This is a genomic window from Flavobacterium sp., from assembly GCF_046293665.1.
Classification (GTDB): domain Bacteria; phylum Bacteroidota; class Bacteroidia; order Flavobacteriales; family Flavobacteriaceae; genus Flavobacterium.
The window spans coordinates 1-230,686 of record NZ_JBKBOL010000003.1; the positions used below are offsets into that span (position 1 = coordinate 1).

The 230,686-nt window shown below is 36.2% G+C and carries 186 protein-coding genes, 3 tRNA genes, 1 other RNA gene and 2 pseudogenes (1 of these 192 cut by a window edge); 90 read left to right on the forward strand and 102 right to left on the reverse strand.

What is annotated here, in order from left to right:
- Positions 1 to 316: 316 nt before the first annotated feature.
- The 12 genes from ACK4R1_RS06445 (at position 317) to ACK4R1_RS06500 (ending at position 11,758) form a co-directional block, all read left to right on the forward strand.
- Positions 317 to 1,096 carry a toxin-antitoxin system YwqK family antitoxin gene (locus ACK4R1_RS06445; RefSeq protein ID WP_409684825.1) on the forward strand — a complete coding sequence of 260 codons (780 nt, stop codon included), beginning with the start codon at positions 317 to 319 and terminating at the stop codon, positions 1,094 to 1,096.
- A 79-nt stretch (positions 1,097 to 1,175) separates the two neighbouring features.
- Complete coding sequence (locus ACK4R1_RS06450) at positions 1,176 to 2,288, forward strand: hypothetical protein (protein WP_409684826.1); 1,113 nt, start codon at positions 1,176 to 1,178, stop codon at positions 2,286 to 2,288.
- Entirely contained in the window at positions 2,263 to 2,607 is a 345-nt protein-coding gene (locus ACK4R1_RS06455) for a hypothetical protein (protein ID WP_409684828.1), read from the forward strand. Before ACK4R1_RS06450 ends, ACK4R1_RS06455 begins: the two co-directional genes overlap by 26 nt.
- The gene (locus ACK4R1_RS06460) at positions 2,597 to 3,082 is read left to right on the forward strand and encodes a hypothetical protein (RefSeq protein ID WP_409684830.1); all 486 of its coding nucleotides are present in this window, start codon (positions 2,597 to 2,599) and stop codon (positions 3,080 to 3,082) included. The genes ACK4R1_RS06455 and ACK4R1_RS06460 overlap by 11 nt, the downstream gene beginning before the upstream one ends.
- Positions 3,083 to 4,204, forward strand: coding sequence for a type II secretion system F family protein (locus tag ACK4R1_RS06465; protein ID WP_409684832.1), 1,122 nt, complete (start codon positions 3,083 to 3,085; stop codon positions 4,202 to 4,204).
- A 163-nt stretch (positions 4,205 to 4,367) separates the two neighbouring features.
- Positions 4,368 to 4,802, forward strand: a complete 435-nt coding sequence (locus ACK4R1_RS06470; protein WP_409684834.1) for a type IV pilin protein — start codon at positions 4,368 to 4,370, stop codon at positions 4,800 to 4,802.
- 484 nt (positions 4,803 to 5,286) lie between these two features.
- Positions 5,287 to 6,690, forward strand: a complete 1,404-nt coding sequence (locus tag ACK4R1_RS06475; protein WP_409684836.1) for a GspE/PulE family protein — start codon at positions 5,287 to 5,289, stop codon at positions 6,688 to 6,690.
- Positions 6,691 to 8,598 carry a type II secretion system protein GspD gene (locus ACK4R1_RS06480; protein WP_409684838.1) on the forward strand — a complete coding sequence of 636 codons (1,908 nt, stop codon included), beginning with the start codon at positions 6,691 to 6,693 and terminating at the stop codon, positions 8,596 to 8,598. It abuts the gene before it with no gap.
- Positions 8,598 to 9,785 (forward strand): hypothetical protein, encoded by a 1,188-nt coding sequence (locus tag ACK4R1_RS06485; RefSeq protein ID WP_409684839.1) that lies wholly within the window; start codon positions 8,598 to 8,600, stop codon positions 9,783 to 9,785. The genes ACK4R1_RS06480 and ACK4R1_RS06485 overlap by 1 nt, the downstream gene beginning before the upstream one ends.
- A 160-nt stretch (positions 9,786 to 9,945) precedes the next feature.
- On the forward strand, positions 9,946 to 10,302 hold the full coding sequence (locus ACK4R1_RS06490; RefSeq protein ID WP_409684841.1) for a hypothetical protein: 357 nt from the start codon (positions 9,946 to 9,948) through the stop codon (positions 10,300 to 10,302).
- On the forward strand, positions 10,286 to 11,245 hold the full coding sequence (locus tag ACK4R1_RS06495) for a hypothetical protein (RefSeq protein ID WP_409684843.1): 960 nt from the start codon (positions 10,286 to 10,288) through the stop codon (positions 11,243 to 11,245). The genes ACK4R1_RS06490 and ACK4R1_RS06495 overlap by 17 nt, the downstream gene beginning before the upstream one ends.
- Before the next feature lie 18 nt (positions 11,246 to 11,263).
- On the forward strand, positions 11,264 to 11,758 hold the full coding sequence (locus ACK4R1_RS06500) for a hypothetical protein (protein WP_409684845.1): 495 nt from the start codon (positions 11,264 to 11,266) through the stop codon (positions 11,756 to 11,758).
- Positions 11,759 to 11,989: 231 nt separating this feature from the next.
- On the opposite strand, the gene ACK4R1_RS06505 is transcribed toward ACK4R1_RS06500, so the two are convergent.
- The 12 genes from ACK4R1_RS06505 to ACK4R1_RS06560 form a co-directional block, all read right to left on the reverse strand.
- Positions 11,990 to 12,811, reverse strand: a complete 822-nt coding sequence (locus tag ACK4R1_RS06505) for a lipase family protein (protein WP_409684847.1) — start codon at positions 12,809 to 12,811, stop codon at positions 11,990 to 11,992.
- Positions 12,812 to 12,833: 22 nt separating this feature from the next.
- A complete protein-coding gene (locus ACK4R1_RS06510; protein WP_409684849.1) occupies positions 12,834 to 13,916 on the reverse strand; it encodes a hypothetical protein in 1,083 nt (360 codons plus the stop codon).
- Between the two features lie 11 nt (positions 13,917 to 13,927).
- Positions 13,928 to 14,728, reverse strand: a complete 801-nt coding sequence (locus ACK4R1_RS06515; protein WP_409684851.1) for an esterase/lipase family protein — start codon at positions 14,726 to 14,728, stop codon at positions 13,928 to 13,930.
- A gap of 71 nt (positions 14,729 to 14,799) precedes the next feature.
- Positions 14,800 to 15,363, reverse strand: a complete 564-nt coding sequence (locus ACK4R1_RS06520) for a hypothetical protein (RefSeq protein WP_409684852.1) — start codon at positions 15,361 to 15,363, stop codon at positions 14,800 to 14,802.
- Positions 15,364 to 15,464: 101 nt separating this feature from the next.
- On the reverse strand, positions 15,465 to 15,995 hold the full coding sequence (locus ACK4R1_RS06525; RefSeq protein WP_409684854.1) for a hypothetical protein: 531 nt from the start codon (positions 15,993 to 15,995) through the stop codon (positions 15,465 to 15,467).
- Between the two features lie 228 nt (positions 15,996 to 16,223).
- The gene (locus tag ACK4R1_RS06530) at positions 16,224 to 16,862 is read right to left on the reverse strand and encodes a hypothetical protein (protein ID WP_409684856.1); all 639 of its coding nucleotides are present in this window, start codon (positions 16,860 to 16,862) and stop codon (positions 16,224 to 16,226) included.
- A 63-nt stretch (positions 16,863 to 16,925) separates the two neighbouring features.
- On the reverse strand, positions 16,926 to 17,618 hold the full coding sequence (locus ACK4R1_RS06535; protein ID WP_409684858.1) for a CBS domain-containing protein: 693 nt from the start codon (positions 17,616 to 17,618) through the stop codon (positions 16,926 to 16,928).
- 147 nt (positions 17,619 to 17,765) lie between these two features.
- Positions 17,766 to 18,512, reverse strand: a complete 747-nt coding sequence (locus ACK4R1_RS06540) for a hypothetical protein (RefSeq protein ID WP_409684860.1) — start codon at positions 18,510 to 18,512, stop codon at positions 17,766 to 17,768.
- Positions 18,513 to 18,960: 448 nt separating this feature from the next.
- The gene (locus ACK4R1_RS06545) at positions 18,961 to 19,572 is read right to left on the reverse strand and encodes an ATPase (RefSeq protein WP_409684861.1); all 612 of its coding nucleotides are present in this window, start codon (positions 19,570 to 19,572) and stop codon (positions 18,961 to 18,963) included.
- A 15-nt stretch (positions 19,573 to 19,587) separates the two neighbouring features.
- On the reverse strand, positions 19,588 to 20,253 hold the full coding sequence (locus ACK4R1_RS06550; RefSeq protein ID WP_409684863.1) for a transcriptional regulator: 666 nt from the start codon (positions 20,251 to 20,253) through the stop codon (positions 19,588 to 19,590).
- Positions 20,254 to 20,565: 312 nt separating this feature from the next.
- Positions 20,566 to 20,853 (reverse strand): helix-turn-helix domain-containing protein, encoded by a 288-nt coding sequence (locus ACK4R1_RS06555; protein ID WP_409684865.1) that lies wholly within the window; start codon positions 20,851 to 20,853, stop codon positions 20,566 to 20,568.
- Between the two features lie 95 nt (positions 20,854 to 20,948).
- Positions 20,949 to 22,673, reverse strand: a complete 1,725-nt coding sequence (locus tag ACK4R1_RS06560; RefSeq protein ID WP_409684866.1) for a helix-turn-helix domain-containing protein — start codon at positions 22,671 to 22,673, stop codon at positions 20,949 to 20,951.
- Between the two features lie 371 nt (positions 22,674 to 23,044).
- Here ACK4R1_RS06560 and ACK4R1_RS06565 point away from each other — a divergent pair, with 371 nt between their 5' ends.
- Positions 23,045 to 23,758: a hypothetical protein gene (locus ACK4R1_RS06565; protein ID WP_409684868.1), complete on the forward strand. Its 714-nt coding sequence runs from the start codon at positions 23,045 to 23,047 to the stop codon at positions 23,756 to 23,758.
- Positions 23,759 to 23,790: 32 nt separating this feature from the next.
- Here the strand turns inward: ACK4R1_RS06565 and ACK4R1_RS06570 are convergent, their stop codons facing one another.
- Positions 23,791 to 24,609 carry an RteC domain-containing protein gene (locus tag ACK4R1_RS06570; RefSeq protein WP_409684870.1) on the reverse strand — a complete coding sequence of 273 codons (819 nt, stop codon included), beginning with the start codon at positions 24,607 to 24,609 and terminating at the stop codon, positions 23,791 to 23,793.
- Between the two features lie 190 nt (positions 24,610 to 24,799).
- Here ACK4R1_RS06570 and ACK4R1_RS06575 point away from each other — a divergent pair, with 190 nt between their 5' ends.
- On the forward strand, positions 24,800 to 24,973 hold the full coding sequence (locus tag ACK4R1_RS06575; RefSeq protein WP_409684872.1) for a hypothetical protein: 174 nt from the start codon (positions 24,800 to 24,802) through the stop codon (positions 24,971 to 24,973).
- 173 nt (positions 24,974 to 25,146) lie between these two features.
- Here ACK4R1_RS06575 and ACK4R1_RS06580 read toward each other — a convergent pair whose 3' ends face one another.
- The 4 genes from ACK4R1_RS06580 to ACK4R1_RS06595 all read right to left on the reverse strand — a co-directional run bounded on the left by ACK4R1_RS06580 (position 25,147) and on the right by ACK4R1_RS06595 (position 28,665).
- On the reverse strand, positions 25,147 to 25,974 hold the full coding sequence (locus ACK4R1_RS06580; protein ID WP_409684874.1) for a nucleotidyl transferase AbiEii/AbiGii toxin family protein: 828 nt from the start codon (positions 25,972 to 25,974) through the stop codon (positions 25,147 to 25,149).
- Complete coding sequence (locus ACK4R1_RS06585; RefSeq protein ID WP_409684876.1) at positions 25,964 to 26,944, reverse strand: type IV toxin-antitoxin system AbiEi family antitoxin; 981 nt, start codon at positions 26,942 to 26,944, stop codon at positions 25,964 to 25,966. Before ACK4R1_RS06585 ends, ACK4R1_RS06580 begins: the two co-directional genes overlap by 11 nt.
- 368 nt (positions 26,945 to 27,312) lie before the next feature.
- Positions 27,313 to 27,504, reverse strand: a complete 192-nt coding sequence (locus ACK4R1_RS06590; protein WP_409684877.1) for a cold-shock protein — start codon at positions 27,502 to 27,504, stop codon at positions 27,313 to 27,315.
- A gap of 393 nt (positions 27,505 to 27,897) precedes the next feature.
- Positions 27,898 to 28,665 carry a hypothetical protein gene (locus tag ACK4R1_RS06595; RefSeq protein ID WP_409684879.1) on the reverse strand — a complete coding sequence of 256 codons (768 nt, stop codon included), beginning with the start codon at positions 28,663 to 28,665 and terminating at the stop codon, positions 27,898 to 27,900.
- A gap of 503 nt (positions 28,666 to 29,168) precedes the next feature.
- On the opposite strand from ACK4R1_RS06595, the gene ACK4R1_RS06600 reads away from it, so the two are divergent.
- The 8 genes from ACK4R1_RS06600 (at position 29,169) to ACK4R1_RS06635 (ending at position 38,082) form a co-directional block, all read left to right on the forward strand.
- Entirely contained in the window at positions 29,169 to 29,858 is a 690-nt protein-coding gene (locus tag ACK4R1_RS06600) for a hypothetical protein (protein WP_409684881.1), read from the forward strand.
- Between the two features lie 267 nt (positions 29,859 to 30,125).
- Positions 30,126 to 31,484, forward strand: coding sequence for a DNA phosphorothioation system sulfurtransferase DndC (gene dndC, locus ACK4R1_RS06605; protein ID WP_409684883.1), 1,359 nt, complete (start codon positions 30,126 to 30,128; stop codon positions 31,482 to 31,484).
- Between the two features lie 3 nt (positions 31,485 to 31,487).
- Positions 31,488 to 33,566, forward strand: a complete 2,079-nt coding sequence (locus ACK4R1_RS06610; RefSeq protein WP_409684885.1) for an AAA family ATPase — start codon at positions 31,488 to 31,490, stop codon at positions 33,564 to 33,566.
- Entirely contained in the window at positions 33,550 to 33,948 is a 399-nt protein-coding gene (locus tag ACK4R1_RS06615; RefSeq protein ID WP_409684887.1) for a DndE family protein, read from the forward strand. Before ACK4R1_RS06610 ends, ACK4R1_RS06615 begins: the two co-directional genes overlap by 17 nt.
- Positions 33,941 to 35,308 (forward strand): DEAD/DEAH box helicase family protein, encoded by a 1,368-nt coding sequence (locus ACK4R1_RS06620; RefSeq protein ID WP_409684889.1) that lies wholly within the window; start codon positions 33,941 to 33,943, stop codon positions 35,306 to 35,308. Before ACK4R1_RS06615 ends, ACK4R1_RS06620 begins: the two co-directional genes overlap by 8 nt.
- A gap of 7 nt (positions 35,309 to 35,315) precedes the next feature.
- On the forward strand, positions 35,316 to 35,531 hold the full coding sequence (locus ACK4R1_RS06625; RefSeq protein ID WP_409684891.1) for a hypothetical protein: 216 nt from the start codon (positions 35,316 to 35,318) through the stop codon (positions 35,529 to 35,531).
- Between the two features lie 5 nt (positions 35,532 to 35,536).
- Positions 35,537 to 37,639, forward strand: coding sequence for an AAA family ATPase (locus tag ACK4R1_RS06630; RefSeq protein WP_409684893.1), 2,103 nt, complete (start codon positions 35,537 to 35,539; stop codon positions 37,637 to 37,639).
- Positions 37,639 to 38,082: a hypothetical protein gene (locus ACK4R1_RS06635; protein WP_409684895.1), complete on the forward strand. Its 444-nt coding sequence runs from the start codon at positions 37,639 to 37,641 to the stop codon at positions 38,080 to 38,082. Before ACK4R1_RS06630 ends, ACK4R1_RS06635 begins: the two co-directional genes overlap by 1 nt.
- Position 38,083: 1 nt before the next feature.
- Here the strand turns inward: ACK4R1_RS06635 and ACK4R1_RS06640 are convergent, their stop codons facing one another.
- Both ACK4R1_RS06640 and ACK4R1_RS06645 read right to left on the reverse strand, forming a co-directional pair.
- Complete coding sequence (locus ACK4R1_RS06640) at positions 38,084 to 39,910, reverse strand: DUF262 domain-containing protein (RefSeq protein WP_409684897.1); 1,827 nt, start codon at positions 39,908 to 39,910, stop codon at positions 38,084 to 38,086.
- A 47-nt stretch (positions 39,911 to 39,957) separates the two neighbouring features.
- The gene (locus ACK4R1_RS06645) at positions 39,958 to 40,206 is read right to left on the reverse strand and encodes a helix-turn-helix domain-containing protein (protein WP_409684899.1); all 249 of its coding nucleotides are present in this window, start codon (positions 40,204 to 40,206) and stop codon (positions 39,958 to 39,960) included.
- Between the two features lie 708 nt (positions 40,207 to 40,914).
- On the opposite strand from ACK4R1_RS06645, the gene ACK4R1_RS06650 reads away from it, so the two are divergent.
- Genes ACK4R1_RS06650 through ACK4R1_RS06660 form a run of 3 tightly spaced genes read left to right on the forward strand, consistent with a single transcriptional unit; the run spans position 40,915 to position 47,965 of the window.
- Complete coding sequence (locus tag ACK4R1_RS06650) at positions 40,915 to 43,977, forward strand: SusC/RagA family TonB-linked outer membrane protein (RefSeq protein WP_409684901.1); 3,063 nt, start codon at positions 40,915 to 40,917, stop codon at positions 43,975 to 43,977.
- Between the two features lie 15 nt (positions 43,978 to 43,992).
- Positions 43,993 to 45,384 (forward strand): RagB/SusD family nutrient uptake outer membrane protein, encoded by a 1,392-nt coding sequence (locus tag ACK4R1_RS06655; RefSeq protein ID WP_409684903.1) that lies wholly within the window; start codon positions 43,993 to 43,995, stop codon positions 45,382 to 45,384.
- A gap of 1 nt (position 45,385) precedes the next feature.
- Positions 45,386 to 47,965 carry a prolyl oligopeptidase family serine peptidase gene (locus ACK4R1_RS06660; RefSeq protein ID WP_409684905.1) on the forward strand — a complete coding sequence of 860 codons (2,580 nt, stop codon included), beginning with the start codon at positions 45,386 to 45,388 and terminating at the stop codon, positions 47,963 to 47,965.
- A gap of 59 nt (positions 47,966 to 48,024) precedes the next feature.
- Here the strand turns inward: ACK4R1_RS06660 and ACK4R1_RS06665 are convergent, their stop codons facing one another.
- The 6 genes from ACK4R1_RS06665 to ACK4R1_RS06690 all read right to left on the reverse strand — a co-directional run bounded on the left by ACK4R1_RS06665 (position 48,025) and on the right by ACK4R1_RS06690 (position 52,420).
- Entirely contained in the window at positions 48,025 to 48,294 is a 270-nt protein-coding gene (locus tag ACK4R1_RS06665) for a DUF6520 family protein (RefSeq protein ID WP_409684906.1), read from the reverse strand.
- An 83-nt stretch (positions 48,295 to 48,377) separates the two neighbouring features.
- Entirely contained in the window at positions 48,378 to 49,862 is a 1,485-nt protein-coding gene (locus tag ACK4R1_RS06670) for a MauE/DoxX family redox-associated membrane protein (protein WP_409684908.1), read from the reverse strand.
- Positions 49,863 to 49,952: 90 nt separating this feature from the next.
- Positions 49,953 to 50,513: a helix-turn-helix domain-containing protein gene (locus ACK4R1_RS06675; RefSeq protein ID WP_409684910.1), complete on the reverse strand. Its 561-nt coding sequence runs from the start codon at positions 50,511 to 50,513 to the stop codon at positions 49,953 to 49,955.
- A 174-nt stretch (positions 50,514 to 50,687) separates the two neighbouring features.
- On the reverse strand, positions 50,688 to 51,239 hold the full coding sequence (locus ACK4R1_RS06680; RefSeq protein WP_409684912.1) for a DNA-3-methyladenine glycosylase I: 552 nt from the start codon (positions 51,237 to 51,239) through the stop codon (positions 50,688 to 50,690).
- A 53-nt stretch (positions 51,240 to 51,292) separates the two neighbouring features.
- Positions 51,293 to 51,616, reverse strand: a complete 324-nt coding sequence (locus tag ACK4R1_RS06685; protein WP_409684913.1) for a nuclear transport factor 2 family protein — start codon at positions 51,614 to 51,616, stop codon at positions 51,293 to 51,295.
- A 21-nt stretch (positions 51,617 to 51,637) separates the two neighbouring features.
- A complete protein-coding gene (locus tag ACK4R1_RS06690) occupies positions 51,638 to 52,420 on the reverse strand; it encodes an SDR family oxidoreductase (protein WP_409684915.1) in 783 nt (260 codons plus the stop codon).
- Between the two features lie 135 nt (positions 52,421 to 52,555).
- Here ACK4R1_RS06690 and ACK4R1_RS06695 point away from each other — a divergent pair, with 135 nt between their 5' ends.
- Positions 52,556 to 52,921, forward strand: a complete 366-nt coding sequence (locus tag ACK4R1_RS06695; protein ID WP_409684916.1) for a winged helix-turn-helix transcriptional regulator — start codon at positions 52,556 to 52,558, stop codon at positions 52,919 to 52,921.
- Between the two features lie 4 nt (positions 52,922 to 52,925).
- On the opposite strand, the gene ACK4R1_RS06700 is transcribed toward ACK4R1_RS06695, so the two are convergent.
- The 6 genes from ACK4R1_RS06700 to ACK4R1_RS06725 all read right to left on the reverse strand — a co-directional run bounded on the left by ACK4R1_RS06700 (position 52,926) and on the right by ACK4R1_RS06725 (position 56,678).
- On the reverse strand, positions 52,926 to 53,741 hold the full coding sequence (locus ACK4R1_RS06700; RefSeq protein ID WP_409684918.1) for a helix-turn-helix domain-containing protein: 816 nt from the start codon (positions 53,739 to 53,741) through the stop codon (positions 52,926 to 52,928).
- A gap of 63 nt (positions 53,742 to 53,804) precedes the next feature.
- Positions 53,805 to 54,803 carry an SDR family NAD(P)-dependent oxidoreductase gene (locus ACK4R1_RS06705; RefSeq protein WP_409684920.1) on the reverse strand — a complete coding sequence of 333 codons (999 nt, stop codon included), beginning with the start codon at positions 54,801 to 54,803 and terminating at the stop codon, positions 53,805 to 53,807.
- A gap of 67 nt (positions 54,804 to 54,870) precedes the next feature.
- Positions 54,871 to 56,130: a site-specific integrase gene (locus tag ACK4R1_RS06710; protein ID WP_409684921.1), complete on the reverse strand. Its 1,260-nt coding sequence runs from the start codon at positions 56,128 to 56,130 to the stop codon at positions 54,871 to 54,873.
- Between the two features lie 252 nt (positions 56,131 to 56,382).
- Positions 56,383 to 56,466, reverse strand: a tRNA-Leu gene (locus ACK4R1_RS06715).
- A 40-nt stretch (positions 56,467 to 56,506) separates the two neighbouring features.
- Positions 56,507 to 56,579: transfer RNA gene (locus ACK4R1_RS06720), tRNA-Lys, on the reverse strand.
- 26 nt (positions 56,580 to 56,605) lie between these two features.
- A tRNA-Lys gene (locus tag ACK4R1_RS06725) sits at positions 56,606 to 56,678 on the reverse strand.
- 127 nt (positions 56,679 to 56,805) lie between these two features.
- Between ACK4R1_RS06725 and ACK4R1_RS06730 the strand changes: the two genes are divergently transcribed.
- Positions 56,806 to 57,324, forward strand: a complete 519-nt coding sequence (locus ACK4R1_RS06730) for a shikimate kinase (protein WP_409684923.1) — start codon at positions 56,806 to 56,808, stop codon at positions 57,322 to 57,324.
- Here the strand turns inward: ACK4R1_RS06730 and ACK4R1_RS06735 are convergent.
- The gene (locus ACK4R1_RS06735) at positions 57,316 to 57,813 is read right to left on the reverse strand and encodes a phosphoribosyltransferase family protein (RefSeq protein WP_409684925.1); all 498 of its coding nucleotides are present in this window, start codon (positions 57,811 to 57,813) and stop codon (positions 57,316 to 57,318) included. The two genes, ACK4R1_RS06730 and ACK4R1_RS06735, sit on opposite strands and share 9 nt — an antisense overlap.
- A 399-nt stretch (positions 57,814 to 58,212) precedes the next feature.
- Here ACK4R1_RS06735 and ACK4R1_RS06740 point away from each other — a divergent pair, with 399 nt between their 5' ends.
- The 3 genes from ACK4R1_RS06740 to ACK4R1_RS06750 all read left to right on the forward strand — a co-directional run bounded on the left by ACK4R1_RS06740 (position 58,213) and on the right by ACK4R1_RS06750 (position 80,990).
- Positions 58,213 to 64,077, forward strand: coding sequence for a fibronectin type III domain-containing protein (locus ACK4R1_RS06740; protein ID WP_409684927.1), 5,865 nt, complete (start codon positions 58,213 to 58,215; stop codon positions 64,075 to 64,077).
- 1,312 nt (positions 64,078 to 65,389) lie between these two features.
- Positions 65,390 to 70,672 (forward strand): T9SS sorting signal type C domain-containing protein, encoded by a 5,283-nt coding sequence (locus ACK4R1_RS06745; protein WP_409684929.1) that lies wholly within the window; start codon positions 65,390 to 65,392, stop codon positions 70,670 to 70,672.
- 229 nt (positions 70,673 to 70,901) lie between these two features.
- Positions 70,902 to 80,990 carry a GEVED domain-containing protein gene (locus ACK4R1_RS06750; RefSeq protein ID WP_409684932.1) on the forward strand — a complete coding sequence of 3,363 codons (10,089 nt, stop codon included), beginning with the start codon at positions 70,902 to 70,904 and terminating at the stop codon, positions 80,988 to 80,990.
- Between the two features lie 204 nt (positions 80,991 to 81,194).
- Here ACK4R1_RS06750 and ACK4R1_RS06755 read toward each other — a convergent pair whose 3' ends face one another.
- On the reverse strand, positions 81,195 to 81,572 hold the full coding sequence (locus ACK4R1_RS06755) for an RNA-binding S4 domain-containing protein (RefSeq protein WP_409684934.1): 378 nt from the start codon (positions 81,570 to 81,572) through the stop codon (positions 81,195 to 81,197).
- Positions 81,573 to 81,651: 79 nt separating this feature from the next.
- On the opposite strand from ACK4R1_RS06755, the gene ACK4R1_RS06760 reads away from it, so the two are divergent.
- Positions 81,652 to 82,644 carry an FKBP-type peptidylprolyl isomerase gene (locus ACK4R1_RS06760; RefSeq protein WP_409684936.1) on the forward strand — a complete coding sequence of 331 codons (993 nt, stop codon included), beginning with the start codon at positions 81,652 to 81,654 and terminating at the stop codon, positions 82,642 to 82,644.
- A gap of 70 nt (positions 82,645 to 82,714) precedes the next feature.
- Here ACK4R1_RS06760 and ACK4R1_RS06765 read toward each other — a convergent pair whose 3' ends face one another.
- The 3 genes from ACK4R1_RS06765 to ACK4R1_RS06775 are packed head-to-tail and all read right to left on the reverse strand — an operon-like array spanning position 82,715 to position 85,210.
- Positions 82,715 to 83,668, reverse strand: coding sequence for a transketolase family protein (locus ACK4R1_RS06765; protein WP_409684938.1), 954 nt, complete (start codon positions 83,666 to 83,668; stop codon positions 82,715 to 82,717).
- A complete protein-coding gene (locus ACK4R1_RS06770) occupies positions 83,669 to 84,331 on the reverse strand; it encodes a hypothetical protein (RefSeq protein ID WP_409684940.1) in 663 nt (220 codons plus the stop codon).
- Positions 84,332 to 84,364: 33 nt separating this feature from the next.
- On the reverse strand, positions 84,365 to 85,210 hold the full coding sequence (locus ACK4R1_RS06775) for a transketolase (RefSeq protein WP_409684942.1): 846 nt from the start codon (positions 85,208 to 85,210) through the stop codon (positions 84,365 to 84,367).
- A gap of 223 nt (positions 85,211 to 85,433) precedes the next feature.
- Here ACK4R1_RS06775 and ACK4R1_RS06780 point away from each other — a divergent pair, with 223 nt between their 5' ends.
- The gene (locus ACK4R1_RS06780; RefSeq protein WP_409684944.1) at positions 85,434 to 85,838 is read left to right on the forward strand and encodes a response regulator; all 405 of its coding nucleotides are present in this window, start codon (positions 85,434 to 85,436) and stop codon (positions 85,836 to 85,838) included.
- Positions 85,839 to 85,921: 83 nt separating this feature from the next.
- Here ACK4R1_RS06780 and ACK4R1_RS06785 read toward each other — a convergent pair whose 3' ends face one another.
- Positions 85,922 to 86,581 carry a hypothetical protein gene (locus tag ACK4R1_RS06785; protein WP_409684945.1) on the reverse strand — a complete coding sequence of 220 codons (660 nt, stop codon included), beginning with the start codon at positions 86,579 to 86,581 and terminating at the stop codon, positions 85,922 to 85,924.
- 389 nt (positions 86,582 to 86,970) lie between these two features.
- Here ACK4R1_RS06785 and tgt point away from each other — a divergent pair, with 389 nt between their 5' ends.
- From tgt to ACK4R1_RS06815, 6 genes are all read left to right on the forward strand, one after another.
- Complete coding sequence (gene tgt, locus ACK4R1_RS06790) at positions 86,971 to 88,101, forward strand: tRNA guanosine(34) transglycosylase Tgt (protein WP_409684947.1); 1,131 nt, start codon at positions 86,971 to 86,973, stop codon at positions 88,099 to 88,101.
- Positions 88,102 to 88,172: 71 nt separating this feature from the next.
- Positions 88,173 to 89,258 carry an LptF/LptG family permease gene (locus tag ACK4R1_RS06795; RefSeq protein ID WP_409684949.1) on the forward strand — a complete coding sequence of 362 codons (1,086 nt, stop codon included), beginning with the start codon at positions 88,173 to 88,175 and terminating at the stop codon, positions 89,256 to 89,258.
- Positions 89,245 to 90,174, forward strand: coding sequence for a DMT family transporter (locus ACK4R1_RS06800; protein WP_409684952.1), 930 nt, complete (start codon positions 89,245 to 89,247; stop codon positions 90,172 to 90,174). The genes ACK4R1_RS06795 and ACK4R1_RS06800 overlap by 14 nt, the downstream gene beginning before the upstream one ends.
- Before the next feature lie 107 nt (positions 90,175 to 90,281).
- Positions 90,282 to 91,235: an acetyl-CoA carboxylase carboxyltransferase subunit alpha gene (locus tag ACK4R1_RS06805; protein ID WP_409684954.1), complete on the forward strand. Its 954-nt coding sequence runs from the start codon at positions 90,282 to 90,284 to the stop codon at positions 91,233 to 91,235.
- A 140-nt stretch (positions 91,236 to 91,375) separates the two neighbouring features.
- Positions 91,376 to 92,920: a replicative DNA helicase gene (dnaB, locus tag ACK4R1_RS06810; RefSeq protein WP_409684955.1), complete on the forward strand. Its 1,545-nt coding sequence runs from the start codon at positions 91,376 to 91,378 to the stop codon at positions 92,918 to 92,920.
- An 83-nt stretch (positions 92,921 to 93,003) separates the two neighbouring features.
- On the forward strand, positions 93,004 to 94,263 hold the full coding sequence (locus ACK4R1_RS06815) for an asparagine synthetase B (RefSeq protein WP_409684957.1): 1,260 nt from the start codon (positions 93,004 to 93,006) through the stop codon (positions 94,261 to 94,263).
- A 58-nt stretch (positions 94,264 to 94,321) separates the two neighbouring features.
- Here the strand turns inward: ACK4R1_RS06815 and ACK4R1_RS06820 are convergent, their stop codons facing one another.
- The 9 genes from ACK4R1_RS06820 to ACK4R1_RS06860 all read right to left on the reverse strand — a co-directional run bounded on the left by ACK4R1_RS06820 (position 94,322) and on the right by ACK4R1_RS06860 (position 103,979).
- Positions 94,322 to 94,615, reverse strand: a complete 294-nt coding sequence (locus ACK4R1_RS06820) for a type II toxin-antitoxin system RelE/ParE family toxin (protein WP_409684959.1) — start codon at positions 94,613 to 94,615, stop codon at positions 94,322 to 94,324.
- On the reverse strand, positions 94,612 to 94,824 hold the full coding sequence (locus ACK4R1_RS06825; RefSeq protein WP_409684961.1) for a hypothetical protein: 213 nt from the start codon (positions 94,822 to 94,824) through the stop codon (positions 94,612 to 94,614). The genes ACK4R1_RS06820 and ACK4R1_RS06825 overlap by 4 nt, the downstream gene beginning before the upstream one ends.
- Positions 94,825 to 95,016: 192 nt before the next feature.
- A complete protein-coding gene (locus ACK4R1_RS06830; protein ID WP_409684962.1) occupies positions 95,017 to 97,149 on the reverse strand; it encodes a DPP IV N-terminal domain-containing protein in 2,133 nt (710 codons plus the stop codon).
- 57 nt (positions 97,150 to 97,206) lie between these two features.
- On the reverse strand, positions 97,207 to 97,668 hold the full coding sequence (locus tag ACK4R1_RS06835; RefSeq protein WP_409684964.1) for a DinB family protein: 462 nt from the start codon (positions 97,666 to 97,668) through the stop codon (positions 97,207 to 97,209).
- Positions 97,669 to 97,737: 69 nt separating this feature from the next.
- Positions 97,738 to 100,362, reverse strand: a complete 2,625-nt coding sequence (cphA, locus tag ACK4R1_RS06840; protein WP_409684966.1) for a cyanophycin synthetase — start codon at positions 100,360 to 100,362, stop codon at positions 97,738 to 97,740.
- Positions 100,363 to 100,611: 249 nt separating this feature from the next.
- Entirely contained in the window at positions 100,612 to 101,457 is an 846-nt protein-coding gene (locus ACK4R1_RS06845) for an alpha/beta fold hydrolase (protein ID WP_409684968.1), read from the reverse strand.
- A gap of 31 nt (positions 101,458 to 101,488) precedes the next feature.
- Complete coding sequence (locus ACK4R1_RS06850; RefSeq protein ID WP_409684970.1) at positions 101,489 to 102,268, reverse strand: zinc ribbon domain-containing protein; 780 nt, start codon at positions 102,266 to 102,268, stop codon at positions 101,489 to 101,491.
- A 3-nt stretch (positions 102,269 to 102,271) separates the two neighbouring features.
- Positions 102,272 to 103,366 (reverse strand): Nif3-like dinuclear metal center hexameric protein, encoded by a 1,095-nt coding sequence (locus tag ACK4R1_RS06855; RefSeq protein WP_409684971.1) that lies wholly within the window; start codon positions 103,364 to 103,366, stop codon positions 102,272 to 102,274.
- Positions 103,367 to 103,409: 43 nt separating this feature from the next.
- Positions 103,410 to 103,979, reverse strand: coding sequence for a hypothetical protein (locus ACK4R1_RS06860; protein WP_409684973.1), 570 nt, complete (start codon positions 103,977 to 103,979; stop codon positions 103,410 to 103,412).
- Between the two features lie 57 nt (positions 103,980 to 104,036).
- Here ACK4R1_RS06860 and lpxK point away from each other — a divergent pair, with 57 nt between their 5' ends.
- Together lpxK and ACK4R1_RS06870 are read left to right on the forward strand one after the other, a co-directional pair.
- Entirely contained in the window at positions 104,037 to 105,056 is a 1,020-nt protein-coding gene (lpxK, locus tag ACK4R1_RS06865; RefSeq protein ID WP_409684975.1) for a tetraacyldisaccharide 4'-kinase, read from the forward strand.
- Positions 105,028 to 105,840, forward strand: a complete 813-nt coding sequence (locus ACK4R1_RS06870) for a purine-nucleoside phosphorylase (protein ID WP_409684977.1) — start codon at positions 105,028 to 105,030, stop codon at positions 105,838 to 105,840. The genes lpxK and ACK4R1_RS06870 overlap by 29 nt, the downstream gene beginning before the upstream one ends.
- On the opposite strand, the gene ACK4R1_RS06875 is transcribed toward ACK4R1_RS06870, so the two are convergent.
- The 6 genes from ACK4R1_RS06875 to ACK4R1_RS06900 form a co-directional block, all read right to left on the reverse strand.
- Entirely contained in the window at positions 105,837 to 108,008 is a 2,172-nt protein-coding gene (locus tag ACK4R1_RS06875; RefSeq protein WP_409684979.1) for an ATP-binding protein, read from the reverse strand. The two genes, ACK4R1_RS06870 and ACK4R1_RS06875, sit on opposite strands and share 4 nt — an antisense overlap.
- Before the next feature lie 46 nt (positions 108,009 to 108,054).
- Positions 108,055 to 109,044, reverse strand: coding sequence for a type I glyceraldehyde-3-phosphate dehydrogenase (gene gap, locus ACK4R1_RS06880; protein WP_409684980.1), 990 nt, complete (start codon positions 109,042 to 109,044; stop codon positions 108,055 to 108,057).
- Between the two features lie 31 nt (positions 109,045 to 109,075).
- Entirely contained in the window at positions 109,076 to 109,945 is an 870-nt protein-coding gene (gene lipA / locus ACK4R1_RS06885) for a lipoyl synthase (RefSeq protein WP_409684982.1), read from the reverse strand.
- A 472-nt stretch (positions 109,946 to 110,417) separates the two neighbouring features.
- Positions 110,418 to 110,828, reverse strand: coding sequence for a hypothetical protein (locus tag ACK4R1_RS06890; RefSeq protein WP_409684984.1), 411 nt, complete (start codon positions 110,826 to 110,828; stop codon positions 110,418 to 110,420).
- Between the two features lie 66 nt (positions 110,829 to 110,894).
- Positions 110,895 to 112,139 carry an MFS transporter gene (locus ACK4R1_RS06895; protein ID WP_409684986.1) on the reverse strand — a complete coding sequence of 415 codons (1,245 nt, stop codon included), beginning with the start codon at positions 112,137 to 112,139 and terminating at the stop codon, positions 110,895 to 110,897.
- Between the two features lie 98 nt (positions 112,140 to 112,237).
- Positions 112,238 to 113,329: a C1 family peptidase gene (locus ACK4R1_RS06900; protein ID WP_409684988.1), complete on the reverse strand. Its 1,092-nt coding sequence runs from the start codon at positions 113,327 to 113,329 to the stop codon at positions 112,238 to 112,240.
- A 126-nt stretch (positions 113,330 to 113,455) separates the two neighbouring features.
- On the opposite strand from ACK4R1_RS06900, the gene ACK4R1_RS06905 reads away from it, so the two are divergent.
- The 7 genes from ACK4R1_RS06905 (at position 113,456) to ACK4R1_RS06935 (ending at position 120,357) form a co-directional block, all read left to right on the forward strand.
- Positions 113,456 to 114,298 (forward strand): 1,4-dihydroxy-2-naphthoyl-CoA synthase, encoded by an 843-nt coding sequence (locus ACK4R1_RS06905; protein ID WP_409684990.1) that lies wholly within the window; start codon positions 113,456 to 113,458, stop codon positions 114,296 to 114,298.
- Positions 114,299 to 114,366: 68 nt separating this feature from the next.
- Positions 114,367 to 114,882: a PH domain-containing protein gene (locus ACK4R1_RS06910; RefSeq protein ID WP_409684992.1), complete on the forward strand. Its 516-nt coding sequence runs from the start codon at positions 114,367 to 114,369 to the stop codon at positions 114,880 to 114,882.
- On the forward strand, positions 114,882 to 116,381 hold the full coding sequence (locus ACK4R1_RS06915; RefSeq protein WP_409684994.1) for a PH domain-containing protein: 1,500 nt from the start codon (positions 114,882 to 114,884) through the stop codon (positions 116,379 to 116,381). The genes ACK4R1_RS06910 and ACK4R1_RS06915 overlap by 1 nt, the downstream gene beginning before the upstream one ends.
- Before the next feature lie 48 nt (positions 116,382 to 116,429).
- Positions 116,430 to 117,353 (forward strand): 1,4-dihydroxy-2-naphthoate polyprenyltransferase, encoded by a 924-nt coding sequence (locus tag ACK4R1_RS06920; protein WP_409684996.1) that lies wholly within the window; start codon positions 116,430 to 116,432, stop codon positions 117,351 to 117,353.
- A gap of 15 nt (positions 117,354 to 117,368) precedes the next feature.
- The gene (locus ACK4R1_RS06925; protein WP_409684998.1) at positions 117,369 to 118,046 is read left to right on the forward strand and encodes a metal-dependent hydrolase; all 678 of its coding nucleotides are present in this window, start codon (positions 117,369 to 117,371) and stop codon (positions 118,044 to 118,046) included.
- Positions 118,047 to 118,109: 63 nt separating this feature from the next.
- Positions 118,110 to 119,309: a tetratricopeptide repeat protein gene (locus tag ACK4R1_RS06930; protein WP_409685000.1), complete on the forward strand. Its 1,200-nt coding sequence runs from the start codon at positions 118,110 to 118,112 to the stop codon at positions 119,307 to 119,309.
- A 4-nt stretch (positions 119,310 to 119,313) separates the two neighbouring features.
- The gene (locus ACK4R1_RS06935; RefSeq protein ID WP_409685002.1) at positions 119,314 to 120,357 is read left to right on the forward strand and encodes an o-succinylbenzoate synthase; all 1,044 of its coding nucleotides are present in this window, start codon (positions 119,314 to 119,316) and stop codon (positions 120,355 to 120,357) included.
- A 136-nt stretch (positions 120,358 to 120,493) separates the two neighbouring features.
- Here the strand turns inward: ACK4R1_RS06935 and creD are convergent, their stop codons facing one another.
- Genes creD through ACK4R1_RS06965 form a run of 6 tightly spaced genes read right to left on the reverse strand, consistent with a single transcriptional unit; the run spans position 120,494 to position 124,270 of the window.
- A complete protein-coding gene (gene creD / locus ACK4R1_RS06940; RefSeq protein ID WP_409685004.1) occupies positions 120,494 to 121,858 on the reverse strand; it encodes a cell envelope integrity protein CreD in 1,365 nt (454 codons plus the stop codon).
- A gap of 20 nt (positions 121,859 to 121,878) precedes the next feature.
- Positions 121,879 to 122,193, reverse strand: a complete 315-nt coding sequence (locus tag ACK4R1_RS06945) for a hypothetical protein (protein ID WP_409685006.1) — start codon at positions 122,191 to 122,193, stop codon at positions 121,879 to 121,881.
- Complete coding sequence (locus tag ACK4R1_RS06950) at positions 122,174 to 122,851, reverse strand: DUF1361 domain-containing protein (RefSeq protein ID WP_409685008.1); 678 nt, start codon at positions 122,849 to 122,851, stop codon at positions 122,174 to 122,176. The genes ACK4R1_RS06945 and ACK4R1_RS06950 overlap by 20 nt, the downstream gene beginning before the upstream one ends.
- Entirely contained in the window at positions 122,852 to 123,307 is a 456-nt protein-coding gene (locus ACK4R1_RS06955; protein ID WP_409685010.1) for a hypothetical protein, read from the reverse strand.
- Positions 123,308 to 123,360: 53 nt separating this feature from the next.
- Positions 123,361 to 123,657, reverse strand: coding sequence for a winged helix-turn-helix domain-containing protein (locus ACK4R1_RS06960; RefSeq protein WP_409685012.1), 297 nt, complete (start codon positions 123,655 to 123,657; stop codon positions 123,361 to 123,363).
- Between the two features lie 4 nt (positions 123,658 to 123,661).
- A complete protein-coding gene (locus ACK4R1_RS06965; RefSeq protein WP_409685014.1) occupies positions 123,662 to 124,270 on the reverse strand; it encodes a hypothetical protein in 609 nt (202 codons plus the stop codon).
- Positions 124,271 to 124,355: 85 nt separating this feature from the next.
- On the opposite strand from ACK4R1_RS06965, the gene ACK4R1_RS06970 reads away from it, so the two are divergent.
- Together ACK4R1_RS06970 and ACK4R1_RS06975 are read left to right on the forward strand one after the other, a co-directional pair.
- Complete coding sequence (locus tag ACK4R1_RS06970; RefSeq protein WP_409685016.1) at positions 124,356 to 125,729, forward strand: M28 family peptidase; 1,374 nt, start codon at positions 124,356 to 124,358, stop codon at positions 125,727 to 125,729.
- Entirely contained in the window at positions 125,730 to 126,080 is a 351-nt protein-coding gene (locus ACK4R1_RS06975) for a DUF1801 domain-containing protein (protein WP_409685018.1), read from the forward strand.
- A gap of 36 nt (positions 126,081 to 126,116) precedes the next feature.
- On the opposite strand, the gene ACK4R1_RS06980 is transcribed toward ACK4R1_RS06975, so the two are convergent.
- The 5 genes from ACK4R1_RS06980 to ACK4R1_RS07000 form a co-directional block, all read right to left on the reverse strand.
- Entirely contained in the window at positions 126,117 to 134,099 is a 7,983-nt protein-coding gene (locus ACK4R1_RS06980) for a choice-of-anchor L domain-containing protein (RefSeq protein ID WP_409685020.1), read from the reverse strand.
- A 35-nt stretch (positions 134,100 to 134,134) separates the two neighbouring features.
- On the reverse strand, positions 134,135 to 134,980 hold the full coding sequence (locus tag ACK4R1_RS06985) for a hypothetical protein (RefSeq protein WP_409685023.1): 846 nt from the start codon (positions 134,978 to 134,980) through the stop codon (positions 134,135 to 134,137).
- A gap of 15 nt (positions 134,981 to 134,995) precedes the next feature.
- Positions 134,996 to 135,814 carry a 3-deoxy-8-phosphooctulonate synthase gene (gene kdsA, locus ACK4R1_RS06990; protein ID WP_409685026.1) on the reverse strand — a complete coding sequence of 273 codons (819 nt, stop codon included), beginning with the start codon at positions 135,812 to 135,814 and terminating at the stop codon, positions 134,996 to 134,998.
- A gap of 66 nt (positions 135,815 to 135,880) precedes the next feature.
- Positions 135,881 to 136,336 carry a 2-dehydro-3-deoxyphosphooctonate aldolase gene (locus tag ACK4R1_RS06995; protein ID WP_409685029.1) on the reverse strand — a complete coding sequence of 152 codons (456 nt, stop codon included), beginning with the start codon at positions 136,334 to 136,336 and terminating at the stop codon, positions 135,881 to 135,883.
- Between the two features lie 39 nt (positions 136,337 to 136,375).
- Positions 136,376 to 136,867 (reverse strand): DUF4199 domain-containing protein, encoded by a 492-nt coding sequence (locus ACK4R1_RS07000; RefSeq protein ID WP_409685032.1) that lies wholly within the window; start codon positions 136,865 to 136,867, stop codon positions 136,376 to 136,378.
- A 121-nt stretch (positions 136,868 to 136,988) separates the two neighbouring features.
- Between ACK4R1_RS07000 and ACK4R1_RS07005 the strand changes: the two genes are divergently transcribed.
- The 3 genes from ACK4R1_RS07005 to ACK4R1_RS07015 all read left to right on the forward strand — a co-directional run bounded on the left by ACK4R1_RS07005 (position 136,989) and on the right by ACK4R1_RS07015 (position 141,130).
- The gene (locus ACK4R1_RS07005) at positions 136,989 to 137,546 is read left to right on the forward strand and encodes a YeeE/YedE family protein (RefSeq protein WP_409685035.1); all 558 of its coding nucleotides are present in this window, start codon (positions 136,989 to 136,991) and stop codon (positions 137,544 to 137,546) included.
- A 4-nt stretch (positions 137,547 to 137,550) separates the two neighbouring features.
- On the forward strand, positions 137,551 to 137,964 hold the full coding sequence (locus tag ACK4R1_RS07010; RefSeq protein WP_409685038.1) for a DUF6691 family protein: 414 nt from the start codon (positions 137,551 to 137,553) through the stop codon (positions 137,962 to 137,964).
- A gap of 346 nt (positions 137,965 to 138,310) precedes the next feature.
- The gene (locus ACK4R1_RS07015; RefSeq protein WP_409685040.1) at positions 138,311 to 141,130 is read left to right on the forward strand and encodes a T9SS sorting signal type C domain-containing protein; all 2,820 of its coding nucleotides are present in this window, start codon (positions 138,311 to 138,313) and stop codon (positions 141,128 to 141,130) included.
- 70 nt (positions 141,131 to 141,200) lie between these two features.
- Here ACK4R1_RS07015 and ACK4R1_RS07020 read toward each other — a convergent pair whose 3' ends face one another.
- Positions 141,201 to 141,881: a Crp/Fnr family transcriptional regulator gene (locus tag ACK4R1_RS07020; RefSeq protein WP_409685043.1), complete on the reverse strand. Its 681-nt coding sequence runs from the start codon at positions 141,879 to 141,881 to the stop codon at positions 141,201 to 141,203.
- A gap of 106 nt (positions 141,882 to 141,987) precedes the next feature.
- On the opposite strand from ACK4R1_RS07020, the gene ACK4R1_RS07025 reads away from it, so the two are divergent.
- From ACK4R1_RS07025 to ACK4R1_RS07065, 9 genes are all read left to right on the forward strand, one after another.
- Positions 141,988 to 144,363: a heavy metal translocating P-type ATPase gene (locus tag ACK4R1_RS07025; protein WP_409685046.1), complete on the forward strand. Its 2,376-nt coding sequence runs from the start codon at positions 141,988 to 141,990 to the stop codon at positions 144,361 to 144,363.
- Positions 144,364 to 144,436: 73 nt separating this feature from the next.
- A complete protein-coding gene (gene ccoS, locus ACK4R1_RS07030) occupies positions 144,437 to 144,631 on the forward strand; it encodes a cbb3-type cytochrome oxidase assembly protein CcoS (protein ID WP_121313422.1) in 195 nt (64 codons plus the stop codon).
- Positions 144,632 to 144,633: 2 nt separating this feature from the next.
- Positions 144,634 to 146,805: a cytochrome-c oxidase, cbb3-type subunit I gene (ccoN, locus tag ACK4R1_RS07035; RefSeq protein ID WP_409685049.1), complete on the forward strand. Its 2,172-nt coding sequence runs from the start codon at positions 144,634 to 144,636 to the stop codon at positions 146,803 to 146,805.
- Between the two features lie 5 nt (positions 146,806 to 146,810).
- Positions 146,811 to 146,978: a CcoQ/FixQ family Cbb3-type cytochrome c oxidase assembly chaperone gene (locus ACK4R1_RS07040; RefSeq protein WP_409664576.1), complete on the forward strand. Its 168-nt coding sequence runs from the start codon at positions 146,811 to 146,813 to the stop codon at positions 146,976 to 146,978.
- 25 nt (positions 146,979 to 147,003) lie between these two features.
- Entirely contained in the window at positions 147,004 to 147,942 is a 939-nt protein-coding gene (locus ACK4R1_RS07045) for a cbb3-type cytochrome c oxidase N-terminal domain-containing protein (RefSeq protein ID WP_409685052.1), read from the forward strand.
- Positions 147,943 to 147,972: 30 nt separating this feature from the next.
- Positions 147,973 to 149,394: a cytochrome c oxidase accessory protein CcoG gene (gene ccoG, locus ACK4R1_RS07050; protein ID WP_409685055.1), complete on the forward strand. Its 1,422-nt coding sequence runs from the start codon at positions 147,973 to 147,975 to the stop codon at positions 149,392 to 149,394.
- 11 nt (positions 149,395 to 149,405) lie between these two features.
- Positions 149,406 to 149,852, forward strand: a complete 447-nt coding sequence (locus tag ACK4R1_RS07055) for a FixH family protein (RefSeq protein WP_409685057.1) — start codon at positions 149,406 to 149,408, stop codon at positions 149,850 to 149,852.
- A 47-nt stretch (positions 149,853 to 149,899) separates the two neighbouring features.
- Complete coding sequence (locus ACK4R1_RS07060) at positions 149,900 to 150,601, forward strand: sulfite exporter TauE/SafE family protein (protein ID WP_409685060.1); 702 nt, start codon at positions 149,900 to 149,902, stop codon at positions 150,599 to 150,601.
- Positions 150,602 to 150,655: 54 nt separating this feature from the next.
- Positions 150,656 to 150,886, forward strand: coding sequence for a YdcH family protein (locus ACK4R1_RS07065; protein WP_409685063.1), 231 nt, complete (start codon positions 150,656 to 150,658; stop codon positions 150,884 to 150,886).
- Positions 150,887 to 150,949: 63 nt separating this feature from the next.
- Here the strand turns inward: ACK4R1_RS07065 and ACK4R1_RS07070 are convergent.
- The 7 genes and pseudogenes from ACK4R1_RS07070 to ACK4R1_RS07100 all read right to left on the reverse strand — a co-directional run.
- A pseudogene (locus ACK4R1_RS07070) lies at positions 150,950 to 151,213 on the reverse strand (DUF1304 domain-containing protein); the annotation flags it as partial.
- Between the two features lie 112 nt (positions 151,214 to 151,325).
- A complete protein-coding gene (locus ACK4R1_RS07075) occupies positions 151,326 to 153,461 on the reverse strand; it encodes a carboxypeptidase-like regulatory domain-containing protein (RefSeq protein WP_409685066.1) in 2,136 nt (711 codons plus the stop codon).
- A 64-nt stretch (positions 153,462 to 153,525) separates the two neighbouring features.
- Positions 153,526 to 153,885 (reverse strand): DUF1304 domain-containing protein, encoded by a 360-nt coding sequence (locus ACK4R1_RS07080; RefSeq protein ID WP_409685069.1) that lies wholly within the window; start codon positions 153,883 to 153,885, stop codon positions 153,526 to 153,528.
- A 2-nt stretch (positions 153,886 to 153,887) separates the two neighbouring features.
- Entirely contained in the window at positions 153,888 to 154,469 is a 582-nt protein-coding gene (locus ACK4R1_RS07085) for a TMEM175 family protein (RefSeq protein WP_409685072.1), read from the reverse strand.
- Position 154,470: 1 nt separating this feature from the next.
- On the reverse strand, positions 154,471 to 154,653 hold the full coding sequence (locus ACK4R1_RS07090) for a GldL-related protein (RefSeq protein ID WP_409685075.1): 183 nt from the start codon (positions 154,651 to 154,653) through the stop codon (positions 154,471 to 154,473).
- Positions 154,654 to 154,759: 106 nt separating this feature from the next.
- A pseudogene (gene rimK / locus ACK4R1_RS07095) lies at positions 154,760 to 156,118 on the reverse strand (30S ribosomal protein S6--L-glutamate ligase); the annotation flags it as partial.
- Between the two features lie 98 nt (positions 156,119 to 156,216).
- Positions 156,217 to 158,760 (reverse strand): ATP-dependent Clp protease ATP-binding subunit, encoded by a 2,544-nt coding sequence (locus ACK4R1_RS07100; RefSeq protein WP_409685078.1) that lies wholly within the window; start codon positions 158,758 to 158,760, stop codon positions 156,217 to 156,219.
- A gap of 266 nt (positions 158,761 to 159,026) precedes the next feature.
- Here ACK4R1_RS07100 and gyrA point away from each other — a divergent pair, with 266 nt between their 5' ends.
- Together gyrA and ACK4R1_RS07110 are read left to right on the forward strand one after the other, a co-directional pair.
- Entirely contained in the window at positions 159,027 to 161,594 is a 2,568-nt protein-coding gene (gene gyrA, locus ACK4R1_RS07105; RefSeq protein WP_409685081.1) for a DNA gyrase subunit A, read from the forward strand.
- A gap of 16 nt (positions 161,595 to 161,610) precedes the next feature.
- The gene (locus ACK4R1_RS07110; protein ID WP_409685084.1) at positions 161,611 to 162,942 is read left to right on the forward strand and encodes a tetratricopeptide repeat protein; all 1,332 of its coding nucleotides are present in this window, start codon (positions 161,611 to 161,613) and stop codon (positions 162,940 to 162,942) included.
- Between the two features lie 69 nt (positions 162,943 to 163,011).
- Here the strand turns inward: ACK4R1_RS07110 and lpdA are convergent, their stop codons facing one another.
- The 3 genes from lpdA to truA form a co-directional block, all read right to left on the reverse strand.
- Positions 163,012 to 164,400 (reverse strand): dihydrolipoyl dehydrogenase, encoded by a 1,389-nt coding sequence (gene lpdA / locus ACK4R1_RS07115; RefSeq protein WP_409685087.1) that lies wholly within the window; start codon positions 164,398 to 164,400, stop codon positions 163,012 to 163,014.
- Between the two features lie 256 nt (positions 164,401 to 164,656).
- On the reverse strand, positions 164,657 to 166,411 hold the full coding sequence (locus ACK4R1_RS07120) for an ABC transporter ATP-binding protein (protein ID WP_409685090.1): 1,755 nt from the start codon (positions 166,409 to 166,411) through the stop codon (positions 164,657 to 164,659).
- A gap of 1 nt (position 166,412) precedes the next feature.
- Positions 166,413 to 167,150 carry a tRNA pseudouridine(38-40) synthase TruA gene (gene truA, locus ACK4R1_RS07125; RefSeq protein ID WP_409685093.1) on the reverse strand — a complete coding sequence of 246 codons (738 nt, stop codon included), beginning with the start codon at positions 167,148 to 167,150 and terminating at the stop codon, positions 166,413 to 166,415.
- A gap of 154 nt (positions 167,151 to 167,304) precedes the next feature.
- Between truA and ACK4R1_RS07130 the strand changes: the two genes are divergently transcribed.
- The gene (locus ACK4R1_RS07130) at positions 167,305 to 167,799 is read left to right on the forward strand and encodes a metallophosphoesterase family protein (RefSeq protein WP_409685096.1); all 495 of its coding nucleotides are present in this window, start codon (positions 167,305 to 167,307) and stop codon (positions 167,797 to 167,799) included.
- 218 nt (positions 167,800 to 168,017) lie between these two features.
- On the opposite strand, the gene ACK4R1_RS07135 is transcribed toward ACK4R1_RS07130, so the two are convergent.
- Positions 168,018 to 168,428 (reverse strand): DUF4293 family protein, encoded by a 411-nt coding sequence (locus ACK4R1_RS07135; protein ID WP_409685099.1) that lies wholly within the window; start codon positions 168,426 to 168,428, stop codon positions 168,018 to 168,020.
- A gap of 188 nt (positions 168,429 to 168,616) precedes the next feature.
- Here ACK4R1_RS07135 and rho point away from each other — a divergent pair, with 188 nt between their 5' ends.
- From rho to dnaK, 3 genes are all read left to right on the forward strand, one after another.
- Positions 168,617 to 170,329 carry a transcription termination factor Rho gene (gene rho, locus ACK4R1_RS07140; protein WP_409685102.1) on the forward strand — a complete coding sequence of 571 codons (1,713 nt, stop codon included), beginning with the start codon at positions 168,617 to 168,619 and terminating at the stop codon, positions 170,327 to 170,329.
- A gap of 94 nt (positions 170,330 to 170,423) precedes the next feature.
- Positions 170,424 to 170,999, forward strand: a complete 576-nt coding sequence (locus ACK4R1_RS07145) for a hypothetical protein (RefSeq protein WP_409685105.1) — start codon at positions 170,424 to 170,426, stop codon at positions 170,997 to 170,999.
- Positions 171,000 to 171,180: 181 nt separating this feature from the next.
- Positions 171,181 to 173,067, forward strand: coding sequence for a molecular chaperone DnaK (dnaK, locus tag ACK4R1_RS07150; protein WP_409685108.1), 1,887 nt, complete (start codon positions 171,181 to 171,183; stop codon positions 173,065 to 173,067).
- 78 nt (positions 173,068 to 173,145) lie between these two features.
- On the opposite strand, the gene ACK4R1_RS07155 is transcribed toward dnaK, so the two are convergent.
- Positions 173,146 to 174,030: a Brp/Blh family beta-carotene 15,15'-dioxygenase gene (locus ACK4R1_RS07155; RefSeq protein ID WP_409685111.1), complete on the reverse strand. Its 885-nt coding sequence runs from the start codon at positions 174,028 to 174,030 to the stop codon at positions 173,146 to 173,148.
- 112 nt (positions 174,031 to 174,142) lie between these two features.
- Between ACK4R1_RS07155 and ACK4R1_RS07160 the strand changes: the two genes are divergently transcribed.
- Both ACK4R1_RS07160 and ACK4R1_RS07165 read left to right on the forward strand, forming a co-directional pair.
- Positions 174,143 to 174,868 (forward strand): bacteriorhodopsin-like, encoded by a 726-nt coding sequence (locus ACK4R1_RS07160; RefSeq protein ID WP_409685114.1) that lies wholly within the window; start codon positions 174,143 to 174,145, stop codon positions 174,866 to 174,868.
- A gap of 120 nt (positions 174,869 to 174,988) precedes the next feature.
- Positions 174,989 to 175,576, forward strand: a complete 588-nt coding sequence (locus tag ACK4R1_RS07165) for a hypothetical protein (RefSeq protein ID WP_409685117.1) — start codon at positions 174,989 to 174,991, stop codon at positions 175,574 to 175,576.
- Between the two features lie 71 nt (positions 175,577 to 175,647).
- Here the strand turns inward: ACK4R1_RS07165 and ACK4R1_RS07170 are convergent, their stop codons facing one another.
- Positions 175,648 to 176,337: a carboxypeptidase-like regulatory domain-containing protein gene (locus ACK4R1_RS07170; RefSeq protein ID WP_409685120.1), complete on the reverse strand. Its 690-nt coding sequence runs from the start codon at positions 176,335 to 176,337 to the stop codon at positions 175,648 to 175,650.
- A 131-nt stretch (positions 176,338 to 176,468) separates the two neighbouring features.
- A complete protein-coding gene (locus ACK4R1_RS07175; protein WP_409685123.1) occupies positions 176,469 to 177,518 on the reverse strand; it encodes a glutaminyl-peptide cyclotransferase in 1,050 nt (349 codons plus the stop codon).
- Between the two features lie 85 nt (positions 177,519 to 177,603).
- On the opposite strand from ACK4R1_RS07175, the gene ffs reads away from it, so the two are divergent.
- From ffs to fsa, 4 genes are all read left to right on the forward strand, one after another.
- An RNA gene (gene ffs, locus ACK4R1_RS07180) (signal recognition particle sRNA small type) lies at positions 177,604 to 177,702 on the forward strand.
- Positions 177,703 to 177,814: 112 nt separating this feature from the next.
- Complete coding sequence (locus ACK4R1_RS07185; protein ID WP_409685126.1) at positions 177,815 to 178,813, forward strand: enolase C-terminal domain-like protein; 999 nt, start codon at positions 177,815 to 177,817, stop codon at positions 178,811 to 178,813.
- A 135-nt stretch (positions 178,814 to 178,948) separates the two neighbouring features.
- Complete coding sequence (locus ACK4R1_RS07190; protein ID WP_409685129.1) at positions 178,949 to 179,752, forward strand: SDR family oxidoreductase; 804 nt, start codon at positions 178,949 to 178,951, stop codon at positions 179,750 to 179,752.
- 146 nt (positions 179,753 to 179,898) lie between these two features.
- Entirely contained in the window at positions 179,899 to 180,555 is a 657-nt protein-coding gene (fsa, locus tag ACK4R1_RS07195; RefSeq protein WP_409685132.1) for a fructose-6-phosphate aldolase, read from the forward strand.
- 109 nt (positions 180,556 to 180,664) lie between these two features.
- Here fsa and ACK4R1_RS07200 read toward each other — a convergent pair whose 3' ends face one another.
- A complete protein-coding gene (locus tag ACK4R1_RS07200; RefSeq protein ID WP_409685135.1) occupies positions 180,665 to 182,074 on the reverse strand; it encodes a TlpA family protein disulfide reductase in 1,410 nt (469 codons plus the stop codon).
- Positions 182,075 to 182,369: 295 nt separating this feature from the next.
- On the opposite strand from ACK4R1_RS07200, the gene ACK4R1_RS07205 reads away from it, so the two are divergent.
- Positions 182,370 to 184,286, forward strand: coding sequence for a T9SS type A sorting domain-containing protein (locus ACK4R1_RS07205; protein WP_409685138.1), 1,917 nt, complete (start codon positions 182,370 to 182,372; stop codon positions 184,284 to 184,286).
- Between the two features lie 59 nt (positions 184,287 to 184,345).
- Here the strand turns inward: ACK4R1_RS07205 and ACK4R1_RS07210 are convergent, their stop codons facing one another.
- The 4 genes from ACK4R1_RS07210 to ACK4R1_RS07225 form a co-directional block, all read right to left on the reverse strand.
- Positions 184,346 to 187,549 carry a reprolysin-like metallopeptidase gene (locus ACK4R1_RS07210; protein ID WP_409685141.1) on the reverse strand — a complete coding sequence of 1,068 codons (3,204 nt, stop codon included), beginning with the start codon at positions 187,547 to 187,549 and terminating at the stop codon, positions 184,346 to 184,348.
- Positions 187,550 to 188,266: 717 nt separating this feature from the next.
- Positions 188,267 to 188,479, reverse strand: coding sequence for a hypothetical protein (locus ACK4R1_RS07215; protein WP_409685144.1), 213 nt, complete (start codon positions 188,477 to 188,479; stop codon positions 188,267 to 188,269).
- Positions 188,480 to 188,481: 2 nt separating this feature from the next.
- Positions 188,482 to 189,870, reverse strand: coding sequence for a radical SAM protein (locus ACK4R1_RS07220; RefSeq protein ID WP_409685146.1), 1,389 nt, complete (start codon positions 189,868 to 189,870; stop codon positions 188,482 to 188,484).
- A complete protein-coding gene (locus tag ACK4R1_RS07225) occupies positions 189,863 to 190,597 on the reverse strand; it encodes a prolipoprotein diacylglyceryl transferase (RefSeq protein WP_409685148.1) in 735 nt (244 codons plus the stop codon). The genes ACK4R1_RS07220 and ACK4R1_RS07225 overlap by 8 nt, the downstream gene beginning before the upstream one ends.
- Positions 190,598 to 190,720: 123 nt before the next feature.
- Between ACK4R1_RS07225 and ACK4R1_RS07230 the strand changes: the two genes are divergently transcribed.
- Entirely contained in the window at positions 190,721 to 192,340 is a 1,620-nt protein-coding gene (locus ACK4R1_RS07230) for an ABC-F family ATP-binding cassette domain-containing protein (protein WP_409685151.1), read from the forward strand.
- A 66-nt stretch (positions 192,341 to 192,406) separates the two neighbouring features.
- On the opposite strand, the gene ACK4R1_RS07235 is transcribed toward ACK4R1_RS07230, so the two are convergent.
- The 6 genes from ACK4R1_RS07235 to ACK4R1_RS07260 form a co-directional block, all read right to left on the reverse strand.
- Positions 192,407 to 193,006 (reverse strand): biosynthetic peptidoglycan transglycosylase, encoded by a 600-nt coding sequence (locus ACK4R1_RS07235; protein ID WP_409685154.1) that lies wholly within the window; start codon positions 193,004 to 193,006, stop codon positions 192,407 to 192,409.
- Positions 192,991 to 193,488, reverse strand: a complete 498-nt coding sequence (locus ACK4R1_RS07240) for a hypothetical protein (protein ID WP_409685157.1) — start codon at positions 193,486 to 193,488, stop codon at positions 192,991 to 192,993. Before ACK4R1_RS07240 ends, ACK4R1_RS07235 begins: the two co-directional genes overlap by 16 nt.
- Before the next feature lie 133 nt (positions 193,489 to 193,621).
- Positions 193,622 to 194,416, reverse strand: coding sequence for a hypothetical protein (locus tag ACK4R1_RS07245; protein WP_409685159.1), 795 nt, complete (start codon positions 194,414 to 194,416; stop codon positions 193,622 to 193,624).
- Between the two features lie 158 nt (positions 194,417 to 194,574).
- Positions 194,575 to 194,817, reverse strand: a complete 243-nt coding sequence (locus ACK4R1_RS07250) for a hypothetical protein (protein ID WP_409685162.1) — start codon at positions 194,815 to 194,817, stop codon at positions 194,575 to 194,577.
- Between the two features lie 507 nt (positions 194,818 to 195,324).
- On the reverse strand, positions 195,325 to 195,876 hold the full coding sequence (locus tag ACK4R1_RS07255) for a hypothetical protein (protein WP_409685165.1): 552 nt from the start codon (positions 195,874 to 195,876) through the stop codon (positions 195,325 to 195,327).
- A gap of 23 nt (positions 195,877 to 195,899) precedes the next feature.
- On the reverse strand, positions 195,900 to 197,945 hold the full coding sequence (locus tag ACK4R1_RS07260; protein WP_409685168.1) for a M48 family metalloprotease: 2,046 nt from the start codon (positions 197,943 to 197,945) through the stop codon (positions 195,900 to 195,902).
- A gap of 673 nt (positions 197,946 to 198,618) precedes the next feature.
- Between ACK4R1_RS07260 and pyrR the strand changes: the two genes are divergently transcribed.
- Entirely contained in the window at positions 198,619 to 199,152 is a 534-nt protein-coding gene (gene pyrR, locus ACK4R1_RS07265) for a bifunctional pyr operon transcriptional regulator/uracil phosphoribosyltransferase PyrR (protein ID WP_409685171.1), read from the forward strand.
- Positions 199,153 to 199,219: 67 nt separating this feature from the next.
- Positions 199,220 to 200,149, forward strand: coding sequence for an aspartate carbamoyltransferase catalytic subunit (locus tag ACK4R1_RS07270; protein WP_409665867.1), 930 nt, complete (start codon positions 199,220 to 199,222; stop codon positions 200,147 to 200,149).
- A gap of 31 nt (positions 200,150 to 200,180) precedes the next feature.
- On the opposite strand, the gene ACK4R1_RS07275 is transcribed toward ACK4R1_RS07270, so the two are convergent.
- The 3 genes from ACK4R1_RS07275 to ACK4R1_RS07285 form a co-directional block, all read right to left on the reverse strand.
- Positions 200,181 to 202,376 carry a DUF349 domain-containing protein gene (locus tag ACK4R1_RS07275; protein WP_409685174.1) on the reverse strand — a complete coding sequence of 732 codons (2,196 nt, stop codon included), beginning with the start codon at positions 202,374 to 202,376 and terminating at the stop codon, positions 200,181 to 200,183.
- A gap of 182 nt (positions 202,377 to 202,558) precedes the next feature.
- Positions 202,559 to 203,671 carry an endonuclease gene (locus tag ACK4R1_RS07280; protein ID WP_409685177.1) on the reverse strand — a complete coding sequence of 371 codons (1,113 nt, stop codon included), beginning with the start codon at positions 203,669 to 203,671 and terminating at the stop codon, positions 202,559 to 202,561.
- An 8-nt stretch (positions 203,672 to 203,679) separates the two neighbouring features.
- Positions 203,680 to 204,897 (reverse strand): RsmB/NOP family class I SAM-dependent RNA methyltransferase, encoded by a 1,218-nt coding sequence (locus ACK4R1_RS07285; protein ID WP_409685180.1) that lies wholly within the window; start codon positions 204,895 to 204,897, stop codon positions 203,680 to 203,682.
- Positions 204,898 to 205,016: 119 nt separating this feature from the next.
- Between ACK4R1_RS07285 and ACK4R1_RS07290 the strand changes: the two genes are divergently transcribed.
- Positions 205,017 to 206,189, forward strand: a complete 1,173-nt coding sequence (locus tag ACK4R1_RS07290) for a T9SS type A sorting domain-containing protein (protein ID WP_409685183.1) — start codon at positions 205,017 to 205,019, stop codon at positions 206,187 to 206,189.
- Here the strand turns inward: ACK4R1_RS07290 and ACK4R1_RS07295 are convergent.
- Positions 206,179 to 208,167: a KUP/HAK/KT family potassium transporter gene (locus ACK4R1_RS07295; protein ID WP_409685186.1), complete on the reverse strand. Its 1,989-nt coding sequence runs from the start codon at positions 208,165 to 208,167 to the stop codon at positions 206,179 to 206,181. The two genes, ACK4R1_RS07290 and ACK4R1_RS07295, sit on opposite strands and share 11 nt — an antisense overlap.
- Positions 208,168 to 208,297: 130 nt before the next feature.
- Positions 208,298 to 209,563, reverse strand: a complete 1,266-nt coding sequence (locus tag ACK4R1_RS07300; RefSeq protein ID WP_409685189.1) for a hypothetical protein — start codon at positions 209,561 to 209,563, stop codon at positions 208,298 to 208,300.
- 117 nt (positions 209,564 to 209,680) lie between these two features.
- Here ACK4R1_RS07300 and ACK4R1_RS07305 point away from each other — a divergent pair, with 117 nt between their 5' ends.
- Positions 209,681 to 210,733, forward strand: coding sequence for a WD40/YVTN/BNR-like repeat-containing protein (locus ACK4R1_RS07305; RefSeq protein ID WP_409685192.1), 1,053 nt, complete (start codon positions 209,681 to 209,683; stop codon positions 210,731 to 210,733).
- A 24-nt stretch (positions 210,734 to 210,757) separates the two neighbouring features.
- Here ACK4R1_RS07305 and ACK4R1_RS07310 read toward each other — a convergent pair whose 3' ends face one another.
- The 4 genes from ACK4R1_RS07310 to ACK4R1_RS07325 are packed head-to-tail and all read right to left on the reverse strand — an operon-like array spanning position 210,758 to position 213,379.
- Positions 210,758 to 211,219: a sensor of ECF-type sigma factor gene (locus ACK4R1_RS07310; RefSeq protein ID WP_409685194.1), complete on the reverse strand. Its 462-nt coding sequence runs from the start codon at positions 211,217 to 211,219 to the stop codon at positions 210,758 to 210,760.
- A gap of 6 nt (positions 211,220 to 211,225) precedes the next feature.
- A complete protein-coding gene (locus tag ACK4R1_RS07315) occupies positions 211,226 to 211,639 on the reverse strand; it encodes a hypothetical protein (RefSeq protein ID WP_409685197.1) in 414 nt (137 codons plus the stop codon).
- Positions 211,640 to 211,669: 30 nt separating this feature from the next.
- The gene (locus tag ACK4R1_RS07320) at positions 211,670 to 212,212 is read right to left on the reverse strand and encodes an RNA polymerase sigma factor (RefSeq protein ID WP_409685200.1); all 543 of its coding nucleotides are present in this window, start codon (positions 212,210 to 212,212) and stop codon (positions 211,670 to 211,672) included.
- Positions 212,213 to 212,269: 57 nt separating this feature from the next.
- Entirely contained in the window at positions 212,270 to 213,379 is a 1,110-nt protein-coding gene (locus tag ACK4R1_RS07325; RefSeq protein ID WP_409685203.1) for a transcriptional regulator, read from the reverse strand.
- A 94-nt stretch (positions 213,380 to 213,473) separates the two neighbouring features.
- On the opposite strand from ACK4R1_RS07325, the gene ACK4R1_RS07330 reads away from it, so the two are divergent.
- The gene (locus ACK4R1_RS07330) at positions 213,474 to 215,081 is read left to right on the forward strand and encodes a class I SAM-dependent methyltransferase (protein ID WP_409685206.1); all 1,608 of its coding nucleotides are present in this window, start codon (positions 213,474 to 213,476) and stop codon (positions 215,079 to 215,081) included.
- Between the two features lies 1 nt (position 215,082).
- On the opposite strand, the gene ACK4R1_RS07335 is transcribed toward ACK4R1_RS07330, so the two are convergent.
- Positions 215,083 to 215,271, reverse strand: coding sequence for a hypothetical protein (locus ACK4R1_RS07335; RefSeq protein WP_409685209.1), 189 nt, complete (start codon positions 215,269 to 215,271; stop codon positions 215,083 to 215,085).
- A 77-nt stretch (positions 215,272 to 215,348) separates the two neighbouring features.
- On the opposite strand from ACK4R1_RS07335, the gene ACK4R1_RS07340 reads away from it, so the two are divergent.
- On the forward strand, positions 215,349 to 215,732 hold the full coding sequence (locus ACK4R1_RS07340) for a MazG nucleotide pyrophosphohydrolase domain-containing protein (RefSeq protein ID WP_409685212.1): 384 nt from the start codon (positions 215,349 to 215,351) through the stop codon (positions 215,730 to 215,732).
- A 112-nt stretch (positions 215,733 to 215,844) separates the two neighbouring features.
- Here the strand turns inward: ACK4R1_RS07340 and ACK4R1_RS07345 are convergent, their stop codons facing one another.
- Entirely contained in the window at positions 215,845 to 219,144 is a 3,300-nt protein-coding gene (locus tag ACK4R1_RS07345) for an amidohydrolase family protein (protein ID WP_409685215.1), read from the reverse strand.
- A 146-nt stretch (positions 219,145 to 219,290) separates the two neighbouring features.
- On the opposite strand from ACK4R1_RS07345, the gene ACK4R1_RS07350 reads away from it, so the two are divergent.
- The 5 genes from ACK4R1_RS07350 (at position 219,291) to ACK4R1_RS07370 (ending at position 223,635) form a co-directional block, all read left to right on the forward strand.
- Positions 219,291 to 220,577 carry a hypothetical protein gene (locus ACK4R1_RS07350; RefSeq protein ID WP_409685218.1) on the forward strand — a complete coding sequence of 429 codons (1,287 nt, stop codon included), beginning with the start codon at positions 219,291 to 219,293 and terminating at the stop codon, positions 220,575 to 220,577.
- Positions 220,578 to 220,686: 109 nt separating this feature from the next.
- Positions 220,687 to 222,138 (forward strand): Na+/H+ antiporter NhaC, encoded by a 1,452-nt coding sequence (gene nhaC, locus ACK4R1_RS07355; RefSeq protein ID WP_409685221.1) that lies wholly within the window; start codon positions 220,687 to 220,689, stop codon positions 222,136 to 222,138.
- Positions 222,139 to 222,347: 209 nt separating this feature from the next.
- The gene (locus ACK4R1_RS07360) at positions 222,348 to 222,983 is read left to right on the forward strand and encodes a peroxiredoxin (RefSeq protein WP_409685224.1); all 636 of its coding nucleotides are present in this window, start codon (positions 222,348 to 222,350) and stop codon (positions 222,981 to 222,983) included.
- An 83-nt stretch (positions 222,984 to 223,066) separates the two neighbouring features.
- Positions 223,067 to 223,375: a thioredoxin family protein gene (locus ACK4R1_RS07365; RefSeq protein WP_409685227.1), complete on the forward strand. Its 309-nt coding sequence runs from the start codon at positions 223,067 to 223,069 to the stop codon at positions 223,373 to 223,375.
- A gap of 2 nt (positions 223,376 to 223,377) precedes the next feature.
- A complete protein-coding gene (locus ACK4R1_RS07370) occupies positions 223,378 to 223,635 on the forward strand; it encodes a DUF6952 family protein (protein ID WP_409685230.1) in 258 nt (85 codons plus the stop codon).
- A 30-nt stretch (positions 223,636 to 223,665) separates the two neighbouring features.
- On the opposite strand, the gene ACK4R1_RS07375 is transcribed toward ACK4R1_RS07370, so the two are convergent.
- Both ACK4R1_RS07375 and ACK4R1_RS07380 read right to left on the reverse strand, forming a co-directional pair.
- Positions 223,666 to 224,040: a DoxX family protein gene (locus tag ACK4R1_RS07375; protein ID WP_409685233.1), complete on the reverse strand. Its 375-nt coding sequence runs from the start codon at positions 224,038 to 224,040 to the stop codon at positions 223,666 to 223,668.
- 97 nt (positions 224,041 to 224,137) lie between these two features.
- Positions 224,138 to 225,031, reverse strand: a complete 894-nt coding sequence (locus tag ACK4R1_RS07380) for a DUF4349 domain-containing protein (RefSeq protein WP_409685236.1) — start codon at positions 225,029 to 225,031, stop codon at positions 224,138 to 224,140.
- A gap of 215 nt (positions 225,032 to 225,246) precedes the next feature.
- Here ACK4R1_RS07380 and ACK4R1_RS07385 point away from each other — a divergent pair, with 215 nt between their 5' ends.
- The 4 genes from ACK4R1_RS07385 to ACK4R1_RS07400 form a co-directional block, all read left to right on the forward strand.
- Positions 225,247 to 226,530 carry an anthranilate synthase component I family protein gene (locus ACK4R1_RS07385; RefSeq protein ID WP_409685238.1) on the forward strand — a complete coding sequence of 428 codons (1,284 nt, stop codon included), beginning with the start codon at positions 225,247 to 225,249 and terminating at the stop codon, positions 226,528 to 226,530.
- Positions 226,531 to 226,652: 122 nt separating this feature from the next.
- Positions 226,653 to 227,804, forward strand: a complete 1,152-nt coding sequence (locus ACK4R1_RS07390) for an ATP-binding protein (protein ID WP_409685241.1) — start codon at positions 226,653 to 226,655, stop codon at positions 227,802 to 227,804.
- A 15-nt stretch (positions 227,805 to 227,819) separates the two neighbouring features.
- Entirely contained in the window at positions 227,820 to 229,130 is a 1,311-nt protein-coding gene (gene tilS, locus ACK4R1_RS07395) for a tRNA lysidine(34) synthetase TilS (protein ID WP_409685244.1), read from the forward strand.
- Positions 229,130 to 230,686, forward strand: partial view of a cytochrome c biogenesis protein CcdA gene (locus tag ACK4R1_RS07400; protein ID WP_409685247.1) — the 5' portion only. Its footprint extends 429 nt past the window's final position; 1,557 of the gene's 1,986 nt are visible here — the first part of the coding sequence; it begins with the start codon at positions 229,130 to 229,132; its stop codon lies beyond the right edge, outside the window. The genes tilS and ACK4R1_RS07400 overlap by 1 nt, the downstream gene beginning before the upstream one ends.

Below are 230,686 nucleotides of genomic sequence, written 5' to 3' on the forward strand. Positions count from 1 at the left end.
TAAGTATAATTCAAAGAATTTCCTTCGCCTTTGATCTCATCATCCTTCTCCTGTCCTTGGAAACCATAACGATGCCCGCTATTTAAGCTATCATACCGGTTAGGCACTAGGCTTCCGAAAGAAGAGTAATCCTTTTGACTTTGAAACCAATAATAGCAAGAACCTTAATGATATTTTAAAACTGCAATTATGTCATAATGTGGACAAAAATGCCAATTTTTATCAAATATAAAAATTAATTTTCAATCAGTAAATTCTTTGTTTTTTATTTTTTTATAATTGTTATATATTGCATTACTTTTAAAATAAGAAGATTGTGAAGACTAAAGGGATTAATTGGTTTTTAGGAGGTTTAATAGTATTGACATTATTCTCTTTTCAGGAGCTCAAACTTAAAAAGAGAATTACTGATAAGGAATTCAGGTATGAGTTTTATGTGACAGATAAAGAGCCTGAAATTAAATCGGAGAGAACTTATTATTGGTTTAAAGCCGGTGCTATTCACAACAGTGAGTCGGGCATTGCGGGACAGTTACTTGATGATGCTTTTGAGAAATTTTATTTAAACAATCAATTGGCTGAGAAAGGAGAGTTTAGCAAAGGTTTAAGGATTGGTGTTTGGAAAACATGGTATCAAAATGGTGTTATCAAGACGAATCAATATTGGGATGAAGGAAAGAAAAAAGGCATGAGTTTTTTATATAGTGAACAAGGCGAATTAATTGAAAAAGGTCGTTTTCGTTCAGATAAGAAACACGGTAAATGGATTAATTATATTTCTAAGGATACTACATTGTACAACTATGGTGAAAAAGTAATTCCCAAGCCAAAGAAAGAAAAAGTGATAAAAGAAAATGCTGATGGTGAAAAGAAGCCTGGTTTTTTCAAAAGATTGTTTACTAAAAAGAATAAATCGAATTCTGAAACAAAATCGAGCTCAAAAGAAGACTCAAAATCGAATTCAAAGAATAGTAAGTTAAAGGCAAATAAAGAAGTAAAGTCTTCGGATAAAAAAACAAAGACTGTTGAAAATAATGAAGGTTTTTTTAAAAGATTATTCTCCAAAAAGAAAAAACCAAATGATAAGGGCAAATAGTCTTTTATACTCCGTTTATGTTTGCCTAATTGTAGCCATATTATGCAGTGCTTTGTTGTATTTTGCCAATTTATACAATATGCTCAATTTGTTTTACAATACTCAAGAAGAGCTGTTTGTTCAGAATGAATCGGCTTTAAGTTATTTTCTTTCATCAGATATTGAAGAGACGACTTTAGAAAGTGAAACGGGTTTGGTTTCAAATTTTGAAATGAAAACTTACGGTTTGTTAAAGGTTGCTATCGTTAAAAGTAGTTTGAAGAATGATACCATATCCTCGGCGCATTTTGTTGGGCATTATGCCAATAGCCAAACGGCAATTTATATGACTAATTTTTCAAATGCTCTTTCTTATGCCGGTAACGTTAAATTGATTGGAGATAAAGTCTTACCTGTTAAATCTGTCCGTGAAAAGTATATTAATGGTATAATTAACAATTTATCTTCTGAAGGTAAAATTGATTTGTCAGAAAGTCAGCTACCGAGTATTAGTGAGGATTTAAAAAAAGATTATAAGTCTATTAAATCCAGATTAGTATCACTTAAAGATTTGGAGAGAGAAAATGATTCAGTATATTTTAATTCGTTTTTTAATGAAACACTTGCTATAGAAGTTGGCTACAATACTCTAAGTCATAAAGTGATTAAAGGCAATTTTATTATTATTGCCAAAGATTCCATGGCTGTTGATGAAACTGTGGTTTTGGAAGATGTTATATTGCAATCGCCAATTATCAAAATTAAAAAAGGGTTCAAAGGCAGTATTCAAGCTTTTGCTTCAAAAAAAATAGTTTTAGAAAACGAGATTACTTTAAGGTATCCCTCGATAGTATCGGTATACAATGAGACAGATGATGAAAGTGAAATTTTTATTGGGGAAAACAGTACAATATATGGTGCTATTATACTCTTTGGTAGTCCGATGCTGAAAATTGATTATAATAAAATTGAATTGAGTGAAAAAACATTGGTGATAGGTGATATCTATTGTAGCGGTAAATTAATGATTGGTGGCGCAGTCTATGGATCAGTTTTTACGAATAGGCTTTTTAGTAAAACAAAATCTGCTACCTATGAAAATTGCATTATTAATGCTGAGATAAATATATTGAAAAGACCGGATTATTTCATTTCTGTTCCGTTGTTTAAAAGTAAAAGTGAAGCCTTTGGTACAATTAAAAAAATATTATAGACTTCCTGCCAATTCAATTTTAGAATCGGTAATAGCGCTCTGTATTATTGCAGTTTGTCTCTATGTAGCTGTAATGGTGTATGCTCAAGTTTTTACTTCAAAAACTTCTCCAAGATTTTATAATTCGAAAAATAAGATGGCCGAGATTTATTATCTGTATCAGGTTTATCCGGATAGTATTTTATCGGCTGAAAATGATAATTTGGCTATTAAACAGGAATGGGAGAATGCCCATTTACAAGAATTAAGTATAGAATACAGGGATTCGTCGGGTGTTAAATTGAATAATATCTATTATATCCAAACTAATGAAAAATAATTATACTTCGTTAAAGGCATTTTCGGTCATGGAAGCTGTATTTAGTATGGTTATAACTGCTATTGTTATTGGGTTAGTGTTTGTTGTTTTTTCGATATTATCAGAGCGGATGATGGATTTTAAAAATCAAAATCAGTTTGTAGCGGATATGAACAGATTGACCTATGTTATTAATAAGGATATTTTTGAGAATGAAAAGATGAATGTTAGCGATGAAGAAATTATTTTCAGTAGCTATCAAGGGGATGTAATCAGGTATCATTATAATGAAGAGCTTACGATTAGGATTAAAGCCGATTTTATTGATACTTTTAAAATCCCGTTGCGCAATTTGATTATTGATACTATAAAAAATAAGAACGAAAGAGTAGTTTATCAAAGGCTTAAATTGAATATAGAAGTCAACAAACAGCCTATGAAATTGAATTTTTTTAAAAAAGTATATCCGAATCAATTAATTGAAGCCGAGAAATAAATGGGAGTTGATTTAAAAAAATACAAAAAAGAGACTACAGTCAAGAGTGATTTTAATTTTGAATTGAAATCGTTTAACAGTGCTAAAAAACTATCCGACAAAAAGAAGGAGGTATTCTACCGTGAATTGGGGATGCTATTAAAATCGGGTGTTGATTTTAAGAAGGCTTTAGAGATTTTAAGTCATCAGGCCAAATCCAAGTTAGAGCAAAGTATTATTATTGATATTAAGGATAAAGTAGTGCTCGGTAAAAGTATTTGTGAAGCTATGATTGCCACCAATCAGTTTTCACCTTATGAATATTATAGTGTTCAAATTGGTGAAGAGACTCGGAAGTTGGAAGAGGTATTGTTGGAATTACAAAAATTTTTCAATCGAAAAATTCAGATGCGTAGACAGATTATATCTGTACTGACCTATCCGAGTATAGTAATGCTTGTTACGATATCGGTTTTGTATTTTATGTTGAATAAAGTTGTACCTATGTTTAGTTCTGTTTTTAAACAGTTTGGCAGCGAGCTGCCGAAGAGTACGCAAATCATTATTAAGATATCTAACCATTCGGGTGCTATTTTCTTGGGTTTGTTTGCTTTTGTACTTGGTCTTATGGCTTTTCACTTTGTGTCGAAGGAAAAAGAATGGTATCGTGATTTTACTTCAAGAATGGTTTTGAAAATCCCATATTTTGGTAATCTGATTAAGAAGATTTATATTTCGAGGTTTTGCCAGTCGATGAAACTTTTGACTACCTCTAAAACTTCTTTGATAACCTCATTATCACTTACTTCCAAAATGATTGGATTTTATCCGATTGAAAAATCAATAGAACAAATTAAAGCTGATATTACCAAAGGGGTAACCTTGAGTGATAGTTTGAAAAAACACTCTGTTTATGAAAACAAAATGGTTTCGATGATTGAAGTTGCCGAGCAAGTTAACCAGTTGGATGTAATGTTTGAAAGACTAACAGAACAATACAATGAAGAGATCAGTCATCAAACCAAGATGATTGGGGTTGTATTGGAACCTATGATTATTATATTTATTGGGGTTATAGTGGGTGTGATTATGATATCTATGTATGCTCCAATGTTTGATTTGAGTAAGATTATTAAAAATTAGCCTTAAAAAAATGATTTTTAAATAACTAAAGAAAAATCTTGTAGGATAAAAAAAAATCTTTAATTTGTAGTCCAAAATATATTGTTTAACAAGAAGTGATTTATTAAAGGGTTTTTTTAATAATTTTTTGTTTTTTATTGTATGTCATTTTAATTGAATAGATATGAATAAATCAGTAAAAATAATCGTCAGCAGATTGAAGCGCGGTATGGTTAGAGCGTATTCAATGACTGAAATATTGATTGTATTGTGTATTATCGGTATTATCCTTTTAATGGTATTGCCCAATCAAACTGCTATTATCAGTCAAGCGAAATCTATTGAAGCTCAAGCTATGTTAAATCAGGTTTATGGATTGCAAAAAAGCAATTTTTACCGATTTTCCAAATATTCATCCAATCTGGAAGAGCTTGGTTTTGAACAAGAGTTAACTGTAGATGAAGGAGGGCAAGCTGTTTATAAGATTGAAATTATTGATGCCACTAATGATTCTTTTTTAGCCAGAGCAACTTCAGTATCTGATTTGGATAGTGACGGTTCTTTTAATACATGGGAAATCGACCATAAGAAAATGTTAACCGAGGTAATAAAAGAATAGTTTGGTTTATATTTTAATTGGATTGGTTTCTTGCTTAGGCTTTATCTTATATCAAGATTTGAAGTATAGAAAGATACACGTAATTCTTCCTGTGTTACTATTTTTATTGTCTGTTAAATCATTCTATTCAAATCAAGGATTGAACTACATTGTTTACTTAACAAATATTTTATTTTTTTTAATAATTATATTGATATTAGTGATCTATATGAGTGTAAAAAACAAACAGTTCTTAAATCCTTTTACCCATTATTTTGGGTTGGGTGATTTGCTGTTTTTTATAGCTATATCTCCATTGTTTGTGACTTATAACTATATATTATTCTTTATTATTTCCATGCTGTTTTCGATTGTTTTGCAATCTATTTTTAAAAAGGTATTGAAAGATAAAACTGTTCCTTTAGCCGGTTTTTCAGCTTTATTACTATTGCTGGTTATTGCAAAGGACATGTTTTTTTGTTTTAATAAATTGACATTATTATAGATGCAAGAGATTATAATTTTACCCGAAAATCAACATTTGATTTCAAGTGATTTGGCTAATCATTACAAAGTGATTCCTTTGAGTGTTGATGATAAGAGCATTACTTTTTATATTGATGATACATTTAACCAGCAAGATTACAAGGAAGAATTGGAATTACTGTTGGGAAAAGAAATTCATTTGACTCCAACAAATAGTAGTGAAATTGAAAGAGCGTTATCGCTATATTACAGAAAGGATAGAGCGACTGAGAATACGAAGTCATTAAATATTGATAACAATGATTTTTTAGAGAGTTTGATTCTTGAGGCAAAATCACTGAAGAGTAGTGATATTCATTTTGAAATATATGAAATAGGTGCCAGAATTAGGTTTAGAATAGACGGACAATTAATAGAAAGATATAAAGTTGACAAAGAAAACTACTTAGAGTTGGTTAACAAAGTAAAAATCAAATCTAAATTAAATATTACTGAAAAAAGACTTCCGCAAGATGGAAGAATAACCAATGAAACTTTTGATATTAGGGTTTCCATTCTTCCTACTTTGTTTGGAGAGAAGATAGTAATGAGATTATTAGGAAATGATGCATCTAATATTGATTTGAGTACGCTTGGGTTACAGGAGGAAGAGTTAAAATATTATTTGGAGGCCATTAAAAAGCCTAATGGTATTATTTTAATAAGTGGTCCTACAGGTTCAGGTAAAACAACTACGCTTTATGCTACTCTAAAGCTTTTAAACGATTCGGTTAGAAATATTGTCACCGTTGAGGATCCGATTGAGTATACTTTGAAAGGTATTAATCAGGTGCAGCTTAAAGAGGATATTGGATTGACTTTTGCGTCAGCTTTGAGATCGTTTCTTCGTCAAGATCCGGACATCATTATGCTTGGAGAGATTAGAGATTCTGAAACGGCTATGATGGCGATTAGAGCTTCATTAACCGGTCACTTGGTTTTGTCGACGATACACACGAATTCAGCAATTGGCACCATTTCTAGGTTGATAGATATGGGAATTCCACCTTATTTGATTGCAGAAACGCTAAATATATCAGTAGCTCAAAGGTTGGTTAGAAAGTTATGCAGCCATTGTAAGCAAACTACAGAATTTAATAATGATGATTTTCCAGAGAGTTATAAGATTCCCTATACTATCAGTACACTTTACAAGCCTAAAGGGTGTAACAAATGTTATCATACAGGTTACAGTGGAAGAAGGGCAATATATGAAGTGTTGAGTATTGATTCAAAGAGCACGAATCGTATAAAGAACAATGAAATTTCAAGTATCTTTAGTGATGACAGTAAGCACAAATCACTTTCTGATAAAGCTTTTGATATCCTATCCAAGGGGGAAACCTCTTTAGAAGAGATTTATTCAATTTTAATAAACATTTAAATGAAGCATCTATTTATATTCTTATTTACTATCTTTTTAACTAATATTTCTTTTGCTCAGAATGATGTGGCTAATATCAACAATAGATTTGATGAATTTGCCAAGCAAAAGAAAGGTTTGAATGATGTAATGAAGACAGATGTTTCGGGATTAACACTATATGATTTTATTAATTCAGTTGCTCAGGAACATCAATTAAATGTTAGTGTAGATACAGATTTAAATCAGTTGGTCTCTAATACTTTTTTTGATGTAACCGTTAAAGAGGTGTTTGTTTTTTTAGTTCAAAAGTATGATTTAGAGGTTGAGTTCATGAATAACATCATTATCTTTAAAAAGAGGAAAGAGGTGAAAATTATACCTAAGAAAATCCCTAAGGTGATTGATGTTACTTATAACAATCAAAATGATTTCTTATCGGTTAAACTAGAAAATGATTCACTACCTAATGTGGTTCAGGCTATTATAGATAAATCAGGAAAAAATATTATTATAACTCCAGATGTAAAGACTCAAAAAGTATCCTCTTATATATTGAACCGCCCTTTTGATCAGGTTTTAGAAATGATGGCTAAGGCTAATAATTTAACAGCTACCAAGGATGAAAACGGATTTTATTTGCTGGAAAAAGGAGGTTTGAACGTATCGGGTAATCTAGCTAATGACAAAAGTAGTAAAGGCAAACAATCAAAAGTAGCTATTGATGCTCCCGGTTTTTTTCAAGTGGATTTGAATCAAGCAGGGTTGTTAGATGTTAGAGCAAATGTCGCAGAAGCTACAGATTTAATTACTGAAGCTGCAGAGAAGGCCAAAGTGAATTATTTTTTTTATAATAAACCGGATAATGAAAAGACTTCCTTGCTTGCTGATAACTTGACTTTTGATGAATTACTTGATAATATATTTAAGGGAAAAAAGTATACTTTTAAAAAACAGAATAATTATTATATCATCGGTGAGCATGTAACTGAGGGTTTAAGAGCTACTGAGTTAATTCAATTAGAGAATCGATCGGTAGAATTAGTTTTGACCTCCTTGCCACGAGTTTTTACCGAAAAATTGGAAATAAAGGAGTTTGTTGAATTGAACGGATTGATTATTTCGGGACCTAAGACACTTGTTGATGAGTTGAGGATTTATATGAAGCAAATTGACAAAGTTGTTCCATTAGTACAGATAGAAGTTATTATAGTTCAGTATAACAAATCTTACGATATCCAAACCGGTATAAAGGCGGGTATCGACAAGAGTAATATCAAACAAACTAGTGGTGTATTGTTTCCTACGACTGATGTGAATTTGAATGCCACTTCTGTCAATAGTTTGATAAATGCTTTTAATGGGTTAGGGTTTATAAAACTAGGCAAGGTTACTGAAGCTTTTTATTTGAATTTACAGGCTTTAGAAAACAATTCCATTATTAAAATAGAGTCTACTCCTAAGATTGCCACTATTAGTGGTCATGAAGCTAAGTTAGCTATAGGTGAAACTAGTTACTATTTTGAACAAACCAATCAATTAATCAATAGTGGTTTGAATAATAATGTGCTACAATCCGGGACATGGAAATCTACGGATGCTAATTTAAGTGTTTCGATAAAGCCTTATGTGTCAACAGATGAAAATGTAACTTTAAATATTACTGTTGAGAAAAGTTCTTTCTTAGGAAGAGCAGGAGAGAACGCACCTCCGGGTAAAGCCACACAAAAATTTGAATCGTTAGTCAGAGTAAAAAATGGTGAGATGGTATTGTTAGGTGGTTTAGATGAGTTGGAGCGGGAAAATTCAGGAACCGGAACACCATTATTCTCGAGAATTCCAATTATTAAATGGTTTTTTAGCAGTCGAAAGAAAGCTAAAAGTACCTCAAAGCTTCATATTTTTATTAAACCTACCGTTGTATACTAATGGATTTCTTATTAAAGAAAATAATAAAGTTTAAGACATTATATCTCATTGGTGTTTTCCGCGATACTGATGGTGATGTTTACTCGTTATTAAAGATAAAGAATCGAAATAATCAATTGGATATCATTGATAGTTTCACTTTTTCTGATTTTGATAGTTTAAAAACTCAATTAGATCAAAGTATACCTGTATTGGTTTTAATTGATGGAAAAGGTGTTCTGAACAAAACAATTGATTTAAAGAATAGTGCTGATGTAGATTGGGTAAAGAACTTGGATTACAAATCAATACATTTTACCTGCTATAAAGATCAGGAAGTAGAATTTTTGTGTTTTTGCAGAAAAAATGTGGTAGAGGAATATATTGAAGTTTTCAGTAAAACCGAAATACAGGTTTTAGATTTTTATGTGGGTTCTTTACCTTCAGTTTTGATGAGAAGTGTAATTGAAAAAAGCAGTTATTATTCTAATCAAGTTTTATTACAATTTGATGGAGAAACGTTGTTGGATTTTAAAAAAGTAGAAAGTGGTTATATTAAAGAAGATTATAAGTTAGGAGATAGGGTTATTTCAAATTTTCATCTTCCTTTATATGGATTGGCTATTCATTTTTATGTCAATGATAAATCTTTTACCAAAAGTAATATTGATGGAGTTTCCTATGATGAGATTATTTATAGAAGAGGATTCGAAAAATTAGGTTTAGGGATGTTAGTTGGTTTTTTTATACTGTTACTTACCAGCTATTTACTGATACAATATTTTATCAATAAGAATGCCTTATTGAACCTTGAAAACAGCTATTCAAATAAGTCTTATGATATGATTAAAGGCTTAGAAGATCAGAGGGATAATAAATTTAGAATTCTCAATGAAACGGGATTTTCCTCAAAGAAGTTCATTACTTATTATTGCTATGAGATAACAAAATCAACGCCACAAGAAATTAGTTTTTCACTACTAGATGTTTATCCTCTGAAGAATGAAGTTAAGAATAACAAGAAGATCGAAGTTAATTATAAGACCATTTCGATTATTGGACAGACCACTAATAAGTCGGTTTTTAATACATGGGTTGATTATTTAAAAACCCAAAAGTGGATTAAATTACTGGAGATAGTTTCTATAAAAAGAGATAAAAAAGATTTGACATTTTTTGAATTAAAAATTACTATAGCTGATGTTTAATCAATATTCTTATCGGTTTAAATTTAAGTTTTTGATATTCTTTTTCGTGATATTATCCATCGCAGGTTATAGGAGATCATTTAGTAATCTGATAGCGTTGTTCAATGAGCATAGGGAATTAAATACTAAGAAAGTAGAAATCAGTAGTCAAAAGCCCAATGTGAATACTTTAAAAAGTCAGATTGCAAGTTTGGATAAATTAATAGGTAAGGAGGGTGTTGAGAAGGAAAAGATTCAACAGGAAATCATTGATTTTTTGGTTACTAATGGATCGGAAATATCAATATACGATTTGCAACCAATTCATGAATTAGTTCAAGATGATTATAAAATATATACGTTTCAACTAGATTTAATTGGTAACTATAATCGGTTACTTTCTTTGGCCAATAATTTTGAAAAGCAATTTGAATTTTCAAAAATAGTTAGTCTAAAATTTTATAAAGACAAAAAGAACAACAAAGCTGATGTTTTACATTTAAAATTAATATTTCAAAATTATGAAAACAATAAATAGATTCATATTACTATTTCTGTCATTGGGTATGTTTTATGCCTGTGAAGATATTATTGCAGAAGACATTTCCGGTGATGTAGTTCAGGTTCTTTTTCCTCAAAATGATCAAATAATTTATAGTAATGTTGTTAATTTTCAGTGGGCTGAATTAGACGGCGCTGATAAATATCGTATACAAGTCTTCAATTCTAATTCGGGTGTTGTTCGGGATTCTGTAGTTTCAAGAAATAATGTTAGTTTTCCTATGGTTGCAGGCAATTACCAATGGAGGATTCGAGGTGAAAATTCAGCTTATGAATCAAACTACACTTTTAATATGAACTTTAGTGTGGTTGAAACTAATGATTTAGCCGATCAGCAAATTATACTATCGAGTCCAAATGATAATTTTTATACTAACAATTTGAATTTGATATTGGATTGGCAGGATTTGAATGCTGCCGATACTTATAACTTTGAATTGGTTAATGTGACAAACGGAGAATCTATTGTTAATCAACAATCTAATTTAACCACTAGTTCTGTTACACTTAATAGTACAATCCTTTCTAATGATGCCGAGTATAGATGGAAGGTAAAAGGGGTTAATGGAACGAGTGAGACTTTATTTTCGTCCCGTAAGTTCTATCTTGATAGAGTCAATCCGAACACTCCTCAAAATACTCTTCCTTTGAATAATGCAACCTCAAACATTAATCAACAAATCAATTTTGGATGGAGTATTCCAGGTGATACCGGCATAATTCAATCAACGATATCCTATACGATACAATTTTCAAATGATGTTAATTTTGCATCAATACTTCAAACTACTGATGTTAGTGGAACCAGTTTTCAGCAATCTTTTGCTAATGCCGGAGATTATTATTGGAGGGTTAGGGCTAAAGATTTAGCGGGTAACGTTGGGAGTTATAGTCCTGTTTTTAAATTCACTTTGAATTAATATTATCACTATTATTTGATGAAAAAGAAGATTAACATAGTTCTTTTGGTATTTGTTTTAGGGTTATGGGGCACCGTAATTTACAAATATGTTAATCGTTTTTTTTTGGAAGACGATATTGTAACTACAGAGCATAATTTTAATACGTCATTTAATAGTAAAGCTATCGCTAAGGATACTTTTACATTAGGCATTATAACGCGTGATCCCTTTTTAAATGGTATAAGAACCGAGAAGAAGGTTTATAAGTCCAATTACACAGGCCCTAAAAAGAGTAACATCAAAGCTCTTCCAAAGAAAATTGTTCCTACGACTCCTTTTCCATTGGTTAAATATTATGGGTTTATAAAGTCAACGACAGATAATAAAGAGTTAATCCTTTTAAGTGTTAATGGTAAATTTTCGAGAGTAAAATTGAATGAAGAGAAAGATGGAATAAAGGTAACTTCTCTTCAAAAAGATTCAATAAAAGTGAGTTATAATAAAGAGTTTAGGTGGTTTTTGAAAAAATAAGGATTACTAGATTTGATGTTGCTAATAGAATTTAAAATGCATAAAATGCCAATTGTAATTAAAAAACACCTAATTAAATAAAACTTGTAAGCAAGTGCTGCGCTAAGTATCCAAATTTAACTTATTACTGCAAACTTCACTTCAGCAGTTTTCTTTTGTTCTTACTTTATTATTACCCATAAAAATATGCGATAACTTTAATCTCAGATTGGAAATTATCTTCGATTTACATCATAAACTTTTGTACTTTATAGATTCAGTAATACTAATAATATAACTTTTCATACTATGATCATTTATAAAATTTTTCATTGGTAGTTTTAAGGCATATATTAATCGTGTAATCCAACTGTCATTATTTTTGATAGCCTCTTTTTTTAACCATATTTCATTGCCAATATGATAATAAAATAATGGAGGTGTAAATGGAACCACATCTGAACCATTTATTATCCTAATAGTTTTGCTGTTTAGTGTACCATAAAATGTTTTAAAATTTTTTAATCCTACCGCAGGTGAACCAAAAAGAACTATTTCTTTTAGTTGATTTTCTATGTTAATTGGAATTTTTGCCCTTAACTTAACTGAAAACAATGTCGCTAATGCCCCGCCAAGTGAATGCCCTGTTATAATTATCTGTTTATTTGCTATCAAATCTAAGTCATTGATGTGCTTCATTATGGCATCAAAGCTCGTTAAGTTGGTAGTTTTATCTTTGTAGTATAGTGTTCTTTGAAATCCACGATGAACTCTTGTTTTTTTGGAATTTAAATTACAATTTTGCAATGAAACCGGAAACATTTTAAGGTTTGAGACACTCCAGTCAACACTTTCCCTAGTGCCTCTAAAAGCAATTATTACTGTTTCATCATTCCAAAATAATCTACAAAATCCTCTCTTGTATGAGCCATGGACAATTTTTTGCCTCGACATACTTTTGCCATTATATGTTATGAGGTCTTGTCTGATGGGAGCTCCATAAACAGCTTTACAAATTTTAGCAAGTTCTAAATAGCGATTTAAATCATTCTTCATTGAAGATATTTCGTTCATTTCAAAACTGTTTAGATAGAAATTAGTATTGAATTTTTTGAATATAAGACTTTAGCGGCTTACCTTTTTTAGTATCTAAGACATATTTGATACTCTCAATTGTTTTGATTATTTCATCTGAAAAATCTTTTTGCCATTCATAATACTGCTCATTTAGGCTTTTTTTAGAAACAGTATTGGTGTCTTCAATCATTGCGCTTTCAAACGCTAAACCTTCATTGCTAATAATCACTTCAATTTTTGTTGCAGAAACTAAATCAAGACTATCAAATTCATTTTCAATAATGTATTCATTCAACTGGACTGATTTGATTGTTTCATCAATTAATTTTACAGCATTTTCGAGTGACTCTTTAAGATGTTCGTCCATTCTATCAAACCAATAGCCTTTATAGGACCACAAAGCGGATTTTAATAATGGGTTATTGCATTTTTTATATAATTCTTCAAAATCTACTAAATAACTTGTAAACTTTAAAAAACCGTAAAAGCAGCTTATTAAATTGTTTTTTTTCTTTTTTGGATTTGAAATTATTTGATAAATTGATTTTTTACTTTTGATTAATTTTTCGAATTGATTTATATTAATATCTCCAAAGCTTCCTTCATCAAGCAACCAAAGAAAGTTTTCCATGTCATCATCTTGTGTCGACTCTAACAATAGTAATTCCTCCAAAAGATTCGTTTCATCAAAAGTATCTAAATCAATTTTTTTTAAATTTGATTGATATAGTAATATAGGGAGATGAAGTGGGTAATATTCAGCATAATATTTATGTAAATACTCATTGCCTAAGAATTTATTAATCAAGGATGATAGTTTTGGATTAAGATTTTTAGGAATGTATTCTGTTAAAATACCTAATCCTAAAATGCTGAAAAAATTAATAAAAAAATCCACTTCATCTCTAAAATCTTCTTCCTCTTGTAAATTAATTGGATCAATTCTATGATTTCGGAGCATTCTCTTTAGTAATTTTCTATTATTTTTATTGATGGCATTATTTAAGTTTTTGTAACCTTTAAATGCTCTTCCTCTTTTTAAGTAAATATTGATTAACGCTTCTAGATTAAGTCTTTGTTTATCTTCTTTTGAAAGTTCCATAATTGAAAGTTTTATAGAATGTTTATTAATTCGTCAAATGGTCTGTTAAGATTATAATTATTGGGTTTACATACAGAGGTATGTATAGAGCCTGGGATATATTTTACATCAGGATTATCATTGCAAAAAGTGTCGTTAATAACAACAGTTTCTGTAAGTGCCCATACAATCAATTCAGCGTTAATGGATTGGTTCATGTTGTTTGCTGTTAAATTGTTACTTCTAACTAATAAATTTTTTATAGTTGTAGAATTATAATCAAGCTCTCCAATGATAGGGTATTTAGTTAAACTATAGCCTTTAAATAGATTTCCCAAAAGATTAAAATTGAAACATTCTTTAAAGTTTGTAACAATACGTGATCCAAAATGTGCTGGTGCGTATAGTGCCATTTTGCATTTATCAGACCAATTTTTATTGTTGTCTATTGCATGAATTATTGCTAATCTACAAACAATAGCTCCCAAAGAATGGGCTACTAAAATGATTTCATCATATTCGTGCTTTATAGATGATTTTCGGTTGTAAAAATAAAAACCTGTATAAGCATTAATTTTATCTAACATATTATACAATTCTAATTTCATATTGTTTGACTGTTGCCTAAGACTGTCATAACCGTAAAAAATTATATCAGCCTCCTTACATTTTTCATGATTGATTATTAATGAAGGAAAATTAAGCCACGTTTTTGTTGCACTTCCATTAAAGCCGTGAACAAAAACTATTAGTTTTTTTGGTGTTAAATATGAGCAATACGCAATTGAATCTTTACCACAAGGTAATTTTATAAACGGCAAATGATTTTTCATTTTTTTTAAACTTAAGTTATTTTTGATTTTTTATTCATGCTTAGAGTATTCCTTTTTAAACAATTATAAAATTATTTTGTATTTAAGGTTTCATACTCACAACCATAAAAACATTTACCAGTTAAAATGATCTCAATAATATTACCAATTGCATATGGAACACTTAGACAATCTCTGTCTTTATCACATTTATTACTATAAGAATGTTCAAAACCCATAGTGTGTGTCCATTCATGGGTTAAATGCGCTGCCAATTCTTCTTCACTCATACTATCAAAAGCAGCTCTGAAGGTGGTGATAATATTATTAGCGTTTGTTTCACCAATAGCACTGCCTCCCCTTTTTTCGCTTAAAGTAACTTTAAAATCCATATAAGCATTGGTCTGATCTTCCGACTGTCCTTTTAAAAGAAATGCCAGTAATTCATCATTTGTATATTGAGGCAGTTGAATTGTCTTGACTTTCTTATTAAAAAAGCATTTGTACTTTTCAAATTGAAAATCCTTGAAACCTATCACGGCATCATGAAATTTTTGGCTATTAATAGTTTTTTCAATTAGCGCCAAAGTTCGATTAAGCTTTTCAAGGTCTTTATCTTTGTATGTACCTTGGTCTTTTATATTAGCTTTAAGCATAGTACTAAATATTTTATGAGTTGTTGATTTTAATTCCTGATTTGTTATTGTGGTAATTTAAAAAAGCAAATAATTAAACGAATAGCATGTTTTTTGAGGGGTTATTGATGTTCAGTGTCTTTTTCTTTCTCAATATTTGGTAGATTCTTAATGATAATCCCATCAGTTTCTTTATCTCTAAAAATTACATTCGACTTAGTCACCCAAGAAATGCCGAAAGCCCATAAAGCAATTGTTTCGAGTATAATTATTGGTTTACAAATTAAATTATACTTAGCCTGAACTTCCTTATCTAAACTGAAATAAGTCGCTATTAAAACAATGCATGCTATCATAACATACCCAGTCATCTTGTAAATTCTGTTTCTCTTCTTTTTTTCATCAGTCAGATTTGATCCTTTTAACACAAATAAAAATAGCGAGAAGTAGGTTAGTGTTAAGAAAAAAAGAGCAGCTGATATATAGTGGATTTTGCTTGCTACGTCCAGACTTTCCTCTATCATTATACCTTGATGGGTTAAAGTAGTTCCTTCAAGTTTCTCTGTAGGAAAGAAAGCTACCAATAAAGCAAAAAAGGCCGCTATATTTCCGGCGACATTATCTCTGTAGCTATATCCTTCATAGAAATACAAAACAGGGCAACTGCACAAAGACTCCCAACAAATAAATTACCCATTGAAGAATATATAGTAATGTGAAATAGAAGGTAAAACTCCCTTTTGATTTTGAGTTATGATTGCCCCTAAAACCAATATTATTGGTAAGAGTATACCAATAAATCCAATAGATCTTCTAAGAGTTAGATAAGATACAATAACACTGTCATTTGTATGTTCCATAATTCCCTTATTTAGTTTTAATTAATCAGTACCAAAAAGGGTATAGTCTACAAACATGTTACCTGTTAAATCTGTAACATCTTGCCTGTCTCTAGTACCGTGAGGATAATCTAACTCTCTTATAAATGACGAAAGAAAATATCCTACCTGATCATCTTTATCATTACTTACAAGAGTCAAGATCGATTGTGCAACTAAATCAAAGAGTACAACAATAGCTTTATTAACCGGGTTAGTTTCGGAAACAAGACTACTAATGTTATCAACAATAGTGTTTAAGTTCTCTTTAGATAAAATATTTTTCAATATCGTAGCATTATTCCTTGCCTTTTTATCTTTCTCTATACCTAATAATTGTATGCTGAAATCAGTAGGTATCTTATTAGCTTTGTAAACAATATAACCCGTATCACCAAATGTTATTATGCTTTTGTCTTTAACTTTATGGATAGGCATTAATATTCTTGATTGAACGACTTGTTTAATTGCTGATTCAATTAACTTATTTTGCTCATCGACATCAGTTGTTTCAAAAAAACTCTCCAAAGAAGGAAAGCTAACTTCTGAATGATTGATAAAACACATTAGTTGCAATTCACCTTTTCCAATAAGTTCGCCATTCTTGACAATTCTAATTTTGTTGATTCTTACATAAAACATGAGAAATAGTATTTTAATTAAGCCTACTCTATAATCCTCTTTTCAGCTTCCGAGGTTATTACATTATACTTTTTGAATATCCAAATATCTGAGGACTTGCTTATCTGTTAACCAACCCACTACAACATCAGCGTTATCAACCACAATTAAATCCTTGAAGTTTTTATCTTTCATAATTTTTATAGCATCTTCTATTTTTTTGTTCTCATTTATGGTTTCAAATGCTTCTACTATTTTATTTGAATTAATAAAATCGGCTAATGTTTTTGCTTGCGTAGCCTTGAGCAACTCTTCACTGAGGATGCTCTTGTGAATAAGGCATTTAATTTTGTCATTTTCAAAAACAGGTAGTCTACTTTTTTTGATGCTGTCAAGAAAATCACTTAAAGCCTTTGGGTCAAATTTGGTAATCATGGGATTTGTAGCTTCGATTGAGACCATGGTAAATTTGTCTATCATCACTTGTTTTACTAATACATCATCAAGTAAATCAGGTGTGAGTTTATCAATTATTTCATGATAACTTTTAGTAGCAGCTTCAAAGTTTTCTTTGCCAAAGTAAAAGGCCAAAAGAGTCCCAATCCAAGTGCTAATTAAAGGGACTAAAAGACTGAATAGTCTTTCAGGGTCAGCTTTGAGAGACATCCAATATATTACCAATGTAAGGATGAGAACTAATGATCCAACAAGTAAAATTTTAGCGATTAAATCCCTATATCCTGTTTTTGGTTTTACCGGAGTTGTTAATTTACTCATGATTTCTATATTACTGTTATTCTTTTATATTTCATTAATAGTTGCTTATTCCAATTTCATAATTTCCTTTCGTTTCTATTGTCGGTTGAAGATTTACTTCGCCTTGCGCGAAAGATTCTATGAGTTCAATGTTAGTTGGTTTCATGTTTAAAGATTTGGTGAAGAAAATTCAACGGGAAATTTTTGCTGAACAAGATTTTCTACTTGAATAAGCATTCCGTTAATATTACTAAGGTCAAAAGCAATGTCTACTTCAATTAATGCTTTTTGTGTTTTTTTGCCTATTTGTCCATCAATGTTACCAATATTCTTTCCGAGTCGAATTAAACATGATTGTATTGCTGCTTGTTTTTGATTTTCGCCAAAGGAATCAACATTTACTCCGATTGAAAGAATTGCGCTTGCTGATGCAGCTGTATAAGGTTTGAAATTTGTTCCTTTTCCTTCGATATAGTATTGATAAACCAATTGATGACTGCCACGACAGTCAAAATGCCAAGCTTCTGATACATTAGATTTAGGTAGGGATATAATTGGAACTACTCCATATTCTGCTGCTATGGTCCAAAAGTCAGCTAAAGGAATTTTAATGGCACTCAAGTCTAAATCAAATCCTCGTCCAGCTTCATGAAAACTACCACCCGGAGGTGGACTAAATGCTTTTTTTCTACCGGCAATATAATCTTGGTGTGACTGTGCCTGCATATCATAGCTTCTAAATAAGTCGCTTAAAATAAGCCTTCCTCCTTTTTTCGCCAATGCGGTTGCAATATTGAATATAGCCACATAAGTATCAGGAGTACATTTTGCCATTCGAGAGGGAAGCGGTAACAAATCACCTAATTTGTTTTTGTAAATTGAAATTATGTCAATTGTTAAGAGCGGAGATTTCATGGTTAAAAAAAATATTTGTTATTTTATTATTGACTCTAAGTTTAGTCACAACGTTTTATAACATTGCGGATGATTATTTATTCAGGGCTTAGATTGGAGCTGTAGTAATTATATAAAACATCACCTTTTAAGTTATATTAATAACTTTAAAGAGGTGTTTTAGAGTCGATAAGAAGTGTAAGAGTCTATTTTGATCTAATTTTTTTAACAGAAATAATTTTAATGATTGAAAATCATTTCTATCTCTTTCAACTTACATAAAGATATAAAAAACTAGCTGAGAAACCTTTATAAACTAAATAGAATATCGATTAACGGAGCTTAACATCGGTTAAGTGTGCTTTTAGGACGTTAAAAATTCGCGATTTGTAGTTTTTATATAGTTATAGTATTTACTTTTAGGTTCATTTTTGATATAGAAAACTCCATTAAAATACACATCTGAAATTTATCGTTTGTCTTTAGTATTATTTTGGTACGCAATTAAATTAAAAAGTTCACGCATTCTGCTTCTAACACGATTACCATATAGTATTTCGATTTCTGATGCGGATAGGTTAGTGGTTATATGGGTTTGTATGCGTCGACTGATGTACAAGTCATATCTGCTCAAAAGAATTTCTGCCATGACATTGCATTCATTACCATAGTATTTTAGGTTGTTTTCTAATCCTAAATCGTCGAAGCAGTAGATTTTTGGGTCGAGTTGGTTTAGTTTTCCGCGACTGTATCTATGGATTATTTCGTAGCCGTCTTTTATAAATTCAAAACTTATGTCGCGGCATGGTTTTACTATGAATTTGTATTCGATAGGCGTTAGGTATTTCATTAGGTTCATTAGGGAAGTTTTGCCACAACCTACAGGACCTGAAAGTAGTATACCTTTATTGAGGTTTATATTGAATTGATAGCAGGCTTGGTCATCCTTTAGGAAATAAGCAATGAGCTTGTAGACTATTGGGTAATCATCTTCCAGAATTTTGAAGTGATTGCCATAGAGTTCTAGACCTTTTGTTTCCAGCCAGATGATTATTTCGGGATAGGTGAGATGTGTATTCATTTTTTAAAAGTTGCTTTAGAGTGGCTCTGCGTAATTTTTGTTGATAGTTGTATTAAGATGGTTTGGTTTGTGAGTGACTATTAAGTTTGGTTTTTGATTGAAAATTTTAGTTTTACTCATCCAGTTTTGGGCAGCGGCTTGCCAATTGGCCATAGTTGTTTTACCGCCAATAAGCCAACCATTGCTTTCGTAGTAGTTGAAGAATTTTTGAGCCTCTGTTCTTTCAAATTCTTGTAGGATGAAGTAATTAAAAATTTCATCCAATTGTGGTTTTTGGAAATTTATTGAAGAAGACATCTCGTCTTTGCTTTGACTTTGCTCAGTATAAACAGGTATTACAAAATCAACAATTCTTTCTTTTTCTTTTTTGTCGGAACTTTTTTCTTTTTTTAAAACCTCATCACTATTACAAATAGAGTCATCATTTTTTATTGAATTTGAAGGTGTGTGTTTACTCTCGTTTTTTTTATTTGTAATGTTTATATTGTTTAAAGAAGATACTAATGCTTGTTCAGTACTAGTTTCATGCTTGTTTAAAACCTGTTCTGTAACCAGTTCAAGAAAAGGTTCATTTTTTGAACTTGTTTTTGGTTGGGGTTTTAGGTCTTCGGCGAAATTGAACATGATTACATGGCTGCCTCTGAATGGGTTGTATGAAGGCTCATATTTTATATAACCCAAAGCATGCAAGTTTTTCAGGCATTTGTGATAAGTAGCTTTTGAACTGATTTTACTTATGCGCATCACTTCATCACGGGATATGCTTATTGGGTTTCTGAACCGGTTGCAATTCCAAAATTGGAATAGTGACATGTAGAGACTTACATGTGTGGGGTTAAGTTCTTTGTCTTTGGTTACTCTTTCGAAGAAGCCGGTTAGGTGTTTTATGTAGTTCATGGGGAATTACGAATTTTAAATTACGAATTATGAATTGGAGTGCTCTCGATACTTTCGTCAAAGGCGAAAACTCGAACTGACGGAGGGAATGACAGTCTATTTAAATAGGGTCGGGTTGGCGGTGACTTTGTTTGCAGATAAGAGTTTGTTAATATCAGTGTTGTCGTAGTAGAGAATGCCACCGATTTTGGTGTAGGATAGGGTTTTGTTGATGCGCAGGGTTTGGAGTGTTCCTGGTGAAATGTTTAAGAGTTTGCGGACTTCTTTGGATTTGAGCCATTGTTTTGTTTGTTGTGGATTGGTTTTTAGAAGTTCTTTTAATTCTGCGAGTAGGAGTATGCGGAATTCATTTAAATCTTCTTTTGTGATTATTTCGATAGCCATAACGTATGTTTTAGATTGTTATGGGACAAAATTGTGAGGAATGGTTTGATTTAAATCACAAGTCAATCACAAGTTGTGAAAGAAAAAATGAAAATTTATTGCGGATTGTCCGCTGCGATTGCCTTCTTTAATTTGTTACTGAAGTAGTTTGGTGTTATTCCGGTATGTCTTTTGAAAGCACGAGTAAAATGTTGAGTGGTACGAAAGCCTGCTTCTTCAGCCAATGCCGCATTGGTGTAATTCCTGAATCTGCTGCTGGTTTTGAGCATTTCGACTATGTAATCGAGCTTTAATTCTGTGATATATTCTATTGTTCCTTTGCCTCGGTGCTTGGCGATTACCTTAGTTACATATTTGGAATTGGTGTGCAGTATTGTGGCCATTCTTGCTAATGTCATGTCTTTTTCCAAATACTTCTTATTCAGCTCAAACTTTTCCAATCTTTTGACAATTGCAGCCTCAATATCTTTACTGATTTCAGGTTTTGTTTGCATACCATTGCTGTTGTTTTCAATTGTTTCCCGGTTTTGAACCTCTGTTTCTTTAAATACGACATCTGACGGAACTATATAATTGCTAGTGTCTCGCTTCATTAACTCTTCGAATAGTTTAACGTTGCGTTTGTTTCTTCGTATTAGAAGAATAATAGCCATACTCATCGCCAACACAATCATGCCTGCTGTAATCCGCGTAAAAAGTATAGTGTTTTCGATTGCTTTTTTTGCAGCCAGCAGTTCTTTAGTATCATACTCCTTTACTATTTTTTTTAACAGGTATTTGTAATCCTGCGCCAATAAACTGTCAACCTTCAACAATTGGTCGATGTAAAAAAGTTGTGATTTGGTATCGTTCTTTAGCTTGTGATAGTCAATTAGATATTCGTATCCTTTCCGGAGTTCGGGCAACATATATTTTTCTTTTTGAAAAATGTTGTCCACCTTTTTAAAATAGGTTACAGCATTTTCATATTGCCTTAGTGACCAATAAGATTGTCCGATATAGAAATAGGCCACTGCTTCATTGGCATGATCCTTTGAGCTAGCCATTTTGGGCAAAGCAGCGTTTAGCTTTTGAATTGCTGTTGTATAATTTCCGATATGACATTGGTTTATTCCTTCGGAATGGATAAAATAGCCTTCCATGGCAGTATCTTCAAACTGACGTCCTTCTTCAATAGCTAATAGGTTGGTTTGTGAAGCCAATTGGTATTTTCCAATTCTAGTATAGCATAAAGCGAGGGCATGCTGTGAATTGAGATATGCTCTATCGTTTTCCTCCCTGTAAAAGACTACACACTCATGTAACAAAGAAATCGCCTCGTCATAGAAACCCAGATAATATTTAATCAGAGCTATACCATATTTAATCTGATAATTCAAATGTGGAATATTAACTTGAGTAATATAACTGTCTGCAATTAAATAATTATCGAGTGCAGCCATGTGTTCATTACGATTGTAATGAATTATTCCTTTTGCCATATAGGATGAGGCAAGAAGCTCATTACTAGTTGTCCTTTTGGCATTGCTAATCATACTGTCGGCATAAAATAGTCGAGTGGATTTGTCTGCGTTGATTGCGAATGCTCTATACGCTAATGCTAATTGATGGTAGTTACCTTTTTCTGCCTTCGCTTTTTGAAGCCAAGCGGCCGAATAAATTTTTGATTTGTTATTGTCGTAAATGCTGTTTTCGAACTTCATTTGAAGGTACTCAAAACTTTTACCAGCAAGGCTGTCGAAACGGACGTTGTTGTTATGTCTTGCCCAAGCTCCATTAATTATTATCACTAAAATAATTAGATGTTTTTTTTGAATCATTATTCAATATTGGTATTTCTAAATAATTGCAAGATGAATTATTGGTGGTACAATTTGCGAATAAATGTAAAAAAATAATTGGAACTGTAAGATTCAAAAAGCAAAATTGTAAGTAATAAACCGATTGGAGTATAAGTAATTGAACAGCGGTTCTTTAAATGTTGGTTCGCTAGAGGTCATTCCCGCATGACCTACAATCTTATTAGCGAATGCTTTTCACTTTTTGCTTGTGTGCTGTAATTGGCGCTTCTAGTTTTGCCCTGAATTCAAACGGTTTTGTTATGAGCGAAACCTATCCACTGTTCAGATTACCCCGGGCGAAATGAACTGATGAAAAAAAGTAATCAGTAACATTTTAACATTTAAACCTCATGAAAAATATTTATTCATGCTTAATTATTTTGACTTTTTTTGCTTCTTGCGTCAATGATGAAAATAGCGGACAGGAAATAAACCCCTCCATAAGCCATAAAGACGGAGGTGATATATTACCGACCTTTAACGCTAATCCTTATGATAAAGCAGGCAAGATTTATGATGAACTTTTTGATGGCTACTATAATGGCACCAGCCGTTCCACAGATATTCAATCAGTTATATTGCAGGTAGAAGCAATCGCAAATGCTAATACGTCATTTAATGGTATTGGTCAAGGACATCAACCGTTGGTAACTGAAAGGATAGAGCATCTTGCGAATCTCAACAAAGGTGATATTGCATCAGTTATAGGAGCAAGTACTTTATCACCAACTGCAAAGACAAGTTTTAGCAATTATTTAATTTCTATTTCAGCTCTTTTTGATTCTGAAGAGGATGCGTCCATAATGTATAATGCCATAGTGAAATATGAAGAAACAGTCATCGATAATGAGTTACTGACTGCCAACGACCAGCGAATAATTTTGACAACAACCTCTATTATGAGATACTCTTCTTACCGGGCAAAAAAGAAGCCCAAAAAGAATACTGATCCCTACTGGAATATTTGGGTTACTCATGTTTTTGGTGCTGAAGAAGGTGCAGAGGAAAATCTTGAAAAGTCTATAATACTCGGGCTCGTAACCTTTGTCGTTTCGAATAAATAATTTATTTAAGTCCCTCTGACGAGAGGGGCTTTTTATATTGCATCTGCATTATCCATGCGAAGCACCAATTTTTCTTTTAATAGATTGAGGAACTTTGTTTTTTCTGATTTTCGGGCACGGATTTCAAGAAATACCCTGTTGAACTGTCCCAGGTCGACTCCGAAAGCCGTTTCGAATAAGTTGACCACTTCTTTAAGTTCGGTATGACCGTTATTAAAGACCCCTTCGGTGTGTAGCGCATAAATCAGTTCTACTAAAGCTACCTTAGAACCGGTCCAGATTTGTTTTGATGGTTTGGCTGTACTTTCGGTTGTGTTGGTCTTGTTTTGGCTTTTTTGTATTTCCGATTCGAGAAAAACCTTGATCGCATCGTTGGCCAATATTTTTGCCACTTTATAATCATGTGATGTTGAAAAGCGCTGATCAGCTTGAAAGTAAAAACTGTCTAAGGTGAGTTTTACATCATATTTGCCGCGGAGAAAATATTTGTGGTCCAAGGTTTGGTTGCCGGTGCGGTAATACCGATAGAATTCGAGATTTTCCTTAAAGAACATGTCCAATTTTTCTAATTCGGTTTTATAGTAATTGCGGATTGTTTTTTCAGCCCCCATTGGTTTATTAGATATGATCGTATATATCTCATTGTAGTAAATGAGCTTTGATGCCAGGTGCGGCTTACAGTTGCGGAAAAAGTCGATTTCTTCTTTTTTGTCCTGAAAGGCATGAACTATGAATTTGGTTTTTAGTTTTTCGAGGACTGTAATGGAAGCTTTAATTCCCTGTTCGGCATATTCCAGAGGTTCCGTTTTATCAGCATGGATTTCCTGCAAACGCTGTTGTAGTTCTAACATTAGTTTTTGGCTAAGCCGTTTCATCTTGTAAAGGTTGGATTCGAGAGCGGCAAATCTATTGGAGTGATGGGGTTGGGGCAAGTGGTTGGAGCGAGTTATTACCGAATTGCATAGAGGGTGGTTCCCGAATTGCAATATGAAATAAAGCATGAATAATGATGTTTGACCTTAATTATTTAAATCAAACCCAATGATTGGCATTTTACCTTCGGTTTTATTGTTTGTCTTGTGCTTTGTGCTCTTTATAAGAGAGATTAAAATTGAGCATGAGCAGTTTTTTAAAAATGAGCGATTAGCGGATGATCATATACTAAGAGAAGTAGAACGATTTGTAAAAGAGCAAGAATCGATGGAGGAAAAATGAGCGGTGTACAAAGTAAGCTTAAGCGGTTACATTTTTAAATTAAAGTCTCCGGTTCAATAATCTAACGCAACTTTTTAAAGAAATGTATCAGTTCGTTACCATGAAAAACTACAGCCAAATTACCTTCCAGGCACGCATCGAGATTGAAAAATTATTGGCTTTTAACATCAATTTTATTTTGCAGTTTCTTTTATTCCTTCAAGTATTACTTTTAGTAATACGAGGGTTTCATCTATAGACATTTTTAGATTTTTTGCTATTGTAATTTCGGGTTCCTGAGCCCTCGCTTTATCCTGTATGCTGTTTTCCAGTATTGAAACGATTCGGTTTTGAAGTACCGTGTTGAGGATGAGAATTGGTCCCATTTTTCTACCGATTATACGGGAGGCTGCTTTCATTTGGTCAAAATTTTCATCAAAAAGATCCAAATGGTTCTCGTATGCTTCATTTTCATATATGTCCCAACCATTTTTAATCAAAAATGAAATATCTTCCAAATCTTTAATTCTCCATTCGGGTTTGTCACTCCATGCTACCAGTTTTAAAATCAAAATTCCTTCTATGGGTGTTACCGGGACTGAGAAACCTTCCTGAGTAAACAATTCAGTTTTTTGTCCGACTTCAGTAAAGCCCAAGACATGGAGGGTAAGGTTGCGGTCAAGGAATGTTACCGTGTATTCCTGTTCAATTTTTCCGTAGGGCATCAAATCGATAGCCGTATTTGATTTTTCAAAATAGAGCCTGTACTGTTCGTCTGCTTTGCGAAAGCCTTTATTGCACAGCTCTTCAAATACCTGATTGTATAAATCAAAATCGGGCATCATGACTGCAAAATCAATATCGGCAGTTCCCCGGGTTGGACGAATGCCAGCCTTATACAATTGCACATCCCTTGCATTTGCCCCTACAAGGTAATAGTTTATCCCATGTTTGGTAAATACCTCTTCTAAGATTGCATATACTTCACCATGCTGCGCAAACGAGTAGTCCTTAAAATTCATGACGGATTTTTTGGTATATCATTTCTGCAACTTCCTTATTACGGCTATTACCGCTATACATCAGTTCTGCATATACTATAAGTGGGTGAACGAAGGACTGTGTATCCATACCGTCTTCGATATGCTCCCAGAAAGGACGGTAGATCGTTATTTCTCCGTTATTATCTGGGACTATCCTTAAGCTTTTTATTAAATCGCTTTTTGGCTGAATGGTGAAAATGGTGAATTTTTCGGGATTCAGATATTCTGTAATAATTGCTGCTGCCGGTTCACCTCCCCATTGTGTTCCATATTCCAATTCCCTATTCCTCCAATACCATTCGTCTTTATTGGTAAATGTATAGGTGCCCATTTTTTGAGCCGGAAGTATTTTTTCATTGAGAAGTACTATCCATCGTTCGAGCAATTCTTCTTTTTTGACCAACTGAAATCTCCTTGAATTAATTTTTATGGCGAAGCCTTCCCGGAATAATCCATGTATCAATTTGCTTACGCTTCCTAAAGAAACGCCACTTAATTGTGCCAGGTGTCTGTAATTATTATTTATGTTGTCATCATTTGCCAATAAATGGAAAAGGACTTTTCCTCCGGTAGCGGTGAAAATTTGAGAGTAGTCATTATAAACCGGTTTCGAATCTCCTTTTTCAATATATAGCTTCAGGTTATTTAAATCCAAGTACGCATTTCCGAAGCTGTCTATATAATTTATGCCGTATGTTTTCATGTACTCCTTGGCTTTTGGAGTGATGTATTTAGCCGCCAGAATATAGGGCATGTATTTTTGTTCGCCATGATTCAGCAAGATTGCCTGTTCGGGCCTTATTTCTGCCCTAATTTCTACTAATACTTTTTCTCCGTTTATAGCCACAAAAAAATCATTTTTCTTGTTTTCATAATAATCCAAAAGTTGTAGATGTACCTCGAAATCTATTTTATTAAAGTAATCGACTATGGTTGTATAAGGATCCATTGTTCACAGAATTAGTTGCGTTCATGTAACATGAACAGCCAAATTTAGTGAACAAATCTTAATTAAAAGCACTTTATGTTCACTTTTTTTATTTGTTCATGTTACATGAACAAGAACATTTAATGAACAAAAGACGAGTAAGGGCTTGATTTTTTTCAAAAAAGGCTAATTTTATGGTCGGATATGAATGTGAACATAATGTTCACATTACTGCTAACTTTATTTTTCAGCATGATAACCCTGAGGTGGGTAAACTTTTAGGGATATGGCAGGAGTAGGAGTATGTCGTATATGCTGGTTGCTATTCAAACAAAAAAAGCCAATCAGAAGGATTGGCTTTTTGATAAACACAGGAAAATATATATATCTTAGATAACGTTTACATTGGTTGCGGTTGGCCCTTTTTGGCCGTTTGATATATCATAAGACACTTGGTCGTTTTCACGAACTTGACCATTTAGGCCTGTTGCGTGTACAAATACGTCTGCTCCGCCAGTACTTGGCGTAATAAATCCGAAGCCTTTTGCTTCATTGAAAAATTTAATTGTTCCTTCGTTCATAAAAATAAATTATTAAGCGGCGAAGATAGTCTTTATTATTGATTTTTAGATGTTTACTCTTTATTATTGCAACTATTGCATCACTTTATTTAAAAAGCGGTGGTTTTCTACAGATGCTTTATATGGGTAAATAGGTGGGTAAATAAACTAATGATAGTAGAGAAGATTATAATGCTAATCATAATGATACTGCCATAGTTTACTAAAAATATTATAGATAATGTGGGTGAATAGGGAAGTGAATTATATGTTTTGTTTTATGAAATATTGCATATCGCGATATGCGATATAAATGCAATTGCGCCGGCATCGATTTACTAAGAAAAGGTTTGCCGTGTTTGTGATAAATGTCAAATTAAGTTTTGGCACTTTATTCTCTTTTTTGCCAAAGTTTTATTTGATTCTTGTTTTCAATTTATAATTGATGATTAGTTTAGGATTATAAAAATTAATGCAACTTTTCACGGCAAATACCATTGACTTAAAATTGGTGTCAAGGATATCCTGATAAACCTCGTTATAAGATGTGAAACCATTTGTTATTTCCTTGAGGTGAGTTAAATTATCCCTCATTCTTTTTAATTCTATTATTTTTTCCATTCGTTTTGGATAAGCCATGCCAAAGTTTTTATGGCAAAGCGTTGGTATGATTATAGTTAACTTTTCTTCAAAAGGCACCCATCGCTGTATCCTGTTTTTTGTAAAGCCTTTTCCTTTGTATTCAATCAGTTGGTGGTCGGGGAGGAGCTGGTTTAAAAAAGCTTCCAATGCCAAAAAGGAAAATATAGAAGAAACTGAAGCAATCCTGAAAATATGGCTGAATAAAACAGCTTTGAGATGGTCATCATTATCTGCAATAAGGGTTTCTTCGAGCTTTTTCCTTACAGTGTCCAGTTGCTGTACTGCGTCGAACGCCAGAGAGAAATAAAAAGTAACCGGATTCGGCTCAAGTAGCAGAAATTTTTGCCTTTTGTATACCAATTTGTCGATGCCGTACATTTTATCGCCAGTAACGTGAATAAAATGCATTTCCTTATCAGCTATCGCTTTTTTTAGTTCCTCTTTTGATTTAATACTTGGAATGTGTTTAAGGTTAATTGGCCTATCGCCGTCAGGATTATATTCCGATCCCTTGTAGCGTATTGAAGTTCCTTTTCTCATAATAGAAAATTTGATTAACAGCTATTAAATTTAGTGATTATACTTTCCTTATCTTAGCCTTACCCCAATTACTTCATAATGAATTTTTCTTATTTTGACCAACTAACTGTATCTAAACTTGCGGCTTCCTTTGGAAATACCTCAGCGACTTATAAGTTTTACTGGTTGTTGCCTATTTTGGAATTAGTAGAAGACGGACAGGGAAACCATATTAAAAGCCATTTATTTGCAAGAATGATTGGCAATGCATGGTATGCGGTGATTTTTTTTTATGTTTTTTTTTGGGAATTAGGATCTGATACAACAAGCACTCTATATAGGAGTATGAAATGCTTACGAGGAACGCTATGCAAGATTAGCTTATAATGGTGATTGAAAATTCGATTTTGACCACAGATTTAAACTTTTATCTATTAATTCAACTTTTTATACTATAATTGAATAAGATTCACAAAGAAAAAAGGATGTCAGTTTATATAAAAAGTAAAATAAAGTAAAAGCATATGAAGTATTACAAAGTAGTTGATGAAATAAAAGGGTCTGTAAAAATAGATACAAAACAAAGTAATTATTCCACTACATTAATTAACAAGTTGTTACATCAAAAATTAATTCAAATTATTTGCGACTCAAGTAAAAAATTAAATATTCCGCTTGATATATATTTTACCCTTAATAACAATATCGCAATGGGAGGAAACGACTATCTCACAACATTTCCAATCGCTCTAAATGGATTTTATAATGTTTCAAACTTAACTGCGTCTCCTAATATAGTACATTTCAAGATTCCTGAAATAGACTTGCGTAAATTTATTAGCGATATCGATGATAATCAAATTTATTTTTTTGCGGAAGGATATTATTTATGGGAATATATATACGAGCAATCACGAGCTGCAAACTATAGTCATTTACCTGCAAGAGAGGATTCTTTTTTCTTGTTTGAAAATATATCCGATTGTGAATATTATATAAAAACTCATAAAGGGTTTGGAAAAATATGCGAAGTCGAATTATTGACTACCACTGCATTATTTCGCGGTGATATGAATATATTGGATGAAATACCTAACTATTTAAGTTATAAGCAAACTTTACATAGCGCTGACAGGTATTGGAAGGGATTGTCATCGGCTAAGCCGGTTTATGAAATTTTGTTTCAGGGAAGCTGCATATTGAAAGAAATATAAATTTCTTGAATCAAGAAACCAAATAGCTTTATTTTTTACCTATTTGTTAAAGATTTCGAGAAATGCAATATGTATATAAATTTATATACATATTTTAGTTTTTCTTCAAAAGACTTTTTAACATTTAGAAGCTTTTTTTGCTGTTATCCCCTGCTGTTGTGAGGTTTATCATGTTGAAACAATTTCTCCAAATTTGTTCATAATAAGCTTAAATTTGCGTTTCACGAATGTAGAATATTCGTTATTTTTAAAGATACTTAAGTGCATATGACAACACCAATCCGAAATAAAAAGGCTGAAGGTATAATAGCGGAAATTATTGACCAATATGCCTTTGCCGACAGCTCTGAAAGACCATGGATTATAGGGTTTAGTGGTGGTAAAGATTCAACAGTTTTATTAACATTAGTTTGGATTGCATTGCAACGTATTCGTGAAATGCCTAATCCCTTCCAACTTCGCAGAAAAATTTACGTAGTGTGTAATGATACGATGGTAGAGAATCCTATCATTTCAACTTATGTTGAGGGTGTTTTGTCTAAAATAGATGAAGAAGCAAAGAAACACGACTTGCCAATTTTTGTGCAGAAGACGATCCCTAAGCTAGAAGAAACTTTTTGGATTAATGTCATTGGAAAAGGATATCCTGTGCCTAATAGTACGTTTAGGTGGTGTACCGATAGACTCAAAATACGTCCTACTTCCAACTTTTTACTTGAACAAATTGATCAGATGGGCGAAGCTATAGTTTTACTTGGTACTCGCTATGATGAGAGTACTTCTAGGGAGCGTTCTATGAAAAAACATGAAATATCTGGAAACAGGTTGTCTAAACATACAACTAGCCAACATACATTTACTTATTCGCCAATCAAAGACCTTTTATTGGAAGAAATATGGTATATTATTAATACTGTTCCTTCCCCATGGGGATTTGATAATTCTATATTATTCCAGATCTATGCGGATGCCAGTGCGGATGATTATGAATGTCCTACTGTAGTGGTTGATAAAAACCATACTTCCTGTGGGCAAAGCCGATTTGGATGTTGGACATGTACTGTAGTGAAGAATGATAAATCGATGACATCATTGGTTAACAATGGAAGAAGTTGGATGCAACCTCTGTTAAATTTTAGGGATAAATTAATTGAAGGACGAAACTTGTCTGAAAATAGACAAGATGTTCGAAGAAATGGTCAAGCTGCAGTACGTGATGATGGAACCAATCGCGGAACTTATACAATCGAATATCGGTATTCAATACTGAAAGATTTATTAATTGTACAAAGGCAAATACAAAAAGAACGACCTGAAATAACTTTGATCAATAATCAGGAATTGATTGCCATTCAGGTAATTTGGAATCGAGATATGTATTTTGATCATACTGTTGGGGAATTATATAAAGAGATATTCGATAAAGAAATCAGTACAAATAATATTAAATCTGTTGACAATACTGAAAAACGCATTATGCGAGAAGTTTGTATTGACGATATGAAATATTTTCATCTTATTGATAACTTAATCTCTCTCCAAGAAACCAAGACCCTAATGATTTCCAAATATGGGTTGCATAATGATATAGAAAACCGAATTGAAGCTTTTGCGAAAGGAAAGTAAAATATGAAAATAGACCGAATAAAATTCGAAAACTTTAGAATTTACAAAGGTAAAAATGAAATTAATTTTTTGCCTCATTCTGATAAAAACATTTCTGTTATTGCAGGTAAGAATGGTTTTGGGAAAACAACATTTCTGACAGCTTTAATATGGGTTTTTTACGGGAAGATGATGGCAGAAGTTGAAGATAAATATAAGAAGGATATTAAAAATGCTGGAGGATATGAAAATTTTCTTCATAGTCTTCTGAACAGTGATGTAAAGTCTTCTTATGATTTAAACAAAAGTGGTTTGCCAATTTTTTTTGTTGAGATACACCTTCGGGATTTGTCTATTCCTTCAATGCCTTGTGAGTCTGTCATGATTAAAAGAAGTTATGATTATCGGACTGACAAAGAGAGTGTAACTATTAATATAGATGGTTTAGAAAATGAACTTACACGCGAAGTTGGTGCTGATTTATTTATCAATGACTTTATTTTACCAAGAGAAATTGCCAAATTTTTCTTTTTTGATGCAGAAAAAATAGTAAGCTTGGCCGAGGCTAAATCTAAATCTGAATTAAGAAACTTAAGTCGTGCATACTCCGAAGTTCTTGGGATTAAGAAATATGAAGATTTAAAGAAAAACTTAGAAACTCTACTTTTGAAATTAAAAAGAGATGGTGCAACGGTTTTGCAACAAAAAAAACTAGACGATTTACTTGAAACCAGCCATCAACTGACTGCACTGATAGATTTGAATAAAGACAAGCAAATACAGTTTGAGCAAAATATCCAAAGTATGATTAAACAAAGTGAAGCTCTTCAAGAAAAACTTGTACGTGAAGGAAATGGAATCACTGTAGAGGAGTTAAAAGAACTGAATGATGAGAAAAAAGGCCTAAAAGAAGATTCGGAACGAATAAAATATAATTTAAAAAAACTACTTGAGTTAGCTCCAATCGTAATTTCGGGAAAAAAAATTCTTGCATTACGTGACCAACTTGAACTTGAGCATGCAAAGGAGGAGATTAGTACTATTGATATAAATTCAAATCCAAATCTTAAAAAGATTCTTTTTGAACGTTTGTCCGATTTAGGTTTAACGCAGGATAGTGAAAAAATTGTCGCAATAATTCAAGAAGTATTTAATGCACAAAAAGTGGATTCCAATAATGCCAAAATTCTTTTAGATTATAGTGTAGAGCAGTACCGGGAATTTATTGCGGTTATTGATAATATAAGAAAGGGGTTTAATGTTCAATTTCAAAATCTTGTAAGAGAAGAGCGATTAAATCGAAGTGCGCAGTTTAAAATTGGCAGCCGACTTAAACAAGCAGAAGCAAGAAAAGATAACTTGATTGCGCAAAAACTTAGAGAAGAAAAGGGAAAGGTAGATAGTAGAATTATCCAACTATCGGAAGAAAAGGGAATGTTAATTGAAGAGTTTAATAGTCTAGAAATCCGTCTTGCTACAAACCATAAAATATTATCTCAATATCAAAAAGAATTTGATTTAAAAGAAACTGATAAACACAAATACTTGATTACAGAAAGTGTTTTGCTTAAAATTAATACAATTGTTCGAAAAATAAAAGAAGAGAAAAAATATTCTTTGCAAAAATCCATTTTGCTTGGTTTACAAAAAATTATGCATAAAAATGATTTCGTGCATGATGTTACTGTGTATGTACAAGATGAGATTATTGATATTGTACTACTTGATAAAGCAGGTAATAGCATAGATAAAAATTCATTATCAAAGGGTGAACAGCAACTATATGCTACGGCGCTTTTAAAAGCACTTGTAGATGAATCCGGAATACAATTTCCAGTATTTATTGACAGCCCCTTACAAAAATTTGATAAAGTTCATTCCAGAAATATTATTAGTGAGTTTTATCCAAATATTTCAGAACAAGTTGTTTTGTTGCCATTGCTTGGAAAGGAACTGTCTGAGTATGAATTTGAATTATTAAAAAGCAACATAAATAAAGCATTTTTGATTGAAAATAAAATGGGTGTTTCAAAAATAGAATCGTTGAACCTAGAGGCATTATCTACCGAAATAAAACAAGAGAATTATGTTTACCCAAATTAAAACCAGTAAAGCTAATAAGGAATATATTGCACAACTTACACGTAAATTCAATTTGGGTACTGAAAATTTCATTGCTCGTATAGCTTTCGCATATTCACTATCTTTAGATAGACAACTTAATTTAAATGAAATAAAAGATTCTGGGGGAAAGGAATATTCTAAGACCGTTTTATTTGGAGACTATTTTGATTTATATATTGGAATACTTTGTGTGAACTACGGAATGTATAAGACCGATAAAGATCTTCCAAAGTATATAAAGCTTCATATTGATGATGGTATAGAATTACTTTTCGAAGAATTTAATAAATCCAATCTAGAAGGATTTGATTTTCTCGTTCAAAAAATTGAAAACGGACTTTTAACCATTGATAATGAATAATCTTGCCCCAAAAATAAGAGATTATCAACAAGAAGCCATTGATGCTTGGGTAAGTAATGATTATATTGGCTTTTTTGAAATGGCGACAGGAACTGGAAAGACATATACTGCATTATATTGCGCAAAATATTTGTTGGATTTAGAGGGGAGAGTTGCAGTGCTGATTTTGGTGCCTACATTAGATTTGGCTAATCAGTGGAAAGATAATGTGAAAAACATAATTACCAGAAATATAATTTTAGCCAATAGTAAGAATTTAAAATGGTATGAAGAATCTATGGTTGCATTGGTAGGCAAAGAGAACAACAGTTTTTGCATAATTACTACCTATAATACCTTTCTTAGCAAAAAATTTCAGTATATTGTCAACAAACTGCCAAAAGAAACAATATTAATTGCTGATGAAGCTCATAACTTTGGAACAAAAGCTCACATAGATTTATATCCTAAATCGATCGAACGTCGTTTAGGTCTTTCAGCTACACCAGCAAGGCATTTTGATGAAGATGGGACTGAGGCAATGATGGCATTTTTCAAAGCTCAGACTCCAACGTTTCAATTTAATATGGAAGAAGCAATAAAACGTGGGTATTTATGTGAGTACTATTATTATCCGATTATTGTTTCATTGACGGATGAAGAACTGGAAGAATATCGAGCAATTTCTAAAAAACTTGCTAAATACTATTCTGGGAAAGGTTTTGAAGATAACCCTATAGTTACAGCATTACTGCTTAAAAGAAAGAGAATAGTGCATAATGCATCAGAGAAATTTTTGGCATTGAGAGAAATTTTTAAAAATTTACTTAATGAAAGTAAATCGGTAAAATATGTTTTGGTGTATGTTCCTGAAGGAAATGATAAAAATGAAGATACAATAAATAGAAAATTAATTAATGAATATTCTAGAATAATTTCCAGCGAATTTGGATTAAATCAGCATCAATTCATAGGACATACAAAGGACAGAGAGATTATTTTAGAACAGTTTAGTAGTGGGAAAATTGATGTCCTTACAGCGATGAAATGCTTAGATGAAGGAGTAGATATAAAACGGGCAGAGACAGCCATTTTTTGTGCCAGTACTGGGAATCCGAGACAGTTCATCCAACGAAGGGGTCGGATACTAAGAACACATCCAAATAAAAAAAATGCTGTTATATATGATATGATAGTAGTACCAGCAATTACGGGTGAAAATTTTGGTAAAAGTATGAATATGGAAAAAAGTATTCTACAAGGTGAATTAAGAAGAGTACATGAGTTTGCATCTTTGTCACTAAATAAATATCAGGCATTACAATCATTAGAGATAGTTGCCAAGAATTATGAAATAGATATATTCAGTAATATAATTTAGTATTAATATGAGTGGGGTTAAAAATAATAATGTACGTAAAGAGCTTGAAAAATTACTTGCACCATTAAAAGAAAGTGCACAAGCTGAATATAACATATTGTTAGATTTAATAGATGCAGTTTACGAAGATCCTAAGATAAATCAACCGGAGGCATCATCTAGCCAAATTGAAAATATGTTATATCAATGGATTGATAATAGTGTGAATTCAGAAAACAGTTAGTAGTTGTGATTATAAAATCTATAGAAATACAAAACTTTTTATCTTATTATGATCTGAATCAACTCAAATTTGATTCAGATTCTACAATTATTATAGGGCAAAACAATACTGGTAAATCAAAATTGTTTGATGCCTATAATTGGGTACTATATAACGAAGCTTATAAAACAGAAGAAGAAGAATGGAGACCAACATTTGAATGGGGTGATGAGCTAGCTAATAAATTAGCTAAAAAAGAATGTGCTATTTCATCTTGGTTAACAATATCTGTATGTTTAAATTTTGAAGATGATAATAATAATTCATACACAGTAACGAGAGATTATAGGATTCAAAAAGTTGGAGTAGATAGTTGGGTGAAGTCAAGCGATTCCGAACTTGTTATATCCAAACGCAGTGCTACGACATACAACACCAATCATTTCTATGGGCAAGAAGCTATCCTAGAACTTAACCGGTTTTTCCCAAAGAATTTATCTCGATATTTTTTGTTTCAAGGTGAGGGTATCAGTCAGTTATTACGCTTAAATCAAAGATCTCATTTTACGAAAGCGATCAATGAAATGTCAGGGATTAAATACTTTGCTAAGGCAAGTAGATATGCTAATAATGTTTATGCCAAACTAAAGTACGAATTTGAAAGTAAAGATGAACGGGATGCTGAGGTTCAAAAAGCGAAATTGGATATTGCAGGAAAGATTGTTGAGGTTTTAGATAAATTAAGCGATTTTGATATAAAACTCGAAAACGAATACAAAGAGCGGGACATAAGGCAACAAAAGCTCGATGAAAAGATTGAAGAATTATCCAGATATGAAGAATGTGGTAAATTGCTACAAGAAATTAAGCATTTTGAATCTGAATTAATTAAAAAACAGGATCAACGAAAACAATTATTTGAAAGTAATAGAAATAATTTATTTGATCTTTGGCTATACTCTCCTGTTAGGGATCAATTTTCTAATTTTTTAAGCCTTTACAGAAAAGGTAAAGAAGAACAAAAAATTCCAGAGCCAATACGACAAGATTTTATTCAACAAATGCTACAAGAGAATGTTTGTAAAGTATGTGGTACAATAGCACCTAAAGGTTCTGATGCGTTTAAACATATAATGCAGCATATTAATGAAAGATCATTAGATAAAGAAGTTGCGGCAATTAATACTTTGAGTGATACTGCAGACATTATGAATGTTGCCTTGGAACTTTTGCCTGAGAGTGTAGAAGAATTTAGGTCACAATTGCAAGTTATACAAGAGGAATTAAATTCTCTTAGAGAAAATATTGATTATAAAGAAGAGGAGCTAAGAATTGTTATAGAACGAATTGAAGAGGAAAAGCATACTACTTTAAATAGAAACGATATTGAGAAAGTTAATCTTGTTCAGTTAAAAAAAGATATTGATCAAACACGTGTAGACTTAAGTGATTCTAAGGATAAAATTGCGCAATTAATTGGAAGAAAAGAGGAAACAGACAAAGTTTATAAGGATTTGATAAAAGAAGAAGAAAAACTAGTTTTACAATCTTCAAATGATATTGAAAGACGACGTATGTTATTGGCGAAAAGAATAAGTGAGCATGCTGATCGTCTTCACAAGGATTTTTTAGGAAGATTATTGAGAGACATAGAACAAGAAGCAAACGATTATTTTATCAGTATGACACGAAATAATACTGCATTATCGGGAGCAGTGCGGGTTGATTACAATAATCAAGAGGTGTACATAGTTGATGAGCAAGGTCGTCGTATGAGTAATATTAACCAAGCAAATAAGGTGTCATTACAAATTTCGTTTGTTGCAGCGGTGTTATCTGTTTCAAACAAAATTTGGGACAATCATTTCCCTTTTGTTGCAGATGCACCAATATCAGCACTGGGAGGTAATAATAAGCTTAGTGCAATTAAGACGATGATAGATATATTTAAGCAATCAATAATAATTTTGAAAGACGATGCTTCTATAGATAATATTGAAAGCGTCAAAAGTGATGAAGTACGGCAATTGATTGAAAGAAATAGCAAAATACGTCATGCTTATGAATTAAAAATGAGTAGCGGAAGTTCGAGTGAAGAGCAATATACAGAAATTAAAATTCTCAAATAATGATTGAATCAGCTATTATAGAAGACAATGCATTAATGAATATTGAAGAGGATCACTATAACAATCTCTTTAATGGAAGATTATGCCCAAGCATTAATGCAGATAACAAAAAAAACAGAAAGGAATTTCCATTTCAAGCAATGTGGGAATTATTCGTTTATGCTGCCGTTTTGGGAATAAATACCGGTAGAGCAAAAAAAATAAATAAACAACATAAACCATTTAGGTGGGGTAATATTGGTCATTCGCATAAAAAAAATCTCTTATTGCTCGCGACAGCAAAAAATAATTCATTGGAATTCCTTAAAGACGGAGATACTGTTAAAAAGACTATTGAAGAATATGCTAATGGTGGATTAGCAATTATTAATCAAGAAATTAAAAATAACCCTTCAGCTTACACCAGCCTAGAAGATTTAACTCATCGTTTTATGGAAGGTTGAATTATAGTCTAAATATTGCGCAAGCAATATTTTTCAATTCTTCAGTCCTGTCTTGAATAACTTGTTGATCCCAATGAGGTTTCACGGCAACATCTTCACGATTAATCATTAATGATGACTCCTGAAAAATAGGCTTTTTTGTAATAAAGTCATCATTATCTCCAGTTCTATTGTCGCTATTTCCCAAAATTGTCAAATTACCTATTTGATTTTTTAACGGATCTAGATTAGTATCTACAATAGGTGGACTACCAATACCATTGTGTGGGTATACATGTTCTATGGTAGAGCCAGTGAAATCATAAACTCTTTCCTTGTCTAAACAAAATGGAGTGCCGTGAGCACCACCTCTATACCAACGATAGTGATGTTCTAATGTTAGTAAAAAATATTTAAGAGGCTTTAAACTTTTACCGACGCGAGCATATTTAAAGTCATCTAATTGTCTCTTAAACATGTCGTCATTTACTCTATTTATTAGCGTTTGTAATTTTGATTGCAAATTATTGATTGTATATGCCTGAGGGTTATCTCTTACTATTTTAGCTTCCTCATGATATATATCGATTAAGTCCCCTAGATATTGATTGCCAATAATGAGATACCTAAAGACAAATCTCTCAAGCATCTGGATAATATCACGAAATAGTGTTTGGGGCAATAACTGAGCTGATAACAAATACACAAGGCATTCCCTATGACCAAGTGCATTGATTAACAGATACAGCCTATTACAATCCCAATCTTCAATAGGTGGACGTCTAAAATAAGGCCATTGTCCTGCAGATAGCTTGCGTAATAAATCAATGTCTTCTTCAATTTTCACAACCTTATTTTTAATCAATATTGCAGTAGCTTCATTTATATGAACATGTTCATTCTCAGGAAGGAAGTGAGAAATAAAGTCATTAAAAAGAGAATTTGTATCTGCTTTTTGCCCGGTATATGACCCGTAAATAGCTCTCAAAAATTCAACCGTATCAATAGGCATATCAGCAAGAATGTTATCCCAAGCTCTTTCAATAATTTCTTGCTCATTCGGATGTGGCTCCAACATTCTTAAGCATTCTGCTCTCAACAAATCACCTTCCGTAAGGTTCTTGCCTCTGTTGTTTAGTACCTGGAAAAGCTTGAAAGCAGCCTTGCGATCTCCAGTAATCATATTTAAAATACAAAAATCTGATTCCAAGATTTGTTCGATCATTTTGAGATTTCCAATTCGATCTAATAAAGTTCCACTATGTGTTAAAGTTTTAACTTTGTCATGAATTAGACCGTAGGCTTGCTTAATAAGCTTTTGCGACTCATTTGTGGGTTCTTCGTTTGTATCAAGCACGAAAGAATGAAAAAATGTTAGATCCCTTTTTGAGAGTACTAATACTCTAATATCTTGAATACTTTGTTCAATCTCTTTTTGAAAAACTATATATCGTTGTGTAAGACCCTTGATACGCTCCTCTATAAGAATTTTTTCATTATTGTAACTAAGATTTCCTGCTATATCTGTGGCAATAATATCCTTATATATATTTATTAATGAAGTGACTAACAAAACGAAAGTAGCAATTCTTTGTTGTCCATCTACAAGTTCATAAAACTTATGGCCATCGGTTCCTTGAAGCTCACCTGTAACACAAACTATTTGACCAAAAAAATGAACAGCAGGATCTTCATATTTCCGTTTTTTATAACATGTTTCTAAATCTTTGATGAAATCTTCAATCTCTAATTGTTCCCATGAATAAGCTCTTTGGTATTTAGGAACTCTATATACCGGTTGGTATTCAAAAAATTTCCCAACGGGTCCATATTTAGGAGTGACTTCCATAAATATTTTAGATTAAGTGTTATTGTTTATATTGTTAAAAGATTTTATTACTCTTGATCCAAATCAAACTTAAAATCAAAAAGTTCCTTTGGATGGACATTTAGACCCCTTGCAAGTTCCATTACTGTGCCAATCTGAATATTAATTTGACCTTTTTCTATTTTGCTAATGTCACTGTGGTCAATATCGCATCTTTGAGCTAAAGCGCGAAAACTTAAATCTTTTTTGATACGAAGCATCTCTAGCTGACTGCCAAATAGTATTTTAAATTCGTCTTTAGTTAATGTGTTTGACATTTCATTTTAATAATGTAGCAATTTCAATTTTTTTGTAAAATTTATTGTAGGGTTATTGCCCTACTAATTATTATTTATTATATTCGCTTAATTATTTTAAATTTGCGATACTTCTTATAAAATATTTGAAGCATTCGCTTTGAATCTCGCATCGTAAAACTGGTAATTTTAGCAACGAGATGATAAGTGCCAATGCTCACGCTCTAAAAAAAAAAGGGCGTGGGCTCACTTATTGTTGCAAGGGTATACCAGTGCCTACGATGCAGTAATGTGAGTACCCACGTCTCTTTTTTATTTGTGCTACTCTTCATTAGATTCATCATTTTTTATTGGTTAAAAGGGATAAGGGAAAAGGGATAAGTTTATTCCAGTTCTCTTAGATATCCTGATTGTTACAACTATTTGTACAGCCTGCGTGTGAGGTAATAGTTGGTTCCCGCCTACGCGGGAATGACAGTTGAGTTGGGTTATTTGCTATGCCCGACGCAGGCTTTCTTTTTTTGAAGCAAGAAGCAAGAGAAAAGAAAATAGAACATTGAGAATAGACTATTAACTTTTAAATATAAGCCTATGGTATAAACAACAAAACTAAACTTCACCCTTCGACAAGCTCAGGGTGACAAAAAAAGGCCCTCTGATTCTTGCTTGGCGGCGAAGAGAGGGCCTAAAGCAAACAAAACTAATGTTTCATTTAACCAAACCAATATTATGAATAAAAATTCATTATTCAAGGGCAATCAGGTTATTTGGTATGCCTTTTTTATATGGGCGTATCTTTTCTGTGTTGCTAGTTATGCTTTTTCGAATGAGGGAAAAGGGAAGAGGGATAAGGGAAAAGATTTTTCTACTCTATCTATTACTACACAACAAACAATTTCAGGAATCGTATCTGATAACAATGGTCCTTTGCCGGGTGTTACCGTTACGCTTAAAGGCACAAGTAATACCACTCTTACTGATGATAAAGGAAAGTTTAGTATTAGTGCGAAAGAGGGTGATGTGCTTATCTTTAGTTACATAGGTTATACTTCAATAGCAATGGCAATAACAATGGCAAATGTCAATGGGGATGCGTTGCGTATAACTATGCAGGAAGATGCGACAACTTTAAAGGAGGTAACTATTAATGCCGGTTACTATACTGTAAAAGACAAGGAACGCACGGGGAGTATTGCCAAGATTAGTTCAAAAGACATTGAGAAGCAACCGGTTAGTAATGTGCTGGCGGCTATGCAGGGAAGAATGGCCGGAGTTGATATCATACAGGATGGTGGTACTGCTGGTGGTGGATTTCAGGTAAAGATAAGAGGACAAAACAGCCTTCGGGCTGATGGGAATTCGCCGTTGTATATTATAGATGGAGTGCCTTACTCGAGTGAAAGTATAGGGTACAACAATACTACGACCGGTATGCCTTCGCCTACAAGTCCGCTTAACAGTATTAATCCAAGTGATGTAGAGAGTATAGAAGTGTTGAAGGATGCTGATGCCACGGCTATTTATGGTTCACGAGGTGCTAATGGGGTGGTGTTGATTACTACTAAAAAGGGGAAAGCCGGTAAGACTAAGTTTAGCATTACTTCTTCGACCGGAGTAGGCAAGGCTACAAAGTTTATTGACCTGATGAATACCGAGCAGTACCTGGCCATGCGCTTTGATGGGTTTGCCAATGATGGGATTACTACTTATCCTGCCAATGCCTATGATGTTAACGGAGCATGGGATCAGACACGCTATACTAACTGGCAAAAGGAGTTGCTGGGTGGCACAGCGGAGTTTAATGATTTGCAAGCCAGTGTGTCGGGTGGCTCAGCGCAAACACAATACCTGCTTAGTGGTACCCGTAGAACTGAGTCGACCGTTATCCCCGTGGACTTTAACTACAGACGTTCAGCGGTGCATTTTAATATGAATCATAGTAGTGATGATTCAAAATTTAAAGTTTCGTTTAGCGGTGGTTATACCATACAGGACAATAAGCAACCCGGGACTGACTTGAGCAGGGTAGCGCGGAACTTAGCACCTAATGCACCGGCATTGTATGACGCTCAGGGTAACTTGAACTGGGAGAATAATACGTTTCAAAATCCGTTAGCGCCGTTGGGATCCTTTAGTACGGTAAAGACCAAAGATTTGGTAACGAATGCTGTGCTTAGCTACGCTATTACGCCGAATCTTGAAGTTAAAGGGAATTTTGGCTATACCGCACTGACTAATGATGAACGGAAAATTACGCCGTCGACTATTGCCAATCCTTCGCAAGGGATTACCAGTGCTAACTCGTCTGCTCATGAAAATGCTACCGAAAGACAATCGTTACTTTTTGAACCACAGTTGCATTGGAAGCAAGCCTTTAGCAACAGTACTCTGGATGTATTAATTGGTGGTACTGCCCAACAGCAAACTACTAACAGACTCTTTACGCAGGGTGTAGGTTTTGCCAGTAATGCCTTAATTAATAATATGGCTGCAGCGAGTGTAAAGTACATTTGGGCTAGTGATATAACGGAGTATAAATACCAAGCTTTCTTTGGTAGGGTTAACTACAATTACAAAGACAAATATATTGTAAACCTGACCGGACGCCGGGATGGCTCGAGCCGTTTTGGTCCCGGAAACCAGTTTGCCACGTTTGGTGCTATTGGCGCTGCCTGGGTGTTTACTAATGAATCATTCTTGAAGGATAATACCGTTGTGAGTTTTGGAAAATTGCGACTGAGTTATGGTACGACCGGGAATGACCAAATAGGGGATTATCAGTTTTTAAATACTTATAGTACTACCGCACTTAATTATCAAGGGATAGTAGGGCTGGAGCCAACGCGATTGTATAACCCTGATTTTGGATGGGAAAGCAGTACCAAGCTAGAAGCCGCCTTGGAAACCGGATTTTTAAAAGATAGGTTGTTTTTGACTTTGGGTTGGTACCGCAACCGTTCTTCTAATCAGTTGGTGGGTATACCACTACCGGGGACGACCGGATTCACCTCGATTAATGCCAACTTGGATGCCACCGTTGAAAACAAAGGTGTAGAAGTTACCCTGAGAACGGTAAATTTTAACGGTGCGGCTTTTAAATGGACGACTAATTTTAATATTGCTGCCGCACGCAATACTTTGGTTTCTTTTCCGGGATTGGCCGGTTCTACTTTTGCCAATCGTTACGTGATTGGTCAATCTACCAGTATTATTAAAGTGTATGAGTTTACGGGTGTCAATCCGCAAACGGGGTTGTATGAAGTGGCGGACTTGAATGGTGACGGGTTGTTTACCTCGGCCGGCGACCGACAAAAGACCATGGATTTGACACCAGAGTATTTTGGTGGATTGCAAAATCAGTTGCAGTATAAAAAATGGCAGTTGGATTTTTTGTTTCAGTTTGTGAAACAGCTTTCGCCTAATTACACCCCGTTTGTGCAAGGCGGTGGGAATTTGAATCAAAGCAGTGCTATGGTTAACGCTTGGCAACAGCCGGGTGATGTAGTACCTTATCAAATGAATACTTCGGGCGCAAACAGTGCTGCTGTGAATGCTTTTTACCGTTATGCGGATAGTGACGCTATGATAGTGGATGGTTCTTATGTTCGTTTGAAGAATATTGCGTTGAGTTATGACTTAGCCCTGCAAAAAGGTATGAGTTGCCGATTCTCCTTACAAGGGCAGAATGTGTTGACGTTTACGCCATATAAAGGCGGTGATCCTGAATTTAAAAACCTTGGTTTTTTACCACCGTTGCGTGTGTACACTGCCGGGATACAACTTACTTTTTAATCTAAATTTTAACGTATGAAACGATATACTAATACTTTTTTTAAAGGAAACGCTTTGCGCGTTTCTTTAGTGGTGCTGTTGCTTAGTCTATGCTTGTCGTGTGACAATTATGTGGAGGTAGCACAGCCGAACTCCCAATTGACTGCCGGTGCCGTATTTGAGGAAATGAGTACTGCCAATGCGGCAATGGTGGGACTTTATGCCAAGATGCGAACAAATGGGATGCTTGCCGGTAGTGGTGGTGGTTCTGTTTATATGGGTTGGTATGCTGATGAGTTTGAGTTTTACCAAACCGGGATTAGTAACTTTTATAATAACAGTTTATTTCCTGCGGAATCAACCGTGACCTCGATGTGGAATAACAGCTATCGGCAGATTTATGAAGCCAATGCTATTATAGAAGGCGTTACCAATGCTGTAGCTTTACCTGAAACGGGAAGGAATCAGTTAAAAGGAGAAGCCTTGTTTGTTAGAGCGTTGCTTCATTTTTACTTGGTGAATGTTTATGGGGATGTTCCTTATATTAAGACTACTGACCGCATTCAAAACAGTCAAGTTAGCCGTATGCCTAGTGCGACAGTTTATGAGCATATCATTGCGGATTTGGAAGCAGCGAGTTTGTTATTGCCGGAGGCTTATTTTACGGCAGAACGTGTTCGTCCTAATAAGTTTGCGGTAATGGCGGTACTGGCGAGGGCTTATTTGTATACCGGTGCTTATGCGGAAGCTTCTAATGCTGCTTCGGCGGTGATTAATAGTCCGTTGTATGTGTGGGAAACTGATTTGGATAAAGTATTTCTGAAAGCGAGCACTACTACCATTTGGCAGTTTATGCCTAATGCGGCAGGCTTGAATACCACTGAAGGCGGTTCTTATATATTTCCGACAGGACCGCCAAGCTTGGTAGGATTGCGCCCTGATTTTGTAGCTGCTTTTGAAGCCAATGACCAACGCAAGGTTAAGTGGACTAAAGCGGTTACCAATGGTAGTTCGACCTGGTACCATTCTTTTAAGTATAAACAAAGAATTGCCACACCGACTTCACTGGAGTATTCGGTAGTGTTGCGACTGGCAGAGCAATATCTGATTAGAGCGGAAGCGCGAGCCAGACAAGGAGAATTGACTAGTGCCAAGTCTGATTTAGACCTTATTCGCACTACGGCCGGATTGCCGGTTACTGCGGCAGTTACTGCTGAAGATATAGTAGCAGAGGTAATAAAGCAACGTCGTTTTGAGTTATTTACTGAGTTTGGTCAACGGTTTTTTGATTTGAAGCGCAGCGGTACTATAGATAGTGTATTGTCGTTATCAAAGCCCGGATGGAATACTACGGACAGGCTTTGGCCTTTGCCAGCCTTAGAGCTGAATACGAACCCAAATTTGAATCCACAAAATCCCGGTTATTAAGATGAATATTAAATTTTTTTCATTGTTTTTTTTGAGTTTTTTAGTAGCCTGTCCCGCATTGGGGCAGGTTTCTACTAAAAAAACGTTGATCGAAGCCGACTATGACCGTTGGGGTACGTTAGCGGTTAATGACTTATCTGATAAAGGGAATTGGGTGAGTTACGCGATGACATACACTACGCAAAAAGACACTTTGTTTTTACAGCGGACAGATAAGCGTAAGTTATTTTCTTTCCCGAATGGTTATGACGGTCGTTTTGTGTCAGAAGAGTTGTTTGCTTACCGGGTAGGGACTGAGTTGCGATTACTTAATTTACAAGATTATCGAACCCGGATTGTAACAGACATAGCACGTTATGACTTTACCACCGCTAACCGATATCTTGTTACTTTAGATAAAAGTAAAATATTGCAGTTACAAGATACAAAAGGAAGGGTTGTTGCCCGGCTGAGTGATGTTAGTGACTACCAGTTAAGTGAAAACGGTACTGCCATGGTTGTTTGTTATAAAAAGGGTGAGCAATATGTAGTGGCTTGTTTGTCATTGAACAGCTTGCGTCAAACTGTTATTTTGGAAGGCGAGGTTGCGAGTAGCCGATTTACTTGGCAAGCAGACAAGAGTATAGCTTTTGTGAAAGCCGGTTTGCTTTATTATTATCGACTTGACTTGAAACAACTTCATTCTTTTGCAGTAACTAGTATAACTGGGTATGACCAAGGCACAATTGCCGATGGTGGTTTGAATCCTATAGTTATTTCTCATGACGGAAGCAGGGTGTTTTTTCGTATTACGAAGCCGTTAGCGGATTCCTTAAAAGGCAAAGATAATTTGGTTGAGGTGTGGAATGGAAATGACGACCGTTTGTATCCGGCACAGCAATATTTGGATGCTACTCCAATACCTAGATTGGCGGTTTGGTTTCCGGTAGCGCAAACTTATAAAGTATTGAGCGATGAAGATTTATACAGTTTTAGGTTGAATTCAAAGCAGGAGTATGTGGTTCTTTACGATTTGTACCGTCATGAGCGACTTCCTAAGCAACCGGAATGGACAGATTTTTATTTGAAGAACGTGCGTACCGGTGCAGAACGCTTGTGGTTAAAAAAGCAAACGGTTGATACCAACCAATTGTGCTTTTCGCCCACCTCGAATGCTATGTTGTACTATAAGGATAACAACTGGTGGTTGTATAGACCAGAAACAGATGAAACGGTCAATCTGACTCAAAATATTTCGACAGTTTGGGATAATTATGCTGAAGTACCGCATCAGTTTAGGGTTTATGGTTGTGCCGGATGGACGGCGGATGGTAAAAGTGTATTACTGAATGATGCTTATGATATTTGGAAGGTTTCATTAAGTGGCAGTGGTGGTGTTCGCTTAACTGACGGTGCAACGAAAAAGAGAATATATCGCGTTAGTAAAACTGAATATGAGACCATTAAGCAAGTTCCTTATTTGTATGGTAAACGCCATCTTTTTGATTTGCAGCATGAGATAGTTATGGATGTGGTTAATCCCATCGATTGGTCAATGGGCTATGCGACTTATAGTGCTAAAAGCGGAATTAGGAGTTTGGTTTTTGATCACAAGTACATTGATGGTTTGAAGAGGAGTCGAAATGGGAGTTATGTTTATAGAACTCAAACTTTTTCGCAGCCGCCACAACTGGAATTTGTGCGTGAAATGTCGATGGCAAAAACAACCTTGTTTGAATCGAACAAGCAACAACAAGAGTATGAGTGGGGCAGGTCGGAATTAATTTCTTACTATGACAGTAAAGGGACTTTGTTGAAAGGTGCTTTGTTTTATCCTGCCGGTTTTAATCCCTTAAAAAAATATCCTATGGTAGTGCAAATTTATGACCAAGAATCGAGAAATGTGCACCAATATTTTAATCCAACCCTATTGGATGGCGAAGGTTTTAATGTAAGTAATTACACTTCGACCGGTTATTTTGTGTTGCTGCCGGATATTGAGTACACTTTGGGAGCACCCGGACTTTCTGCAACAGATTGTGTAACTGCTGCTGTAAAAGCTGTAAATGCCATGGGTGCTGTTGATACTAAACGAATAGGTTTGATAGGACATTCATTTGGAGGTTATGAGACTGACTTTATTATGACCCAAACGAATTTGTTTGCCACAGCCGTTAGCGGTGCTGGTGTTAGTGACGTTATTCGTCGTTACTTTGAGGTTAATAGAAACAAGGGTAATAGAGGTGAGATGTGGCGGTTTGAAAACCAACAATTTAGGTTGGGAACTTCATTCTTCAATGATAAGAAAGCTTATCAGAACAATAATCCTATTGATAAGGCTGATGCTATTAAAGTGCCATTTTTGCAATGGACGGGTAAAAAAGACCCGGTAATTCCGTGGGAGCAAAGTTTATCTTTATATCTAGCCTTGAGACGACTCGGTTCTCCGACTATATTGTTGGCTTATCCCAATGAACCCCATTCGATTGAGAAGGCGGAAAACCAAAAAGACTTAAACCAGAGAATAAAGCAGTGGTTTGATTACTACCTTAAAGATAAAACAGATGTAGGTTGGATAACCAGAGGTACAGCTATTGAATAATGAATAATGCAGTTTCAACAACTTGAAACTGCATTATTTTTTTAAAAATTAACGGTGCTTTATTGCACGCGTTTTAGGGTTTGGTCACAAACGGTACCGTTAAGCCCGTAAGCTGTCCAACCACCAGGAGCTGTACAAGGCGTTCCAATTCCTTCTTCACATTCCACTTCAACCGGGAGACAATTGAATTCATTTGGATTGTGAATGTAAGCAATCATTGAAGTGGCGGCTTTGCCTTCCTTCGGCTGGTTTGTGCTTACGGCAGCTGCGCTAGCCAATGTAAATGCTGCGATTGGCAACATAAACAACTTGAAAATTCTAATTTTCATGGTAATTACATTTAGATTAATATTTTGATCTACTTTTTTCTACAGGTGTTCGATCTTCGTTCCTGATACCATATGGTATATCTTTATTTAGTTAGTTTGGATTTTATCCTTGGTCCAAATCCATATTTTAGCAGGTAGTGACCTGAAATTATGTAAAGAGCATCAGCTGTAGCGTAACAGTTTTTCATCCGAAATCCTTCCTCGTCATATACATAAAAACTGAATAGATAAGAATGATTGGTTAGATCGTAGACATCAACAACTGTGGCGTTACTCCAAGTGCTCTTGCTTTCAAATCTTCCTCGAAGATTTGAATTTACCAGTAAGAGGTTATTCGTAATGGCCGTTAATTGATTAACGATTATTGGTGGTGCTGCCATTTTAGTCTCACCGGTTGATTTTATTTTTTCGATTTTCAGCTTTGCTTTGGTGGTGGTGTCGATAGTGTTGGCGCGGTATTCCAGATTAAGATTGTTATCGGTTACGATGAATTCATTTCTGTAGTAGTAGGTGTAAACGAATTTATTCAGTTCGTAACTGTATTGTATGGTTCCGTCGGAATCAAAAATCCCGTCGATTTGTTTTTCAAGTATCGAAGTATTGATGTTTACGGATAAGCTATTTCCATGGTCAATGGTAGCCAGAATGTTTTCATAGTTTTTTGCAGATTGGCTTTTGATGATGAATTGGGAGTCATTGATGAATAGAATATCGCTAAATCCGTATTGGTTGTGACTTATTAATTTTGCTTTCCAATCGGAAACTTTTCCTCTATACAACACCGGTACGGTACCATCGTAGAGATAAAAATGAGGATAAACCACTTTCATCTGCACTGCCTTAAAATTGAAGTTCTCCTGATCGAGTTGAATGGTGTGATGTTGTTGGTTTTTTAATTGTGTGTCCCATACAAAAACCTGCAAGGGCGCTTTGCGATCGGTTATGTAAACTTTTTCGAGCGTTGCGCCTGCGATGTACATGGTGGTATTTCTTAAATCGGCTTGGGCTACTTTGGCAGCAGTTCCCTGAGGGATTCGTCGGATGAATGGATTTTCCTTTTGCATCACATCTTCGGACAATAGAAATAATAACCACATAGAGGCAATACCGATACTTCCGCCTATAATTGAAATAATGATGGTGTGTTTTAGGCCGCCATGTAATAGAATGGCAATTAGGCTTAATAAAACGAAAGCGCTGTTGAAAATAAGATGTTCAGTCCAGCCTAATTTTTCGAGTACTCCACCACAAGAGCAAGGGATGTATGAGGTGAAGTTGAGGATCATGACAATGTATATTGTAAATAAGAACATTAGAAAACAACTGGCATAGATGGCGGTTATCCGATATTTGGGTACCATCAGAATAATAGAGATAACAATTTCTAATGCAGGAATAAAATAAGCGAGAATATTGGCAAAAATGGTTAATAAGGGTGATTGTCCTAACTGTACTTGGAAGTTTTGGAAATCTGTCAATTTACTGACTGCGGCATAAGTAAAGAGGATGATGTGCAGTAGTGCAACTGCATAGATGAAATTGGTTTTGAAAGTGGTAGTTGTTTTCATTTCAAAAATTTATTTGGTAAATTTCTGTAAATGAACAGATTAACAGATTATCAATCGGGAATATTTCAGCAATCAAAACGGGAAGTACCGTTATTCCTCACTTTTCAGCGTGTTGCTTCTGGATACTTCACTTGGCTTACACCTGTATTTTTTCCTGAAAGCCTTAAGAAAGACTGTATATTCCTTAAAACCGCTTAGTAAGGCAATATTCTTTAATGGAATATTTGTTTGCTGGATTAGAAGGTGGGCTTTCTTCAGTCGCTCATCATTGTAATATTGGTAGATGCTTGTTTTGAGTAGATTCCGAAAGTTTTGCTTGAGGGTGAATTCATTGGTGCCAAACATTTCGGATAGTTCTCCTGTAGAAGGTAGAGGCTTTCCCAAATGGTTTAGGATATAATCTTGGACTTGTTGTATTAATATAGCAGCGCGATCAGTTCCAAGCGCTTTGATTTCTTTAGGAATTAAATATGGGTTCGTATATTTGGCTGATTGCAATTTTTCGGCAACCTCATTAAGCATTTTTGCTACCTCATTGAATTGTTTATCATTTTCTACTAAAGGAATACGGTATGTCAAATTACCATTGATAATTTCCAATAGCATACGATAGATTGTTTTGATTTTATGTTGATTTTGCTGGCTTTCCATGTGGAATAAATGGTCGGGAAGTTCAGCGAAAGTAAGTACAATAGAAAGTATATTCAAGAAATGTGTAGTGCTCATTCGGGAACGAGTACTATGATTTTAGTACTGTTTCCAATAACAAAGCACTGTCGTAAAAGACAGTGCTTTGTTAATTCAAATTAAATTTAAAATAGGGATTTATTTATTTAACCACATTGGTTTTGCTTTTAAAGTCTTGTCATATATTGAACAGTTCTGTGAATGAGCTTCTGGCAAATAGCCAATACTCATTAAAAATTCGTTTACGATTTCTCCACCGGTAAACCGAAATGTATTTTTAAATAACTTTACCCATTCTTCTTTTCTTTTCGGATGATGATATTCGAGCCATTTCTCAAAGGATCCAAATTCTGCCTGTAGCGTCAAGATTGTTTTTGCATTTTCAATGGCTGCATTTATCTTCAACCGGTTACGTATGATTCCGGCATCGGCTAAAAGCCTTTCGCGGTCCTTTTCTGTGTATGCAGCCACTTTTTTAATATCGAAGTTATTGTATGCTTTCCTAAAGGAAGCTTCCTTTTTTAGAATGGTTTCCCAGCTTAGTCCGGCCTGATTGATTTCCATTACTAAACGACAGAACAATTCATTGTCATCGTGAAGCGGAAAGCCGTAATAGTTGTCGTGGTAATTTTTATGTAATGCTTTCTTTTCTTCAGACTGCATAGTTTCTATAGCGGTGCAATAACTCATAATTTGAATTTTTAAAATAGGGAGTGACCAAAGATAGTCACTCTGTATAATTTTTAATCAGTTACTTTTAAATGCTGAATTTGTCCATCAACAATATCAAAGTGAAATTTCAGCATAATAGGGCTACCTGGAAATGTACCCGAGCATTCTGCTGACAAAACACTTGTTGTCCCGTTTTCGGTATATTCCAGTGGTTTCATCACTGATTGGTAGTTCTTGTTTGAGTGATCAATCCAGTGCTCTATTTCAAGTCTTCCCTTATGCGTTTTACCTTCGTCAAACACTACGGCAGTTTCTGAAAACAAATTGGCATAAGTCACGGCATCAAATTCGTTCTGTGCTTTAATCAAGTCTGTTAGTACTTTTGGTAAGTTCATTGTTATTATTTTTAAAGATTATTAAATTGTTGGTACGGTACCGCCATCTATTACATATTCGGTTCCTGATAAATAACTGGCTCTTGGAGAAACAAGAAAACCGACCAATTCAGCTACTTCTTCCGGTTCAGCAGGTCGGCCATAAGGTATTCCACCCAATGCTTCCATTACACCTTGCTGTGCTTCTTCTACCGTGCTATTGGCGTTTCTTGCAATCTCAGCCAACCAAGCTTTCGATGCTCCTGTATTGATCCATCCAGGAGAAACAGTTAGCACGCGAACACCTTTAGGCGCAACTTCATTTGATAAACTCTTACTATAGTTTCTCAATCCTGCTTTTGCAGCTGCGTAAGGCAAAGTTGAGTCGTACAATGGTAATATACCCTGGATAGAAGCTATGTGAATTATGACTCCGTTTTTTCGGTTTATCATTTGAGGTAAAAACCCTCTGTCCAATCTTACTGGAGCAAGCAAATTAGCCTGCAAGGTTGATTCCCAATCTTCATCAGACAATGCCGTAAAGCCACCTGCAGGTGTTGTTGAAGAGCCAAGATTGTTTACCAAAATGTCGAGCCTTCCGTAAACCGACAGTACTTCGCTGATTACTTTTTGTGTTCCTTCTGCTTTACTCAAGTCGGACTGAATGAAATGTAGTTTGCTGTTTTCCTTCTCCGGTGCATTCCTTGCAGTGATAATAACCGTTGCCCCAGCATATAGCAGCCTTTCTGCAATTGCTCTTCCTGCTCCTTTTGTACCTCCTGTTACTAAGGCGATTTTACCTGATAATTCGTTTTGATAATCCATCGTATATTCGTTTTAAAATTGTTAGGTACAAATTTCAGAAGTATGTAAGTTTCTCACAAGTACGGAGTTACGATTCGGATAGGGATAAATTTTTCCCCTATTGCAGGAATTGGTAGATACGTTTACTTTTGTAGTATGTATGAGAGAAAAACAATACCGAACTTAAATTGTGGCCTTGATCTTATAGGTGAAGTGCTATACGGCAAATGGAAGATACGTTTGCTTTGGTTTATTAATGAAGGATTTCAAAGACCTAGCGAATTGCAACGTAAAATACCGGATGCTTCACGCAGGGTTTTAAATATTCAGCTTAAGGAATTAGAAGACCATGAACTTGTTTCAAAAGTAATTTACCCTGTTGTGCCTCCCAAAGTAGAGTATAGCCTGACGGACTTCGGAAAAACGCTAATTCCGGTAATTACAGCGATTGGCGGATGGGGAGATGAGCATGAGGCACGTTTACGGTCGGTTATTACGAAGACCTTGGAAAATAAATCTTGATTTTTTACAGCGTGTTGAATAGTAAATGAGTGGGAGGTACGCCGTATTTTTTCTTAAAAGCAAATGAAAAATGAGATAGATCTTCAAATCCTACTTCAAGGTAAACTTCAGTTGGTTTTTTCTTTTTTTCTGTTAGTTGATAATACGCTAATTCAAGTCTCTTTTCGGTCAGCCATTTTTGGGGTGTAACATGAAAAAACTTCTTGAAATCTCTGTTAAATGTTGAGAGACTTCGACCAGTTAGATATCCTAATTTTTCCATTGGCATATTGAACATGAAATTCCGCTGCATGAAATCAATCAAATCGATTTTACCGGGTTCGTCAAAATTTGCCAAAATGTTGTCAACGCTTTTATCAATTTCCCTAAGAATGCTAATAGCTTCAGTAATTTTAAGAGATGCAATGTTTTCCGGAAATGGTCCTTCCATCTCGAAATAAGGTATTACAGATGATAAACAGCTTTCTAATAAAGGATGGTTACTAAAACTAACTATCTTTTGATAGGGAAACTGTTTTTTTGAAACATCAATAGTAGCATAGAATTTCTTAAGCCTTTCAGCGGATAAATGCATAACCACTGTTTTATGTGGCTGACCGTTGTGCGGGTAATTTATAATTGTGGCCAATACATTTCTTGGAATTAAAAAAATGTCTCCTGTTTTAAAATGAAAAGTAGCATCTGCCTGTATAATCTTGGTTTCACCGGAAATAAACCAAATCAGCATGTGGTCATCAAACATTAAATCTGATTTAAACAGCTTGTCGTCATAGCTGGAAAGTTTGATTTCAGGAGTTAAATATTTTGAAATATGTTCCATCAGGATGTAAATGATATCAAGGAAAGGAGAATTCCTTTCCTTGATAAATATAACAAAAAGTAATTAAATCATTTGAAAGTTAATACCAGTCATTTCTTCGCTTAGATTCCATAATCTTTTAGCATTTGCTTCGTCTAAAGAATATAGTTCAACGCCGTTTGAACCTACTGTCTCTTCAGTTGCTAATTCGGCAATATCGCAATCTTCACAATATACGCCACCAATATTGTTAAGCAGTAAGCTAGTTGCACACCAAACTGTAGTAGCTGCTCCTTGTGGGATTGTTTTCAATTTTGCTGCTACTTCAGGAAGCAAATTGCCATCGGTATCTAAGAAGCCCAATTTTTGGAATTGCTCTAATGATGCTTCTCTTCCTAATTCGGTTCCGCCAATTGAGCCTGGGTGCAATGAGTAAGCCCGTATGTTGAATTGTTTTGCACGATTGTCAAGTTCCAGTGAAAAAAGGTTACTTGCTGTTTTGGATTGGCCGTAAGCCTGCAATGTTTCATATTCCCTGTGGAGAAAATTTGGGTCATCGAAATCGAATGGTGCCATGTGATGCCCCAACGATGATACATTAATGACTCTTGCTCCATTTGCTTTTTTAAGTGCCGGGAATAACCGAGCGGTAAGATGGTACTGTCCGAGATAATTGGTTGCCAATTGAGATTCGAAGCCACGGCTTTCCCTGCGTAAAGGTACCCACATAATCCCTGCGTTGTTGATTAACAAATGAAGAGGTCTTTTTGATGCCAAGAATTTTTTGGCGAAGGCATCAATTGAATCGGGATTCATAATATCCATTGTTTCCAATTCAACATTGGCAATTCCTCCCAGATTTTTCTTTGCTTTTTCTATATCTCTGGCAGGTACAATAACTGTAGCTCCAGCTGCTACCAATGTTTTGGTTGTTTCCAGACCGATTCCGGCATTACCACCTGTTACGATTGCGATTTTCCCTGTAAGGTCAATTCCCTTGATTACATCAATAGTTGTTGATGTTGCATTAAATCCTGAACCTAATGGTTGTTGTAATGCTCCCTGATAATTGTTGTGTCTCATTTTATAAAGTTTAAATGTTATGGGACAAAATTAGAGGTAAGGCAATCGCGTGACTTTGTTTAAAATGTCAAATTACTTTGTTTAAAATGTCATCTGATTGTTGAGTTGAAATCATGTTTAATTTATCTTTTAAATTCAACATATCCCTGCTAACCTTAACATCCAAAACTCTTGCGTAAATCTGAGTAGATTTTAAACTTCTATGTCCAAGCATTTTGCTTACGCTTTCCATAGGCACTCCATTAGAGAGTGTTACAGTTGTTGCAAATGTATGTCGGGCAACGTGGAAGGTAAGTTCTTTATTGATGCCGCAAACGTCAGCTATTTCTTTTAGATAGCCATTCATTCTTTGATTGCTCAATATTGGCATTACTCTATTTTTATTGACAGCGTTTGGATGATTTTTATACTTTTCAATTAATTCTTCAACAACTGGTAAAAGCGGAATATTAGAAGGACCATCTGTTTTTTCACGAGTGGTAAATATCCATTTTGAACCGTCTATGCCAATTGATATATTTGCCGGAGATAAGTTTTGAACATCTATATATGCAAGACCGGTATAGCAACTGAAGATGAAAATGTCTCGAACTAAAATTAAACGTGGTGTTGCAAATTTTTTAGATTGAACGTTTAGAAGTTCCGGTTCAGTTAAATAATCTCGGTCAACAATGGTTGGTTTTGGTTTGTATTTTTTGAAGATATCTTTGGTTATCCATTCATTGTTTAAACAGATATTAAATATTTTTTGAAAATTTTTAATATACTTAATGGAAGTGTTGTTTTTGCAACTACGCTGAGTTCTAAGGAAAAAATCAAACTCCATTATGAAGGCATAATCTATTTTGTCAATGGCAATGTCAGCTACTTTAAATTTTGATTCTAAAAAACTTTTGAAATGATTTAATGTGGTTTTATATCTCTCAACAGTTCCCTGTGCAAATTCGCCTGTTGGAACCAATGCTTGAATTCTATCGTTATGTTCTTGAAATATAGGGACTATAGTTCTCTCTTTTTCCTGCTTCCCGGTCAATACCATTTTCATATTGGCATAGTTAACTTCTCTGCGATGAAGGATTAAATCCTTCTCTGCATCTAATACTTCAGTTAGGAGTTTGTGAAGATGGATATTAATTGAACGGGATTGTTCTGTCTTACCTTTCAATTTTGCTGTTTGTGGAGACCATAGTTCAGCTTCAATGTATTTTCCTGTGCTCCGTTCAATCCGTTGTCCGTTGACAGTTATCCGTTGAAAAATTGGAACTAGTCCTTTACTGTTGGGTTTGGCTCTTTTGAGATAAAAGATGTTGGCAATGTTTGCATCCATAAGTGGTAACCTTTTTGATATTAATAATTTACATTAAGTATCAAAGCAAAACAAGATGTTCAATTTTTAAACTAGCTTATTTTACTGGGTTTGGCAGCCAAGTAGGGGTACATAATAAATCAAAATGAAGGTACCCCGAATTGTACCCCTAAAGCATAGTGAATAAATGATTGATTTTGATATGGTGGGAAATAAAAAACCCCGAAAAACATACGTTTTGCGGGGTTTTGAGGTTGTTTAAATACTTTGCTGTGACCACGATGGGATTCGAACCCACACGTCCTTTCGAACACCACCCCCTCAAGATGGCAAGTCTACCAATTTCTCCACGTGGCCTAAAACAAAAAAAGTCAAACAATAGCTGTTCGACTTTTTGTGACCCGACTGGGGCTCGAACCCAGGACCCCATCATTAAAAGTGATGTGCTCTACCAACTGAGCTATCGAGTCTTTAGCCTCAAAACAAAGAAAAATTGTGACCCGACTGGGGCTCGAACCCAGGACCCCATCATTAAAAGTGATGTGCTCTACCAACTGAGCTATCGAGTCTTTTTCTTTTCTTGAATGCGGGTGCAAATATAAGGCGTTATTATTTATATTTCAAAGCAATTTTGTCATAAATTTGCCTTTTTTTGGTAAAGGGTCTTAACGGCTTAATTTATAAGGTTTTATTGCGATGCGGAAAATTATTTTAGTGGGGTATATGGCCGTTGGAAAGTCAACTATTGGTAAAATGTTAGCCGAAAGAATGCAAATTAAATGGTTAGATCTTGATCAAATCATCGAAAAGGATACCAATTTATCTGTAGCCACTATTTTTAAAGAAAAAGGGGAAATTTTTTTCAGGAAAAAGGAGCACCAAGAGTTAAAATCGCTAATAGAATCTGATGAGAATCTAATCATAAGTACTGGAGGTGGAACTCCATGTTACTCCAATAACCACCTACTTCTTAATAGTGAAAACGTTGTTTCAGTCTATCTCAAAGCTTCAATTGAAGAACTTTATGAAAGGTTAAGGAAGGATAATGCAGGAAGACCTTTGGTAGCCAACCAATCAGAAAAAGAACTTAAAGAGTTTATCGCTAAAAATCTTTTTGACAGAAGCTATTATTACAATCAGGTAACTTATAAAGTGTCAACTGACGGTAAAACATTTGAAGCAATTGTGACTGAAATTATAGATTTGCTAAACTAGATAAGCATAATTGTTGTTTTCCTCAAATACCACATGTACATGCTCTTTTGATGAGGTAGAAAGCGAAATCCCTTTAAAGTCAGCTTTGACCGGAAATCTCTTGTGGTTTCGGTCAATTAATACCACGGTTTTGAACTTTTTAATGGGCACCTCTAAAAAATGTTTTACTCCATAAACTAATGTTGTTCCCGAGTTTAGTACATCATCAACTAAGACTAAGTTTTTATCATGGTATTCTTCTTTAGTAATGGAAGTTGCGATTGGATTAAACGGATTTTGCTTATCAATTTTGACCTCACACAACACAATGTTAATGTCAGATATGTCTTTTAAAACGACAGCGATTTTCTCTGCCAAAAAATAACCATTATTGGCAATACCGGCCAACACAATTTCGCCCTCGTCTACAAAAGTCTCGTAGATTTGATAAGCTATACGTCTTATTTTATGTTCAATTTCAAGGTGATTGAGTATGATGTTTTGACCCATGAGATTATTTTTTTCAAAGATAGAAAACACTTTGTTTTTATTTTATTTTTATTCAAAATTTAAAGCAAAGAATTAGTTTTCAAGAGTTTTTTAATTGATGGTCGCTTTCAAAAAATGATATTTTTAATGAATTGTAATGCTATTAGGATATAGTTGAACTTATACTTAGAGAATATATAAGAATTGTATGAGTGTAAAGCTGCCAAATACCGATACTTTTTAACATTTTGACGATTTATTTTAAAATTCTATTTTTTAAACTTTTTTTTTTAAACTTTTCGTATAAATTTACCGATTGTGAAAATGCTGATTTTATCCCTTTAAATATTTAAAATACAAACGTTTAAATTGGAGTGGTCAGGGTCTCAGAAAAACCGCCTTGAATCAAAACATTATAAAATGATTGCCAATCCGAACAAAGAAAGAAACTTCTCTGTAAAAAAACTTTTACCTGTTTTTTTTACGGCCTTATTCTTTGTTTTCTCTATTCAACGAGTTTTTGCTCAAGTGAGTACCTATAGTTTTAGTGAGGTGAGTTCAACTTATACACCACTTACCACGCCTTCAATTGCTTACACAGCACCTTGGGATGACCATACTGCTGGAGCAGCTTTTCAAGCGGCTATTGGCTTTACTTTTAATTATAATGGTAATCCTCAAACAGAATGTTTTATCAGTCCTAATGGTTATATTTCCTTTGGTGTACAGCCACTTTCCACTTCTTATTTACCGCTGAGTGTGGCTACCGTATTTACTGATGGCGGAACAATTAGTGCTTTGGGAATGGACCTAATTTCAACCACTGACAATATTACTTATAAAACTATTGGCTCTTCTCCTAACAGGATTTTTGTAGTGCAATGGACTAATGTCAGAAGAAAATCACTTGCAGGAAATTTTAATTTCCAAATCCGTTTGTTGGAAACGAGTAATGTTATTGAACTTTCCTATGGTGTTTGTGCTCCAAATGATACTACAGTTTTAAATGCGCAAGCCGGTATTCGTGGTGTAACCAACAACTTTTTACAAGGCGATGTTCAAAACCGTCTTCAAACCGGAGTTAATACTAATGTACCTTGGTTGGGTAAAACCACCAATGGTATTGCCAGCTCAAGCACAGTAAGAACAAGTTTGACAGAATATCCAAACAACGGACTAAAGTATGTTTACACCCCATCGCTACCTTGTACAACACCAACTGGAGCTCCTTCGGGTTTTGTTGTTGGAAATACAGGAGTGAACGCGACCTCTTTTACCGGAAATAGTTTTACAGCTGCAAGTCCGGCTCCGACTAATTACTTGGTCGTTAGAAGCACAACTAATGTTCCGCCAACAGCAACCGACATTCCAAATCGTACTTATTGGGCGGTTGGCAATGTAATATCAGCCACTTATACGGTGGTTAGTGTTAGTAATGCAACTTCTTTTACTCAAACAGGTTTGGCTTCCAATACTACTTATTATTATTGGGCTATTCCTTATAATGCCGGATGTCTTGGTGGGCCTTTTTACAACTTAGGGACTATGGTAAGTGCCTCCAATACTACTTGTGCGCTTGCTCCGACAGGTCTGACAGCCTCAACAGTTGAAGGGAATTCTTTTACTGCATCATGGACAGCTGTCGCCGGAGTTAGCAATTATTTGATAGATGTTTCAACAAACAATACTTTCACAGCCATATTGCCTTCTTATTCGGGTGTTTCAACCTCAGGGGCTACCGATTTTGTGGTATCAGGACTAAACCCATTAACTACTTATTATTTTAGAGTACGTGCTGTAGGTAACAGTTGTGCATTAAATAGTCTTACGGCATCGGTCACAACAATTTGTGGTACATTTCCAATTCCGTATTTTCAAAATTTTGACACTACAGCAGTCAATTCGGTTCCATTGTGTTTTACGGTAACCAATGACAATGCTGATGCGATTAGTTGGAATGTGCAAAATAGTTTTGCCGCATCAACACCAAATTCGTTTCATTTGGCTACTAATTCCGGACTTGACACCAATGATTGGTTTTTCACTCCAGGGCTTAATTTAACAGCTGGGGTAACTTATCGATTAAGATTCAAATACAATACGCAAAGTGCGGGTTCGTTTGCCGAAAATTTAAGAGTGCGTTTAGGAACCGGACCAACTGAGACTTTGATGAACAATACCATATTGGATTTATCAAACATAATTAATACGGTTTATCAAACAGCTACTGTCGATTTTACGCCGGTGACCAATAATATATTTTACCTTGGTTTTCAAGGCTATAGCTTTGCTAATCAAAGTAAAATAATGATTGATGATATTAGCGTTATTGTATCTCCAACTTGTTTTGAACCAAGTAATTTGGTAATAAGTGCAGTTGGAAGCAATTCCGTGAGCATTGCTTGGACGGCTTCATCACCTGAACCGGCTAATGGGTATGAATATTATGTCAGCACTTCCAACGTAACTCCAAATGGCGCTACAATTCCTACTGGTTCAGTCGGATTTGGGATTACTGCAGCTACTATTTCGGGATTGAGTCCGGCCACTTTATATTATGTTTGGGTACGTGGAAACTGTAGCGGAACAGACAAAAGTCTTTGGAGTAATATAGAAACTTTTAGTACCGATTGTGCTGCCGCAACAGCATTAGCAGTTACAAACGGTACCCTTTGTGGCGGTGGTTCAACCACACTACAAGCTACCGGAGCTCCTGGCTCTACTATAGAGTGGTATGCAGAGTCAACCGGGGTTACCTTATTGGCTACAGGAAATAATTTTGTGACGCCCACATTGGCCTCAACAACTGTTTATTATGCACAATCAAGAGCACCGGGAGGTTTGGTTGGATTAGGACCAATATCACCATTGTTACAAGGAGGTGCTTTAGGAGCAGAAACAATACAAACTTTTGTTAGTTTTTCTGTTACTACAGCAACAACTTTACAATCCTTTGATATTTATCCAATAACATCAGGTCAAAATGGTACTTTGGTGATTCGAAATGCTTCTAATGTTCAAATAGCTTCTTATAATTATGTAACTAATGTAGCCGGTGGCAATACTCCACAAACCATTAGTTTGGCACTTAATTTAGCTGCCGGAAATTATTTTGTTTATTTTGATACCTTACCGGCATCAGGATTAATGGTAAATATTGATAGTGCTTCTTATCCTTACAGTGCTTCTATTGCCAATATTAGCAGTAACGGCTATGACAATACTTTTTATTTTTATGCCTATAATTGGAAATTTTCAAATATATGTCGCTCTTTACTAACTCCTGTAACGGCTACAGTAACCGCTGCTCCGTCTATTACTTTTAGTGGCGCATCAACAACGATTTGTCAAGGGGAAACTACTACTCTTGTTACGGTTTCAGGTGCCGCGGCCTACAATACTTTTTCTTGGAATACTACTGTAGGGCTTACAGGCTCTATAGCGTCCGGATTTACATTCAATCCAACAACTAATACAACTTATAATTTAACCGCTTCACAGTCCTCAGGGAGTTTGTGTACTTCTGTTATCTCTTATGTAGTTACAGTTAAACCTGAGCCGCCGGGTATAAGTATAGTGCCACCATCGGCAACGATTTGTGAAGGTGCCGTACTGCCTTTGAATGCCAGTTTAGCCGCTTCGACACCGGTTATCATTTATAACGAGAACTTTAATGCGCCAACCAATAACTGGATAAAAACCAATGCATCTGTCGGCGGAATTGTAGCAAATGCCGCCTGGACATTAAGACCAAGTCCTTACGTATATACAAGTTCGTATTGGAATATCACCATGAACAGTAATGATGTAAGTCAATTTTACTTTTCTAATTCTGATGCTCAAGGAAGTCCGACTAGTAATCGTACTTTAACTTATTTAGAATCTCCTTCAATTAATTTGGTGGGCTATACCTCGGCTTCGTTGAACTTTTTTCATTATTTGAGGTACATTGGTGGAAACAAAGCTAGGGTAGAAGTCTCAATTGATGGCGGGGCTACTTGGGCTATTTTAAACAGTTTTTTGGCTACTCAAGGTTCTGCTTCAAATTTTGTGAGTGCTACTTTTAGCATGAACAGCTATGTGGGAAACTCTAATGTTAAAATCAGATTTTTATATGATGCCACTTGGGATTATGGTTGGGCCATCGACAATGTAACTATTTCGGGTAATTTGGCTGTTGAAGTAACTTGGGCTCCACCAACAGAATTATATTTTGATGCCAGTGCTGCTACTCCATATCTTGCCGGTACTCCAACTGGGACAGTTTATGCTAAACCATCTGCTACGGCGGTTTATACCGGAAGTGTTGTAGGTGCCAATGGTTGTTCGGCCAGTGCATCAACTACCATTACCGTTTTACCGGCACCCATCACCGGCCTGTTGTCTAATAGTCAAGTGGTTTGCGCTACTTGGGCCGCTTCCGATTTAACTTTAACCGGTTTTTCCGGTGGAAACATACTCCGTTGGGAATATGCTACTGATGCTGCATTTAGCATTGGTTTGACCGCTATCGCTAATACAACTTCTACTTTAACCAGTGCGGCAATCGGTACTTTTGTTGGGACACGTTATTACAGGGTTGTCCTGCAGAGTGGGACTTGCCCGGTGGTTTACTCAAACGCTGTTTCTATAGGATTTCCTTCTACTACTTGGGATGGCGCTTCTTGGAGTAACGGACTTCCTAATTCAGGACTGAGAGCGATCTTCAATGGTGGTACTGCGACTTTTTCTTCGGTAGGCAATATTGAGGCTTGTTCGGTTGAGGTGCTTTCCGGGACTATTAATATTAATTCAGGGCATACTTTAAGAGTTCAAAATGATGTAAAAGTAACCGGCGGAACATTAAATTTTCAAAACAATGCGAGTTTAGTACAAGTCAATACGCTCAATAATAACGGTGTGGCATTCTCTAATAGTGGAAATATTACCTATAGAAGAGTTAGTACTCCAATGAAGAAGTTCGACTATATTTACTGGTCATCCCCGGTGACTCCACAAACCTTGCTTAATTTTTCTCCGTCCTCCACTTTGTTCTTTTACTTTGATCCGGTTGTTGGGAATTGGGCTTATGCCAATACTACAGCACCGATGATTCCGGGTAAAGGATATTTGATTAGGGCTCCTGATGTGGCACCATTTAATGTGACTACACCCAACACTTATCAAGGTTCTTTTATTGGTGTTCCTAATACCGGTGACATCACTTTGCCGATTATTGGTAATGCCAATCAATTTAACTTAATTGGAAATCCATACCCTAGTGCGTTGAGTGCTGATGCTTTTTTATCAGATCCTACAAATGTACCTGTAATTGATGCAACTATTTATTTATGGACACACAATACTCCTATAGCCAATAACAATTATAGTGCTAATGATTATGCCCTTTACAATTATTCGGGTGGAATTGGTACTGGTACGGCTGCAGTAAATTCAGGGTTGAATAATAGTGTTCCCAATGGTAAAATTGCCTCCGGACAAGGGTTCTTTGTAAAAGGACTGTCTTCCGGGAATATTATTTATAAAAACAGTATGCGATTGCTAGGCAATAACGATCAGTTCTTTAGAATGAGTAATCCAACGGTTAATGAATCTGTGACCGAATTGGAGCGCCACCGTTTTTGGTTAGATATTTTTAATGAAGAAGGCGCTTATAAGCAATTGCTAATCGCCTATATAGAAAATGCAACGAATACCGGATTGGATAGAGGTTTTGATGGTGAAATGGTTGACATCGGAAATGCCATAACCCTTTATACGCCTCAAGAAGAGGTTAAGCTCTCTATTCAAGGTCGTGCTTTGCCTTTTAATGAATCTGATGTGATTCCGATAGGGTATAAGTCTACTGCTGCCAATACTTATGTCATTAAACTCTCTAATTTTGATGGTTTATTTGATGCCCAATACATTTATTTAGAAGATACGGTATTGAATGTTATCCACGATTTAAAAGCCGGTAATTACTCATTTACTACCGAAGCCGGTACTTTTGATGACCGCTTTAAGATTAGGTTTACTACCAATGCATTAGGAGTTGATCACCCTAGTTTGACTTCAAACCAAGTAGTCATTTACAAAAACGACGACCACAACTTTGTGATTTTAACAGGAACTGTTCCAATGGAATCTGTAAAAGTATTTGATGTTAGAGGTCGTTTATTGGTAGAGCAAAAAGGAATTAACGCCACACAAACTACTGTAAGTGGCGGATTAGCTAACCAAGTACTACTTATCCAAATTACATCAACCGAAGGGGTAGTGGTGACAAAGAAAGTGATTCGGTAATTAGAAACACAATACCTCACGTTTGTTAAAAATTGCTTTTTTGAGTTTATTGACAGCTTTTCGGAAGTTCGTGATGCCTTTTCAGGGTTTCTTGACAGCTTTTTAGAGTTGGCAGGTGTCTTTTCGTAGTCTGCAGGTTGCTTTTCGGATTTGGCAGGTTGGGTTTCGGAGTTGGCAGGTGTCTTTTCGGAGTTGGCAGGTCTCTTTTCGGACTTGGCAGGTTGCTTTTCAGAGTTGGCAGGTTTCTTTTCGGAGTGGTCAGGTTTCTTTTCGGAGTCGGCAGGTCTCTTTTCGGACTTTGAACATGTCGATTTGAACTTCTCTTGTCTCAATAAGAAAATCCGTTCAATCCGCGTTAGCTGTGTTCCAATCTTTTTTTAGTGAATACTGCGACTGAAAACTGCCATTAGCCACGGATGACACAGATTTTACAGATTTCCACGGATTATTTTCTGCATCAATTTAAAAATCAGTGATTATCCGTTCAATCCGTGTTGTCTGTGTTCCAATCTTTTTTAGTGATTACTGCGACTGAAAACTGCCATTAGCCACGGATGACGCAGATTTTACAGATTTCCACGGATTATTTTCTACATCAATTTAAAAATCAGTAATTATCCGTTCAATCCGTGTTATCTGTGTTCCAATCTTTTTTTAGTGAATACTGCGACTGAAAACTGCCATTAGCCACGGATGACGAAGATTTTAGATTTACACGGATTATTTTCTGTATCAATTTCAAAATCAGTGATTATCCGTTCAATCCGCGTTATCTGTGTTCCAATCTTTTTTTAGTGAATACTGCGACTGAAAATTGCCATTAGCCACGGATGACACAGATTACCCTTAAAGTTCTCTAAACACCAAACTGATAAAAAAAATATATTGTAATCCAAATGCTACATAGTTAAAGTTTTCTTAAGATGAATCGTTATGAATTTTTACACAAAATGCTGATAAAACCCTAAAAAGCATAACAACTTATTAACAATTATTGTAAAGTATTGACAATTTATTAAATTAGCGCACCCGAAAATACCAAAAAACACTAAGTTTGAGCATGACAACAACACCAAATGCTCTTAAAAGTGTACTACTTTTTTTATCATTTAAAGCTGTGGTTTGGCCGTGAAGCGCTTATAGCGTGGCGTTGGTCTATTATAATGGTCTGTTTATCGAAAATATGTTAATTGTTGGTAAGCAAACTGTTAAAAAAAATGAAAGTTGGCGTAATTTTAACGTCTTAACCCTAAGATAACATAAGGTATCTTGTTATTTTATGCAATGTCAATACCACAAAACAAACAACTATATGAAACAAACTTTACTTTCTGCTCCGAGTAATGCCATTTTATACCCAAAACCACTGTCCTTAAAATTACTCTTTTGGGCGATGGTTTTTTGGATGGCTTCGTCCCAAAATACCCAGGCACAATGTCCCGGACCTTATCAAGTTTTTGAGAGTGTGAAGCAAGATTCTGGAGAAATGAATGCTGCCGGTTGGAGTTTTTCCGCCTTTGGTTTTGATGTTTTAACAGATAATTCAGGAACTGTCAATCGCTCAGGAGATCGTTCTTTGTTTAATTCTGGTTCCGGTTTTGATTATGTTGAAACGCCAACCATAGCTACGCCTTTGACCTTTTCCTTTTATGTAAATGCATTTGGAGGTATAGATTATGATTTACAAGTAAATGACGGTACCAATGGATGGGAAAGTTTGCTGGACGCTACCAATAGAACAAATTATGGTATTAACACTTTTACATTACCTACTTTATCAGGAGGTTTTTGGGAGTTGGTTTCGGTTACTTTTGATGGTGTGCCACAATCAGGCTATTCTAACAGTAATTTGAAGTTTAGAATTGTAGATGAAACAGGTTTTTTGGCTTTGGATGATTTTTCTTGGACTTCTCGTACAGCATCTGAAAATACTATCATCATTCCTGTTTTAGGGACACTCACTACTTGTACACAAAGTATGACTACGGGTCAGGTATTATCATTCTATGATAATGGTGGAGTTTCTGATAATTATTCTGGTTTTCAAGAGAATACAGTAATATTTACTGCAGTTACACCAGGAGATAAAATCAGAATTACTTTTAATTCGTTTAACGGACCACTTCCTTTTGAATTTTATGCACATGATGGTCCAACAACGGCTTCTACTGCTTTTACCGGTTTGAATGGTTATTCAGGTACTTCTAATCCTCCTACGGTTACTTACACTTCAAGTGGTCAATCAATAACGATATATTATTATTCTGATGATCCTGCATTTAACAATGCTGGTTTTGATATTACAGTAGAGTGTATATCAGGGAGTACTTGTTTTACACCGACCAGTCCTATTACAGGAGCGGTTACCACAACATCGGCAGTTGCCACTTGGGGTGCTGCTCCGGGGCCACCGGCGGGTTATGATATTTTTTACAGTACTAATAGTGCTGCCGTACCGGGTGTGCCTAACTTTACCAATGTTAACTCTCCGTTTACCATCACAGGTTTATCAACGAATACTACTTATTATTACTGGGTTCGCTCTAATTGTGGTGCTACGCAAAGTGCTTGGGTTGGGCCTTCGGCTTCCTTTACAACATTGTGTACCCCGGTTACTGTGCCTTATGTAGAAGATTTTAACGGTTTGAGTGGTGGTGCTTTGCCGGCTTGTACTTATACCGATGGTAATTTTATAACGAATAATGTTAACGGAAATTTAGTTTGTGCCGTTACCGGAAGAAACTTTTATACTAAAGGTATTACTTTAGACAGTACCAAAGAGTATCGTTTGACATATGATTTTGGGGCCTTGTTAGGAACAGCCAACTTCTTAGTGTATTATGGAACGACTAATAACCTTCCTAATACTACAACGGTAAATACTTTATTGTTTTCTCATATTGGTGCAGGTGCTATTTCGAGTAACATCATCAACTTTACGCCGCCAATGAACGGAACTTATTATATCCGTTTTCAGTTGTTTAGTACATCGAATTCACCAAGTACTTTCTTAACGTTGGACAACATTCAATTGGTAGAAGAAACTTGTAAACCACCCACTGCTGTAACAGCTTCGGGTGTAACGGCTTCTGCTGCTACCATCAACTGGACAGCACCGGCTATTGCACCGGCTAACGGTTATCAATATTATATCAATACTTTGAATGTTACGCCTAGTTATAGTGTAACGGTATCGGGTTCAACCGGAGCCGGAGTAACTACAACAGCCTTATCAGGTTTAACAGCCAGTACTACTTTTTATGTTTGGGTGCGCTCTAACTGTGGAGGGGTTTTCAGTGCTTGGTCTATTGCCGGAACTTTTACTACCAATGCGGGAGCGGCTGCTGTTTTAATGTCAAATGGGACTACGACGAACTGTGATTTCAGTTTCTTTGACAGTGGCGGATCGGGTGCGGCTTATGGAGATAATGAAGTTTTTACCCGTACGTTTTACCCTGGTGTAGTTGGTCAAAAAGTGAAAGTAGTTTTTAGTTCATTTGCTACCGAAAATAACTGGGATGGATTAATGATTTACGATGGAAATTCAGTAGCGGCACCATTAATATCCTCGGGATTACCGGCAGGATTTAATGCGGTTACTTGTCCGGCCGGTTCTTGGCGCGGTACAGGTTCTCCGGGAACAGTAATTTCTACGGCTGCCGATGGTTCCTTGACCTTTGTTTTTAGATCTGATTTTATTATTGTAGAATCGGGTTGGGCTGCCTTTGTGAGTTGTGTTATAGCGCCTACGATTACTAATTTTACTCCAACTAACAACAGTTGTGGTACAGTGGGAACAGTGGTTACCATTACAGGAACTAATTTTACGGGTGTTAATTCGGTACGATTTAACGGTGTACCGGCTACAGTTTTCACAGTGGTGAATTCAACTACGATTACAGCTACTGTACCGGCTGCGGCTACTTCAGGAATTATTACAGTGTCTACACCAACAGCAACGGGATCAAGTGCTGGAACCTTTACTATACAAGGTCCGCCACCGGTTACAACAGGAGTTACTATCTGTCCGGGTGGTTCGGGTACAATAAGCAGTTCGACTGTTTGTAGTGGATTTATAAACGCCGGAACTACCATAACAGGTGCGTTAACTGCAGGTACTGATCCGACAGCGCCTCGACCAACGCCTCCGGGAGGAAATTCGACTACTTGTTCGTTTACCTCAGGAGCAGTAAGAAATTATGTGGCCATACAGTTTCAAGTAAGTGTTGCCGGGACCTATACTTTTGCAGGATCAAATACCAACGGCTATGATATGATGGGGTATATTACTACGGGTAATTTTACTCCGGGTAGTTGTAGCACGGGAACTTATATTATTGGGGATGATGACTCCAATGGCGGTTTACAGCCTAGATTAACCATTGCCTTAGTACCGGGAGTGACTTATACTTTATATGTTACTACTTGGAGTACTGTTAGTGGTACATCAACAGGGCCATTTACGTGGGCTATTACGCCACCGGTTGGGGGTCAGATTATGTCGCCGGGTAATCCTGCTATTCAGTGGTGGACTGCTGCTTCAGGCGGTACTATGATTGGAACAGGATCACCATTCAATCCGGTAGGAGTAGTAGGTTCAGGATTGGCCGATACGCTAACTCCGGGTACTACAACTTACTATGCTGCTTGTTCCTCTAATCCAACTTGTAGAACAGCCACAACTTTTGTGATTGGTGGCGCAGTAGGTGGAACGGCTTCAAGCAGTCAATCTATTTGTGGTGGAAATTTTGCAGATGTTACCTTGACTGGGAATACCGGAACAATACAATGGCAATATGCCGATGATGCTGCTTTTACTGTGAACGTGAACAATGTTCCTGGTGCTACTGCTGCTACTTTAACGGCTGCTCAGATAGGTACTTTTACAGGAGTGCGTTATTACAGAGCGGAAGTGTCTTTAGGTGGTTGTGCCAATGTATATTCTACGGTGGTTACTTTGTCAAACAGCAAAGCCATTTGGAACGGTTCGGCTTGGTCTAATGGAACAGGGCCAACTTTAACCATAGGAGCAGATTTTCAAGGCAATTATACTTCATCAGGCAACTTGTCTGCTTGTAGTGTAACGGTTACCAGTGGTAATGTGGTCATTGCAGCGGGTCACACTTTAACGGTTCAAAATCAGGTTAATGTGGTAGGAGGTAGTTTAGTTTTTGCTGATGATGCTAGTTTGTATCAAATAACTAATGTGGCTAATGCACCGGGAGTATATTCGGGAGGCAATACCGGAAACATTACTTACGAGAGAACGGCTGCGCCAATGTTCAGGTTTGATTACACTTATTGGTCAACACCGGTTAACCCACAAACACTATTGGCAATATCACCGGATTCACCTGTTTCTTTGGCTTATGAATTTAATGCTGCGGCTAATAATTGGGCTTATTTTAATCCTAGTGGTGTAATGACTGTTGGTAAAGGGTATATTTTCAGAGCACCGGAATTTTTCAATTTGCCTCCGGGAATGCCTTTGTCACATACAGCTCAGTTTATTGGTGTTCCAAATAATGGTACGATTACCGTTCCGGTTGTTGGTGGCGCTGAGCAGATGAACTTGTTAGGGAATCCTTATCCGAGTGCATTAGATGCTGACGATTTTATTACAGCCAACTTGGATGTCAATGGGACTTTGTATTTCTGGACACACAACACACAATCAACAGCGCCTTACACTTATAATCCAAGTGATTATGCTTTGTACAATTTGGGTGGTGGCACTGCTGCAGGAGCATCCGGAGCAGGAAATAATACAGCACCAAACAAAAATATCGCTTCAGGTCAAGGTTTCTTTGTAAAAGGCTTGCTAACAGGTACAGCTACATTTACAAATGCCATGCGTGAAGTGGGGAACAATACTAATTTTTATAGAAATGCCTCGGCAGTACAATCGGAAAATGGGTTAGAGAAACACCGTTATTGGTTGAACATGACCGCTGAAGGAGGCGCTTTTAAACAATTATTAGTAGGTTATATTGAAACGGCCACTAACGGTATGGATCGTTTATTTGACGGAGAAATGGTAGATGCCGGAAATGTTATCGGCTTGTATACTATGGTTGATGATACTAAATTGAGTATCCAAGGAAGAGCATTACCATTTGATGTCAACGAAACTTTACCATTAGGGTACAAGTGTACCATGGCGGCTTCTTTTACCATAACCTTGTCTTCATTTGATGGATTATTTACCGGTCAAACGGTTTATTTAGAAGACACCTTGTTGGGTGTTATTCATGATTTGAAATTAGCGCCTTATACCTTTGTATCCGAAATAGGTACATTTAATTCAAGATTTATATTAAGATATACAACAGAAGCATTGGGTACGAACAACCCTTTGTTTAACGAAAATACCGTAGTGGTTTACCAAAACCCAACCGGATTGCATATTAAATCAGGTACTCAAAACATGGAAAATGTAACTGTTTTTGATGTTAGAGGCCGCGAACTTGCTTCCCAAAAGCAAATCGGAAACACCCAAGCGGTGTTTACCAACTTACCTACTACCCAACAAGTATTACTTGTTAAAATTGAAGCAGAAAACGGTGTCATTGTGACTAAAAAAGTAGTCTATTAACACTTTTGTTATAAATACCTAACCATTTTTAAGAGGAATGGTTGGGTATTTTCTTTGCTCAATTTTTTTATTCCATTATTGTTGCTACCTAATTCTGTAAGAAAAAGGAAAGTCGCCCTTTGTTTTGGGCGATGATAAAGCACCTTTAATCGAATAAGCAATCTATTGTTTCACATTTAATTAACAATTTATATACATTCACATTTCTTATTAACCCAATTTTATAATTATGATTAACAACTACACTAAATTGAGTTCACGTTCAGAGAACGGGCTCAAAAAACGAACTCCGGATGTGGTTGGGAATGCTCCCAACACGGTAGGCAAGTTGCGTAAAACGTGGGTTTTAAGTCTTTTAACGACGCTGATGTTGTTAACAGGGCTTAATTCATGGTCTCAGATTGCGCTACCTTATTTTGAGAACTTTAGCACTATTACAGTGGCTAATGGTTTCCCAACAGTCGCAGGTGGAGCTTGGACTAGGTCCGGGACGACAACAAATCAGCCAACTTACATTACAAATCAATCTACCTATAATAGGTCTGGTAATGGGGATACAAAATTTATAACGTTCCAATATTCTTCAGGCACAAGATATTATTTTGTAGGACCATTCAATTTAGTTGGAGGCACTTCATACACTGCCAGTTCTTTGTATAAGGCAGATGGTTTGACTGGATTTGGTCCATTGGAATTAACGTATGGAACTGCTGCTGCTGCTGCTAATCAGACTAATGTCATAGCATCCATCCCGTCAAACATTGTTAATTTATCTTTTAACCTGATTACGGGTAATTTTACACCTAGTACTTCAGGAAGTTATTATTTAGCAATTAAGTCTACTCAAAATGGAAATCCATGGTATTTGACTTTGGACGATTTTAAATTAGAAGTAACGCCAACTTGTATTGCACCAACTAGTTTGGTAACCTCTTCTGTTTTATTTAATAGTGCTGTTCTTGGTTGGACAGCATCAAGTATACCACCATCACAAGGTTATGAGTATGAAGTGAGAACTTCTGGTGCCCCAGGTAGTGGTGGAGCAATTGCTAGTGGATCAGTAGGAGCTGGAATTACTAGTGCTGCAGTATCTGGTTTGACTTCAAGTACTGAATATTCTTTTTACGTTAGAGGATTTTGTGGAGGAACGGATTATAGTTCTTGGAGTTCTGCAGGAACATTTACAACGGCTACTCCAGGTCAACTTGGATCAGGAATAGGAACAAATACTTTTTTACCAGTTTATACTTGTTATGGTTTTAATTATTCTCAGCAAATATATTTAGCCTCTGAGTTGAATGTTGCTCTCGTTCCTGGTTCAACCTACATTACTAAAATTCGTTTTAAACCTTCAGCATTATCAGGTTTGACACAAGCAAACTTCAATAATTGGACGGTTTACATGGGTAATACCTCTAAATCAAGTTTTACTAGTGCTACTGATTGGATTCCATTAGGGTCAATGTCTCAAGTATATTCGTCAACTTTAGTCACTATGTCTGATGGGGTATGGGTTGAGTTAACTTTGTCTAGTCCTTTCACTTGGGATGGTACCAGTAATTTGGTTGTTGCTGTCGATGAAAATGCTAGTAATTTTTCATGTACAGCGGCTTGGGCTTCTTACACTGTACCAACAACTAGAGGAATATTATATTATAGTGATTCTACAAATCCTAATCCTGCATCACCACCAACTGCATCAGGTACTTATTCAACAATACCTCAAATTCAATTGGTGTCAACTCCTGTACCATCGTGTTTAGCACCGAGTAGTCCTACAAGTTCTGCTGTTACTTCTTCATCAGCAACTATTTCATGGGCACCCGCTTCAGGTTTGCCTGTAGGTTATCAGTATGAGGTTAGAACAAGTGGTCTTCCTGGTAGTGGTTCTGGTGGATTAACAGTAAGTGGTTCAACAACTTCACCAACAGTATCAGCAAATGTTTCCGGTTTGTCAGCAAACACTTCTTATCAGTTTTATGTAAGAACCGATTGTGGTAGTGGTACTTTTAGTGAATGGACATCAGCAGCTACATTTATCACTCCATGTTTATCTTTAACAACTCTTTTTAGTGAGAGTTTTGATACAGCAGGTACAATTCCATCTTGTTGGACAACTTCCATTGTAACGGGGGCTAACTCTTGGCAAACTGCTGCTCAAGATGGTGATGCATCTTTTTCGCCTCATACTGGAGCTGCTATGGCAGTGAAAAATTGGCAAAGTGCCAATTCTGAGGCTTTATTGATTTCACCTCCGATTGATTATAGTGTTTCTATGCCAACTAATGCTACACGAATTAATGTATGGATATATAGAAAGACTTCCAATGCACTTTCGACAGATAGAATAGCGTTTTTTGTGAATACAAATCCTAATTTGAGCGGTTCACCAACAACTTTGCTTGATATTTCGTTGTTAGCAAGTCAGGCTCCGGCAGTAAGTTCTTCAGGATGGTATAACTATACCGCAAACATTCCTTTAAGCTACAATACAGGAGGTAACTTTTATATTATTGCTAGAGGAACTACTACTAGTTCGTTTAGCTCTTACAGTGTTGGATTTGATGATTTTTCCATTGAGCTAGTACCTTCATGTAATGGAGTTCCTAATTCTGGAGTAGCTAGTGCTCTAGTATCATCATTATGTACTTCTGGTTCTACCACTATTTCGGCGACTGGTTATACCGTTGGAAACAGTTCAAGATACCAATGGGAATCTTCTTTAGATAACTTTGCTAGCGCTGGTACTCCAATAGGTACAGAGACTAGTTTATATTCAAATTTGAATACAGGAACGATTACCACGACCACATCATACCGATTAAAAGTATTCTGTTCAACAGATTCAAGTTTGGTTTCTTATTCAACACCAACTACCGTAACAATTAATCTTCCTGGAACAATTAATCCGGTTGCGGGTGATGCTATTTGTCCCGGTGAGTCAGCTACTTTAGAGGCTACGGCTTCTGAACCAGCTACTTTTGTTTGGACAGCAGCAGGTGGCTATAGTGAATCCGGAAGTTCGGTTTCTGTAAGTCCGGCCACTACAACTGTTTATACAGTAACGGCTACTTTCGGAAGTAACTGTACAGCTAGTACTACTACAACAGTAGTGGTGGCTCCGGCAGTCACTATGAACAGTGTTACTTCATCAGTTGAAAGTATCTGTGGTTCAGGAAGCACTACGCTTACTGCCTCTGCATCGGTTGCTTCTTCAGCAAATGCTTATTGTTCATTGTCTGCAACCAGTACATCTTTTGAAAAAATTGCCAATGTGTCTTTAGGATCTATAGCCAATGCTTCTTCTTCAACAGCAGGATATGAAGATTTTACTTCTATAAGTACCAATATTGCTGCAGGAGTTTCGGTTCCATTTTCAATAAATATTTCTACTGCATATGCTGATGATGACAGAGTATTTATCAACATTGACTTAAATCAAAATGGGTCATTTACTGATCCGGGTGAATTACTTTTCTCAGGTGCAATTAGTACTTTTTGTTCAGATTGTTCTGGAGCAGCTGCAACAGTGACAGGATCGATTACTGTACCGGTAACTGCCTTAAGCGGAACTACCCGTATGAGAATTCAACTGCAAGATTTTGCAAGTAATACTCCACAAGTTAATTGTGGTACTTACACTTTTGGTCAGGTTGAAGATTATAATGTGAACATTACCGGAGGAGCAGTGGCTTTAACTTACTCATGGAGTGAAAGCGGTGTTGGTACTACTTTAACCAGTACTACAGGTAACCCAACTACTGCCACAGGAATTTCAACCGGTAAAACCTATACGGTTACGGCTACTTCTGATTTAGGATGTAGTGCTTCAGGTTCTGTTAGCGTAGGTGTACAACCATCTCCGGTAGTTACTTTACCAACTTCTGTAACCATCTGTAAAGGAACAGGAACAACTATCACAATTCCTGAAACTCAGAACTTACTTTTCTCTTGGTCTCCGGCTGAAGGATTAGACAATACTTCAAGTGCTTCGGTAGTAGCTAACCCTATTGCTACAACTACTTATAGTGTATTGATCACAGATACTACTACACAATGTCAAACTACTAAAGAGATTACTGTAGTGGTTAATGAGCCTGGAACAATTGTAACTCAACCGGTAACTGCTATTACTTCAAATGGTTTTGGAGCTACTTTTACTGTGGCAGGAACACCTTCTGTAACTTACACTTACCAATGGCAAAGAAATGGCGTTAATATTTCAGATACTTATGATTCCGGAACAGGAACTGGTAATTTCTCAGGTACTAACACACCAACTTTGACGATTTACAATGCGGGTGCTTCGGGTCAAGCTACTAATAATTCAACTTACAGATGTGTTCTAACACCTCCATCGCCATGTGCTGACTTAACTTCTAATTCAGCTACCTTAACGGTAGGTAATACAGGTATTGTTACCAATCCTCAAAGTGTTTCACTTTGTTTACCAACTTCAACGGCACAATTTAGTGTAGTTACTAATGGTAACAATCCAACAAGTTTGGTATGGTCTGTAAGTACAAACGGTGGTGCTTCTTATGTTAATATGGCTATGTATAATATTGGTACTGGAGTTTATTCAGGACCTAATACTACTGCAGTACCTGGTTTAACTATAGGAATGCCTGTTGACCCTAACAATCCTGCGTTACGTGATTACAGAACAATTGTTGTGTCAGGTATCAATGGTACTACACCAAATAACCTAAGATTCAGAGTGGCTATTAATATCACATTGGTAAGCCAACCGGGTATACTTAATATCTCAGCTCCAGTGTCTTTTGATAGTAATTTATCAACTGCTGAAGTGATTAGATGTACAACTCCTGCTTCAGGATTGCCTACTAATTTATCAGTAACAACTGCTGGTACGGTTTCTTCTGTTGAGTGGAGATATGACACCAACCCTAATGGTACTTTCTCTAATGTAGTGACTAATAATACTCCGGCAGGAGCTACTTATGTTGCTTCAGCCTCTGGAAATACTTATTCATTAGCAGTAACTACTGCTGCAACACCGGCAGGGAATTACTATTATAAAGCTTTTGTAAATGGTGCTGCAGTTTGTGGCAGTATTACTTCAAATGTTGCTACTATCACGGTAGTTAACCCGGCAATCACTGTTACACCAAGTACAGCTGCTTATTGTACTCCTGGTCCTGCTGTTACTTTAGTTGCATCAGGTAGTGATATCAACGGATATTCATGGACTGCTAGTGGTTTCACCACAACTTTAGGAACATCAATTTCAGTGACGCCTACTGCGGCTACTACTTATACAGTAATAGGAACGGATTCTAATGGTTGTACTAATACGGCGCAAGCAACAGTAACTGTTGGTGGTGCCTTTGCATTGGCTGCTACACCGGCAGCTGCTACTTCATTATGTGAAGGAGGGTCAGTTACTTTAGGAGCTATACCAACACAAACTGGAGGAGCTTCTTACTTAGTGAATACAGTGCCTTATCAGTTTAGTGCTAGTAGTGGAGCCTTTACACCTCTTGTAGGAGGTACTCCAGCTACTTCAATAACTGCAACTTCTGATGATACTTTATCAGGTTCTTTACCTATTGGATTTGCCTTCAACTATGGTGGAACGAATTATAATAACTTTAGAGTAAGTTCAAATGGATTATTTACATTCAATACTACTGGATCATCTACTGCTGCTAATGACTTAGCAACTACCACTACTTCTGCAAGACCTGGTTTTGCTCCTTTGTGGGATGATTTACAGTGTACTGCCGGTATTACTTACCAAGTAAGCGGTGTTTCACCTAATAGAGTATTGACTGTTGAGTGGTTAAATATGGAATGGAATTATCAAAGTACTACTGCGGTAATTTCTTTCCAAGCTAAATTGTATGAATCTACTAACGCAATTGAGTTTGTTTACAGACAAGACGCAACTGCTGTAAATACTGCTTCAGGTGGTGCTTCTATCGGTTTGATGGGAACAGCTACAGCTAACTATGTTTCACTACAAAATAGTTCTGCTAATCCAACAATTAGTACTTCTAGTTCAACTAATACGATTTTAGCTAAACCGGCTACAGGTCAAATCTACAGATTTACTCCTGCAACACCGGTAACTTACACCTATGCTTGGAGTTCATCACCTTCAGGGTTTACTTCAGCAAGTGCGACGCCAACTGTTTCACCAACAGTATCGTCAACTTATACAGTTGAAGCTACTTCAAGTCAAGGGTGTAAAGCTCAGGCTACTACAGGAGTAGTAAATGTTATTCCAACACCTGTAGTTACGGCTACTAATGACGGTCAGCCAAGTGCCACTCGTTGTGGATTTGGTAAAGTAACATTGACAGCAACCGGTTCAGCAGGGTCTACGTTAAATTGGTACACTGCTGCAACAGGAGGAGCTTCTGTTTATGCAGGTGAAAATTTCTTGACTCCTGATTTGAGTTCAAATACGCCTTACTGGGTTGAAGCATCTGTGAATCCTGGTTCTACATCTTTGAAAACTTTGGGAGCTGGTGCAACTACATCATCTTCTCCGGGTTCTTCGCCTTATTATCATGGTTATGGTGGACAAAAAGCTCAGTATATAATTAGAGCTACTGATTTATTAGCTGGCGGATTTACTGCTGGTAATTTAACTTCTTTAGCCTTTGAAATTACTTCTCTTGGTACTGGAACTCTAAATGGATTTAACTTAGCTATAGGAAATACTTCACAATCAAGTGCTGTTACCAATACTGCAATTTCCGGATTAACAACTGTTTATTCAAATGCTAGTCAAGGATTAACAGTAGGTGTAAATACCTATAATTTTACAGCTCCGTTCTATTGGGACGGTACCTCAAATCTTGTGGTGCAAGTTGTATACAGTAATAACAACAGTGGAGGTTCAAGTTCTACTGTTAAAGTTGATAGTATTTCGTATACTTCTACTTTGGGTATTTATGCTGATAATGCTACTGCTGCTGCAGTTTTGGCCGCAACCTCTTCTGCAGGATTAGGATCTTTAAGTAGTAACACTACTACAAGTTTAAGACCTTTTATGAGTTTTGGATTCCAACCTTTATGTAAAAGTGATAGAGTTCAAGTTAATGCTGTCGTTACACCGGCTCCTGCATTAGCTTTATCAAGCACTACCAGTACAATTTGTTTTGGTGAATCTACCCCTACGGTTAATATTACACCGGCAACTGTTGGGAATTATACTAGCTATACATGGTCACCGGCTGATTCTGTAACAGGATCTTCCGCAGCTGGTTATGTATTCTCTCCTTCGGCTACTACTGTTTATACTTTAACCGCTACAGAAGTTGGTGGCTGTGTTAACACAGCTACACATACAGTTACTGTTAATGCTAATCCTTTAGTACCTGTATTGGCTCCGATTACTCCTATTTGTCAAGGTAGTACCTTGAATTTAATTGGAAGTTCAGCCACACCTACAATTCTATCTCAAAATTTTGAGAGTGGTTTAGGAACTTGGGTGGTAACTGCAGGTTCAACAGGTGGTGCTAATCCAACTGTGGCCAATTTTAATGTAAAAGCCCATGGTTCAACAAATTCAGGCTCAACAATAGTAACATTTAATAGTCCGGGAGGTAATAGCTTTTTATTAGCTGATGCTGATGGAGCAGGAAGTGGAGTAACTTTGAATACTCAATTGACTTCTCCAAGTTTTAGCACAGTTGGATATTCGGCAGTTACTTTAACATTCAGACACTACCACAGATATCTTACTACAGCACCAACAGTGCAAGTATCTACAAATGGTGGTTCAAATTGGACAACTGTAGCAAGTTATACAGCAGATGAGGGAACACTTACGAATTTTGTGACTGCAACGGTATCTTTAAATGCTTATTTAGGACTTCCTAACGTTAGAGTTAGATACAACTATACTGGTGGATGGTTATGGTATTGGGCAATTGATGATATCAGTATCACAGGAACACCTTTAGCATTATCATACGCATGGTCTGGACCAAACGGATTTACTTCTGCTGTTCAAAACCCAAGTATAGCAGGTGCTACACCGGCAGCTTCGGGTACTTATACTTTAGAAGTGACTAACTCATTTGGTTGTAAATCAAGTAATACAGTTGATGCACTTGTTTACCCTACACCAACTGCAGTAGCTCCTGCAAACCAATTGTACTACAATGGTTTGGCTACAGCTGCTATTCCATTAAGTGGAACGCCTTCGGGTGTAACCTTTGATATCAGTGGTGGAGCAAGCGTTGGTTTGGCCAATGCTACTGGAATAACTACAATTCCTTCTTTCATACCGGTAACAGGTAATGCTACAGTAAGCATTACGCCAAAAGCAAACGGATGTACTGGTGCTACAGTAACTTATGACATTGTAGTAAGTGCAGTAAATGCTAATCCAATTGCTAACCAACAATATTGTGAAGGCGAGATAACTAATGCAATTCCTTTATCACATACTCCGGTATCTTTAACTGGTGTTACTTATACCATTTTGGGTGGTGCAAGTGTAGGATTGGCTGATGTTAGTGGTGTTACTTCGATTCCATCGTTTACCGCTATACCAGGTTCTGCAACCATTACTGTAATTCCTCAGTATGGTGGCGTGTCAGGTGGAGCTGTTACAGGAACTATTCTTGTAAATCCGCTTCCATTGGCAACTATCGCTGGTTCAACAGCAGTATGTCAAAACGATGCATCACCTTTAGTAACTTTCACAGGATCTAACGGTACAGCACCTTATACTTTCACTTATAAATTAAATGGCGGTAACAACCAAACTGTCGTTTCTTTAGGGAATACAGCTACCATAGCTCAGCCTACAGGAACAGCAGGGACGTTTGCTTATACTCTAGTTAGTGTTAAGGATTCAAGTTCAACCACTTGTACTAATCCTCAATCAGGATTGGCAACTATTATCGTTCATCCTACACCAACAGCGGTAGCTCCTGCAAACCAATCTTATTATAGTGGTTTTGCAACAGCAGCTATCCCATTGACAGGAACCCCTTCTGGAGTTACTTTCAATATTAGTGGTGGTGGTGCTTCAGGTTTGGCTGATGTAAATGGTGTAACAGCTATTCCGTCTTTCATTCCTACTGCTACGCCTTCCACAGTGACCATTACACCGGTTGCTAATGGATGTATTGGTATTCCGGTAACTTATCAGATAACATTTAACCCAGTAGTGGTTAATATTACTTCCAATATTTGTGGTGGAACTAACCATGGTTTGAACAATCAAATTCAAGCCACTTCGGTAAGTGTACCAGGATATACAGTAACAGGTTATCAGTTTGAAGTTACAAATACTTCAACGGGTGAAGTTTCAATTGTGCAAAATAGCCAAAGTCACTTTAAATTGACTGATGCAAGTAATTATGCTTATGGTACTACATTCACTATTAGAGTGGCTGCCATATTAAATGGAAATGTACAAGGTTATTTCGGTAATACTTGTTCATTAACCACTACTGAAGTACAAACCAGTAGAGTGGTAACTGCACAATGTGGAGCAACCTTAGTATTTATTAATTCAACTATTAATGCTAATGCAGTAGCTTCTACTAACTTATACAGATTTAGAGTAGCTTTAGCTAGCGCACCAACAGTAACTTATTTAGTTGAACGTACGGTTCCTAACTTCAAGTTAACGGATGTTGTAGGCTTACCATTGCTTTACAATGCAGAATACTTAGTAGATGTACAAATCCGTGTTAGATTAGCAGGATTTGAGGCTTGGTCTCAATATGGAGTTCGTTGTTCAATATTTACACCAACAGCACCTGAGACATCGCTTATCACTTCACAGTGTGAGGACTATTTAGTACCTTCAACAACCACTCAGATCAATGCAATTGCATTCCCTGGTGCTTCAGCTTATCGTTTCAGATTGACCGGTTATGATGAGTTTGGAGATGTGAACTACGTACAAATCGTTACCAATGCTTCACCAAGCTTCACTTTAAGCCAATTCTCAGGATTAACTCCTGGAGTTACTTATACTGTAGCTGTAGCTATGGAATTGTTTGGTTCATTTACTGACTATGGTAAAGATTGTAGTATCATTACACCAAGTGTAACTAAACAAACTATTGTTGAGCCATTCAAAGCTACTGCTTACCCTAATCCGTTTGCAGCTAACTTTATGATCAATGTTAAAACAACAAGTGATTCAGTAATCGCGATAAAAGTTTATGACATGGTTGGTAGATTAGTTGAACAAAAATCGGTAACAGTTGCTCAATTGGAAAATGCTCCTATAGGCGATCGTTATCCATCAGGAGTTTACAACGTGGTTGTGACTCAAGATGAAACTGTTCAAACAGTTCGTGTTGTTAAACGATAAATAACAAATAATTAATAATGAAAACCCATCAAGTAATTGATGGGTTTTTTTTATTTAATCAGAACAGATTATATTCCAATAAGAAAAAGGCAATAGTCACTAGCAATAGTTAAAAGTATAAAACCAATAACTCAGCTCGCTATTTCGAAAACGCAACATAATATTACTTAGTGCTACCTTACAACATTTCAAAGTAAGTAAACACTACTCATCATCCGCTTCAAACCCAAATTCATCTAAATCTCTTCGGTCTTTCTTTGTAGGTCTACCAGTTCCGGTTTTACGATAATGTTCTTTGGATAACTTTAAGAGCTCTAAATGCGCAAAAGTTTCAGGTGGTGTTTCATCTTTTCGATAAAGGTCTACCAATTTAGCACCAACCCTATTTGCGGGGATGTCTAAAACCAAAATTATATAGGTAATTTGATCCTTTCTAAAAGTTATCTTATCCATTGGGAAAACTTCTCTGGAAGCTTTAGCCACTTGTCCATTTACCGTGATTTGATTTTTCCGACAAGCCTCGGTCACCATGTTTCTGGTTTTGTAATAACGAACACACCATAAATATTTATCAACTCTCATTTTTTTTCCAAAATCAACGTTAAATAGTTCACAAAAATAAATCAATATTGTATCTTGCGCGCTTAAATACCAGACAAAAATGAATAATTTTTTTAAAACTATAGTAGGCATCACTTTAGCGCTATTGGTAGTTTCTTGTTCAAAAGACGATGATAAAGTTGAGCCTTTGCGAGACTATGCAGAACAATATGCAAAGGATATTGTAATGATAGAAGAGTTTTTACAAACCCATTATATTGAAGTAATTAACAATCCCGGGGCCGCAAATGATCAAGAAGTAACTTTTATAAAAATCCCGGATGGCGGTACACAAACTCCTATTTGGGACAGTCCGGATTTGGTAACCAATTACACAGTGAGTTTGCATGATATCACTTATAAATTGTATTATTTGAAATTAAGGGGACATGTAGACCGTAGTGTTTCTTCTCCAGAAGATATTGCAAAAGCACCTTGTAATGTAGATAGAGTATTATCTGCCTATGTCGGACAATATTTATACAAAGCAACAGAAACAATAGATGGCGAAACAGTTGAGTCACTTAAGTTAAATGAATTTGAAGAGAACTTAAACCCTCAAAGCTTTTTAACTTTGTCTTCTACTATTAGAGGTTGGGGTGAAATTTTCCCAAGGTTCAGATCAGGTACTTATGTTGGAAATCCTGACGGTACAATTACTTATTCTGATTTTGGAGCCGGTATTATGTTTATTCCTTCCGGATTAGGATATTATGCCAATTCTGCGGGTTCAATACCGCGTTATTCTAACCTGATTTTTGCTTTCAAATTATACGAAATTGAAAGAGTTGATAACGATGGTGACGGTGTGTTTTCTTATCAAGAAGATTTGAATAATGACGGTTATGTAAGAGTCTTAAGTGAAGGTGTTACCAATATTGATGATACTGATGGTGATGGTGTTCCTGATTTTTTAGACGTTGATGACGACGGCGATTTATTTATGACCAAAGTTGAAATCAAAAACCCATTAACCGGAATTGCTTATCCTTACAATGAGATTCCTTTATGTTCTGACGGAAAGAAAAAACATCTTTCAGCCAATTGCCATTAAGCAAAAATACAGCATATATAAAAGCCGTCTTGAAATAATCAGGACGGCTTTTTTTATAAATAGAGAACTCTTATTTTCTTTTGATCACTTTTTCAACAGCGGCAACAATTGCTTGATGATTTAATTTGTATTTCTCCATCAATTGTTCCGGAGTACCACTTTCTCCAAAGCTGTCATTTACTGCAACAAACTCTTGAGGTGTCGGATTATTCAAAGCTAAAACTCTGGCTACACTTTCGCCTAAACCGCCTAAAAAGTTATGCTCTTCTGCAGTTACAATACAACCGGTTTTGGCCACCGATTTCAAAATCGCTTCATCATCTAAAGGCTTAATTGTGTGAATATTGATTACTTCTGCCGAAATGCCTTTGGCTTCTAATGCTTCTGCTGCTATTAAGGCTTCCCAAACCAAGTGTCCTGTTGCCACAATCGTTACATCAGTTCCTTCGCTTAACATTATTGCTTTACCGATTACGAAAGGTTCATCAGCAGGAGTGAAGTTAGGCACAACCGGACGACCAAAACGCAAATAGGCCGGCCCATGGTGGTCGGCTAAAGCAATAGTTGCCGCTTTGGTTTGGTTGTAATCACAAGTGTTGATTACAGTCATTCCCGGTAACATTTTCATCAAACCGATATCTTCTAATATTTGGTGCGTGGCACCATCTTCACCTAAAGTCAATCCGGCGTGCGAAGCACAAATCTTCACATTCTTATCGGAATAAGCTACTGATTGGCGAATTTGGTCATAAACCCTTCCGGTTGAGAAGTTGGCAAAAGTTCCGGTAAAAGGAATCTTTCCGCCAATAGTTAAACCAGCTGCAATGCCAATCATGTTGGCTTCTGCAATCCCAATTTGAAAAAAACGCTCCGGATGGTTCTTTTTAAAATCGTCAAACTTTAGTGAACCAATTAAGTCCGCACAAAGTGCCACAACATTTTCATTTTTTTGTCCCAATTCGGTCATGCCTGCACCAAAACCTGAACGGGTATCTTTACTTCCTGTATTTTCGTATTTTTTCATTTAGTCTTTTATTTTAATTTCTTTTTGGTTTACCGTAAAATTAAAGTGAGTTGTAGATTCTTTAATTAAGGTAATTTCATTTTTAATGTTTGATCCTGAAAACATCTTTAGAGAGGTTGGTAGCCCTTTTTGTGAAATTTTAATTTTTTCACAAAATAGGAAATGAGATTCTAATGCTTTTGTAATTAATCCTAGAACAGCGATGTCGTATGGTTTAGCTATAACTTCAATCTGATACAAGATTTTCTTTTTTTTATCGTTTTTGTATTCTGTAAGTAAGAGTTTTGAAGAAGTATTATCAACTTCAGTCTGGTCTAAACTTATTGAAGTACATAACTCATTTAATCTTGCCGTTTTTGTGCTATCATTTGTTTTAAATGAGTACCAATATTCAGGGATATTACTTTTGTTTATATCGTAGGTTTTGTAACGATGATAAATTTGGTTTTTGGTATCAAAAAAATAGGTGTCTAATTCCTCACCCCAAGTTCTGCTCATAATATAATGAGACAAATCTTTTGAATCAAAACAGATTGTAATTACTTGAATACCTGTAAAAGAAGAGCTTAGGTATTTGTACTGAATAATTCTGTCAAAATGATACTCCTGACAAAAAACATTTTGTCCTAAAAAGAATAACAATATCAATAGAATTTTTTTCATCTGATTACTTACAACTGAACACTGCTCACTCTTTTAATAATCTCCCAAAGTCTCAGCATTCTGTGCCAATCCGGTAGCTAACTGATCGTTATTAGGTGCTTTTCCGTGCCAAGCATGAGTATGCATCATAAAATCAACGCCATTGCCCATAACGGTATGCAATAAAACACAAACCGGTTTTCCTTTTCCGGTTCTGCTTTTAGCGTCTTCCATTCCGGCAATGATGGCTTCAATGTTGTTGCCTTCTTTGATTTCTAAAACATCCCAATCAAAAGCTTCAAACTTGGCTTTCAAATTGCCCATGTTTAAAACTTCATCTGTAGAACCGTCAATTTGTTGGCCATTCAAGTCAATAGTGGCAATTAGATTGTCTACTTTCTTGGCTGAAGCATACATAATCGCTTCCCAGTTTTGGCCTTCTTGTAATTCACCATCGCCATGTAAAGAGTACACTAGATTAGTGTCGTTGTTCAGTTTTTTAGCTTGTGCCGCACCAATTGCAACCGACATCCCTTGGCCTAATGAACCCGAAGCGATTCTAACGCCCGGTAATTGGTCGTGAGTTGTTGGGTGACCTTGTAAACGCGAGTTCAATTTTCTGAAAGTCGCTAATTCTGATACCTGAAAATAACCAGAACGCGCTAAAACACTGTAAAACACTGGCGAAATATGACCGTTAGACAAGAAGAATAAATCTTCGCCTATACCGTCCATGTCAAATTCCGGGTTTCTTTTCAATAAATGTTGGTATAATACCGTGAAAAATTCGGCACAGCCTAATGACCCTCCGGGATGACCCGAGTTTACGGCATGAACCATACGCAAAATATCTCTGCGTACTTGAGTTGTAAAATCTTGTAAATGTTGTGTGTTAGACATTATAAATTAGGTATAAATTATTGGGTTCAAAAGTAATTCTAATTTTTGCAAGCCGCAAAAGTTTTACAAATTAGTTATCAAAGGGTTATTAATATTAAATCCTTGGAAATTTAGTTTACGTATAATTTGTAAGTACCAGATTGAAATTCTGTAATAAAACACCAATATTTTATAACAAGCCTAATTTGCAATTCAACTAATTTTACTTCAAATCAAAGTTGCTATGAAAAATTCACAAACCCTTTTTTATTTAGATGATGATGATGATGATTTAGACTTCTTTAAAGAAATTGCTGAAGAACTAGGTCATACAGTTCGTGGTTTTAGCGAAGGAAGAATCATGTTGTTGGTATTAGAAACGGAAATTAAAAAGCCGGATATGATTTTTTTAGATGTTCACATGCCCATTCTAAACGGTCAGGAAATTTTAGAAATCATTAAAAAGTCAGATACACTTAAAAAAATCCCCATAGTAATGGTTTCTGGTGCCTATCCCAAAAAGTTAGTAAAACACTTTTCAGACCTTGGTGTCGATTACATGATGAAAAAACACCACGTTCACGATTACAGAGAATCATTAAAAGGTATACTAGATACACATTTCAAAAAAACGAAAGTAGCTTCTTAAAACATAACTTAACCAATCTTAACCACTATTTCCAAAACAACCTCGAAGGGATTTGAGGTTGTTTTTTTGTCAAAATTTGGTAATTATGCTCGAGGCAATCTTTTGTCTTTGTTCTTTTTAAGAATCATTAAAATCAGAATTATAAGCACGGCGACACCCAAAAAATAACCAATAACTTCCCCAATTTTATACCCCATAGAACTTTCCTCAGCATTTGTCATTTGATTGTCGATGCTTAATCCTTCACGGAATTTTAAAGAAGCCAATATAGATTTCTTTTGAGTTTCATAATCCTCAATTTCAGCGCCCATATTAAAGAACTGAATGGTGTAACTGTAATTATTTAAAAATACAACTAAACCGTCAATTGTTATATTTAGGGTGCTTATTTTCGACTGACATTGGAATTCTGAGGCTTTTAAATGACCTTTGTCGATTACTTTACTACTTACAATCTTTCCATTGACAGATTGGGCATATCCTTTTTGAAAACCGCTATAAAATTCAATCAATTCAGACTTGTTTTCTATAGTAACCGTACTATCTTTTTCAGAGGTTCTTAGAAAAATGACATTTACACCACCAATATTTCCTTTAATCATTTTTTGGCCTAAAGTATCTGTAATGACACTGTTTTTTGGGAGCTGAATAGAAACATCATTGTCAAAACTATATTTTATAAGTTGCTGCGAATAACTGCTTATAAATACAAATAGTAAACATGGAATAAAAGCTGCTTTCATAGAAAGGTGTTTTTAAGTAAGAGCTAATCTACTAAAAAATCTAATCTCTGTTAATTTTAATTTATAAAATTGTAATAGATCTATTAAGTGATATTTGCTGTTTTGATAAAGTATAGATAGAGCATAGATAAAGCATGAAAAGAGCAAGATTATTTACCGAACTCAAATACCATTTAATCATAAAGGAAGTATGTTTTAACCAACCAAGAATTGACTGGTTGCATATTAGTGTTAAATAAAATCCTAAATCCTAATACCCAAATCCTAATTCTTTTATCTTTGCCGACTGATTGAAGAGAAAGATAAAATAGGCTATTGATATTACTTAGCTCAAAAATTACCGGTCAAGCGAATTACATTTGACCGATAAAAGACAATAAAAACTACAAATGAAATTTGATTTATTAGCGAAAGATCCCAATTCAAGTGCCCGTGCCGGAAGTATTACCACCGACCATGGCGTAATTGAAACCCCAATATTCATGCCTGTTGGAACAGTAGCTTCTGTAAAAGGAGTGCACCAACGCGAGTTAAAAGAGGAAATCAACCCCGATATTATTTTGGGAAATACTTACCATTTATACCTTCGTCCGCAAACCGAAATCCTTGAAAAAGCAGGAGGTTTGCACAAGTTCATGAACTGGGATAGAAATATACTTACTGATAGCGGTGGCTACCAAGTGTATTCGCTTTCAGCCAATAGAAAGATTAAAGAAGAAGGGGTGAAATTCAAATCGCATATCGATGGTTCTTACCATGTTTTTACACCCGAAAATGTGATGGAAATCCAACGAACCATCGGTGCCGATATTATTATGGCTTTTGATGAATGTACGCCTTATCCCTGTGATTATCGCTATGCCCAACGTTCCATGCACATGACACATCGTTGGTTAGATCGTTGTATCAACCATTTGGAAAAGTTGCCTTTTAAATACGGTTACGAACAAACATTCTTTCCAATAGTTCAAGGTAGTACTTATAAAGATTTGCGCGCACAATCAGCAGAGTATATTGCCAATGCAGGAGCTCAAGGAAATGCCATAGGTGGATTATCTGTGGGAGAACCTGCCGAAGAAATGTATGCGATGACTGAAGTTGTTACCGCTATTTTGCCACAAGACAAACCAAGGTATTTAATGGGTGTTGGAACGCCAATTAATATCTTAGAAAATATCGCTTTAGGAATTGATATGTTCGACTGTGTGATGCCAACGCGAAATGCTCGTAACGGAATGTTATTCACCGCAAATGGCACCATCAATATTAAAAATAAAAAGTGGGAAGATGACTTTTCTCCAATAGACGAAATGGGACATACTTTTGTCGATACCGAATACACTAAAGCTTATTTACGTCATTTATTCGCAGCCAATGAATACCTTGGAAAGCAAATCGCAACCATTCATAACTTAGGATTTTATATGTGGTTGGTTCGTGAAGCCAGAAAACATATCTTAGCAGGAGATTTCAGAACATGGAAAGATATGATGGTCAAACAAATGGACCAACGTCTATAAAGTTGTAGGTTCTAAGTTCTAAGGAATGGTAACTTATAACATACAACCCACAACCCACAACTTACAACTATATGCTAAAAATAATTGACAAATACATCCTAAAACGTTACTTAGCAACATTCACTGTAATGTTGCTGATGTTCATTCCCATCGGAATAGTGATTGATGTTTCGGAGAAAGTCAATAGGATGATTGAAAACAAAGTGCCTTTTAAAGAAATTGCTTGGTATTACCTTGACTTTACTATCTACTTTGCCAATTTATTATTTCCCATATTTTTATTCCTTTCGGTAATCTGGTTTACCTCAAAATTGGCCAACAATACTGAGATTATTGCTATCTTGAGTTCCGGGATTTCGTTTACCAGATTTTTACGGCCTTATATTGTTGGAGCAACTATAGTATCTGTTTTTGCACTGATAATGAGTGTTTTTTTGGTGCCGAATGCCAGCGCCGGATTCAAAAATTTCCGGTATACATATCTCACAGGTAACGGTAGAAATCAAGTCCGTGACAACTCCGATGTTTTTCGCCAAATTAGCAAAGACGAATATCTTTTTGTAACCAATTATCAGGAGCTGAATAAAATGGCCTTCAACTTCACTTTAGAAAAATTTGAAGGAGATAAATTAAAGTACAAATTAGTTGCCAACCGCATCAAATGGAATGAAAAAACCAAAAACTACACTATGTTTAATTATAGCAAAAGGAAAGTAGGCGAGTTTGGTGATATCATCGAAAGAGGTGAAAAAAAAGATACAGTATTCAATTTCGATTTAGAAGATTTGACACCGGTAATTTACATAGCGGAAACTTTGCCCCTTAATGAGTTGCATAAATTTATCGATAAAGAAAGAGCCCGTGGTTCATCAAATATCAATACCTATTTAGTCGTTTTGTACAAAAAATACAGTATTCCGGTTTCGGCTTTTATTTTGACAATTATTGCCGTAGCAGTTTCTGCTATGAAACGCCGTGGCGGAATGGGTGCCAACTTAGCTATCGGAATTGTATTAGCGTTTGCTTTTGTTTTTTTAGATAAAGTTTTTGGGGTTTTAGCCGAAAAATCAACGGCACCACCTATGTTAGCAGTTTGGACACCCAATATTGTTTTTGGACTCTTGGCGATTTATCTTTTAAGAAATGCCAAGCGATAATCTAAAAAGCTATTTGCATCTTCATTTGATTGTTTTCATTTGGGGATTTACAGCCATACTTGGTGCTTTAATCACCCTTGACGCTTTGCCTCTGGTTTGGTTCCGAATGCTCTTTGCTGTTGGTTTTATTGCCATTTACATTTACTACAAAAAATTGCCTTTAAAGGTACCAACCAAAATACTTTTCCAATTCCTTTTCTCCGGATTAGTCATTGCCTTGCATTGGTTCACCTTTTTTCATGCAATAAAAATTTCCAACGTTTCTATTACTTTGGCTTGTCTGTCAACCGGAGCATTATTTGCTTCAATATTGGAACCTATTTTATACGGCAAAAAAATAGTTTGGTACGAATTGTTGTCGGGAGTTGTTGCTGTAATAGGTTTGTATTTTGTAGCCATTTCAGCCGATACAGGAACTGAAGGATTATTATATGCGATATTTAACGGTGGTAATCAATATTTATTCGGTATCGGATTTGCATTGATTTCTGCTTTTCTTTCAGCCTTGTTTGCGGTAATCAACAGTCGATTGGTCAAATCTTATGATGCGACAGTAATTTCATTTTACGAACTCAGTGGCGGTGTAGTTTTTTTCTCTTTTCTATTGATGTTTTTCGGAAGTTTTACGCCCGAGTTCTTTCAGCTTTCCACCAAGGATTTATTGTATTTATTGATACTAAGCTCGGTTTGTACCGCTTATGCTTTTATTGCTTCCACAGCAGTGATGAAGTTTTTAAGTCCGTATACTGTAATGCTCACCATTAATTTGGAACCTATTTACGGAATCATATTAGCCGTAATCATCTTCAAAGAAAAAGAAAAAATGAGTTTCGAGTTTTATATCGGCGCCGCAATTATCTTAATGACTGTGATCATCAATGCCTTTATTAAAAGCAAAAGAAAAGAATTAAGTTAAGGTAAAACAAGCGTTAATTTTTGTTTAAAACTAATCACGAAAATTTGCTTTTTATCACAATTTAAAATTTTATATTTGCTATTCGATTAAACAAAACAAACAACCCTATGGAATATTTGGATTTTGAACTTCCTATCAAGGAATTAGAAGATCAACTTGATAAATGTCAAATCATCGGTGCCGAATCCAATGTTGATGTCACCGCTACTTGCAAACAAATTGAAAAGAAGTTAGAGGAAACCAAAAGGAAAATCTATAAAAACCTAACGGCTTGGCAACGGGTACAATTATCGCGTCATCCTAACAGACCTTATACATTAGAGCATATCACTAACTTAACCAAAGGCACTTTCTTAGAAATGTTTGGCGACAGAAATTTCAAAGATGACAAAGCTATGGTTGGTGGTTTAGGCAAAATTGACGGTCAATCGTTCATGCTAATCGGACAACAAAAAGGAATTAATACCAAAATGCGTCAGTTGCGTAATTTCGGTATGGCCAGTCCGGAAGGCTATCGCAAAGCATTGCGTTTGATGAAAATGGCGGAAAAGTTCAATATTCCTGTTGTAACTTTGATTGACACTCCTGGAGCATTTCCTGGATTAGAAGCCGAAGAACGCGGACAAGGAGAAGCCATCGCCAGAAATATATTAGAAATGGTTCGCTTAAAAGTGCCTATTATTTGTGTAATCATTGGTGAAGGTGCCTCAGGTGGCGCTTTAGGAATAGGTGTTGGCGATAGGGTTTTAATGATGGAAAACACTTGGTACTCTGTTATTTCTCCTGAATCTTGCTCGTCGATTTTATGGAAAAGTTGGGAATACAAAGAGCAAGCTGCAGAAGCTTTGAAATTGACTTCTTCGGATATGAAAAAAATGAAATTGGTTGATGATGTAATTCCGGAACCACTTGGTGGCGCTCATTATGATAAAGAAACTACCTTCAAAACGGTTGAACAATATATCATGAAAGCGTTTAACGAGTTGAAAGATTTATCAACAGAAGAATTAGTGTCGCAAAGGATGGACAAATACAGCAAGATGGGCGAATACAAGGAATAAATTCTCACAAAATATATCTTAATCCGGAGCCCAATGGTTTCGGATTTTTTTTTGGTTGTTAACAAAAAACTCAAACTTATCAACATTGGTTTTGAATAACTCAATTCCAAAATTTTTATAAAAAGCGCTACTTTCGTTTCATGGAAAATCTCAGAAATATTAACCCTATTAAGGTAGACAAAACTACCATCATCAACTTAGAAAAAGGCAAACTCCCGCCACAAGCGATGGATTTAGAGGAAGCGGTCCTAGGCGCCATGATGATTGATAAAAAAGGAGTAGATGAGGTTATTGATATTCTCCAACCTGATGCTTTTTACAAAGACGCTCACAAACACATTTTTGAAGCAATTTTTCAGTTATTCACAGATTCTCAGCCTATTGACTTGTTAACAGTTTCGGCCCAGTTAAAAAAGAACGGAAAGCTTGATTTAGCAGGCGGTGATTTTTACTTAATCCAGCTTACGCAAAAGATATCCTCTTCAGCCCATATTGAGTTCCACTCGAGAATTATTCTTCAGAAATACATCCAACGAAGTCTAATCAAAATATCTTCCGAAATAATCGAAGAGTCTTATGACGAATCTACTGATGTATTCGATTTGTTAGACAAAGCCGAATCCAAATTATACGAAGTAACGCAAGGCAACATCAAACGAAGTTCGGAAACCGCCCAAAGTTTGGTGATTCAAGCAAAAAAAAGAATCGAAGAAATCGCCAATAAAGAAGGTTTAAGCGGAATCGCAACCGGTTTTGAAAAACTGGACAAAGTAACTTCAGGTTGGCAACCATCAGATTTAATTATCATCGCGGCGCGTCCGGGTATGGGTAAAACGGCTTTTGTATTGTCGATGGCGAGAAACATTGCAATCGACTTTGGACATCCGGTAGCGTTGTTTTCTCTAGAGATGTCATCCGTGCAATTAATCACGCGTTTGATTTCTTCTGAAACCGGTTTGTCTTCGGAAAAATTAAGAACCGGAAAACTCGAAAAACACGAATGGGAACAATTGTCTACCAAAGTAAAAGACCTAGAAAAAGCACCGTTGTATATTGACGATACCCCATCGCTTTCTATCTTCGATTTAAGAGCCAAAGCAAGACGTCTGTCGTCTCAACACGGCATCAAGATGATTATAGTCGACTACCTTCAATTGATGACCGCAGGCGGAAGCAACGGCAAAGGCGGCGGAAACCGGGAACAGGAAATCTCAACCATTTCACGTAACTTAAAAGCTTTAGCGAAAGAGTTGGAAGTTCCGGTAATTGCGTTATCTCAGTTGTCGCGTGCCGTAGAAACCCGTGGTTCGAGTAAAAGACCTTTGTTGTCCGACTTACGTGAATCCGGTGCGATTGAGCAAGATGCCGATATCGTATCGTTTATCTACCGTCCGGAATACTATAAAATTGACGAATGGGATGACGATGAGCAATCGCCAACTGCCGGCCAAGCCGAATTTATTATCGCAAAACACCGTAACGGTTCCTTAGAGAATATCCGTCTGAAATTCATCGGAAACCTTGGTAAGTTTGATAATTTAGAAGAATACGGCGGTGGATTTGACGATTTGCCTTCGAAAATGAACCACGATGACAATCCGTTTATGACGAAAAATTTGCCATCGCCTAATGAAGCTTTCGGGAGTAACATCAACAATCATGATGATAGTGACGTACCTTTTTAATAATATAAATCCCGAGCAATCGGGATTTTTTTATGATTTATTTCACACCAAAACTATTATCTTTGGGTAAAATACTGCTACAAATGTTTAAAAAGTCACTCTATATATTTTTTCTATTGATTTCCTTTTCCATGAAGGCTGGTTTCTTATTATTGCCGATGGATGAAGTTGCCCAAAAGAATCACCTCAAAGCCTACGGTATTACCTATTGGGCATTAGACAAACAATATAAAGCGAGTTGGTTACTCAATTATCGCGGTGGTTCTTTTTTATTACCGGATGTTCCTGAAATTCGCAAAGAATGTCAAATTCGAGGCGTGAGTTTTGAAGTGGTATCCGATGGTGAAATGCAAAATATTTTAGCCGAAATCGCTAGTCCATCACAAAATATGGAAACGGTAGTGTTGGAGAAAGCCCCAAAAATTGCGGTTTATTCGCCACCGGGAAAACAACCTTGGGATGATGCGGTAACGATGGTTTTGACTTACGCTGAAATTCCGTTTAAAGTGGTTTATGACGAAGAAGTTTTGAGCGACCAACTGATTTTATACGATTGGCTACACTTACATCACGAAGATTTTACCGGACAATACGGGAAGTTTTATGGTGCGTATAGAAATGCGCCTTGGTATATCGAACAAAAGAAAGATGCGGAAGCTTTGGCAGCCAAATTAGGTTTTCCAAAAGTGTCTCAGGCCAAATTAGCAGTAGCCAAAAAAATACGCGATTTCGTAATTGGTGGCGGTTTTATGTTTGCCATGTGTTCGGCGACGGATAGTTTTGATATTGCGCTTTCAGCCGAAGGAGTTGATATTTGTGAGCCGATGTTTGACGGAGACAACAGCGATGCCAATTACCAATCGCAAATTGACTACAATAAAACGTTTGCCTTCAAGAATTTTATTTTAGACCGAAAACCTGAACACTATGAGTTTTCCGATATTGATATGACGGAGAAGCGCAGAATTCCGTTTGAAAAAGATTATTTTACTTTAATGGAATTTTCGGCCAAATGGGATGTGATTCCGAGTATGTTGTGTCAAAACCACACCCAATTGGTGAAAGGTTTTATGGGACAAACAACAGCATTCGATCCTAATTTGATTAAATCGAATGTATTGACTTTGGGTAAAAACGAACTCAACGACGAAGCACGTTACATTCATGGTCAAAAAGGAAAAGGATTCTTCACCTTCTATGGTGGCCACGATCCGGAAGATTATCAGCATCGAGTGGGCGATGAGCCAACGGTGCTCGACTTGCATCCAACCTCACCGGGTTTCCGTTTGATTTTGAACAATGTGTTGTTTCCGGCGGCGAGAAAGAAACCACAGAAAACCTAGAAGGCAAATACCAAATAAGAAATCCCAAATTCCAATACATGTGTTGGAATTTCGGATTTTATTTTGGGTATTTTTTCGGATTTAAATGGGTGTTAAAAATGGAAAGAACAAATACTGTTTTTATTTCTTCATCTATAAAATAAAAAACAATGAAAGGAAATTTTTTTAAGGGTAATCCGTGGTAATCTTTGTAACGGATTTGATAGAATGGATTTCTGGTTAATATTTCAAAATGTTGCTCAACTTCTTGATAAAAGTAGCTTCCTAATCCTTCGCTTTTAAAGTCATAATAGTCAATAGCCACTTGAATATCCTGCAATGCTCTAGGTTCAATTACAACGGAATAAATCATTTATTAGATTTAAATTGTAATTGTTTTTTGGCTTCTTCCCAAGGAACAAAATTTTCTTTTTCAGTAGTTTGTCTTCTTTCATCCAACAAGTTTTTCATTTCTTGAGTCATAGAAAAATCTGTTATGATGGTTTCATAATTAAATTTTTCAATTAGCTTCAAGAAAAAATCTAATTCGTTATCAGGAATATTTAAAGTGATTTGTGTCATCTTGTGATAATTAGATATACAAATATATGAAAATCAATTCATAAATAAGAAATCCCAAATTCCAATAAATGTGTTGGAATTTGGGATTTTTTTAGCCCCGATTGGAGCGGCATCCTTTTTTGTCTTCACTTTATTTGCTTGTCACCACAATCGAACTGACGAAAAAGATATAGCGGAAAGCGGGATTAGCTCCTACTTATTATTATCAATTACATAATTCAGTACTTTTTGAATCAAATGCACTCGATCTTTACCGGTTACGTTGTGTTTGTGCATTGGGTAAGGGAAATAATCGACTTGTTTACCGGCTTCTACAAATTTCTTTACTAACGATAAATTGTGCTGTTCAACCACTACATCATCATTGGTTCCGTGAATTAAAAGCAATTTGCCTTTTAGGTTTTTTACGTAATTGTAAACGGTAGTTTCTTCAAAACCTTTTGGATTTTCGCTTGGTGTATCCATATAACGCTCGCCATACATCACTTCGTACCATTTCCAATCGATTACCGGTCCGCCGGCTACACCAACTTTAAAAATATCAGCTTTGCGCAACATCAAAGAAGTGGTCATGAATCCGCCGTAGCTCCAACCGTGAACGGCCAAACGGTTTCCATCAACATAAGGAAGCGATTTTAAATAATCTACGCCTTTTAATTGGTCGTCCATTTCGTTGGCACCCAAGTTGCCGTGGATGATACTTTCAAAAGCAAAACCTCTGTTGTCAGAACCGCGATTGTCAACCGTGAAAACCAAATAGCCTTGTTCAGCCATCCAATACATCCATAAATTGGCACCGTCTAAATACGAATTGGTAATCATTTGCGCATGCGGTCCGCCATAAACATACACTAAAACAGGATATTTTTTATTTGGGTCAAAGTTACTCGGCTTGATTAAACGCGTGTACAAATCGGTTGTTCCGTCGGCTGCTTTGATAGTTTTGATTTCAGCGGTTCCGATTTCGTAGCCTTCATATTTATTTTTGCTTACTAATAGCGTTTTGGCTTTCAAGTTTTTATCATACAACAAGGATTTGGATGGCGTGTCGTGATTTGAAAATTCGTCAAAAAACCAATTGCCATCAGCACTCGGAATCACATTGTGAATGCCTTGGTCTTTGGTAATTAAAGTTTGCTTTCCTTTTAAATCGACTTTATAAACCAACATATTGGTTGGATTTGGACCAGTGGCTTTGAAATAAATTTCAGTTCCGGCAGTGTTGGTGCCGATGATATCGCGTACTACGAATGGGTTGTTGGTCAATTGTTTGATCAATTTTCCTTCGATAGTGTAATAGTACATATTTTGGAAACCGTCTTTTTCACTGAACCAAACAAAGTTATTCGACTTGGCATTTGGGAAAAAAGCATCGTGTTCCGGTTCAACCCAACGCGGATTTTTTTCGTTCAAAAGAGTTCTTACATAAGCTCCTGTATTGGCGTCATACAGATTTAAATTCATATCATTTTGACCGCGATTTAATTCGGCAATCAAAATGTATTTTTCATCCGGTGTCCAAGAAAGATTCGTTAAGTAATCGTCTTGGTTGCCTCTTGGGGTAATGAAAACTGTTTTTTGGTTGGCTAAATTGTAAATTCCAACCCGTGGTTTTTCGCTTTTTTGACCAATCATCGGATATTTGATGTTGACCAATTTTCCCGGTGTTTCGTTGATATCTAGTAAAGGATAATCGGCTACTTCGGTTCCATCTTTTTGGTAGAAAGCTAAAAACGAAGCTTTTGGTGACCAAAAAATTCCGTTGCTAATCCCGAATTCATTACGAGCTATGGATTGTCCCGATACAATTCCTTTGTTGGTTTCGCTGGTTACCGTTACTTTTTCGCCTTTACTATTTAGAAAGTATAAATTGTTTTCTTCAGTAAAAGCCAAGTTGACTTTATTGCTGTCGAAAGTAGTATTTTCAGCTGTTTCCGGAGCTTGTTGGATTAGTTTACCGGTTTTTGCAGTTAGGTTGTAATTGTAATATTTACCATTTTCAGTCACCATAAAAGTGTTGGCATCTAGCCATTGTAAACCAAAGAAGTTTCTCAATTTGGTTCCTAATGCAGAATTTAAGTCAGCCAAAGTAACCAATTCTGTAGCAGTATCATTAGTGGTTGAAGCCGTTTTCATTTTGGTCCATGCATCGGTGTAGAATACGTATTTATTGGTATTCGGAATCCATTGAAAACCGGTTAAACCATCCGCTTTGAAAGCTCGACCTTGTTGTAAAACTGCTTCTTCGAGTGTGATTTTTTTGAGTTGTGCTTGTGTGGTTATAGCCACAAATAAACTAACGAAAAGGATAATCTTTTTGTTCATGTAGTAAAGTTTTTGTTGGTCGTAAATGTATAAAAAAAGGACAATCTTTTTTGAATATTATCCTTTGTTTATGATGTCGTTAACGATTTTTAAATGGTGTTTGGTATGTAGTTTTAAAAACCAGATGGTGGTTTTCAAATTCAAATCACCAAAAAATGGATGGGTGAAATAATTGTTTTTGTTAAGTGAGTCTAAATCTGAAATGTTTTTACGAGCCAATTCTAATTTAGATTTTAACTCATCAATGGTTGCAGTTTCGATTGGTCTCACTAATTTTGGAGCTCTTACTTTTCCTCTAGGAATTTTGTTGGTGATTTGAATATAGGTTCGAATCCATTTGAATTTCCATTTGTAGTGGTCAGGATTGGAATTTTTGAGTTGTTCAATCACACCGTTGATGACTAATAAACTGTGGTCTAGTTGCCAGCCAATAGTAGATTGCGAAACCTGTTCATTTGCTTTTTCGTGATGGGGAATGTGGCTTTCAATTTGGTTGAGAAGTTTTTGGAGTTGTTTCATCTTTTACAGTTTGAAAAAATCCCAAAAACCGATTGGCATTTGGGATTTATTATTTAGCAATTTTGATTTTTAAATATTTCCATCTTCGTTTTCTTTGTCCAAATATTCCTGAACAATATCAATGGCGTTGGTTACCACGTCGCTCAAAGCAGTGATGAATGTGCCTTCTTGTGCGCTGTTGATGGCGTGTTTGATGGCTTCGACTTCTTTGGCAATGATTTCGTGAGTAACCGTTCTGCCCGAAGCATTAATCCCTTCCATGATTAAACCGATGATTTCTTCTTCGGTTCGACCTCGTAAGTATTTTTCTTGGCGGATGATGATGTGGTCAAACATGCGGGCGGCGATTGTCGCACATTCTCTAATATCTTCATCTCTTCGGTCACCAACACCGGCAATGATTCCGATTTTCTTGGTAGCATCGACAGAAGTTAAAAACTCTTCTACACCGCGATAACCTGATGGATTGTGCGCAAAGTCGATTAAAACTTTGAATTTTTTAAACTCAAAAATATTCATACGACCCGGAGTTTGCGCCGCACTTGGTATAAACGTTTGCAACGACAAACTAATGTCTTCGGTTTTGAATCCTTGCAGATAAGCCGCTAAAGTTGCAGCCAAAGCATTCGCAATCATGAATTTTGCTTTTCCGCCTAAAGTCAATGGTACGTGTGTGGCGCGTTCGACTCTGATTTTCCATTCGCCTTTTTTGATGGTGATATAGCCGTTTTCATAAACCGCTACGGTCTTTCCTTCTTTGGCAAATTGCAGTACTTTTGGGTTGTTTTCGTCCATACTGAAATAGGCGATGTTGCAACTTAACTCGTTGGCGATTTTCAAACATTGCTCGTCTTCGGCGTTTAGAATCGCCCAACCGTCTTTTTTTACGGAACGAACAACGGTGGCTTTTACTCGAGCCAAATCGTCTAAAGTGTGAATATCGGCCAAACCTAAATGGTCTTCTTGTATGTTGGTGATGATAGCGATATCACATCGGCTGAAACCTAAACCTGAACGCAGAATTCCACCGCGTGCGGTTTCTAAAACGGCAAATTCTACCGTTGGATCTTTCAAAATATATTCGGCTGAAAGCGGTCCGGTCGTGTCGCCTTTTTCCATCATGTGGTTTTGCACATAAATTCCATCTGATGTGGTGAAACCCACTTTGTAACCGTTATTTTTTACGATATGCGCCAATAATCGGGTAGTGGTGGTTTTTCCGTTGGTTCCGGTTACGGCTATAATTGGAATGCGACTTGGTTTACCCGGTGGATATAGCATGTCGATTACCGGTGCGGCCACGTTTCTTGGTAAACCTTCGCTTGGTGCTAAATGCATTCGGAAACCCGGAGCAGCATTGACTTCCAAAATACAACCGCCGTTTTCTTTTAATGGTTGGGTTAAATTTTCGGCCATGATGTCAACCCCACAAATGTCTAAACCGATTACACGAGAAATTCTTTCGCAAAGGAAAATGTTTTCCGGGTGCATCATATCGGTAACGTCTATGGATGTTCCGCCGGTGCTTAAGTTGGCGGTAGATTTTAGATAGACAATTTCACCATTCTTTGGGACAGAATCAACGGTATAGTTTAGCTTTTCTAATAAGTCTAAGGTATCTCTATCGACGTCGATTTGGGTTAACACATTTTCATGTCCGTAACCGCGTCTTGGATCTTTGTTGGTTTCTTCGATTAAAGTTTGAATAGAATCTTTTCCGTTTCCGACTACGTGTGCCGGTTCTCTTTTGGCTGCAGCAACTAGTTTGTTGTCGATTACCAAAACCCTAAAGTCAAAACCGGTAATGAATTTTTCTACAATTACTCTTCGGCTGTATTTTTGGGCATAGGCCAAACCCGAAACGGCATCTTCCCAAGTTACCACATTGATAGAAGCGCCTTTTCCGTGGTTGCCGTCTAGTGGTTTGATTACAATTGGGTAACCGATTTTTTTGATAGTGGCTTCTAAATCTTCTTCGTCAACACAAATACCGCCATTGGCTACCGGAATGGAAGCTAAATCTAACATTCGCTTAGTTTGTTCTTTGTTGCAGGCGATATCTACTGCGATGCTGCTGGTTTTACACGTAATCGTAGCTTGAAAACGCATTTGGTTTACGCCATAACCTAGTTGTACTAAAGAATTGGTACCTAATCGAATCCACGGAATATCTCTGGCAACGGCTTCGTCAACGATACTTCCAGTTGAAGGACCGAGGCGATCGCGTTCGCGGATTTCACGCATTTTTTGGATGTCGGCTTCTACGTCGTAATCGGTTCCGGCGATTAGAGCTTCGGCTATGGCTACGGAGCTTTCGGCGGCGAACATTCCGACGTTTTCTTCGGTGTAACTGAATACTACATTGTATATTCCGGGTGTTTTGGTTTCTCTGGTTCTTCCGAAACCGGTTTCCATGCCGGCTAGGGTTTGAATTTCTAAGGCGATGTGTTCAATGACATGTCCCATCCAAGTGCCGCGTTCGATTCTGGAGAAAAATCCGCCACGTGTTCCTTCGGAGCAACGGTGCTCAATCATGGTGGGAAACATGGCTTCTATGCGTTCGCGAAAACCTTCAATTTTGTTGGTTGGGAATTGTTCCATTTCCTCTAAATCCAATCGCATTTGGATTAATTTTTTGCGTTGTACACTCCAGATATTCGGTCCGCGTAATGCTTGTATTTTTAGAATCTTCATGTTTTGGAATAATTTGTAATGTTAAAGGGTAATGATTTTGTTAAAAATAGGAAATATTTGTTTTTGGGCGCTACTTTTTTTGCAGAAAAGCTAAAAAGATGTTTTGGTCCAAAGTGTTTTGTCTTTGGAATGTTGATTTTCAGGTTTTTAAAGTGACAGATACAAAAGACCATGGCTAATTAGCCCCGATGGAAGTGGCACCTTGTAGAACGGACAGCGGGAAAATGGATAACAAATAAGCGCCAGCCTTTACGCTTCTGCAATAAAATGGGAGATTTTTTGGTACAACGCTTTGTCGTGCATGCTGTGGCCAAGTCCTTGGGTTTCGATATAAGTCGAGTTTTTCCAAGCGGAGGCGTACATTCTGCCTTCTTCTACGAGGATGACGTTGTCCTGAATGTCATGGGCGATGATGGCTTTTTGGGTAAATTTTTCGGCGAAAAGATGTCCGGCAAAGTCATTAATGTGAATGTCGAATTTTTGCTGATAATAGTTTTCCAAAAGTCCTTTTACCCTGTTGTTCAAACTTAGGATATTGATGAAGTTATCGCTGATTTTTTTGAAGCTTGACGGAGCGCCGAGCAATACGATTTTATCGATGTGATCGTTGGGAAATTTGTGCAAATAATACGTAATCGCCGCGCCGCCGATAGAATGACCGATGAGCGTTTTTGGGTTGTATTTTTGGGCTAAAACGTGGATGAATTCGGCATAACGTGGCGCATTGAATTCTTTTCCGGAACTCAATCCGTGTGCTGGTGCATCGATAGCGATGATGGTTTTGCCTAATGGTTTGAGGTGATTCAGGAGTTTTTTCCAGCGAGATGCGTTGCTTTCCCAACCGTGAAGTAATAAAATAATCTCTTCTGAGCCTTGCCAAATGTAGGTTTGAAAATCTTCGCCGTCGTAATGTAAAGTTTCTTGTTGGGCGTTTTGTAAAGTTTTGGGCAGTTTTCCGTTTTTGATTTTTCCTTTTCGAGGTTGGCTGAAAATGTCGTAAGCAATTTTTTTAGCCTTTTCCGGATGGAAATAGCTGATTAGGTTAATGTATATACCAACCGATTTGGTGATTAAAAAATACTGGATTTTCTTCATAAAAAAATCCCGAGCGAGTCGGGATTAATTATTATAGGTGAGCAAATAATTTTTGCATTTTTTCTCTTTCTTCTTCTGCTAATGAAGCATCTACTAGGATTCTTCCTGAATGCTCATCGGTGATGATTTTTTTGCGAGCAGCGATTTCAACTTGGGTTTGTGGTGGAATCGTAAAGAACGAACCTGCCGATGCACCACGCTCAATAGACACTACTGCTAAACCGTTGCGAACGCTTGAACGGATTCTTTTGTAAGCGGCCAATAATCTTTCTTCGATTAAGGCTTCGTATTCGGCTGATTTTTCCATCAAGAAGTTTTCTTCTTTTTGGGTTTCCGCCATGATATCGTTCAACTCTGCTTTTTTGTGTTTTAAGTGGGAAGTTTTTTGGTCTAATTTTTCTTTAGAACTTGCAATTACTTCTTTTTTATGATCGATAGAAGCTTTTAATTCTTTGATTTGTTTTTCAGCCAATTGGATTTCCAACTCTTGGAATTCTACTTCTTTAGTTAAAGAATTAAATTCTCTGTTGTTGCGAACGTTTTTTTGTTGTTCGGTGTATTTTTTGATGGCTGCTTGATGCTCTTCGATAGCACTTTTTTTGCTTTTGATTTGGTCTTCAATCGTAACTAAATCGCTTTTTAATTTGTCTAAACGAGTGCTTAAGCCGGTAACTTCATCTTCTAAATCTTCCACTTCTAAAGGTAATTCTCCTCTAACGTTTCTGATTTCATCAATTCTGGTATCTATGATTTGTAGGTCGTAGATAGCTCTTAATTTGTCTTCAACACTTAGTTCTTTTGTAGTCGCCATATTTTATAAGTACTTAACTGGATTTGTATTTTCTTCCGAAAAAATGATGGCAAAATTAAGGATTTTTTTCTTAAGAAAATCAACAATATAATTTTTTGTAAATCTTTCGCTTTCAAAGTGTCCGATATCGGCTAAAACCAACTGATTTTCAGCTTCGTAAAAGTTGTGGTACTTTAAATCGGCAGTCAGGAAAATATCAGCTCCGGCTTGTTTGGCATTGCTGATAGCAAAACTTCCGGAACCGCCAAGAACGGCTACTTTTTTAATTGGTTTACCTAATAATGCGCTATGACGAATGCCACCGCATTGCATTTTATCTTTTGCAAAGGATAAGAATTCGGTTTCGTTCATTGGTTTTTCGAGTTCGCCAATCATTCCGAGACCAATATTTTGGTGGTGGTTTTCTAATTCGTAGATTTCATAAGCGACTTCTTCATAAACATGATTGGTGAATAACGCTTTTAGGACTTTGGATTGCAAATGTTTTTCAAATGTCACTTCGATTTTGATTTCTTCATTTTCTACAAATTCGAAGCGATTCCCAATTTCAGGATAGCTGTCTTCGTTGCCCATATAAGTTCCGATGCCTTTGGAGTTAAAACTGCAATCTTCGTAGTTACCAATTTTTCCGGCTCCGGCGTCGAACAAAGCGTTGCGTAAGGTTTCTACGTTTTCCGGAATCGTATAAGTAACTAGTTTTTGGATGAAATTCTTTTTGGGCACCAAAATTTTGGTATTGGTTAAACCCAAAGCGTCACTGAAAATTTTGTTCACACCGTGCTTGTGATTGTCTAAAGCTGTGTGAACGGCATAAATAGCGATATCATTTTTGATGGCTTTTAGCACTGCTCGTTCAACGTAATTTTTTCCGGTAATTTTTTTCAATCCGGAAAAAATGATAGGATGGAAGCAAACCACCAAGTTGCATTTTTTGCGAATTGCTTCATCGATTACATTTTCCAACGCGTCGTGGCAAACTAAGATTCCGGTGGCTTCTGTATTGGCATCACCAACCAGTAAACCTACGTTGTCAAAATCTTCGGCATAAGCCAAAGGCGCCATTTCTTCAAGTATATTGAGTATTTCTTTAATCTTCATTTTTAATTTTTAACTGATAACTGTGACTGCGACCGAAAACTAACTAAGTTGCCCATTCGTTTAAATAGTCTTTGATAATCCACTCATCGTTTACTTTTTCCAGCAATAGGAAAAGGCCACTATTGCGAACTATGTTTCGGTAAAAAGCAACTTTAACTAGTGCATATTGGTTTTGGGCAAAATAAATAGGTTTGTTAACAATAAGCAACCGCTGATTGTTTTCTGTATGTTTTTTTGAAATTTCTTGGAATTCTTCTAATGATAGACAGGCATTGACTTTGCTTTTCAGATATTGGTTTTGGTTGTCAAAAAGGATGTTGTATTCTTTCGACCAATCTTCATTGGTGCCAAATACGATTTGTTTTTTGATTTCGACAGCATTTTTTTTCAATAAGTCGTTTTTAGAAATCACATCCAATACTTCTTCATTATTTGGTGCTTTGCCGCAATAAAAATTTAAAAGTTGTAATCGGCCTTTGGCAATAACTTTTTCATTTTTATAGTATTTGGTAAAAATGATTTTAAGTATAGCCGTATTGTCTTCTTCTTGTGAAAAAGATATGGTCGTGAGGAACAAAAAACCTAATAGAAAGTGTAGGCTGAGTAGTTTCATTAGTTATTGGAACTGTAATATTTTCATTCAAAGATAAAAAATCGTTACTTTCGTACTATGATTTTGTTGCGAAAATTACTTTTCCCTTTGGCCATACTTTATGGCTTTATTACTTCTGTTAGAAATTATCTTTACGATAAAGGTATACTAAAATCGTATTCTTTCGACATTCCCGTGATAGCTGTTGGAAACCTCAGTGTTGGCGGAACAGGGAAAACACCTCAAATTGAGCATTTGATTCGGTTGCTTTCTCCATATTATAGAGTGGCGACTTTGAGTCGAGGTTACAAAAGAAAATCGGAAGGTTTTGTTTTGGCTGATGCCAATGCCAATGCAGAAATTATAGGAGACGAACCGTTTCAGTATTTTCAAAAGTTTCCACAAATACAAGTTGCAGTCGATGCAGATAGGCGTAACGGTATCTCTCAATTATTGGCACAAAAAGAAAAGCCTGAAGTTATTTTACTCGATGATGCTTTCCAACACCGAAAAGTAAAAGCCGGATTTTATATTCTCTTGACTTCTTATGACGATTTGTTTTGTGATGATTTTATCGTGCCAACGGGAAATCTTCGCGAAAGCAGAAATGGCGCTAAAAGAGCTAATATGATAATTGTCACCAAATGTCCGCCCAACATTACTGAAATTGCGCAGGAAAATATCAAGAGAAAAATAGGTTTAGACTTGCCGGTTTTTTTCAGTTTTGTGGAGTATGATGATAAGATTTATAATCAAAAAGGCAGTTTAGCCGTATCTGAAATCAAGTCACAAGAAAAATTATTATTGGCCGGAATTGCTAAGCCTAAACCATTTTTTGATTTTTTACAATCTGGAAATGATGTGGTTATGACTTTTGCTGACCATCATCATTTTACCGAAAGCGATATTTTAAACATAAAAAGCCAAGCAATCGACAATATTATCGTTACAACCGAAAAGGATTTTGTACGTTTGGAGGCTGAAATTTTTGCAGCGCAATTATATTATTTACCAATTAAAAGTCAGCTTGTGAATAGCAGTGAGACTTTTGACCAAATTATTTTAAATTATGTGGGAACTTGTACAAGAAACCGTTAATTATATCAAGAATAAAACCAATTTCACTCCGGAATACGGTGTGATTTTAGGTTCAGGATTAGGCAGTTTTACCGATGACATCAATGTGGAATTTACTTTGCCTTACAACGAAATACCCAACTTTCCGGTATCAACGGTTGAAGGTCACAAAGGCGCTTTGGTTTTTGGCACCATAGGCGATAAAAAAGTCGTGGCAATGCAAGGCAGATTTCATTTTTATGAAGGCTATTCGATGCAAGAAGTTACTTTTCCGGTAAGAGTGATGAAGTATATTGGTGTTAGCAAACTCATTGTTTCCAATGCTTCAGGCGGTGTGAATCCGAATTATAAAGTTGGAACAATTGCCATTATTACCGACCATATTAATATGATGCCCGAACATCCGTTAAGAGGGAAAAATGATGCCCGTTTCGGACCGCGTTTTGTGAATATGAATGAGCCTTACAGTCCAAAAATGATTGCCAAGATTAAAGAAATTGCCAAAGCTTCGAATATTGAAGTACAAGATGGAGTTTATATGGGATTGCAAGGACCGACCTTTGAAACTTTGCACGAGTATAAAATGGTCAAAGTCATTGGCGCTGATTGTGTCGGAATGTCAACAGTTCCGGAAGTGATTGTGGCACGTCACATGGAATTGGAGACTTTCGGGATTTCTGTGATTACAGATATTGGCAGCGAAGAACATTTGGAAAATATTACCCATGAAGAAGTGCTGAAAGCCGCACAAGAAGCAGAACCTAAAGTAAGGCAGTTAATCAAAGAATTGATTCTGCAGTACTAAACCAAATTCTGAGCAATTACTCGGTAAAAATTTTCCGGTTCGAAAGGCTTCGTAATTACGTCAGTCATTCCGAAAGACAAGAGCATTTCACGGTTTTCGTTAAGCGAAATAGCGGTAAGTGCAATGATTGGTTTTTTGGTTTCAAACTCTCGAATATTTTGCGTAGCAATGGTTCCGTTGATTCCGGGTAAATGCACGTCCATTAATACTAAATCAAAATCATTTTTGGCCCGCATGACTTCAATGGCTTCTTCACCGTTGTCAACGATTTTGCATTTCATCCCTTTATTCTCGAGCATTTTTTTGGTGACCATCTGGTTGATTTTGTTGTCTTCAACAACCAATACATTTTTCCCGACTAAAATATCATCAGTGTAGAATATTTGTTTTTCCGGTTGTACTTTTTGGCTTCCATTGAGCAAATTGAGTTCGAAAGCGAAAGAAGTTCCTAGGCCAACTTCACTTTTTAATCCAATTTCGCCTCCTAACAAATCCACTAACTTTTTTACGATGGTTAAGCCTAAACCGGTTCCGCCATATTTTCGATTGATTTCAATGGAACCTTGAGAAAAACTATCAAAAATGGTTTCTTGTTTTTCTTCGGGAATTCCGATTCCGGTATCTCGAATTTCAAAGTTGATTCGGGTAAAATCACTGCCTTGGTCAACTAATTTGGCTATGACATTTACCTCGCCGTTTTGAGTAAATTTTAAGGCATTATTGATTAAATTGATAAATATTTGTGACAATTTTGTCGGATCGCCCAATACTATTTCAGGGATTTTTTCATCTATGTCTAAAGTGAATTTATTGTTGTTTTTGGAAGCTATTTCATTCATCGAATTCTGAATATCGGTCAGTAATTGCTTCAAATTAAAGTCGATGTATTCGATTTCAATATTGTTAGAGTCAATTCGGTTAATTTCGAGAATTTCATTGATGAAAGTCAACAAATAATTTCCGGAAAACTTCAAGGAATTCAAGTAATGCAACTGGTTTTGTTTCGGATTGTCTTCAATCAGCAAATGTGTAATTCCATTGATGGCGTTTAATGGCGTTCTTAATTCGTGACTTACGGTTGAAAGAAATTCTGCTCTGGCTTTAGAGGCTTTTTCGGCTTTTTCTTTGGCCATTTGTAGTTCGAGGTTTTTCTCTTGAAGTAGTTCGTTGGAACGTGTGCGAATGATGTTGTTTTTGTATAATGATAAACTCAAGAGCGATAAAATAGAGATTAAAGCAATTGCTAAAATACTGATTAGCTTGACAAATTTATTTGTTTTTTGTTGGGCTTCATTCTCTTTGGTCATTTGCTCAAGGGCTTTCATTCGCTCACTTTCTTTGAATTCTTGGTAATCATTAGCATCTAGCTTTTGGTTACTCATAAGCTGAAGACTGTCTTTAATTGCAAGGTGTTCTTTTAAATAATCATGCGATTTTTTGAGGTTCAAGAGCTTTTCATTGGTTCGACTAAGCGATAATAAAATATTGGCTTTTTGGTCTAAATTGTTGTCTCTGACGTTTAAGGCCAATGCTCTATTTAAGTAATTTATGGCAAGGTTATTATGGTTTAAACTTTCTTCAATGATACCCATTTGGTATAAAGCTTCGGCTTTGGTATTGTAAATGTCTTCGAGGTCTGATTTTGAAATGATTTCATTGAAAAGTTTCGAAGCCAATTCGGTTTTGCCTTTGTTTTTATACAAGATTCCTTTTTGAAGTTTTAAAGGTTCGGAAGCATCTATTTTCAAAATATTATAAACGGCTTGTGCTTTGTTGAAATTGAGTTCTGCTTTGGCAAAATCGTCTAAATTCATGTAACACATTCCCATATTGTAATAGCAAATGGCTTGTTGACTTGTTGGCGGAATGGAGCTCAATAAAGCGGCACATTTGGCAAAAATTTCAACGGCATCATTGTATTTTTTGAGTTCAAAATAGGTTGAGCCTAAAGAAAACAAAGCATCTGATTTTTGTTGGGTATCGCCTTTTACTTTGGCATAATTAATTGCTTTTTGAGAGAAGAACAACGAAGATTTGTAGTTGTTGATTTTTTTGTTAAAATGGGACAATTCTATGTAATAAGCTGTACTGTCTACAGCTGTAGTAATTACTTTTCTTTGCCCAAAGCAAAGAGTGTGAAATAGTAATATGAAGAATAACCATCTCATAGATTTGCAGGTTTACATAGGATTTAGGTTTATAAATGTAACGAAATTATTTTTTCAATAAAATAATCAAGTCAATTATTCGCGAAGAATAACCGATTTCGTTGTCATACCAACCTACAACTTTTACCATTTTACCAATGACAGAAGTGAGTTGCGCATCAAATAGGCAAGAGTTTTGGTTGCCCAAAATATCAACGGAAACAATTGGATCTTCCGTATAAGCGAGAATTCCCTTTAAATTAGTTTCTGCCGCATTTTTGAAAGCCAAATTGATTTCTTCAATGCTAACCTGCTTTTTGACATAACAAGTAATATCTGTTAACGAACCATCAGGCACAGGAACGCGAATACCGCTACCGCCGATTTTCCCTTCCATTTCGGGAAAAATTTTGGTTAAGGCTTTGGCTGCACCGGTTGTAGTTGGCACAATTGACTGACTAGCACCACGAGCGCGACGTAAATCTTTATGTGGTTGGTCATGCAGACTTTGGTCAGTCGTGTAGGAGTGAACTGTCGTGATGTAAGCTTGTTCGATGCCGCACAATTCGTTGATGACTTTGATCATCGGCGCTGCGTTATTGGTTGTACAACTGGCGTTGGAAACTATGAGTTCTGTTCCGTCAAGAATGTTTTCATTGACGCCAAGCACGACGGTTTTAATTTCTGGTACTTCGCTTGGCGCGGAAAGGATTACTCTTTTGGCTCCGACCGAAATATGCTGGTTGATTTCTTCGAATGTTTTGTATTTACCCGTACTTTCTACTAAGAAATCAACGTTTTCCCATCTCAAATTATTAATTTCTTTTTCGTGGAAAAAAGTATACTGTTTTCCATCGACAATGATTGAATGCTCATCAAATGAAACTTCATACGGTAAAACTCCGTGAATGCTGTCGTATTTGATTAAATGTGCCATCGTACGATTGTCGGCTATGTCATTAATGGCAACGACTTCAATATTAGGATGGTTTAAAAGTAATCGGAATAAATTTCTTCCTATTCTTCCGAAACCGTTGATGGCAATTTTTATTTTCAAACTCGTAATTCGTAATTATTAATTAGTAATTCTAAAGAATATGTTTTTCGGCGTGATAAGACGAACGCACCAATGCGCCGCTTTCTACGTGACGGAATCCCATTGCTTTGCCGATTTGTTCGTATTTCTCGAATTGCTCCGGTCTGATGAATTCTTTTACGGGTAAATGTTTTTTGCTGGGTTGCAAATATTGCCCGATGGTTACAATATCTACGTCATTATCACGCAAGTCTTGCATGGTTTGAATGACTTCTTCTTCGGTTTCGCCTAAGCCAAGCATGATGCCCGATTTGGTTCTTTTGATGCCTTGTTGCTTTAAGTATTTCAATACGGCCAAACTTCGGTCATATTTTGCTTGAATTCTAACTTCACGAGTCAAACGGCGAACGGTTTCTACGTTATGCGAAACTACTTCCGGATTGGCTTCAACGATTCTGTCGATGATTCTTTCTACACCTTGAAAATCGGGAATTAAGGTTTCCAATGTCGTTACAGGATTCATTCTGCGGATAGCTTGTACGGTTTCGAACCAAATAATCGAACCCATATCTTTCAAATCATCGCGGTCAACGCTGGTGATTACGGCATGTTTGATTTTCATGATTTTGATGGAGCGCGCTACTTTTTCGGGTTCGTCCCAATCTACGGTTTCCGGTCTGCCGGTTTTTACACCACAAAAACCACACGATCGCGTACAGATATTGCCCAAAATCATAAAGGTTGCGGTGCCTTCGCCCCAACATTCGCCCATATTAGGACAACTGCCGGAAGTACAAATCGTGTTGAGTTTGTATTTATCAACTAAACCGCGAAGTTCAGTGTATTTTTGACCGATTGGCAATTTTACTTTTAACCATTTAGGTTTACCGACCGGTTGGTTGCTTTCGAGTACTGATTCCATAGTTGCAATTTTCGAGAGGCAAAGATACGAAGGTTAATGTTAGAATGTAGTTAATACGGTTTGGATTTTTTATGAAAATAAAGCCCATATCACTGTTATTACTTTGATTTATCAATCGATTTATTTTACAATTAATATTAGAAATAAAATAAACATTAAGATTGAGATAGTGATATCCGCATTTCTTATTAATGCCGGTTTTGATGTTGTAAAAAGTAAAATGCTGATTAAAGGTCTAAGTAGAAGTTGTCCGCCGATGATTAGGAATAATATTAAAAAATATGTTGGAACCACAGAAAAATTGCCATCAAGGGCAGCATAAAACGTACGGGTTAATCCACAAGTTTTGCACGTTAACCCTTTTGCAGCATATACACATTGTATTGTAAACCAATTTAGTTTAACGAACAGTAATAGGCAGAAAACAACTAAAAAAAGTAAAGTATTAATATAATGGTATTGATTTATATTTTCATTTGATTGAGTCTTTGGATATTTCGTTAATCGAGTCATTGTGTGCTTTTTGTTCGTATGATTTAGCAAGAGTGTCCATTACTTTTTCTACCATGGCTGAATCCACTTTTTTGATGGTTTCTTCAATTTCACTTTTAACTTTAAAGACTTCTTTATAAGTGATATACTGAAAAATGGCAATACCCATGGCTAAAATTCCAATAATCATTCCTGCAAGCGAAACATTGTGGTTAGTCTTATTTTGTTTGGCATGAAGAAAGGCAATCAAACTGAAAATGGAAGCTATCAGAGCAGGTATGAAAGCATAAAATCCAATACAAGGAATTAATGAGAAAAGTAAAGAAATTATAGCTAGTACTAACCCTATAATACCAAAAGGTTTTGGGTTTCCTGAAAATTGTATATCCATTTTTTTAAGTTTAGATTATTTTAGACAGATTGAAAAATCAATAGATTATAAATGCGAATATAATGATTATTCCACAAAATCCATATGACGATTATGCGTCTCACTAATAGTCAAAGTAGCATAAATGCCCAAAGCAAATGCAATCAAGCCTACAACGGCTGCGGAGACAATTACGGTATGGGTTTGCTTTAAATAATCGAAACCAATCAACATAATCGGAACCGTACCACGAACCATATTCGGAACGCTGGTTGTTGCTGTGCTTCGCATGTTGGTGCCAAACTGTTCTGCGGAAACTGTAACAAACATCGCCCAAAATCCACAACCTAAGCCAATCCATCCACAATAGAAATAGTACATATTTTCAGATTTGTTTCCGGAGAAAAGAAGTAAAGCAACACCAACAAATGTGAATATAAGCATATATAAAATAGTTTTCTTCCGCGAATGCAACGCTTGTGATATAAAACCACAGGAGAAATCACCGACTGAAGTGGAAATATACGTCCACATTATCGCTTTTCCCGGATCGATGGAAGTGATGCCCATTTCAGGCGCAAATTGGTTAGCCATAAAAACTAAAATTCCAATGCAATACCAAATGGGAACGCCGATTAAGATGCATTTTAGGTATTTGACAAACAGTGTTTTTTTGGTAAAAAAAGATAAAAAATCCCCTCTTTTAATTGAGCTGTTTTCTTTGATAGTTTTAAACATACCGCTTTCAGCAACGCTGATTCTTAGCACCAATAACATCAATCCCAATCCACCGCCGATAAAATAAGCAGTTGTCCAACTGCCGGCGAGTTCGACTGTAAATTGTGCTACAACGGCGCCTAAAACGCCAAAACCTGCTACGATGGAAGTTCCGATTGCACGAAGTTCTTTAGGAAGCGTTTCGGAAACCAAGGTAATTCCGGCGCCTAATTCGCCAGCTAGACCAATTCCGGCAATAAATCGCAACCAAGCATAAATTACACCTTTGTCAGCAAAATCCATTTGAGGTAAAAAGCCACAGGCAATATTGGCTAAAGAATAAACGATTATGGAACCAAATAAAACCGAAAGCCTTCCTTTTTTATCACCAAAAATCCCCCAAACAATACCGCCTAAAACTAACCCAATCATTTGGTAATTCAGAATCATAGTGCCAACCGTATCAGCTTCTAAACCCATATCGTTCAAACTGGGAATACGAACAATTCCAAATAACAATAAGTCATAAATATCCACAAAATAGCCCAAAGAGGCAATAATAACAGGAAAACTGAACAAGTGTTTCAATTTTTCCTCACGGGTGAATTGTTGCATTTTGTTTGATTTGTTTGGATAAATATAGAAATAAAAATAAAAACCTGCATAGTTAGAAAACTACACAGGTTTTTGTAATAAGATTGTATGTTGCTTGGTTATAGATCTAATGCCTTTTTGGTCTTTGGCATCAAACCGTCTTTGTGTAGCAAAACAGATATTGCTTTTAATTTAAGATAAGAAACACTCATGTAAACAAATCCGTTTTTCCCTGATTGGGTTCCCCAAGAGTTTTTGACTTTATAGTATACATTTCCTTTTTGGTCTTTGGCTTTGCCAATGATATGCATTAAATGGTCATCCATTGTGTTGTAATTTTCAAATTCCGTTTGGCGATAATCTGAAGTGATTTCTTTTTCCGGTTTGATTTCGTCCAAAATAGCTTTGGCATCTTCAGCTTTTTCCGGAATAACTGCTATACCTTTGGGACCGGAAAAAGTTGTTTCACTAACATCGCTATCAATAGCAAGTGTAAATCCTTTTTCAAGCGCATAATCAATGTTTTGAATAAATTCATCTAAAGGCAAATTGTAAAAGAATCCATTGGAAAAATTATCCGGAATATTCAGGATGAATTTAGAATAAATAGGTTCGTGCGTAAAAGAAGTAATGGTTACATAATCGTTTAAATTGATTTTGTAATCAGTTAAAAATGTTTTGGTGTCTATTGGCTTTTCGGTTGCTGATTTACCCATGTATTTGTCTAAAACCGCAATGTAATCAGTTTTCCAAGTCGGATATTTTGCAGGCGTTTCTGCTACGGTTTTTTTAAGGATTTCTTCCAATTCTACTGCCATTTTAGAATGGTCATATGGGTCATTCGGATTTATTTTTCCTGAAAAATCGCTTTGTAAAACAATACCATATTTTCGGGCGCTATTGATTACATCATGATTTAATCCGCCTTCGCCAAATTGGGTTTTCCCCTGGCGCATGACATAATTATCTGCTTTGTCGATGTAAATGTTTCTCACATTATACATTTCAGATAAGTCGACGGATTTACCCGTTGTTCGAATGATTTCGGCTTCTAAAAAAGAAGTTGTAGAAAAACTCCAACAGGTTCCTGTTTTTTGTTGGTCAACGACTTCGGTACAGGTGATTTCTTTAATGGTTTGAAAATCATATTTTTGAGAAAATGTATTTAAACTGAAAAATAATGATAAAAGAAGCAGCAATGTTTTATTCATAAGAATCTGATTTGTGATGACGTTAAAGTCAAAAAATGATTTATTTTTACGCTAAAATAATAGTTTTAGTTTGCTAACGTTTATTTTTAACTAAAATATATGAATCCTATTTAAACCAAATTTTACATGAGCACAATCAATTGGATTACCGCCAAAGAATTTGAAGATATCACTTATAAAAAATGTGACGGTGTTGCCCGAATAGCATTTAACCGACCTAATGTTCGCAACGCTTTCCGTCCGAAAACCACTAGCGAATTATATGATGCTTTTTACGATGCCATGGAAGATACTTCTATCGGTGTTGTTTTGCTTTCCGGTGAAGGTCCGAGTACTAAAGATGGTGTTTGGTCGTTTTGTAGCGGTGGCGATCAAAAAGCCCGTGGTCATCAAGGCTATGTTGGCGAAGACGGTTATCATCGATTGAACATTTTAGAAGTTCAGCGCTTAATTCGCTTTATGCCGAAAGTGGTGATTGCCGTAGTTCCCGGTTGGGCTGTTGGCGGCGGACACAGTTTGCATGTGGTTTGTGACCTGACTTTAGCCAGTAAAGAACACGCCATTTTCAAACAAACGGATGCCGATGTGACTAGTTTTGACGGTGGCTACGGTTCGGCTTATTTGGCCAAAATGGTCGGCCAGAAAAAAGCCCGTGAGATTTTCTTTTTAGGCAGAAATTATTCTGCTCAAGACGCTTTAGAGATGGGAATGGTCAATGCTGTTATTCCGCATGAGGAATTAGAAGATACGGCTTACCAATGGGCTCAAGAAATATTAGAGAAATCGCCAACGTCAATTAAAATGTTGAAATTCGCTATGAATTTAACCGATGACGGTATGGTTGGTCAACAAGTTTTTGCCGGTGAAGCCACGCGTTTGGCCTACATGACCGACGAAGCGATTGAAGGAAGAAATGCCTTTTTAGAAAAGAGAAAACCGAATTTTGGTAAAAACAAATGGATTCCTTAAATCAGTAATCAGTGTTCAGTATTCAGTTTTAGGTTTGATTTATAAAAAAATAACTCTTTAGAATATACATGGAAAACTTTACCAACGAAACCATTGATACTAAGGCTTTGCCTAGATTTGAAGCGGTTCAATTGTCACCTATCGACCCAAAATATTGGCGAGTGATTTTGATTAGTATTTTCGGCTTCTTTTTGTTGGGTATAGCCATTATGGTTACTTTATTTTTTTTAGTTGAGGAAGAAATAGAGTACAAACCATTAATCTTTTCGGCTTTCGCAGCTGTTTTAATGATTGCTTTATTGTTGTCACGGATTAGCTTCAAGAAAAAAGCCTATGCTTTCCGAAACCACGATGTGATTTTCAGAAGCGGTATTATCGCCACCAATACGATGGTGATTCCTTATAATCGTGTCCAACACGTAGCGCTTCACGAAGGATTTATTGCTCGATTTTTTGGTTTGGCTAAAGTAGAGATTTTTACTGCCGGCGGTGTTTCCAGCGATTTGGAGATTCCGGGGATTGCCAAAGAAGAAGCCGAAAACATCAAACAATTGCTAATGGGTAAAATTCAAAAGCAACTCTAATGGGAACCAATTTCAATCAGCCACAACGCCAGTCATTGGTAGGGATTTTGGTTATTTTTCTGGAAATGATTTTCCAATTTCTCAAAGCCACATGGCCAATTATTGTTATTTCTTTATTGAAAGCTGATTTTAAGTCAACTTTAGTTGTAGTCTTGATTTCATTGGCTGTAGCGGTTTACTTTGGAGTTTATTCTTTTTTAAAATACCGAAATTTTACTTTTTATATTGATGAGGAAAACGATGAGTTTATCATCAGCGATGGGATTATCAATAAAACCAAAACGACTATTCAGCTTCACAAAATTCAGCAAGTAAACATCAAGCAAAATCTGATTCAAAGGTTAATCGGTGTTTATGCTTTAGATGTTGACACAGCAGGAAGCGATAAAAAAGAAGGCGACATCAAAGCCATTTCCCATCATTTGGCATTAGCCTTAAAATCAAAATTACTTGAAAATGAAGGGAAGAAAGTTGTTGTTGAAAATGAAATTTCTCAGGAAAAAACAGAAGACTACAGCCTTCCGTTTCTTAAAATCAATTTGGTGAGTTTGCTAAAAATCGGGATTACTTCCAATTATGTCAAAAGTATTGGATTGATATTGACTTTCTTTTTTACGATTTATGAAAACCTACATCAAGCCGGTGCTGAAGATGTGATTAGTACGGATAAATTAGAGGGATTTGTGGATGAAAATTCATTATGGTATTCGGGTTTAGTCTTTGTGCTTATTATGTTTAGCGTTGTTTTTCTAATCAATGTCGGCCGAACGTTGATTAAGTTTTTCAATTATACGGTAACTAAACAAAAAGGCTCTTTAATGCTTACTTACGGTTTGATTAACACCCAAAGTACGATTCTGAAACCTGAGAAAGTTCAAATTGTCAAAGTATCTCGGAATTATCTTCAAAAGAAGCTGAATGTGCTCGAAATAAAGATAAGACAAGCCATCAGCAACGAAAAAAAAGACAATAAATCACTTATCGAGATTCCGGGTTGTAATGCTTTTGAACGTGACGAGATTCTGAAGTTATTGTTCAAACAATTGCCCGAAAAAGGTATAATGATGCAGCCTAATTTCAGAAAATTGGTTTTTTCTATATTCCTGACAATTGTATTACCTTTAACAGGTTATTTTTTGTTTGGAAAATATGCCGAACCTCAAGTGTTTGAATATGGTAATTTTGCTTTGTTTTACGCTCTTTTTATGTTGGTTTTGTTGTTTTTCGGATTCCGAAATTACAGATTGTTTGTCAATAAAAACCATATTATCAAACAAAGCGGCGCTTGGGATGTCGACAATGAAATTATTGAAATAGGAAAAATTCAAGCCATTACGACTTCGCAGTTATTTTGGCACAAAAGTTTAAACATAGGTTCGTTGACAATGCATACCGCCGGCGGAAATATTACTTTTCATTTGGGCAAATTTGACAAAATAAACGAGTATGTAAACCTTTGGCTGTATGAAATTGAAACGTCAAACAGCAATTGGATGTAGCAATAACATAAGATATCAAATATCTAAAATTTAATATTTAAAATTACTATGAAACACTGGGTTGAAGCCGCGCGAGTTAGAACATTACCACTATCGGTGTCCGGAATTATTGTCGGAAGTTTTTATGCGATGTCACAAGGTATGTTTAATTGGAACATTGTTGTTTTTGCATTACTGACTACTTTGGGATTGCAAATTTTATCCAATTTTGCCAATGATTACGGAGATGGCGTAAAAGGTACGGATAATGAAGATAGAGTTGGGCCAAAACGCGCCATTCAAAGCGGATTGATTACGCCGCAAGCGATGAAAAAGGCTATGGTGATTACTTCTTTAATAACATTGACTTTTGCTATTTTACTGATCTATTTTGCTTTTAAAGAAAGTTATCTGTTGTATTCCTTTATCTTTTTGATATTAGGGGTTTTGGCTATCGCTTCAGCCATTCGTTATACCGTTGGAAAAGGTGCTTATGGTTACCGAGGTTATGGCGATTTGTTTGTATTTGTTTTCTTCGGATTAGTGAGTGCTTTCGGCGTGTATTTTATGTTTTCTAAAACCATTGATTGGTTATTGTTATTGCCGGCAACCGCCATTGGTTTTTTGAGTGTAGGAGTTTTGAATCTAAATAACATGAGAGATGAAGAAAGTGATAGAAAAGCCGGAAAAAACACGATTGTAGTAAAAATGGGTGGCACTGCCGCAAAAAAGTACCATTTCTTTTTAGTGATTTCCGCTATGGTTTTGGTTTTGTTATTTGCGTTTTTAAATGATTTTCATTTTGACCAATACATCTTCGTAGTGGCCTATTTTCCATTGATAAGTCATTTAATCACTGTTTATAAAAATCAAAATCCGAAACTTTTAGATCCCGAATTGAAGAAACTGGCCATCAGTACATTTTTACTGTCGGTTCTTTTAGCCTTGTGCTTGATTTTCTTTATTTCAGATGTCGTTGTAAATTACGTTTAATAAAAAATAACAGCTATGAAAATAACATTTTACGGTCATTCTTGTATTGGAATTGAGGTCGGTGGAAAACACCTGCTCGTTGACCCGTTTATCTCCGGTAATGAAAAAGCGGCTCATATCGATATCAATACTCTGAGGGCTGATTATATTCTAATTACGCATGCGCATTTCGACCATATTTTAGACGCTGAAACAATTGCTAAAAACAACAATTCAGTCATTGTGTCCAATTGGGAAATAGCTACTTATTTTGGCAATAAAGGTTTGCAATACCATCCGATGAATATTGGCGGAAGCTGGCAATTCGATTTTGGTAAAGTAAAATATGTGGCTGCTGTACATTCCAGTTCGTTTCCCGACGGCAGTTACGGTGGCAATCCGGGCGGATTTGTAATCGAAGGTGAACACAAAAATATTTATATTTCAGGTGATACGGCTTTGACCATGGACATGAAGTTGATTCCGATGCGAACTAAGCTCGATTTGGCCATTTTTCCAATTGGAAATTGCTTTACGATGGATATCGAAGATGCAATCATGGCGGCAGATTTTGTTGATTGTGATAAGATATTGGGTTGTCATTTTGATACCTTCGGATTTATTGTAATCAATCACGACGAAGCTAAAAAGAAGTTCTTCGATGCCGGAAAAGATTTAATGTTACTTGAAATAGGTGAAAGCATTTCACTTTAAATAAATATAAAAAAAGAGTGTCAGTTTTGGCACTCTTCTTGTTTTAGGAACGAAAAACATCTTATGAAATTTTCAATTTTAGGATTACTATTGGTCTTTACTTCATTAACTTTTGCACAAAGTAACGAAGGTTTTTGGGACAACATCAGAACAACAAATGAAACCATTTTACTCGATGCCGGAAAGCGAAAAGCCATTAAAACAGCCGATTTTCCTGTCGGTACAACCGAAGTAGTTTACAGAATTTCGCTTCTAGACGACAATCAAAAGATAAGTTCGAGCTTGGTTTCAGTGTTGAAAGCTATTCCGGATCCAACGGGAATAAGTCAAGGCGCTGCAGGAACGGTGTTTTTGCTTTCTTCTATATCAGGTGATGACAAGTGCCAATTTTATGTGTTTACCAATGAAAATGACGCTTTGCAATACGAGAAAACGGGTATGGCTAAAAATGCCTGTATCGCTCAGGACGAACCGGTAAATAAAGCGGCTAAACTACTTACGGATAAGTCGAAATGCCTACCGCCAGGTGCTCAAAATCTATGGTTCGGGTTTCAAAGCGACAATTGGGTAATGAAAGAGAAAATCGTTTTAGAGGTCGTGCCGTGGGTAAATTACAGTTTGAGAAGCGGTTGGACTGTTGAAAACAAAAAGGAATTATTAGCCTCGGCTTCTAAGTTAGAAGTCGTGAATTATCTCTCTAAAAAAGACCAGTTTTACGGTTTGTTTTTGGAAATTATAACTGCGAAATATAACTACGCTGATTTTAAACAGTTATTAGCTTCCGAGAAAAATAGAGCTATTGAAATCGCTGCGGAAGAAAGCTTGACCAAATCAGGAGAAATTAATAAATGGAGTCAAGTCATTTTCGATAAAAGCACAAAGCTATTTAATGACGGAAAAACCAGCGAAGCCATTGATTTGATTCAATCGGAATTGATTGCTAAGAATCGAGCAGATTATAAAGCTTACAAAATGCTGGGCGATTATTATTTGCTGTCAAATCAATATTCAAAAGCGGAAGAAGCTTATAATAAAGGATTAAAATTAAACCCTTCGGAAATCATTTTTAATCTCGATTTGGCGCATGTGTATCTGTTCACGGATAGGCTTTCGAAAGCCAAAGACATTCATAAAAAGTACTTCAATCAAAGTTTGTCCAACGGAAAATCTTGGGCAGCACAAGTCAAAATTGATTTCTTAAACTTTGAAAAAAGAGGCTTGTCAACGAATAATTTCAAAAAAATTCTACGCATTTTAGACTAAAAAAGTGAAAGCAACTTATCATAAATATGTGCTCCATTTCAAGCAGCCTTCAGGAACTTCTCGAGGTGTTTTGACGGACAAAGAAACTTGGTTTATTGTACTCGAAAAAGACAGTAAAAAAGGCATAGGTGAGTGTGGCATTTTACGCGGATTATCGGTAGATGATCGACCGGATTATGAAGAAAAATTGCAATGGGTTTGTGCAAATATTCACCTTGGTGAAGCAAAATTATGGCAAGAATTAATGGAATTTCCTTCGATTCAATTCGGAATAGAGATGGCTTTTTTGTCTTTGAAAAGTGAAAATCCGTTCGTTTTATTTCCGTCTAAATTTACTTCCGGAGAAAAATCAATCGTCATTAACGGACTCGTTTGGATGGGTGATGAAGCCTTCATGAAAAGTCAAATTGAAGCCAAAATCGCTGAAGGTTTTTCGTGTATAAAAATGAAGATTGGAGCGATAGATTTCGACAAGGAATTGGCTCTATTGCGCTTTATTCGTCAAAATTTTGATGAGAAAACGATTGAAATCCGAGTCGATGCTAACGGTGCTTTTTCTGAAAATGAAGCTTTAGATAAAATTAATCAAATAACTGGTTTTAAATTACATAGCATAGAGCAACCGATTCAAAAAAATCATACTGACACGATGTCAGTTTTGTGTAAAAGTACTAATTTACCCATCGCTTTAGACGAAGAGCTTATTGGTGTGTTTTCTTTTGAAGACAAGGAAGCATTATTGCAAAAAATCAATCCGCAATATATCATTTTGAAGCCGAGTTTTATTGGTGGATTTCGCGGCACATTGGAATGGATTTCGCTTGCCGAAAAATTAAATATCGGTTGGTGGATTACTTCCGCTTTAGAAAGTAATATCGGTTTGAACGCGATTGCCCAATTTACTTTTTTGCAAAATAATTTGATGCCGCAAGGTTTAGGCACCGGAAGTTTGTATACTAATAATTTTGCTTGTCCGCTACAAGTTTCGCAAGGCCAACTTTGGTATCGAAATGACCTCGATTGGAAGTTCGATTTCGATCAAGTATAAACTCTGTGAATCTCTAAAAATCTCTGTGAATCTCCGTGTAATTTTTTATGGTTACACAGAGATTCACGGAGTAAAAAAGAGTCTCACAGAGTTTGAAATTAAACCTTAATTTTTCTTGACTTCTTAATGTTTCAATTTACTTTCCCCAATCAATTTTTCTCGAGAAATACATCACCGCGCCAAGGATGAAAAACAAGCCAATGCTTCCTACCAAAAGCGCATAATCTTCCATTTGGATAATCACATAAATAAACGTGTACAAAACGGAAAGTGACGTCGCAATAAACATTGGAAATTTTCTATTTTTCAAAATCGAAATCGAATAGAGCGTAATCATACCCACAACGGCAATTCCGGAAATACCATACGCTAAACTAAAACTGCTGTGTTCGGTAATCGAAATCAATAAAGTGTAGAACATAATTAGTGCGATTCCAATCATCGAGTATTGAAAAATATGGATGTTGATTTTGCTTATCGACTGAATTAAGAAGAAAATCAGGAACGTCAAACCGATTACAAGGAAGCCATACTTAGAAACGCGTTCGTTTTGCTGGTATTCGTCCACTGTTTCAATAAATTTTACACCAAAGAGATAATCATCCAAATTGGGCAAAACATTCGCGTATTGCTGAGAAAACGTGCGGTTGATGTCTAACACTTTCCAATCGACGTGAAATCCGTCTTTGTTAACAACTTTTGTAGTGTCATTCGCTGCAAAGGAACCTTCAAAACTTGGCGATTCCCAATCAGAGTCGATAGCCACATTTGTCACTTTTCCAATCGGAATGAAATTAATACTGTTACTTCCGTTATATGTGATTCCGAAATTGAAATGGATTGTATTATTTCCGGCTAATGTCTTGTAATCAAATATATTGGTGGCCAAAACGCTGTAATTGCTTTTCTCATCGGGTTGTGGTTCGAAAGTTAGTTTGTCATTATTCAATTGAATTTTTAATTCGCTTTTGATGCTTTTTAAATTCGTTGTTTTAACGATAATAACCGCTTTATCCCATTGAATGCTTTCCTCGGGAATATTGAGTTTGGCAAAATTCGGTGCAGTGAAATTTCCTTTGAAACTCATGTCTGCCGTAAAAACCACCGGATTAAAAAGACCTCGTTTTAAAGATTCGTTTTTCTTTACTTTGGAAGTATTGGTCAATTCATTCGGAAAGAAATAAGCATAATTCGTCGTTGCTCTTCTTTGCAGTGTCGACACACCGGTTTTTTGATCAATGACATTTAAGTTTTCATAAGTGTTATACGGAATTCGTAAAACCGGACCATAAAAAGCGACATCGCTTCCCCAAAGGTTGGAAACCTCGTTTACGACTTCTGATTTTCGTTGGGAACGTTCTTTTATCAAATCCTGAACAAAAAATAATGGGATAAGTAAAAAAAGCGTGAGTGCACCGACCATAATCATCTTGGCGGTAGTTGATTGAAAGAATGTTTTTTCTTCGGTAATTGGGTGTTCTTGAAATTCTTGATTTTCCATGATGTGACGTTTAAATAAGATTAAAATTTGTAAAATATGATGTAGAGATACAATAATGCAATTGGGATATTAGCCAGCATGATCAACATTTTGATCGTTAAAGCTTCTCGTTCTTGGGGTTTTGTAAAAAATTGAAAGAGCAAATACAGAAAGACAAATAGATTTATCAGAAAAGCGAAAAGCAAATAGAAATAGCCAATGAAATAGAGCAATCCAAATTCAGGAAGAATGAGATGAGTTAGAAATAGTAATGTCCCAATACCAAAAGAACCCATAGCCAAATAGGTTGAAAATTGGCCTGAACTTTCGGTTTTGTTAATGAGTTGTGTTTCCATAAGTTTGATTGTTTGAGATTAAATTCTTTTTGATTAAAAAGGAGAAATAAATGAATATGCCAAAGTGCATTGAAAATAATATCGATTTAAGCGAAATAGCCATTTGGAACAAATCGAATCCTAAGTCAATCGGGTTGCTGATGATATCCCAACTGTTGTAGCGCAAAATACGCCCGATGTAAATTCCGAAACCGCACAGTATGCAAATGGTTGGAATAATAATGTTGGTGTTTTTTTTCGTTGTAAAGTGCTGGGTTATTTTTTCAAAATGAAGTAAAGACAGTAATCCAAAAGCAAAACCAATCAAGGCATGTGAGCTAACAATAATCAAATCGAGCCAAAAAATGTGTCCGTTTGAACGGGCCAAATGGACTAAATCGGTGATGATGTAAAACGCATTTGGCATAAAAGCCAACCAAACTGCTGAAATGGTTAAGACCTTAAGTTTGGATGATTTTTTTAAGTCTAATGTCAATAAATGCGATGAAATCACATAGGGAATCACCGCCAAGAATAGGTTCCAAATTAGGAAAAACAAGTAAACAGAATTGGTTATTTTGGCTCTGACTAATAAAAGCGAAAGACAATAAATACCATAAAAAAGCAACAGTTGGTTGACTTTCTTGTTTTGATTGAAGAGTTTTAAAACTAAGTTCATTTATTTGATATTAAAAGAAGTTTGAATGGTTTGAATTGGCAGATGCAGCATTTTTTCGAAAGCTAAATGGTGAAAATGATGTGCGGCTTTGCCACGATTATAATAGTTTGTAAATGTTTTGAGTCGGGTAGGATAGAACAAAGTTCCAATGCTGATAACCATATACAAATAGGCGCTTTTTTTGCCGTTGCCCCATAAATAATACTGCATTCCAATTTCTTCAACGACCGAAACACCGGTATTGGTCAGTACGTGAATCACATCATGGTCTTCGAGTTTAGGTTGCATTTCAAAGTTGTATTTAAGCAAAAAACAACCCATGTGAAAACCCAGACTTTCTTGCGGATACTGAATCAGTTCTTTGGCGGTTACATTCCAAGGGTCATTCTTTTTGAAGAATTTTTGGTAGGGCTTTTTGCTCCACTCATACATTTTTTCGATGATTAAATCTCTCATAAATAGAATTAAAAGTACTTTGTTTTTCAAAGTAAATAGATAAAAAAATAGTTTTAGCTTTTCGATATTAATTTTTCAAGCGCTTCAATGTGATCCTGAAAGGCTTTTTTTCCGGTTGCTGTTGCGATGTAGCGCGTGTTGGGTTTCTTTCCTATAAATTGTTTTTCAATCATGATATAGTCTTCAATTTCTAAGGCTTTGGTATGACTAGCCAAGTTGCCGTCTGTAACACCAAGTAATTCTTTCAGCATATTAAAATCGGCACTTTCGTTGACCATCAATACCGACATGATCCCCAAACGTATTCGGTGATCAAAGGCTTTGTTGATATTTTGGATAATGTTTTTCACTTACTTAATTTCTATCGTATTTATAATACATTACCGCGCCGTAAATAATATGACAAATTCCGAAACCAAGAATCCACACATATAAGCCATAACCTGAATATTCAACAGCAATTAAGCCTAAAATAATTTCGGTGATGCCTAAATAACGAACGTCACGTAAAGTATATTTACTGGCATTCACGCAAGCTAATCCGTAAAATATCAGAGATATAGGTGCAATCAGTCCATAAATACCGTGTCTCAATAAAAGTAAGCACAAAATACCGCCGGTAAACAACGGAATGCAAAAATTAATTAACAGTCTTTTCGACGATGGATTCCATACTTTTTCACCTACTTTCTTAGCCTTATTCACAGTCATAACATAAGCCGTTATTAAGGATAAGATTAATACGACCATTGCTACTGCAACAATTTGTTTAAAAGTGGTGCTTTCTAAAGTGATGTACCTTGAATGGTGATTGTCTATTAAAAAGTTGACCACGACTGCTCCGCCTAAAGCATACAATCCGGCCATAATTCCCGATAAACCGCTCAAAGAAATAAACTGAGTCGATTGCGCCATCATTTGTTTGATGTCTTGAATGTCTTTTAGATAATCTTTAGCTTCCATATTAAAGTACTTTGAAAAACAAAGTAAATGAATAATTTTTCGTTGACCAAATGTTTTTTCATTTATTTTTGAGAAAATTATTTTTATGAGAAAGCTTCTTTTCGGTTTCTTATTTTTTATGTCAATTGCAACTTTTGCTCAAAGCAAAGATGAGCAAATGCTTAAAGACATTTATAAATTGGCTTTAACGGATTCAAAGTGTTATGCTTGGTTAGATGATTTGTCTAATAAGATAGGTCATAGGTTATCCGGTTCTACCGGCGCAGAAAAAGGAGTCCTTTACACCAAGCAACAATTAGAGGCTTTAGGGCTTGACAAAGTTTTTTTGCAAGAAGTTATGGTGCCCAAATGGGTTAGAGGCGAAAAAGAAACGGCTTATATTTTGGACCAAAAAAATAAAATCAGCGTTCCTATTTGTGCCTTAGGCGGATCAGTTGCCACTCCGAAAAACGGTTTAACAGCTGAGGTAATCGAAGTAAAAAGTCTTAAAGAGTTAGAAACTTTGGGCGAAGCCAAAATCAAAGGTAAAATCGTTTTCTACAATCGTCCGATGGAACCCGAAAATATTGAAACCTTTAAATCTTACGGACATTGTGTGGACCAACGTTATGCCGGTGCCAAAGAAGCCGCGAAGTTTGGTGCAGTAGCTACAATTGTTCGTTCAATGAATTTAAGATTAGATGATTTTCCACATACCGGAACACAAAGTTATGGGGATTTGCCAAAAGAGCAACATATTCCAACGGCTGCTATCAGTACGAATGGCGCCGAATTGTTGAGTCAAAAATTGAAAGTCAATCCGCAGTTGAAATTCTATTTTAAACAATCTTGTCAAAGCTATGATGATGTACTTTCGTACAATGTAGTTGGCGAAATCACCGGATTGGAACATCCGGAGAAAATTATGGTTATTGGCGGACATTTGGATTCCTGGGATTTAGCTGATGGTTCTCATGATGATGGCGCGGGTTGTGTACAAAGTATGGCGGTTTTGGAACTTTTCAAAAAACTGAATTATAAACCGAAGAATACCATTAGAGTAGTTCTTTTTATGAATGAAGAAAATGGTGGAAAAGGAGGAAAACGTTACCAAGAATTATCTCAGGCGAATAAAGAAAACCACATTTTTGCTTTGGAAAGCGATGCAGGCGGATTTACACCAAGAGGTTTTTTCTTTGAATGTGATGACAATAATTTTGAGAAGATTATGAGTTGGAAAACATTGTTTGAACCTTATCTCATTCACAGTTTTGTAAAAGGAGGCACAGGTTCCGACATTAGTCCGTTAACCTCTGCCAAAATAGTCAAAGCCGGATTAAAACCCGATTCACAACGCTATTTTGATTATCATCATGCTGCCAACGATACTTTTGACGCCATCAATAAAAGAGAATTGGAATTAGGAGCAGCAACTATGACGGCGTTAGTTTATTTGTTTGACCAATACGGAATAGATTAATTGAAACCTTCAGAAGTATATATTTTAAACCAACCCGAAAAGTATCGCGATATTTTGCTTCATATCATTGCGGTTGTAGAACATAATTTGCCTGAAGCTACTTTGGAATACAAATGGGGAATACCTTATTTTTATTATAAGAAGAAGCCATTTTGTTATCTTAATGCCAGTCACAAACATCAATTTGTGGATGTTGGTTTTGCCAAAGGGTTTCAATTGAAAAGCAATCAAGAACATTTGGTAGCCGATAATGGCAGAAATACTATAAAGTCATTACGTTATCATACTTTAGAAACAATTGATAATGCAATTTTGATTTCGGTTATAGAAGAATCAAAGATGTTATATTAAAAAAAAAGCCCCTAATTCAGGGGCTTTTTAAATTGATTATTGTTCTCGATTGACATAAATCCAACCGGTTTTTGCGGCATCACCGCTATTAAATTCGATGACATAATAGTAAGTACCATCCGGTAATTCATCTCCTTTATCGGATTGACCTTTCCATTCGTTTCGGTATTGATTTTTACTGTAAACTTTCATTCCGTAACGATTAAAGATAGATAGGTTTTTAACATTCAATTGTGTTAAATCAAAGACGTCATTTTTACCATCATTGTTTACTGATATCCCTTTCTGAATACCACAGAAGATTCTATCTAAAGTGATTGATTCATTTTTGGTACAACCATTAATATCAGTTACAGTTACAGAGAATGTAATAGGCAATTCTTCAATTATTGTTGTTGAATTTAGGTATTCGCTAACATTAAAAGTATTAGAGTTAGTACCTACTAATTGTTGGTCATTAGTAAACCAATTATAATTTGCCGTATTAACATCAAAAGTATTGTTTACTGCTAAAACTTCAAGGATGAATTCATTTCCAACACAATTTCCGGAGATGTCAAAATCAAAACCACTTTGCACCGTTACAGTAAGTAGTCCGTTGTTTGCACATTGACCGGCAGTTGGAGTAAATACATAATCTCTTGTAGTTGTATTATCAATTACACTAGGGTTCCATGTACCTGATATTCCCTGAATTGAGGTTAGTGGTAATGAAGGTGCTGTTTCTCCTATGCACAATGGTGCTATCGCATTAAATGTCGGTGTAATATTCGGACTGACAGTAATGGTCAAAGTCGTTGGTAATGCACAAAGACCGCTAGTTGGTGTAAAAGTATAAGTCGTAGTTTGAGTATTATTCAGCGCTGGTAACCAAGTTCCGGTAACTCCATTAGTTGAAGTTGTTGGAAGCGGATTTAATGGGCCACCACTGCAAATTGCTGCAATCGGATCAAACGTTGGAAGTGTAGGTTGGTTTACCGTTATGGTTAAAGCACCTACAGCAGCACATTGCCCCGGATTAGGATTGAAAACATAAACTCCGTTTTGTGTATTATCAACCGTTGAAGGATTCCATGTACCGGTAAAGCCTTCTATTGAAGTTGTAGGCAATACTACGGTAGCTCCACTACAAATTGTAATAGGGGTAAAGGTAGATGGTACAAGAGTGTTTACAGTTATGGTTCCATTTAAGGTTACGGTATTACAACCTCCAGAAGTAGTTACAACATAATTGAACACTCCTGATTCCGTAGGTGTACCAGTAATTATAAATCCACCGCTTGATGGTCCATATGTTCCACTTACTCCTGCAGGCAATCCTGTAACACTAACTGATATAACACTATCAGCATTGTAAACAATATTATTAATAGGTGTATTAATACAAACGGTTTGCTCGTTATTGGCTGAAGCCAAAGTCAAACTAGCAGACGGCAATAAAGTAACAGTTCCTGTAGCGGCTGATGAGCTACAACCTGATGACGTTACGTTTACAGCGTCAAGGAAATTACCAACTGACGGATCAAAACCTGCACTTGATACTGAGACAAATCGTAATCTATAGTTATTACCACCGCTCAAAGGTACTGTATAGTTCAAATTACGCAATACCCATGCAGTGTTCCCGTCTGTAAAGTTTCCTAAACTTACATATGGACCACCAACAGGACCAATTTCGACACCTACAGTATCGTTACCTTGACGTCCTCTGTGAGCAAAAGAAATTTGTAGTTCAGCACCTGGTGTTGTAGTGAAATCTTGGAATACCGTGGCTGTGGTAGTTCCATTCATTTCTATAAACTGACTGCCTTGGTAAGCAAAGACATTTTCAAATCCTGCTGCCGGCCAAACCTCCAAAATTCCATCAGGGGCAGTTGTACTCCAACATGGGACAACATTTTGGTTCAACATATTAGGGAACTGACCTGTCGCCAATGGATTTTCAAAACTACCATTACAAAAAGTAGTAACTAATGGAGTAGCCACAACAGTATAGTTACCCGGAACAGATGTAGTGAAACTGGCTACATTGCCCGGATTAGTAAATCCTGCAGGAACTGTCCATACATAATTGTAAACACCAGGAACCTGAGCTGTAGCGGTTATCGTTGTGCTTTGACCGTTACAGATATCTTCGCTGTTGACAGTAATTATTGGAGCTCCCGGATCAGCTAAAGTGGCTATTTCATTTGAAGCGAAACTACAATTTGTTGTCACAAGATTAAAATTAGTATAAACTCCTGCGTTTAGTCCTGTTAATACAATCAATCCGTTTGAGTCTGAAGTTAAATTTGAAGGTCCAACTAAGACAGTGTCATCAGTATATGTTACAGCATATGTTTGATTTGGAACTAAGTTACTGATAGTAATCGTACCCGTAGTTCCTGCACAAGTTAAAGGATTAGTACTTGTTATCAATGCTGTTGAAGAGGCATTCAGAGTGATTGTATTTGTTGAGTTAATAGCACAACCGTTAACCGTCAGGTTGAAGTTAGAATAAGAACCATTGTTTAATCCAGTTAAGGTATAATTTCCATTACTGTCTGATGCAATTGTAATTGGTCCTATTGGAGTGCTATCATCAGAATAAGTCAATGAGTACGTGGTGTTTGGAGCCAAACTTCCAATGGTAATAGTACCATCAGCAGTTGTACAATCAGACGGAGCTGTGAAAGTAAAAGTTGGATTGGCTTGTAAAGTATAAGTAGCTATAAAATTGGCACCATTGTTATTGATTAAGATTGTATCATCACATTCAGAAGTTGAATTCACATCTCCTGTAATATCATAGAATACTTCAATAACATAATCTCCTGCTGCAAAGGCAGTTAAATCAACTGGGAATTCCAAGTCGGTTAGTACTCTTTGCCATTTTTGATCTCCTGTGTTACATGGGCCTCCACTAGGGAAAGAACCTCCGGAACAATCATCAAGGAATGGTAAATTAATCACTGTAAACGCGCCCGGAGTTCCAGATGCAGGATAAACCCTGTAATTTAAACGGGCACTGCAAACATTAGCAGTTGCACTTTTAAATGTTTTTACTTCTCCACCTCTTAATTTGAATGTGTTAGAGTTGGTTAAATATGTTCCAAAATCAGTATTTGGGAAAATATTTTGAGCCGGTCCAATGATTGAAGTTCCGGAACCGACTGTGTTAAAGAAGTTACCGGTTTCACAATTGGTCAACCAGACTGCACTTGCATAACTTCCGAAAGCACAATTCTGGTAAACGGTAACGACCAAAGTAGTTGTTGTTGCGCATTGTCCCTCGTTAGGGGTAAATGTATAGGTTAAAGTTTGAGTGTTGTCAACTGTTGTTGGAAACCAAGTTCCTGAAATACCATTCAATGCAGTAGTTGGTAAAGTTGGCGCTACATCTCCACTACAAATTGGAGCTGGAGATAAGAAAGTCGGCGTAACTGTTAAATTTGCTACCAAATTAAATGTTCTAATGGTATAGCAACCGGTAATGTTGTTTTCTACTCTAACATAAATAACTTGTAAGTTTTCTGTTGTATTGGTATACAATAATGGCAAAGCATTTGTTTCAGCAATTGCGTCTTCATTGGTTGCATAATAAGTTACAGTATGTGTATTTGAATCTAAACCACCTAAAGCAGCACTATTATTTTGACCCAAATCAAATTGAGCAAAACCTGTAGCATTGCAAACAACCAAGTTATTTGGAGTTCCTGGTACTAATGGTTCATAATACTCAATAGTGATTGAATCGCTAGAGGTACAAGTTGTACCTATATATTGAATGGTAACTCCATAAACTCCCGGTTGGGTAATGGTTAGGTTTGGTCCTGTTTCATTTGGAATAACATTAACTCCATTGGTCCATACAAAATTATAAAGAGCCGGATTTAAACCTGAGGTAATCGTATAGCTTGTTCCCGCACACAAAGCAGTATTGTTGGCTTGGAGAAAATCTTCTCCCAATTCAATATTACCAATGTCTAAACTACCACCTTCAAGGAAAACCGCTGAATCAAAACTATTATCCAATCGGTCAGCAATAACTAATTTAATGTGGTATTGGTTGCCTGGTATAACAGGTGATGTTGCTGTAAGTGGCACTGTAATACCATTAAAATTTGTAGGAGAACCTAATGGATCTAATCCTCCAAATCCATAAAAGGCATCAAAATATTGTTCGTTTACTGAACCACAACCATTGTTGTATTGATTGTCTCTTATGGTTACTACAGAAACCGGAGTAGTGGTATTAGGAATTACAGCTAAATTGGTGGTTATTCCAGTTGAAATATCTGTTAATAAAAAGGCAAATGCATCAGAGTAGGCACATTGGAATGTACCATATTCTTCTGAAGCAAAAATAAAGTTGAAGTTGATCTCACTAACCAAAGGCACAAAATCAAATTCCAATTTAGTAGCATTTCTTGAATTCATTGGATCGCCGGTCGCTGCTAAAATAATAGCCTCTAATTCAGCATCACCTGTCCAAGCTTGATTACCATCACCAAGTGTCGTTGTATTTGGACCCGGTGCACTCATCGCATTTCCTGTAGTTAAAACGATTCCTTCACTAAAAGGAAATCCAGAACCGTTTTGATTAAAATAGGCGATACCATTGGTAGAACCAAAATTACTTCCTGTTGAAGAGGTCACATTAGAAACACTTGCACAAGTAGAATTTAAGAACACATCTTCTACCAATTGAAGTGTAGTATATGTTGTATTGTTTGTTGAAATTGGAGGCGGAATGGTTCCAATGCAAACATCAAAAGTAGAAGTCTGTCCTGGTGTTGATGTCCAAGAATATACTCTCACATAATAAGTTTGTCCAACAACCAAATTATTAGCAATACTTTGATTGTCATCACTACAATATAACTGGTTTAAAGTACCACAATTACCATTGTAAAGTACGTGAAATAAGTCAGTTGTACTTCCTAAAACATTATTTAGTGTAACGGTATGAGATGTAGTCGTTGCTGTAAAGGAAAACCAAACATCATCATCATCATTACCGCCACAAGTGTTAGGTTGCGGAGAAGCAGTAGCTCCTATGATAGTCCCCGATACAAATTGAGCACAAGAAGTGTCAGGATTTACCGGAGCAATGATGGCATTTGCACATTCATCATTTGAGATTAAAGTCGCAAAAGTTACTGGATTTGACCAAAGACTGATGTCAGTATCACTACAAAATGACCTAACATATACTTTGTAAAGTGTTCCTGAGTTTAAACTGTTATAAACAAATGGATTTGTTGTAGCTGTCACCCAGCCAGTAGTTGAAGCATCCGGAGCTGGTGCATTGGCAGGTAAAAACAATACTTGCCAAGTTGTCGCTGAACCAATTTCAGTCCAAGCCACAGTAGCACCTGTTTGGGTTACGTTTGAAACTACTAATGCAGTAGGTTTTGGACAGGTTGGAGGAGGATTACACGTAACATTAGCAACCCATCCCGGATTGTTAACAAAACCATCACTTCTAAATCTAAAAGTTAGACAGCCATTAACACTTGATGAGGTAAAAGGACCTGGGATTGTAGTTCCCCAATAACCACCGGCTAAACCACCAGGAACATTGCCCGCTGGGTTATCACTGGCTATTTGAGGTGCAGTAATTGAATTTCCGTCAAAAACATACAAGGCATCCCAATTGGTTTCTGTATCAAATTCGGTAAAAGTTACGGTTACTTGGTCTCCCGGATTGACAGGGCAAATGGTTACTGTAGAATCTGAATTGTTTGCATAGTTAGCATTTGGTCCAGCGGCATCTACAAATATACCACCACATATTGGAGGTGCCACTTGAGTAGTAATGGTTCTTGGTCCGGCCCATAAACTAACTCCGTCAGTCCCACAATTTCCTCTTACGTAGATGTCATAACATGTTGTTGGATTCAATCCGGTTAAGGTAAACGGATTGGTTGAAGCAGCAATCCATCCTGTTGAGCCCGCTGTTGGTGGAGCAGAATTACACGGCAACGCCAATATTTCCCAAGAAGTGGCAATACCAACGTTAGTCCAGCCAACTACGGTTGAGTTTGATGTAACCGTTGTGGCCGTCATACCTGTTGGTTGTTGACAAACCGGTGCCGGTGCACAAGTGATGTTAGCTATCCATCCCGGATTGTTAACAAAACCATCGCTTCTGAATCTGAAAGTCAAACAACCTGTTACACTTGATGAGGTGAATGGGCCAGGTATAGCTGTACCCCAATAACCTCCTGCTAAACCTCCCGGAACATTACCGGCTGGGTTGGTGCTGGCTATTTGTGGAGCAGCGATAGAATTTCCATCAAAAACATATAAAGCATCCCAAGTAGCTTCAGTATTAAAAGAAGTAAAAGTAACGGTTACCAATTCGCCCGGAATGGTTGGACAAATAGTAACGGTAGAATCTGAATTATTTGGGTAATTATCAGTAGGACCACCAGTGTCAACAAAATTTCCACCACAGATAGGCGGCGCTACTAATGTAGTTATACTTCTAGGTCCTGCCCACAAACTTACTCCATCAGTACCACAATTGCCTCTTACGTATAAGTTATAACAAGTAGCAGAAGATAATCCGGTAAGTTGAAAAGGGTTGGAAGTTGTTTCAGTCCAGCCTGTTGTTGCTGCAGTAGGTGCCGGTGCATTACAAGGTAACGCTAAAACTTGCCACGAAGTAGCAATTCCGACATTAGTCCAGCCAAAAGAAACAGAGTTTGAGGTGATATTGGTTGCCGTCAAAGCACTAGGCTGTTGACAAACCGGTGGAGGCGCACAAGTTACGTTGGCTATCCATCCCGGGTTATTTACAAAACCATCACTTCTGAATCTGAAGGTCAAACACCCATCCGGACTTGAAGAAGTAAATGGTCCTGGAATTGTTGTTCCCCAATAACCTCCTGCTAAACCTCCGGGAACATTACCGGCAGGGTTGGTACTGGCAATTTGAGGTGCTGAAATTGAATTTCCATCAAAAACATATAACGCATCCCAAGTAGCTTCAGTATTAAATGAAGTGAAAGTTACAGTTACTTGTTCTCCTGGAATTGTTGGACAAATGATAACCGTTGAGTCAGAGTTATTGGCATAATTTGTAGTAGGTCCGGCTTCATCAACAAAATTCCCACCACATACTGGAGGTGCAGTCGAAGTAGTAAAAATTGCAGAGGGGCCTACCCATTCACTTTGATATCCTGTTGAACAAATTGCTCTAACATAAAATTTATAGGCTGTATTGGGAAGTAATCCGGAAACAATGTAAGGTAAAGTGCCATTGTAAATCACTCCAACACCGGTTGGTGTTCCAGCTGCAGGTACAACTTCAATTTCCCATGTGGTGGCGCCACTTGGGTTGCCCCAACTTAAACTAGCGGTACTTTCTGAGGTTACTGTAGCTGTTAACGCTGTTGGATTTAAACATTGCTCATTGATACTGACATTGTCCACTAACCAACGATCACCAGAGCCTGCAAGACCCGCTACTTGTTGGTTGTGTACTTTAACAAAAGAAACATAAACTTGTTGGTTGTGATAAATGGCAGGAAAGTTAACCACTTTCTCTTCGTATAAATTAAAAGTTGTAGTTAAATCTACCTCAGTCCATTGTTGGATTACAGTATAGGCAGCCGGATTGGTTTGTGATGCCGAAGCTGGTGCAACCCTAATCTGATAGACAGTTCCTTGATTTCCTGAAGCAAATGAACGGGTAAAAAAATGAAGTTGTCCATTTACAGGAATTGTAACCAAAGGAGTGGCTAAGAAGTCTTCTGAAATGTCTCCAATATTCATAGTTTCCCTATTGATGTAGGCTGAATTGGTGCCTTGGTAAACAATCGGCGGTTCACTAACAGTATTGTTAATACCCCAACGTTGTCCTAATCCGATGCCATTGTCGAAGACAGCCCAATTTCCTGTGCTTAATGTCCAAGTTGTGCCCGGAAGAGCATCAGGTCCTGTGGTGGATTCAAATCCTTCAGTGGCTAATTGAGAATAAGCGCTTATCGAAAAGCATAAGGTTAATAATAGTAAGGTAATTTTTTTCATAATGGTTGTTTTTTGGTCGGTGGTCAATAGAAAAATTATACTTTAAAAATACCTCCAAAAGCTATGATTCTCTGTAAAAAGAAAAAGTGCTGTGAGGCTTTATCTGAATCGCTATGCGTTGTTCTAATATCATTCATTTCAATATATCCACCTTTTAATTCGGTCTGAATAAAAAAGTGTTTGAAAAAAGTAAAGTTCAATCCTACTTTAGCAGAAAGACCATAACCTGCAATATTAAAATCATCATGTCTTTCTTTGCCTAATAACATGGCATTGGTTTTTGGATATAGAAAACCGGCGCCAATTCCTTCTGTGATATTCAATTGAAATTTATCTGTATTTCTAATGTTTAACCATTTGGAAATATCATCAACTCTTGAAAATTCGGTGTTCACATAATTTAAACCATCAGTATGTTCAAAAGTTAAAAAATCTTCGGTCAGAACGATAAGGTCATTGTTATAGGTTCCGTCAAAAATAGTTCCGTCATTAATTTCACCATTTATCTTCACTACTTGATTTTGGTTCATTACATATTTCATGTGGTCAAATCCAATAGAAATATTGTAATGGTCGTTTATAAAATATCCGATTCTCAAATTGGTTTGAGGAATCGTCATTCTGGCAGGATTCAAATAATCCAAATGCCAACCTTTTGGCTTGTCACCTGCACTAACATTGTGCAATGTGAAATCGTAATTATCTCCTTTAAAATGGATATCCGATTTTGAAAAGCTTTCTCGATTTCCACCCCAAAAAACATAAAACTTACCCTTGTTATGAGCAGTATATTTGTCAGGATTGGTTTTCTCTTCTTGCGCAGAAATAATTTGTGCTTGCGCCATTAATGTCACTAATGAGAATAAAAATATTTTTTTCAAGGCTTGTAAATAAGTTTAGAACGTGTTTATTGTTTTTCTGATGGCTACCAGTCTTGTCATTAAACCTTCGAAATAGTCTAAATGTAACATATTAGCGCCATCGCTTTTGGCATTTGTCGGATCAAAATGGGTTTCTATAAAAATTCCGTCTACGCCAACTGCAATTCCGGCTTTGGCAATAGTTTCAATCATATCAGGTCTTCCTCCGGTTACACCAATAGTTTGATTGGGTTGTTGTAAAGAATGGGTAACATCTAGTACTGTAGAAGCATATTGTTGCATTGTTGGAATACCACGAAAATCAACAATCATATCTTGATAACCAAACATGGTTCCTCTGTCGGTAACCATTACGTTTTGGTTGTTGCAATCTAAAACTTTTTGAACAGCGTGTTTCATACTTTCCGGGCTCATAAATTGGCCTTTTTTCAAATTGACCACTTTTCCTGTATTGGCCGCAGCTACGACCAAATCGGTTTGGCGAACTAAAAAGGCAGGAATTTGTAACACGTCTACATATTGCGCAGCCATAGCCGCATCTTCATTAGTATGAATGTCGGTAACTGTTGGTATGTGAAAGGATTCAGAAACTTTACGAAGAATTTTTAACGCTTTTTCATCACCAATGCCCGAGAAACTGTCAATTCGGGAACGATTGGCTTTTTTAAAAGAGCCTTTAAAAACATAGGGGATTTGTAATTTGTCAGTTATAGTAACTAATTTCTCGGCAATTCTCATCGCCATTTCTTCGCCCTCTATGGCACAAGGACCGGCAAGTACGAAGAAATTTCCACTATCGGTATTCTTGATTTGTGGAATGGTATTTATATTCATAAATTTTGGATTTAAAAGTCGCTAAGTTATGAATAATTTGGTAAATTTTACAGATATTTTAATTAGTTATTTTTTGATGGAAAGACCAATAGGGACTAGCAAATAGCCTCTTTCATAAATATTTATGTAAATTTTTATCGGTTTTTTTTGTCCTTCCCATTGCAATTCGTAAATATCTAGGAAACCTGCGCCAACTTCTGTTCTTTTGGTAGGGAATGGACAACAACTTTCTAATTTGGTAAAAGATATTTTTTCCCCATTTGGTCCTGCCAAAGCCCTAAGATATCTTTCTGCATTGAGGTTTTCATCTTTTGTATTCATATAGAAAACATTTACCGGATAATCAGGATCATAACCATATTTTTTATCCTTACTGTATTCTGTTAAAACAAAAACATTGTCCTTTAACTTTGGGGTTGGTGCAGTATTGTCAATATTTTTAATAGTAGATTTTGTGCTGACACAAGAAGAAAGAAGTGAAACCAGCAATGTGAGAAGAATGAGTTTGGAAAATATTTTCATGATTAACTTTTTTTTCGATGACACAATAACCGTGCTATTTTATTTTTTGGAACGCAAGAAAAGAGAAGCAATTGCTCCGGTAATTATACCCATTGATAATCCACTGAAAACACCTTGGATCATATAACTTTTTAAATTAAAATAACTTTGGGCATCTTTTAAAGTAACGTGACGCGTCAATAACGGACTTTTGGTTTTGTATTCAATAATCGTCTCAAAAAAATTAGGAGAGATGCTTTTATAAATTATAAATTGGGCAATCGGCATTAATAAGGCAATGAAAAATGAAAGCACAACACCACTGACAAAACCTTGTGTCCAAGTCATTTTATTGTTGTAAACATATTTTTTCTTTTCTTTCAGTCCTAAATAATAAAAACAAAAAGCCGGAATAGCAAATAGGTTAGTATAAAGTGCATATTGGTCGATATATTGGTCATGCAATCCAATGAATTTTTCTCCTATTGCCCATGCTAATACCAGTAATATAAACCGAAGTGTCCATTTTATTTCTATAGAATAATTTTTCATAGGGAATTGAATTTGATTTACTCCGTCAGTTCATCTCTTTTGGGTCAAAAATACTTTATTTCGATAAATATTTTGTAGTCAAAAACACTTTTATATTTCTATTTTTGTAAAAAAAAATTACATGGAAATGATTACACATACATGGCATTGGGCTATTTCCGGTTTTCTTATCGGAATGGTAATGTTAACCCTTAATTATTTTGGAAAAGTCTTTGGGATGTCTTCCAATTTACGCTCCCTATGTTCAATGACAGGAATTGGAAAGAAAATATCTTTTTTCGATTGGGATTGGAAATCACAACGTTGGAATTTAGCTGTGGTAGCAGGAGCTATGATTGGAGGTTATGTAGCGGTACATTTTTTAAGTGATGCTTCTAATGTTGATTTAAATCCAAAAACCATTGAGCAATTAGCCACTATGGGTATTGAAGCACCTAATGGTAAATTGTTACCGGATGCACTTTTCGGTATTGAAATTTTTGAATCTCCTAAGATGATTTTGATTTTAGTATTTGGAGGTGTTTTAATTGGATTTGGTTCGCGTTATGCCGGAGGTTGTACTTCAGGACATGCAATCTCAGGGCTGAGTAATTTACAATTACCTTCATTAAAAGCTGTGATTGGATTTTTTATCGGTGGCTTACTTATGGCACATTTTATTTTACCTCTAATTTTCTAAAAACATGAATCTATTAAAATATATAGTCGTTGGTTTTATTTTCGGAATAGTACTTACCAAAGCCGAAGCCGTTTCATGGTATCGAATTTATGAAATGTTCCAATTTCAATCTTTTCATATGTATGGTATAATAGGAGTGGCTATTGCAACTGGCTTAACAGGAGTTCAAATTATCAAAAGAAAGAAACTTAAAGATATTGATGGCAATCCAATTTACATTCAAGATAAAGAAAAAGGCAATATTCGCTATTGGATTGGCGGGATTCTTTTTGGGTTAGGTTGGGCTATGGTTGGTGCTTGTCCAGGTCCTATTTTCATCCTTCTCGGTTCCGGATTTTTAAGTGTGGGACTAATTTTACTCGGTGCTGTTTTTGGGACTTTTCTATATGGTCTTTTTAAAGATAAATTACCTCATTAACTATATCAAAAGCGTTTCGATTATCGAGACGCTTTTTTTTTCATACTCTTTTGTGAAAGTTATCCTTTCGTTTAAAATCAAGAAAACCGAATCCTTTGTGAATTCGTAGATGACTGCTATATAAAAATATTTTTGGTTCTGCCGTTAAATTTTTCTTAATAAAACATAAAAATACATCGGTTTCAATGAATAATTATTCGACAAAAGCCCAATAATCACCATTAAATGTAACGAAAGTGTAGTTCGTAGAGTTTTTTGGTCGAATATCGGAAAAAGTGTAGGTTAAGTTGGATAGGAGTTAATTTTGTGGTGTTTTAAAGACCAAATCTATATAAAACTATTTTTTATGAAAAAGATATTACTTACATTAATTATTATTTTTAGTCAATTGACTTCAGCACAATGTACTTTAACAGGTTCTCCTAATGTTAATTCAAGTACAGTAACTTGTAGCACCTTTTCAGGCTGTACTACAATATATATTGGTGATGGAACCAATCCTACCAATTTGGTAATGAATCAAAATTTAAATTTGAGTTGTTATGGTGCCATACAGTTTGTAATTAGAAATAATGCAAACATAGATTTTTCTAACGGTAACTATGATTTGACTTTAGCCGCCGGTTCTTCTATTGTTATTGAAAATGGCGGTAACATAAGTGCAGGAAGCAATTGTAGCGCCTCTGATTTAATAAAAATTGGAACGATAAAAGTAGCGTCATGTAATGGTAGTGGCGGTGCAATAACGGATTTCCCAAATTTGGTTTCCGATGGAGGATTTAATGTCGTTATTGCTTCAGCAACCTCAATCTGTAATTCTGGCACTTCTGTGATTACGGCTTCTCAAAACCCGGCACCAACCTCCTCAACAACCTTCAAATTTTATACTGTTGCCTCAGGAGGAAGTCCGGTTGCAACATCAACGGTAACTTCTAGTCCGTATACTGTTACTTACACCACTCCAGTTTTAACTGCAACTACAGTTTATTATGTTGAAGCAGTAACCAATTCAAGTGGTGTTACTACTCCAAGAAAAGCTGTAACGGTAACTGTAAATCCATTGCCAGCTACACCTTCAGTTACGTTAACACAACCAACTTGTAGTGTTGCTACAGGAACTATTACTATAAATAGTCCTTCGGCTAGCGGAATGACCTTTAGTATAAACGGCTCTACTTATACCAACACTACAGGTATATTTACAACTGTGGCTCCGGGAACTTATAACGTGACCGCCAGAAGTGCAGCCGGTTGTACATCTCCAGCTACCAGCGTTACTATTAATTCACAGCCTACAACTCCGTCACAACCAACAGTTGGTAGTTTAACACAGCCTACATGTACTTTGGCCTCGGGTAGTTTTGTAATAACCAATTATAATGCAGCTTATACCTATACAGTTTTACCTTCAACAGGAGTTTCTGTATCTGGCGCTACAGTGTCAGCTCCTTCCGGAACTTACACGGTTAGGGCAACTTTAGGTTCATGTACATCAGTAGCGTCAAGTAGTATCACCATTTCTCAACAACCAACCAATACTTGGAACGGAAGTGTTTGGTCAAACGGGACGCCTACAGCAGCTCAAAAATTAGTGTTTTCAGGGAATTTTTCTTCCACAGGAAATATATCAGGTTGTACTTGTAATGTTACCTCTGGTTCGGTTGTTATCAATGCCGGACATACTTTAAATATTGCTAATGAAGTTTCTGTTAACCCTGGTGGCTCATTGACTTTTGAAGATACTGCGAGTTTAGTTCAAACCAATAATGCCTCTGTGAATTCAGGAAGTATTACTTATAAAAGAAGAACAACTCCTATGAAGTTGTATGATTATGGTTATTGGTCTTCTCCGGTTAGCAATGCGACTTTAAGCCAATTGGCTGGTGATTCTTATTTCTATTCTTTTAGTCCAACTATAAATAATTATGTTTATCATACTGCTGCTACTACTATGGCTTTAGGAGTTGGTTACCTTTCTAGAGCTCCTGAAAATTTAGTTTACAATCCAACTCAAATTTTACAAACAAACTTTGTAGGAACGCCAAACAACGGTAATATTTCGACACCAATTATAAAATCAGCAGGCACCAATAATTTAATTGGGAATCCATATCCATCTGCTATCGATATCGACTTATTTATTACAGATCCCGCTAATTCAGGAATCGTAAACGGAACTATTTTTCTTTGGACACACAATACAGCAATAACTAATGGCAATTATACGGCTAATGATTATGCTAAATACAATTTAACTGGTGGCGTGGGAACCGGTGTTGGAACAATGGCGCTTTCAGGAGGTCCGGTACCAACCGGTAAAGTAGCGGCTGGGCAAGGTTTCTTTATCGAAACAAATACCACATTGCCTAATGGAACTTATTCTGCAACTTTTAAAAATTCAATGAGAGTTTCCGGAAATAATGCGCAGTTTTTCAGAACAAATGGCACCGTTGTTAATAATGACGAAGGAAGTGTTTCTCAAACATTAGAAAAACACCGTCTTTGGGTTTCTTTGAGCAATACTGAAGGTGCTTATAATCAAATGTTAGTGGGATACATAGAAAATGCTACTAATGATATTGATAGATTATTCGATGGCAAAACGGCATTTGTTGGTAATCCGGTTGCTATATACACAACTGTGGGAACTACTGACTTGGCTATTCAAGGTAAAGCACTACCTTTTTCTGCAGACGATATCGTACCTTTTGGATATTCAACTACAATAAATGGTTCATTAACCATCAGTCTTGATAATTTTGATGGCGTTTTTGACAATCAAAATGTATATTTATTGGATAAAACAACCGGTCTTTATCACAACTTAAAAGAAAGTAATTTTACATTTACTACCACAAATGGTACTTTTAATGACCGATTTGAGTTAAGATATACTACTCAGGCATTAGGAACAAATAATCCAACTATTGCTGACAATGACATCAAAGTAGTGTCAAATAACAATGGGATTTCAGTGTACTGTGCTACAACAACCATTACTAAAGTAGAGATGTTTGATGTGCTAGGAAAACAATTGTACAGCCAATCTAATTTAACAACCAATGCAGTAGAATCAATCCAAATTCAAAGCGCGCCACAAGTTTTGTTAGTAAAAGTTACTTTAGACAATGGCCAAACTTATACAAAGAAAACGTTGATACAATAACTAACCCTGTTATCTTATCAGCTGCCACCTTATCGAAAGATGTAGGTGGTTTTTTGTTTTTACAATGAAATTAATCAGCTAGGCGACGCAATTTGTTTTTGTTGACAATCTTAATTTTCTTGCCTGTCAAATCTATTAAAGTACTTTTCTTCAGTTCAGAAAGTAATCTGATACAGCTTTCGGTAGCTGTACCAATAATTCCGGCTAGTTCTTCACGTGATAGTTGTAATCTAAGCGCACCATCAGTATCAGTGCCAAAAGTTTCTTCCAGATAAATTAGTGTTCCGGCCAAACGTTCCTTAACACTTTTTTGAGCCAAATCGACCATGTGATCGTCTGCATCTTTCAAATCGCCACAAATAGATTTCATGACATTCATTGAAAACTGATTGTTTTGAGTAAAGAATTGCATGATCTCTGTTTTCGGAATAAAACAGACTTCCATGTCTTCTAAAGCAACCGCACTTAAATTAGCCGGTTCATCACTTATCATTGAACGTTGGCCTAATAATTCTCCGGGTTTGACCAGCTTAACAATTTGATCTTTTCCGTTGGAACTCAATTTAGACAATTTACAAACACCGTCTTTTACACAGTAAATGCCATTGGTTACTTCGCCTTCTTCAAAAATAGGTTCTCCTTTTTTGATCGTATAGGAAGTTTTACAATCGGCCATTTTGAGCAACTCTTCTTTGCCTAATGCTTTAAGAGAGCTAAACTGTCTCACAATACATTGTTCACATTTACTCATTAAGGTTTTTGATTTTGTTCTCTACAAATATATTTAAAGTATGACAATTATCATATTTTAATTTTAACGCTTGTTTCACCTTTGTAACAGGTAAAATGAGCAAATTATGAATACATCACAGTGCTTCCATTGTGGTAACGAAATCATAAAAAAGGATGAGATTCTTTTTGATGACAAAAGCTTTTGTTGTAACGGTTGTAAAACAGTTTACGAAATTTTTAGTCAAAATGACTTGACTTGTTATTATGATTTTCAATCAGCGCCTGGCGCGACACCACTGGATATTAAAGGCAAATATGATTTTTTAGCCAATGAAGAAATTGTCAATAAACTTCTCGAATTCCAAGAAAGTGCAACAGCTATTGTTTCACTTTACATTCCTCACATACACTGTAGTTCGTGTATTTGGATTTTGGAAAATCTACAAAGGCTTCAATCGGGAATAGGCGCTTCGCAAGTTAATTTTCCCAATAAGAAAGTCCGAATTACTTACAATCCCGAACAAACTAATCTCAAACAAATTGTAGAACTGCTTTGTTCCATTGGTTACGAACCATACATCAGCTTAGAAAACTTTGACGAAGGCCGAAAGCAAATTGATCGTTCCCTAATTTATAGATTGGGTGTGGCATTCTTTTGTTTCGGAAATATTATGCTGTTGTCATTTCCCGAGTATTTTGAAGTCAATGAGTTTTGGATTGAGCAATACAAAGGTTTTTTCCGCTGGTTGACTTTTGCCTTGTCGCTTCCGGCGTTTTTCTATTCAGCTTCTATCTATTATGTAGCGGCTTGGAAAAGCATAAGGCAAGGCATGTTAAATATAGAAGTTCCCATTGCTTTAGGAATTGTAGTGATGTTTATCCGAAGTACGGTTGACATCGCATTTGGTTACGGACAAGGTTTCTTCGATAGCATGTGTGGGTTGATTTTCTTTATGTTGCTGGGGAAATTATTCCAACAAAAAACGTATGATTTCCTTTCATTTGAACGCGATTACAAATCTTATTTTCCAATTGCGATTACTAAGATTTTGCCCAATGGTACTGAAGAAGCGGTTCAAGTTTACGATATCAAAAAAGGCGATAGGCTATTGATTCGCAATCAAGAATTGATTCCGGTAGACGGGATTTTGATTTCGGATAAAACGTCAATCGACTATAGTTTTGTAACCGGTGAAGCCGTTGCTATTGAAAAAAAATCGGGAGACAAAATTTTTGCTGGAGGAAAGCAATTGGGCAAAGTCATCGAAATGGAAGTGCTGTTTTCGGTATCCCAAAGTTATTTAACCCAATTGTGGAGCAATGATGTTTTCCAAAAGAAAGTCGACCAAAAACACAAATCCATCACCGATAAAATCAGTCGTTATTTCACACCGGCTTTATTACTGTTGTCTGTAGTATCTTTTGCTTATTGGATTTTTATTGATATAACTACGGCGTTTAATGTTTTTACCGCCATTCTCATTGTGGCTTGTCCTTGTGCTTTGGCATTGACGGCGCCGTTCACTTTAGGAAATGTTTTACGCATTCTGGGGAATCGAAAATTGTACTTAAAAAACGCCATTGTCATCGAACAAATGGCCAAAGTGGATACCATTGTTTTTGATAAAACCGGAACCATTACCACCAATGAAAAGACTTCCATTTCTTATGAAGGCGATGTGCTAACTGATTTCGAATTGAAATTATTAAAAAATGCTCTTAGAGGTTCTAATCATCCGTTAAGCCGAAGATTGTACGATTTTATTCCGCCTCAAAATAAAATAGAAACAAAATCTTTCGAAGAGATAATCGGGAAAGGAATTTTTGCCGAATTGGAAGGCAATACCATCAAATTGGGTTCTTCCCAGTTTTTGCAACACATGAGTGAAAATACCCATAAAAAAACCAAAGTGCATGTTGAAATCAACGGTGTGTATAAAGGCAGTTATGTTTTTAACAACCAATACCGAAAAGGATTAGAACAATTGTTCGAAAATTTAGCCAAAAAATACAACCTCATTGTATTATCCGGAGACAATGATGGAGAGCGTAAAATTTTAGAAAAAATGCTTCCGGAAAGCACAGTTTTAGTCTTTAATCAAAAACCTGAACAGAAACTTGCTTACATCGATAACCTTCAAAAAGAAGGTAAAAATGTGTTAATGATAGGAGATGGTTTGAATGATGCAGGTGCATTGGCACAAAGTAATATTGGGATTTCAATTTCCGAAAATGTCAATGTGTTTTCACCGGCTTGTGATGGGATTTTAGACGCGAGTCAGTTCCCAAAAATCAATTTCTTCTTGAAATATTCCAAAAACGCCATGTTTATTATTTACATGAGTTTCGGATTGTCATTGTTGTATAACGTAGTTGGTTTGACTTATGCCGTAACCGGAAATCTATTGCCAATAGTTGCCGCTATCATCATGCCGTTGAGTACTATCACTATCGTGAGTTTTGTGACCATTATGAGTAATGTTTTTGCCAATAGAAAATAAAAAGGGAAGTATGACAAATGTCATATTTTAAGAATAACCACAAGAGTAATTTTGTCTAACACAAATTAGAGGTATGAGTGTCATTTATATGTTAATCTCGATAAGTATTGTAGTAGCTGTATTCTTTCTCTATGCTTTTATTAAAGCAGTAAGAGGCGGACAATATGACGACGACTATACGCCATCCGTCAGAATGCTTTTTGACGACGAGCTCGTAAAAGAAACTAACAAAAATCAAATTAATATAACCGAAGAAAAACAATTATAATTATGGAAATGCAACAATTTCAGTATGACAACAAAATTGTAAGGAACTTCATTTACGCCAGTATCGCTTTCGGTATTGTAGGGATGTTGGTTGGGCTATTATTAGCATTCATGTTTTTATTTCCCAATGTAACCAGTGGAGTTTCCTTCTTAAGTTTTGGACGTCTAAGACCTTTACACACCAATGCAGTGATTTTCGCATTCGTAGGTAATGCAATGTTTGCCGGAGTGTATTACTCAATGCAACGTTTACTTAAAGCCAGAATGTTTAGCGATTTATTCAGCAAAATACACTTTTGGGGATGGCAATTAATCATAGTAGCCGCGGCCATTACGTTACCGTTGGGCTATACTACTTCTAAAGAATACGCCGAATTAGAATGGCCAATTGACATCGCCATTGCTTTAATTTGGGTCGTATTTGGTATCAATATGATTGGTACGATTATCAAAAGAAGAGAACGTCACATTTATGTAGCCATTTGGTTCTACATTGCGACTTTCGTAACGGTTGCAGTTCTTCACATTTTTAATAGTTTTGAATTACCGGTTTCTGCCATGAAGTCGTATTCAGTTTACGCAGGTGTACAAGATGCTTTAGTGCAATGGTGGTACGGACACAATGCAGTTGCCTTTTTCTTAACCACGCCATTCTTGGGAATGATGTATTATTTTGTGCCAAAAGCCGCTAATCGTCCTGTGTATTCTTATAGATTGTCTATCATCCACTTTTGGTCTTTAATCTTCATCTATATCTGGGCAGGACCACACCATTTGTTGTACTCTTCTTTACCGGATTGGGCACAAAATCTTGGAGTAGTATTCTCTGTAATGTTAATTGCGCCATCTTGGGGTGGTATGATCAACGGATTGTTAACCCTTCGCGGCGTTTGGGATAAAGTAAGAACCGATGCAGTATTGAAATTCTTCGTAGTTGCGATTACCGGTTATGGTATGGCCACTTTTGAAGGACCAATGTTGTCTTTGAAAAACGTAAACGCGATTGCACACTTCACCGACTGGATTATTGCCCACGTACACGTTGGTGCTTTAGCTTGGAACGGGTTCTTATCTTTTGGGATGATATATTGGTTGATCCCTAGAATGACCAAAACCAAATTGTTCTCTGAAAAATTAGCCAACTTCCATTTCTGGATTGGTACTTTAGGGATTATATTATATGCACTTCCAATGTATGTAGCCGGATTTACTCAGGCTTCTATGTGGAAACAATTCAAACCGGACGGTACTTTACAATACGGTAACTTCCTGGAAACTGTAACCCAAATTATGCCAATGTACTGGATGCGCGCCATCGGTGGTACTTTGTATTTAGTAGGGGTGATTGTATTGGTTTACAACATTGTAAAAACTGTAAAACAAGGTTCAGCAATTCAAGACGAACCAGCAGAAGCTCCGGCTTTGGCGGTTATCAGTCCAAACCGTTTGAAAGGTGAAAAATGGCATGCTTGGTTAGAAAGAAAACCGGTGAGATTTATGATTTATACTACCATTGCGATTTTAATTGGTGGTTTGATTCAAATTCTTCCAACCATTTTAGTGAAATCAAATATCCCAACGATAGCCGCTGTAAAACCATATACACCACTTGAATTACAAGGTAGAGATGTTTATATCAGAGAAGGTTGTGTGAGTTGTCACTCTCAAATGATTCGTCCTTTCCGTTCAGAAGTAGAGCGTTATGGCGAGTATTCTAAATCAGGTGAAAATGTTTATGACCATCCATTCCTTTGGGGTTCTAAACGTACCGGTCCGGATTTAGCCAGAGAAGGTGTTCCGGGAAAACCATTCAATGGCGGTAGAGATGACGTTTGGCATTTCAATCACATGTATGATCCGCAAAGTATTTCTCCGGGATCGATTATGCCAAGATACCAATGGTTGATTAAAGACAAATTGGACAATTCAACGTTACAAGCCAAATTGGAAGCAATGGTGACTTTAGGCGTACCATATTCTAATGAAGAAGTAGCCAACGCCGTTAAAATTTCAGATGAGCAAGCCGCTAAAATCGAAGCCAGATTATTGGCAAATGCCGATATCAAAAAAGCTTTTGGAAACGCAACAGTTCCGTTGAAAGACAGAGAAATCGTAGCCTTGATTGCTTATCTGCAAAGATTAGGAACAGACACTCAAGTAAAATCTAAAAAATAAACGTCATGCTAAAATATGTAAAACACAATTTAGAAACGATTACCGGTGTAGAAATATACCCAATCATTTCACTGACGATTTTCTTTACCGCTTTTGTTTTGTTCACTGTTTGGGCGATGACTTACAGCAAAGAAACCATAAAAAAAGTAAGTAACCTTCCGTTGGAAGACTAATTATTACAACTTAAAAAGTATAAAAATGAAAAAATTAATTCCATCATACGTAAGAGTTCCACTGATTTTTGCCTTTGTTTTCGGCGCTTTGGAATATTTTATCGACTCAGGTGATCGACCTGCTTTTATCAAGTATCCAATGGTTTCGGTATTTTTACTAGTATTCTTGTTTTTGCTGGTAGCTATTGAAATTGTCGTTAGCGCTATTGATAACGTAACGTATCATATGTTAACCGATGAGCAACGACAAAAATTAGAAGAAGTCCAATCTGTTTCATTCACCGAAAGTAAATGGATTCAGAATTTATTGAAGAAAATGACCCGCTCTAAAGCCATCGAACAAGAAGCTGATGTAATGCTCGATCATGATTATGACGGTATCAAAGAATTAGATAATGTTTTACCGCCATGGTGGGTAAACTTGTTCTATGCAACCATCATTTTCGGAGCAATTTATTTGGTGCGATTCCATGTGATGGATGAATATACTCAAGCTCAGGAATACGACCAGGAAGTTGCGGCAGCCAATATTGAAATCGAAAAAAACAAACTCAATTCGCCAAAAGAAGAAATCACTTTTGACAAAGTAACTTTACTAACCGATGCTGAAAGTTTGGCCAAAGGAAAAGAAATTTATACCAATGCTTGCGCCGCTTGTCACAAAGCTGATGGTGGTGGAATTGTGGGTCCAAATCTAACCGATGAACATTGGATTAACGGTGGCGGAATCAAAAACGTATTTAAATTGATTGCCGAAGGAAGTAAAAATAACCCAACGATGGTGGCTTGGGCTAAAACTTTAGGAACTAAAGAAGTTCAAAAAGTAGCCAGTTATGTCTTGAGTTTGCAAGGTACAAAACCTGCCGGAGCCAAAGCTGCCGAAGGTGAAAAATGGGTAGAAGAAGCTGCTTCGAGTGCAGATGCCGCAACATCAACCGATACGACTAAAGTAGCCACAAAATAATCCGAATTAAATCTTTAATTCAATAACAAAATGGAAAATAATATACCGGATGAAAGTTTTAGAGATAGTATCTCAACGATTGATGAAAAAGGGAAGCGAGTATATGTTCATCCTAAAAAACCTTCGGGTCCTTTTTATGACAAGCGAAAAGTAGTCAGCTATTTGTTGTTAGCCTTTTTATTATCGGCACCATTTATTAAAATCAACGGCAATCAGTTCTTACTTTTTAATGTAGTCGACAGAAGGTTTAATATTTTCAGTTTTCCTTTTTGGCCACAAGATTTTCATCTTTTTGTTATTTCGATGATAATTGGAGTAGTGGGATTGGCTTTGTTTACTGTGGCTTTTGGCCGTATATTCTGCGGTTGGTTTTGCCCACAAACTATTTTTATGGAAATGGTTTTCCGTCGAATTGAATTTTGGATTGACGGTGACCGTGCGCAACAAATACGTTTGTCAAAACAAGCTTGGGATGCCGAAAAAATCAGAAAGCGTGTGACGAAGTGGATGGTGTTTTTCATCATCTCGTTTATTATTGCCAATGTGTTTTTGGCTTACTTAATCGGAAGTGATGAGTTAATACAATTCATTAAAGAAGGTCCGGCGAAAAATACCGGAACGCTCATCGCGTTGTTGATTTTTACCGGAGTATTCTACTTTATTTACGCTTGGTTCAGAGAGCAAGTTTGTATAATCGCTTGTCCTTATGGCAGAATGCAAGGGGTTTTACTCGACAACAAAACCATCAATGTGGCCTATGATCATGTTCGTGGTGAAGGAGAAACAGGTAGAGCCAAATTCAATAAAAACGAAGACCGAAAAGCCTTAGGTAAAGGCGATTGTATCGATTGTAAAGTCTGTGTACATGTTTGCCCAACCGGAATCGATATTAGAAACGGAACGCAGTTAGAATGTATCAACTGCACGGCTTGTATCGATGAATGCGATTCGATTATGGAAAAAGTCGGTTTGCCTAAAGGTTTGATTCGATACGCTAGTGAAGATGAAATTGTAAAAAAAGAACCTTTCAAGTTAACGACCAGAATGAAAGGCTATATAGCAGTTTTAGCTATTTTAATTGGGGTTTTTATCGGAATGTTATTCTTAAGAAATGATGTAGAGGCTACGATTTTACATGCACCGGGACAATTGTTCCAACACGATGGAGACAAGATTAGTAATATCTACAATTACGACATCATCAATAAAACTGAAAAAGAATTTGAACATGTTACCTTTAAGTTAATTGAACCTAAAGGAGAAATCAAACTTGTAGGTAGTCCATTTGCCAAAGTACCGAAACAAGGAATGACCAAAGGAACATTTTTTGTCAAAATTTTGGAAAGCGACTTACAAGGCGAAAAAGTTGAATTGAAAATTGAGGTTTACAACAACAATAAATTAATCGAAACCGCAACGACCAATTTTGTGGGTCCGAGAAGTTTTAACTAAAAAATACAGTCATGAAAATTAACTGGGGAAAAGGAATCGTCATCGCTATTGCACTGTTTATGGGCTTCATTTTATACTTTGTAGTTAAAGTGCAATCTGATAGTCAATATGATAACGAAATGGTTACCGAGCAATATTACAGAAAAGAAAAGCTCGTTCAAGGAAATATTGAAAGCATTCAAAACGCCAACAATCTTAACGAGAAAGTTGCTATTGCTAAAACGGCTCAAGGATTAACAGTTAATTTCCCTAAGAGCTTTGACTATTCAAAAATTAAAGGAAAAGTATCCCTATATAGACCGTCTAACCAAAAACTGGATTTTGAAGTCTCACTTGCTTTATCCGGTTCAGATTTGCTCATACCTAAAAACAATCTGGTTAGCGGTCTTTGGGGTATTACTGTTGCTTGGGAATATGACGGAAAAAGTTATTTGAATAAAGAAGAAATTTATTTTTAATTGATGTCAATAGCAAAACTTATAACTCATAATTCATAACTCAGAAAATGCTTTACACGGCCATCATATTCGGTTTAGTTTCTAGTTTGCACTGTATAGGCATGTGCGGACCGATAGCCATGATGTTGCCTGTAGATAGAAAAAATCCAACCAAAAAAGCATTCCAAATTCTCTTATATCACGCCGGAAGATTAACATCTTACGCGACTTTAGGATTGCTTTTCGGATTGTTGGGAAAAGGATTGTATCTCGCCGGAATGCAGCAGCGATTCTCCATTGTTTTAGGTGTTTTGATGATTTTAATTGCTATAGTTCCCGAAAGATTTTTTGCTAAATATAATTTTTCAAAACCAATTTATAAACTCATTTCTAAGGTAAAAAGCAGTTTGGGCAACCAATTCAAACGCAAAACACCTGATGCTTTTTTTACGATGGGTGTTTTCAATGGATTATTGCCTTGTGGTTTGGTTTATGCCGCTTTATTTGGAGCAATTGCTATGCAAAATGTGACTTTAGGAGTAACTTATATGTTGCTTTACGGTTTAGGAACTATTCCCTTGATGAGTGCTGTGGTTTATGTAAGTTCTGTTTTATCAATGCCTTTTAGAAATAAATTGCAAAAAATGATTCCTTTAATAACCATCATCATCGGACTTTTATTTGTTTTCCGAGGTATGGGTTTAGACATCGCATATATTTCACCAAGTAGTATGAATTTATTTGTCCAAGCGGAGGCCAATTGTCATTAAGAAACCAATATTCAAAACCACTGTAAACATAGTAAACGCTAAAACTGAAAACCCATGGAAAAACACGATTTATTGCACGAGTTCCCGGAACATAAAGAAAGGATACACGAACTAAAGATTTCAGATACCCATTTCAGAAAATTATTTGACGAGTATCACGAAATTGAACACCAAATCCACCGAATCAACATGGGTTCGGAAATTGCCAATGACAATTTTGTACATGAATTAAAGGCCAAATTGTTATTTTTAAAAGACGAAATTTACGCGCATTTAAGTAAATAGATTAGAAGTTAATTGAGTTGTTAACCACGTTGAAAGACGTGGTTTTTTTGTTTTTTGATGCAATCAAATTTTCAAGCCAAAACTCAACAATCCCAAAATCGCAGGAACTGCTTGAACAAAGAAAATCCTTTTAGAAGCTGTCAACGCTCCGTAAATTCCGGCTATAAGAACACAACTTAAGAAAAACAAAGCTATATTTTGGCTCCAGTCAGCATCGCTAATCATGAGTGACCAAATCAATCCTGCAGCGAGAAATCCGTTATACAAACCTTGATTGGCAGCTATGACTTTGGTCTTTTCAAATTGGTCTTCGGGTATTTCTTTAAAACTTACCGTTCTGAAGAGACTTTGTAAAAGAAGACCAAATTCTGTATTACTATATTGAGTACTCGGTGTCGTTTTTGAATAGTTTCGAGATTGAGTTGGAGGATTAAATTAGTTAATTCCTTTTGACAATTTTACCTAATAGTTCTTTGTCTTCTACAATAACTTTCAAATAATAAATCGCATTGGGTAATTGTGACAAATCAATTTTGTATTCGGTTGATTTTTTAGTTTGGTATAAAATTAATTTTCCCGTAGTATCAAACAAATACAATTCAGTTGCTTCTTTATCAATGGTTATGGTTACCGGCCCGGTTGTTGGATTTGGATAATAATTAAAATTAATGGTTTTAGCATTGGTCAATTGGTCTTCTATTTTGGTATTTGTTGAATAATTAGAAGTTACAGATTCACAATTATTTACCGAGGCAAATTGTAGAATAATTCTCAAAATCAAATCGTTTAGCATTTCCACTTTATAGCTTTCTGTAGAAGGTTCAATATGGTTATTGCCAATACCGCTGTGGTTTGTGATAAAAAGATAGGTTCCATTGGTTTCTAAGGCAAAAGAACGCATCAAATACTCTGTGCTTTTGTCAATTCCACTAGCGGCAATCGGAATAATTCTGATGCCTTTTTGAGCCGCTTTTTTGGCTAAATCTTGTAATTTTAAAATATTACTTTTTGAATAATGCGGTGGTGCGTCAAGTAAAAGAAACAATAATTTGGCACGAGCATCATCTTCCCAAGTCATACTTTCAATGGAAGCTTCTAGGCCTTCAATCACAGCTTCGGGATAATCGCCGCCGCCATCAGCATATTGTTTTTTAATGAATGAAATTACATCTGGAACTTCAGTGGTGAAATCAAAGTTTTTCACCAAATAGTCGTCACCATTATCTCTGTAAAAAACACTTCCCATTGACAAATCTGCGTTAGGAAATTGTTTTTGTGTTCGTTCAATAACATCATACAATTCGGCTTGTAAATAACTTATTTCATCTCCCATAGATCCAGTGGCATCTATCATAAAAGCGATGTTGATTTTGTTTTGAGTTACGCAATTTTCCTGATAAGTATAAAAGTTGATGCCTTCGTGAAATTCCTTTGGATTGGCTACTAAAACCACTTTTTTATCATCAATGATTTGAAGTTTAGCAGTCACTTTTTCGATTGACAAATCATTAGGATTATACCATAACTCAGCACGACCGGTATTGTCAGTCATTGCGGTCCAAATGATTTCAGAGGCATTTTTTAAATGAACCGTTCTATTGATGATAGGGAAGCCTTTGTCATTTTTTAAACTGATAGAGTACCTGAATTTAGGGTTAATTTTCCAATGGTTTTTCCATTGGTTCCATTCGGTTTCGGTTAACCCTTTCCAATAGTCATAATGGCTAAAATCATTGACTTCACCTGCGGTTAATTGTCCTGCTTTGGTTGAAGTATTTCCTTTTAATACAATGCTTTTATCAGTTATTGGCAAAACAGTTTCACTGATTTCTTCGGTTTTAACAACATCATAAGAAGCACTTACTTTGCTTTTTTTAGTTCTGCTACCATAACCGGTAACTACAACCTCAGAAAGTGTTACAGAATCATCCTGTAATTTTACATTAATTATCTTATGGTTTACCAATACATGAATTGTTTTCATACCGATAAAGCTGATTTCGAGAACATCGCCCATTTTGGCATCAATACCATAATAACCGTCAAAATTGGTTTGGGTTCCTTTGGTAGTTCCTCTGATAACTACATTGACACCCGGAATCGGTCCGAAATTATCAAAAACTTGTCCAACTACATTATTCTTTAACGGGTTTCCGTTTAAGTCGTGTTCTTTAACGGCGACGGTTTTTATTTTGCTATTTTTAGACTTGTTTTTTTTGTCTATTTTCCTTTGCTCTTTGGCTCTTTTTTCTTGGGCTATCTTTTCAATTTTTGCTTTATCGTCAAAAAAAACTTTAGTATCGTTACTATTGTTGATTGCAACAGTTTTGGAAGTTTTACCCGGATAAATAAATTTTAATAAGTCTTTATAGTTTCCCTTGATGGAAAAACTTCCGTTAGTCTTAGAAATTGTAACGAAATTGTTTTTTAGATTAATGATTTCAACATTTGCCAAAGGTTTTTTGTTTTCATCACAAATGACACCATTGATTTTTTGAGCATTACTACTTAAGGTAGATAATGCAAAGAATAAGATAGCAGTTGTAATGGTCTTGAAAGAAAAAGAAGTCTCCATGATATAAGTGTTTATATACTTGGATATCTTTTTTCCGGAAAAGGTTGGAAACACTGAAAAATTATTACAGTAGAAAACTCAACAATCCCAAAATCGCAGGAACCGCTTGAACAAAGAAAATCCTTTTAGAAGCTGTCAACGCTCCGTAAATTCCGGCTATAAGAACACAACTTAAGAAAAACAAAGCTATATTTTGGCTCCAGTCAGCATCGCTAATCATGAGTGACCAAATCAATCCTGCAGCGAGAAATCCGTTATACAAACCTTGATTGGCAGCCATGACTTTGGTCTTTTCAAATTGGTCTTCCGGAATGGTTTTGAAAACTTTACGACCGCGAGTGGTCCAAGCAAACATTTCGAGCCAAAGAATATAAATATGCAAAAGAGCAATAAATCCGATGATAAGTTGTGAAAGTAAGTTCATGGTTATTTGTTTTCGTTAAAAATACGCTCAATTCTTTTATCAGGGATCAACCACATCAATGCAACAAATATATAAATGGTTCCGGCAACGGAAGGATATTTATAGGCCAAAAGGATAGCAATAAAGTATAGAATAGGCGAGGACTTGCCTTTGTAATCTTTACCTAAAGCTTTTGACAATATCGAATCTTTACCGTGATGGCTTAGGATTAGATTCTGTAAAATAAAGTAAGCAACACCATTCATTAAGAGGATAAACCCGTAAAACATCATTGGAAAAGGAGCGAATTGATGCTCGCCAATCCATGCTGTAGCAAAAGGAATAAGCGACAGCCAAAACAGCAAATGCAAATTGGCCCAAAGAATTTTTCCGTTCACTTTTTTTACAGTATGCATCATGTGATGGTGATTGTTCCAATAAATTCCAACATAAATAAAACTCAAAACATAACTCAAAAATTTGTGCAGCAACGGAACTAGAGCTTCGTAACTGACACTATTTGGAACTTTAAATTCCAATACCATAATGGTGATGATAATCGCTAAAACGCCATCACTAAAGGCTTCGAGTCTGTTTTTGTTCATTCTATTTTGCGTTTTTTATCAATGTTATAATAAGGGTTATAATGGCTAAAACTTCTGACAACATACCAATAGACAAGAGGACATTGGCACCGGTCCAATGCATTATTTTGAATAAAGCACCAATAATCGTTAAGATCATTCCAATAAGGAATACAATGGCTGGAGCAAGATAAGTTTTATTCATACTTATTTGTTTATTTTTTTCAGAGTTCGGATGTCAGTTGTTGGTTTTCCGGTAATTTATTTTTACTACTGCCTAATGCCTTTTCACTATTGCCTTTAAATTGATTAAAATGCTTCTCAATCGCCTTAATCATTTCTCCGGCAATATCTTTATTTGTTGCGCCTTCGATGCCTTCTAATCCTGGGGAAGAGTTTACTTCTAATAACAATGGACCTTTAGATGAGCGAATAATATCTACTCCGGCCACTTTTAAATCCATGGCTTTGGCAGCTTTGATGGCAATTTTCTTTTCTTCAGGAGTTGGTTTAATGATTGAAGCTGTTCCACCCATGTGAATGTTGGCTCTAAATTCTCCCGGCGCTGCTTCACGTTGAATAGTAGCAACGACTTTACCATCGACTACAAACAAACGCAAATCTTTTCCGTCAGCTTCTTTGATAAATTCTTGTACCAAAATATTAGCATTCAAACTTTTGAAAGCATTGATTACCGATTCCGCTGCTTTTTTGGTTTCGGCCAAAACGACACCTTTACCTTGTGTTCCTTCCAATAGTTTTACAATCAACGGAGAACCGCCAACCATTTTAATCAAATCGTCGGTATCCAAAGGAGAATTCGCAAATCCCGTTGTCGGAATATCTACGCCGTGGTGTAATAGCAATTGTAGTGAAAATAGTTTGTCACGTGATTGGGTTATCGCTGCCGCTGAATTTAAGCAGAAGACTTTCATCGCTTCAAACTGGCGCGTCAAAGCACAACCGTAAAAGGTGATACTTGGACGGATTCGCGGAATTACCGCATCAAAATTATCCAAAACTTTTCCGCCTCGATAATGAATTTCGGGATTGTGTGCATCGAGTTTCATATAACATTCCTTGATGTTCAAAAAATGCATTTCGTGACCGCGCATTTCACCGGCTTCCATGATGCGTTTGTTGCTGTACAATTCGGGATTGCTGGCCAAAACACCAATTCGCAGACCCGATTTAATGGCAATAGCGTCTTGGTATAAGTCTTTTAAATTTTCGGTGGAAGTTTGGCCCAATAAATATTTTTGTTCCGGATCAACCAGTATTCTACCACTCATGGCTTCTCGACCTAATAACATTCGGAAACCCATAGAGTCTCGATTGGTTAAGGTCATTTCAATTTCCCAAGTATCGGTTCCAATGCACAAATTGGTTTTAATCACATAGCGTTGCTCTCGAAATCCGCTAGAACTTTTTACAATTCTTTTATCCACTAATCTGGCTTCACAATGAATCACGGTTTTGAGGTTATTCTGAATCGGGTTGATGTCGAATTTCACCCAGTTTTCACCATCTTTCAGAAATGGAGCAATATTGATGGCATGTAGTGCTGAAGTTTTAGCCCCCGAATCTACACGAGCTTTAATAGCCGGAATACCGAGCTCGGGAAAGGAACACCATTCTTCGGAACCTAATATGATTTTATTTATTGGCATTTTGTAAAAATTATAAGCCACAAATAACACGAATTCTCACTGATTAATTGGCGTGAATTAGTGCCATTTGTGGCTTTTTTTAAAAGATTAAATTGATCTTACTTTGTTGGCTTTTCTGCTTTTTGAATCGTAACAGTCAACTCTTGAGCAGTTTCGTCTAAATCCATAAAAATCTCATCGCCTGAAGCTATTTTCGAAGTAATTATTTCTTCGGCTAAAGCATCTTCAACATATTTTTGAATCGCTCTTTTTAATGGACGCGCACCAAATTGTTTGTCGAAGCCTTTGTCAGCGATAAACGCTTTGGCGGTATCTGAAAGATTTAGTTTATAACCCAACTCTTCTACACGAGCATATAATTTTTTCAATTCGATTTCGATGATCAAATCGATGTCGTGCTTTTCTAGCGGATTGAATACAATTACATCATCAATTCTGTTTAAGAATTCAGGCGCAAAGGTTTTCTTCAAAGCATTTTCAACTACACTTTTCGAATGGTCATCAGCTTGAGCCACTTTGGCAGCGGTGCCAAAACCAACGCCTTGACCGAAGTCTTTCAATTGACGCGCTCCAACATTCGAAGTCATAATGATAATCGTGTTTTTAAAATCGATTTTTCGACCTAAACTATCCGTCAAATAACCGTCATCTAACACTTGTAACATCATATTAAACACATCAGGATGCGCTTTTTCGATTTCGTCTAAAAGTACAACACAATACGGTTTTCTACGAACTTTTTCAGTTAATTGTCCGCCTTCTTCATAGCCAACATAGCCCGGAGGCGCACCGATTAATCTCGAAATCGCGAATTTTTCCATGTATTCACTCATGTCGATACGGATTAATGCATCTTCAGAATCGAATAATTCTTTGGCCAACACTTTCGCCAATTGGGTTTTACCAACACCGGTTTGTCCTAAGAAAATAAACGAGCCAATTGGTCGATTAGGATCTTTTAATCCGGCACGATTTCTTTGAATAGAGCGTGATATTTTTAAAACTGCTTCGTTTTGTCCGATTACTTTTCCTTGAATTAATTCAGGTAAATGCGCTAGTTTATTGCTTTCCGTTTGTGCGATACGATTTACCGGAATTCCTGTCATCATCGAAACCACATCGGCTACATTGTCTTCGGTTACGCGAATTCGGTTGCTTTTAGAATCTTCTTCCCATTGTTCTTGTGCAATGGCTAAGTCTTTTTCCAAGCGCTTTTCGTCGTCACGTAATTTCGCGGCTTCTTCGTATTTTTGTTTTTTAACGACAGAGTTTTTCAAGTCGCGTACTTCTTCTAATTGGCGTTCCAAGTCTAAAATTTGTTTCGGCACATCAATATTGGTAATGTGAACTCTCGAACCGGCTTCGTCTAAAGCGTCGATCGCTTTGTCCGGAAGAAAACGCTCCGACATATAGCGGTTGGTTAATTTCACACACGCTTCAATCGCTTCGTCAGTATAAATTACGTTGTGATGGTCTTCGTATTTGTTTTTGATGTTGTTCAAAATGGTAATTGTTTCTTCTACCGAAGTTGGTTCTACAATTACTTTTTGGAAACGTCTTTCTAGTGCACCATCTTTTTCTATATATTGTCTGTATTCGTCGAGCGTTGTAGCACCGATACATTGTATTTCACCACGGGCTAACGCCGGTTTAAACATATTTGACGCATCTAACGAACCTGTGGCGCCACCGGCTCCAACAATCGTATGGATTTCGTCAATAAATAAAATGATATCGTCGTTTTTCTCCAATTCGTTCATTACGGCTTTCATTCTTTCTTCGAATTGTCCGCGGTATTTGGTACCGGCAACCAGCGAAGCCAAGTCAAGCGTCACGACTCTTTTGTTGAAAAGAATACGCGATACTTTCTTTTGAATGATGCGCAAAGCCAAACCTTCGGCGATGGCAGATTTACCAACACCCGGCTCACCGATTAGTAACGGATTGTTTTTCTTTCTTCGGCTTAGAATTTGAGATACTCGCTCAATTTCTTTTTCACGACCTACTACAGGGTCGAGTTTGCCTTCTTCAGCTAATTCCGTTAAGTCACGACCAAAGTTATCCAAAACCGGAGTTTTCGATTTTTTATTAGTCTTGTTCGCCGGATTATTGAAGCTTCCTTCTTTTAAGCTGTCATCTTGACCAGAATCATCATTGAATGACTCATTTCTTGGCAAGTTATCTGTAAAATCTTCTTCGTTTGGTGTCATATTCAAATATTGTTCTTTAACTACGTTATAATCTATTTTTAGACGATGCAATAGTTTGGTTGTAGGATCATTTTCATTTCTTAGAATACACAAAAGTAAATGGGCTGTACTTATGGAAGTTGCTTGAAATACTTTAGCTTCTAAGAAGGTTGTTTTTAAGGCACGTTCTGCTTGACGAGTCAAGTGTAAATTTTTCTTTTCGTTGCTGATTTCAACATTAGGGTTGGCCGGACTTAAGATTTCGACCTTCTTTCGCAGATGTTCTAAATCTATAGACAGGTTATTCAAAATGGCAATTGCTTTACCATTTCCATCTCTGAGGATACCAAGCATCAAATGTTCAGTGCCTATAAAATCATGGCCTAAACGTAATGCTTCTTCCTTGCTGTAGGTTATAACATCTTTGACTCTTGGTGAAAAATTATCATCCATATAAATAAGGTTGTTGGTAATGTAAATTTAGTTATTATGAATGGTTCTAACAAAAATCATTCCGCCTAAATGTACTGTCAGCTAATTGACAAAAAAAAAGCCAATAATAAAAGCAGTAGTGTTACTATTTTATTAACCAAAAAAAGAGCCTATTTTGTTAATAAATCATTGAAATTTGTAGACTAAAATTGACGCTAAAAGCTATAAATATTCTATATTAGCACGTTTTGAATTTAAACTAATTTTTTATTAATAATTTATAAAATATGTCTGACGGAGAAAAGTTAATTCCTATTAACATCGAAGATGAAATGAAATCAGCTTACATCGATTATTCGATGTCTGTAATTGTCTCAAGAGCGCTACCTGACGTGCGTGACGGTTTAAAGCCGGTACACCGAAGAGTGTTATATGGAATGTATGATTTAGGCGTTTTTTCAAACAGAGCGCACAAAAAATCCGCAAGAATTGTTGGAGAAGTATTGGGTAAATATCACCCGCACGGCGATACTTCAGTTTATGACGCCATGGTTCGTATGGCGCAAGAATGGAGTTTACGTTATCTATTAATAGACGGTCAAGGTAACTTTGGTTCTGTTGATGGCGATAGTCCGGCAGCGATGCGTTACACGGAAGCCAGAATGAAGAAAATGTCAGAGGACATTATGGCAGATATCGACAAAGAGACAGTGGATTTTCAACTAAACTTTGACGATACGTTATATGAGCCAAAAGTGATGCCTACGAGAGTTCCGAATTTATTGATTAACGGTGCATCGGGTATTGCAGTGGGTATGGCTACAAACATGCCACCACATAATTTAACAGAAGTAGTTGATGGTACTTTAGCGTACATTGACAATAATGATATTGAAATAGACGAATTAATCACACACATCAAAGCCCCTGATTTTCCAACAGGTGGTGTAATTTATGGTTACGAAGGTGTTCGTGAAGCTTTCAAAACAGGACGTGGTAGAATTGTAATTCGTGCCAAAGTGAGTTTTGAAGAATCTAACGGAAGAGAAGCTATTATTGTTTCTGAAATTCCATACCAAGTCAACAAGGCCGAAATGATTAAGAAAACTGCCGATTTGATTAATGAAAAGAAAATCGAAGGTATTTCAAATATCCGTGATGAATCGGATAGAAATGGAATGCGTATCGTTTATGAATTGAAACGTGATGCCGTTCCGAATGTGGTTTTAAATACACTGTATAAATTTACGGCATTGCAATCTTCTTTCAGTGTGAACAACATTGCGCTAGTAAATGGAAGACCGCAAATGTTGAATGTAAAAGATTTGATTCACTACTTTGTTGAACACCGTCATGATGTAGTAGTGAGAAGAACACAATTCGAATTGCGCAAAGCAGAAGAAAGAGCACACATTTTAGAAGGTTTAATCATTGCTTCGGATAATATTGATGAAGTTATCGCCTTAATCCGTTCATCTAAAGATGGTGATGAAGCTCGTACTAAATTGATTGAGCGTTTTACCTTATCCGAAATCCAAGCACGTGCCATAGTTGAAATGCGTTTGCGTCAATTAACCGGTCTGGAACAAGACAAGTTGAGAGCGGAATACGAAGAAATCATGAAGTTAATTCAGCACTTGAAAGATTTATTAGCAAGTAAAGAATTAAGAATGCAATTGATTAAAGACGAATTAATCGAAATCAGAGATAAATATGGTGACGAACGTCGTTCTACTATCGAATACTCTGGTGGCGATGTAAGTATTGAAGATTTAATAGCCGATGAAAATGTGGTAATCACCATATCGCATGCCGGTTACATCAAACGTACCAACTTATCTGAATACAAAACCCAAAACAGAGGTGGCGTTGGCCAAAAAAGTGCCGGTACTCGTGACCAAGATTTCTTAGAACATTTGTTTGTTGCAACCAATCACCAATATTTATTGTTCTTCACTCAAAAAGGAAAATGTTTCTGGATGCGTGTTTATGAAATCCCGGAAGGTAGTAAAACGAGCAAAGGTCGTGCAATTCAAAACTTAATCAACATCGAAAGTGATGATAAAGTAAAAGCTTTCATTTGTACCCAAGATTTAAAAGACGAAGAATATATCAACAGTCATTATGTAATCATGGCGACCAAACAAGGTCAGGTGAAGAAAACGCCATTGGAACAATATTCACGTCCGCGTCAAAATGGTATCAACGCCATTACCATCAGAGAAGACGACGAACTATTAGAAGCCAAATTAACCAACGGAGAAAGCCAAGTTTTAGTGGCGGTGAAATCCGGAAAATTGGTTCGTTTCGAAGAAGAAAAAACCCGTCCGATGGGAAGAACAGCTTCGGGAGTTCGCGGAATTACCTTAGCCGATGATAAAGACGAAGTAATTGGAATGGTTTCTGTTAATAAGGACGATATCAATGATACCCAACTTTTAGTAGTTACCGAAAACGGTTACGGAAAAAGAACCAAATTGGTGGATGAAGACGGAGAAGATGTTTACCGTATTACTAACAGAGGTGGAAAAGGAGTAAAAACCCTAAACATCACTGAAAAAACCGGTGCATTGATTTCAATTAATGCCGTAACGGATGAAGACGATTTGATGATTATCAACAAATCCGGATTGACCATCAGAATGGAAGTGTCTGATTTGAGAGTAATGGGAAGAGCTACACAAGGAGTTCGTTTGATTAATATCAAAGGAAATGACTCCATTGCAGCGGTAACCAAAGTAATGAAAGAAGACGAAGTGGAAGAAGTAGAAGGCGAAATCGTTGAAGGTGTTGAAACCGACGAAAGTAATGATGCTGAAACTTCTGAAGATACTACTGAAGAAACACAAGAATAATTTAAAATAATACCACATGAAAATTAAACACATTGTATTGGCCTCTTCAATACTAGTTTCTGTTTCGGCTTCAGCTCAAAAAGATGAGTTGAAATCGTTGAAGAGAATTTATGCTAAAGAGGTTATCAAGGGAAATGATTTAGCAGAATATAAAAATCTTGTAGCCAAAGCTGAGCCATTGGCAACTGAAGAAGGAGATAAAATCTATGTCGCTTTTTATAAAAGCATGACACCTCTTTTAGAGATCAATGCCGTAGCTATGGATCCTGCAACAGCTGCTCAAGCGCAAGCTACTATAGCCAGAGCTTTGTCGCCAAAATCGATTGCTGACTTTGCAGCCGGTTTGAATGCTACGCTTGATTATGAAAAGAAAACCGGTAAAAAAGTTTATACTGATGATATTTTGGAAACCATCGGTTCCTATAAGCCGCAAATTGTTGAAGTAGCAACCGGTTATGGAAAAGCAGGTAAAAGTAAAGAAGCTGCTGATGTATTATATTCCCTCTATCAATTGGATAAAAAAGATGCGGATATGCTGTTTTATGCTGCTTCTTATGCCGTAAACGGTCAGGATTACGAAAAAGCTTTACAGTTTTACACCGAATTAAAAGCACTAAATTATTCCGGTGAAGGAACTTTTTACTATGCCGTTAATAATACTTCTAAGCAAGAAGAAAGCTTTGGAGCGAATAAAAGCCTTCGTGATATTTCCGTGAATACTACAAAAACACATTCAAAACCTAGAGATGAAAAAAATCCTTCAAAAAAATCAGAGATTAATAAGAATATAGCCTTAATCTTAATTCAACAAGGGAAAAGTAATGAAGCTATTCTTGCTGTTCAAGAAGCCAGAAAGAGCAGTCCTGAAGATGATTCTTTGTTGTTTGCAGAAATGGATATTTATTTAAAGTTAAAAGACTTTGATTCTTACACAAGATTGGTTAACGAGGCTTTGGCTAAAAATCCTAATAATGCTGATTTGGTTTTTAACCTTGGTGTTATTACCGGAAATGCAGGTAAGTTGGATGAAGCAGAAAAATATTATTTAAAAGCCATAGAAATCAATCCTAGTTATTTTAATGCTTATTTAAATTTTGCTGAACTAAAGTTAAGAGCAGATGAAAAATGGGTAACAGAATTGAATAAATTGGGAACTTCTGAAAAAGACAACAAACGCTACGAAGTGATTAAAAAGTTAAGAGAAGATAATTTCAAATTAATTTTACCATATCTTGAAAAAGCAGTAGACTTAGAACCAACAAATGATCCGGCCAAAAGAACATTGTTGAGTGTTTATAATGCTTTAGAGATGACTGATAAGTATAAAGCTTTGAAAGCCAAATTATAATCTTTTAATTTGATTCCATAAAAAAACCATCCGATTAGGATGGTTTTTTTATGCTTTATTTTTCGGATGTTATAAGTGAATTACTTCTCCATAAGCATCAGCTACCGCTTCCATAACCGCTTCACTCATCGTTGGATGTGGATGAACCGCTTTTAAGATTTCGTGACCTGTTGTTTCTAATTTACGAGCTACTACTGCTTCTGCAATCATATCGGTTACGCCGGCACCAATCATGTGGCAACCTAACCATTCGCCATATTTGGCATCAAAAATTACTTTAACAAAACCATCCGGAGTTCCGGCTGCTTTTGCTTTTCCTGAAGCCGTGAAAGGGAATTTACCAATTTTTAATTCGTATCCTTTTTCTTTGGCTTGTTTTTCAGTCATACCGACAGATGCAATTTCAGGTGTTGCATAAGTACAACCCGGAATGTTGCCATAATCTAAAGGCTCAACATGTAAACCTTTGATTTTTTCCACACAAAGAATTCCTTCTGCAGATGCTACGTGAGCCAAAGCTTGTCCTGGCGTTACATCACCAATGGCATAGTAACCTGGAATGTTAGTTTGGTAAAAATCGTTTACCAGAATTTTATCTTTATCGGTTTTGATACCGGTTTCTTCTAAGCCGATGTTTTCTATATTGGTTTTAATTCCTACGGCAGAAAGCAGAATGTCAGCTTCCAAAACTTCTTCGCCTTTGGCAGTTTTTACAAAGGCTTTCACACCTTTTCCTGTGGTGTCAATTCTTTCAACTGAAGAATTGGTCATTACTGTAATGCCTGATTTTTTCAACGAGCGCTCAAATTGTTTTGAGATGTCTTCGTCTTCTACCGGAACTACATTCGGCATAAACTCCACAATAGTTACTTCAGTTCCCATAGCATTGTAAAAGTGAGCAAACTCAACACCAATTGCACCTGAACCCACTACAATCATTTTCTTTGGTTGTGTTGGCAAAGTCATCGCTTGTCGGTAACCAATGACTTTTATTCCATCTTGCGGCAAGTTTGGTAATTCTCTTGAACGAGCTCCGGTAGCAATAATAATATGGTCTGCAGAATATTCAGTTACTTTTCCGTCAGCTGCGGTTACATCCACTTTTTTGCCGGGTTTTACTTTACCAAAACCATCAATAACGTCAATTTTGTTTTTCTTCATCAAAAATTGAACACCTTTGCTCATACCGTCAGCTACGCCACGAGAACGAGCAATAACGGCATTGAAATCTTTGTCGAATTCTTTTACGGTCAAACCATAATCTGAAGCATGTTTTAGGTAATCAAAAACCTGAGCCGATTTTAAAAGTGCTTTTGTTGGAATACAACCCCAATTCAAACAAATCCCTCCAAGGTTTTCTTTTTCGATTACGGCTACTTTAAAGCCTAATTGTGAGGCACGAATAGCTGTTACATAACCGCCCGGACCACTTCCTAAAACAATAATATCGTATTTCATTTCTGTGTTTTTATTTGTTATATGTATAAAATGCAGTCGGCAAAGCCTCGTGTCATTTTGTTCGTATTAATTTATTATTTTGTACAAAATGCAGTCGCTGTCGCTCGTGCCATTTTCTTGTAATTATTTATTTAATGTAAAAATGCAGTCGCTAATGTTCTTGCTATTTTTATAAAATTTAATTGATTATTTGAGATTACTTCGTCAGTTCGACTTTACAGTCTCGGGTGCGAATTTAAGGATTTATTTTGAAAATTTAGCTTTCTACGGCAAACTGTGAATCGTATAAATTTTTATAATAACCTTGTGCTTTGTTAATCAATTCCTGATGCGTTCCTTCTTCTACAATTTGCCCTTTGTCCATCACTATGATTTTATCTGCATTCATGATGGTAGCCAAACGGTGAGCGATAATTATTGACGTTCGACCTTGGGTAATTCTTTCAGTGGCTTTTTGGATCAATTCTTCGCTGTAAGTATCAATGGAAGAAGTTGCTTCGTCTAAAATTAAAATGCTCGGATTGTTTACATAAGCCCGAAGAAAAGCAATTAGTTGGCGTTGGCCTGAAGACAGCATCACACCGCGCTCTTTTACGTCATAATCATAACCACCTGGCAATGTTTTGATGAATTTATTCACGCCGATTTTTTTTGCGGCTTCCATTACTTCTTCACGAGAAATATTCGGATTGTTAAGTGTAATGTTGTTGTGAATCGTATCGGCGAAAAGGAAAACATCTTGTAAAACGATAGCAATTTGTTGGCGCAAACTTTCTAATTCGAAGTCATTGATATTTTGGTCATCGACATAAATGGTTCCCGAATTAATTTCGTAAAAGCGATTTAGCAAATTGATAATGGTTGATTTTCCGGCACCGGTAGCTCCAACGATAGCGATGGTTTCGCCTGCTTTTACATTCAGATTAATGCCTTTTAGTACTTCTTCTTTGTCATTATAACCAAATCGGACATTCTCAAATCGGATATTGCCTTTAAAATGGCTGGCTACTAATTTTCCGTCTTCCTGAACATCTTTATTGGTATCTAAAATGTCAAAAACACGATTGGCGGCTATCATACCCATTTGCATCTCGTTGAACTTATCTGCAATTTGGCGCAAAGGGTTGAACAACATTCCGATAAACATCGTATAAGAAAATAAATCACCAAAAGTGGTGAACTTATCGCCATCCAAAATATGAAAACCACCGTAAAGTACGACAGCACCTAAAGTCAGCGACGTAATAATATCGGCGATAGGGAAGAAGATGGAGTTGTATAAAATGGTTTTAATCCAAGCTTTGTTGTGTTTTTGGTTGATTTCTTTGAATTTTTCATACTCAATTTTTTCCCTATTGAAAAGTTGAACGATTTTCATTCCGGTCACACGTTCTTGTACAAACGTATTCATATTGGCCACTTGATTTCGAACTTCTTCAAAAGCCACTTGCATTTTTCGTTGGAAGATTCGAGTAATGTAAACTAAAACCGGCATGGCTAAAATCACAATCCATGTCAGGCGCCAATTCATGTAGAACATAAAAATCAGGACTACAATCATCTTTAACAAATCACTGATGATCATGAACAAGCCTTGGCTGAAAATACGTGCAATTTGTTCAATGTCAGAAACTGAACGGGTAACCAGCATGCCGACAGGCGAGTTATCAAAATATTTCATTCTGAAACTTAACATGTGTTTGAACAACTTGGTCCGAATGTCTTTAATAATATCTTGTCCGAGCCAATTGGCCCAATACACAAAATAAAACTGAGAAAGTGTTTCTAAAATCAACACGATTCCCATGATGGTAACATAAAACAACAATCCGTGTTCATCTTTGGGTTCGATGTATTCATCAACCGTTTGTTTTAACAAATAAGGACGAAGCGCAGCAAAAACCGATAGCAATACGGCAAACAAAATGACACCGTAATACCTTTTTTTATAAGGCTTGGTGTATTTTAAAATGCGTTTGAATAAATTAGTATCGAATGCTTTTGCTTGCATATTATTTTATGTAGTCGTAATCAATTTGGGTTAAATATAAACCGTGCGCAGGAACTGAAAATCCGGCCTGACCACGATCTTTACTTTCAATTATTTTTTCAAAATCAGCTAAGGATATTTTGCCTAAACCAATGTTAATCATAGTGCCAACGATGGCACGAACCATATTGCGTAAAAATCTGTCGGCAGCGATGGTAAACACTAATTTAGTTCCGTTTTGTTGCCAATGTGCTTCAAAAATAACACAATTAAACGTTCTGACATCAGAATGGGTTTTCGAAAAACATTCGAAGTCAGTGTGTTTGAATAAAATTTGGCAAGCTTGGTTCATTTTGTCTAAATCCAAAGGCAATTGGTGCAACCAACTACCATCAGTTTCAAAAGCATCTTTAAAGGTGTGAATATGATATTCATAAGTTCGTTTCGTAGCATCAAAACGAGCATGAGCTTCATCGTGTACTTTTAGAATATCAAAAATAACAATGTCTTTGGGCAAAAAAGCATTGAGTTTGTGTGTCAGTATTTTACAATCGATTTCGGTTTCGTAATCAAAATGCGCATACATTTTTTTGGCATGTACACCGGCGTCAGTTCTTCCGGCGCCAACAATATCAATTTCAGTTCTTAGTAATAAAGACAAGGCTTTGTTGATGGTTTCTTGTACAGAACTGGCATCGGGTTGGTATTGCCAACCGTGGTAATTTGTTCCTTTATAAGCCAATTCGATAAAATATCTCAATTTTAGTGTTCAGTGTTCAGTGATTAGTGTTCAGAAAAAAGGCTGAAAAAATAGTCATTGAACTGGTTCAAGTTGCGCAAATTTACGAAGATTTTATGTTGGAGAAAGGTTAATTTTTTTAATATAAATTTGTTGGCTTTTACATTTGTACTCTATGAAAAAAATCCTGCTGCTTTCTGATACGCACAGTCACATTGATGAAACGATTTTGAAGTATGTCCAGCAAGCGGATGAAGTTTGGCATGCCGGAGACATTGGCGATTTGAATGTGACCGATACCATTAAAGCGATAAAACCGTTACGAGCCGTTTATGGCAACATCGATGATGAGAAAGCCCGAATGGAATTTCCTTTAAATAACCGATTTCTCTGCGAAGGTGTTGAGGTTTGGATTACACACATTGGCGGTTATCCCGGAAAATACAATCAGGCAATTAGAGCTGAAATTCAAACCAATCCGCCGAAGCTTTTTATTTGTGGTCATTCGCATATTTTGAAAGTTCAATTTGATAAACAATTGAATTTACTTCATATGAATCCGGGTGCTTGTGGGATTTACGGCTTTCATCAGGTGCGAACGATGTTGCGTTTTGAAATTGACGGCGAGAAGATTCAGGGTTTAGAGATAATTGAGATTGGTAAGCGATAGTTTTCAGTCACAGTTGCAGTCGCAGTTTTCAGTTTCGCCACAGATTTGACAGATTCAACGGATTTCCACGGATTGTTTTCTTGTTAATTTGTGTGCCATAATAAAATCAACAGTGTTATCTTTCGAAAATACCTCAAAAAATTAGTGGCTAAAAATAAAAAACCCGTCTGTTTAAAGAGACGGGTTTTTCGCAGCACTAAAAAACTAAGTTTATAGGTTTATCGCAATCGATCCACAGATTTTACGAGATCTTCATCCTTTTTGATGGCTTTGTTGGCCAAAACCAAAAGTACGATAGAAAAAATAGGTAGGAACATCCCAATACCCTTCTCAGAAACGGTAGCCGCTTCTCCGGATAGATTTAGTGTTCGATACACAAATAATCCTAATAAAATTAAATTCAATATGATATTCAATCTGCCCATGACAAATTGTTGTTGTCTTTTTGTGTGTGATAAAATGCTCAGTAATGACAGCGTACTGCTTAATCCGAATAGCGCAGTGTAAGCGATATCCATCATAAAATAGAATGATTTACCGGTTGCATCTGTCCACAAAGGAAACACAAAAGGTAAAGCTCCCGTTACAATCAGGCTGGCTATCAAATAATAAGTCTGTATTCTAAACATAGTTTTTGAAAAATGTTGGACAAAAATATAGTTTCTTTTTAAAAAATACTATTGCATGGTAAAAATTTATTTGTATTATTGCATAACAAATCCGCAAGTACTTCATCTTCGGACTTTTCTATACCAAATATTTTCTACCCACATTTGCAGTATTTTCCAAAGAACAAATTTAAATCAAAACAATATTGATGTTTGATATTTCCGCCTTAAAAGAAATGAAGCTTTCTGAGCTTCAAGAAATTGCTAAATTAGCAAAAACCATTAAAGTTACCGGTGCCAAAAAAGATACGTTAATTGCGCAAATTTTGGAACACCAAAGCAAAGCTGTGACTGAAGATAAACCCACAGTTGCCTCTGAAAAGCCTGTAGATAATAAAACCAAAAGGCTCAGAATTTCTCCTGAAACCAAAAAAGCGTCCGAAACCAATCAAAGTGATTTGTTTGCCAATGAAGAACCAGTGGTCGTCGTAGCAGAAGATGCGACCGATAGCGAACGTGCGGAGCAAAAGCCGGTTTTTGAAAATAAAAATCCAAAGTTCAAAAAACCTTTTGAAAAGAAAAAGAGTAATAATTCCAATACCGAAGTAGCCTCGCAAGCAACGGACAACGAAGTAGAAATAGCCGAAAAACCTGCTGTTACAGAAGTTGAAAGCAATCCAAACCAAAACAGCAACCGCGAGCCTAAACACAAGAACCAAAATCCCAATCAAAACGGGAATGCCAACAACAATAATCCTAATTTTAAAGGTAAAAAGCAAAATAACTTCCGCGATTCAGATTATGAATTTGATGGCATTATTGAGAGTGAAGGCGTTTTAGAAATGATGCCGGATGGCTATGGTTTCTTGCGATCTTCTGACTATAATTATTTAGCTTCACCGGATGATATTTATTTATCAACTTCTCAAATCAGATTGTTTGGTTTGAAAACCGGTGATACTGTAAAAGGAGTTGTGCGTCCGCCAAAAGAAGGCGAGAAGTTTTTTCCACTGGTGAGAGTTTTAAAAATCAATGGACATGATCCGCAAGTCGTGCGTGACCGAGTTTCTTTCGAACACCTAACGCCGATTTTTCCAAAAGAAAAATTCAACATAGCCGATAAACAAGCCAGTGTTTCTACTCGAGTAATGGATTTGTTTTCGCCAATTGGTAAAGGACAACGTGGAATGATCGTAGCCCAACCGAAAACCGGTAAAACGATGTTGTTAAAAGACATTGCGAATGCCATTGCCGCTAACCATCCCGAAGTTTATTTGATAGTTTTATTGATTGACGAAAGACCGGAAGAGGTGACTGATATGCAACGCAGTGTTCGCGGTGAAGTAATTGCTTCCACTTTCGATAGAGAACCAATGGAGCATGTGAAAATTGCCAATATTGTTTTAGAGAAATCAAAACGTTTGGTAGAATGTGGTCACGATGTGGTGATTTTATTAGATTCGATTACGCGTTTGGCCAGAGCTTACAATACGGTTCAACCGGCATCCGGAAAAGTATTATCGGGTGGTGTTGATGCCAATGCTTTGCAAAAACCAAAACGTTTCTTCGGTGCGGCTCGTAATGTTGAAAACGGTGGTTCATTAAGTATCATTGCTACAGCCTTAACCGAAACCGGTTCTAAAATGGACGAAGTAATCTTCGAAGAATTTAAAGGAACAGGTAACATGGAGTTACAATTGGATAGAAAAATTGCCAACCGCAGAATTTTCCCGGCTATCGATTTGACTTCTTCCAGTACGCGTCGCGATGATTTGTTATTAGACGAAAAAACACTACAAAGAATGTGGATTCTGCGCAAGTTCCTAGCCGATATGAATCCGGTGGAAGCGATGGATACGATAAATGATAAGATTAAGAAGACCAGAAACAACGATGAGTTCCTGATTTCGATGAACGATTAGATATTGAGTCCCAGCTGAGAAGTTGGGATTTTTTTTGGCACACGCTTTGGTAGGCTTTCTTAAGATTGGCTTAAGAACCCCAATTTTCTCCTTTATGAAAACTACCAGAATACTTCGTTTTTTATCCTTATTAGGTTTTTTATTATTGTTGGCACCGTTTTATGATGCTTGCGATGATAAAACAAATGGTTTTGTAAAGACCTATGATGAATATGATACCAATGGAAAACTAATTGAAAAGACTTTTCTACAAGAGGTTTACAACATAGTTGTAGATGAATTGTCATTTAATGGTTTTGAAATTGCAAGTTTGTCGGTTTATGCTATTCAAGATTTGACATTTAAAGATTTTAAAGAAGAAGTTGCCAGTAGTTTTAAAAAGGAAAAATGGTTCAAGGATTTGGGGATGTTTATATCATTTCTATTTGATACCATCATTTTGATTTCTTTGACATTAATAATTTTATCATTTACCAAAAGAATACAAACCTTGAATAAATTGGCTTTGATAAATACTTTTCTAATTCTATTAACTTTATCATATATCATATTTCTAGAAAGTTCCTTCGACCATATTCGTCAAATCAAATGGGGTTACTACGTTTTCATCATAACCAACCTCTTGATTTTCTATTATTCCAAGTTGGCCTCCAAACAGCAAAATTCGTAATTCGTAATTCTAAATTTGAAATTCAAAATGTCATCTTGTCAGCCAAATTTACCCAAAACTGACAATTTATTCCTAATAACCGCTTGGCACAATCCTTGTCATTCTCGAAATCGTACAACACAACGTACTATTCACTCTTAGAGGAATAATCAAAAAATAAATTAAAAAGGAGAAAATAAAAATGGGAAAAATTATTGGTATCGACTTAGGTACAACCAACTCTTGTGTGGCCGTTATGGAAGGTGGAGAACCAGTTGTAATTGCTAACGCAGAAGGTAAGAGAACAACACCATCTGTAATTGCTTTTGTAGAAGGTGGAGAAATTAAAGTAGGTGATCCTGCGAAAAGACAAGCGGTGACAAACCCAACAAAAACCATAGCGTCTATTAAACGTTTTATGGGGAACAAGTACACAGAAAGTGCTAAAGAAGCCTCAACTGTAGCTTACAAAGTAGTAAAAGGAGATAACGACACGCCACGTGTTGACATCGACGGCAGATTGTACACACCACAAGAATTGTCAGCTATGACACTTCAAAAAATGAAAAAAACAGCCGAGGACTATTTAGGTCATACAGTTACCGAAGCAGTAATCACTGTTCCGGCATACTTTAACGATGCACAACGTCAGGCTACCAAAGAAGCTGGTGAAATTGCTGGCTTAAAAGTAATGCGTATCATCAATGAGCCAACAGCTGCGGCATTAGCTTATGGATTAGACAAACAAGGTAAAGACCAAAAAATTGCTGTTTATGATTTAGGTGGAGGAACTTTTGATATCTCTGTTCTAGAATTAGGCGATGGTGTTTTCGAAGTATTGTCTACTAATGGTGATACTCACTTAGGTGGAGATGACTTTGACCAAGTAATCATCGATTGGATGGCTAACGAATTCAATGCTGAAGAAGGTGTTGATTTGCGTAAAGATCCAATGGCATTACAACGTTTAAAAGAAGCTGCTGAGAAAGCTAAAATCGAGTTGTCATCTTCAACACAAACAGAAATCAACTTACCATACGTTACTGCTACGGCTTCAGGACCAAAACACTTAGTGAAAACTTTGACTCGTGCTAAATTCGAGCAATTGGCAGAAAGCTTAGTAAAACGTTCTATGGAACCGGTTATCAAAGCTTTGAAAGATGCAGGTTTAACAGTTTCTGATATCGACGAAGTAATTTTGGTAGGTGGTTCTACAAGAATCCCGGTTATCCAAGACCAAGTAGAAAAATTCTTTGGTAAAAAACCATCAAAAGGAGTTAATCCTGATGAAGTAGTAGCGATTGGAGCTGCTATTCAAGGTGGTGTTTTATCCGGTGATGTAAAAGATGTATTGTTGTTAGATGTTACACCTTTATCATTAGGAATTGAAACTATGGGTAACGTAATGACTAAATTAATTGAGTCAAATACGACTATTCCAACTAAAAAGTCACAAGTATTCTCTACGGCTGCGGACAACCAACCAAGTGTTGAAATCCACGTAATCCAAGGAGAAAGAACGATGGCTGCGGATAATAAAACCATTGGTCGTTTCCACTTAGACGGTATTCCACCGGCACCTAGAGGTGTTCCTCAAATTGAAGTGACTTTTGATATTGATGCCAATGGTATCATCAAAGTTTCTGCAACTGACAAAGGAACTGGAAAATCTCATGACATTCGTATCGAGGCGTCTTCAGGATTGACTCCGGAAGAAATCGAAAGAATGAAAAAAGATGCCGAGATGAACGCAGAAAGCGATAGAGTAGCCAGAGAAAAAGCAGATAAATTAAACGAAGCGGACGGTATGATTTTCCAAACCGAAAGTCAGTTGAAAGAATTGGGTGAAAAATTATCTGACGAACACAAAACGGCTATCGAATATGCTTTAACCGAATTGAAAATGGCACACCAATCACAAGATTTAGAAGCTATTCAAAAAGGGTTAGACAATGTGAATGCCGCTTGGAAAACTGCCACCGAATCCATGTATGCTCAAGGCGATGCAGGTCAGGCGCAAGAAGCTCAGCCACAAGCTGAATCTCAAGGGGATAACACTCAAGATGTAGAATTCGAAGAAGTAAAGTAATAATTCTAGAATACCTATCTATAATTAAAAAGTCGGACAGATGTCCGACTTTTTTTATGGTGTGATTTAAACTTCCTTTTATTTAATGTTTTGCATCTTCATGATGACTAAAGTATGCGGAAAGGTTATTGCTGCCAAAAAAGAAAAGAATAGTGCTTTAAAAATTTCTTGATCCTTAAATAACAAGTAAAGAAGTAAAATACCCATTAACGATAAAATCCAGTACACAAAAGCAGATTTAAAATACCGTATAAAGTTTTTCAAAGAATAGCTTCCATACAAAAAGTTTATCTGTTCTTTAATAGAGGGTAAGCTATGCCAAATGATAAAGTAAATGGCGAAAGCCCAAATCAAATTTGCGTTTCGGAATATGATTCCAAATAAAATTAAATAGACCATATTCACCAATATTTCATCCTTGAAATTCGCACTTCTTTTAACCAATAATAAGCCACTTACAAGTAGTAGCAATCCATTAAAAATTAAGAAATAAGTAAAATTGACAAATGTAATGGGCGTATTAATTATTTGCTCAATGATTCTTCTAACTTCTGCCTGATGAAAATTAAAAAGTAGTGAGAGTATAAAAAGACCATATGTGGTTTGAAAGGCAATTATGATTTTTGACGTCTTTTTAGTATTTAAGATATTCCAATGCTGTTCTCCAAAATGATATGCACTGACTATTAGAAACAGTAATAAGGCTATTTTAGGCAGACTGTAGAACAAAACAATTCCAAATAAAACAAAGACAATGTAGTAAAACAATATTTTTTTGCCAATGGTAGCTGTTTTTTCGTGATTTATTTTTGAAATCAATTGTAAATCATTTGATCCATGCAGTATTCCAAATAAGAATATAATTACAAATCCAATAGTTTGTTGATATTCAACAGAAAAAGTAGTGGTAATCCATAGGCCAAAAAAACTCAAAACAATGCCGAAATTGTTAGAACTTGTCATTCCACTGCGTTTTAATTTTGTTTAAAGTTAAATAAAAATTGTTAAACAGTATTATTTATTTTGTTTATTGTTTCATAATTTTGGTTAAACAAATAATCTAAAACATTTAATCATGACAAATTTACTTTTATCTTCATCGCTCATTGCGAAAATGTTGCCAACTGATTATGTTGGTTTTACCTTTTTTATCGGATGCATGGCCATGATGGCTGCATCAGCATTTTTCTTTTTGTCTTTAAGCCAGTTTGATAAAAAATGGCGTGTTTCAGTTTTAGTTTCAGGTTTAATTACTTTTATTGCTGCGGTGCATTATTTCTACATGAGAGATTATTGGGCTAGTTTCGGTGAATCACCAACTTTCTTTCGTTATGTAGACTGGGTTCTCACAGTGCCATTGATGTGTTTAGAGTTTTATTTAATCCTAAAAATTGCCGGTGCAAAACAATCTTTACTTTGGAAAATGATTGTTTATTCTTTGGTAATGTTAGTTACAGGTTACTTCGGAGAAGCCGTTGACCCGGCCAATGCTTGGTTATGGGGATTAGTTTCCGGTATTGCTTATTTTGCAATTGTTTATGAAATCTGGTTAGGTGAAGCTTCTAAATTAGCCAAATCAGCTGGAGGTGAAGTACTTGCTGCTCACAAAATTTTATGCTGGTTTGTTTTAGTCGGCTGGGCTATTTATCCGTTAGGATACATGCTTGGAACAGACGGCTGGTATACCGGTTTATTGGGTAAAGGAAATGTTGATGTAGCTTATAACATAGCCGACGCTATCAATAAAATTGGCTTTGGTTTAGTTATCTACAACCTAGCCGTAAAATCAACAAAAGATTAAATTTTATTAGTTTTATTGCCGAAAGCCGTTCCGATTTATTGGTGCGGCTTTTTTTATTTAACAGTCATCGAATCAATTATTTTGTATATTCGATTTCTGTTTAAACCAAAATTGTATCAAATGAAAAGAATCGTTTTATTGGCGTTAATCGCTATGTTGAGTATCAATGCTTACAGTCAAAAGAAAAAGCCAATAGCTAAGAAACCAAGCACAACTGCCGCTGCAGGATTAGCAAAGGTTGACAACTTAGTAGCCGAAGTTAAAAAAGAAAATTTCCAACTAACTATTAACGAAAACGGTAAAGAAAAAGACGCCATGATTGTAAAAGCAGTTGATGCTACTTTCAAACCAACCAATTGCAAACTGACTTCTTTTACGGCTAGCGGAACCAAATTATACTTATTGACTTGGACCGAAATCGTGCAAATAAAAGCCAATAAAAAAACAGAAGACATAACTAATGTTTATTCGGTGATTTATGAGATTACCAATAAAAAACAAGTGTTTTCAAATACACAAACAACCAATCACATCACTGAGATAGTTTCTTTGGGCGGAACAACAGCTACCGAAACCCAAGAAAAAATCAGAAGAGATGGTTTTGAATTCGTCCTAAATGCTGATGGTTCTGTTACTCAGAAAAGTAAGAAACAGGAAAATAAATTGGTTTATGATGCTACTAAAATGGAATATGTCGCTAAGAAATAAATAAAAAAGGCCGCAAATTCGCAAATTATAAATTTTGATTGGTTAATAATTTGCGAATTCGCGGTTAAATTTTATCTAAACCAATTGCCGATAGATTGGAAAATGCGTCCGAAGAAGGTGCGTTTTTTAAAAAAACGACTCTCTATTACCATGCCTTCTAATATGACTCCGTGGCTATTCATCTTGACATTGACAATATTGGTATTGACAGGAACAGTAACATTATTAAATCCAACGAAGGTAAAAACTAAAATATCTCCTTTTTTGGCTCGTATTGTAAATTTCCCTTCCAAATCAGCCTGACTACTTTTTGTTGTGCCTTTAATCAATATGTTAGCCCCAGGCAATGGTCCTATACTATCGCTGACAACACCGGAAACTTCGATTTCTTCATTTTTAGTATCAACAGGAAAATCGCTTAAAACTTTTTTATCGGTTTGTTCTATTTTAACACCGCCTTGTGCAAAGTTTTCCTGTGTTCCCAAACCAATCAAACTGATTAAAGTAGCTGTTGTAGCTAACCACATTGAACTTTTTTCATTCGGTTTGACCAAATCACGCTCAAGTTGTGTATTCAAAAATCGCCCGCAAAGATTTTGATTTTGTTGATAAGCCGTTACGATTTCACTGTCGCTGGCTTTAGTAAAGTCGTGCACTTTTTTTTGACAGGAAGCGCAAAATTTTCCTTTGTCAACGGTTGTCATTCCTTCCCAATTTTCATGGCAAGGTTGTGGGATTGAGATATTGATTTTATTTGTCATAAGATTTCCTTTTATATTGAAGAGGCAGTTATGGACAAAAAGGTTGGAAGGAAGGCAATAAAAATACCGCAGATTCGCAAATTATAAATTTTGATTGGTTAATAATTTGCGAATTCGCGGTTTAATTAAATCTATTGATTTACTTTAATTTCAAAGGTTTTATTCCAATTCTTACCGGTTACAAATATCGTATTAGTTGATTTGCGATACGCAATTCCGTTTAAAACTTCTGCTTCCGGATTGGTTACTTTGGCTCTCAAAGCAGACAATTCCAATACTGCTTCAACAGCGCCGGTTTGCGGGTTAATCACAGCAATCGCATCTTTCTGCCAAATATTACCATAAATTTTTCCGTTGATCCATTCAATTTCGTTGACACTTTTTATTTTACTGTCATTCGTATAAACGTTAACATGATCGATGAGTTTTTGGGTTTCAGGATCCATTTTCCAAATCTTTTCTGTTCCGTCTGACTGATAAAGATATTTTCCGTCATTAGTCAAACCCCAACCTTCAATTTTTTTATCGTATTGAAAAGATTTGATGGGTTTCAATGTTTTGGCATCATAAATAAATCCTTCAGCATTTTGCCAAGTTAACTGATAAATTTTATCATTAAGAACTGTAATGCCTTCGCCAAAGTATTGCTGATTTAAATCGGTTTTTTTAAAGATCTTTCCGGTCTTGTAATCGGTTTTGGCTACATAAGAGCTTCCTTCACGTCCCGTACTTTCGATTAAAGTATCTTTATAAAATTCATAACCTTGAGTAAAAGCATTTACATCATGGTCGTAAGTATTGACAATTGTATATTTTAATAGTTTCGGAGCAATAACAGCTGCAACTTCCACACGGGTAGAAGTTGAAATCGTATCGCCTTCAAAATGAACCAAAGCTTTAATTCTTTGGTATCCCAATTTTTTTCCGTTCAAATCCAAAGTGAATTTCCCATTCCCTTTTACCGCAGTTATTCTTTCATTATTTGCATAGTAAACTACGCTATCAATGTTTTTGTTGTTATTGTTCAATAGAGTAAAGTCAACTTTATCATTGGTAGTATACATCGATTTTAAGTTGCTTTCATCAAAGCTGAAAAAGCCTTCTTTGTCTTTTTGACTATCACCGCAACCAACGATGTTTAAGGCTAAAAAAGTGGTTATGAATAGGTTATAAACTTTCATTTTTTGGAATTAATTTTTCACTCACAAATATATTTATATTGCTCTTAAATTCTTGCAAAAAAATAAAAAGATTGTATATTTGCACCGGCAAGTCCTACACGACCAGCTCCTGCAAAATCCTCCAGGATGGGAACATAGCAAAGGTATGCGGTTGTAGCGGTGCGATGTAGGTCGCTTGCCATTTTTTTATTCTGAACTTGTTTACTTCGTTAGTTTGATGTGTTCGCTCAGAATGCTTTCCAAAAAGATTAGAATTTTGTCCGAACTTTGTTTCGGATTTTTTATTTTTACATGATATGGTTTTATCCTGGCAAATAGTAAAATTCAACCTCAAAGAAACATTTGCCATCGCTTATGGAAATTATACTTTCAGAGAAGCTTTAATCGTTACGTTGCAAAGTCATGGTGAAAAAGGGTATGGCGAATGTACCTCAATAGATTATTACAACATCAATTTATCCGATTTTGAAATCATTTTAACCAAAGTAAAAGCCCAAATTGAAAGCCAAAAACCATTACATCCAACTGAGTTTTACACTTTTCTGCTAACGCTTAACTTACCGAGTTTTTTGCGTTCCGCACTCGATTGTGCTTATTGGGATTTGTTTGGAAAATTAGAACAACAAAGCTTTTTAGAACTCAACCAAATCCATTACAACCAACTTCCCGAATCTTCCATCACGATTAGTGTTGACTCAGTCGAAAATCAAATGAAGAAAATAGAACAATCTGCTTGGAACAAATTCAAGGTCAAATTCAACCATTTCAGCGAAAGCGATATGCTAAAACTTCTTCTGTTAGATAAAAACATCGCTTTAGATTCCAACGGAAGTTTTACTTCTGAAGAATGTCTTTGGCTCGAAAATAATTCGCTTGTCGCTAAATTTACTTATTTGGAACAACCCATGAAAACAGGAGTGGAGAACTATTCCGTTTTGCATTCGAATCAATACGCCAATTGGATGGCAGATGAAGATTGTCAAGATATTTCGGTTTTAAAAGATTTGGTGCCTCATTATAAAAGCATTAATATCAAACTGGTCAAATGTGGCGGATTAACACCAGCTTTGGAAATGATTGCTGGAGCGCGAAAACTAAATTTTAAAATCATGATAGGCTGCATGACCGAATCAACAGTCGGTATTTCGGCCGGAGCGGTTTTAGCACCATTGTGCGATTACGCCGATTTAGACGGAGCCAATTTAATCGCCAACGACATCGCCAAAGGAAGTCAGATTGTCAACGGAAAAGTTCAGCTAAGTAAAAATCACGGATTGGGTATCAAGTTAAATTAAAAGCATTTATCTTTATCGATTGAATAGAATATAGAAAATAGAAAATAGAGTATAGAATATAGAATATAGAGCAAGGGTTTAGTCTATTCTCTTTATTCTATTTTCTTTTATCTTTTTTCTTTTATCTTTTAAAACATGAGCAAAGTAGTTTTAATCACCGGAGGTTCTTCGGGTATAGGCAAGGCGATAGGGGAATTTTTATTTCATAAAGGTTTTACCGTTTATGGAACCAGTCGTAATCCTGAGAGAATTACCAATTCGTTATTTCCGTTAATTGCTTTAGATGTTCGTAATACCGAAAGTATTCAACTCGCCGTTGAAAAAGTAATCACAATGTCAAAGCGAATCGATGTCGTTATCAACAACGCCGGCGTTGGTATTACCGGTCCGTTAGAAGAAATTCCTACGCAAGAAATCAAGAGCAATTTTGAAACCAACTTCTTCGGACCCATAGAAGTCATCAAAGCGGTTTTACCTCAAATGCGCGAACAAAACTCAGGCTTAATTATCAATATTACGTCTATTGCCGGTTACATGGGATTGCCTTATCGTGGCGTGTATTCGGCGTCAAAAGGTGCTTTAGAAATCATTACCGAAGCGATTAGTATGGAAGTAAAATCATTCGGAATCAATATGGTAAATGTCGCACCGGGCGACTTTGCTACCAACATTGCTTCCGGTAGATATCACGCGCCGGTTATTTCAGGTTCGGCCTATGAAACAACTTATGGCAATACATTAAAACAAATGGATGAGCATGTTGACAGCGGCAGTAATCCTAATGAAATGGCGATGGCAATTTACCAAATCATCAACGATAAGAATCCGAAATTGCATTACAAAGTCGGCGCGTTTATGCAAAAGTTTTCCATTGTTTTGAAACGAATTTTACCGGATAGGATTTATGAGAGTATGTTGATGAAGCACTATAAGTTATGAGTTACTGAGTGTCTGAGACGCTGAGTTACGGAGTAAAAAAACTCAGCAACTTAGTAACCTAGGCACTCAGTTACTTAAAAATAAAATGTAACTTTGCACCACGAAAATCAAAAACACAACTTTTTTACACACATAAACAATACATTATGAAATTTTTTATTGACACGGCCAACTTAAACGAGATTAGAGAAGCACAAGGACTTGGTGTTCTTGATGGTGTAACCACCAATCCGTCATTGATGGCCAAAGAAGGAATCACCGGAAAAAACAACATTTTAAAACATTATGTTGACATTTGTAAAATCGTAGACGGTGATGTAAGTGCCGAAGTAATCGCAACTGATTACGAAGGGATGATCAAAGAAGGTGAAGAATTAGCTGATTTACACGACCAAATCGTGGTGAAATTACCAATGACCAAAGATGGTGTTAGAGCTTGTAAATACTTCTCAGATAAAGGGGTTAAAACCAATGTAACTTTAGTATTTTCAGCAGGTCAAGCTTTGTTAGCTGCGAAAGCAGGAGCGACATACGTATCACCATTCTTAGGAAGATTAGATGATATTTCTACCGATGGTTTGGCTTTGATTCAAGAGATTCGCGATATTTATGACAACTACGCTTTTGAAACGCAAATCTTAGCCGCTTCTATTCGTCATACTATGCACGTGGTCAATTGTGCTAAAATTGGTGCCGATGTAATGACCGGACCATTATCATCCATCACAGGATTATTAAAACACCCTTTAACTGATTTAGGCTTAGCACAGTTCTTAGCCGATTATGCAAAAGGAAACCAATAGTTAGTCTCAGTCGCAGTTTTCAGTCACTGACTAATCATAAAAAAAGCGTCCCGATTTTTTCGGGACGCTTTTTTTATCTAACAATTTAAAAGTCTACAATATCAGTTGTCTATTTCAATTCCTCTTCAAAGTTCAACTCAAATATATTAGTAAAGGCGTTTTTAATAGTGCCGTTATCACCTAAGATAATAGTTCGGTGGATTTTGGTAATCACCCATTTGGACTTAATATCTTCAAAATCGGTACATCTTAACTCTGTTATGCTGTCAAATTTATATTTTTTCAATAAACTCTTCCACTCGTCTTGCGTATCATTGATGTTGATTCCTATAAACTGATACTCAGGATGTAATTTTTGAAAACCAATTATTTTTTTGTGAACGGCTTTCAGATGCGATAATGCATTGGCGGTCCAAAAGAAAATCACTGTTTTTTTATTGGTAAATGTATCAGAGCTTATTTTATTACCATTGCGATCTAAAAGCGTCACTTCTGGGAGTTTACTTCCGGCCTTTAGCAGCTGAATGGCATTTCCAATTTTGGTAATTTCATTTTTCTGACTCTTGTCGGTAGATATTTTATGATAAGTATCCAAAAAGGTTTGGTTATTTACCATATTTTGATCTTCTAACAAATAAGTAAAAGCGATGTTGTTTAAAATAGTGTTTTTTACCTTTTCGTTTTTAATCAGCGTGTCAGCAATATTCATTTTGTTGACATTGGTTTTCAGCGCCAAGTCAACTTCGGTAAAATGATTGTGATAGTTAATAGAACCCATGTTATTCAGCATGTGCGACAGATACATTACAAATGGTGAATAGGAGGACAGTGCCACATTATTACAATCTATTTTCTTTCTAAAATTGTAATAATCAGTTGGAATCTTTTCATATACATCTTTTCCGGTTCTAATCTTATGTACCATAGGGTATAATTCTCTTCTGGTATAATAAGGAAAATCTAACGCGGCTTTAGCATAAACATCAAAATTATCATTCCATTTGAGTTCTTCTTTTTTGCGCGTGTAAAATTTTGTAGCTATTGCATAAGAAGAATCAATAGCTTTGGTAAATTGATCAATGTCATAATCAAAAGCTTCAAAAAGTCTGTTCTTGTCTTTCTCATTTTTCAAATATTGCTCCATGAGAAAGTTATTTTTCTGATCGCCACGACCACAAAAAACCACAGAATTGTCAAAATCTCTGGTATTGACACGCACCATCAAACTGTCATTTTTATCAAAATAAACATACTGGTATTCGGGTTCGTGTTTGAAAGTATATAAACCCGGAGCTAAAGAATCGAATTGTACAAAGAATCGGTTGTTTTTATCCAACTTAATAGAATCTATCACTTCATTGTCTTTGCAAAAAAGTACATATTGACTATTTGGATTGACAATTTCCCCACCAAAATAGGCAACATAGTCATTTCCTTTAAATTCGTTTTTACACGAACTCAAAAGCGTAAGGAAAGGGATAAGTAAAGCAAAAACTTTTAAATTTCTGTAAGTGTGCATTGAATAGAAACTAGTAAACAAAAATATTCAGATGATTTGGATTTTACTGTTAACCATTAGTTAAATGTAAACTGTCATCCCGATTGGATTTAATTGTCTAAGATAATTATTATAAAACTAAAAGTCTTATTTTTTTAATGTTTACAATTATTTGATATAATTACCGTTGGGCGATAAAATTAGTTGTTTTGTCGAGTGTTAGAACAATTATAATCAACTGATTGTAAATTTGTGTATTCAATTATCCCCAAATTTTCAGACCATTTTTTTTAATTCTAACTTAATTTTTTTAAAAATGAAAGCAAAATTATTTTTTTGTTTTGTGTTTGCCTTATTTTTTAATTTGGGAAGCACTTTTGGTCAAGTCGAGAATTGTGAAGGACAATTCAAAACGTTTACCATCGGTGGATGGGGAACAGCATGTAATGGAGGTAATCCCGGTTGTTATCGCAATGCCAATTTTAATGGTGCCTTTCCTAACGGTTTAACAATTGGATGTGGTAGCAATACCATAACATTAACGTCTTCTTTGGCGGTTCAGAATTTTTTACCTTCGGGCGGAACATCATCATTATTATCCGGAGCTCTTGTAAACCCAATGTCTTCTGATGTGAGTAATACACTTGCCTCTCAGTTGATAGGTGTGACTTTAGCGGTTGGCTTTGATGCCTATGATCCCAATTTTTCAAGTAGCGGAGACAGTTTTGCCGATCTTGAAATTTTGAGTGGTCCACACGCAGGAATGACCGTGGCAGAATTTTTAGCATTGGCCAATGATATTATTGGAGGTTGTGCTCCCGGAGATTTAAACGGCTTAAACGAAACGGCAACAGCAATTAATGAAAACTATGTCGGAGGAGATACAGACAATGGGTATTTAGACTGTGATCCTTGTCCAAATTGTCAACGATTTGATTTTACCATAACCTCTACTAATGTAGTATGTTTTGGAGAAGCCAATGGAAGCATTACCATTTCAACATCAGGAGGAACAGCACCTTATACTTATTTCCTCGATAATGTTCAGGTGGCGGTAACAAATGATCCATTTTATACTTTTAGTGGTTTAGCAGCAGGTACTTATATAGTTGCCGTTAATGATAGTGCCGGAAATTCCGGTTCAAGTGATCCTACTATTGAGATAACACAACCTGATGCATTACTTTTAACAATCGATAAAGAAGACATAACTTGCTACGGCGGCTCCGGTTCGGCAACTGCTAATGTAACAGGAGGTACTGGTGAGTACTCTTATAGTTGGAATACCAATCCGGTTCAAACTACCCAAACTGCTACTTTAACAGAAGGCACTTGGACTGTCACTATCACCGATGAAAATGATTGTACAGTTTCAGGAAGTGTGACGCTGGTAACCTTGCCATGTGAAGGCTTTACAACAGTCACCATGGGTGGCTATGGGGCCAAATGTTCCGGTAATAACTGGGGTTGTTATTTAAAAAATAATTTTGTCGCTAATTTCCCTGCCGGATTGACTATTGGTTCAGGTTCTAGATTCTTGAAACTCACTACAGCCGCTGCTGTTCAGGCTTTCTTGCCATCAGGATCAACAGCGAGAGCTTTAAATCCGGGTACTATGATTAATCCAACCACCAAAACCTATAACAATGTTTTGGCCGGACAAACAGTTGCTTTAACACTTTCTGTAGCTTTTGATGCATCTAATCCAAACTTTTCTCCTTCACCAACGCTATTAGGAGATCTGATAGTAGGATCTGGGCCTTTTGCCGGATTAACAGTAAATCAATTATTGGCAATTGCTAATACTGTTTTAGGCGGTGGCGCATCTCCATATACTCCGGATCAAATCAATAACGCAATTGATAGTGTCAACAATAACTATAATGGAGTTAATGTCAATCAGGGTTATTTAGTTTGTCCTTGTGTTGATGTTTCTAAAAATGTTGCTGATGTCATTGGAGAAGGTTCTACAAAAACCAATATGTTGATTTATCCTAATCCGATCAGAGGCAATTCAACTTTAGAAATGACACTAAATTATTCGTCAAAAGTGGTCGTTGATGTTTATAATATCAGCGGACAATTGGTTAATACAGTTTTCAAAGGCAATTTAGAAGCCAATGAAAAATATTCAGTAAATATCAATGGAACCAATCTTAGAGCGGGAGTCTACTTCATAAGACTTACCTCTGACAGAGAGGTAACCAAAAAAATAATTTTAATAACCGAATAAAATTGGGTTGAAGCAAAAGCCTCACTTATTATAAGTGAGGCTTTTGTTTTTATAAATATTTATTGTTTGATAAATCGCTTTGTAGTTCGACTATCACCATCGATTATTTCAATTAGATAGGTGCCTGATTTTAAAGAACTCACAGTAATCATATCATTTTCAATAGTACTGTTGTCCATTTCTTGTCCCAATAAGTTAAAGATTCTATAACTGGCCTTGTTTTCAAGATTTAAGATGTTCAAAACGTCTCCCGTAACCGGATTTGGGTACAACTTTAAAGCGGGTTTGGCCACCATTATTTCTTCTTCTTCTAATCTTCCTGTTGCTGAAATGATTACAGTGTAATCTTCAACTTCTCCATAAGCAAATGTTTCGCAAGCAGTAGGGAAAGCGTTATTTTTCATAGAAACTCTCATTCGGGTAGCTCCTAGAAGTGCTGTTGAAGGAACCGTTATTTTTCCACTTATTGAGGTTAATTTCGATTTAGATTGATTAATCACTTGTTCGCCTGCATCATTAAAATCACCATCCTGATTAAAATCAATCCATACACGATAAGCTTCCGCTAAACTTGTACTCGCTTTAGTTGGTGTTATAGAGATGATAGTAGTTGAATTTAAAGCCAAACTTGTAGACAAAGAGGTAAAATCTCCATAACCGTTATTATTTCCCGAAAGATTATCGATAGAACCCATTTGCACTCGGTTTATATATTCTCTGCTGGTGCTATTGCCTCTCGAGTTACAGTACGAAATCACATTAGATAAGGTTGTAATAGTAACCAAATTACTAGGCGATGCGTTTCCTGCGGCATCTTTGGCTCTTATATTAAATTGATAAGCCGTTGCAGGATTTAGCCCATTAACAGTATAGTTTGTGGTAGCGGTTGAAGCAATTAAATTGCCATTTTGATAAACATCATAACCGGTTACGCCAACATTATCAGTTGCTGTCGACCAAGAAAGATTGGTTGAATTTGACGTTGTACCTGAAGCAGCTAAGGTAGGCGATGAAGGCGCTACTGTGTCTGCCAAAGAAAGTGTGATTATAGTAACCGTATTACTCGCAACTGAAGCATTTCCGGCTGCATCTTTAGCAATTACATAATAGCTGTATGAGGTCAATGATGACAAACCACTCATGGTATATGTTGTATTTGTGGTAGAGGCTTTGTATCCGCCATTTTGATAGATGTCATAACCAATTACACCAACATTATCAGAAGCTGACCAAGATAGATTTGTAGAGGAAGCGGTCGTTCCCGATGCTGATAAAGAAGCCACAACCGGAGCAATGGAATCTGCTGCTACAGTACCGCTAGTAATGGTAAAATTAGCATTAGAGACATCAAAGAAAATATGGTTACTTCCTTTAATCATAATTCTGTTGGTGTTTCCTGCTATGTTAGGAATGGTCACATTCTGAGTGCCATCATTTGGTGTGGCAGCTAATAAGGTAATAGGAAAAGTTTGGCCACCGTCAGTTGATAACAAGATATCTACATTAGCACAATTAATACCATTAGCAGTAGTTCCGGCAACATTCCAAGTTATAGTTTGTGTGCTTCCACCGCTATAAGTTACGGCCGAATTAGGCGAGTTTACAGTAAAAGGACCGGCTGTTCCGTTTACGGTAAGAATAACATCATCACTATTATTGGATGGTCCGCCGGTTCTATTATCGCGGACGGTCAATCTGAAATTTAAAGTTCTGGCTACGTTTGGTAAAACTTCCCAAGGAATTTCAGTACCTGCTGTGGTGGTTTGTCCGCTCAAAACAGTTGCCATTCTTGGAAAATATCTCGTAGGAGAAGTTGTTGGAGGAAACGATCTAAACACCGGACCTGCTGTAGCAGTTGCCGAAGGAGTAGCAGTGGTCGAATTTCCTAAATCCATTTCTTCCCAAGTATAGGTCAATAAATCGCCATTAGCATCTGTAGCATTTCCGGTAAGCATAAAAGGAGTGCCTTTCGGAATAGTATAATCTAATCCTGCATTCACTACCGGTACGCTATTTCCGGTTGCAGTTGTAATGTGAGCAATCTTATTTTTAATATTATTAGTCACTTGCTGAATACTGATGGCATGAAAATAAGGATCTGAATGACGCTGTATGTCTTTTGTAGTAATACCGGCATAACTCATAATGGTTGAGCCGCTACCCGGTTCCATTTGTGCACCGGTTCCCGTTTCATTCACATGGGTAAAAGTATGATTGGCTCCCAATTGGTGACCAATTTCGTGCGCTACATAATCAATATCAAAGAAATCTCCGGCCGGTATACCATTGGAAGGCGAAGTATAGCCTTTTCCTTTAGAACCATTCACACAAATACAGCCAATGCAACCTGCATTTCCGCCACCACCGGTTCCACCTAATAAATGACCTATGTCATAGTGGGCTTCTCCAATTACATTGGTTAATGTAGATTGTAGTTGTGAATTCCAACTCGACATACTGGTGTAATCTGAATAAGGATCTGTAGCAGCATTAGTGTAAATTACATTGTCATTATTGGCAATAAGAACCAATCTCAATCCGAAATCAGTTTCAAAAATACCGTTAACTCTTGTCAAAGTATTGTTCATTCCGGCCAATGCCAATAATTTGGTTCCTCCAAAATAAGCCGCATATTCACCCGTACAAGACATAGCCAATCTGAAAGTTCTTAATTTAGCATCATCAGCATTAGGTCTGGCCATTTCGCCCGAATTATCAATGCTGCTTATAGCTTCATCAATAACTTTACATTCCATTTTACTCAAAGAGTTAACATAATCTGATTTTTGATAAACAGTATAAGTGATCAAATCAGTGGTTAAAGGTTCAATAAAAACAGCTTGTTTTCCTGGTAGCAATGTCATCGATTTAAAGCCCAAAGGCGATAAACTAAAATACACTTTGGCACTCGGGTTTTCAACACCAACAGCCAAATATGATTTAATGTCCGGATAATTCGCGGCTAATTCTTCTGCCATGACTGGGTTTTCATAAACCCTGAAGTTTTCAAAAACACCCTCGGCATTAGGCAGTGAAATTAAGGTATTAGAAGTACGAACTGTAGTAGTCCTTTTAGGCGAAGTAGCTAGGATATCTTGTAATGCTGTTAGGTCTAAGTCATAAAGACTTTTTTCGGGTAGGTTAGCATTGCTGGACTTTCTGTTGATTTCCGTGCCGGCATTTACTTTCCAAATGGTTTTGCTGCTTTGAGCCATAGCAAAACTACTGACTACCAATAAGGTAATAGAGAGTAATCTTTTCATAATACATAGTTTAGGTTAAATCCATTTCAAATTTAGGAGCAACTGTTAAATTGTTCGATAAAAAACACAAAAAAATCGATTAAATACATTATTTTATCTTACATAATAGATAAAATACTACATTTTACGCAAATTAAAACAAAGAAATTCTAGTAGCTTTAAGATAAAAACTACAGTTTGTTTCAATAAATTAAATGGAATGGCGTGGAGTGATTTTTTTGGTAATTCTAACGGAGGCGAAAATAGTATTTCGATTCAAATGAGCCTCATTTTTCGTGTATTTTTTTTCGACAATTGTTTGTTAATGTTTTTTAGAAAATAGAAGAGTAATCTTTTATCTTACAATTGATTACCTGCTAAGGGCAGTGTATAACTGATATTCTGAAAATCACTATCAGAAAAATAATATTAATCTGTTAAATATCAATTTTACCGTTGAAATGCAACTATTTTAAAAATAAGTAATATATTGATTACAGAAAATGAATACAAAAGACAAGGTTCATTTTTTATTATATCGAAAACGCATAACAACTTCCAAATCCGATGATGAAAATAATAACCGAATAGGTTAGTAGTTTTATTCCAAATTCTTTATCTTCCTTATCAAATATAATTTTATAAAGTCCTATTAAAAAAGCAATGCTGCTTAGGAACATTAGTACGGCCATTACTAATAATACAATTATCATCTTTTATAAAAATTAATATATTAAATTAGATACCGCCCGAGCTCATACTAGCCATACAAGTCCCGAAGCCAATGATAAATGCGATGACTGAACCGATGATTAATTTTACACCAACTTTTCGGGTGCCTTTGGAAAAAGCCGCTAAAATTATACCGATGACAAAAACAATCGGGCTCAAGATGAGTATCAATACAAGTACTTGTCCCCAAAAGTTCGACATCAAAAATACATTCCCCATAACTAAAAGTTTAACTCTTTTCTGATTTCGTCTATCTTATTGTCTCGGTAAAACAAGTTCATCGTTTCAAACGGAACAATCTTACCTCTTTTGTCTACTATGTGCACACAAGATTTTTTAACCGCTCGCACATCAAAATCATGCGCATCCATGAAATTCATGATAATAATACGAAAAAGATTTTCATAATGTAAACTGTCCGATTTCACTCGTGGCAAGCAACACATCAATTCTCCGAATTCTTCTTCAGCACAATCTACCGAAATGCCGGTGCTAAACAAATTGAGCATGTGGTTTTTCAACTTCTCGTCGTTTTCAAAAACGATGGTGTTTTTCGAATTGTTCAACAAGTCTTCCGGGTTGATTAAGTTGGTCATCGGCATGATTTCGCCATCAATTTTCAAAGCATACGCCATACACAAAGCATCGGGATTACAAGGCACCGGAATCAAATCCTGAGGGGTGAATATCGGATATTGCTCATAGATTTTTCTGCGAACTTCTGTCAAAGTAATTCGGCCTTGGTGGTCATCATAATTGTCATTTCGTCCGGCTACTTGGGTTGGTTGGAACGTCACGCCGCGCACACATTTTTGTTGTACGGCATACTCCAATATTTTTCCGATTTCATCATCGTTTTCACCCTTTTGCAAAGTGATAACCAAGGTAGTTGAAAGGTTGAATTGGTTTAAATTCGCAATGGCTTTTTTACGAACTTCTGTCAAATCTTCACCACGGAGTTTCTCTAAAACCTCGGGTTTGAAACTGTCGAATTGTAAATAGATTTCAAAATCGGGCATGTAGGAAGCCAGTTTTTCTACAAACGAAATGTCTTTGGCAATGCGAATGCCATTGGTATTCAACATCAAATGGCGTATGGGTTTGCTTTTAGCGATGTCTAAAATCTCAAAGAACTGAGGATGCACGGTCGGTTCGCCACCTGATATTTGTACCACATCGGGTTCGCCTTCATTGGCTACGATAATGTCGAACATCTTTTCAATTTCTTCTAAGGTTCGGTGGTTGCCGTAATTCGGACCCGAACTCGCATAACACGTTGGGCAAGCCAAATTACAGCGGTCAGTCACTTCTACAATCGACAAACACGAATGTTGCTCATGATCGGTGCACAAACCACAGTCGTACGGACAGCCGTAATGCACTTTGGTATTGAACTTCAAAGGCACTTCCGATTGCTTGTTGTAGTTGCGAATTTGGCGGTAGTATTCTACATCATCGGCTATCATTACCTTACTATCGCCGTGGGTTTTGCAGTGTTTGAGCATCCAAACCTTATCGTCTTGAAAGACAATCTTGGCGTCAATGGTATGCAAACATTCCGGACAAAGGCTTTTGGTATAGTCGTAGTAAATATAATCTCTATTAGGCATAGCGTATCAGTCTTAAAATGAATTTATAATAATAAGCAAAAAGGAAAAGCGCACTCCAATGAATGCTGCTCATTCCTAAAAATAACGGATGATAAGGTTTGATAAATTCCACTAAAAAGCGGTACAAAAAGTACAACACCATAAACAGTTTGAATCGGTCACCGTTAAGCATAGTCTTGTGTTTTATCTTTCGAAACAGAACAAAAAGCAGCACCATATAAGCCATTTCATAAAGCGCTACCGGATGTCGGAGTTTCCCATCGCCTAAATCCATTCCGAAAATAAAATGGGTTTCCACACCATAAGTAGCCTCAGTAACACCCATCGAAAAGCATCCAATGCGACCAATAAAAACCGCTACAATAATCGGAATCACGTAAATATCGCCCGAAGCGGTTTTGACACCAATGATTTTCTTCATCGCTTCCACACCAAACAATCCGCCGAGAAAACCACCGGCAACTGTTTTGTTTTGGTAAAAGGTCAGCCATGTTTGCTGCCATATTTCCGAAGGTGTTTCGAGCATCGCAATTACTCTCGAACCTATCAATGCGCCTATCATTGCGCCCAGCATAATCCAAAGGCGATTGATATCTGATATCGGGTCGGCAATTCCTTTCTTTAAATGGTAATATAAACGAACGCCAATAAAAAAAGCCAACGTCTCAAATATAATATGAAGATTTACCGCATCGCCAAAAAGATTGAATTGAAAAGGAAAGGTCATGAATAGCGGTTTAATAGGTGTCTAATATAATAAATAAACGGAACACTAAAATTGTCATTCCCAACTTGATTGGGAAATGAACACTTTTAACTACTTTTGCACCAAATTTAATAAATACAATACATGCTTACAGTTTCTAATTTATCGGTACAATTTGGTAAAAGAATTTTATTCGACGAAGTAAATACTACCTTCACCCAAGGCAATTGCTACGGTGTAATTGGCGCCAATGGTGCCGGAAAATCTACTTTCCTTAAAATTTTAGCCGGCGATATTGACCCAACCTCAGGAAGAGTTTTCTTGGAACCGGGCAAACGGATGTCGGTGTTGAACCAAAACCACAATATGTTCGATGAGCATACCGTGTTAGAAACCGTTATGATGGGAAACAAAGTATTGTTTGCCGTAAAATCGGAAATGGATGCTTTGTATGCCGATTATGATGATAAAAATGCCGACAGAATAGGCGAGTTGCAAGTGCAGTTTGAAGAAATGAACGGTTGGAACGCCGAATCCGATGCCGGAGCGATGTTATCCAACTTAGGCATTGGTGCCGATATGCATTATACGTTGATGAGCGAGATGGAAGGGAAGATGAAAGTGCGTGTCTTATTAGCGCAAGCTTTATTTGGCAACCCGGATGTGTTGGTAATGGATGAGCCTACGAACGACTTGGATTTTGAAACCATTTCCTGGTTAGAAAACTTCTTGGCCAATTATGAAAACACGGTAATTGTAGTATCGCACGACCGTCACTTCTTGGATTCAGTTTGTACGCACATTTCGGATATCGATTTTAGTAAAATCAACCACTACTCGGGGAACTATACTTTTTGGTATGAATCAAGTCAGTTAGCGGCACGTCAAAAAGCGCAACAAAACAAGAAAGCCGAAGAAAAGAAAGCCGAGTTAGAAGAATTCATCCGTCGTTTTAGTGCGAATGTGGCGAAGTCTAAGCAAGCGACTTCCCGTAAAAAGATGATTGAAAAATTAAACCTTGACGAAATCAGACCGTCAAGTAGAAGATATCCTGCCATTATTTTTGATGTAGAAAGAGAAGCCGGAGACCAAATCCTTCACGTGCAAAACCTAGCCGCTTCTGTAGATGGCGAAGTATTGTTTAAGAACGTCGATTTGAACATGGCGAAAGGCGATAAAGTAGTCGTGTTCTCCAAAGATTCGCGTGCTACCACCGCTTTCTACGAAATCTTAAACGGCAACCAAAAAGCCGATGCCGGAACCTTTGACTGGGGAATTACGACTACCCAATCGTATTTACCAAATGACAACAGTGCCTTCTTTACCGACGGCAGTTTGAACTTGGTAGATTGGTTGCGCCAGTTCGTAAAAACCGAAGAAGAAAGAGATGAAGTATACGTTCGTGGGTTCTTAGGAAAAATGATTTTCTCCGGAGAAGAAGCCTTAAAAAAATGTACGGTATTATCTGGAGGCGAAAAAGTACGTTGTATGCTATCTCGCATGATGATGATTCGTGCCAATGTGTTGATGTTAGACGAACCAACCAATCACTTAGATTTGGAATCAATCACGGCATTTAACAACTCATTGAAAAACTTTAAAGGCTCAGTACTATTCACCACTCATGACCACGAGTTTGCGCAAACCGTAGCGAACAGAGTTTTAGAAATTACACCAAATGGGGTTATTGATAGGTATATGACTTTTGATGAGTACTTGGATGATGAGAAGGTGAAGGAGTTGAGAAAGAAGATGTACTCATAATATAGAATTGAAAAACCGCCGTTGGGCGGTTTTTTTTATGGTTTTGGAGTTAATAGTAACCTCAGTTTACATTTGTTTTATTTCTATTGTACGTACTCTCTTTAAATATCTTATATAATTTGCTCGATTGATACTTGGATATTTAAATCTAGCTGCTAACTCATAGCACTCAAAATGAGATAATTTACTTAAGTCGTATTTTTCAGTTTTACAAAAGTCTGAGATTCCTTTACAAGTATTAAATTCATATAAATTCACATAAGCATTTAGAATTTCATCTTTTGTGAATTCGTAGTCAATTAAAACGGCTAATAAAACTTCATTAAATTTCCTTTTAAGATTTAATTCTCTATCATTTGTGATATTCCGAATTAACTGCTGATTTATCGTACTTGCGCCTTCAATCCTGGTTGATGTAATATTTTTTAGTATTGCGCGGAAAATAGAATGTGTGTCTATACCCTTATGAGTAAAATATCTTTTGTCTTCTATTGAAATTATTGATGTGGTGAAATTAATCGGAAGAGCGAAATTTTTCCTCTGAGATTGCTCTATATTCTTTTTACTTTTTAAATATTTGTTTCTAAATGAAGCAGAATATTTTATTCTAATTAGAGCAATTATTAAGATTAATTTCCCGCTAATTTTATTTATTGTTTTAACCATGTTTTTACCATAGTAATTTTACCGCTTGCATCACCAGCAGTTGATTTAAAAACACCACTAAGATTATTGTTATGATTAAATTCTAGTATGTAGGTAGCTCTAGTTTCTCTTTTTCTTCCTTCCTCATTAATATTTAAATAAACTTTTGATTTTCCAAAAAACTTTCTTTCAGAGTAACCTTCAATATCAATAAGAACTCTTTTTTCCCTGATAAAAACCGTTTCACTTCCATCAGGTTTTATATCTTTTATTTTTTCTCCAGAACCTGATAATTCATATCCTTTTTGTATTAAATGTATTTCATATTCTACTTTCAAATCTTTAAACGGATTATATGTAGTTTCCTCTATTGTGATTATCGTTTTCCATTCACCTGTCAAATTAATTTTAGGAAAAACATACTCGTTTAGAAGGAAAAGGATAAGTGTCAAGAGTAGCCCTCCTAATATCGTACCTATTATATTAATTATAATTTCGCACATGTTAAATAGTTTATTAAGTTAAAAATTCTTGTAATGGCAAGAATTTGAAATAGCAATAGAGCCAGCGAACTGATTAATTTCTATTAAGATAAACTTTTTCGTGAAGAAAGAAGTGCAACTCAAGAAAAACCAGCTATATAGTAAAACCGTTGTTATGAGACGCTTTTTTATCGAGGTTTATAATATTCTTACTAAGTAACTCTTCAAATAAATCAATAGAATTATCCACATACTTTCTTGGACTGCCTGAACAAGTTACATAAAATTGATTTAGTTTACTAAGCACTTCTTTTTTCTTTAAATCAAAATCGTCTGATTCCTTTGACTCAATAAGCATCTTGAACCAGTTGATATTAGAGTGATGTATTTTTCCATATTTTAGTGGAACTTTATAACTAAAAAGTGATTTTTCATAATATTTTAAATCTTTTAAACTTTCACTGTTATCTAAAATATATTTATCTACAGAGTTATGAAGAACTATGCCAAAGTGATTCAAGTCTTCCTCTAACAAATATGCATCAATTATAGGTTGCCCAAAGTATATTTGCTCAGATTTATTAACACTGACTTCTCCGTAAGCAACGCCACCTTTTACTGGAATACCGTTATCAATACATTTTCCAAACAGATAACGAACTGCCACCAGAAAATACTCAAAATTATAAACATCATCATTTTTTGAAAATATTACGATTGAATCTGAGAAATTGACAATGTAAACTTCAGAATCAAAATAATATTCAACGAAACTCTCATTATTATTACTATTTTCAATGGTTTTTTTTACTTTATTAATTGAAGTCAACTTTGAATATATATCATCGTGAGTGTTTCTCATTACGCTATCTTTGAAGCCGAGAATATCTAAGAATGCGACGAATCTTTTATCTGTTGTTTTCCAATTTGTCTTTTTCGATTCAGCCATATGTTTTAATATAAGAGAGTTAAAAAGTATCACATAACGTGCCGCTTATTGCAACAGTTACGACTATTAATTACTGATGATTCCAATTACGAAATTTCAGAGAAAATTCTGAAATAAACCTACGCATGCAATTCTTATAAACCTTTGTTATCAAACGTTTAATCTAGGCGGAAATATGATTCAATTTTTTTTACTCTTTTTATCTGCTTTTCAATATGTTCAGTTGAACAATTTTTACTTTGTAGATAATCTTTATGTTTTTGAATAAATTCTGCGAAACCTATACCTTCTTCTTCAGCTGCTATCAAAGATTTCAATGCTCTTTCTCTATCAAATTCGTGAAGTGCAAATAAGCAATCTTCAATTCCGTAAGATGATTTAATTAAATTGTCTAAACTCATGATTATTATTTATTGGTTAATTAGTAATATTTAAAACTGATTGATAAACTTTTTCAATAAAGTTGAAAATCCACGTTTCGTTTTTAAAATTGTTTGCTAGCTAGTAAGTTGGTTTGATAAAACTAACCCATTCCCAAATATAAATAATCCCCACCAATCCCTTTCATTTCTTATAAAATAAATCCGCTTATCGGGTTTTTGTGTTTTTGGTCGGGAGTTGGTTTACACCTAATAGGTTTCTAAAACCTGTGAGGTGTTGCTTAACAAGGCGTTCCGCTGTGTTAATAAAGTATTCCGCCGGCAGAAAGAGCCAAGAAGGTCGCGGAAAGTGTCAGTAAGGTGGCGGAAAGAAGCAATAAGATTACGGAAAGAGTCAGGAAGGTGGCGGAAAGTGGTAAAAAAGTAGCGGAAGCTATCAAAGGAGTAGCGGAAACATTTAGTAAGGCGCGGAATACAGCATTCAAGTAGCGGAAACCATCAATAAGGTAGTGTTCAATAACCTTCAAATCACAAAGAAACACCTGCAACCTTCGAATAGACACCTACCAACTCCGAATGAACACCTGCAACATCCGAATAGACACCTGCCGAGTCTGAATGAACACCTGCAACTTCCGAATAGACACCTGCCGAGTCTAAATGAACACCTGTAACTTCCGAATGAACACCTGCAACATCCGAATAGACACCTGCCACTTCTGAATGAACACCTGCAACATCCGAATAGACACCTGCCGAGTCTGAATGAACACCTGCAACTTCCGAAAAGCCATCATCAACCTCCGAAAAGCCATCAACAACTTCCGAAAAGCAATCAACAACTTCCGAAAAGCCATCATCAACCTCCGAAAAGCCATCAACAACTTCCGAAAAGCCATCATCAACCTCCGAAAAGCAATCAACAACTTCCGAAAAGCAATCAACAACTTCCGAAAAGCCATCATCAACTTCCGAAAAGCCATCATCAACCTCCGAAAAGCCATCAACAACTTCCGAAATGCAATCAACAACTTCCGAAAAGCAATCAACAACTTCCGAAAAGCCATCAATAACTCCCAAAGCTTCGGGAGTAAAAGCAAAAACTACAACAACGAAATTTGAAAATCCAAGATAGCCTTATGGTTTAGGAAATAGCCCCTTTGTATCATCGAGAAATAGGTGTAGAGTATGTTATTCTTGGCCAGTATAGCTTCAGTATCATATTGGTTTCCATCAAAATAAACCAAATCTTTACTCAAATAGTCCTCAAATAGGGTTTTAAATTCAGGGGTAATTGCTGTTTGGTATAGCTCATCTTCTATGGTTTTTTTCAATTCGGCTTTAAATCTTGACTCCAATGCATAGTAATTGCTCATTCGGTTCCTAATTTCTTCTATCTGGTGTTGCTCATAGCTAAAGTTGAATTTCTCAAACATGTCAATATAATACTGAACCTTTTGCTCATGACGGGCTTCTACTTGATAGAAGTTTTTATAATAATTAACCAATTGGTGATGCGCTACTTTCGGCAACGCTTTGGTGTAAAAAAACTTAAATATTGCAACATCATTGGCTTTTAGTTTTTCCTTGCTGTCAGTGAGGTCTCTTTCTAAATTGTCAACCAACAATTGCGCCTCCGAAGCCTTGTATTTATTGCCGTCATAATCAAAAGTCTTGATGTCAACCTCTTTGCGGGCAATTTGTTTTAAGGTTTCTAAATCGTTACTCAACCCTTGTTTACTATAAGCCAATTCTACTATAGTATGGCTATACAAATCATCAAAAGTCAAATCGGTCTCCGTATTGTCTAATAGGCTGTCTAATGCCAAAATGCTTATAGTGTGATGGTCATAATAGCCATTGTACAAGTCGGGATATTTGTTGTCTTCATAGTCTTTTTTGATGGCAGTTTCAAAATGAATAAGGTCTTCCTCAACCGGTGCTTCCGGATATACAACGGGTTCAAACATCTTTTTAGTTACTTTTTCTTGGGCAAGACTTACATTGCTAAACAACACATTGGCAGGTCGATTGTCTATGGGTTGCAAAGAAAGATTCAAATTTTTAAAAGCCGCAATTCTTTCTTCTGTCGCCGGATGTGATTCCCATTGGTTTTTAATCACCAGTTTCGACTTATTAAAACGCTCATAGAAATCGCTTTCTACTTGGGGTAAATTATGCGCTATGGCTATCTTGCTGCAGTTTGCCATAAAATTCATGGCCAAAGTATGTTGGGGAAAAATGTTAGTGGTAGTAACCGATTGCTCTATTTTTTGATTGTAATAATTAAGCACATTGTCAAAAGAGTTCGAGGCCAAATCCATGCGCAACATCGAGTTAATCATGGGTTGAGAACCTACAGTATTGGCCGCAATTTCATCGGCATGAAACTCCATTTCTCTCGACAATCCCATATAATTCACATTCACAATCTTATACATAAATTGAAGAATGTATTGGATCATCTTATTAAACGCAAAAGCGATGTGAATTAAAAAGGCAAAAAAACCACTCTTGCTAGCCCAGGAAGAAACCGCATTGCCATAATCCTCATTCTCATACAAAAGGTTATAAATGACTCTGTTAACATTGTAAACATAACTCCCGACTTTCATCGACTTTTGAGAGAAATGCCCAAACTCATGAGCCAAGATTCCTTTTAGTTCCGTAACCGTAGTGGCGTTAACCAACCCCATTCCGATGTGAAGATTCTTTTTCACCGGAAAGAACATGCTCCAAAACCCCGAGTCATAGAAAACCGAAGCATTCACTTGGGGTGAAATATAAATTTTGTTAGGAAAATCAGTGCCGATTTCCTCTACCAATTCTTGTATCATTTTATACAATTCGGGTTCTTCAGTAAGGTTAATCTCGGTCAGATAAGAATAATCACTGGTATTTTTAGCAAATAAAAACTTCACCATAAAATACAAGATAAAAAAGCCTGCACCAATGATACCAAGGCCCAACATCAAAGTGATGAATGAAGGCTTGGCTGCAATCAAAGCAATAGCAGCATAACCGCAACCTACAAAGATGCCAACCGCCAGTAAAAACAATAGGAGATAAACGATGATAAATAAAACAATCGAAAAGATGGCTTTGTAAGCTTGTGACTTAAACTTAGGAGAGATTTTAACAGTCGGCATAAATAGCGTTTTAGATTTTCCAAAAATATCAGAATTATGGTTATCTAAAAATTATTTTTTAAAAATTATTCTTACTTATGGTTTTTATTCGGGGGATAAGGGTAAGTCATCAGAAACGGCGAACTAAAACTTAACCGCAAAGCACACAAAGAAGGCGCAAAGAACGCAAAGTTTCTGTTGCCGTTGTCTGTTGTCAGAAAATCTCTGTGAAGCTCAACAATCTCTGTGAATCTCTGTGTAACTTATTTAACGGCAAAGCCTCTCGGTTATCAACCAAGCCAACTGCTACAGCGACTGCGAACTAAACTTAACCGCAAAGAACGCAAAGAAGGCGCAAAGAACGCAAAGTTTCTGTTGCCGTTGTCTGTTGTCAGAAAATCTCTGTGAATCTCAACAATCTCTGTGAATCTCTGTGTAACTTATTTAACGGCAAAGCATCTCGGTTATCAACCAAGCCAACTGCGACTGCGACTGCGAACTAAAACTTAACCGCAAAGCACACAAAGAAGGCGCAATGAGCGCAAAGACTTTCTCTTATCAACTAAACCAACTGAGACTGCGACTCCCAACTCCCAACTCATAACTCATAACTCCCAACTCATAACTCCCAACTCCAAACTAATTTGCCTTGCTTAAAAAAAAACGCTACTTTTACCACCCAAACAACACTACCATGAGTCAAAAAGTATTGCTCACTTCCAAAGAAGTCAATATCATACTCCATCGTTTGGCTTGTCAGTTAATCGAAAACCACCTCGATTTTTCCAACACCGTTTTAATAGGCATACAACCACGAGGCACTTATTTGGCCAACCGTGTAAAGGCTTTATTGGAAAACGATTACCAAATCAAAGACGTTAAGTTAGGCTTTCTCGATATTACTTTCTTCCGTGATGATTTCCGTCGGGGTGAAAAGCAATTGGAAGCCAACAGGACGCAAATCGATTTTTTGGTAGAAGATAAAAAAGTGGTTTTTATAGACGACGTGCTATTCACCGGAAGAAGTATCAACGCCGCCTTAACCGCTGTGCAATCCTTCGGCAGACCCTCAGAAGTAGAACTTTTGGTGCTCATCGATAGAAGATTCAGCCGCCATTTACCCATACAACCCGATTACCGCGGTCGTCAGGTAGATGCCATCAATGATGAAAAAGTAATCGTGTCTTGGAGGGAGAAGGATGGAGAAGACGCGGTATATTTAGTATAAAGTGCGAAGTACAAAAGACGAAGTACGAAGTTAAAAAGGAACATACAACTTACAACATACAACAACAATGTCCGAACTGTCAGTCAATCATTTACTAGGGATTAAATACCTGCAAAAGCAAGACATCGACTTGATTTTTGAGACGGCCGATCATTTCAAAGAAGTGATTAACCGCCCGATTAAGAAAGTGCCTTCCTTGCGCGACATTACCATTGCCAATATCTTTTTTGAGAACAGTACGCGTACCAAACTCTCTTTTGAATTGGCCCAAAAAAGACTGTCTGCGGATGTCATTAGTTTTTCGGCAGCGCAATCTTCGGTTAAAAAAGGCGAAACGCTGATTGATACCGTTAACAATATCTTGTCGATGAAAGTCGATATGGTCGTGATGCGTCATGCCAATCCGGGTGCGGCTTACTTCTTGTCACAAAATGTAAAAGCCAGCATCATCAACGCCGGTGACGGTGCGCACGAACACCCAACACAAGGGTTGTTAGATAGTTATTCTATCAGAGAAAGATTGGGCGAAGTAGGCGGGAAGAAGGTTGTAATTGTAGGCGATATTTTGCACTCACGAGTAGCTTTGTCAAACATCTACGCTTTGCAAATGCAAGGTGCCGAAGTCAAAGTCTGCGGCCCAAAAACATTAATCCCGAAATACATTGAAAGTTTGGGTGTAACGGTTGAACCTAATCTGCGTAAAGCACTAGAATGGTGCGATGTAGCCAATATGCTTCGCGTACAGAATGAAAGAATGGATGTGAATTATTTCCCGTCAACCAGAGAATACGCCCAGCAATACGGGGTGGATAAAGCCTTACTGGATTCGCTCAATAAAGAAATCATCATCATGCATCCCGGACCAATTAATCGCGGTGTAGAAATCACTTCGGATGTTGCCGATTCACAGCAGTCGGTTATCCTAGACCAAGTCGAGAACGGTGTAGCGATAAGAATGGCGGTGATTTACCTCTTAGCTTCTAAAATACAACAATAAAAAAAGTCCCGATTCAATCGGGACTTTTTTGTTATTCTTCTGTTTTCAAATTTCTGAGTTGTTTCAGCTTGTCTTTCAAGGTGGCTAACTCTTCTTTTTTGAAGTCGATGTTTTTCTTCACTTCTTTCACCATCGGGTTATCCGCTTTCGCATTGGCAAAGAACTGGATGTTGTTTTCCAATTGGAAAATCTCTCCTTGTACTTCGTCAATCTTACGCATGATGAAAACTTTTTCGTTGTCTAACTTACGAGAGTCAGAATTAGCCAAATGGTCTAACTTATTGGCATAACGCGCCATTTCGTTGTCCTTTTTGCTCAAGCTTAACTTTTCGAATAAGGCATCTAGTATCTTATTGAATTTCCCTTCAATATGACGACGGGCAAAAGGCACTTTGCCATAGCTTTTCCAAGTTTCGATGTGGGCTTTGATGGCATCTAAGTCGGTTTTGTGATCACCTACCAATTCAAAAGCTCTCAAGGTTTCCAGGTAGGCTTTCTTATTTTCAAAAGCAGCTACTTCTTCTTCATTTACCTCAGATTTTTGTTCTTTCAACTTCTCGAAATACTCGTTACATGCCGCTCTGAATTCGGCCCAAAGTTTGTCGGAGAATTTTCTCGGCACATGACCAATGGTTTTCCACTCTTCCTGAATTTGTTTCATTAACGGAGTAGTGGCAGCAAAATCGGTGCTTTCTTTTAACTCATTGGCTTTAGCCACCAACGCTTGTTTCTTAGAAAGGTTATCGTTTTGGTCTTTTTTGATGTCTTTGTAGAAAGAGTTTTTCAATACATTAAAACTTCTTACGGCATTTTTAAAGGCAGTCCAAGTTTCTTCATTCACTTCCGAAGCTACTTTTCCGGCAGCAAAGAATTGATTTCTCAAGGCTTCTACTTTTTCTATTTGGCCTAACCAAGCAGCGTGAGAGTTTACTTTTTCTTGCGCTAAGACTTCAATCTGTGCGATGATGTCTTTTTTCTTTTCTAAATTGGCCGTTTCTACTTCGCGCAATTGTTCGTATAAACTTTCGCGTTTGTCGTGCATTTGTTTGGTCAATTCGCTAAAACGGTTCCAAATTTCCTCACGTTGGTCACGAGAAACCGGACCAATATCTTCTTTCCAAATGCGGTGTAAGTCTTGCAATTCACGGAAAGCTTTGTTGATGTCTTCTTCGTGAACCAATTCTTCTACACGCGCTATGATTTTTTGTTTTTGTTCTAAGTTGTGTTTGAAATCTAAATCACGCGCTTCACGGTCTAAGTGTAGAATATCATAGAAATTCTCTAAATGAAAGTGGTAATTGTTCCAAACGTGGTTGTATTTGTCTTTCGGAATTGGTCCGGCTACTTTCCAACGATCGCGGATGTCATTGAATTTCTTCAACGTTACCGGAATACTTTCCTGACTGTGGATTAGGTTTTTAAGTTCCTCAACAATCGCCATTCTGTTTTCTAAATTGGCTTGAAGGTTGTTTTGTAAACTTTTAAAATGTATGTTTTTCTTGTCTCGGTATTGCGAGTACAATTGGTCAAACTTTATTTTAAGTGGAAAATGATAATGGAAATCTTCGGTAGTATCCGGATTTTCAGCGTGGAATTCGTCTTTTTTTTCTTCAATAAAATGGTGGTATTTCGACAAGAAAGACTTTTTCAATTCTTCTACATGGTCTTTCACCGACATCACTTTTTCGACTACAACTAAATCACCTAACGCATCCACCAATTGCTCCATGGATAAAGTTTCGTAATCCAGCATAGGAATTTCATGACGGTCTTTTAACGATTCGTCTTCACCTTCTTCAGCATTGACTTCTTGAATAGCATCCATCACTGAATCACTTGTCGGTTCTGCAACAGGCGTGTCATCGGCTACTTCATCGGCAGTCAATTCAATTACTGTTTCGTCAGCTTCTTGCACAGCTTCTTCCACCAAAGCTTCTTTTTCAGCGGCTACTTCAATTTCGTCTTCTGTAAGTGTTTCGGTTAAAACTGCTACTTCAACCGCTGGTTCTTCGGCCACTTCTTCAACAACATCCTTAACGGCTTCAACAGTTTGCTCCGCTTCAACTTCCGCTTCTTCAGTTTGGATTTCTTCGGTTGCTGCTGCTTCAACAGCATCACTTCCAACTTCAGTTGTAGTTTCTTGGTTTTCAGTAGTCGTCGTTTCCAATGATTCGTTTACTACATTTCCATCTGCATCCAGCAGGTTATCATTCTTTTCTTCTAACATTTGTATAAATGTTTAAGGGTTACACATTATGAGGGCGAAAGATAGTAAAGATGCGTTAAAGTTCAAAGAAAATCGGCGTTTTCTGCATGTTATTAAATAGATTAATTTTATTAGGCAAAGCCAAAAACAAAAAAAACGCTGTTGGATTTCAACAGCGTTTCTCGTTATAAATTGTTTTGAAATTAGTTTACCAAGACTTTTTTGGTTACCGAATCATTATTGCTGGACAGTTTTATAAAGTAAAATCCTTTTGGCAAATTGTTTAAGGTATAAGTGTTGTTTTCCAAGGTTGGTCTTTTAATTTGTTGTAAAACCTGACCGTTAATGGTGATGATTTCGATGTTGTCAAGTGAGATTTCAGTTGAAATATTCACGTTGCCGTTATTTGATGGATTAGGATAAACAGACACGGCATTTAAACTTTCAAAAGCAGAAGTTGCCAATGGTAATCCCCAAATTTGAGTTACATAATTGTTATTGTCAATAAATGGATTTCTATTGTTTTGACGCGCGTAAATAGCATTATTTCGATCGATTTCTTTAGCACTAACAGGATCTTGTTGATTCCATGTTAATAAAATATTCAAGAAGGTATTTGAGAAACTATGACCACTAGTACCGTCAAACATCACTTTAGAAGTAGAACTTGAGGTTGTGTAGAATGTTGTGAGTTGGTCTTCATAACGCGTTGCAAAATAAAGAAGCAGACGAGCAATATCGCCTTTGTATTGATCAACCGGTTCGAAAACGGTTAGTGAATATCCTGCAGAATAACCTGAATTCATATTGTTCCCAAGTTTAGAACCATTGGTTGAAGTCCAAGTAGCATTTTGAACTCTACCATAAGGGAAATCATCACGAGTAGCATTAACTACTTTGTCGGAAGGAATAACAAAATGTGCATCAGAAAACATAGGTGAAACACTATTCCCGAAATAACTCTGAGGAACGGTATGCTCTCTATTGAATAAAACACATTCTCCACCCGGATTGGTACCATTGTCTTGATTACCACCATTGGCAACTGTTCCAAAGGTAAATTCACAATCAGAATACATATCCCAAACTTTACCGTTTGGTCTGACATCTGAAGTTTGGTATGTTATGTATAATCCGGGAGTATAACCTTGATCAAAATGATTTTTGATGATATTGTGAAGTTGTGTTTTTAGCACATAACCTGTTCCCGTAGCGGTATTGTAATATCCCGGAGGAATGGCATTAACCGATTGGGTTTGTTGGGCTAAACTAACTAGCGTTAAACTTAAAAATAAAAGGGTAAAAATTCTTTTCATGTGTTTTTTTATATTTCTTTTCGTTCTAATAAGGCCATGTAAAAACCGTCAAATCCGGTGTCTTGTGCCAAAATCTTAACCTCTTTTACAAAGGTAAATGATTTACCGATTTCTGTAGTTAAGAAATGCTTAACTTGTTCCTGATTTTCAGAGGGTAAGACTGAGCAAGTGGCATAAACTAGTTTGCCTCCCGGTTTTACAATCTTGGAGTAATTTTCTAAAACTTCAGCTTGTACTTTTCTGATGTTGTCAATGAATTCAGGTTGGAGCTTCCATTTGGCATCAGGATTTCTTTTTAAAACACCTAATCCGCTGCAAGGTGCGTCAATCAAAACCCTGTCGGCTTTTTCGTGAAGTTTTTTGATGACTTTGGTGGAGTCGATAATTCGGTATTCTATATTGAAAGCGCCGTTTCTTTTGGCTCTTAATTTTAGTTGTTTGAGTTTGCTTTCATACAAATCCATGGCGATTAATTGCCCTTTGTTTTGCATTAAGGAAGCCATGTGTAAAGTTTTTCCGCCGGCGCCAGCGCAAGTGTCAACTACTCGCATACCAGGTTGTACGTCAAGGAAAGCCGCTACTAATTGTGAGGAAGCGTCTTGTACTTCGAAGAAGCCTTCTTTAAAAGCATCGGTTAAAAACACATTAGCTCTTTCTTTTAAAACCAGTGCATCGGGTTGGTCTTTTAAAAATTCCGTTTCGATGTTTAAATCCATTAAAATGGCGCGTAGTTTTTCTTTGGTCGTTTTTAGCGTATTAACACGAAGTATCACTTGGGCTTGTTTGTTTTGGGCTGCAATTTCTTTGGTCCAAATGTCTTCACCTAATTCTTTCACGCCCAATTCATCCATCCAATCCGGAATAGATTCGCGCATTTTTCTGATTTTGGATAATTCGTCAAAACGCCCTTTGATTTTGCGTTCCGGTGTGCCTTCTAATTGTCTCCAATCGGGAATTGGGTAACCGCGTAAGACTGCCCAAACGGCAAACATTCGCCATAATTGGTCACGATCAAAAGGTTCTTTTACATCGGCAATTTCCATATATAGTCTTTTCCAACGTACGATTTCGTAGATGGTTTCGGCCACAAATTTTCGGTCGGAACTTCCCCAACGTTTGTCTTTTTTTAAGGCACGAGCTACCACTTTATCGGCATATTCACCTTCGTTAAAAATGGCGTTTAGGGAATCAATGGTGGTGTAAACTAGATTTCGATGTAATCGCATGTTGTAAAAAAATAAGCGTGCAAAGATATTCCTTTTTTGTTATCTAAGCTGAAAATTAACAAGCTAAAAACAGTTTAGCATCAGAATTGCCTATATTTGATTTGATAAAACTCCTTGAAATGAAAGATATTAAGTTGCACTTTTTTGTTTTTTTTCTTTTAACCTTCTCCGGTGTTGCATTGGCCCAACCTTTTCAAATTGGTCACGCCACTATCAATTTTACCGATCCTGCCAGAGGAAATCGAGTGATAGCCACAGAAATTTATTATCCTTCCGATATTAGTGGTGATAACGTTGCCATGACAGCTACTGCCGGAGATTTCCCTGTTTTGAGTTTCGGACATGGTTTTGTAATGACTTGGGATGCTTATCAAAATTTTTGGACTAGTTTGGTTCCTAATGGTTATATCATGGTTTTTCCTAAAACCGAAGGATCGTTTTCGCCCTCGCATTTAGACTTTGGGAAAGATTTGGCTTTTGTAATCGACCAAATGAACCTTTTGAACAATGATAATACGTCTATTTTTTACAATAGAATTAGTATAATGAATTCGGTTATGGGACACAGTATGGGCGGAGGAGCTTCTTTTTTAGCGGCGCAACTGAATAGTAGTATTAAAACCATAGTCAATTTTGCTCCGGCAGAAACCAATCCTTCTGCTGTGAGTGCTGCTGCTTCAGTAACCATTCCTGCGCTGATTTTTTCGGGAATAAATGATTGTGTTACGCCGCCGAATGTACATCAAATTCCAATGTACAATAGCTTGTCAGGGACTTGTAAAACGCTAATTAATATCATTGGCGGAAGTCATTGCCAAATGGCCAATAGTAACTTTTTTTGTAATGTTGGTGAAGGTTCTTGTTCACCACAACCTACCATTAGCAGAGCGATTCAGCACAATATTATCAATACTTATTTGTTGCCTTGGTTGCATTATCAACTAAAAGGCAATTGCAGTCAAGGGACTTTATTTGACAGTCAAATTTTGGTGGATACGGCGATTACTTACCAAAAGAATTGCATCCAATGTGTTGATTTAGGGATTGATACTTCCGGTTTAAATAATAGAATAAAAGTATATCCAAATCCTATTAATGATTTTCTTGAAATTAATGGGGCTGAAGGCAAGCAATATCAAATCCAGTTGTATGATAGTCAAGCCAAGCTTGTTTTGGAAAAATCATTCACAACCACAACCACAATTGAAACTTCAGTTTTGGCCAAAGGCATTTACATCTACACTATTGTAGAAGAAGGCAAAACGGCTTTAGAAGGAAAAATTATAAAATAGTTCTGTCACCAACAATTCTTCGCATTTCGATTTTCTCTGGAGCGTGAATCACCAATGGGAATTGTTCAATTTTCACAGAACTACTGTCAAGACCAAATCCTTTTTCTTCAGACAAACTCATTTTTTTCATAAGAAAATAGGTGTTCATAACAATTTTCTCAAAGAAAGTCAAGTCACTATCGTTAGAAAGGAATTTTTCAGAAAGTACAAACTTGAAGTCACCGATGATGTGGTTTTTGCTCAAAGATTCATATCGGCTGGTAATGTCAACTTCGCCGCGTTCCACCATGTCTTTGATCACTTGTTTGAACATTAGGTTGATTTTGGTAGGTTCTCTAAAGCCAAGATAGAAATCGATACGGTAAATGTCGTCTTTAATGATTTCGGTTACGCGGTATTCTTTTTTATAAGGTTCGCTTAGGATGTTTACGTGGATAAACCAATACAAATCGGCACGTTTCGGACGTTTTTGAAGAATAGAATACATTACCTTTTCTTCTATTTCGTCGCTGCGGTTGGAGTTGGTCATGTACACCAAATGCGTAGCATATTTCGGAATAGACAAGTCGACACTCAACTCAGCCAATACTTTTTTATAGTCGTTGATTTTGACAATTTTAGTATAGCTTTTGCTGATTTTCTTGGCTAAGAACCAAGTTGACATTACCCCAATTAAGAAGATGGCGATGGCTAAAGTCACATAACCGCCTTCCATAAACTTAGTTACATTGGCAATCAAAAAACTTACTTCGATAGTGACGTAGATTGAAATAATAGGTGCTATGAAATACCATTTTACCCTTTTCATTATTAAGTAAAAGTTCAACAACGTTGTGGTCATCATCATTCCTAAAATAATGGAAAGACCATAGGCGTGTTCCATGTATTTTGATTCTTTGAAATATAAAATAATACCGACACAACCAATGAACAACAGCCAGTTAATCGATGGAATGTATAATTGTCCTTTAACATCGGTTGGGTAATTGATTTTTACTTTGGGCCAGAAATTCAATCTCATCGCTTCGTTGATTAACGTAAACGATCCGCTGATTAAGGCTTGCGACGCGATGATGGCTGCTAATGTGGCAATTACGATTCCGATGGGTTGGAACCAATCGGCCATAATTAGATAAAACGGATTTGGATTGTGGTCATTCAATTGCGATAGAGTGCTGCCGTTGTGTTTTAATAAATAAGCACCTTGACCGAAATAGTTTAACACCAAAGTTGTTTTTACAAAAATCCAACTCACTCTAATGTTTTTTCTTCCGCAATGTCCCATGTCAGAATAGAGCGATTCAGCTCCGGTGGTACAAAGGAAAACTGCCCCTAAAATAAAGAAACCATGCCCTGATGCGTCAGAAGTTAGAAGTTTGTAGGCATAATATGGATTGATAGCTTTTAAAACTTCTACATTTTGGGTGATTTGTAAAACACCTAAAATCCCTAACATCGAGAACCAAACCAACATGACCGGAGAGAAAAACTTGGTTACTATTTTGGCGCCAAATTGTTGTATGGTAAACAAGACAAACAAAATCGCAATTACAATTGGAATAGTGGGAATATCCGGTTTAAAGATGAGTAAACCTTCAACTGCAGAGGAAACCGAGATGGGCGGTGTGATAATTCCTTCTGCTAAAAGTAAACTTCCACCAATGATGGCGGGAACTATTAACCATTGAATTTTGGTTCTTTTCACTAATGAATAAAGCGAAAAAATTCCACCTTCACCATGATTATCGGCATTTAGCGTGATGATTACATATTTTAAAGTCGTTTGTAATGTTAATGTCCATAAAATACAAGACAATCCACCGAGTACCAAATCAGAACTTATTCTGTTCTCATCGATTATCGATTTCATTACATACAATGGTGAAGTACCAATGTCTCCGTAGATAATTCCTAATGTTAAAAGTAAACCGGCTGCTGAGAGTCTTGAGTGTAAATTCTGATGGCTATGAGAACTCATAATAAAAAGTTAAAGACTGCAAATTTATATCTTTTTGAAATATCTGATTATGTATTAGTCATTTATTTTCAAAAACAAAAGACACCGCCTGAGCGATGTCTTTTTCCAACAACAAAACTATATATAAAATTTAACCTCTTCTGTTTCCTTTTGAGCCAGAGTCACTTCTTTGGGAATTACCTCTTTGGGTTGACATTTCTCTTTGTCCGCCTGAGTTTGCTCTTGGGCTTGACATTTGTCTTTGGTTACCAGAGTTACTTCTTTGACTAGACATTTCTCTCGGTGCATTATTTCTGGGAGATTCGTAACTTCTGTTGTTCCCGTTTGAAGTCACTGCTCTAGGAGATTCATTTCTTTGATTTGAATTACTTCTTGGTGAAGCATCTTGAGTTCTAACTGGTCTTGGCGATTCTGAGTTTTGTGTATTACCATTAGACGTTAATGCTCTTGGCGATTGATTGTTTCTGGTGTTGCCATTGGAAGCAACCGTTCTTGGTGACTCATTGCCTCTAGTGTTTCCATTGGAAATAGTCGATCTTGGAGATTCACTTCTAGTATTGGCATTTCCTCTTGGAGAAATCCCTGCGCTGGCATTGTTTCTCGGGCTGTTATTACCAACCAATTCTCTATTACCAACAGTTCTAATGTTTCTATTTTGGTCTAGTTCACGACGGTTTGTATAACCAGTATTTCTAACTTGGAATGAACGATTTGGATAACGCACTTCATAACCATTTCCTCTTCTTCCGCCTCTGTAATAGCCGTTGTATGCCAATTGACATCTTCTGTTATTTACATAGTTATAGTGGTGGTGCAAATTAATGTGGATACCAATATGATTTCTGTATCTAAAGATTGGAAAAGGAGTCCAAGCGTAATAATAACTTGGATAATAACCCCAATACCAAGAAGAATAATAAGGTCTGTAATTACCTACCCAAAAAGAAGCATAAATCACAGGTGTAAAGGAATAAACCGGTTCGTAGATGTAATTTGGACCATACATGTATACGTCACCAACTACTTGTACTTGAACTCGATTATCTCGGTCACGTTGTACTTCAACGGTAGCTACATCTTGAAATGTATCCCGACCTAAAACGGATTGGATTACAATTAAGTGCTCATTGCCTTCAACAGTTTCAATTACTCGCAAATAATCGACTTGATTGTCTTCGTTTAAATCCAAATTAGAAATTTGAATTTTAGGATCATTCAACCTTCGTTCAAAGTCGGCCAAATCTCTGGAATCACCAAAAATAGATGCAACCGCTCTTAAATCAAGGTTATCACTGATTTCAGAATTATAGGCTGAAACAGTTGTTCTGTCTTGGGCAAAAACCTCAGTTATGCTCAGCAAAGTTAGAACGGACAATGTTATAATTTTAGTTTTCATGACTTAAATGTTTAATGTGGAATAGTTTTGATAGCCAACGTCCAATTACAATGCCAAAATCTTTTTAATCTATTTGAAATGGTTTTTTTAACGTATTTTTAGCAAAAAATCTGGCCAATGAAAAGCAATGTTTTCTTCTGCAATTTATTACTAATGACAGTGTTAACGGCTTGTAAATCTTCTAAATTAAAAATGAATGAGGAATTTACTTCTGTCGAAATGAAGACACTTTATAGCGAAAAAATAAGTATTAGAGCAATCGCTTTTGATAATGATACGATTTATTATGGTGGTTCAGATAAAAAGCTTGGTTTTGTTTCTTCTAAAGCCAGGTATGAAAAGCAGTTAACTACTTTACCCTATAACTTTGAATTCAGAAGTATAGCCTTGACATCTAAATATGTTTATTTTTTATCCATTGGAAATCCGGCTGTGCTTTACAGGTATTCGAGAAATTTTAAGCAGACCGAATTGGTTTACCAAGAAAATCATGAAAAAGTATTTTATGACAGCATGCAATTTTGGAATGATGAAGAAGGTATCGCAATTGGAGATCCAACAGATAATTGTCTTTCTATCATTATTACGCGAGATGGTGGGAATTCTTGGCATAAATTACCTTGTGAAAGTTTGCCTAAAACGGTTGATGGTGAAGCCGCATTTGCCGCTAGTAATACCAATATTGTTTTGAAAGGCAACAATGCTTGGATTGTTTCCGGTGGAAGGAAGTCAAGGGTTTTTCATTCTTCTGATAAAGGAAAATCATGGAAAGTATATGAAACGCCAATCGTACAAGGCGAAACGATGACCGGAATCTTCACAGCCGATTTCTATAATGATAAGATTGGCTTCATTACAGGTGGCAATTATGAAAAGCCAACACAAAACTTTCAAAACAAAGCCATCACTGCTAACGGTGGAAAAACATGGGATTTGATTGGAGAAAATATCGGTTTTGGTTATGCTTCTTGTGTGCAATTTGTACCAAAGTCCAATGGTAAAGGAATTGTTTCAGTAGGGCCAAGTGGTTTGTATTATTCCGCTGATGGTGGCCATAGTTGGAAACAATTCTCCGATGACTTGACCTTATACACTATAAGATTTTTAGATGAAGATACCGCTATTGCTGCCGGAAAGACCAAAATTGTTAAAATAGAGTTCAAAAAATAAGAGAGTCATTTGACTCTCTTATTTTTATTTTTTTTGTCTTTTATCACGGTATTGTTGTAATAACTTTCGATTAAAACCTTCTTCTGCTTTTTTGAGTTTTAGAATTTTTACAGATGAAATCACACCCTTCAAACTGGCCACAAACTTTTTCTTAGCTTGATACAATTCTTCTTCACTGCTTTCCATTTGTGTCAAGATGGTTGAGGCTTCTTTTTCGGATAGATTGTCGAATGCTTCATCGTCAATTTTATCAATATAACTTTTTAACTTTTGCTTTCTGATTTCGTGCTGTTTTTCTTCAAAAGCATTATACAACGGCCAAAACTTAGCCGCTTCATCTGGTGTCAATGACAATTCATTGGTAATGTAAGCCACTTTCATAGCCTTGATTTGTTCTTTCTTCTCTTTTAATAAACGACCGCCTTGGGCAATGGAGTTTATAGAAAAAAGCATAATGATTGCGATAATTAGTCTATTGATTTTCATATTTTTTTAGTCTATTATGTATTGTTCTAAATTGATATTATTTAATAAGATGTCTTCTACGGCTTGATCTTCAAGATTTAAATCCAACCTTATTTTTTCTAAATCTTCCATGTCTAAAAGAGAGGCAATTTCATCATTCGATATCAAAACATGATTTTTAAGATAATCTTCTAAAACAACTGCATCAATATTATCTGAAGCTGTACTAAAGTTGTTGTAAATCGGAACAGATAAAAGCATAGCCACAACTGCAGCAGCTGCGATATACCAAGATTTCCTTCTGCTTACAATAGAAATTACTTTTGGTTCTTCTTTCTTAAGCTGCTTTAGCATTTTGGCGTTAAACGAATCAAAATAACCTTCGGGCGTAGTAAATCCGGAGGTGATTTTGGGTTCGTTATCAAGTTTAAATGGTTTCATAGTCTTTTGACAAAGTTTAGAGAATAAAGTTTAATTGGTATTCATGAAATCTTCAATTTTTTTCACAGCATGGTGGTAAGAAGCTTTTAAAGCGCCCACCGAAGTGCCTAAAATCTCCGACAGTTCCTCGTATTTTATTTCTTCAAAATATTTCATTTTAAAAACCAGTTGTTGCTTTTCTGGTAAAAGCGCAATAGCTTTTTGTAGTTTTAACTGTATTTCATTACCATCAAAATAGTCATCGGCTTTTAAATTCTCTACAATCCTGGTTTGCATGGCTTCGCTGGTTGTTCCGTTGCGTTTGGCTTTTTGATTGATGAAAGTAATCGCTTCGTTGGTAGCAATTCGGTACATCCAAGAGAACAATTTACTATCGCCTTTAAAATTTTTCAGATGCTGAAAGACTTTCACAAATGTATTTTGCAATACATCATCCGCATCATCGTGGTTCAAAACAATGTTGCGAATATGACTGTACAAAGGTCTTTGGTAATCCCGCAAGAGTTTTTGAAACGCCACATTTTGCGTCTTTGGATCTAATAATTCCCGAATAAAATCCTTCTCTTCTTGCAAAACGACAATTTAAGGGTTGGAATAAAGATAGTCGAAAAGGTTTAATCAACCCAAAAATTAAGGTGTTTCTGTTGGTGTAGGCGAATCATTTTCAGTAGGTTCTGTTACAGGAGTTACCGGCAAAACAAAAGTGGGAGCTGTAACCGGAGTTTTTGGAAATACCGGAATATGAATTTCAGTCACCCATTTTGAAGGTTGTTTGATGTCGTCTATAGTTTTAATGTAAACCTCAGTATATTTTCCGGCAAAGTTTTCTTGGAAACCATTATCTGCAATGTGTTTTTTGGCTTTAGCCCATGCTTCTTGAGTATGCGAATAATCACCGGTCAAAGTAGTTTTCAAACATGTAAATGGAACAATTTCACCCGAAGTTACATCGCTTCCCGAAGCCACAAAAATTTGCTTAGTTGTAGGAATACAAACTGAAAAAGTCACGATGTCATTTGCCACATCATAACGTTCATATTGGATAAAAGGTTTTCCGGCCATTGGTAATTGGTTCTTTTTAAAGAAATGAACCATTTTCGGCATGATAATTTTGATGTTTTTAGAAAGGCTTTTAATTTTACAACTAACAGTTTGTTTTAAACAATATCCGGAACTTCGTTGTACAACACCATTAACTTTAATGGAATAAGTTTTCATTTCATAGTCTAAAGTTTTATCCAAATTTCTCAGACTTTTTTCAAAGGCATCGGTCAAAATATTGACCATTCCACCATCGAAAAACGTATTGATTTTGGTAAACAAATCCATTTTTCCTTTACTGTGAATGGTAATTTTGGTGCCGCCAACCGTATCTTTAAATTTCAGGTGAAAAGTCGCAGTCGTTCCGTTGAAATTCCCTTTTTGAACCAAACTGTCATTTTCTTTGGCGTAAAAAGTCTTGATAAAACCTTCATCTCCGTCTTTTTTCCAAGAGAAATTGGCACCTGCGCCCATAGTTTTAGCAGGATAATTAAAGGTTATGCCGTGGTTTTTAGTCATCCACGAACCAAAGGTTTCCCAGTTTTTATAGTCATTCACATAATCAAAAACAATACTTTTCGGACTATGAATCACCATGCTTTTAGAAACGGTAAAATCACCTTTTTGAGTCGCAATATAAACGGTAACGCCTATAAAAGCCAATAATATTAGTAGGAATATATATTTCAGAATTCTCATCGGTCGATTTTTAAGAGACACAAAGTTAAGATAAAACATTTAACTTTTGGTGTTAAGAGATTGAGTATATTTGTTTGTATTCAAAGTAAAAAAAATGAAAAGCAAAAGCGAACTTCGAGCTATTTTATTCAGGCATTTAGATGGTATTACAACTGTTCCGGTAGCTTATTCTCTTTATAAGAAAGGTGTGTTGGAGTATATTTTGCAAAAGCAGAAAGTAACGCTTGAAGAATTGGTTGCCAAATTCAACGCCAATGATGGTTATTTAAATGTAGCGCTTCGAGTTCTGGCTTCTCAAGGTTGGTTGGTTCAAATCGTTGACAATCAAAATAATGAAATTACTTTTAGTGTAAATGATAAAAGCGAGTTAGCTTTTTCTTTGGTGCCTAACTATAAAGGTGTTTTTGAACTTTTACAATTTTCGGAGCACTTTCATCCGCGAAAATTTGAAGTCGAGCCGTTTGAGATGCTTAATGATTTGTTCCAAAAATACAAGCTTAACTTTGGTATAGAATTTTCAGAAGATGAAAATGAACGTTCAATTCAAGAGCAGGTTTTGTATCACATTGAAGGGAATTTGGTTGGACCAACGATTGTAATGCTCGGAATGACCGGCATGTTTCACAAATACTTTATGGAAACTTCATTTCGTCCGGAAGAGTTTCACAAAAAGCCGGAGTGTTTCTCCGCCATTTTAGATTTCTTGACGCATTTAAATTGGTTTACCAAAAAGGGCGATAACTATCAATTTACTGAAACGGGTTTGTTTTATGCCAAAAGAGCCGCGGCTTATGGCGTAACAGTTTCCTATATTCCGACACTCCGTAAAATGGATGAACTGCTTTTTGGTAATGCTTCAATTTTACGAAATGTAGGCGAACACGAAACAGAGTTGCATGTCGACAGGGAAATGAATGTTTGGGGAAGTGGTGGCGCGCATGCGGAGTATTTCAAAATTGTAGATGAAATCATCATCGAATTGTTTAACCGACCAATCGCTGAACAACCAAAAGGAATTTTAGATATGGGTTGTGGTAACGGTGCTTTTTTGGAACATATTTTTTATGTGATTGAACGTCAAACGAAAAGAGGCAAAATGCTTGATGAGCATCCATTGTTTTTGGTTGGAGTCGATTATAATGAAGCAGCTTTAAAAGTTACCCGTGCCAATTTAATCAAAGCCGATATTTGGGCCAAAGTGATTTGGGGTGATATTGGTCGACCACAATTATTAGCCGAAACGCTTATGGAGGATTATAACATCGACTTAAAAGAATTGCTCAATGTGAGAACTTTTCTCGACCATAACCGCATTTGGGAAGAACCAAAATCCAAAACTGTCAATCGCATCAGCACATCAACCGGAGCTTTTGCCCATCGCGGTAAGCGAATTAACAATAATGAAGTAGAAGATAATTTATTGGAGCACTTATTGAAATGGTCGCCGTTTGTAGATAAGTTTGGATTGCTTATTATTGAATTGCATACCGTTTCTCCCGAATTAACGGCTTCAAATATTGGCAAAACCGCTGCCACTGCTTATGATGCAACACATGGTTTTTCTGATCAGTATATAGTAGAGATTGAAGTATTACACAAAATTGCTGCAGAAGCCGGATTGTTTTCTGATGATCGATTTTTCACCAAATTCCCTAACTCTGATTTGGCTACAGTTAGTGTGAACCTTTTTAAAGGAAAATAGCTTAGTGTTTCATAAACACTTTTATCACAAATAACATGGCGATAAAAAGTAAAAACGCGATAAGAATTTTATAACTTCCTTTATAAACTTTGCTGTGTAAGGCTTTGTCTTTACCGTAAGCATAAAAAGCAGCTATTACAAAAGCAACAAAAAACAAGGCGGCGAAAATCCATTGACCAGTTGTGAACATTTATTTCAAATTTTCAACAAAAATACTCAAATGTATTGTAAAGTGATAACTTGCAGTATCATTTAATTCAGTAAAAAATGCAAAAACAAATCAACGCAGTAAAAGAATTTCACACCGCCTTCGGATTGGGCGTAAGCCACGAAATGAAAGGCGATTTGGGCGAACAAAAAAATATGTTGCGCTTCAATTTAATGAAAGAAGAAAATGAAGAATATCTTGAAGCAGTTCAAAACAATGATTTAACAGAAATAGCCGATGCGCTTGGTGACATGCTTTATATTTTGTGCGGAACGATTTTAGAACACGGTTTACAGCACAAGATTGAAGAAGTTTTTGACGAAATTCAACGCAGTAACATGAGTAAACTGGGCGAAGACGGCAAACCAATATACCGAGAAGACGGAAAAGTAATGAAAGGACCGAATTATTTCAAACCGAGTTTTGAGGAGATTTTAAGGTAGTTTCAGTTTTTTTAATTGAAGTAAAAAAAAACTCCAAGTTTCCTCGGAGTTATTTTTCTGAGAATTGCTACTGCGACTGTAAGCTGTCACAAAAACAAATCAAACATTACTGTTAATTATGAATCGCATCACAACAGTGGTGTTCCATAAAACTTTCGGTTTCTTCATGCCATGGGAAAGCGGCGTTGTACTTGTTGTTTTCCCAATAAAATTTTTGGCGCGCTTTGGGTTCGTTGCCTTCTTCGTTCATGGTTTCTGAATTGTACATTCTGCCGTTGATAATTGTATAGCGCAACGTGGCCGAGTTTTGAATGTCGTCTAAAGGATTTTTATCTAACACTAAAATGTCGGCTAACTTACCGGCTTCAATGGAACCTATGTCTTTTCCGGCGCCTATATAATTCGCCGCATTGATGGTAGCCGTTTTCAAAGTTTCCAGGTTGCTCATGCCGCCTTGGTTGATGCTCCACAATTCCCAATGGGCACCTAACCCCTGCAATTGTCCGTGAGCGCCCATATTTACTTTTACACCGCTATCGGATAATTTTTTAGCGGTTTTTGAAGTCAGGATATGGTCGTTTTCATATTCTTCATCGGGTGCCATTGTTCTGAAACGTGACCTAGAATCGATAATGCTTCTTGGGGTAAATTGTAATAGTTTTTTATTTTCATACACATTGGTTTTTTGGTACCAATAATATTCAGCATTCAAACCACCGTAGTTAACAATTAAAGTAGGCGTGTAGCCAACACTACTTTTGCCCCAAAGTTCTAATACATCTTTATAAACAGGCGTTACCGGAATATTGTGTTCCACTCCGGTATGACCGTCAATCACCATCGTCATGTTGTGGAAGAAATTAGAACCGCCTTCTGGAACGACATTAATGTTTTCTTCACGAGCCGCTTGTAAAACTTGTTGGCGTTGGTCACGACGCGGTTGGTTGTAGCTTTTTACAGAAAGTGCTCCAAAAGCTTTAGTACGTTTGATAGAAGAACGAGCGTCATCTAAATTATTGACTAGGGCTTTAAAATCACCATCGGCACCATAAAGAATAAAACCTGTTGAGTAAATTCTTGGCCCAACCAATGCACCACTTTTTACCATTTCTGAAAGGGTAAATATCGATTCGGTATTGGAAGACGGATCATGAGAAGTAGTAACGCCAAAAGCCAAATTCGCATAAAATTGCCAGTTTTGTTGTGTTGTCAATCCGTACCGGAAAGCACCAACGTGTGCGTGCGCATCGACCATTCCTGGCATTACTGTTTTTCCGCTTAAGTCATATACTCGAGCATCAGTTGGAACAGAAATATCATTAGAATTTCCTACCGATTCAATTCGGTTTTGGTTGATGATTACGGTGCCTTTTTCAATTACTTTATCACCATCCATCGTAATGATTCGAGCATTAGTTAAGGCGATTTTCCCTTTGGGTTTATCAACTTTGGAAGTTAAGCCGATTTTAATTCCGGTATCAGTAGGTTTTTCTACTTTCTCCGGCGAACCCGGTAAGAAAGTAAAGCGGTCTTTGATATCGTTTACAAAATAACTGTCGCCTAATGTCCACATTACTTTTTGGCTGTTGGTAGCCCAATGCAAATTAATTCCGGCATCTTTTGATAATTCTGAAACAGGAACTACAGTCGATTTATTGTCTAAATCAATTTCCTGACCGTTCATATTTAATGGCGCTACATAAGCTTTGTGCAAGTGCATAAAAGCAATCCATTGGTTGTCCGGACTTGGCACCAAACGGTTGGCGTATTTAGATTTGATGTGCGTTCTTTCGTCATTTCCGGTTAAATCCACACTTTTTAATTCTTTGGTCAAACTACCAAAAAACACACCGCCGGTTTGGTAAAAAATACGGTTTCCATCTTTGGTAAATAAAGGATATTGACCATTTTCGGTGATGAATTTATTGGCGCCACCATTGACACTCATCGAATAAATTCCGGTTTTTTTTGAAAAAGACATTCCTTGGTCGAGATTGCCACTTTCTTTTCTATATACAATAGTTTTACCGTTAGGCGATAGGGAAGGTGTTCTGTAGATTCCTTTTTCAGTGGTTAATTTAACCGGATTTTTTCCATCTATACCTACTTTTCTTATGCTACCTAATTCTATATCATTCCAAGTGACATAAATAATGGTTTTACTATCTGAGGTAAAGGTTGGTTCGGCCTCGAAATCGGTACCGTTGGTTAAACGTTTTGGTGTTCCGTTGGGTAAAGTTTTAGTCCAAATATACCCCAAAGCTCTAAAGGCTAGGGTTTTTCCATCAGGAGAAGTCACCGCGTCGCGTATCATTTTTACGGTAAAATCGTTATCCGAAATAGGCGTATTGAAATGTACTCGGTCGGCAACTTCAATTGCTACATCGGCGGTAAAAGGAATATTAGTTGCCGTTGAAGTTTTGGTGTTGATTTTATTGATTTTTCCACCAAACCAAATCACAATATCTTCATTATTAGGCATCCAATTGAAGTTAGGGTAAACGCCAAACAATGCCCAAGCGGTTTGTTGGTCTTTGTCGAGTTTGTCATACACCGGCCATTCTTCTCCGGTTTCTAAATCGTGTAAGTATAAAACTGTACTGGTTCCGATTCGCTTGATGAAAGCCAATAGCTTCCCGTTAGGCGATACTTGTGGTCGAGCTGCGCCGCCTGGCCCGCCGGTAATGGTTTCGAGTTTTCCGGTTTCAAATTCGTAGCGTTTGATAACATAAATTTCGTTATGCGGATCTTTGTTGTATTGGAAAAAACCGCCGGGATACATGTCTTCGCTGAAATACATATATTTTCCGTCTTTGGAAATATTGGGTTCGTTGACATCTTGTTGGTCGTTTTTGCGTTTGGTCAATTGCACGCCACTTCCACCACTGATATGGTATTGCCACATTTCTCCTGCACCGGCTGAGCGTTGTGAAGTAAAGTTTTTTCTACCAACCAAATAATTTCCGTCAGGCATCCAAGCCGGATTGCTCATTAAGCGAAAATCTTCTTTAGACACTTGTTTGGCATTGGTACCGTCGGCATTCATTATCCAAAGGTTATCGCCACCACCAGCATCGCTGGTAAAGGCAATTTTTTTGCCATCCGGACTAAAACGCGGTTGGATTTCAAAAGGAATACCCGAACGCAGTATTTTGGCTTTTCCACCTGTGATAGGTAAACTATAAATATCGCCCAACATGTCGAAAACAATAGTAGTGCCATCCGGGCTAACATCTAAGTTCATCCAAGTTCCTTCAGAAGTAGTGAAGTTTTGGGTTTTGTAATTGAAACTGTCACCGGGTTTGGCAACATCCCATTTAGGGGTTTCTTTATCGGCTTTAGGAGTTTCTTGTGCGTTAGAAATATTTAAAGTAAATAAAGCAACGAATAAAAAAGAGAGTTTGTTATACATTTAAAATGAAATGTTGGTTAAAGATTCTATAAATGTAAATAAAAAAGGCATCATCTAAAAGTGTTGTGTTCTGGCTTTTTATTAATCGATGTTATTTAGTATTATTTTTATTATTAAATTTCAAAAAAAATAAATCTATTCAAAATATGTCTGTAAACGTATCTTCTGAACCAAATGTGTGGTCGCCTTCTCGAAAAGCCTTTACCGTTTTTGTTATTTGTTATGCATTTTTATACATGTTTCCGAGGCCTTTTAGTGAAATCCCTGGATTGGATGTTATATTTTCGGTTTATACCAAACCTTTAGAGATTGCAACATTGTGGTTTGGCAAAACCATATTAGGCATCACGACTTTAGAGAAAATTGCGATTACCGGCAGTGGTGACACAACTTTTGATTATGTAAATTTATTATTCATTTTTTTGCTTTCAATTATTGCTACAATAATCATTTTGTTGGTCACTAAGAAAAAGAATTTTCAGTCTTGGTTTCAAGTGACTTGGGTTTATGCAAGGTATTATGTGGGTTTGTTTTTGATTTTGTATGGTGTGATTAAGTTTTTTAACGGACAGTTTCAACCTACACACATTGCCCGTTTAGAGCAAACTTATGGTGAATCTTCTCCAATGGGGTTGTTATGGACTTTTATGGGACATTCCAAAGCTTATACTTTCTTTGGTGGTTTTATAGAGTTTGTAGCCGGTGTTTTGTTGCTTTTCAGACGTACGACCATAGCGGGAGCTTTAATGGGTTTTGGGGTGATGTTGAATGTAGCTGCAATGAATTTTTGTTATGATGTGCCGGTAAAGTTATTTTCTTCGCATTTGGTTTTATTGTCAATATTTATAGTGTCACCTTATTTGGGTTCATTGTACCGTTTCTTTTTTAAGCAAGAAGTACTTCAGTTAAAAATAGAGTCGCTTATTTTTAAGAAAAAATGGCAGCATATCACTCATAAAGTTTCAAAAATCGGATTGATAGTATTGTGTTCATTGGCTATAGTTTTGATGATTGTACAAGTTAATTCGACACCTGAAAATGCAGTTTATGCCAATAGCTTTAATGGTAGTTATGAAGTTAAAACATTCGTCAAAAATGGAGATACCATTCCGCCATTAATGACCGATACCTTGCGTTGGAACAAAGTTTTAATGGAAGAGGGCAATATCGTCATCAAAACAGTTAAGGGAAGAGGCAATTATTATGCAGTGAAAACCGATACGATTGCCAATCAATTGATAATTACCTCGTACAAAGACAGTACTAAAATATTTAAATTAAACTATAAACGATTGCCCAACGAAGAGCTCTTAGTCAAAGGGAAATGGGAATCTGATACGCTTGAATTGCTTTGGAAACAGAAGAAAAAAAATGAGTACGAACTCAATAATCGTGGTTTTCATTGGATTAATGAGTATCCGTTTAACCGATGAGAATATTTTTTAAGTTGAGAGTATCTTTTAATCAGTTGTTTAGTCTTGACAAGATTATTTATAATATAAATTTATATTTTTTAGTATATTGTCCGCTAAATTATAAGGTATGAGTTCAAAATTAATTAAGAACAAGGAGTTAAGTTTATTTGAAGCATTAATCCCAGTAATTGTATTGGTTGCAATGTTGGCTTATAACGTTTTTGTTTACGGTGATAATTCCCTTGGCGGTAGTAATCAGTTTATCCTTTTATTAGGCGGTTCTGTTGCAGCAATTGTGGGCTTATTCAATAAAGTTTCTTTCAAAAAGATGATAGAAGAAGTCGCGGAAAATGTGAAATCAACAACCGGTGCGATATTGATTCTTCTAATGGTTGGCTCATTAGCTGGAACCTGGATGGTTAGTGGTGTTATCCCAACGATGATTTATTATGGTTTGCAAATTTTGAGTCCATCTATTTTTTTACCCTCTGCTTTGATAATATGTTCCTTAATTTCTATTGCCACCGGAAGTTCATGGACAACTAGTGCTACAGTTGGTATTGCCTTAATTGGAATTGGAGGCGCATTAGGTTTTGATTTAGGGATGGTGGCCGGAGCGGTTATTTCGGGAGCTTATTTTGGTGATAAACTTTCGCCTTTGTCTGATACAACGAATTTAGCACCAGCCATGGCAGGAACCGATTTGTTTACTCATATTAGGTACATGACTTTGACTACGGTTCCGACTTATATTTTAACATTACTGCTTTTTATTTTTTTGGGATTGACCGTTGAAGTTAAAGGAACTGTTGATGTTAACGAACTTCTAACAGCTATTTCTTCCTCATTTAATGTTTCACCTTGGTTGTTTTTAGTTCCTATAGTAGTTATCGGTCTAATTATAAAAAAAACAGAGCCACTAATTGCTCTGATGATTGGGACTTTGCTAGGAGCAGTATTTGCTTTAATTTTTCAACCTCAGATTATCAATCATATTTCCGGGGTTAGTTCAATGACTTTTCAATCTGCTTACAAAGGAATCATGAATGCTATTACCACGGAAGTTGTTATTCCTACAGACAATAAAACTTTAGCGGATTTATTCGTTTCAGGCGGCATGAAAAAAATGTTAGGTACTATTTGGCTGATTTTGTGTGCTATGGTTTTTGGTGGTATAATGGACGCGATTGGCGCTTTGACCAGAATTAGTAGCGCTTTACTATCGGTAGCCAAATCAACCTTTGGATTATTCGCTTCAACTGTTGGTAGCTGTTTGGCACTGAATATTACCGCTTCAGATCAATATTTAGCGATTGTGGTTCCGGGTAAAATGTTTTCTAAAGCCTATCAAGACAAAGGGTTAGCGCCTGAAAATCTTAGTCGAACTCTTGAAGATACCGGTACGGTTACCTCTGTTTTGGTGCCTTGGAATACATGTGGTGCCTATCAAGCCGGAACATTAGGCGTTTCAACATTAGACTATTTGCCTTATGCTTTCTTTAATATCATCAGTCCGTTTATGACTTTACTCTTTGCTGCTTTCAATATAAAAATCAAGCAGTTAGCCAAGTCACTTTAGTTATTAAATTAATTCACTTGTACCAATTGAATCGTTAATTCACAAATCCAATAAAAAAAAGGCATTTTCACCAGCGAAATGCCTTTTTTTTATGGGATAATCTTAGGCTATGAGTTAATAATGAAATACAATAAGATGGGGCTTTTTTTTAATAGATTAACGCAGTACTTTTGCACCATCAAAAAAATAACATTTAAACCATACACATTATGTCATTAGTAGGTAAAAAATTTCCCAACATTACTGTAGATGCCATCTCTCACATGGGAGATAATTTAAGAATCAACGTGCTTGAAGAAGCTACAAAAAACAACAAGAAAGTACTTTTATTTTGGTATCCAAAAGATTTTACTTTCGTTTGCCCAACAGAATTACACGCTTTCCAAACGGCTTTGGGCGAGTTTGAAAACAGAAATACCATCGTAATTGGTGCTTCTTGTGATACCAATGAAGTTCACTTTGCTTGGTTAAATACTCCAAAAAACAACGGTGGAATTGAAGGCGTAACTTATCCTTTAATCGCTGATACTACCAGAAACTTATCGGCTGCTTTAGATATTTTAGATGCAGAATGGGTTTATGATGCCGAATTAAACGACGAAATTCTAGAAGGTTCCAACGTAACTTTCAGAGCGACTTACTTAATTGATGAAACCGGTAAAATTTTCCACGAAAGTGTAAACGACATGCCGTTAGGAAGAAACGTAAACGAGTATTTAAGATTAATCGATGCTTATACTCACGTACAAACCAAAGGTGAAGTTTGTCCGGCCAACTGGGAAGAAGGTAAAGAAGCCATGAACGCTGACCGTTTGAGTACTGCTGCTTATTTAAGCCAAAACTAATTATCAATAACAATCACAATGGAAATGTTCAATATCAATTATTGAGTATTGAAATTGCCATTGATTTTTGAAATTCAAAAAATATGTTAATCGAATTAAACGAAGATACTTTGCAAAATTTGGTCGATACCAATGAGAAAGTAGTAGTACAATATTCGGCTTCTTGGTGTGGCAATTGTCGTATCATGAAACCGAAATTTAAAATGCTTGCTTCTCAAAATGAAGGAATGGCTTTTGTTTTGGTAGATGCTGAAAATTCACCCGAATCCAGAAAGTTGGCTAATGTGTCTAATTTACCAACCTTTGCCACTTTCATAAATGGGAAATTGGTTAACCAAACACAAACCAACAAAGCAGAAGTTTTAGCCGAATTGGTAAACGAAATTGCTTAATTATGAAATTACCCGTAATTAAACATTTGACCCAATTTATTGAGGACAACGATCAAGATTATTTGATAGAAACCATTGAAGTGTTAGAAGCCTTAACCGAAGTGCCTTCACTAAAAGATGAAGAACTGGATATGATTGGCGAGTTAATCTCCAATATGTATGGCGCACTCGAAGTGCACAAAATGGTCAAAGAAGGCAAAGACAAAAAAGAAGCCCTAAATGATTTTATGAAACGAGTGTTAGGCTCAATAGATAAATAACAAAAACGTCCCGATTACCGGGACGTTTTTTTATGGAGTGAAAACAGATTTGTAATTGTTCCAATAGCGATAAATTAAAAATAAATTGCCTATAAAAAGCAATGCCGCTATCCATAAAGTTTCGGGCGACAAAAAATAATTGATTAATAAAATATTTAAGGTAACCGGTAAAATAACAATATTGGCTAAAGTCACATATCGTCCAATAACATAAGATATGCCACACAAAAGTTCAACGGCTTTGGCTAAAGGAATCAAATATGTAGAGGCAATTAAACCGGTGTTGAATGCTTTAAAATCTCCGGTTGTAACCGGTTCAGGCGCTAACTTGAGAAAGAAACTCATAGCGGCAAAGATCAAAAATAATCCAATAAGAACTCGAATAACAATGGTAGTGATTTTCATGATGATTTTGTTTAATTGATTGTCCTATCAAAGTTAAACAAAAAAATACCAAAAGCCGAGACTAGTGGTATTTATTTAATAATCAATTAACTAAGGATTATTTCTTAATCAATTTTTTATAGCCAAGATAACCTAAACCTGCAATTAAAATTAGTGCCCAAAGTTGTGTTACAAAAGCAATAATGCCTTCTAACATATACCAACCTGTTTTTAAACTGTCCCAAATTTGCAAACCAATATTCGGACGATAAGCATTGCTATTTTTTTCATTGTAAACCAACTCTTTTTTGACTGTTTCTCTTTGGTATAAATACAAAGTTACAGTACTAAAATTCACTTGATCTTCTAAGGAAAGATTTTTAATAATCGTTTCATCACTTTCTGTTTCACGGTCGAGCACTTTGTCTTCGGCGTTGGTGATGTCGTTTATTTTTTTTCCTTTGACATCAATACCTTTTTCTAAACGCTGTTGGCTTTTGGATAAACGTTTTTGCGCTAATTTATTCGATAACAATTGCAAAGCCACATCATCCGCTTTAATCAAACGACTGTCGAGAAAATCGACTTCTTTGGCTAAGGATGTCAAAACGGTGTCCAATTGCGTATTCGGTACGCGAAGGGTAATAGTGTTGTCAACTGTATATTTAGTTGTTTCTAAAATACTGTCTTGACTAACTTGAGTTTCATGATGTTCGTTCACGGTACTTTTTAAATCGGTAAAGGTTACAAATCCACCGTGTTTACTAACGATATTTTCAATGACATAAGTCGATTTGGCTACATTTTTGACTTTGAATTTTAAATCAGCGGTTCGTACAAATTTTCGGTTAGATTCTTTGTTTTCAACCGCAGCGTTAGAAGAAATCATTGCCGTCGAAGAAGATTCTTTAGCGATGATGTCAGCAGTAGCTTCATCGGCTTCCGCTTGTTTGCACGCAAAGGCAATTCCCAATAGTAGTAATGCCAAACCCAGTTTTGATAAGTGTTTCATGTTTCATTCATTTTAAATAGTTATTAATAGTTACAATTCCAATACGTATTATTTTTTGAACAGGTCGGAGTAGTTTTCTATCAATAGCTTTAAATGAATTACTGGTTAAACGTTATTTTTAGTCTTACTAAAAAGTGTGCCAAAATTTCGACTTTGTTCGTTCGTTCCGAGAATTATTTTTATTGTAATTTTGAATACCATTTAAAACAGTTTCCTTGAGAACCATTATTACCCAAAAAATTGAACAGACTACTACTTTTAAAAGTCAATTATTGGCATGGTCGCAACAGTTTAGAGAAGTCGTTTTTTTGGATTCCAATGATTATCAGCAAAAATATTCAAGTTATGATTGTATCTTGGCAGTTGATGCTTTTACGTCAATAAAAACAGACCATCACAACGCTTTTGAAGATTTAAAACAATACCAGCAACAAACTAAAGATTGGCTGTTTGGCTATCTGTCTTATGACTTAAAAAATGATATAGAACATTTGCAATCCAACAACTTTGACGGTTTAGATTTTCCCGATTTATTTTTCTTTCAACCCAAGAAATTATTTTTGCTAAAAGGCGATGAAGTAAGTATTCATTATTTGCGAATGTGTGATGATGAAATAGCATCGGATTTTGAAGATATAGTTACTTACCGACAACCGATAACCAACAACCGACAACCCAAAATAGAACAACGTATTTCAAAGGAGAACTACCTTGCTAAAGTCACCGAAATGCTTTCTCACATTCATCGCGGTGACATTTATGAAGCCAATTTTTGCATGGAGTTTTATGCCGAAAACACTAAGATTGATACTTTAAATATTTATCAGAAGTTAAACAGCATTTCACATCCACCATTTGCCGCTTATTTTAAAAACAACCACCAATATTTACTTTGTGCTTCGCCCGAACGATATTTGAGAAAAGAAGCCAACAAAGTTATTTCCCAACCGATAAAAGGAACTGCCAAACGTTATGCTGACGAAGTTTCAGACGAAAAATCAAAATCCGATTTAGCGCTAAACCCAAAAGAACGCTCAGAAAACATTATGATCGTGGATTTGGTTAGAAACGATTTATCACACACCGCAACCAAAGGTTCGGTAGAAGTGGAAGAACTTTGCGGGATTTATTCTTTTGAGCAAGTCCACCAAATGATTTCGACTGTAGTTTCTACAGTTGACGAAACCACTTCGCCGGTAGAAATTATCAGAACTACTTTTCCTATGGGCAGCATGACCGGCGCTCCGAAAATTTCCGCCATGAAAATCATCGAAGAATTGGAAGAAACCAAACGCGGTTTGTATAGCGGAGCAGTTGGTTATTTTACACCAACAAATGATTTCGATTTCAATGTTGTTATCAGAAGTATTTTATACAATGCCCAAAACGATTATTTGTCTTTTTCCGTTGGCAGTGCGATAACTTCTCAAGCGATTGCGGAGTTGGAGTATGAAGAATGTCTGCTAAAAGCTAAAGCCATGTTCGAGGTTTTGGGATAATTTTAATCTTGCAAATTCAAAATAAAACTCTTGCAAATTCAAAATAAAACTCTTGCAAATTCAAAATAAAACTCTTGCAAATTCAAAATAAAACAATATATTTGTTTCATTAAATGAAAGTTATGTCGGTTAAAAGAGAGATTGTAAATGAAATGATTTTTTTGAAAGATAAGTATCCGATTTTGGCTCTAACCGGTCCAAGACAATCCGGAAAAACGACACTTTTAAAAGAACTCTTCCCGAATTACACTTATGTGAGTCTTGAAAATCCTGACATTAGAGCTTTTGCACAAAATGATCCCAACGCTTTTTTTAAACAATATGATAAATATTGCATTATAGATGAAGCACAACGCGTTCCGGAGATTTTTTCTTATCTGCAAACGATAGTAGATGATAGTAAGATTATGGGGCAATATATCCTTTCTGGTTCACAAAATTTTCATCTTATCAAAGGAATTACCCAAAGTTTGGCAGGAAGAGTAGCGCTTTTTAAACTTTTTCCTTTTGATTTCAATGAATTAAAATCCGAAAATTTATTGTCCAATGACTACATAAAAGCAATGATTAAAGGGTTTTATCCGGCTATTTTTGACAGAAATATTCCACCGCATACTTTTTATAGTAATTACTTGCAAACTTATGTAGAGCGAGATATTACTGAAGTTTTAAATATTAGAGACTTGAGAACCTTCCGAACGTTTTTGAGTTTGTGTGCTTCTCGAGCTGGTCAACTTTTAAATTTAAATGCGCTGGCCAATGAATGTGGCATTACGCAACCTACAGCTAAAGCTTGGATTTCAGTTTTAGAAAGTAGTTATATCGTTTTTTTACTGCAACCTTATCATAAGAATTTTGACAAACGAGTTATTAAAAGTCCAAAACTCTATTTTTATGATACCGGTTTATTGTGCAGTTTGTTGAAGATAAAAGAAGAAAATCAAATTAAATTTCAAAGCCATAAAGGTCATTTGTTTGAAAACATGATTGTTGCCGAAACAGTCAAACAAAAATACCACACCAATGCTTTAAATGATTTGTGGTTTTTTCGTGATGCAGCCGGACACGAAGTGGATTTAATTGTTCAAAAAGACGATGTTTTAGAACTAAATGAAATTAAAGCGACACAAACAATCTCTCAAGATTTATTTAAAGAGTTGAGTTATTTTGAAAATTTGTCTAAAGAAAAAATCGAAGTTAAAAAGCTAATTTATGCCGGGAATGATAATCAAAAGCGAACAGGTGTAGATGTTCTGTCTTGGTATAATTTATAATGACTACTTTTGAACATGCTCTCTAAATTTCAAAATCATATCGATATAAACCTTCCTTTTTTAAAAGGGAAAAAGTTGCTATTGGCTACAAGTGGCGGCATTGACAGTATGGTTTTGGTCAATCTTTGTCATCAATCAAAACTTGATTTTGCCGTTGCGCATTGTAATTTTCAATTGCGTGGAGAAGAAAGCGATAAAGACGAAACTTTTGTCAAATCTCAAATAGAAAAATTACAAGTTCCAATATTCATACAAAGATTCGACACCAAAGCTTTTGCGGAGCAAAACAAACTTTCCATTCAAGTTGTGGCACGAAACCTAAGATATGAGTGGTTTTATACGCTTTTGGCCAACAATAATTTCGATTATATTCTAACTGCGCATCATCTCGATGACAGTTTGGAAACTTTTTTAATCAATTTTACTCGTGGTTCAGGATTGGAAGGTTTAACGGGAATTCCGGAGCAGAATGATAAGATTGTCCGACCGTTATTGGTCTTTTCACGGAATGAAATTGAAGCTTTCGCCAAAGAAGACAACATTATTTGGCGAGAAGACAGCAGTAATGCTTCAGATAAATATTGGCGAAACAAATTGCGCCACGATGTGATTCCGATTTTAAAAGAGTTGAATCCGAGTTTGTTGTCGTCTTTTGAAAATACGATTGGTCATTTGAAACAAATTCAATCATTGGCACAAGACGCTACCAAAGATTTGTATCAAAAAGTAGTAAATGAAGAAGAAAATCATACCCTTATCGACTTAACCAAGTTGCTAAAACACCGAAATCACAAAGCCTATTTGTTCGAATGGCTACAACCTTTTGGCTTTGCCGATTGGACTTCGGTTTATGATTTAATCAACGCACAATCCGGAAAACAAGTCTTGTCGGAAACCCATATCCTCTTGAAAAACAGGGATTCACTTTTGTTGTTTCCAAAATTGCATGTACGCGGAGAGGAAGTGTTTTGGATCCAAAAAGAACAATCCGAAGTTAAAGTTCCCTTAAAACTTGACTTTTGTAACGTAAGTGACATTTCACATCAATCAAGTAATGTTATCTTTGTCGATGAAGACAAGTTGCAATTTCCTTTGACGATTCGACGATGGCAAGAAGGTGATGTTTTTCAACCTTTTGGCATGACCGGTAAAAAGAAATTGAGCAAGTATTTCAAAGATGAAAAGTTCTCTTTGCTGGAGAAAGCGAATATTTGGTTACTCTGTTCCGATGATAAAATCGTTTGGATAGTAGGGAAAAGACAAGATGAACGGTTCAAGATAACAGCAAGTACAACTAAAATTTTAAAAATCAATTACACCGACTAATGAAAAAAGTACTATTTTTTCTTTTGAGTTTTTTGGCTTTGGCCAATGTAAATGCCCAAATTGTAAATCCAGTTAAATGGACTAGTAAAGTTGAAAAAATCAGCGACACCGAATTCAATTTGGTGATGGAAGGAAAAATCGAAGACAACTGGCATGTCTATTCTCAATTTACGCCTGAAAACGGACCATTAGCGGCAGAATTCAAATTTAAAGATGCCAAAGGAAATTTCGAGTTGATAGGCAAAGTCAAAGAAAGTCCGTATAAAAAACAATACAATGATGTTTTTGAAGTTGACGAATACTATTTTGAAAAGAAAGTAACGTTTACCCAAAAAGTAAAAATCATCAACGCTAATCTGACTACAATCAAAGCCACGATTGATTATCAAGTATGTAAAGAGGTTTGTATCAATCAGGACAATGCTTTTACTTTTCAGTTGCCTAAAATTACCATCTCAAGTCCTACAGTAGTTACTAATGTTGATACAACTAAAGTCGATGAAGGGCAAACCGTTAAAGATGAGGTTAAATCTTCATTGGTTTCCAAAGTGATAAAACCTAGCAAGGAAGATAAAAAAGGTTTGTTAACGATTTTCTTTTTAGCGTTTCTTGGTGGTTTTGCGGCTTTATTGACGCCTTGTGTTTTTCCGATGATTCCAATGACAGTGAGTTTTTTTACCAAACAGAGTAAAAATCCCGGTCAAGGCAAACGCAACGCCATTTTGTACGGACTTTCTATTATCGGTATTTACGTGGTTTTAGGTTTAGCGATAACGGCTATTTTTGGTGCCGATGCGTTAAATGCTCTGTCAACCAATCCTTGGTTTAACTTGTTTTTCTTCTTATTGCTAATTGTTTTTGCGGCGTCATTTTTGGGTGCTTTTGAAATCATGTTGCCTAATTCTTGGGCCAATAAAGTCGACAGACAAGCCGATAGAGGCGGATTTATTGGCATCTTATTCATGGCTTTGGCCTTAGCTATTGTTTCGTTTTCTTGTACCGGACCAATTGTAGGAACGCTATTAGTCGAATCAGCTTCCAAAGGCGGTATTGCACCAATAGTTGGAATGTTAGGTTTTTCTTCTGCATTGGCTTTGCCTTTTATGTTGTTTGCGATGTTCCCGAGTTGGATGAATTCTTTGCCAAAATCTGGTGGTTGGTTAAACACGGTTAAAGTATCTTTAGGATTCTTAGAATTGGCTTTAGCCTTTAAATTTTTATCCAATGCCGATTTAGTATTGCAATTGCATTTATTAGAAAGAGAAGTTTTCTTAGCGATTTGGATAGCCGTATTTGGGGTTTGGGCTTTGTACTTATTAGGCAAAATCACCACACCTCATGACAGTCCGTTAACGCACATTTCAGTCGGACGATTGTCTTTAGGATTATTGGTTTTAGCATTTACGGTATACATGATTCCGGGATTATTTGGCGCACCTTTGAAACTGATAAGTGCTTTTCCGCCACCACAAACATATAGCGAAAGTCCAAGAGGATTTTTTGGCAATGCTTCGAGTACAAAAGATAAGTTGCCTGATGGTGCCAAATTAGGAGAA

Coding starts and splice junctions, on each gene's coding strand:
- ACK4R1_RS06780 (WP_409684944.1), top strand. CDS start 85,434: ATGAAAAATTCACAAACCCTTTTTTATTTAGATGATGATGATGATGAT.
- ACK4R1_RS06485 (WP_409684839.1), top strand. CDS start 8,598: ATGGATTTCTTATTAAAGAAAATAATAAAGTTTAAGACATTATATCTC.
- ACK4R1_RS07245 (WP_409685159.1), bottom strand. CDS start 194,416: ATGGCTGAATCGAAAAAGACAAATTGGAAAACAACAGATAAAAGATTC.
- ACK4R1_RS06995 (WP_409685029.1), bottom strand. CDS start 136,336: ATGAAAATATTTTCCAAACTCATTCTTCTCACATTGCTGGTTTCACTT.
- ACK4R1_RS07015 (WP_409685040.1), top strand. CDS start 138,311: ATGAAAAAGATATTACTTACATTAATTATTATTTTTAGTCAATTGACT.
- ACK4R1_RS06735 (WP_409684925.1), bottom strand. CDS start 57,813: ATGGGTCAAAACATCATACTCAATCACCTTGAAATTGAACATAAAATA.
- ACK4R1_RS06450 (WP_409684826.1), top strand. CDS start 1,176: ATGCTCAATTTGTTTTACAATACTCAAGAAGAGCTGTTTGTTCAGAAT.
- fsa (WP_409685132.1), top strand. CDS start 179,899: ATGAAATTTTTTATTGACACGGCCAACTTAAACGAGATTAGAGAAGCA.
- ACK4R1_RS06480 (WP_409684838.1), top strand. CDS start 6,691: ATGAAGCATCTATTTATATTCTTATTTACTATCTTTTTAACTAATATT.
- ACK4R1_RS07065 (WP_409685063.1), top strand. CDS start 150,656: ATGGAAAAACACGATTTATTGCACGAGTTCCCGGAACATAAAGAAAGG.
- ACK4R1_RS06500 (WP_409684845.1), top strand. CDS start 11,264: ATGAAAAAGAAGATTAACATAGTTCTTTTGGTATTTGTTTTAGGGTTA.
- ACK4R1_RS06825 (WP_409684961.1), bottom strand. CDS start 94,824: ATGACACAAATCACTTTAAATATTCCTGATAACGAATTAGATTTTTTC.
- ACK4R1_RS06625 (WP_409684891.1), top strand. CDS start 35,316: ATGAGTGGGGTTAAAAATAATAATGTACGTAAAGAGCTTGAAAAATTA.
- ACK4R1_RS06925 (WP_409684998.1), top strand. CDS start 117,369: ATGAAAATAACATTTTACGGTCATTCTTGTATTGGAATTGAGGTCGGT.
- ACK4R1_RS07010 (WP_409685038.1), top strand. CDS start 137,551: ATGAATCTATTAAAATATATAGTCGTTGGTTTTATTTTCGGAATAGTA.
- pyrR (WP_409685171.1), top strand. CDS start 198,619: ATGAGTCAAAAAGTATTGCTCACTTCCAAAGAAGTCAATATCATACTC.
- ACK4R1_RS07165 (WP_409685117.1), top strand. CDS start 174,989: ATGAAAAGAATCGTTTTATTGGCGTTAATCGCTATGTTGAGTATCAAT.
- ACK4R1_RS06950 (WP_409685008.1), bottom strand. CDS start 122,851: ATGAACTTAGTTTTAAAACTCTTCAATCAAAACAAGAAAGTCAACCAA.
- ACK4R1_RS06540 (WP_409684860.1), bottom strand. CDS start 18,512: ATGAAATCTCCGCTCTTAACAATTGACATAATTTCAATTTACAAAAAC.
- ACK4R1_RS06615 (WP_409684887.1), top strand. CDS start 33,550: ATGTTTACCCAAATTAAAACCAGTAAAGCTAATAAGGAATATATTGCA.
- ACK4R1_RS06895 (WP_409684986.1), bottom strand. CDS start 112,139: ATGCAACAATTCACCCGTGAGGAAAAATTGAAACACTTGTTCAGTTTT.
- ACK4R1_RS07315 (WP_409685197.1), bottom strand. CDS start 211,639: ATGAAACCATTTAAACTTGATAACGAACCCAAAATCACCTCCGGATTT.
- kdsA (WP_409685026.1), bottom strand. CDS start 135,814: ATGAATATAAATACCATTCCACAAATCAAGAATACCGATAGTGGAAAT.
- ACK4R1_RS06800 (WP_409684952.1), top strand. CDS start 89,245: ATGCCAAGCGATAATCTAAAAAGCTATTTGCATCTTCATTTGATTGTT.
- ACK4R1_RS07250 (WP_409685162.1), bottom strand. CDS start 194,817: ATGAGTTTAGACAATTTAATTAAATCATCTTACGGAATTGAAGATTGC.
- ACK4R1_RS06530 (WP_409684856.1), bottom strand. CDS start 16,862: ATGTTTTATGTAAGAATCAACAAAATTAGAATTGTCAAGAATGGCGAA.
- ccoN (WP_409685049.1), top strand. CDS start 144,634: ATGGAAATGCAACAATTTCAGTATGACAACAAAATTGTAAGGAACTTC.
- ACK4R1_RS06945 (WP_409685006.1), bottom strand. CDS start 122,193: ATGGAAACACAACTCATTAACAAAACCGAAAGTTCAGGCCAATTTTCA.
- ACK4R1_RS06900 (WP_409684988.1), bottom strand. CDS start 113,329: ATGAATAAAACATTGCTGCTTCTTTTATCATTATTTTTCAGTTTAAAT.
- ACK4R1_RS07000 (WP_409685032.1), bottom strand. CDS start 136,867: ATGAAAAATTATTCTATAGAAATAAAATGGACACTTCGGTTTATATTA.
- ACK4R1_RS06845 (WP_409684968.1), bottom strand. CDS start 101,457: ATGAAGAAAATCCAGTATTTTTTAATCACCAAATCGGTTGGTATATAC.
- ACK4R1_RS07335 (WP_409685209.1), bottom strand. CDS start 215,271: ATGTTCACAACTGGTCAATGGATTTTCGCCGCCTTGTTTTTTGTTGCT.
- ACK4R1_RS06860 (WP_409684973.1), bottom strand. CDS start 103,979: ATGAAACTACTCAGCCTACACTTTCTATTAGGTTTTTTGTTCCTCACG.
- ACK4R1_RS07330 (WP_409685206.1), top strand. CDS start 213,474: ATGAAAAGCAAAAGCGAACTTCGAGCTATTTTATTCAGGCATTTAGAT.
- ACK4R1_RS07075 (WP_409685066.1), bottom strand. CDS start 153,461: ATGGAGACTTCTTTTTCTTTCAAGACCATTACAACTGCTATCTTATTC.
- ACK4R1_RS06665 (WP_409684906.1), bottom strand. CDS start 48,294: ATGAAAATTAGAATTTTCAAGTTGTTTATGTTGCCAATCGCAGCATTT.
- ACK4R1_RS06705 (WP_409684920.1), bottom strand. CDS start 54,803: ATGAGACACAACAATTATCAGGGAGCATTACAACAACCATTAGGTTCA.
- ACK4R1_RS07205 (WP_409685138.1), top strand. CDS start 182,370: ATGAAAGCAAAATTATTTTTTTGTTTTGTGTTTGCCTTATTTTTTAAT.
- ACK4R1_RS06505 (WP_409684847.1), bottom strand. CDS start 12,811: ATGAACGAAATATCTTCAATGAAGAATGATTTAAATCGCTATTTAGAA.
- ACK4R1_RS07170 (WP_409685120.1), bottom strand. CDS start 176,337: ATGACAAATAAAATCAATATCTCAATCCCACAACCTTGCCATGAAAAT.
- ACK4R1_RS06570 (WP_409684870.1), bottom strand. CDS start 24,609: ATGTTAGAACTACAACAGCGTTTGCAGGAAATCCATGCTGATAAAACG.
- ACK4R1_RS07110 (WP_409685084.1), top strand. CDS start 161,611: ATGAAAATTAAACACATTGTATTGGCCTCTTCAATACTAGTTTCTGTT.
- ACK4R1_RS06910 (WP_409684992.1), top strand. CDS start 114,367: ATGGAAAACTTTACCAACGAAACCATTGATACTAAGGCTTTGCCTAGA.
- cphA (WP_409684966.1), bottom strand. CDS start 100,362: ATGAAGATTCTAAAAATACAAGCATTACGCGGACCGAATATCTGGAGT.
- ACK4R1_RS06465 (WP_409684832.1), top strand. CDS start 3,083: ATGGGAGTTGATTTAAAAAAATACAAAAAAGAGACTACAGTCAAGAGT.
- ACK4R1_RS06520 (WP_409684852.1), bottom strand. CDS start 15,363: ATGCTTAAAGCTAATATAAAAGACCAAGGTACATACAAAGATAAAGAC.
- ACK4R1_RS06475 (WP_409684836.1), top strand. CDS start 5,287: ATGCAAGAGATTATAATTTTACCCGAAAATCAACATTTGATTTCAAGT.
- ACK4R1_RS06680 (WP_409684912.1), bottom strand. CDS start 51,239: ATGAGTTATTGCACCGCTATAGAAACTATGCAGTCTGAAGAAAAGAAA.
- lpxK (WP_409684975.1), top strand. CDS start 104,037: ATGATTTTGTTGCGAAAATTACTTTTCCCTTTGGCCATACTTTATGGC.
- ACK4R1_RS06750 (WP_409684932.1), top strand. CDS start 70,902: ATGATTAACAACTACACTAAATTGAGTTCACGTTCAGAGAACGGGCTC.
- ACK4R1_RS07005 (WP_409685035.1), top strand. CDS start 136,989: ATGGAAATGATTACACATACATGGCATTGGGCTATTTCCGGTTTTCTT.
- nhaC (WP_409685221.1), top strand. CDS start 220,687: ATGAGTTCAAAATTAATTAAGAACAAGGAGTTAAGTTTATTTGAAGCA.
- ACK4R1_RS07230 (WP_409685151.1), top strand. CDS start 190,721: ATGCTTACAGTTTCTAATTTATCGGTACAATTTGGTAAAAGAATTTTA.
- ACK4R1_RS06830 (WP_409684962.1), bottom strand. CDS start 97,149: ATGAACAAAAAGATTATCCTTTTCGTTAGTTTATTTGTGGCTATAACC.
- tilS (WP_409685244.1), top strand. CDS start 227,820: ATGCTCTCTAAATTTCAAAATCATATCGATATAAACCTTCCTTTTTTA.
- ACK4R1_RS07275 (WP_409685174.1), bottom strand. CDS start 202,376: ATGTTAGAAGAAAAGAATGATAACCTGCTGGATGCAGATGGAAATGTA.
- ACK4R1_RS06875 (WP_409684979.1), bottom strand. CDS start 108,008: ATGAGATGGTTATTCTTCATATTACTATTTCACACTCTTTGCTTTGGG.
- ACK4R1_RS06760 (WP_409684936.1), top strand. CDS start 81,652: ATGAATAATTTTTTTAAAACTATAGTAGGCATCACTTTAGCGCTATTG.
- ACK4R1_RS06610 (WP_409684885.1), top strand. CDS start 31,488: ATGAAAATAGACCGAATAAAATTCGAAAACTTTAGAATTTACAAAGGT.
- ACK4R1_RS06890 (WP_409684984.1), bottom strand. CDS start 110,828: ATGGATATACAATTTTCAGGAAACCCAAAACCTTTTGGTATTATAGGG.
- ACK4R1_RS06600 (WP_409684881.1), top strand. CDS start 29,169: ATGAAGTATTACAAAGTAGTTGATGAAATAAAAGGGTCTGTAAAAATA.
- ACK4R1_RS07200 (WP_409685135.1), bottom strand. CDS start 182,074: ATGCACACTTACAGAAATTTAAAAGTTTTTGCTTTACTTATCCCTTTC.
- ACK4R1_RS06915 (WP_409684994.1), top strand. CDS start 114,882: ATGGGAACCAATTTCAATCAGCCACAACGCCAGTCATTGGTAGGGATT.
- ACK4R1_RS07175 (WP_409685123.1), bottom strand. CDS start 177,518: ATGAAAGTTTATAACCTATTCATAACCACTTTTTTAGCCTTAAACATC.
- ACK4R1_RS06765 (WP_409684938.1), bottom strand. CDS start 83,668: ATGAAAAAATACGAAAATACAGGAAGTAAAGATACCCGTTCAGGTTTT.
- ACK4R1_RS06770 (WP_409684940.1), bottom strand. CDS start 84,331: ATGAAAAAAATTCTATTGATATTGTTATTCTTTTTAGGACAAAATGTT.
- ACK4R1_RS07325 (WP_409685203.1), bottom strand. CDS start 213,379: ATGAGAATTCTGAAATATATATTCCTACTAATATTATTGGCTTTTATA.
- ACK4R1_RS06515 (WP_409684851.1), bottom strand. CDS start 14,728: ATGAAAAATCATTTGCCGTTTATAAAATTACCTTGTGGTAAAGATTCA.
- creD (WP_409685004.1), bottom strand. CDS start 121,858: ATGGAAAATCAAGAATTTCAAGAACACCCAATTACCGAAGAAAAAACA.
- ACK4R1_RS07160 (WP_409685114.1), top strand. CDS start 174,143: ATGACAAATTTACTTTTATCTTCATCGCTCATTGCGAAAATGTTGCCA.
- lpdA (WP_409685087.1), bottom strand. CDS start 164,400: ATGAAATACGATATTATTGTTTTAGGAAGTGGTCCGGGCGGTTATGTA.
- ACK4R1_RS06675 (WP_409684910.1), bottom strand. CDS start 50,513: ATGGAAAGCCAGCAAAATCAACATAAAATCAAAACAATCTATCGTATG.
- ACK4R1_RS06575 (WP_409684872.1), top strand. CDS start 24,800: ATGATTGGCATTTTACCTTCGGTTTTATTGTTTGTCTTGTGCTTTGTG.
- gyrA (WP_409685081.1), top strand. CDS start 159,027: ATGTCTGACGGAGAAAAGTTAATTCCTATTAACATCGAAGATGAAATG.
- ACK4R1_RS06470 (WP_409684834.1), top strand. CDS start 4,368: ATGAATAAATCAGTAAAAATAATCGTCAGCAGATTGAAGCGCGGTATG.
- ACK4R1_RS06775 (WP_409684942.1), bottom strand. CDS start 85,210: ATGTCTAACACACAACATTTACAAGATTTTACAACTCAAGTACGCAGA.
- ACK4R1_RS06655 (WP_409684903.1), top strand. CDS start 43,993: ATGAAACGATATACTAATACTTTTTTTAAAGGAAACGCTTTGCGCGTT.
- ACK4R1_RS06970 (WP_409685016.1), top strand. CDS start 124,356: ATGAGAAAGCTTCTTTTCGGTTTCTTATTTTTTATGTCAATTGCAACT.
- ACK4R1_RS07085 (WP_409685072.1), bottom strand. CDS start 154,469: ATGAACAAAAACAGACTCGAAGCCTTTAGTGATGGCGTTTTAGCGATT.
- ACK4R1_RS06495 (WP_409684843.1), top strand. CDS start 10,286: ATGAAAACAATAAATAGATTCATATTACTATTTCTGTCATTGGGTATG.
- ACK4R1_RS06645 (WP_409684899.1), bottom strand. CDS start 40,206: ATGTCAAACACATTAACTAAAGACGAATTTAAAATACTATTTGGCAGT.
- ACK4R1_RS06590 (WP_409684877.1), bottom strand. CDS start 27,504: ATGAACGAAGGAACAATTAAATTTTTCAATGAAGCAAAAGGCTTCGGA.
- rho (WP_409685102.1), top strand. CDS start 168,617: ATGTTTGATATTTCCGCCTTAAAAGAAATGAAGCTTTCTGAGCTTCAA.
- ACK4R1_RS07365 (WP_409685227.1), top strand. CDS start 223,067: ATGTTAATCGAATTAAACGAAGATACTTTGCAAAATTTGGTCGATACC.
- ACK4R1_RS07190 (WP_409685129.1), top strand. CDS start 178,949: ATGAGCAAAGTAGTTTTAATCACCGGAGGTTCTTCGGGTATAGGCAAG.
- ACK4R1_RS06835 (WP_409684964.1), bottom strand. CDS start 97,668: ATGAAACAACTCCAAAAACTTCTCAACCAAATTGAAAGCCACATTCCC.
- ACK4R1_RS07235 (WP_409685154.1), bottom strand. CDS start 193,006: ATGGTTAAAACAATAAATAAAATTAGCGGGAAATTAATCTTAATAATT.
- ACK4R1_RS07215 (WP_409685144.1), bottom strand. CDS start 188,479: ATGGGGAATGTATTTTTGATGTCGAACTTTTGGGGACAAGTACTTGTA.
- ACK4R1_RS06510 (WP_409684849.1), bottom strand. CDS start 13,916: ATGGAACTTTCAAAAGAAGATAAACAAAGACTTAATCTAGAAGCGTTA.
- ACK4R1_RS06745 (WP_409684929.1), top strand. CDS start 65,390: ATGAAACAAACTTTACTTTCTGCTCCGAGTAATGCCATTTTATACCCA.
- ACK4R1_RS07090 (WP_409685075.1), bottom strand. CDS start 154,653: ATGAATAAAACTTATCTTGCTCCAGCCATTGTATTCCTTATTGGAATG.
- ACK4R1_RS06920 (WP_409684996.1), top strand. CDS start 116,430: ATGAAACACTGGGTTGAAGCCGCGCGAGTTAGAACATTACCACTATCG.
- ACK4R1_RS07285 (WP_409685180.1), bottom strand. CDS start 204,897: ATGCGATTACATCGAAATCTAGTTTACACCACCATTGATTCCCTAAAC.
- ACK4R1_RS07185 (WP_409685126.1), top strand. CDS start 177,815: ATGGTTTTATCCTGGCAAATAGTAAAATTCAACCTCAAAGAAACATTT.
- ACK4R1_RS06580 (WP_409684874.1), bottom strand. CDS start 25,974: ATGAATTTTAAGGACTACTCGTTTGCGCAGCATGGTGAAGTATATGCA.
- ACK4R1_RS06695 (WP_409684916.1), top strand. CDS start 52,556: ATGTATGAGAGAAAAACAATACCGAACTTAAATTGTGGCCTTGATCTT.
- ACK4R1_RS07060 (WP_409685060.1), top strand. CDS start 149,900: ATGCTTTACACGGCCATCATATTCGGTTTAGTTTCTAGTTTGCACTGT.
- ccoS (WP_121313422.1), top strand. CDS start 144,437: ATGAGTGTCATTTATATGTTAATCTCGATAAGTATTGTAGTAGCTGTA.
- ACK4R1_RS07370 (WP_409685230.1), top strand. CDS start 223,378: ATGAAATTACCCGTAATTAAACATTTGACCCAATTTATTGAGGACAAC.
- ACK4R1_RS07240 (WP_409685157.1), bottom strand. CDS start 193,488: ATGTGCGAAATTATAATTAATATAATAGGTACGATATTAGGAGGGCTA.
- ACK4R1_RS07360 (WP_409685224.1), top strand. CDS start 222,348: ATGTCATTAGTAGGTAAAAAATTTCCCAACATTACTGTAGATGCCATC.
- ACK4R1_RS07270 (WP_409665867.1), top strand. CDS start 199,220: ATGTCCGAACTGTCAGTCAATCATTTACTAGGGATTAAATACCTGCAA.
- ACK4R1_RS06565 (WP_409684868.1), top strand. CDS start 23,045: ATGAAAAATATTTATTCATGCTTAATTATTTTGACTTTTTTTGCTTCT.
- ACK4R1_RS06635 (WP_409684895.1), top strand. CDS start 37,639: ATGATTGAATCAGCTATTATAGAAGACAATGCATTAATGAATATTGAA.
- ACK4R1_RS07295 (WP_409685186.1), bottom strand. CDS start 208,167: ATGAGTTCTCATAGCCATCAGAATTTACACTCAAGACTCTCAGCAGCC.
- ACK4R1_RS06710 (WP_409684921.1), bottom strand. CDS start 56,130: ATGGATGCAAACATTGCCAACATCTTTTATCTCAAAAGAGCCAAACCC.
- ACK4R1_RS06785 (WP_409684945.1), bottom strand. CDS start 86,581: ATGAAAGCAGCTTTTATTCCATGTTTACTATTTGTATTTATAAGCAGT.
- ACK4R1_RS07350 (WP_409685218.1), top strand. CDS start 219,291: ATGTCTGTAAACGTATCTTCTGAACCAAATGTGTGGTCGCCTTCTCGA.
- ACK4R1_RS06905 (WP_409684990.1), top strand. CDS start 113,456: ATGAGCACAATCAATTGGATTACCGCCAAAGAATTTGAAGATATCACT.
- ccoG (WP_409685055.1), top strand. CDS start 147,973: ATGGAAAATAATATACCGGATGAAAGTTTTAGAGATAGTATCTCAACG.
- ACK4R1_RS06685 (WP_409684913.1), bottom strand. CDS start 51,616: ATGAACTTACCAAAAGTACTAACAGACTTGATTAAAGCACAGAACGAA.
- ACK4R1_RS07055 (WP_409685057.1), top strand. CDS start 149,406: ATGAAAATTAACTGGGGAAAAGGAATCGTCATCGCTATTGCACTGTTT.
- ACK4R1_RS06595 (WP_409684879.1), bottom strand. CDS start 28,665: ATGAGAAAAGGAACTTCAATACGCTACAAGGGATCGGAATATAATCCT.
- ACK4R1_RS06730 (WP_409684923.1), top strand. CDS start 56,806: ATGCGGAAAATTATTTTAGTGGGGTATATGGCCGTTGGAAAGTCAACT.
- ACK4R1_RS07380 (WP_409685236.1), bottom strand. CDS start 225,031: ATGAAACACTTATCAAAACTGGGTTTGGCATTACTACTATTGGGAATT.
- ACK4R1_RS06700 (WP_409684918.1), bottom strand. CDS start 53,741: ATGGAACATATTTCAAAATATTTAACTCCTGAAATCAAACTTTCCAGC.
- ACK4R1_RS06850 (WP_409684970.1), bottom strand. CDS start 102,268: ATGGCGACTACAAAAGAACTAAGTGTTGAAGACAAATTAAGAGCTATC.
- ACK4R1_RS06650 (WP_409684901.1), top strand. CDS start 40,915: ATGAATAAAAATTCATTATTCAAGGGCAATCAGGTTATTTGGTATGCC.
- ACK4R1_RS06545 (WP_409684861.1), bottom strand. CDS start 19,572: ATGAATACACATCTCACCTATCCCGAAATAATCATCTGGCTGGAAACA.
- ACK4R1_RS07225 (WP_409685148.1), bottom strand. CDS start 190,597: ATGACCTTTCCTTTTCAATTCAATCTTTTTGGCGATGCGGTAAATCTT.
- ACK4R1_RS07135 (WP_409685099.1), bottom strand. CDS start 168,428: ATGTTTAGAATACAGACTTATTATTTGATAGCCAGCCTGATTGTAACG.
- ACK4R1_RS06955 (WP_409685010.1), bottom strand. CDS start 123,307: ATGAGAGATTTAATCATCGAAAAAATGTATGAGTGGAGCAAAAAGCCC.
- lipA (WP_409684982.1), bottom strand. CDS start 109,945: ATGGAATCAGTACTCGAAAGCAACCAACCGGTCGGTAAACCTAAATGG.
- ACK4R1_RS06795 (WP_409684949.1), top strand. CDS start 88,173: ATGCTAAAAATAATTGACAAATACATCCTAAAACGTTACTTAGCAACA.
- ACK4R1_RS06805 (WP_409684954.1), top strand. CDS start 90,282: ATGGAATATTTGGATTTTGAACTTCCTATCAAGGAATTAGAAGATCAA.
- ACK4R1_RS07210 (WP_409685141.1), bottom strand. CDS start 187,549: ATGAAAAGATTACTCTCTATTACCTTATTGGTAGTCAGTAGTTTTGCT.
- ACK4R1_RS06965 (WP_409685014.1), bottom strand. CDS start 124,270: ATGGAAGCTAAAGATTATCTAAAAGACATTCAAGACATCAAACAAATG.
- ACK4R1_RS07130 (WP_409685096.1), top strand. CDS start 167,305: ATGAAAAAAATCCTGCTGCTTTCTGATACGCACAGTCACATTGATGAA.
- ACK4R1_RS06460 (WP_409684830.1), top strand. CDS start 2,597: ATGAAAAATAATTATACTTCGTTAAAGGCATTTTCGGTCATGGAAGCT.
- ACK4R1_RS06660 (WP_409684905.1), top strand. CDS start 45,386: ATGAATATTAAATTTTTTTCATTGTTTTTTTTGAGTTTTTTAGTAGCC.
- dnaK (WP_409685108.1), top strand. CDS start 171,181: ATGGGAAAAATTATTGGTATCGACTTAGGTACAACCAACTCTTGTGTG.
- ACK4R1_RS07390 (WP_409685241.1), top strand. CDS start 226,653: ATGTCGGTTAAAAGAGAGATTGTAAATGAAATGATTTTTTTGAAAGAT.
- ACK4R1_RS07120 (WP_409685090.1), bottom strand. CDS start 166,411: ATGCAAGCAAAAGCATTCGATACTAATTTATTCAAACGCATTTTAAAA.
- ACK4R1_RS07345 (WP_409685215.1), bottom strand. CDS start 219,144: ATGTATAACAAACTCTCTTTTTTATTCGTTGCTTTATTTACTTTAAAT.
- dnaB (WP_409684955.1), top strand. CDS start 91,376: ATGGAAAATCTCAGAAATATTAACCCTATTAAGGTAGACAAAACTACC.
- ACK4R1_RS06820 (WP_409684959.1), bottom strand. CDS start 94,615: ATGATTTATTCCGTTGTAATTGAACCTAGAGCATTGCAGGATATTCAA.
- ACK4R1_RS07155 (WP_409685111.1), bottom strand. CDS start 174,030: ATGACAAGTTCTAACAATTTCGGCATTGTTTTGAGTTTTTTTGGCCTA.
- ACK4R1_RS06585 (WP_409684876.1), bottom strand. CDS start 26,944: ATGGATCCTTATACAACCATAGTCGATTACTTTAATAAAATAGATTTC.
- ACK4R1_RS07145 (WP_409685105.1), top strand. CDS start 170,424: ATGAAAACTACCAGAATACTTCGTTTTTTATCCTTATTAGGTTTTTTA.
- ACK4R1_RS06815 (WP_409684957.1), top strand. CDS start 93,004: ATGTTTAAAAAGTCACTCTATATATTTTTTCTATTGATTTCCTTTTCC.
- ACK4R1_RS07260 (WP_409685168.1), bottom strand. CDS start 197,945: ATGCCGACTGTTAAAATCTCTCCTAAGTTTAAGTCACAAGCTTACAAA.
- ACK4R1_RS07045 (WP_409685052.1), top strand. CDS start 147,004: ATGAAAAAATTAATTCCATCATACGTAAGAGTTCCACTGATTTTTGCC.
- ACK4R1_RS07040 (WP_409664576.1), top strand. CDS start 146,811: ATGCTAAAATATGTAAAACACAATTTAGAAACGATTACCGGTGTAGAA.
- ACK4R1_RS07340 (WP_409685212.1), top strand. CDS start 215,349: ATGCAAAAACAAATCAACGCAGTAAAAGAATTTCACACCGCCTTCGGA.
- ACK4R1_RS07025 (WP_409685046.1), top strand. CDS start 141,988: ATGAATACATCACAGTGCTTCCATTGTGGTAACGAAATCATAAAAAAG.
- ACK4R1_RS06980 (WP_409685020.1), bottom strand. CDS start 134,099: ATGAAAAAAATTACCTTACTATTATTAACCTTATGCTTTTCGATAAGC.
- dndC (WP_409684883.1), top strand. CDS start 30,126: ATGACAACACCAATCCGAAATAAAAAGGCTGAAGGTATAATAGCGGAA.
- ACK4R1_RS06690 (WP_409684915.1), bottom strand. CDS start 52,420: ATGGATTATCAAAACGAATTATCAGGTAAAATCGCCTTAGTAACAGGA.
- ACK4R1_RS07280 (WP_409685177.1), bottom strand. CDS start 203,671: ATGAAAAGAATTTTTACCCTTTTATTTTTAAGTTTAACGCTAGTTAGT.
- ACK4R1_RS07290 (WP_409685183.1), top strand. CDS start 205,017: ATGAAAGATATTAAGTTGCACTTTTTTGTTTTTTTTCTTTTAACCTTC.
- ACK4R1_RS07375 (WP_409685233.1), bottom strand. CDS start 224,040: ATGAAAATCACTACCATTGTTATTCGAGTTCTTATTGGATTATTTTTG.
- ACK4R1_RS06560 (WP_409684866.1), bottom strand. CDS start 22,673: ATGATTCAAAAAAAACATCTAATTATTTTAGTGATAATAATTAATGGA.
- ACK4R1_RS06855 (WP_409684971.1), bottom strand. CDS start 103,366: ATGAAGATTAAAGAAATACTCAATATACTTGAAGAAATGGCGCCTTTG.
- ACK4R1_RS06740 (WP_409684927.1), top strand. CDS start 58,213: ATGATTGCCAATCCGAACAAAGAAAGAAACTTCTCTGTAAAAAAACTT.
- ACK4R1_RS06870 (WP_409684977.1), top strand. CDS start 105,028: ATGTGGGAACTTGTACAAGAAACCGTTAATTATATCAAGAATAAAACC.
- ACK4R1_RS06640 (WP_409684897.1), bottom strand. CDS start 39,910: ATGGAAGTCACTCCTAAATATGGACCCGTTGGGAAATTTTTTGAATAC.
- ACK4R1_RS06755 (WP_409684934.1), bottom strand. CDS start 81,572: ATGAGAGTTGATAAATATTTATGGTGTGTTCGTTATTACAAAACCAGA.
- ACK4R1_RS07220 (WP_409685146.1), bottom strand. CDS start 189,870: ATGCCTAATAGAGATTATATTTACTACGACTATACCAAAAGCCTTTGT.
- ACK4R1_RS06670 (WP_409684908.1), bottom strand. CDS start 49,862: ATGAAAACAACTACCACTTTCAAAACCAATTTCATCTATGCAGTTGCA.
- ACK4R1_RS07100 (WP_409685078.1), bottom strand. CDS start 158,760: ATGGATGATAATTTTTCACCAAGAGTCAAAGATGTTATAACCTACAGC.
- ACK4R1_RS07310 (WP_409685194.1), bottom strand. CDS start 211,219: ATGAAAATCAATAGACTAATTATCGCAATCATTATGCTTTTTTCTATA.
- ACK4R1_RS06535 (WP_409684858.1), bottom strand. CDS start 17,618: ATGAGTAAATTAACAACTCCGGTAAAACCAAAAACAGGATATAGGGAT.
- ACK4R1_RS06930 (WP_409685000.1), top strand. CDS start 118,110: ATGAAATTTTCAATTTTAGGATTACTATTGGTCTTTACTTCATTAACT.
- tgt (WP_409684947.1), top strand. CDS start 86,971: ATGAAATTTGATTTATTAGCGAAAGATCCCAATTCAAGTGCCCGTGCC.
- ACK4R1_RS06555 (WP_409684865.1), bottom strand. CDS start 20,853: ATGGCTATCGAAATAATCACAAAAGAAGATTTAAATGAATTCCGCATA.
- ACK4R1_RS07300 (WP_409685189.1), bottom strand. CDS start 209,563: ATGAAAACTAAAATTATAACATTGTCCGTTCTAACTTTGCTGAGCATA.
- ACK4R1_RS07020 (WP_409685043.1), bottom strand. CDS start 141,881: ATGAGTAAATGTGAACAATGTATTGTGAGACAGTTTAGCTCTCTTAAA.
- ACK4R1_RS07080 (WP_409685069.1), bottom strand. CDS start 153,885: ATGAACTTACTTTCACAACTTATCATCGGATTTATTGCTCTTTTGCAT.
- ACK4R1_RS07305 (WP_409685192.1), top strand. CDS start 209,681: ATGAAAAGCAATGTTTTCTTCTGCAATTTATTACTAATGACAGTGTTA.
- ACK4R1_RS06620 (WP_409684889.1), top strand. CDS start 33,941: ATGAATAATCTTGCCCCAAAAATAAGAGATTATCAACAAGAAGCCATT.